Origin of the sequence: Streptomyces sp. NBC_00376 (genome assembly GCF_036077095.1) — a bacterium.
Taxonomy (GTDB): domain Bacteria; phylum Actinomycetota; class Actinomycetes; order Streptomycetales; family Streptomycetaceae; genus Streptomyces.
The window spans coordinates 344855-570778 of record NZ_CP107961.1 but is presented as its reverse complement, the minus strand read 5'-3'; the positions used below and the strand labels follow the sequence as shown (position 1 = coordinate 570778).

The following is a 225924-nucleotide window of genomic DNA, read 5'->3' as shown; positions in this document are numbered from 1 at the left end:
ATTGCGCCGCAGCTCACGGGAGACCGTCGACGGCGCCCGTCCGAGCCTGCGGGCGATCTCGCGGACGCCGGCGCCCTGGGCATGCCAGACGGCGATGTCCTCCCGCTCGGGAAACGACAGGTAGCGCCCGGACACATCATCAGGAAGACACGGATTCACGCCGCCAGCGTGCCGGAACCAGCGGAATCCCACCGGCCCGGACACCCCGGCAGCACTGCACGCATCCTCGGTCTTGGCACCCCGAGCGATCACCGTCCAGAACCTGACCCTGTCCTCACGCCAGGCCACCGACGGCCTGCCCGGCGACGGCACCAACCCCCGATACGCACGAACCTGCTTGTGCCGCTCCACAGAGCCCATCGCTCCACCTCCCGATCAAGGTGTTGCGACGATCAGTTGAATCCGTCTTGCGAGCCGTGATCGGTGTGCATCACCGCCCCGGCAAGGCTCCCGCGGGTCCGTTCGGCAGCCTGGAGGGCATCGATGACGAGCTCGGTGCGCATGTGATCGGCGATCGCCCACCCGGCCAGACGGCGTGAACACAGGTCGATCACGGTCGCGAGATAGAGCGGTTTCGCGCCGCTGACCGGCAAGTATGTGATGTCGCCGACGTACTTCGCGTTCACCGCGGCCGCGGTGAAGTCGCGTCCGACCAGGTCCGGCGCCTTCGCCGCGGCCGGGTCCGCGACGGTGGTGCGGTGCCGGCGCCGCAGACGGACGCCTTCCAGGCCGACGGTCCGCATGATCCTCGCGACCCGCTTGTGATTGACCACCAGGCCGCCGTCCTCGCGGGGCTCCGCGGTGATCCTCGGGGCGCCGTAGGTGCCGTCGGAGTCCTGGTGAACCTTGCGTATCCGGGCCGCGAGTTCGGCCTCGGCGGCCTGCCGGGCCGTCCGTGCAGCCGCGGTGCGGCGCCAGTAGTAGAAGCTCGAGCGGGCGATTCCCAGCAACGAGCACAACCGCGTGACGCCGAACCGGCGCTGGTGATCCTCGACGAACTGGCAGCGGTTCACCAGCGCGTCTCTCCCGCGAAATACCGGGCCGCCTTGCGGAGGATGTCCCGCTCCTCCTCCAGCTCGCGGATCCTCTTCCTCGCGGCGGCCAGCTCCGCCTGGATCCCGTCACCATCAGGCCGCGGCGCCGCCGCAGCTGTGGAGTGAGCGCCGGACCGGCGTCCGTCAGCGGCCCGGATCCAGTTCCGCAGCGTCTCGGTGTTCACTCCGAGGTCGGTGGCGACCGACTTGATCGTCGCTCCCGGACGGGACCGATACAGCGCGACCGCGTCCGCCTTGAACTCGGCGGGGCAGTGCTTCATCCCCACAGGGACTCCGTTCTCCTGGACCATCAAGATCCAAGTCTCTCCGGTGTCCAAAAACCGGGGTCAGGGCCCCTCGAAGCCTGCCCCCATCAAGTGGAATCACAGGCCGGCCCACTTCCACGATCGGCGTGGCACCTCGGGTGTGCGAAGTCGTCGAGCCGATCGACCATTACTTAGAGTGAGAAAGAGGCTTCCGCACCCACAGCCACGCTCATCGCAGCAGAAAGCCGATCTCCCGTCGAACACTGCCGTGTTCATGCCTGTCGCGGACACACCCACCGGCCAAGGCCCTCCTGCGCTGGCCTTGTGCAGGGTAGGTACTTCCTATTCGGGGCGGCCGTCGGCGAGCCACTGGGCGAGGCCACGCAGTCCGACCGCCCACCGCCCGAGGTCGGTGACCTCGGCGTGCCCGGTGACGACGGTGAGCAACTCGGCCACCGCCTCGTCTGGCCGCTGGGCGTCGTTGAGGGTCATGGCGCGGAAGACGCGTACGGAGTCCGAGTCGGGGAACTCCCTGCGGGCGCGGTCGAGCACCGCTAGCGACTTGTCCAGCTCGCCCAGCCACCTCAGGGTGCTGGCGTACTGGCACAGGCACCGGCGCAGGACGTCACCGTCGAGGTCGAGGGCAAGCGCCCGCTCGTAGTAGCTGCGGGCGGTCTCCTCCTGACCCGCGGTGTCGTAGGCGCCACCCACCTCGTATATGAGGACTGGGTGACCAGGGTGTTCGGCAAGCAGTGCCTGGAAGTAGGCGATCGTCGGCGCCATGTTCGCCCGGTCGCGCTGGTCGTAGCCACGCTGGATCGCCTCGGCCAGTTCGGGCGTCACGTCGGTCGTCACTGCTGCGCCTCCATGCGTACGTGTCCGAAGATCGGCTCACCATAATGCAGCCTCGTCCGCAGGCGCCTGCCTGTGGGCCGGCCCGGCGTTGGCAGCGTTGGCGTCTGTACTTGATGGAGCCATGTTCCTCGTCAGACGCGGATGCCTGGCTCGTCAAGGGTGGGCTGCTGTCAGCTACCGATTATGACGAGCGACGCCCCGGTTTCCCGTGTCTGCCAGTCCGTCAACCGAGAGGACGCGGGAGCATCGACGTCGCTTACAAGTCGCTGCTCCATACAAGACGCTATGCACGTTCGACCGTACGCGGCGGTGCACGTTGGCCCGTACGCCGACACCGTGTCCCGTCACGGTGTGATGTGGCGGTAGCTGACGACATCGGATGCGGCGGCGAGTGGGGCGACGGTGACCGTACTGCCAGGGCGTGGGGCGTGGATGACCTTGCCGTGCCCGATGTAGAGCTGGACGTGCCCGCCGCTGTTCGCGATCACCAGGTCGCCGGGGACGAGCTGGGCGCGGGTCGTGGCCGTGCCTGCCCGGAGCAGACCCCACGTGGTGCGCGGGAGGCTCACTCCGGCCGCCTTCCATGCCCGCGTCACCAGACCTGAGCAGTCGTAACCGCGCGGGCCGGTCCCACCCCATATGTAGGGCTTGCCCAACTGCGCCTGGGCGAAGGCGACAACGCGCTGCGGAGCGGACCGTGCAGGAGACTTCGCCGATGCCGACGGCGCCCCATCCGTCGGCCGGTCCTTCCTCGTCTCGCCCACGGGTCCCGTTCCTGCGGGGACACGGAAGGTGTCTCCTGCGTAGATCAGTGTCGACGTGCCCAGAGCATTGAGCCGCTGCAGGGCCTTGACGGTGGTGTCGTGCCGGCCGGCCAGCGCGTAGAGCGTGTCACCGGGCCGCAGGACGACCTTCCCGGCCTCCACGCGCTTCGCCGCTCCCGTGCCGGAAGCGGCTGCTTCGGCAGGATGGGCAGGCTTCTGCGCGGGCCGCGTCGGCTCAGCGTGGGCAGGCTCCGGCGCGGGCCGCGTCGGCTCGACTTGGGAAGGCTCGGGCACGGGCTGCGTCGGCTCGACGCGGGAAGGCTCGGGCACGGTCGGACCTTGCGGCGCCAGAGTGACCGCCGACCGGGCGGCCGGGGACGAGGAACTTGCCGGACCATGCGCGGCAAGGAGTACTCCCGCCAGCCATGAGAGCGCGAACAGCACGAGCAGCACTCCCGCTGTCCGTCTCCACTGCCCGCTGATGCTCCCGCCGGTCCTCGCAGCCCGCGGCTTCCGGTGACGCGCTGCGGACGAGTGCTCCGGCACGTGCCGGGAGGGCCTGGGCAATGTCTGCTGTTCCACCACGACCTCCTTCGAGGGGCCGACGGATCAGCGGCCCGGAAGAAGGCTGTTCCGGCTCAACGGTGTCCCGCCAGATCGTGTGGCGGCCGGGACAGTCCGGGCCCGTCCGAGCCCGTCCGAGCTCCGGACAACACCCCTCGGATCCCGCGGCCGCAATCCACGGACACCCCCCTTGACCAGCACGGACGAGCCCGGACTGTCCGAGCCACCGCAAACCGTTGCCCCGTCCCGCACCGGCCCGTAACGCTTCTTCCACCGCCCCGCACCGCCCGGCGACGTCGCCGTCGAAGGTGTGTCGTCTCGCGGATGCCGGGCTCGCCTTGCCGCCGTCGGCTGGACAGCCGCAGGCAAAAAAGGGGGGATCACCTGGCCGCTCGAACCCGGTCGAAGATCCCCCGCTCCCATCCATTCCTTCAACCCAGGAGCATCAGCATGCACAGCACACACAAGAGAAAGAACCGCGCGCTGGCCCTCGCCGCCGTCGCCGTGGGGCTGCTGGCCGGCGGGATCGCCGCCGGCGGCGTCTCCACCACGGCTGAATCCACGGACACCGCCACCGACACCATCGCCAACGCGGCGGCGGCCGAACCTGGCAAGCTGCCTGCCGTGAAGGGGCTGAAGTTCACCCTGGGCGACCGTTCGGTGAAGCTGGACTGGAAGAAGGTCGCCGGCGCCGACGACTACCGCGTCTACGCCGACTACTCCTGCGACACCGTGCCCAACAGCGCCAGCAGCTCCCAGCTCGTCAAAGACCATCTCGGGAAGACGACCGAGTGGACCCACCAGAACATCAAGGCCACCTGCGTCAACTACGCGGTCGCCGCGATGCGCGACGGCCAGCAGGGCGTTCTGCCCCCATTCGGCAAGCGGGTGTTGGTCTCGATGCCCAACCGCGACCACTCCGCGGCCGCCCAGCGGTTCTTCACCGCCGCCCCCAGCTCCGGCGACCGGGTCGCCACCACCCGCGTCGCCCCTGGCAAGGACCGCGGGATCGTGCTGGCCCGCGCCTACATCCGGAACAAGACCCTTTTCACCGACGCCATCGGTGACCACCGCAGCTGGACCGCGAACCCGGCCGCCTCCGCGAAGATCACCGTCGCATGGAACACCAGCACCGGCGAAGTCGCCGCATACGCCCACAAATCATGCCCCGTCGGCATCACCGCCCCTGCCGGCTCCGTGGAAACTCCCCCGTGCCGTGACGCCCTCCCCCTCGCGTTCGTCTCCGATGCCGCCTCCGTGGGCGACACATCAAAGGATCCACGCAATCTGATCAGCGTCTCGCGCACCAGCTCCAGGGGTCTGTCCATAGGCGTCTCCGCCATGAACTCCTGGGAACGCACCTGCGTCGGCGAAACGTGTGTCGGGCCCGGTTTCGGCCGGATCAACGCACGGTTGACCCTTTCGCCGGGCAAGGACACCTTCACCGCGTCTCTCACCGCCGACAAGTTCCCTGCGTGGGAGTTCCTCCGGTACCCCCACTTCGTTCAGGGCGCACCTGAAACCAGGATCATAGGCTTCCGCGACCAGACCGAGATCGGGGACCTCCGCAGCGGACAGCAGTCCACCTGCACCAGCAAGGGCCCCGAGACCCTGCAGTTCACCAACCCCATGTCCTGCTGACCCACAGCACAACAAGGCGTTCGCCCCGCTGCAACAGGGCGAGTCACCGGGGCCAATACCCCCAGCCCGGACCCGCCCGTCCCTGCGGGCGGGTCCGGGCGGGGCATTCCAGTAGGCCCTACAGCGGGACAAGGCGGGAGACACGGTCCAGGGCACGCAGCAACTCGGGCCTCCGGCCGGGGGGGCCTAGGCCCAATACCGGTGATTTAGGTGCTCTTCTGGCGTCTGCTGGCGGGTTTGGTGGGCGGGATGAGTGTGATTGCTGCTGCGGGTGGTCGGGGTGGGTTGCGGTGGTGGGTGTGTTTGAGGTGCCAGTTGGCCATCTTGCGTTTGATGACACGGGGGTTGGAGCGTTGCCTGCGGGGTGGCAGGAGTCGTTCCAGCAGCTCACGGATGGCGTGGGTCAGGGCTCGACTGAGTCGTGAGGGGGGAAAGTGCCGCCTGGTCGGTGACGTGGCGGCGAGCGATGCGAAGGGTGCGGGTGAAGGACAGTCTGTCGGGGTCGAGGCCGGCCTGGTGAGCGGTGTGGTGCATGACGTCCCGGAGTGCGTGGTGGACAAGAAGGAAACCGTAGATTTCCTGCTCGACGCCATCGGGGTACTGGGAGCGGAGGACGAGGCGGTGTCCGCCCTGATGGGTCTTGATCTCGTCCAGGGTGTTCTCGATCTCCCAGCGTTGATGGTAGAGGCCCGCCAGGTCGGCCGCAGGGGCCTCCTGCGGGTTGCAGATGGTCGTGATCAGCCGGTAGACCGTGTCGGCGTCCTCGCGGCCGAGGGTGTACTCGATGACGCGGACCCGGACCGGGTCCCGGTGCTTGCGGTCGCCTGCCGCAACGATCTCGGACAGGTAGGAGCCGTCGTCGAAGGCTTCGAGGACCGGGAGCACGATGTTCTTCCGGACGCGCCACAACAGGTCCGCGCCCGTGTCCGAGGCGGCCCGCCACAGCTCGAAGCCGGTGATGCCGCGGTCGGCCATCAGCAGCATTCCCGGCTCGAGCCGGCCCAGCAGGCCGGGAATCAACTGCTGTTCATGAACCGACAGCGGGCCGGTCGCCGCGGCGAACACCGCGTGTGTCCCGCACTCCACCAGCGCAGCGACCCTCACCCGCGGGTAGGCACTGCGCTGCTGTCCCCGGCCCGAGCCGGGCCGGCCGAAGAAATCGCTGTTCGCCCCGGTGTCCGGCACATCGAAGACCGTGCCGTCCACCGCAACCAGACGCCACTGCCGATACCAGGCACCAGCAGTGTCCGGGGCGGCCACCGGCCGGCACACTCGCGCGAACAGCACCTTCAACGGCTCCGGCCCCAATCGCCGGCGGGCCCGGCCGATCGCCGCTGTCGTGGGCACCTGCCACGGTTTCTCCCACCGCCGCACCCGCTCCAGCCCCTGCGTCAGCAGTCGGGCCACCTCCTCATAGCCCTGCCCGGAGAACAGACACATCGCGAGCACGAAATAGACCACCACCCGGGCCGGCAACAGCCGCGACCGCTGTTCCAGACGCCCACACCCAACAACCACCTCATCCACCAACTCGGGCGCAAACACCCGCGTCAGCACACCCAGAGCGATCCGGTCCGACAACCGCTCACCCGACGACTTCACCTGTCCAGGCCTTGGCACACCACACCCAACGACCCACCACCAACAAAGTCACCGGTATTGGGCCTAGGCCGGCACCGCCGAGGACGTCGAGCTGCACACGGTGCTCGGCGCGGGCGGCAGTTCCTCGTCGGCTCGGCCACCGGTCCCAAGGGTCCGCCGCGGGGACGGGGGCGCAGCCGGGCTGGATCCGAGCACGCCTCGGGCTCGCAGTTCATCGAGGTCGGACAGGCACTCTCCGGGGAGAGCGTCGAGCAGGTCGGCCTGGGCGGCGCGGATGCTGGGCGCGGGAGCCTGGGGGCCGGAGCCAAGGGTGCGGCGGGCGGTCACGCCGGTCATCGTACGGGTGGGCGGCAGCAGAAGGGTTGTTGGCCCTGGCCTGCGGTGGTCGGGGCTGTGGTCGGTCTACGTCGGCCCGTGGTCGGGTCTGTGGTCGTGGTCGGGGCGGGCTCGGCCGCCTAGTAGTGCTTGGTCATGTTGGTGCGGGGTCTGGCATGTTGCGGTGACAGGTGGGGCAGGCGCCGGTCCAGATCGCGAGGAGTATCTGCAGCTCGTGGACGACTCGGTAGAGGCTCAGGCCGACGCCGTCTCTTTTGGGGATCGGCTCAGTCGCTGCAGGGTGCAGAAGGCGTGGGCGACCGAGACGAGGGTGACGTGGTGGTGCCAGCCTGGCCAGGTTCGGCCTTCGAAGTGGGCCAGGCCCAGGGCCTGTTTCATCTCGCGGTAGTCGTTCTCGATGCGCCAGCGGAGCTTCGCGGTGCGCACGAGGACGGGCAACGGGGTGGTTGCGGGCAGGTTGGAGAGCCAGAACTGCACGGGCTCGTCCTGGTCGGCGGGCCATTCGGCCAGCAACCAGCGGACCGGAAGCTCGGTGGCGGCCGTGGCCTTGCGGATCTCGCGTCCGGCGGGCCGGATCCGCAGGGCCACGAAGCGCGAGTACATGCGTTTGTGCCCGCTGCGGCCACTGCCCGGCCGTGATCCCTCCCTCCACTGCACCGGCCGCGCGGAAGACTTTCCGGCCGCGATGACCAGGCTCTTCACCCTCCGGGCCGGCTCGGGGTAGGCAGGAACCGGCCGTCTGCCCCGGCCTGTGCAGGCCGGGGCAGACGGCTGTGCGTCCTCGGGCTGTGCGGTGGTCGGGGTCGAGATGCCCACCACGTAATCGAGACCGCGTTCTTCCAGGCCGAGCCGGAAGGCGGCGGTGTCACCATAGCCGCCGTCGGCGATGACCTGGGGCACCTCGATGCCCCAGGACCGCGTCTCGTCGATCATGTCGAGGGCCAGCTGCCACTTCTCGACATGGCCCACCTGGGCAGGGATGGCGCACTTGCCACGGCGGGCCACTTTGGCCTGATCGGCCTTCGGCGAGGCGGGATCCCAGCTCCCGGGCAGGAACAGACGCCAGTTCACCGCCGCCGAGGCGCCGTTGGAAGCCAGGTGCAGCGACACCCCGGCCTGGCAGTTGGTGACCTTGCCCGCAGTGCCGGTGTACTGCCGGGTCACACACGCCGACGCATCCCCGTCCTTGAGGAACCCGGTGTCATCGATGATCGACGCGGTGGGCTTGACGACCGGCTGCATACGCCAGGCCAGACGGGCCCGCACATGCGCCGCATCCCACGGGCTGGAGGTGATGAAGTGGGCCAGCGCCTGCCGGTTCCCGTCTTCGCCCAGGCGGGCGGCCATCGGTTCCACCGACTTGCGCCCGCCGTCCAGCAGCAGGCCCCGCAGATAGACCCCACCCCACCGACGCTGATCCGCTCGCGCGAACGGCTCGAACATCTCCGCCGCGAAGTCCTCCAGATCACACCGGACCGCAGCCAACTCCCCACTCAGCACGTCCTGTCAACGACACGACCCATCAAGAAGACACGCCATCGCAGACCGCACATGACCAAGCACTACTAGTGCCGTGACCGGCAACGTTTGCCCTGTTGTGATGTGACGCGCCGTCCGGGTGCTGTGGTGGACGGAGCGTGGGCGTCATTCTGTCCGGGTGGCAGAACGAGTGCGTGTCCGAGAGATCGATGACGATGACGGGCGGCGGCTGCTGCGGATTATCCGCAGAGGCACCGGGTCGGTGGTGACCTGGCGGCGGGCCCAGATGGTGCTGCTCTCCGCGCAGGGCATGCCGGTGGCGAAGATCGCCGAGGTGTCGTTCACCAGCGACGACCGGGTCCGGGACGTGATCCACAACTTCAACGCCGACGGCTTCGACTCTCTGTATCCGAAGTACGCCGGTGGTCGGCCGAAGACGTTCACGCTGCCGGAGCGCCGTGAGATCAAGAAGATCGCGAAGTCCAAGCCCACCGAGCACGACCTGCCGTTCTCGACCTGGAGCCTGTCCAAGCTGGCGGACTTCCTGGTCGCCGAGGGGGTGGTCGACGACATCAGCCACGAGGGCCTGCGCATCCTGCTCCGCGAGGAGGGAGTCTCCTTTCAACGCCTGAAGACCTGGAAGACCTCCCGTGATCCGGACTACGCGGCCAAGAAAGCGCGCGTCGCCGGGCCGCATGATGGCGCAGCCGGGGGTAAGCGGCGCAACCCCGGCCGACCAGCCCGAAGTGACGGGCCGAGGCCGCGCTACGGGACATCGCCTTGCCAGTCCCACCGGTCCGGATCGCCGGGGCGCTCCGCGTAGTCGGCCCGGCCGCCCGCCCCGTACTCCAGTTCGTCGTCGATCTTTACGTACAGCGCGGTCAGCAGGGTGTCCAGTTCGTCGTTCACGCCACGATCTTGGACACCCTGTTCGCATTTCCCAACGCGCCGTCAGGCGACGCCGCTACTCGGGCTCTCGGTGCGTCCGGGACCTCCGTGCGGCCAAACCAAAGACGAGACCACCGACCAGAAACCAGGGATTCCACAGCAGCAGCGTCCACAGCCGCTGTTCCGGGCTTACGTTTATTTCCGAGCCCGCAGCGTCGGTCAGCAGCAGCACCTCGACGGCGATGCCACGTATTAGCAGCACAGCGCAGGCACACCATCCCAGGGCCTTGACCACCTGTCCTGCCAGACCACGAGGCCGCGGCCTAGCGAGAAGCCATCCCAGCACACCGCCGACAAGGCACAGCAATCCCACGCCCCACAAGCCCACCACCACGAACCACCCAGGGCGTTCCTCGGCCAAGGGCCCCGCCGAGACACTGAGGCCCCAACTGCCGCCCAGCGCCCAGTAAAAATGGAGCACGGCGAAAGCAACCGCCCAGGCACACGCTATGCGCCCCCACAACCCCAGCGTTGTCTTGTCATGCGGAGCTTCATACATAGCGAGGAGCATGCCACTCCTGCGGCACGCCGCCACCAGCGTCGCGAGAAACCAGCACGCCCACCTTCCAGTCGGCCACAACGTGCGACCGAACACGGGTCTGCCGCACGATCGGGTGACATCTGATCTGGCTTGCCCTGTGGGGCGGGTGGGAAGGATGTCGCTGTGCCCAAGCCTTATCCCCAAGAGTTCCGCGAGGATGTCGTACGGGTCGCGAGGAACCGCGGCCCGGGCGTGACGATCGAGCAGGTGGCCGCCGACTTCGGAGTCCACGCGATGACGCTGTGGAAGTGGATGCGCCGGGCGGACATCGACGACGGCACAAAGCCCGGAACGACCAGTCAGGAGAGCACGGAGCTACGGGAAGCGCGTCGACGGATCAAGCTGCTGGAGCAGGAGAACGAGGTCCTGCGCCGGGCCGCGGCCTACCTGTCCCAGGCGAACCTGCCGGGAAAAGGATCTACCCGCTCGTGAAAGAGCTGGCCACGGACGGAATCTCCGTCACGGTCACGTGCCGGGTCCTCAAGCTCGCCCGCCAGCCCTACTACCGCTGGCTCGAACGGCCGGTGACCGATGCCGAGTTCGAGCAGGCCGCTCGCGCGAACGCGTTGTTCGACGCCCACCGCGAGGACCCGGAGTTCGGCTACCGCTTCCTGGCCGACGAAGCCCGCAGCGTGGGAGCCGGCATGGCCGACCGGACCGCGTGGCGGATCTGCCGGGACAACAGCTGGTGGAGCGTGTTCGGCAAGAAGCGCGGCAGGATCAAGAAAGCTGGCCCGCCGGTGCACGACGACCTCGTCCGCCGGGACTTCACCGCCGGCGCACCGAACCGGCTGTGGCTCATCGACATCACCGAACACGTCACGGGAGAAGGGAAGCTGTATCTCTGTGCGGTCAAGGACGTCTTCAGCAAGCGGATCGTGGGCTACTCCATCGACTCGCCGATGAAGTCCCGTCTGGCCGTCGCGGCCCTGGACAACGCTGTTGCCCGACGTGAGAACGTCGCCGGCTGTGTTCTGCACAGCGATCGCGGGTCGCAGTTTCGGTCCCGGAAGTTCGTCCAAGCGCTCGGCCGGCACCAGATCGCCGGCTCGATAGGGAGGGTCGGGGCGGCAGGCGACAACGCGGCCATGGAGTCCTTCTTCAGCCTGCTGCAGAAGAATGTCCTCGACCGACGGAAGTGGGCCAACCGCCAGGAACTACGGATCGCGATCGTGACCTGGATCGAGCGGACCTACCACCGACGCCGCAGACAAGCCTCACTCGGTCGGCTGACCCCCGTCGAATACGAAACCGTCATGACCACACCGGCCCTCCTGGCCGCGTGACCAAACCTGTCACCCAACCCTGCATCAGACCCCCCTTCCTGCGGAGGCTCCTTCCTGGGCATCGGTCCAGCGATGCAGCAAAGGCGAGGTACAGAGAGCTGACGGGCAACGAACTCCCGTCCGGTTACACCGTGGTTCGCCGATGGATGTACCTGGACGACGCCTCGGAGGAAGAGGACGTCGGCAAAGCCGCGGCCTGAGCGCCTCGCGTTCCTGTGCAGTGCCCGGCGGAGCCGCTGCAGAACGCCTCTGCCACCGCTGACCTTCGGATATGCAGCCCGGGGAGCCGTGGGCCCCGTCGACCTAAAACTGCGACAGAACCCGCCATTTATGCGCAAAATCGGCCCGCGCCCCATATCCATCCGTATGCCCGGTCAGCTGCCGCCAGGCTTCTCGGGACGCACACCGGCCCCTGGCTCGGTGGACGTCGGCGACACCGGAAGAGCGACGGCGATCCCTACCAGGGGGCTGCCGGCCTCCTTCGCATGGTCCTGGAACGGATGGCGGACCAGGTAGATGGACAGCAAAGCCTGATCGGGACGCCGTACGGCATTCACCGCCGGACGGGAGGGCAACATGGGCACGCGGGCCGCGCCCGCTCCCGGCTCCTCGCCGATCACGGCGGCGCGGGTCGCGTCGAGCGCGGCGGCGTACTGGTCCTCGTCGAGGTCCACAAGTTCGTTTCTCGGGTTGGACAGTCGTCGGACCGCGAACGATTCCCCAGTGAAGGGTTCGACGGGCCTGCGGACGACCAGTCCGATGCGATGGCTGGCCACCTCGGTCAAACTGGTTGCCCTCGACGGGCTCACCAACTGGACGGTCCACTGCCTCAGCTCGCCCCGGGCCACACATCGGCGGATGTAGGCGCGGAGCCGGTCCATGCGCTCGGTCAGCCGGAGGGAGGCTGGCCGGTAGACATCGAGGAACCGTTCCAGAACCGTCTCGGGCCGCACGTCACTCCACACGAGGTTCCCGTCGGCGTGGGCTTTCTGGGCCGCACGGGGTTCCCCAATGTGCTGGACGAAGCGCTCCAGCTCCCGCAGGTTTTCGTCAAGTGCCTCCGGCGCGAGTGTGAAGCGCAGTGTCTCCCATGACGTACCCGACAGGTTCTGCGGCTCCGCCCCCGCCGACGGCAGGTCGTCGTCCGCGGAAGCACTCCGCAAGACGCGGGCGGGATGCAGTTGCAGTGCCACGTCCCGGGGAGAAATGCCGAGCTCGGCCATCCCTCCTATCTCCTGGCGCTGGTCGTCGAGCATCGCCGTCAGAAGCTCCTGGGCCTCCAGGACCTCGCGGCTGGCGTAGAGGCGGCACAAGTCCGCGTAGGCGGTGCGACGTGCGAGCGACAGGGTGAACTGGCTCAGCGTGTCGTAGGTGGATGAGGATCTGAGGCAGTAGCTGATGGTGAGGCCTTCGAGGACGGTTCCCGGCCCCAGCTTGGTACCGCCCACGGCCACGACACTCAGGCCGTTGCGGTCGTACTCGCGCCATCCGGGCAAGCTGACGGAGCTGCCGTTGACCGACATGACGGTGATCTTGCGGACTGCGGCGAACAGATGCCCGACTACCTCGTCCCACGAGATCTGCGATATGTCCGTGTCCGAGGAGGCTCCGCTCGTCGGGACGAAGTCTGAGCGCCACATGCTTTCGAAGCCGGACATCAGGGAGCTCGCGTGTGGACTGCCCGGCTCTCGGAGGCCGTCAGCGATGCGCCTGACACGCTCGGCCACCTGGTCACGGACCTGTGCCTGCACGGTGACGAACCGGCTGACCGACACCAGCATGGAGTTGTGCGCCCGAGTCTGCCCGCGCGCCCTGCGCACGGCACAGGCCAGCACGAACGCGTCGATCGCGGAGCACAGGGATCCCGGCAATGCGGGAGAGGGCACGTGACCGGAACGGTGTCCTGCGGGCAGCCAGGCTTCCTCGTCCGTCACCAGGCGGACGAGAGGAAGTCGCTCTTCCGGTCCGGCCTGGTGCGGCGGTAGCGGAATGCTGTAGATGAAGTCCGGGACCAGGTGCGAAGAGCAATGCTCAAGACCTGTGGATCGGCCTCGGGTTGGGACGTGAAAGGGCGTACCTTCCCGAGTGATCGATAGGTCACCGAGTAGACCGACGTTGCACCGTCGGTTGGGAGGGCACGCCCATGCTCAGCGTAGTCAACGAGGACGGCACCATTGAGGCCGGTTCCCTGATCGACGAGATCGTCCGGGAGGGCGCCCGGCGAATGCTGGCCGCCGCCCTGGAGGCGGAGGTTGATCAGTACATAGCCGAGCTCGCCGGGCAGCGTGACAAGGCCGGCCGTCGACTGGTGGTCCGCAACGGCCGCCACCGGCCGCGAACGGTGACGACGGCCGCCGGGCCGGTCGAGGTCGCTGTCCCACGCGTGAACGACAAGCGGGTCGACGAGGAGACCGGCGAGCGCAAGCGGTTCTCCTCGAAGATCCTCGCGCCGTGGTGCCGGAAGTCCCCGAAGGTCAGCGAGGTGCTGCCGCTGCTCTATCTGCACGGCCTTTCCTCGGGTGACTTCGTGCCCGCGATGGAGCAGTTCTTGGGCTCGGCGGCCGGGCTGTCGCCGGCCACGGTGACCCAGCTGACGAAGCAGTGGACCGCCGACCACGCGGAGTTCCAGCGCCGTGACCTGGCTGAATCCGACTACGTCTATGTATGGGCCGACGGCGTCCACCCCGAGATCCGCCTCTCGCAGACCCGCTCCTGCCTCCTGGTCCTGATGGGCGTCCGCGTCGACGGGACCAAGGAGCTGATCGCGATCGCTGAGGGCCTGCGCGAGTCGACGGAGTCCTGGGCCGACCTGCTGCGGGACTGCCGTCGTCGCGGGATGACGGATCCGATGCTCGTCGTCGGGGACGGCGCGATGGGATTGTGGCGGGCCCTGGCGGAGGTGTTTCCGCAGGCCAGGCACCAGAGGTGCTGGGTTCACAAGACGCGGAATGTCATGAACGCGCTACCGAAGTCTGCGCAGCCCGGAGCACGAGCGGTCCTGCAGGAGATCTACAACGCCGAGGACCGCGCGCACGCGGAGAAGGCGGTTACCGCGTTCGAGAAGACGTACGGCGCGAAGTGGCCCAAGGCCACCAAGAAGATCACCGGTGAGGTCGACGAGCTGCTGGCCTTATACGACTTCCCCGCCGAACATTGGGTCCACCTGCGCACGACAAATCCTATCGAGTCGACGTTCAGCACGGTGAAGCTTCGGACCAAGGTCACCCGCGGTGCCGGCAGTCCGGCCGCCGCCCTCGCGATGGTCTTCAAGCTCGTGGAATCCGCCCAGGCCCGCTGGCGAGCGGTCACCGCACCCCACCTCGTCGCCCTCGTCCGGGCCGGCGCCCGCTTCTAGAACGGCCACCTCATGGAACGACCGGAAGGCAAGGCGGCATGAACAGCCGGCGCCAGAGCGACGAGCCCGCCGAACACCGGCGATTCGCTCACTACCTCCAGGCCCTGCAGTCCGTCGCCGCGGCCGACGAAGCCGATCTGCTGGCTGCTGTTCTGCGCGATGAGGACACCAGCATGGCCGTCAGCGCGGTGAGCCGACACCTGGACCGCCGGGCCACCGAACTGATCACCGACCCGGCATTCACGGCATGGGCCCAGGCCATGTCCAGGGTGATCGACCAGCACGACTTTCTCACCACCCGACTCCACGAATGGCGCCTGCTCAGGACCCTCGCTCTGAGAGAGCCGTGGGCCGCCGAGGAGCTCACCGATGCCTCCGACTGGCTCCAGCGCACAGCCGTGACCACACAGATCGTCACCGCACCCGACGTCCTGCGACTACTCGCAGAACGCGGGCGGACCCGCCGAGTCCGCAATGCGGCACACCACCGACTCCATCACCTCAAGAAACCAGGCTGACTTAATCCACAAGTCTTGACTATTGCTCCGCTTCTCGTGTAAGTGTCGGTGAGGTCCAGGTCCTCAAACTAGGCCGTGTCTCTCAACTCCGTAGCCAGGTGATGACCCCCGCCAACACTGCTGCAGAACGGTAGACGATCGCGAGCTTGTCGTAGCGCGTGGCCAGGCCCCGCCATTGTTTGAGCAGGTTGAACGACCGTTCTACGACGTTCCTACGTTTGTAGGTCTCGGTGTCCAAGGTTCGAGTCCTGCCGCCGGCACGGCCCTTTCTCTTGCGATTTGCCTGCTGGTCGATACGTTCGGGGATGACAGCGCGTGTACCGCGGCACGCGAGGTCTGCGCGGATCTGCTTGGAGGAGTACGCCTTATCTCCGAGCAGGGCGTCCGGTGTGGTTCGTGGCCTGCCTCGGCCGCATCGCGGGACCCGGATATCGCCCAGCAGAAGCGGCAGGATCTGTCCGTCGTGGACCTGGCCCGGGGTGACCACGATGGCCAGTGGGCGGCCGTTGCCGTCCACGGCATGATGGATCTTGGTTGTCAGGCCGCCGCGGGATCGGCCTGCTGCGTGCGCCGCGGGTTCACGGTCGATCACCGTAGCCTCGCTCTCGCCGCGGCGGGTGGCAGCGCCGGTGTCCGACTCGGGCCGAGTCGTGTTCGTGGCGTGCTGATGAGCCCGGTTGATCGTCGAGTCCACTGAGACCGTCCAGTCGATCTCGCCGATCGAGTCTGCCTGGGAGGTCAGTCGCGCCAGAACCGAGTCCCACGTGCCGTCAGCGGCCCACCTGCGATGTCGCTTCCACACCGTCTGCCAGGGTCCGAACACCTCGTGGGGCAGGTCTCGCCAGGGGATCCCGGTGCGGTACCGGTAGATGATTCCCTCGATGACGCGGCGGTGGTCGGCGAACGGGCGCCCTACCTTCCCCGTATTACAGGGAAGGTAGGGCGCCAGGCGTGCCCACTGTTCGTCTGTCAGTAGGCGCGTGCGCCCGCTTGTGGTCACCGAGGCCGGTAGGCAGTGGCCAGCACGGACACGGTGACCTGGTCGGGCACGAGACCGTAATCGCCCAGGTCCGAACCGTTCAGATGGCGTGCGCTCGGCGTCATCCCCACCAGATCAAGAGCCTCCGGTCGGGTCAAGGACGTGACGTACTCCACCAGCTCGGTACCCGCGGCCTCGAAGAAAGGGGTCAGCACCTTGTGCAGACGACGTTCCTTGGCCGGGTCGATCGCGACCATTCCGGGCACCTGGCTGCGCAATTCGAGCAGGTGCCGCCCGGTCGGACGTACCACGACCAACCGACCACCCGGGCGCAACACCCGGTGAAACTCGGATGGGTTGCGCGGGGCGAACACGTCCAGCACGACGTCGGCCATCCCGTCGGCCAGCGGCAGGGGGCGGAAAACGTCCCAGGCCGCAGCGGCTGCTCGCTCATGGGCACGGGCCGTCGCGCGCAGGGCGCGCACCGAGGTGTCCAGACCCAGACCGCGGGCACCGGGCAACTGCTCGAGGACGCCGGCCAGGTAGTAGCCAGTGCCGCACCCCACGTCCACCACGGTGCTCTGCCCGGGCACGGCGTCGGCCGCCAGGTGAGCCACGATCCGGCGGATCGGCCCGTACCTGCCGGTGGCCAGAAACCGGTCCCGGGCTCGGGCCATGGCCGCGTCGTCGCTGCTGGTGGCACGGGCGCCCGTCAGGAGGCTGACATAGCCATGACGGGAGATGTCGAAGGTGTGGCCCGCCGGGCAGCGCAGCGCGCCGCGGCCGGGGTGGAGACAAGCGCCGCACGTCGGACAGCGCAGGAGATCGAGGAACGATTCGAGGGCAGGGGGAAGCGAAACAGGCACAAGACACTCCTGGCAACGGTGAAGGGAAGGGACCGTGCCTGCACGCGCGCTCAGAAGATGGCCGTCCAAGGAGGACGGATCGGCGGCGGCCCTCGATGCGGGCAGCGCCGAAACGCGGGTCACGCGGCAGGCATACCGAGGAGGGCGATGCCGTCCGGCATCGCCCTCACAGCCTCCCGATCAGTGGAAGCAGCAGTGCGGAGTGCTCATGAATGCCACACCACGATTCTACGAGGCTCGGCCGAAGCCTCTCGCGCGTGCCCGCAGTTAAGAGACACGGCCTAGCCGGCCGGGCCCGCCCCGACCACGGGCCCGACCACCGCAGGCCAGGGCCAACACGCTGCTCCTGGACCACGATCCCGGCCGCCGCGCCGGCACCCCGTTGCACGGGAGCCCGGCGGCCGGGGCGATCGGTGATGCGCTGCCCGTACGATGACTGGCGTTGTTCACGAGATTCGGTTCTGGCACACATTCCGTGAAAGATCTCGCTGGCTCTCGCCAGCAGGAGGCGCGCGCGCCATGTGAGCTGCGCGGACCACGTGTCACCGGGGTCCGGTGAGGCCGGACTCAAGATCGCTCACGGAATGTGTGCCAGAACCGACCGCGGGAGTCGTTTCGATGTGACTGTGGGAGTCACTGGCTGAGCGAGTTCGCGATTTGTTCTGATGTCACCAGGGGGCTTGCGGCGTTCGCCTCCCGCCCGCGTGACCGCTTTCGGGTCGTCTGTCCCGGCCGCCGTCCGTGGGCCATACGGACCATCAAGTGCCGCCGTTCGATGGATACGGCGGTCGGGTCCGATGCGGCTGTCGTCCGGCTGGGACACCTTCCTTGCGGGCGCACCGGGGGATACGCCCCTACCCGAAGAGGAACCCGGTGTCGTGCGGGTTCCGAACCGCTTGCCCGTCGTTCACCTAGGTAGTTGCAGGAAGGACCCTCGACGTGTCTGATCCAGTCGTCCTCATCACGGGAGCGCTCACCGGTATCGGCCGCGCCACAGCCTTGGCTTACGCCCGTCAAGGCGCGAACCTTGTGGTCTCCGGCCGCCACGAGGACGTGGGTGAGCAGTTTGCCAGGGAGCTGGCCGACCTCGGTGCCCCGGCCGAGTTCGTGCGTGCCGACGTCCGCTTCGACGCCGATGTGAAGGACCTCGTCGACCGCGCGGTCGCTCGGTTCGGGCGGATCGATGTCGCCTTCAACAACGCCGGCACCGAGGGAACACCCGGCCCTGTCACCGAGGTGACCGACGAGAGTTACCAGGCCACCTTCGACACCAACGTCAAGGGAACGCTGCTGTGCCTGAAGCACGAGTTCCGGGTCATGAGGGAACAGGGCGGCGGTAGCATCGTCAACGTCAGCTCCGGCTACGGCCTGATGGGTTACCCCGGGGCGACCTTGTACGTCGGGAGCAAGCACGCCGTCGTCGGCATCACCAAGGCGGCCGCACTCGAGGGCGCCGCTCACGGTATCCGGGTCAACGCGGTCGCGCCTGGCTACACCCGGACCGCGATGTACGAGCGGTTCACCGGGGACGACACGGCGCGTGACGCGGTCGATTCGGTGCTTCCCATGCACCGGGCGGGTGCCCCGGAGGAGATCGCCGAGGCCGTCCAGTACCTGGGTTCCGACAAGGCGAGCTACGTCACCGGGCACATCCTCCTTGTCGACGGCGGCCTGATGGCAGGTGGGCCCCTGTTCCCGAGTTCGTGAATCGCGAGGTCGGCGCAGGCCGTGTCGGCCTCGGCGGTGCGGTGCCCGCTTGACGGGATGTTCCGGTTCTCATCATGCCCAAGCGGGCGGCCCCGCAGCACATGAGCGACATCAAAAGTCGGGCTCTGGTCCACTTCTTGGGCTCTGTCGCTATTTTGGGGGTAGTTGGGCATCGATCTTGTGTGATGGGTGGGGTTCGCGTCGCGGACGTTCTGTTGCCGGGTGTCGGGGTTCAGGTCGAGGAAGTGGCACTCACGGATACGGAGGTTCGGCTGGCTGTGCGGTCGCAAGCCGCGTCGGCCGCATGTCCCGACTGCGGACGAAGATCCTCAAAAGTGCACTGCTACTACCCGCGGGCTCTGGCGGATCGTCCGGTCGCAGGCAAGCGTGTACGACTGGAACTACGGGCCCGCCGGCTCGTGTGCGGGAACGATCAATGCGACCGACGGACGTTCGCCGAGCAGATACCGAACCTGACCCGGCGCCACGCACGCCGCACGGACGCTCTCACTGCCCAGCTCACCGACATGGCCCTGTTCCTGGGCGGCCGGGCAGGAGCACGCCTCTGCGAACGCATGGCTATCGGCACCTGCAAGGACACTCTGCTCCGGCTGATCCGCGCGCTGCCGCTCCCGTCCTCGGGCTCGGTCCCGCTTCTCGGCGTCGACGAGTTCGCCGTGCGACGCGGACGGACCTACGCGACGATCCTCATCGACATGTCCACCCACCGTCCGCTCGACGTGCTTGCCGATCGCGCCGCGAGCACCTTCGCGTCCTGGCTGCGAGATCATCCCGAGGTGCGGATGATCTGCCGCGACCGCGCCGACTCCGACGTACCGCGTACCGGGGGCGTGCCGCTGGCTCCTGCAGGATTCGCCTGGCCCATGTGCGGCTCCTGCTGTGGAGGTTCGCTGCAGTTCGTCGCTCATCTCCCCGTCGTGCCCGAGACCGGAGCGACGCTGCTGCCCGCCACCTCAGCCATCCGCACCCACGTCGTGACGCTCGATCCCGAAGAGAACTACGACACGACGACCTCGCGCCTGACGCATACGACCTTGCCCGTTCGGGATGGAAGTGGGAACCCGAAGAACGATTTGGGAAGCAACGCGAAGTGCTCGGGTCACTCGGAGGCAGCCCCTCCTACTTTGAGGACGACCGACTGCCCGCATGCCCCTCCTGCACCGGCACGACGGAATTCGCGGCACATCTGGAGGAAGGGATCTCCGCGCAGACCGCGATGAACCTCGGCGGCCAGCTGGACTACGCCTTCGTCTGCCGCACCTGCCGCGAAGGTGCCTTCCTCACAGACTGAGCACACCACACTGCAGCCGATGCTCCGTCAGCCGCCCACTGCTGCAGCGGCAGTGCCTGACTGTAATCCGGTGACTGCGCGGATGGAGAGCGCCATTCGCCGACGGTGAAGTCTGGGTGTGCCCAGGGGACTCCATCCCGCTGTACGGTCGGGCGGGTACCGCAGCCATCGACACGGGAGCCGAAATGGGACCGGATCATGTTCCTGATTGGTTCTGGGAAGTCCTGGAAGCGACACGACCGCGCCTGTCTGCCCTTGAATTGTGGTTGAAGTCCCAGCCGCGGGAAGTCCTTGAAGCCTTCGCGCTCGCGTACGAGTCCGCAGCTGATTCGCTGGCCGACTTTTCGGAAGGCGTGAGCGTGGATGGGGACGCCTGGTCCGAAGACAGCACCGAAGATCTGTGCATGTGGGTGGTCGGGCAGGGCTGCGGGCTATGGAGCTCGGTGATCGCAGGAGAAGTGCAGTTGGAAGAGGCTGCACAGATGTATCTGGGCCGTGCGCGGCCGCTTCCAGACTGCGTAGTGCCGTGGGACGAGGATGTCTCGGACCCAGAGCACAGGGGCTACCAGTCTCCCTGGACCATCGTCCACGGCATCTACCGGACGCGTTTTGCCGAAGAACTCCATGAACGGTTTAGGGTGCCTGAGGAGGTTGCCCGGCCGGGCAGATAGCGCGGCGGGGCCCGCGGCATAGACGTCGCTCGTCTCCCGCCTGCCCGCCGTCAGCATGCTCGAAGCCAAGGCGGGACCAGACGAGATGCGTCTGCGCCAGCCGCCCCGGCGGCGAGATCTGGACACCGGCGTGGGTCGGCGTTCCGGTCCGCTGCGATAGCCGATTGGTGATTTCCCTCTCTGTCAGCACCGGGGCCGCTGTGCGGTCAGGGGTTTGGCCAGAACCACGAGGGCTGCTCCCAGCACCGCGCCGAGCACCGGAGCGAGCAGGTAGACAGGTGGGTGGTGTCCTGGGCCAGGAGCGCCGGACCGAACTGTCGTGCCGGGTTGGCCGATCCGCCGCTGAGGGGACCGAACGTCGCGATGATGACCGCGGTGGCGAGCCCCACCGCGCAGGGGAGCAGTCTGCGGCCGGCCGGGTGTGCCAGGAGCACGGAGAGCATCATGGTCAGCAGGACGAGGACTCCGGTCTCCGCCGTGAGGATCGCGGTGGCGTCCCATGCCGGTTCGGCGTGGACGGTCGCGTAGTCGACGGGCAGCGCTCGGCCATCGACGCTCAACACTCCATGAAACAAACCGAATCAGCCCGGTCCGCAGCACCCAAGACCGGACACCGAACCGAGAACCACTCAGGCAAGGAAGCGAAGACTCCCAGGGGAAACTCGCGACTCTGATCGTGCCCATTCGTACGAGGTGGTGCACGTTCACTTGTACGCCGACACCGGATGCCGCAGCGCGCATCACCAGCATGTGCGTGTTCGGCGCTCATCGCTGCCGGAGCCAGTCCACCGCCTGGGCGGCCGCGAACCCGATGAAGGCGTCGCGCGCGGGAACCCTCGAACGAGCGTCGACGGCCCTGGTGAAAACGGCCGCCGCGTACCGGCCCCCGTCGGGGTACTCCACCACGCCGATCTCGTTGCGCACCGTGGGAAGGGTGCCGGTCTTGCCGCTGACCCTGACCTCGTCGCCGAAGCCGGAACGCAGCCTGTGCGGCCACACTTGTAGTTCCGTCCAGCGCCGGACATCCGCGCAGGCCGCAGCGGGCGCGGCTTCGTCGCGCCAGATCAGTCCCAGCAAGCGAGTGGCTCCTGTGCGCTGGTCCGGCAGGTCGCTTCGGGAGTCAGTGCGCGCAGCTCGCGGATCCGTTCGGCCGGCAACGCGGCCAGGATCCGCTCGTCGTCCCGGTGCGGGACCGCCGTCTGCGGAAGCTCCAGTCGCTCCAACGACTCGGCAACCGCAGCCTTGCCCACCCTTTCGAGGATGAGGTCGGTGGCGATGTTGTCGCTGACACCGATCATCAGCACAGCCAGGTCGTGCCAGGACATCGTGACCTCCTGGTGAAACGTGGCGAGGCCGTACGAACCGGGGGTCGAGCGTCCCGGTGCCACCGTGACTCGCTCGGCAAGATCGACGGCGCCATCGGCCGCCTGCCGGGCGAGTTCCAGCCCGACGGGGACCTTGAACACGGACGCGGTGACCACCGGTTCTGCGGCGTCGATGCCCGTGGTGACCTCGGGCTGATGCCAGCTCTCGGGCTTCGCGAAGGTGAGGACGCCACCGTGCCGACGCGGCCGTCCGCCTTTCGGCCCGGAGCGGGCGGGGCCGGGGTCGCGGAGCATGACGCGGTCCGAGCGCAGGCGTCCGATCAGGACGACCGGCAGGTCCGCGAGAGCGTGGGAGAGGTAGGCGACGTCGCAGCCGGAGTCCATCGTGATCAGGACCTTGGGATCGCCGGGCTGCCAGTGTCCGGCCTGTGTCAACCGCTCGACGACATCACGCAGTTGGGCGGCGGTGACGGTGGTTGAGTCGTCGGCCGGCCCGAGGCGCACAGCGTCCAGCAGCGCGACCCAGGAGGTGCGGCCGGCCTCCAGGGCGGCGACGAAGGAGTACGGCCAGCCCGGCACGAACTGGTCCGTCTTGCGGTCGCCGCGTCCGTAGACGTGGCAGAAGAGCCGGTCGTCGCTGGTGGGGGCGTCGGGGCGGAGCCAGTTGCTCACGTCGACGGCCAGCACGATCCTGCCGTCGGCCGCCTTCGGCAGCGGCAAGCCGGCCAGCGTGCGACGCAGTCGGGCCGGCTCCAGCCAGCCCCGGTCCAGCGCGGCGTACAGGGCGCCGTGCCCACGCCGGCGCTCGACCGCGAGCGACAGCTCGACCAGGGTCTTCACCGGCCCATCCGCGCACAGCACCGCGTCGGTGAGCTCGAAGAGTGTGTCCGTGCGGGCGTAGAGGCATTCGTAGAACTCAACCCGAAAGCGGGACAGGAGACCCAATGCTCGGCCTGCGGGCGCGTCGACGGGGAGACTCATAGGCAGCGGCCGTTCTCTCGTGCTTCGTGACTCGACATCTCGAAGCGTGGAGAACGGCCGTCTCCGCTGTCTCGGGAAGTACCGCAGCTCAGCAGGTCGGGTGACCTGCGAGGTTAAACGACAAGCTCAGACACCCACACACCCAACAACGTGACAGCGCCGTACGGAGGGATGGACCCTATCTGTCGTCAAACCCTGTCATCTATCACCAATCGCGGTGCGGCACACCAGGCCGTCCAAGATGAGGGTCAGGCCAGCCTCAAATGCCGACTCATAGTCGATCACGGGCATGTCCGCCGGTGAATCTGAGCCGTCGCCAGAGTCAGCGTCCGCCTGCTCCTCCAGGACACTGCCGACCGTGAAACGGCTGGCGGTCAGCATCGCCATCTGCGCGTCCCGCTCAGGTACTCCGGAGGTGATCAGGAAGTCCATCTTGCGGCGGATCTGGTCGAGGTCGTTGGCGGGGGTGCTGCCTGCGTGGAGGCGTGCGCCGTCCCGGCGCATCAGCAGGGTGCGCCGGAAGCTTCGCGTGTTGTCCAGGAACCAGTCGCGCCAGTCGTCGTCGGGCATGGGCAGCGGGGCGGCCGCATGCGGTGCCATCGCCGCCTCCGCCATGGCGGCGAGGAGATCCTTCTTGGTGCGGAAGTACCAATAGAGCGATGGCTGCTCGACACCCAGCCGCTTCGCCAGCCGCCGCGTACTGACCATGTCCAGCCCGACCTCGTCGAGCAGGTCGAGCGCTTCGGAGACGACGATCTCACGGTTCAGCTTGGTCACGTTGACGAATCTATCACTGATAGATGACCCTGGAGACGAATCATTCACTGATAGATTTCGGGGTGACCGGCATGGCCAACGGATCGGGAACGCGCCCCCTTCGGGTCCTTGTTGCCGGCGGCGGGATAGCAGGCCAGGCGCTGGCTTTCTGGCTCACGCGGGGCGGCCACAGGGTGACCGTCGTCGAACGCTTTTCGGCGCTGCGGGCCACCGGGGCGCAGGTCGACCTTCGGGGGCAGGGCATCGAGGCCGTCGAGCGGATGGGGCTTCTTGACGCCGTCCGCGGCAAGCTGGTGGACGAGGCGGGTGTCGCCTTCGTCGACGCGCGCGGCAGGGCCAAGGCGACGATCATGGCCAACACCTCCGGCCGTGGCCGACAGACCCTCACCTCCGAGTACGAGATCATGCGCGGTGACCTGGTGCGCATCCTGCACGACGCGTCGAAGGCGGACACTGAGTACGTCTTCGGCGTGAGCGTGGACGGCTTCGAGCAGGACGAAAAGAAGGTCATCGCGCACTTCTCCGACGGCTCCTCCGGCGAGTTCGACCTCCTGGTCGGCGCGGACGGGGAGGGATCGCGCACCCGTCGGGCGATCCTCCCCGCGGACTTCGACCCGTACTGGCGGGTCGGCATCCACATGGCCTACTGGTTCATCCCGCGCACAGCGTCCGACAGCAACATCCGGGACACTTACATGATCCCGGGCGGCCGTCAGGTCATGCGCCGCAGCCACAACCCAACCAAGACCCAGGTGTACTTCGTGATGCGGGAGGAGTCCGAGGAGGCCTCGGCGATCCACCGGAAACCCGTCGAGCGCCAGCGGGAGTTCTGGGCGAGCAGGTTCCGCGACGCGGGCTGGCAGACCGAGCGCTTCATCGACGGCATGCGGACGAGCCCCTTCTTCTACTCCCAGGAGATCGTCCAGGTCCGAACCGACACCTGCCCAGCGGATGCTGGGAGCGGGGCGGTCCGGCCGTGGCCGGGGAACCGGTGCGCCGAGATCGGTGCACCCGTCGAGAACGCCGTTCGCGCGCTTGACCGCGTCTCGGTAGCGCGCGACGACATCGGCCACGCTGTCCGCCGGTGAGGCTTGGAACGTCGCCTGCCAGTCGGTGACGTCATCCCCGAGGAACATCGAGCGCTCGACGAAAGTCAGGTGGTTGAGCAGGCCGAGCAGGTTTGTGCCCGACGACACTGCGGCCGTTCGCACCTGCGGCTCGGGGGCACCATCGACCTTCGCGGCGATCGAGGTCCGGAGGTAGTCGAGGAATCCGCGCAAGACCTCGATCTCGTCGCTTCCGGTCCGGGGCGGCGGGGTGTCGCGGTGGCGGTTGCGGCGTGTGGTGCTGGGCATCGTGGTCTGCCTTCCTTTGTCGAGGGCGGGCGCCGACCGCCGTGTCAGGCGGTGCGGCGGATGAGGAGGACGTGGTCGGTGACCTCGGCGGTGCGCCCGTCCGGTCCGGTTGCGATCCGGCGGGGTGCGTCGGCCCGCTCGACCGTCCATGTCTCCGGAGCCAGGTCGATACCCGCGGCGACCTCCCGCGGGCTCGGGTAGCGGATGTCGGGATCCTGGTTCCACGACCACGGCGCGGCCGAGCCGTGGTCGACGACCAGCAATCGCCCGCCCGGTCGCAGTGCGTGCGCAGCCGAGCGCAGTACGGTTGCCCGGTCCAGGTCAAAGGGGGTGTGCAGGTAGTGGGCGCAGACCAGGTCGAATCCGCTGGGCGGGAAAGACTTGTGCAAGTCGGCCCGCACGGTGGTGACGCGGTCACCCAGGCCGTGTGAGCGGGCGAGGACGGCGAGCCGCTCGACCGCCACGGCCGAGATGTCGGCGGCGGTGACCTGCCACCCCTGGCTGGCGAGCCACAGCGTGTCGCCGCCGTCGCCGCATCCGAGGTCCAACGCGTCACCGGGCGGCAGGCCCGTCACCGTCTCGGTGAGGCGAGCATTCGGCTGCGGGTTGCCGGCTGCCGGTCGGGCCGCGTAGACGCTGTCCCAGAAGGCGACCGCTTCGGTGGTGCTCATCAAGACTCCTTGTGTCGGTAGGCGCTCAGTCTTGTCAGGCGCACCACGACCTGGCACGAAATCTTGCGGTAATGGCAAGATGGCCGCGTGGATCGCAAGACGGACGACGACGTGCTTGGCGCGGTGGGGCCGCGGCTTCGTGCTCTGCGTCGTGACCGCGGCATCACGCTCGCCGACCTCGCGGCGACGACCGGCGTGTCGGAGAGCAGCCTGTCCCGGCTGGAGAGCGGGCAGCGCCGGCCGAGCCTGGAACTGCTGCTGGCGCTGGCCCGTATCTACGACGTTCCGCTGGACGACCTCGTCGGTGCCCCGCGCACCGGCGACCCCCGGATCCACCTCAAGCCGATCAGCCGGTTCGGAATGACCTTTGTGCCCCTGTCGCGGCGACCGGGCGGTGTGCACGCGTTCAAGATGATCATCCCTGCCCACCCGGAACCACTCGAACCGACCCCGCAGACCCACGAGGGCTTCGAATGGCTCTATGTGCTCAACGGGCGCCTGCGACTCGTGATCGGCGACCGCGACCTGACGCTGCCGCCCGGTGAGGCAGCCGAGTTCGACACGTCCTTGCCCCACTGGCTGGGCAGCGCCGACGGCGGCGTGGTTGAGCTTCTCATCCTGTTCGGCCTGCAAGGGATGCGTGCGCACGTACGCACCGGCCCTCATCGGTCGTCTCAGGCCGAAAGCCGACGGTGAACTCAGCGAGAGATTCTGTATTCCCGTCAGCAGTGAGCCTCACCGCGCAAACGCCGCAGTCGACAATGTCACGCCCGCAGAGATCGACCAGGTCGAACGCCAGTGGACACGGCAAACCGTGTCGCTCCGGCGTCCCCGCTGCTCGGACGAGTCGGAACTTCCGCCCGATCAACGTGCGTACCCGCGCGGCGGTCCACACCTGGCCGTCCGCCCAGCCGTGCGCGGCCCCTCAGCAAGCCACATCGCGAGCTTGGTCTGCAGGTGCGGGCCGAGCCGACAGTCGTAGCCGCAGGGGCCTCTGGAACGCAACGCCTCGCGTCCGCCCGTCCCCCAGGTGCGGCGCCACTGGTGGACCGACTTCTCACTCACCCGTAACTCCCGGGCGATGCAAGGGACTTCCACGCCCTCATCGAAGAGGTCAACGGCCCGCATCCGTATCGCTTCCCGGCGCCTGCGCTGCTCGGCGGTCAGCCCGCCCCCGTCCGGATACCGCATGCCTCCGGCATACCGGCCCGGACGGACCGCGTCACCCCTCCCGACACAAATCCAGACCCCGAAACGCCGAAATCAGTAAGCCTTACGCGCCCCTTCGGCCTCGTCGCGGGCACGAGCCGCGGCTGTGTGATCACCGGCCAGAGCGTGTGCTTCGGCCAGGGTGTCGAGGCCGACGGCCAGCCACCTGCTGGAGTCGATCTGCCTCCAGAGCATGACGGCGGGCACTGTCACGTTGTTGGGTGGGTGTCTGACGGCGTGACAGGGTGTGGTGCGGTCGGGTTCCGGCTGTGTGTTCAGGGTGTGGTGGGCAGGCCGGTGGCGCCGGTGATCTGCTCCCAGATGGTGAAGCGGACGGTCATTTCGGCGCGGTAGTCGGGTGCGGCCATGAGGTGGCGGCGGGGTCGGAAGTGGGGTGAGATGCCGCTGAACGCGGACAGGAAGCGTTGTGCTCCGCCGGCGGAGCGGAAGCCTTTCATCGCGCGTTCACGCTGTCTGGTGGGCTGATGACCGTTCTCGGCCCGGTTGTTCAGGCCCTTGTGGGAGCGATGCTCGACGGAGGGCATGACCTCGCGGTGAGCGGCACCGTAGGAGCGAAGCTTGTCCGTGACGACCACCCGCGGTACCGCACCGGTCTTCTTCATCAGCCTGCGAAAGAAGCGCCGGCCGCGGCTTTGTCCCGCTTCCCTGGACGAGGATGTCGAGCACGTTTGCGTCCTGGTCGACGGCCCGCCACAGGTACTCCCGCTCGCCGTTGATCTTGATGAAGACCTCGTCCAGATGCTTCCCAATGCCGATGTCAAGCCGCCGTCGTCACTGAGGGTATGACCTGGTAGCACCGTCGGTCACGGATCAGAGCCCACAGGACGTTGACGCGACGGCGTGCGAGCGCGAGGACGGCCTGGACGTGCCGTTTCCCCTCGGCGCGCTTGCGGTCGTAAAACTTCCGTGAGTTGGGGTCTCGTTGGACGCTGACCAGCGCGGAGATGTAGAAGACGCGCTGCAGGCGACGGTGGTATCTCGTCGGTCGGTGGTCGTTACCGCTGACCTGGCCGGAGTCGCGTGGGGCGGGGACCACGCCGGCGAAGGCCGCGAGCCGGTCGGCCGTGGGGAAGGCGTCCAGGCTGCCGCCGACGGCGACGAGGAACTCGGCACCGAGGATCGTGCCGATGCCGGGCATGGACTGGATCACGTCGGCCAGTTCGTGTTCGCGAAACCGGCCCTCGATGAGTTTGTCGGTCTCGGTGATCTTCTCGTTGAGGACCATCACCTCCTTGGCGAGGGTGTGCACCATCTTCGCGATGGCCTTCTCACCCACGACGGCGGTGTGCTGGCGCTCGGCGGCCTCAACCACCTTCTCGGCGAGGGCAGCAGCGTTGCAGACCTTGCGGTTGCGCAGCCAGGCGGTCAGCCGCCGACTGCCCGCGCGGCGGATCGCTGCCGGTGTCTGGTAACCGGTTAGCAGCACCAGCGGGCCGACGTTACCCAGGTCGAGGGCCCGTTCCAGGGCCGGAAACATGCTGTTCAGCAGGGCCTTGAGCCGGTTGGTGGTGCGGGTGCGGTCGGCGACCAGATCGACGCGGTGGTCGGTCAGCAGCCGCAGCTCGAGCGTGGCTTCGTCGCCGGGGCGGATCGGCTGGAGGTCGCGGCGCATCCGGGCCTGGTCGGCGATCACGCGGGCGTCACGGGCGTCCGTCTTGCCCTGGCCGCGGTAGCTGTCGGTGGCCCGGTTGACCGCGATACCGGGGATGTAGACGAGCTCCTGGCCATGGTTGACCAGAAGGGCGATCAGCAGGCCGGGCTCGCCGCCGGTCATGTCAAGCGCCCAGGTCGTCTTGCCGCCGTCGGCGAGGTCCAGGACGTCACCGATCAGCTTCAGCAGTTCCGGCTCGTCGTTGGCCACCCGACGCGACAGCAGCGTGTCGCCCTCGCTGTCCAGGACCAGGCAGTGGTGGTGGGTCTTGCCGCAGTCGGTTCCCGCCCATATCCGGCTCATCGTGCTCCATTCGGTCGTACATGCCTTGCGTACCACGGACGACCTCGCCGGCATTGCTCTACACAGCGACTTGTTCGCACTTCCCAATCGGCGGCCGAGTCGTCGTGGGGAGCCAGGCGGCCAAGCACCTGAAGCCACGAACGGCAGCCACTTGTCAGCCACACCCAGCTCCCCTGGGTGTCCTCACCCTACGAACGGGAGGACCAACCCGTTCAAGAAGGTAGAGCCACTTGTCCCCGGGCCGGGGCCGTCGGCGGCGCAGTCCGTCGGCGTAGGCCAGCCCGAACTTCACACACCACCGGCGGACCGTCTCGTACGAGACGGTGACACCGCGCCGGAGCATCAGCTCCTCCACCTCACGGAAGCTGAGCGGAAAGCGGAAGCACAGCCACACGCAGTGGGAGATGACCTCGACCGGGTACCGGTGCCCCTTATACGACGGCAACGCGCTCACCACGGACGATCCCCCTCCAGCATGATCAACGTCGAGGTTCCTCCCACGCCGCCCGCCAACGTGACAGTGCCCTACCGGCACATCCGGCCTCCGGCGACAACCGTGGTGCCTGCTGCCGCTTGACGAACCATAGGGGCATCTATTGGCTGCCGTCTCGGCGCTGGTGTCGCTGCCCATTGGCTCGTCGCGGCGTGAGAGGCACTGACGCTGGTGGCTCAGCCGACCCCCGGCCGTCGCCACAGGTCGATGGGTACGTGCCGCACCGCCCGCCCCGCCTCGTCGAGGATCCAGCCCATGCGCTTGGGATTGCCGAGCGTGAGGGAGCGGTCGGCCACAGCGATCTCCGGAAAACGCTCGGCGATGTACGACTCCAGGCGCAGCACGTCGGGCGTGCAGCGCACCCAGCTGTTGACCACCAGGTTGTGGTTCGAGGTGGTCGCCGCGCACATCCGCACCTCCGGCAGCGCGGCCAGTGCGGGGCCGACCCGGGCCAGGGCGTCGGAGGGCACGTTCGCGTGGAAGGTGGCGAACACCGGATACGGCGAGTAGGTGTGGGCCACCTCGCAGCGCGGCAGCGCGGCCCCCGTGCGCACCATCCACGCCACCCGGCGCCGCACCGTCGACTCACTCATTCCCGTGCGCCGGGCCAATTCGCCGTATCCGGCGCGCCCGTCGGCGCCGAGTGCGAGCAGCGGCTCCCGGTCGGCCTCGGCCGGTGCGGGATCGACGTCACCCACCGCGGGGGGCGTCCCGGAGCGGACTGTCTCGCGCTGGTCGCGGCTGATGGCGCGAATGTCCCAGCGGGAGCCCTCGGTGAAGAACCGGGTGACGATCCGGCTGTGTGTGGCACGCACCCCGGGCAGTCTCCCGAGGACCTCGGTGTGCAGCCGGGAGAGGTCGGCCAGCGAGTCCACCATGACGTTGAGGGACAGGTCGTGATGGCCCGCTGTGTGCTCGATGCTGGCGATCTGCGGTTGCTCGGCAAGCGCGGCCGAGATCGCTGGGATGCGGCCGGGTTCGCAGTCCACGCCGACGATGGCGACACAGTGGTGGTGGTTGACGAAGGCTCCGCCGTACGCGGTCACCCAGACCAGGCCCTGGGCGCGCAGCCGCTCCCAGCGCCGCGCCGCTGTCACCGGGCTGACCTCGATGGCCCTTCCTACCCGCGCCCAGGACGCGCGGGGCGAGGTCTGGAGCGCATTGACCAGGGACAGGTCCAGCTCGTCCAGGAAGCCGGTGGCGGAATCGGTCACTGTGGCATCTCTCCTGAATGAATTATGCAGAAATCCATGGGGTGCACTCCAGGAGTTTCAAGCTCCTTGTGTGATTTGGCAACGGCCGCCGGCCGTCCGCCGCGGTGGCTGTCCGTCTCTCGGCAGCCGACCACCGACTCGCGACATGTCTCGGAGTTCGCCATGCGCCTTCCGTGGTTGCTGACGGCCGTGCCTGTAGTGGCCCTGCTGTCAGCTGTCTGGCTGCCTTTCGTCAACGGACCGCACTTGTGGTTCGGCATGCCGTCCCTGCTGGTCTGGTCCGTCGTCTGGGTCCTCGCCCTGACCCCTGCCCTCGCCTTCGTCGAGCGGCGCCGCACTGCGCTCGCTGCCGACCCCCAAAACCTCCAGGAGGAGCGCCGATGAGCACCGTCCTTGTCGTCTGCGTCGTCGGCATAGTCGTCATCGGCCTACTCGGAATGATGGGCCGTCGCAAGCCCGCCGCCAATCTTGAGGAGTGGAGCGTCGGAGGCCGTAACTTCGGCGCCCTGACCACCTGGTTCCTGCAGGCTGGGGAGATCTACACGACCTTCACGTTCCTGGGCCTCGCGGGCCTGGCCTTCAGCTCCGGTGTCGCAGTCGTCTACGCCCTGCCGTACCTGCCCATCGCCTACGTCGGCCTCTACGTCATCAGCCCGATCGTGTGGCGCATGGGGCGAGAACGCGGCCATGTCACGCAAGGCGACTTCTTCGCCGATCGCTACCGCAGCCCCCTGCTCGGCACCGTCACCGCTGTCTTCGGCGTGCTCTTCCTGCTGCCCTATCTGCAACTGCAGATCACCGGACTCGGCCTGGTCGTCGAACTCGCCACCGGCAAGGACAACGTCGGCACCCCCGCGATGATCCTCGCCTCGGTGCTCATCGTTGCCTTCGTGTTGTGGTCCGGCATCCACGGTGTCGCCAGAACCGCGTACTTCAAGGACGCCCTGATGTTGGTCGTCCTGATCGTCCTGCTCGTCGCTGTCCCCGCCCACTTTCATGGCGGGCTCGGCAGCCTCGGCGGTGAACTGCGCTCCCACCACAGTGAGCTGCTCAGTGTCCCGCACAGTGGCCCGCACGGCACCGTCTGGTTCTTCACCGCGATGCTGACCAGTCTGTTCAGTGTGCTGTTCATGACGATGCCTCACGGTTGGCCCGCGGTCATGGCCGCCGACTCCGAGCGCGCCCTGCGTAAGAACAGCATCTGGATGCCCGTCTACGGAGCTACCCAGGCCATCCCGATCATCGTAGGCTTTGTCGCGATCACCGCGCTCTCGGCTCCCGTGAACGGGAACAACGGAGTCCTGCTCACCCTGGTCTCCCAGGCACTGCCCGCTTGGCTCGTGGGCGTCGTGGCCGTCGCAGCGGCCGCCACTGCCATGGTCCCGGCCGCCGCCATCGTGCTCGGCATGTCGACCATGGTGGCCCGCAATGTGCTGCGCGTACAGGACCCCCGTCGCGCGCTCATCGTCAACCACACCACTGTGGTGGCCGGTGTCGGGGTCGCCCTCGTTTTGGGTATCACCCGGCCCGACGCTCTCGCCAACCTGCTCCTGCTCACCTACAGCGGCCTCACCCAGATGGCCCCGGCGACGGCCGCCGCCCTGACCAGGCGCCCGTTGCTGCGCGCACCAGCGGCGGGGGCGGGCATCGTCGCCGGCGAGGCCGTCCTCATCTGGCTGACCTTCGGCGGCATCTACGACGGTCCGGTGAGCCACGGTCTCATCTCCCTGGCGGTCAACGTCCTGGTGGCAGTGGTGGCCGAGGCGGTCTTGCGCCTGCGGGGCAGCCGTGCCGCCGAGGAGGAGCGAGAGGCCCCGGCGCCGGCCCCGACACCCGTGCGCTGACCTCGCAGTCCCTTCCCCGAAGACACACCGTCACGAGCGACCGTCCGCCGGACGTCGCCGCACCACCGCACCGCCCCCCTCGTTCCCGTCCGGCCGCCGTCCTCGGCGACATGTCCAGCCGTACGGGAACAAGGCACAAGAAGGAGACCGAACGTATGACCACCGCGATCAACCGGCAGCACGGCCCCGTCGCCCCTCCCGCGCCTGTGCGCATCGTCCGGGCCCGCCGTATCACCACCCTGGACGGCGAGGCCGATGCCCAGGTCCTCGCCACCGTCGGCGAGAGGATCGCCGCAGTCGGCGAGGCAGCCGAGGCGTACGCGGCACTGCCGGGCGCCGAGACCGTCGATCTGGGCGATGCCCACCTGGTGCCCGGCTTCCACGACGCGCACTGCCACCCCATGGAGGTGGCCAACGCCGCTCTCCGGCTCGACCTGGGGGCGGGCGCCGGAACCCCCCGGGAGCGGCTCGCGGCGCGAGTGGCCGCCACCGAGCCGGGCCGATGGATCGTCGTCCAGGGCTACAACCCTGCCGCCGACCCCGACGGCCGCCTCGATCGCGCCGCGATCGACGCGATCACCACCCGCCACCCGGTCCTGGTGATCCACTTCTCGTTCCACATGGCGGTCGCCGGTTCCGCGGCGCTGACGCTGACCGGTCTGCACGACGGCAGCGGCCCCCAGACCGGCGGCGACCTGGGCCGCGACACGACGGGCCGACTGGACGGCTGGCTCTACGAGCGGACCTGGTTCGACCAGCTCTACCGTGCCTCCGGCGAAGCCGCCCTGCTCCCGCAGGAAGCGCCCGAGGCCCTGCTCGAACCGCTGGCCGACGTCTTCACCGCCTACCACGCCGCCGGCATCACCTCCGTCTGCGACGCCGTGACCCCCCCGGCCGCACTGCGCACCTATCAGCACATGCGCGAGCGCGGCCGGCTGACCATGCGGGTGGGCACCCTCCTGTGGCATCGCTATGCGGACGCCCTGCGCCACGCGGGCCTGCACGCCGGTTTCGGCGACGAGTGGCTGCGCATCGTCGGCGTCAAGATCATCATGGATGGCGCGCTGGCCGGGGGCACCTGCCTGTGCCGCGACCCCTACCCGGCCGAGACCGGGTCCGCCAACGGCATTCAGCTCCTGGACGAGGCCGAGCTCGCCGACGCGGTGCTTGCCCTGCACGCCGCAGGCCTGCGCGTCGGCGTGCACGCCAACGGCGACCTGGCTGTCTCTCAGGTCCTCGACGCAATTGAGGCAGCCCGCGCCGCCCACCCCGAGCAGCGGATCAACCACCGCATCGAGCACTGCTCCCTCGTCGACGAGAACCTGGTCCGGCGGATCCGCGCCGCAGAGGTCACCCCTGTGCCGTTCGGCGCATTCGTCCACGGGCACGGCTCCAAGCTGCGCCGCTACTACGGTGACGCGCGCGCCGAACGGGTCAGTGACCACCGCTCCTTTCTGGACGCCGGCGTCGTCGTCGCGGGCTCGTCCGACCACCCGGCGGGTCCCCTCGAGCCGCTGCTCGCACTCCAGACGATGGTCACCCGGCGCACCAGCGAGGGCGATGTCCTCGGCGCCGACCGAGCCCTGACGGTGCGTGAGGCTCTGAGCGTCTACACCGTCGGCTCCGCGCGCGCCACAGGCGAGTCCCACCTCAAGGGCCGCATCGCTCCCGGATACCTGGCCGACTTCACCGTGCTCGGCCAAGACCTGTTCGCCACCGCCCCCGACGCCCTCGCGGCCGTTCCGGTGCGCGCCACGTGGGTCGGCGCCCGTCAGGTCTGGTCGAACGGCGACGCGTGAGCGCCACGGTGGCGCGCGGGACGGGGCGGCCAACGTGTTTCGCACCCACTTCTGGGCGGCGCACTTGTTCTTGCCAGAGAAGATCTGAGCTTGTTCCGCTTTGACGGACACCCTTGGTGTGGTGGTCAGGCCGCCAGTGCGGTCTCGTAGTCGGCGGGGCTGCGGTAGCCGAGGCTGCTGTGCAGTCGGTGCAAGTTGTACCAGCTCTCGATGACCCTGTTGCCCAATTGGTCTCATGCTGCGAGGTCGAGGGCCGCCAGTCGGGACGTGGGGCCTTCCCCCAAGGCCGGGTAGTTAGCGTTTCCGCAGGTCACGCAAGTGCGTTGAGGGGTCGAGGGCAAAGCGCAACGGAGCTCGTTGGTACAGGCAGTCGACCAAGACAGCTTGTTCCCGAGGAGCTCCGTTGCTGTTGCATTCTGTCCTGCCGTCGCCGCTGACGGCTATCACTCGTACGGTGACCGTGGCCGCGGGGAGGTTCGCCCCCGATCACCTCGGCGAACTGACGGCCGTCGTGCCGTTCGAGCGTTCCTGTATAGGTCTGCCGCGACCCAGCACGCGCGGCGCATCGTCGCCGGGAAGACGAAGTTAGCGGCCCTCGGCGGCTGGCCCGATCTCGCCCTCCTCGCCGTAGGACGTTTTTGCGAAGCCTCATCAACTCGACGTGCCCGCACCGAACCGAGCCTGAGTTCCCACGCTTACATGTTCATGAAACTGCGACCCCGCGCGCTTCCGGCCGGGCGAGGACGCCTTGGGCGGGGCGGTGAAGCCAGGAGGCCGGTGGCGGGCGTGCAGCCCGTTCTTGACCGTCGACTGCGCGTGTGACAGAAGCCCAGCTGTCCGCCGTGGCCGAAGGTGCGCGGCTCGCTACTGACAAGGCTGTTCCGTTCGAGTCGAAACTATGATTGAAACCGATGAAAAGTCGCATCTCACACTAAAAGCGACCGACAGAATGGCGGTGCTGGCGGCCTGCTAGCAAGGGGCTGGTATGACGAGATATCCGGACCGCTGACAGGCCGCCAGGAAGCCGCACAGTCGATTTCGTCTGTCCTGAACGGGCATTGACTGCTCCGTATGGGTAGGGAGGGTGCGGTTATACGACCCGCCGCCTGGTTCCACTGACCTCAGCTCCGCGGCGAAGCGCCGCTTGTCTACTGGGAAGCAGCCGTGACCGAACGCGTCGTCATGCTCAACGAACTTACCCAGGGGCTCCGCCCGATGTCTCAGGGCATCGCGTGGTTCGACGCACTCGGCCCGGAGGAGCAGTCCGAAGCGCTGCTGTTTCTGCGCCACCACTTGTCCAGGCGCGCGCCGTCGCAGAGGACGGACCGGAGCATCCGTCGTGCCGGTCTGCGCCCGACGCACACGCCGGCGGTGCGGATCACGCGCGGTCGGATCAACGATCAACTTGGGAAGATCGCTTCTCTCACTGCTCGCGACGAACGTAGGAAGGCGTTCCGACTGCTGGTCGCGGTGCTCGCGATCGCCGACGGGCGACGTCGCGAACGCTACTGCTCGAACGGTTGTGGTCACTGGTGGCACAGGTTGTCCGGCGCTGTCTGATACATCCGTCGGCACCTTCACACGGCTCGGCTCTGTCAGGCGCGTAAGTGGCCCGAAGGTGCGGCAGCAGTGTTGAGTCACTACTGCGGCAGCGCGGCCAATTCACGTGAGGGCCACGTGCATCCTGCCCTCGGTCAGGACTTCGAGCACCAGGGCAACCTGGTCATACTGCTCGCCCTCTGGTGTCAAGACGCGGGACAGGTGCTCGCGCGCAGTCGCAGCGTCCCGCCAGAGCAAGGTCGCGGGGGCGGTGTAGCCGAAGTTGCCGCGCAGACAGTCCACGAGGGCGTCCACGCAGCCGCCGAAGTAGCCGCCCGGCCCGTTGACGGCCTCGCCGAGTGCCAGGTAGAGGCCCGGTTCGTCGGTGATGTGCCGACCGTCCAGCTCGTACGTGTGTCCGGCCTCCCGGTGCTGGTGCTTGAGACGACAGCCCCGCTCCCGGACGAGATCGAGCCAGGCCCCACGCTGGCGGGTTTCGAGCCTGGTCCAGGCGCCAGGGGCGTCCGGCGGGCCGGCAAGCCAGCGCTCCCAGACGGGCCGGGCGTATCCCGGTACGGGTGCGATGTATCCGTCGAGTTCCAGATCAATCAGGTCCGTCCTGAGGGAGGACGGCTGCCACGTACGGACTTTGGGTCGCAGCAGCCGGTCGGTGAGCGATTCGCCCCGGTCGTCTCGTATCTCCAGCCAGACCTCCTCCAGGTCCAGCGTGCGCCGGGTGCCCGTAGCCAGTGCCCGCCGTAGCCGATAACTCGGGGCGAGCCCCCGCAGGACGACCGGAGGTTCCACTTGCTCGGGCGACAGAACGCGGGCGAACTCCCGGCAGGAGCCCAGCCACCGGTACCCGTCGTGCAGTCGGACAGGAGCCCGGTGCCCCTCGGGCGGGCCCTCGTAGTCGTCCAGACCGGTGAGCACGAGACCGTCCGTTCCTGGGGGCCGACCGAGGCTCTCCGCGTCCTCCAGCAGCCAGGCATCGAGCGTCCTGTCCTCCGGCACCAACCACACCCGGCTGCCGACCCAGCCGCGCACCTCAGCTCCGTCCGGAACCCAGCCGAACAGTTCGTACGTCCCGCGCAGGGGTTCCCGGAACAATCCCTCCACCTCGGCGCAGACACCCCAGACATGGCCGCTTCCTGTGTCCGTCAGCGAGTACCGTCCCTGCCCGCGATGGTTCCTGTCCACATGCACGGTGGGAATCATGCCCAGACCCGGTGTAGTCCGTGAAGTTCTTTTCGTGGTCGGTCAGGGTGTGCGGCCAGCACTCTCCGAGCGAGCCTCGCCCTGCAGGACCGACACTCTCCAGCCCCGACACCTGGACGGGTTCCGGCGTGGCCGCTGACATAGCCGCATTCCGCGGGGGCACCGCATGCCTCGCAACTCCGCCGTCGGCGACGGCACCATGCACGAGCTGCAGATTCCCCCCTGGCCTCATCGACCCCGTCCACTCCCCCGCTACCACTCCGGCCGTGCACCTCGAACAGCCCTGGGGCGGCCAGAGCCCTGGCTACCTTGCCGTTCTGGCCGCACACCACGTCGCCGGAGAAACCGGAGGCCATAGGCCTCAGTCATCACATCAGAGGGTTCGCGTACCTCCGGTAGCGGTGCAGGCAACGGCCGAGGCACTGTGACCCTCTGATGGGGCCGCCTTGTCCCTGCAGCCGACCTGCTTGGTGGGCCAGCGAGGCTGATCTCGACCGGAACTGGTCTGACACGACAACGGCCCCGCTCCCCCACCAGGCGGCAGAACGAGGACGCGGCACTTCTGTCAGGCCGTCGTGGTCATGGGCTGGAACCCCGTCTCATCCAGGACCAGCACCGCGCCGGCCTCGCCCAGACGCTCGACCACGTAGGACAGCACCACATCGCGGACCCCGTCTGCATCCCAGCGGTATGCCCCCCAGCAGCCGCTGCGTCGACCAGGGCATCGCGGCATCGGCCTGCTCAGCCAACTGCCACCCGTTCTTGCGCGGCACCTCCGCCAGCACCCCCTCACATAGGCGACCGCCGTCGCCCGCGGCTCCGACCGCTCGAAGCACCCAGCGCCCCGCGACCTCAGACCCGCCAGCTCCGCACCCCACGGCTCCACCTGATCCGAAGTCACCACACGACGATCACTGCAGGCAGGATGACCCACGTGGCAGGTGCCGCCGCAGCACCAGGGAGACCCTGTATGGCTGACTACTATCCGTACCCAATCACGACCAGGAGAGGGGACCTGGCGCTGGTCTGGCGGCCAGGAGAGGACGATGCTGCCGATGAGCTCGCCGTTGACGAACTCGGAAGACTCCTCGCGTTCCATGACCCCAAGACGCTGCAGGAATACTGTGATTGATCGCAACGGCTGGGAGCTCGTCTGGGAGGACGAAGGCACTCTCGATCTGGGCGTCGCACGGCGATGGGTCGAGCCCCCTAGCCTGGCTCGGTCCCGGCAGGACTGCTGCTGGACGCGTGGAACTTCTTCGAAGACCTCTCCCACAGCCTTAAGGCCGGCCCACCCCTCCCCTCTCAAGGATCAATCCACAACAGCGCCTACGAAAAGATCTTCGGCGGCGAAGCTCTCGAACCGACCGCTGGCGAGGGAGCCTGGACGGACGAGGAGACCGCGGCCTTGCGCGAACTCCTCCGCGCAGGACTGAACCTCTGGGAACAAACCGTGCACAGGTCCAGCACCGGCTGATCGACTCTACGAGCCCTCCGCGCGCACCCATCTCGGCTGCCGCCGTAGTACTGGCTGAGGTGCAAACGCCGTTAGCACCTCAGCCGTTCACGCCCGTCCGAGCGTGAACGAGCGGCGAGGTCATCGCGAGTCTTCAACGTGAACTGGTCGACCTGCGTGTGCGAGACCCCAGACCGCACTCATTTAACTGAAGAGCCTCGGCAGACGCGGGTGCCCACCAGATCCAACTGCCACGACAAGCCGGCTCCACTCCCCCACCATCAAGCGAGAGAACGGGGCCGCCAATGACGCTTGACGCTATGCCTGGGAGCCTTCGACCCGGCTCGTCTCACTCAGCATCACGCGCTGGAGCTTCTTCGTCAGCATGTGCCGGTCCAGCTCGGACAGCTCCTCCATCAGCCGGTCAAACCACCTTTCCCAGTTGGCGGCCAGGGCCTGCATCTGCTGTGGGGCGGCAGGGGTCGGCTCGACTTCCGGCGATTCAGGAGCAGCGTCGCGTGGCACAGGGACGGGCAATGCTTCGCGCGGGACAGTGCCCGGTGATTCGGCTGACAGGGGCTCTTCTGCGCGCGGCTCGGGCTGCTCTGAGCCTGCTTCCGAACTGGAGGGTGTGTATACCGCGGTATACACAGGCTCAGGTTTGGGTGCCGGTGCGGCGGTCTCTCTCGCAGGCGCGGGGCCGGGGGCCGGCATGGGGCTAGGGGCAGGCGTGGGGGATCCCTTCCTGTCCGCCTTCTGCTTCGCAGCCATCCGATCGGCTTTCCACGCGGCGAGCTGATCGCTGGGCGGCATGGCCGAGTACATCCGCATGTCGCGAAAGGCCTTGAGCTCGCCGGAGATGACGAGTTCTTGCATCTCCTCGGAGAGGCGCAACAGACCGATGCGCTGGCTGAACCACTGCTTCGACTTCTGCAGCTTCTCTGCAGCCTGTGTCTGGTTGCCGTTGGTCATCTCCAGCATCTGCTGAAGGCCACGGGCTTCTTCGATGTAGTTGAAGTTCGACCGCTCGACGTTCTCTGTGAGAACAGCTGCGAGGAACCTGACGCGGGACTCGGCGATGTCCTCGCGGACGTGTACGTCGAGCGTAGGGAGTCCGACGTGGATGGCAGCCTTCCATCGCCGCTCCCCTGCGGCCATGACGATCCGGCAGTCCGGCAGAAGTTCCTCGTGTTCGGGGAACAGCTTGATATAGCGGGCCCGGGTGATCCCGACGCACGGCTGAAGCTGCCCGGTGCGCATGCTGTTGCCGAGCTCTTCGAGCTTGACTGGGTCGAAGTCCTGGCGGGGGTTGAGGGGGGTGGGCGCCACCTGGTCGGGCGCCACGTGAACCAGGGTGGGCTTGCTGCTGCCGGGGGTGCTTCACTCCCACCACCGGCAGGCCCTTCGGCCGCCCACGCGCCGCCTGGCTCGCCGGAGCTGGCGTGGTGCTCATCGCGCTGAACCTCCGCCTCAGCATCAGCAGCGCCTCCGCCCTGCTCGACGCCCTACAGACCGACCTCGGATTCGGTGCGGCGGCCGCCGCCGCACTGCCTGCTCTGCCGACCCTGAGCTTCGCCGCCGCCGGCTTCTTCACGGGCCGCATCACCAGACGTCTCGGAGCCGAGCGGACCGTGCTGCTCGCACTCGCGGCCCTCACGGCCGGGCTCACTCTCCGCGGCATCCCCGCCACCTGGGCTCTGCTCGGCGGAACCGTCCTCGGCATGTCCGGCCTCGCCCTGTGCAATGTCCTGCTGCCGACCCTGCTGCGGGCCCACTTCCCGGCCAGGATCACGCTGCTCACCGGCGTGTACACCACCGTGATGGCCCTCGGTTCGACTCTGGGCGCGGCCGTCGCCATACCGCTCGCCGCGTGGGCGGGTTCCCCATCCCTGGGACTGGCCGTGTGGGCGATGCCCGCGCTGCTCGCCACGCTGATGTGGGCGCTCGTCCGGGCACCCGAGGCCCGGCCTGCGTCCTCCTCTGACGCCAACGGGACGTACATCTCGCCGTGGACGATGGCACGCACCCGGCTCGGTGCACTGGTGACCACGTACTTCGCACTCCAGGCACTGAACTGCTACGCAATCATCGGCTGGCTGCCCACGATGCTGTCCGACCAGGGCATGTCCGGCGGCCGCGCGGGCGGCATCCTCGCGGTGTCCCAGGCCGTCGGGATCCCGGCCACCTTCCTGGTACTCGCCTTCGCCCGAGCGCCGGACCGGCTGCGACATGCCTTCATGGCCATCTCGGCGGCGATGCTCGCCGGATTCACCGGACTCCTCATTGCCCCGGTGGACCTGCCGGTCATGTGGGCCCTGCTGGTCGGGCTGGGACTGTGTTCCTTCCCGCTGGTGCTGGCCGTGATCGGCAACAGCGGCAGCAGCCCCGCCGAGACCACCGCCCTGTCCAGCCTGTCCCAGTCCCTCGGCTACCTGGTCGCCGCTCTCGGCCCCTTCGCCATCGGCCTGCTGCGCAGCGCCTCCGGCGGCTGGACCCTGCCAATGGCGGCGCTGCTGGTAACGGCGGCCGCACAGCTTGTCATCGGGATGGCACTGTCCACCCAGCGGCGCTGACCCGGGCCTTGGCCCGGATCTGCGGCTGCCACCGCTTCGTCACCTCGCGCTCCAGGCGCGCGGCGAGGTCGGCGCGCGGCTTCTTGGCCTTGCCTGACACGTACCGCTCCACCTGCCGCTGGGACATGCCGAGCAGTTCGGCGACCGCCTTCGTGCCGCCGAGCTGCTTGACCATGTACCGCATCTGCGGGCCCGCAGACTTGGGTGCCGGGCGGGTGAACGCCTTCTGCACCGCCTTGTCCAGGCTGTCCCCGAACATGCTCATCGCCTGCGTACTCCCCTACTCGCCGTTGTCGACATCGGTGACGGTGCCGTCCTTGACCGGGCGAGGTTGAGGTCCGGGACGTTGAACCGCTCGCGGGCCGGGCGCGGTACGTGGGGTGGGACAACCATGACGCCTGCGCGGCGGCGCTGCCCACGGCCCTGGCCGAGATCGAGGCCGGGCGCCTGGCCGACCGTGTCGTCGTGCGGCGCGCGGGTGAGGTCCTGTACGCCAACGAAGTCACCCCCGACGGCCGGTGGCTTCACCCGGTTGGGGCCCGGGAGGCGTTGCTGGCCGAGCGGTTACGCCCGTGGGACGCGGCGGAGACCGGCGTTTTCCGCCGCCAGCTCGCCGATGTCGACCGGCGTGCGCACGATCCCGGGCTGCCCGAGGACTGGGCCCTGGCAGTGCGACGCGACGGCGAGCGTGCCGCCGCCCTGGCCGAGCCGCTGCGGCGTACCGCGCAGGCGAGGAGGCAGGCGCCGGGCGTCGACTACCACCGGCTCTCCGCCGAGGAGCACCGGTGGATCTGGGACGTGCTGATCGCGCCGTCGCTCCTGGAGGACATCACGCCGCAGGAGCGACCGGTCGCGGTATTCGTCATGGGCCAGCCCGGCTCCGGCAAGACCAGTCAGGCGCAGGTGCTGCGCCGGGCCTTGCGCGGCCGGCCCACACGGATCAGCGGCGATGACTTCAAGGCGATGCACCCGGACTACTACGACCTGCTGCGCGAGGAGCCGCGTGCGGCCGGGGACCGGATCCGGGCGGACTACCGGGCCTGGCAGGCGATGGCCGAAGCGGCGGTGCGAGAGCGGCGCGGGGACGTGACGATCGAGGTCGCCCCCGGCAGCCCGGCCGCCTTCGTGGAAAGCGCGATGGCCTACCGGCGGGCGGGCTACCGGGTGGAGCTGGTGGTGCTGGCCGTACGGGCGGCCGACTCCCGGCAGGGCACCGCGAGGCGCTGTGCCGACGTCAACCGGCTGGGCGGGCACGGCCGGTTCACCACCGCCTTCGGGCACGACGGGCACCTCGCCGTGCTCGCCGACGCGGTTGCCGCGGCCGAGCAGGAGCCGGTGGCCGACTCCGTCATGGTGTGGGGGCGCGACGGAACCGTCCTCTACCGCAACGACCGCACCCCTCAAGGCTCCTGGTCGCGGCCGAGAGCCGCAGCGGATGTGCTGCTCGCCGAGCAGACCCGCCCCTACACCTCCCAGGAGGCGGCACGCTTCTGGGCCCTCCAGCGCCGCCTGCGCACCGAGCTCCCGCACTACCGCCACGACCTGGAGCAGATTTCCCGCCTGGCGCGAGCGCTGATGCCCGCCCACCTTCAGCCGCGGAGACTGACCGGCCCCACGCCCGTGGCCGCCCTCCCACTGCCTGGGCTCGTGAACGCCCAGCCGCGTGAAGAAGAGGCCCCCGCAGCTCTTCACCTCTCTGACACCGCTTGGGTCCTTGCGGCGGAAGCGTCGAGGCGCTTCCGCTGCGAGGACCGGACTTCAGACGGCGGGCAGGATCTTCCAGAAGGTGACGTTGGAGTTGGAGCGGTTGGAGTAGGAGTTGGTGTCGACGTCGTTGCGGGCGCCGGTGAGGGTGCTGGCCTGGTTTGTCTCCAGGAAGCCGCCGAGGTCCTTGTAGGTGCTCCACAGCTGGACGGTGTCGTTGAAACGGACGAGGCCGTCCTGGGGTGCGGAGGTGATGTCGAAGATCTGCCAGCGGCTGCTGTTGCCGTCGCGGTCCTTGCCCCAGGCTGTGGTGACCTCGTACAGGCCGCCGCCCGTCTTCTGGACGCTGGTGGCATCTCCGTTGCCGGCGTCGAGGTAGCCGCCGTTGCCGGTGTAGAGGTTGCGCAGGTAGATGATCTCGCCGCTTTTGACCGGCGCTCCGATGGCCGCGCAGGACCCGGAGACGATCTCCCAGGTGCTGCTGGCCGGCTCACGGTTGGCGACCACCGCGGTGGACACTTGGTACTTCGCCCCCGGGGCGCTGGAGCCGCCGTTGACGTCGAGGTACCCTCCGTCGCCCGAGTAGAGGTTTTGAAGTTGGAGCCGGTCCCCGTAGTGCAGTTCGTTCGCCATCGCTGACTCCCCTTCCGCGAACTTCCAGCCGGGAGCGCGCCGTTGGACGCTCATGCAAGCTGATCCCGGCATGGACCATGCTTCCGGCAATCGCCACCGACACGCCCGGACGAACCGGATGATCACACCTTCGCGGGAAGAACATTGACAACTGCCCATATTCCGGCACACTGTGCCGACGGAAGATGCGCCGATCATGTGGTGGCGTCCGTTCTCATCAACAATTTGCGGATCAGCGAGGTTCTGGCTCAGCTTCCGTGCAGCGGCCACTGTGAGTGACATCCGACCCCCTCGGGACAGCTTCGGAATTCGCCCGAAAAACAGCCGTCGCCGTGGCGGTTGGGCTGAAAGTCCGGGCTGTGGAAGAGGTTGCACTCCGGTTGAAAGAGCTGTTGTTCCCGTCGATCGCGGACATCGCGGTGCTGTCGGTAGACGTGAACACCGAGATAGTGCGTGTTGACGCGCAATGCATCATGGTCGGCGCCGCCTGCCCAGGGTGCGGGGCCTGGTCGACTCGGGTCCACAGCTCCTACCTGCGGTTTCCCGCTGACGCGCCGAGCGCCGGGCGAAGCGTCGTGCTCCAGTTACGGGTTCGGCGGTTCCGATGCGGGAACAATTTGTGCGCCTGGTCGACGCTCTGCCTGAGCCGGAGGTGCCCGCACCGCGGGTGGTCGGCGTCGACGAGTACGCCACCCGAAAGGGCCGCCACTACGGCACCTTGCTGGTGGACGTTGAGACCCGCCGTCCGATCGATCTGCTCCCGGACCGGGAGGCATCCAGCCTGGCCGCCTGGCTCGCACAGCGGCCCGGTGTCGAGATCGTATGCCGGGACCGCGCGCCTTTCTTCGCTGAAGGTGCCACTGTCGGAGCACCACAGGCTGTGCAGGTCGCGGATCGATGGCATCTGTGGCACAACCTGAGCGAGGCCGCCGAGCGGAGTGTCGCCCAGCACCGTCGCTGCCTGCGCGTCCTGACGCCCGCAGCGTCTCAGCCCGAACCAAGGAACGTTCACGCCCCGGACCCGTCCGCGTCGCCATGGCCGACAGGTCACCGGGACCTTGACCCCGGATTTTGGACACCGGAGAGACTTGGATCTTGATGGTCCAGGAGAACGGAGTCCCTGTGGGGATGAAGCACTATCCCGCCGATTTCAAGGCGGACGCGGTCACGTTGTACCGGTCGAGGCCGGGAGCGACAATCAAGTCGGTCGCCGCTGATCTCGGGGTGAACACCGAGACGCTGAGGAACTGGATCCGAGCCGCGGACGGGCGCCGGCCCGGCGCTCACTCCGCACCGCCGACCGCTGCCCGAACCGAAGGCAACGACGTTCAGGCGGAGCTGACCGCAGCACGCAAGAGGATCCGCGAACTCGAGGAAGAACGCGACATCCTCCGTAAGGCGGCCCGGTATTTCGCGACGGAGACGCGCTGGTGAACCGCTACCAGTTCGTTGAGGATCACCAGCGCCGTCACGGCGTGAAGCGGCTCTGCGACATCCTCGGCCTGGCCCGCTCGAGCTTCTACTACTGGCGCCGCACCGCAGCCGCAAGAGCGGCCCGGCAGGCCGTCGAGGCCGGGCTCGCGGCCCGAATACGCAAGGTCCACCAGGACTCCAACGGGACCTACGGAGTTCCGAGGATCACCGCCGAGCTCCGTGACGGGGACGGCCCGGCTATCAACCACAAACGCGTCGCGAGGATCATGCGGACCATCGGGCTCGAGGGAGTCCGGTTGCGCCGCCGGCACCGCACCACCGTCGCGGACCAGGCCGCGGCGAAGGCGCCAGATCTGATCGGGCGTGACTTCACCGCGGCTGTGGTGAACACGAAGTACGTCGGGGACATCACATACCTGCCGGTCAGCGGCGCGAAGCCGCTCTACCTCGCAACCGTCATCGACCTCGCCTCACGCCGGCTGGCCGGGTGGGCGATCGCCGACCACATGCGGACCGAGCTCGTCACCGACGCCCTGGCGGCCGCCGAGCGGACCCGCGGGAGCCTGGCAGGAGCGATCATGCACACCGACCACGGCTCGCAATATACGAGTAGGGCCTTCGCCGAGATCTGCAGGTCAGCAGGGGTCCAGCAGAGTATGGGCGCGATCGGGTCCAGCGCGGACAACGCCGCCGCGGAAAGCTTCAACGCAGCCTTCAAGAGAGAAACACTCAAAGGCCGAAAGGCCTGGCCGAGCGAGCGCGAGGCCAGGCTCGACGCCTTCCGCCGGCTGACCCGATACAACACCCGACGCAGGCACTCCCGCCTCGGCCAAAGATCCCCGATCGCCTACGAGAACGGCCTCCAACCCGCAGCAACTACCCTGGCCCAAGCCGCATAGACGTGTTCACAATCCGGGGTCAAGGCCCCCCCATCGTCTACACCTCGAAGGACTTCGCCGACACCTGTCTGCGCGGCAACACCGGCGCCCTGGCCAACAGCCCGCTGTGGCAGCCCCGCTACGAGAGCGGAACGCGTGAGCCCGCTCCGGTCGGCGGCAGGTACTGGTCGATCTGGCAGTAAACCGAGAACGGGACGGTACCCGGCCTGCGGGGCAGGGCCGACATCAACGTCTACAAGGGCACGCTGACCCAGCTCCGCGCCCTCGCCCACCTGGCTCCTGGCCAGACGGCCCCCACCCCTCCGGGAACGGGTACAACGACGCCGCCTGCTCCGTCCACGGCTGTCTGGCCGCTGCTGAAGAACGGGGCGCGTGGCGTGAACGTCACGACCGCCCAGCACCTGCTGGCCGCGGCCGGCCAGTCCGTCACCGCCGACGGGATCTACGGCCCGAACACCCAGAACGCCGCCGCCGCGTTCCAGCGGTCCCATGGCCTGACCGCGGACGGCATCATCGGCCCGAACACCTGGAACAAGCTGGTCCGCACTGTTGGCCAGGGCGCGAACGGATCCGCGGTGAAGGCCGCCCAGGCGCAGCTCGCCGGGTACGGGAACCGCATCGCGGTCGACGGTGCGTTCGGTCCGGCCACCCGGAACGCGACGGCTGCGTTCCAGCGGTCCCACGGGCTGACCGCTGACGGTGTCGTCGGTCCGAAGACGTGGAACAAGCTGGTCAACGGAACCAAGACGAGCACCCCGACCACGCCTGCCCCGACCACGCCCGCTCCGGCGAACGGCAGGCTGACCCAGCGCCAGGCCCTCGCGCAGCTCGCCGCGGCCGGCATCAAGGCCCCGGTCGGCCGGACCTCCCTGGCAGGTGTCCGTGCCCGCACCATCCAGGGCGTCATCGCTCTGAAGAAGGCCAGCGGCGGGTGCACCATCGTCATCACCGGCGGTACCGAGTCCGGCCACAGCACCAGGGGCAACCACTCCCACGCAGGCGGCTACAAGCTCGACCTGCGTACCCGTGACGAGGGCAGCTGCGTGACCAACTGGATCAAGACCACCCAGCGCAAGGGCGCCCCGCGGGGCACCGACGCCCGCTGGCACGGCACCCTCAACGGGATCTCCGCCGAGTACGTCTACGAAATCCCCCGCGGCGGCGGCGTCCACTGGGACATCACCTTCATCTGATCTCCCTCCAGCCGGCTAACCCCTGCGCCACCAACGCCCGGTGGGCGGCACCCCATGCGGGTGCCGCCCACCGGGCGTTTCACGGGTACGGCACGGCACCACGGGGGCAGCGCACCAGTGCCGAGGGGGGTCAGGCGGGCTGGTGGGGCAGTTTCTCGTCGGCGCGGCCACCGGTCCCGAGGGTCCGCCGCGGGGACGGGGGCGCAGCCGGGCGCGTGCCGAGGACGCCTCGGGCTCGCAGTTCGTCGAGGTCGGACAGGCGCTCTCCGGGGAGAGTGTCGAGCAGGTCGGCCTGGGCTGCGCGGATGCTGGGCGCGGGAGCCTGGGGGCCTGCGCCAAGGGCACGGCGGACGGTCACGCCGGTCATCGTACGGGCAGCGCATCGCCGGTCGACCCGGCCGCCGGGCTCCCGTGCAACGGGGTGCCGGCGCGGCGGCCGGGATCGTGGTCCAGGAGCAGGATGTTGGCCCTGGCCTGCGGTGGTCGGGAATGTGGTCGGCCTACGTCGGCCCGTGGTCGGGTCTGTGGTCGGGGTGGGCCTGACGTACAGGCCGCCTAGACCTGTCCGGCGGATCATAGGCGTGCGACGACAGGCCCCGGCCCCGGATACTCCGGGGGCCTGTCGCGCGATGCAGCCTTCTCCTGCACGTGTCGTGCCGCTGCGTCGATCCCCCGCAGGTGGGACCGCGCATCCGGCCAATGTGTCCGTGGCCAACTGGCCCGTTCGCCAGGCAGGCGGGAAAGGATCGGCTTCAAACAGCCATTTCCGGATCATTTTGTTGATCAATCACAATATTGGGCCATTCAGCCGATCTAGCCTCAGTCAAGCACCTGAAGACAGGGCACGAACGAGGGGAACAAGGTCGACATGGCTCATTGGAAGAAGATCAGTGGTGGTCTGTCGGGGATCTCGGCCGGGTCCCGGTCCAACGTGTGGGGCATCAACCCCGACGGGGGGATCTACAGGTTCACCAACGACGACGCCAATCCGTGGCACAACGTCCCCGGTGGCCTGACCGACATCAGCGCCGCAGCCGACGGAACCGTCTGGGGCGTCAACGCCAACCACGAGATCTTCCGCTACATCGGCGACCAGGACTCCACCGGCCACTGGAAGAAGATCCCTGGTGGTCTGTCGGGAATCTCGGCCGGGTCCCGGTCCAACGTGTGGGGCATCAACCCCGACGGGGGGATCTACAGGTTCACCAACGACGACGCCAATCCGTGGCACAACGTCCCCGGTGGCCTGACCGACATCAGCGCCGCAGCCGACGGAACCGTCTGGGGCGTCAACGCCAACCACGAGATCTTCCGCTACATCGGCGACCAGGACTCCACCGGCCACTGGAAGAAGATCCCTGGTGGTCTGTCGGGAATCTCGGCCGGGTCCCGGTCCAACGTGTGGGGCATCAACCCCGACGGGGGGATCTACAGGTTCACCAACGACGACGCCAATCCGTGGCACAACGTCCCCGGTGGCCTGACCGACATCAGCGCCGCAGCCGACGGAACCGTCTGGGGCGTCAACGCCAACCACGAGATCTTCCGCTACATCGGCGACCAGCCCTGAGGTCAGTCGGCCTGCACCCCGTCGCCCCGTCACCGAATCACGGTCACGGGGCGCACGGCTTCTTTGCCCCGCCGAGAGTGTCGGCTGGCCACCACAGGTTCAGCCCAAGTCAGGACCTCTTCGTACCTGGGAAGAACGTCCGTTCAGGGATTCTGCATCATCCGCCGGGCAGGCCCTAGTAGCAATACCGGTGATTTAGGTGCTCTTCTGGCGTCTGCTGGCGGGTTTGGTGGGCGGGATGAGTGTGATTGCTGCTGCGGGTGGTCGGGGTGGGTTGCGGTGGTGGGTGTGTTTGAGGTGCCAGTTGGCCATCTTGCGTTTGATGACACGGGGGTTGGAGCGTTGCCTGCGGGGTGGCAGGAGTCGTTCCAGCAGCTCACGGATGGCGTGGGTCAGGGCTCGACTGAGTCGTGAGGGGGGAAAGTGCCGCCTGGTCGGTGACGTGGCGGCGAGCGATGCGAAGGGTGCGGGTGAAGGACAGTCTGTCGGGGTCGAGGCCGGCCTGGTGAGCGGTGTGGTGCATGACGTCCCGGAGTGCGTGGTGGACAAGAAGGAAACCGTAGATTTCCTGCTCGACGCCATCGGGGTACTGGGAGCGGAGGACGAGGCGGTGTCCGCCCTGATGGGTCTTGATCTCGTCCAGGGTGTTCTCGATCTCCCAGCGTTGATGGTAGAGGCCCGCCAGGTCGGCCGCAGGGGCCTCCTGCGGGTTGCAGATGGTCGTGATCAGCCGGTAGACCGTGTCGGCGTCCTCGCGGCCGAGGGTGTACTCGATGACGCGGACCCGGACCGGGTCCCGGTGCTTGCGGTCGCCTGCCGCAACGATCTCGGACAGGTAGGAGCCGTCGTCGAAGGCTTCGAGGACCGGGAGCACGATGTTCTTCCGGACGCGCCACAACAGGTCCGCGCCCGTGTCCGAGGCGGCCCGCCACAGCTCGAAGCCGGTGATGCCGCGGTCGGCCATCAGCAGCATTCCCGGCTCGAGCCGGCCCAGCAGGCCGGGAATCAACTGCTGTTCATGAACCGACAGCGGGCCGGTCGCCGCGGCGAACACCGCGTGTGTCCCGCACTCCACCAGCGCAGCGACCCTCACCCGCGGGTAGGCACTGCGCTGCTGTCCCCGGCCCGAGCCGGGCCGGCCGAAGAAATCGCTGTTCGCCCCGGTGTCCGGCACATCGAAGACCGTGCCGTCCACCGCAACCAGACGCCACTGCCGATACCAGGCACCAGCAGTGTCCGGGGCGGCCACCGGCCGGCACACTCGCGCGAACAGCACCTTCAACGGCTCCGGCCCCAATCGCCGGCGGGCCCGGCCGATCGCCGCTGTCGTGGGCACCTGCCACGGTTTCTCCCACCGCCGCACCCGCTCCAGCCCCTGCGTCAGCAGTCGGGCCACCTCCTCATAGCCCTGCCCGGAGAACAGACACATCGCGAGCACGAAATAGACCACCACCCGGGCCGGCAACAGCCGCGACCGCTGTTCCAGACGCCCACACCCAACAACCACCTCATCCACCAACTCGGGCGCAAACACCCGCGTCAGCACACCCAGAGCGATCCGGTCCGACAACCGCTCACCCGACGACTTCACCTGTCCAGGCCTTGGCACACCACACCCAACGACCCACCACCAACAAAGTCACCGGTATTGGCCCTAGTAGGGCTTTGTTACGTGTCTGGGCAGGCGGTGGTTCTGGTGGTTTCCTGCTGGTATGAGGGCGGATGAACTCGCTTTGTGTCGTGGCCGGTTGGAGGAGTTCGCCGGGGAGGTGTTCGCTTCGCTGAGACGTGCTGACCAGCGGGTGAAGGGCCGGTTGTATCTGCGGGGTCTGTTGCTGGACGGGCGTCGGAAGTCGATGCAGCCGATCGCCTGGGCGTCTGGGTGTGGACCATCAGCAGTTGCAGCAGTTCATGACGTCCTCGACCTGGCCGGTGGGCACAGTCCGCGCGGGGTTGGCCCGCCGTGCGGTCGGGGTGGTGCGTCCGCAGGTGTGGGTGGTGGACGACACCGGCTTCCCCAAGGACGGAGTGTCCTCGCCCGGGGTGGCCCGGCAGTACTCCGGCACCCTGGGCAAGGTCGGCAACTGCCAGATCGGCGTCAGCGTCCATGCCGCCTCCGACACCGCATCCTGCCCGCTCTCGTGGCGGCTGTTCCTGCCCCAGAGCTGGGACAGCCCAGAAGCGGCGGACCGGCGGGCCCACTGCCGGATCCCCGACGAAGAGCGTCACCGGCCGAAGTGGCAGCTCGCGCTGGACATGCTCGACGAACTGGCAGCGGTCGGACTGTGGCCCGCGGTGCTGGTCGCGGATGCCGGCTACGGCGCGAACGCCGACTTCCGGCACGCGCTGGAAGACCGGGGCCTGGCCTACGCACTGCAGGTCAAGGGCGAACTGACCGCTCATGCCGAGGCGGCCAAGCCCCACCAGCCGCCCTACGGTGGGCTCGGTCCCAGGCCGCTGCCCCGCTACCGAACCCGCCCACTCAGCCTGCGCGAACACGTCCTGGCCGCCGGCCGCGACAAAGCGGTGACGGTCACCTGGCGCAAGGGCTCCAAAGCCGCGATGACCTCCCGCTTCGTGTTCCTGCGCATCCGGCTCGCGGGACGCCGTCCAAAGCCCGCTCCCGACGGTGTCATCGGCCTGACCTGGCTGATCGCCCAGTGGCCCGAGGGTGAGGACGAGCCGGTCAAGTACTGGATATCCAACCTGCCAGCCGACATCCCGGCCCGGGATCTGGTCCGCCTCGCGAAGTTACGGTGGCGCATCGAGCACGACTACCGCGAGCTGAAGACCACCCTCGGACTCGACCACTTCGAAGGCCGCTCATTCACCGGCTGGCACCGCCACGTCACCCTCGTCACCGCCGCCCACCTGTTCCTGACCGAACAGCGGACCTGCCCAAAAGTCCCTGCCAGGGCCTGACCCTCTACCAGGCCCTGGACCTCCTCCAACATCTGCTGGCCACCTGGACCGGAACCTGCCCCACCTGCCGACAACCCACCCCATGGCAGCCCTACGACACCACCTAACAAAGCCCTACTAGAACGGAGTTATCCGACCGCTGCGCCCCCTTGGCATTCCAGTTCGCGGTCCGGGCCAACTCAGGCGCCCAGTCACACTACGCATCGGCCAGGCGCGGACCCTACGCCGCTGTTCCTCGCCGGTGCTGCGCCTCATCAGGATCACCGATCGGCATGGTCGGCAAGTCGTCTTCACCACGATTCCGTCCCTCAACCAGACCGTCGTACGCCCAGTCCTCACAGCACCTCTCGCACCAGTGCTCCCCAGGAGCGACGTTCACCAGGTCGTCGTCAGGCATTGATAGGCCATGGCACTTCCCGCAGCGTCCGCCCATGCAATCGACGGTCTGTCACAGTTATGGCCGCGGGGAGGGGGCCCGGTGGGGCGCACAGGCGCTCAGGCCCAGCTCGGTGCTGTTTCCTGCACCATGCGGCCCGCTGGCCACGGCCGGTACGGTTCTGCGCGGTGTCTCATATCACCCGTGCCCCGCGCGTCGCTACGGGCGGTCAGGGCATGATGCTCTCAGGCACCACCATCAGAGGCCGAACAGATCACGAGCGCACCCGGCTACGGCTACGGCATCGACTCCGAGCGCGCCCTCAAGTACGCCGTTCAGCACATCCGCGGGGACCGTGTTCAGATCATTGAGGGGATCATCGAGCCCGTGTCGCCGACCTGGGACCATGAACGTGCCGCCCGAATAGTGCGCCGGCAGCTCGAGGACCGGGTCGATGAACTCGGCTGCGTTGAAGGCTCGGGGAACCTGGACCTGCTCGGGTCGTCGAACTGGTACGTCCCCGACATCGCCGTCGTTCCCGAGGACCTCGCGAAGGGTGGGGGGCACTGCTCCCCGACCAGACACTCCTCGTCGTGGAAGTGACGTCGGAGTCGAACGCGGAAACCAACCGGGGCGTAAAGCGCCGCCGGTACGCCGAGTACCGGGCCCCGCTCTACCTCCTCGTCGACCGGATCGAGGGCAGCGTCACCCTGTTCTCCGAACCCGGGCACCTGGGCTACACCCGCGTCGACGGCCCCCACCCCTTCGGTGCCGTGCTGCGTCTCCCAGACCCGTTCAATCTGGACCTGGACACCAGCGGCCTGACACCCGCCTGAGCGCAGCGGATGCTACGAGGCCGTCTCCACGGTCGCATCGTCGATCCAGTTCGCGAGGAGACTGAACGCGGCCAGCATCTCCAGCGCCTCACTCTCCGTCAGCTCGTCCCCTGCTCGTGAGCGATCGGGGTGCGGATCGCGGAGTACACGCCGCGCGCGAACGCACCAGCGCCCTCGTGACGGCTGCGCCACGTATCACTGCCGTCGTTCGGGCCGAGACGAAGCCGCGGTTTCCCTGCCTCGGGCGGCTTGATGCTGAACGCCTCACCGAGGAGCTTCGACTCCGACAAGTCTTTCCGCCCGAGCTTGGCCTGCGACTGGGCATTCACAGCTACGGCCGCCATCCCGACGGCCTGCCGGTAGTGCCCACTCCCCCATAGGCCCTGGACACTGCCCCACACCCACGGATGCATCGTCGACGCGTCCAGCTGGGGCGCACCGGAGCCGAGGTTGTCGGCGAGTTCCTGCTCAGCCTCCAACTGGGCAATGGTGCGGGTCACTGCTTCCCTCTCCCACCAGAACGGGGTTCCCCGCTTTGGAACCTGCTGTGCCTCTGCCCGAACTGCCACGTCCTCTTCGACGCCGGAGCGTACGTCCTGACCGACGACCTTAGAGTCGTGGACACCGTGACGGACCGCCTGCAATCCGAACTCAAACGCCACCGGTGGCACTACATCAACCCCGACCACGTTCGCCACCACCGCCACCATTGGACCAGCCGCAATCCCGCACCACTCAGCCGGGGAAGGCAGTAGCACCCTGCCCGGCTCATGCCAAGGGAGGTGTCCGCGGCGGAGTCTTGCCATCATGCAGAGAACCCTTCGCCCCAAGGGGCCGCGCCCATGAATGCCGGTCCGGCCGGCCCGAGGGCGACCGGATACAGTGCGCGAGACGGCAGCCTGGTCAGGGAGGGGAAGCATGACCGCCACCAGCAACACCCGGCCCGCCGAGGGTGAAGCGCAAGCGCCGCGGCAGAGCCGACTGCACCGCCTGATGCGCTACATCCCGCTGATCGCCCCCGTCCTGCTGTGGGCCGTGCCCTGCTGGGTGCTCCTGCACACCGGCCAGCACTGGCCGCTGCCCGTCACGCTGGCCGGCACCGTCCTGTTCGTCCTCGGCCTCGTTGGTATGCCGCTCGCGATGGTGCGCGGCCACGGCCGGCGCCAACAGGACCGGGCGGCCATCATCGGTGACACCCTGCTGGGCACCAGCTGGGTTCTGTTCACCTGGTCCGTTCTGCTCGGCGTCCTCTTGCGGCTCGCCCTGACCGTGGCCGGCGTCGGCGAGAGTCAGGACCGGGCCCGAATCGTCACCTGGGCCGTCCTCGGCGTAACCGCCGTACTGCTCGCGTGGGGGTACGCCGAGGCCCGCCGCGTGCCACGCGTGCGCCGACTCGACGTGCAACTCCCGCGACTGGGTGCCGGGCTGGACGGCACCCGCGTCGTCCTCATCACCGACACCCACTACGGCCCACTCGATCGCACCCGCTGGTCGGCGCGGATGTGCGAGACGGCGAACGCTCTGGAAGCCGACCTGGTCTGCCACACCGGTGACATCGCGGACGGTACGGCCGAACGCCGCCGCGCCCAGGCCGCACCGCTCGGTACCGTGCGGGCCACCCGGGCCCGTGTGTATGTCACCGGCAACCACGAGTACTACAGCGAGGCCCAGGGCTGGGTCGACCTGATGGACGAGCTGGGCTGGGAGCCGCTGCGCAACCGCCATCTGCTGCTCGAACGCGGCGGCGACACCCTCGTGGTCGCCGGCGTGGACGACGTCACCGCCGAGTCCTCCGGTCTGGCAGGCCACCGCGCCCATCTCGCCGGAGCCTTGAACGGCGCCGACCCCGATCTGCCCGTCCTGCTCCTGGCACACCAGCCCAAGTTCGTCGACCGGGCGGCAGCCGAAGGCATCGACCTCCAGCTCTCGGGCCACACCCACGGCGGCCAGATCTGGCCCTTCCACCACCTGGTCCGCATCGACCAGCCCGCCCTTGCCGGCCTCAGCCACCATGGCGCCCGCACCCTTCTCTACACCAGCCGCGGCACCGGCTTCTGGGGCCCGCCCTTCCGCGTCTTCGCGCCCAGCGAGATCACCCTGCTCGTGCTCCGCTCCCCACACCTGCCCACCGCGCCGTAGGGGTGCATAAATTACGCGACAGGGTGGGCTATTGAAGCACTCCGTGCTTCCACTATCTGGGCCACTCCGCGGCCCAGATAGTGCAGCCTCGGTAGCCATGCACAATGTCTTGGGGCTACCGCAGGGGGTTAGTCAGACCATAGGACACGGCCTTAATACCGCGTGTATCTGGCAGGTAGCACCATTCGGGGATTGGAATCGAGGAGCACATCGGCGGGACCGAACCATGCGGCTAGTTCGCGGATTTCGGGATCTTCGAGAAGGCGGAGGCGGCCGTCCTCAATAAAGGGTGTGCCGTCAATGGTGATGGTCGGCTTGTCGAACTGGCAGTCGCAGTGGGCGTGTCCTGGCCCGCTACGGTCAGGCTCCCCCTCCTCGGTCAGGGCGTCCAGACCAAGGTAGAACGCACCGGCGTGCTTCTCCCGTTCGAACTGGGTGCCACCGCTTGAGCGCACTTTCGGGTTGAGTCCGATCAGGGCGTGCCGCAGGTAGTAGCCCCTTGGTGAATAGTGACGTAGCTCGGTGGCAGCAGTCGCGCCCTCGATCGCTGTTACCACGTTGTTGGTGAGTTCGATCGTGGTGGGCTCGGCCGGTGTGCCGGTGACCGTGGACTCCTCGATGACCAGCAGCCCGTCGGTGCGGTTGGGGTAGAAGTTGACGCCACCGTAAGGGAAGGGCCGCCACATTCCAGCGATGAGAGGAGCGTGATGGCCACTGGTGACGAAGTCACGGAAGGTCACGTCGGTGCCTGCAGCGGTGGTTACCCGGATCTCGCTGGCTGCGGCGAGTTGTGCGGTCGCCTTAGCTTCCAAGGCGAAATACAGCTCCAGCGGGAAGCGGGCACCGGTGGCCAGCGCCGATGCGGTCGCGGTCTGGTGCAGTGAGAGGAACCGGGCCTTGCGCTTGGCAACCTCATCGAAGAACAAGCGGTCGCTGTGCACCTCACCCCACCATGTGCAGGAGAGCACCACATCAGCCTCGGCGTGGATGGCCGACAGCATTGGTGATGGCCGCTCGGAGTCCCAGCCACCCGCGCTGAACGGGGGAACGGCCAGAACGTGCACCTCGGCGTTGCGATAGGCGGCTGCTGCCGCCAGTGCCTGCACCACCACAGGGTCCACCGAGTTCTCCGTCAGGATCAGCACCTGTTCGCCGGCGGCAACGGCGGTGTACTCCATGACGTTATAGGCGCCGGGCATGAGTTCGGTGATGGACAGCGGTGCTGCCATGGGAGTGTCCAAGTAACTGAAGCAGGTCGTTCCGTTCATGCGGGTCGAATCCTTTCCGGTGCCAGCTGGGCGGTCGTTGTTTGCGGGAGGCGGACGGCGCGACCAGCTCCAAGGCCGAGGAGGCCCTGAACGAGGGTCAGCGCGACAAGAAGGCCGAGCGGGACAGTCCACCCACCGGCGAGGTCGTGGGCTGAGCCGAACAGCAGGGGCCCAACGGCGGCCAGGAGGTAGCCGACGCTTTGGGCCATGCCGGACAGCGCGGCGGCCTGGGGCGCGTCGGCCGCACGCTGGCCTTGGAACGTCAGTGCCAACACCAGGCAGGCGCCGCCGCCAAGGCCGATCAGCGCACTCCACGCGGTCGCCATCTCGGGGGCCAGGAGCAGCCCCAGGTATCCGGTGGCGCACATCAATGAACCGCTGACGGCCAGCAGCCGTTGGTCAGTGAATTGTCGGGCGAGTATCGGCACAGTACTGCTGGAGACCAGACCGGTCACCTGGAGCAGGAACAGCTGCCAGCCGGCGGCGCCTTCGGAGGCGCCGTGGTCGTGCACGATGCTGGGCAACCACGCGATCGTGGTGTAAAAACCGAGGGACTGCAGCCCCATGAACGCACTGACCTGCCAGGCCAGTGGGTAACGCCACAGGGTATGCGCCTGCCCCACTCCGGGGGCGGTGGATGTTACGGGCCGGCGACGGACCAGTTGCGGTGCCCAGGCCAGGACCCCGAGTAGCGCCAGCACCGCCCAGCAGCCCAACGCGGTATGCCATCCTCCGGGAAGATGGTCAGCCAGGGGCACGGACACCCCGGAGGAGACCGCGGCTATCAACCCCATGACAGTGACGTAGAGCCCGGTGACTGCGGCGATCCGCCGTTCGGGAACAGTGCTCTTGACCAGCGAGGGCAGCAGCACGTTGCCGTAGGCGATCGCTGCTGCCATGACCACGGTGCCGGCGAACAAGGTCACCACGCCTGGTAGCGAGCGCAGCACAATGCCGAACGTCAGCACCAGCAAAGCGATCCACAAGACGCGCTCGGTTCCGTGGCGCTGCGCACTCCTGCCCACCAGCGGTGACGTGGCCGCGAAAGCCAGTAGTGGCAAAGCGTTGAGCAGTCCTGCCGCGGTGCTGGACAAGCCGGTGTCGTGTTCGATCATCGGCAGCACCGAGCCGACACCTGTCAGCGGCGCCCGCAGATTCGCCGCAACAAGCAAGATCCCAACCAGGAACAACCCCACGCGAGGCGCTCCGCCCTGGTGACCGTCGGATTCGCCCCCGGGAGCGTCAGCGCCTTTCGGAACAGTCACGCTCATCCACCCCTTCTTGCCCCAGCGCGGCGCGACGGCTGATCCGCACGAGCGTGGAGGCGGCGGAGCGGGCAGTCACCGCATCTCCCGCCGCAATGGCCTCTACGAGGGTGGTGTGCCAGTGGTCGTGTTCGGCGGCGATATCCCTGCCCCAGGTCAGCTCGGCGACCGCTGCGGCCAGCGCGCTCCCCAAGTGCTTGTAGACCTCGGCAAGCAACCCGTTCCCGCCGGCTTCCACCACCGCCAGGTGGAATGAGCCATCGACGTCAGCCAACGCGGTCATCTCACCAGCACAGTTGGTCTCCTGCGCCTTGCGCAGCAGCTCCCGCAATCGCTTCACGTCTGCGCTCGTCCGACGCTGCGCGGCCAGCCCCGCAGCATGCTCCTCCAATACCGCGCGCAGCTCGAAGACATCGGACAGGTGTGCCGTTGCCGCCCTGCGCACCAGCACTGCCTCCAACTCGCTGGCGACCCGGACGTAGGTGCCGTCTCCGGCACGGGCTTCCAGCAGGCCCAGATGCACCAAAGCACGCAAGGCCTCTCGCACGGTGTTGCGACTGATTCCGAGAATCGCGACCAACTCGTGTTCGGAAGGTACGCGACTACCGACCGGCCAGCGGCCGGAGGCGATCTGCTCCCGTAGTTGATCAGCGGCCTGGGCGGACAGGGTCGCGGCGCGGCGCGGCTCTCTCAACCCCTCCATACAAACCTCCAAATGTTGGACAGCTGTAGATAAACACATGACGCCTCCAATGTGACAAGGTGATCTATGTCACATCACGTGATGTGCGGTCGACGTACACCTCTCGGTGTCCAGCCAGGCGCAATGGTGGAACGTGCCCACGCGGCCGGGGCGGCGGCATCGCCAACCCCTCGCAGGGGTTGCAGCTGCTTGGCCAGCAGCCCGTCGAGAGCAGCGAGGATGTCGGCCGGATCGGCCTTGAGGGAGCCGCGGATCCGGGTGACGAGATCGTTCGGGAAGATTCACAGCAGACCGTGCCCCCGTCGCCGGGACGTGAGCCCTGTGACCACCCACGTAGCGGCGGATATCGACCCCCACCATCGTGACGGAATGTGATACGAATGACACTCTTGGTTGGCATTCGGCCCTGCTAACCGATGTCGAGGACGATGCCGCGATTGACGTGGCGCAGTGATCGAATTCCGGATGCTGGGGCCTTTCGAGGTGTTGTCGGATGGGCAGCTGGTGCAGTTGGGGCCGCTCAAGCAGCGGGCCGTTCTCGCATACCTCCTGCTGCACGCCGACGAGGTGGTGCCCATCAGTCGGCTCATCGATGCGCTGTGGGAGGACGATCCGCCGATTTCGGCACGGGAGTCGGGCCACAGCCGACACCGCGATCAGCTGCGAGTGGACCAGGTCGTTGGCGAAGGCACGCCGCTCGGGCGTCGACCACTCCGAGGCCCCGGAGCGCCAGGCTTCCTTGAGGGGGACGACGTGGTCGATGTCGATGCGGGAGGCGGAGTCGAGGGTGAGGCCGTCGTACGCGGAGTACCAGGTGCCGGACACGGCCCGGCACTGGTCGACCTACTTGCCCGCCTGGGCAGGGGCCGTCCAGAGCCAAGCGCACATCGGTCTGGGTATGAAGGGCGTCGACCGTCCGCGCGGCATCGAGCCGCTCAGCACGCGCCCAACTCTGAGGTAGAGAGTCACAGGGCCGACTATCGCTGCCCGCCTCGCAGCCGCCAGCGGCCGAGGTGATGTCAGGCGGCGCGCTTCACGTGGCGGACCAACCACATCAGCAGGGCGTCCAGGTCAGCGGCGGCCGAGAGGACCCGGTCGACCGCCTCAGGGGTGTGCAGCCACTCCTCGCAGCCGAGGGGACGGGCGGCGATCAGCGAACGGTGGCGCAGCAGGTTCGTACGGGGGTGGTCCGTCGGATAGCCGCGCGGCGGGCGTTTCATCACGTCCCCGGAGATGTCGTAGCCCTTCTTCCGCACGGCCTCGACGATGGCGCACAGTTCGCGGCCGCTCCTCTCGGAGGCCACGGCTTTGCGGAACATGTTCACCTGGCCGGGATCGGGGTACCACCAGGCGCCTTGGATCCGCAGGCCGTCCAGGGAGAACCGGAGACCGATCTCGATCTTGCGGCCGAGTCGGATCACCGCGCCCTGGTGCTGCCACCACCAGGAGTTGGTGCGGTAGTGCCAGACGGAGAAGTCCTCGTACCGGGGGTCGGTGTCCGCGACCTCGTTGAGCAGGGCGATCATCGGCTGCCGGACCAGGCGTTCGCGGTCCGCGCGGTAGCGCTCGCGGGTCGCGCGGGTCGGCTCGCCCTGGAGCTGCCACAACACGTCCATGGCCTGCTCCGGCCAGCCGGTGAACTGTCCACGCATGCGCGGAGGATAGCTCACCCGTGATCCGCGTGCGGAGAGTGAGACGGGCAGGGAGGCACAATTCCCGGCCGCCGCGCCCGGCACTCCCGTTGCGGCCCACCGCGCGGGAACCCGGTGGCCGCACCATTGCTGAGGAACGGCCTCGCCATCCCGCCTGACCCCCTGGGTCAAGGCCCGCAAGCGCGCCCAGGAGTCGGGGAACGAGCTGTAGGCGGGGCAGCGCAGAGCGCCGTGCGGTCTGCGCAGCACCTTCTGTGACGCGATCCTCGCCGAGCTCGGCACCGGAAGCGCCGACGACATCGTCTCTCCTCGCCGTTCGCACCTCCGTGAACCTGAAACTGCCCCGTGGAGGCAGGGGTGTCGCGCCGAGGGAAATGCGACGGTTTGATGTAAATCTGGCCGACGACGCAGGCCTGGAGCGGGTTCCGAAGCATCGGGATGTGCCGGGGCGCTCCGACCATGAGGGAGAGGCTATGGCGAGGTTGGCAGTCGAGGGGACCGACATCGTCGTACACCTGTCCTGGCTGGAGAAGGCGCTGGCACACCACCGCAATGTGCGGATTCCGGTGTCGGCGCTGCGCCAGGTCCATATCGAGCCCGACTGGTGGCGTGCGCTTCGTGGTGAGCATGATCGGGGGATCTGCATCCCCGGACAGGTGTGCGCGGGTGTCCGGCACCTACGGGAGGGCCTGGACTTCACGTTGGTGCGGGCTGGCACACCGGTGCTGTGTGTGGAATTCCACCGCAGCGCGCCGTTCAGCCGGCTGGCGCTCTCCGTCCCCGATCCTGAGAAGGTGATGGGGGCTCTCCTGCCGCTGGTCCCACGGGACCGGCCGGGATGAAAGCGGGCGGCCTCGCTTCCCGCTGCGTGGTGTCCTCGCCCCTGACCGGATGCGGCTGCCGGCCGTTCCCGAGGATGCTGCCGTTGGATGAGCAAGGTCTCCGAGGCGGTGGGCACGACAGTGATCTCCGCCAAGGCCTTGGTGGAACCCTTCATCCGCGTGGGGAGGAAGACTTCGCGGGAGTTCGTGTTCCAGGCGCTGGAAGCCGGTTGATCAGATGATGCGGGGGACCGTCTCGTTGCGCTTGGTGGACCAGTTGGTGACGATGGGCTTGTCCACGGTGGCCATGTCAGGGAGTTCGAGCTCGGCAGGGTTGGGGTCGTCCTCGGTGGTGGCGATGATGACGTTGCCGAACTCCGTGCCGCCTTCGCCGTCGGTGGTCTTGGGGTTGATACCGGTGTACGCGACGGCGGAGCCGGAGAGCTTGATGGGGTCTTCGCCGCCCTGTCCGACGGGGGAGGCAACGCCGTCGGCGTCGGAGCCGAAGGAGACGCTGGGGGTGTTGACGTCCAGGTAGCAGGTGATGCCGGACTTGGCCTTGGCGGTGACAAGGTAGTAGCTGACAGGCTGAGCCTCCCAAGTGACCGTGAAGTCCAGGTCGTTGGTACCGCAGGACTGCCCGTAGCTGCTCTTCCCGCCGTCGCCGGATTCGGTCTTGACGGCGGAGCCGCCGGAGTTGGAACCGCGGGAGCTGGAGCCGCCGGTGGAAGGGCTGTCGCTGGAGGAGCTGTCGCTCCCATCGCTACCGCCGGAGGCGACAGCGGAGGGGGCCGCGGAGCTGCCGGCGTCCGCGACGTCGTCGGGGTCGCAGGCGGTGGTGGTGGCCGCGAGGGCCGTCACGGCCGCGGCAGCAAGGACGAGACGGGCGGAACGAGCGGCGAGACGCGAGCGCATCATGATCTCCAGCGGCTTTCGGTTGCGGTGTTTCCTGCTGACACCGACGACACTAGGGCCGCGTCGATCCTGAAATGATCCCGCGAGTGTCCAGGTTCTGTCTCAGCGATTCGGTTCCATGAAACGGCATTGGGTTTCACGAACCCAGCTCAAGAAGCCCGTACCTGACCACAAGTCAGGAACACCGGTCGGCGCCGGCAATCAGAAGACAACACCGCGATCACCGCCGCCACCAAGATGACTTGCGCCCCGGAGAAAGGCCTCTCCCGCCGTCGGCACCGCAAAGCGGAGGCCGGCGGCAACTACTCGTTCTTCTGCACCTTCCCCGGCCACATCTCGATGGCCCGGGATCAGCACCTTCGCAGGCGGCCTGAACAGCGACTACGACGCCGTCCACGCCGGACTCACCACGTCTTGGAACTCCAGCCACGTCGAAGGCGCCGTCAACCGGATCAAGACGCTGAAAAATGTTCGGAGGCGCCAGCTTCCCGCTCCTGCGCAAGCGAACCCTTCTGGCCTGACGCTCCGTGACCACACCACACAACCTGCGTCAGACCCCCGTTCACCCCGACAAAATCAGCAAGTGGGTTGTCGGATTCGGCAGTGTCGAATTGACTGATGGCTGTCCAGCGCTCCACTGCCACGGTCCCGAGGCGGTGCGCAGATCGACCGAGCACATCAGCATGTCCAAACTCCTCGTGCAGTGAGGCGAGACGACGACGGGGCCCGCGCCGCTCTCGGCTATGCGCGGACCCCGGTGGCACTGTGCGATCAGCCGCTAGTGCGGCGCAGGAGGACGAGGTTTTCGGCGGCTTCCGCAACGCCTGCCGCAGCGGCCCGACCGTACCAGTGTTCCGCGCCGTCGAGGTCTCCCCGCTCGCGCAGCAGGTTTCCGAGGTTGAACATGGCATCCGAGTGCTGTGCCCCGGCTGCTTTGCGGTACCAGGTCTCCGCCGCCTCCAGGTCACCGCGCTCGTAGGCGAGGAGGCCCAGGGAGAATGCTCCGCCGGGGTGTCCGGCCTCGGCACTGGCTCGACTCCATCGCTCGTTCTCGGTCAGGTCGCCGCGTTCAGCCGCCAGGTAGGCGAGGTTGTACATGGCCGACGAGTCGCCTTCCTCGGCGGCACGCAGCAGTTGTCCACGGCCGGCGTCGTCGCCTTGACCGATCAGGAACATGGCGTAGTCGTTGGCGGCTCCGGGCACTCCGGCCTCGACGGCGCGCCGGAAGTGGAGCGAGGCCTTCTCTGTGTCACCGAGTACCTGGTGGAGATCGGCAAGGCGGTAGGCCGCCAGATCGTCGCCCGCCTCCAAGGCCTTCGTCCACCATGACAGCGCCTGGGGCACGTCTCGCTTGAGCAGGCCCAGGTCGCCAAGTTCGAGCATGGCCCGTGCCTCCCCCCGTGCCGCTGCTGCGCGCAGCACCGGCTCAGGCCGGTCAGGTGTGGGAACGGGCGGCTCAGCGGTCACCTCTCCCGTGAGCTGATGCACCTGTCGCCGCTCCAACCACTGGCGGCCTGCCCACAGGGAGATGACTAGAAGCAGACCCAGGTAAATCGGCCATCCCTGCATGTCGCGGCCCTTCCCCTCAGTAGTGGCTCCCGTGAGGCCACGCGCCGTTGCCCTCATGCTTCCCTTGTCCTACGGATGGCATGTTCCGGCGCAGTATTCCGCGTCGGTGCGGCCGGTGACACAGTTCGGGGGCGTCACCAGGACGACGTCGTCGAGGGCGGGAGTGAGGGGTTCGTGGCCGGTGACCCACTTGATGCGGCACGCGGCCTCGTGAGGCTGGTGGATGGGCGCCTGCGGTCTCCCGACCGACCGTTCGGTGCCCTTCCCCGTCGACTCGCCCCGGCGGAGCGGTCCCGTCCGCTGCGTGTCGTGGTGCGGCTCCAGTTCGGAGAAGGTGGAGAGCATCGCACCGGCTGCCCGTGTGCCCTGTCCCCGGTGTGTGCCGATTCGCGGTCCCACCACGGTCACGTGCACGCCGCGGTGCAGCAGCTCGACGGCCACCGCGAGACCGACGACACCGATCCCGACCACTGCTAGCGTCCGTCGGCTCAGGCATCGTTCCGCCTCCCCGCCGCAGCGCCGGCCAGGACCTGGTGGGCGGGCGCAGCCGGATCGAAAGTGGCCTTGGCCTGCATGATCCAGCGCCGCGTACCGTCCGCGAAACCCTGCTGGGGCCCGAGCGCGGTACGGCCGTGAGCGATCCGCCGCTGGTCGACGACCAGCAGCTGCCCGCGCCCCAGCGTGACCGCGACGGTGGTCTGCGCCAAAGCGGCCGCGAAGCGTTCCAGTACCGCGGTGCGTCCGGTGTTGCGCGGGTCGCGGAGCATCTTCCCCGCCCAGCGGACCCAGGCCGGCTGTCCGTCCTGGTCGCCCTCCAGGACGGGAAACGGCATCCGCGGCGCCCCGACACCGCGCAGGTTCTCAGCCTTGCCCTCGAAGAACACCTGTTCCCGCAGCGCCTGCCGGTCGGCCTCCCCCAGCCTGGCCATCGCCGCCCGGAGGTCACCGAGCAGGGACACGCCGCCACCGGCCGGATCGCCCCGCAGCACCAGCAGGCTCGTGTACTCCGGAACGTACTCAACGTTCGGGGCGTCAATGTGCAGGGCCTGCCCGCCTGTGCCGCCGAACGACGCCGCCTCCTTCACCGCGGTGGTCTCCCCCCAATCCGCATCCGGCCGCCCCCCCTGCCGGATCGAGTTGAACGGGCGGCCGAGCGCGGCCAGCACACCGGCAGCGACCACCTGCAGTTCCTCGTTCCCGAGGGTGGCGGGCAGCGCCGGCAGCGCCCACCCCGCCAAGGCCGATCGCTGCGGTCCAGCCGGCCGGCCAGCGCCGACAGCAGCATCTGCGCGCCGCCACCGGTGAGTACGGTGCGGGCGGCAGCCACGTTCTGCGCACTCCAAACGCCGTCCTGGAACGCCTCGACACCTTCACCACCGGGCCGCCGGGCGGAGAAGCGGAGTACTCCAACCTCGGCTACACCGTCCTCGGCGCGGCGCTCTCCGCTGCGGCGGGCGCGCCGTACGAGGAGCTTCTGAACCGTCACGTTCTCACTCCCCTGGACATCACCGAGGTGACCTCGAACCCGCCACCGGCCGGACGACTCAGTGCACGCGGGTTCCTGGGCCGGCCCCTCCGCCCCTGGAACATGAGTGGCGCGATCCTGCCCGCCGGAGGGATGTGGGCCACCCCACGCGAGACCGCGCGACTGGTGACCAAGCTGCTCGTCGAACGAAAGCTGGGCGAACCCGCACTGACTTGGCAGACGTCAGGGCGCCTGCGCTGGCACAACGGCGTCACCCGGGGTGCCTCCGTTTTCGCGGGTGCCTTGGATGACGGCACCAGGGTCATGGTCCACCGTCTCTCCGGCCGGCCAACACCGATCGAGAACACAGCCGTCCAAATCCTGAAGGATGCGACCGCCAAACCGTCGAACCAAGTGGACGGTTCGTGAAAAGGCACAGGGCAGTGGCCACGGGGTCCGACAAGCTCGCCGTACGCTACGAGGCGACGGTGCTGGTCCCAGCCGTGAACGAGTGGCTATGACCAGCATCGTGGCAATGGTCTTCAGGCGACGTCGAATTCGTTGCCCTCGGGGTCGCGCATGGCGGCGGCGTAGAGCCCCATGTCCGGCTCATCCTTGGTCCGCAGCACGGTGGCACCGGCTTTGACCAGCCGTTCCACCGTAGCCTCGACCCGCTGTGTGCGGACGTCCAGCGGGACGTCACGACCCCCACCGACCTTCAGGTCGAAGTGCCACCGGTTCTTGGCGACCTTCGGCTCCGGAACCTGCTGGAACCACACCCTCGGCCCACGTCCCGCGGGATCGATGATGAACTCAGGGATATCCCCGGCACCGGCCGGCAACTCCGCCTCGGGCACCCCCATCGCCGCCCAGTAGGCACGCCACGTGGCGTGCCCGCCAGGCGGAGGCTCAGGCACGTAGCCCAGGGCCTCGGCCCAGAAAGCCACCATTCTCTGCGGATCGGAGCAGTCGATCGTCAGCTGCACCGTCATCTCCATACCCGGAACATCCCAGGCAGGCCTGACAGAGAAGTCAGGGCCTTCCTGCGAGCGACTCCGGCCGCGGCCTGGCGCTGCTCCTGCTCGGCGACACCGGTCTTGCGGAACGAGTTCGTCTCGCTCGTTGCGGGCGGCGTCTTCGGCGGGCGAAGTAGGCGGCGGGGCCCAGGTGACGCTCTCTGAAAGTTGTACCAGGGGAACATGACGAAGCCCTTCCCTGACGGAGGGAAGGGCTTCGTGAATGAGCGCTGGGCAGGCCTTGCACCTGCATTTCCCCACGGGAAGCGGGGCGTCTTTCCTTGGACCACCAACGCAGTGTCAGTCACCGCGAGTTGCGGCGAACCTTCAAGATCAACTATAACGCATGCGATCCTGATGAAGTACACGGCCTCGATACTGGTGGGCTCGCGTATTCAACTGTCGTCAGTTCGTCCCGGTGTCCGGCCGGATGGTGACCGCAGGTGGCGTATTGGCTCCAGATGCTTTCGCTCTGCCGTTGGGGTTCGGCGGGACGGCGCCGAGCGGGGCCGAGTCCTGGCCAGGGTCAGGCCGTGCCGGTGGGATTTCCGGAGGGGAAGGTGACGGTCCAGGCGGCCTCGATCATCCGGAAGATCTCGTCCACCGCGGTCTGTGGATCGGCCGCGTCACGGGCCAGGGAGTAGGCGTCGATCACGAACCTCGCGATCGTCCGGCAGGCCGTTGTGGTCTGTGACAGGTCGGGATCGGCGGCGATGGCCGTCGCCAGCGACTCTGCATGGCGCAGTCCCATCGACTCCTCGTACTCGCGCAGGGCGGGTGATTCATCGATCATGCGCCGGATCGGGGCGGCACTGTCCCCCGTGCAATGTCGCACCAGGGCCTGGATCTCCCGGCGCAGCGCGGGGATGAGCGGCTCGTGCGGTGCCCGGTTGGTGACCGCCTGCGTGAGGCTTTGCTCGAAGTCTTGGTCCTGCTCGAACACCAGGGCCTCTTTCGAGGAAAAGTGGGAGAAGACCGTGGTGACGGCGACGTCGGCCTCGGCGGCCACGTCGCGGATGCCCACCCTGTCGTACCCGCGTTCCAGGAAGATTCGCAGGGCGGTGTCGGCGATCTTCTGACGGGTCGCGGCCTTCTTGCGTTCGCGTCGCCCGGATGGCACGGTCATACTCTCACGCTACCAGATCCAAAAACGCAACCGTTGTTAAACGCTAACCGTTAGGGTTATGGTCGACGGAATGAAGAGAGTGAGCTTTGACGAGTTCGGCGGTCCGGACGTCCTGCGACTCGTCGACGCCGAGGAGCCCCACGCGGGCCCTGGCCAGGTACGCATCGCCGTGCGGGCGGCGGGTGTGAACCCCGTCGACTGGAGGATCCGCGAAGGCCAGATCCTGAAGGCCCATCCGCTCGAATTGCCTTCCGGAGTCGGGCTGGACGCCTCCGGGGTGGTGGACGAGGTCGGCCAGGGCGTCGAAGAGGTCGAGGTCGGCGACCACGTATTCGGCGAAGGCGCAAGCACCTATGCCGAGTTCGCCGTGCTGTCGGCCTGGGCCCGCATGCCCGAGGGACTGAACTTCGAAGAGGCGGCCGGATACCCCTCCGTGGTGGAGACCGCGCTGCGGATCATCCGCGAGGTCGGTGTGCAGGCCGGGCAGACGCTGCTGGTCAGCGGTGCGTCCGGAGGAGTCGGATCGGCGGTGCTGCAGATCGCCCGCGACCGCGGCATCAGGGCGATCGGCACGGCCGGAGCCGCGAACCAGGACTACCTGCACGGCCTGGGTGCCCTCGCCACGACGTACGGCGAAGGCTGGGTCGAGCGGGTACGGCGGCTCGGCCATGTCGACGCAGCTCTCGATCTGGCCGGCTCGGGCGTGATCCGCGAGCTCGTCGAGCTGACCGGGGATCCGCAGAAGGTGATCTCCATCGCCGACCTCGCCGCGCCGGAGTTCGGTGTCCGATTCTCCGGCGTGGCCGGGAGCGTGCCGGAAGCGCTCGCCGAGGCCGTCGGCCTCATCTCGCGGGGAAAGCTCCACATCCCGGTCGAGAAGTCGTACACGCTCGCCGAGGCCGCGGCGGCGCACATCGACAGCCAGACCGGTCACACGCGCGGGCGCCGGGTCCTGGTCGTCTGAGAACCGGCTGCGCGTCGTTCCCAAGCAGAAATTGAGGACGATGCCGGCCTTGGGACTGGTCAGCCCGCATCGCGCGGCGGCGACCGGCGCGGAGCCGCGGGGCATGGGTGCTGCGTCAGGGAGGCGACTCGTGAACTCGTATCTCCAGGTGCCGTGCTGCAGCCGAGCCGTAATGACTTACTGCTCCGAGTCGTCATTGAGACCCCGGCGGGCATCAACGACCGGGCATATCGTGGCGGCGGTTGACTGGTGGGCTCGCATACTGACTTCGGCTCGTTGGGGTGAACTTTCTCGAAGTCTCTGAGGGGCTCGGTGTGGTGGCTGTATTCGGTGGTGGATGAGGTATGCGGATGGGGGCGGGCTGACTGCTGCGGGTCGGCTGCGCCGGGAGTCGGTACGGCTGCAGGCGGCTGAGCTGTTCGAGCACGGCATCAAGCCGCTGGAGGTGGCACAGCGTCTGCGGGTGAGCCGGAAGTCGGCCTACCAGTGGCACCAGTTGTGGCGGGAGGGTGGTGTGCGGGCTCTGGCTTCCCGTGGCCCGAGCGGATCGCGGTGCCGTCTGTCCGAGCGCTGTCTGGAGAAGCTGGCCGCGTATCTGGAGCAGGGTCCGGCCGCGCACGGCTGGGTGGAGGACCAGGTGTGGACCGCGGCAAGGGTCGCCACGCTGATCGGCAGGAAGTTCCACGTCTCCTACAGCGTCTCCGGCGCGACGAGGCTGATGCACCGGCTCGGCTTCAGCCCGCAGGTCCCCGCGCGGCGGGGCGCCGAGCGCGACGAGCAGGCCGTCACCGTCTGTAAGGAGGCGACCTGGGCGGAGGTAAAAGAGCCGGGGCGGCCTGCGGGGGCTACGTCTGCTTCGAGGACGAGGCAGGCTTCACCCGCAGGCCGCCCAGGGGACGCACCTGGGGCCGACGCGGCCGCACACCGCAGGTGACGGTGAGCGGGCGACGCTCGGGACGGCTGTCGGTGGCCGGACTGCTTGCCATGCGGCCCGGTTCCCGCACCCGTCTGTGCCACCGCCTGCGTACCCACCCCGCCGGCAGAGGCAAGCGCCGCAGCATGAGCGAGCGCGACTTCATCGCACTGATCGACGGTGTCCACCAACTCGTCAAAGCACCGATCGTGCTGGTCTGGGACCGCCTGAACACCCACGTCTCCCACGCCATGCGTGAGCTGATCGCCGAGCGTGCATGGCTGACGGTGTTCCTGCTGCCCGCCTACTCCCCCGACCTCAACCCCGTCGAGTGGGTATGGGCACACGTCAAACGCAGCCTGGCCAACCTCGCCGTCGTCGCCCTCGACCGCCTGGAAACGCTCGTCCGCAACCGGCTCAAACGCCTCCAGTACCGGCCCGACACCCTCGACGGCTTCATAGCCGGCACCGGCCTCACCCTCGACCACCCAGCCTCACCCTGACGAGCCGAAGTCAGTAAGGGCGGCAAGACCGCGATCAAAATCCCCGCAACACTCACCGCGGACCAGGTGGAGTCCGTCGTTCATGCCGCACTGCAGGATCCGGCCCTTCGCGTGGTCGTGGCCCTGTCCGGTATCCATGCGCTGCCCGCCCGCCAGATTCGCTCGATGCTGGTGGAGCAAGTGGACCTGCCCGGACGGCGACTCGACCCTGGGGGCTTGAACCGTCCCCTGGACGACTACACCGCCGAGGCGATCGGCGAGTATCTCGCCTACCGTCACCGCCGATGGTCGAACAGCGCCAACCCACATCTGCTGATCACCAGGAACACCGCCACCACAACAACGGCGGTGGGCACGTTCTGGATGGACAGGCTGGTCAAAGAATTGCCCATGGGCGTCGACCAGCTGAGGCAGGACCGCATCCTCGAAGAAGCCATCGCCAACGGCGCCCCCTTCATCTCGCGCACGCCTTCTCCCTCGGCGCCAAGGCCAGCCTCCGCTACACCAGCGCAGTGACGGAATCGGAAGCAGAGCAGGCACCGAACACCCTCTGATCTCGAGTTTTTACTCCACAGGGAGCCGTCGCCGGCCCTCCGGGGTGAAGGTGAAGGTCTGGCCGAAGAGCCCCGTTCCGAAGCGCACTGCAAGCAGGAGGGGTTCTTCGTGCTCAGGTGGCCACGATTGCTCGGCTCCCGGAGCACTGCCGCTCCAGAGATGGAAGGACACCATCGGTTCCTCCGGGTTCTCAGTCAGGTAGCCGAGAGTCTTGCCGTAAAAGCGATTGTTGCTGCCGAACAACATGGACGGGGTACCGAACTTGTCGACGACGTCCGTCCACACGCGGTCCTCGCCCGCCCACTGGCGGACCGCACCCTGCAGGACTGCGTATTCGGCAGGGTTCAACACACGGTCGGGCTTCAGCCAGCCGCGGCGGTGTGCGAACTCGGCATACACCGAGGCAATGCCGTACTCGTAATAGCGGTCCGGGATCTGATCGCGGAACACCCCCGCGACGCCGGTACTGGACCAGGCACCGCGCTCTTCCCAGACACGCTGCTGCTCGGCCAATGCCTCGGGCTGGCGCTCCACGAACAGCAAGTGATCCATCAGCATGCGCAAGGCCAGCTCGTTCCCGAACACTCCGGGACGACGCAGGGCGAGATTCAACTGATCGATGAGATACGCACGTATCTCGTCGGAGGTTGCAAGCGATCTGGAGGTAGGCACCCCACAGTCTCCCGCAACTGCCGCCGGATCGCGGTCATGGGCTGACGCCCACCATTCTCCACCTGAGTCGGGTGTCGACGTACACATCAATCGACGTGCGCAGCCGCGTACGGATATACGTGCTCACCCCCCGGCCAGACTGGTCAAGGTCAAGGGAACCTGATGGGAGGTTGCGCTCTCAGCAACGGGCTCTGGTCGCACGGTGATGGGTCGAGCGGATGAGGACGGAGACCAGGGCAGCCAGGTCTGCCGCGCCGACGGCGTCGTCCGCGTAACGCGTGGTCTGCAAGGGGCCGGTCTGATCCAGCCGAACTCCCTCCAGCTCCAAGACGTAGGCGAGGGTGAGCATGGCAAGGCGGGCGTTGCCATCCGGGAAGGGGTGAAAGAAGGCGACGTCCAGGTAGGCCCTGGCCGCACGGGAGGCCAGGGGGACTCTCGGGTCGGCGCTATCGCGCAGACAGTGCTCAAAGTCCCGCTGGGTGTGCGGCGTAAGTGCATAGCGTTCACGGCCGCCCTTAGCGAACGCATCGCCTTGCCGGAACGACACGTCGGGCTGGCCGAGGACAAGCCGCTGCCATTTAGCCAGAAGCACGCAGGTGAGGGGGCGCTTACGGGAAGCGTCGGTGCGCGATTGAGCCAGCGCCGCGAGTAGTCGGTCGCCTCGAGCCGGATTCGAGGAACGGCCTCCCGCATCGCACCAGGTGCCGAGGCCGTCCACGGTCGCCTCGACCGGGGCCGGCGTCTCACCGACCACTGAAGCCCAGTCGACCTGGTTCCTGACATGGCACCAGGCGGCCAAGGCGTCAGCGGTCACGGTAAGGCTGCTCTCCGGTCAGGCCTACGGCGAGATCCTCTCCTACGGAGTCGACCAAGGTGCGCGACGGTTCGGTCCAGCTCTTGAACCGTCCACCAATCGCAGTGTCGACCGCTTGCTTCGCAGTCTCCAGCCCCATGCCCGTGGAGGAGAGGAACCACGTGAGAACCGTGTGGCAGAGGCCATACCAGCCGCATTCGGCACCCGTGCGGTCCACTACCACCGTCACCAGTCGGGTAGCCGCCCGTTCCAGGTGCCAACTGCGACCATCGGCATCCGCCTCGGCGGGCGGCGCCATCTGCGCGAACCGCTCGGCCAGCTCCTCCAGCCAGTCGCGCCACTCCAGCAGTGACGCGACCACCTTGGCGGCCGTCGCTGCGGGCTCGCCCACGGAATGGGAGGTGCAGCACCAGCTGGTGACGACGCCACCACCACCGCCCTCGCCGACCGCCCAATGCCATCCGCAGGCCCATCGGCCGTATCGGGCCGCCAGAAGCGCCGTGACCTCGGTGGTAAAGCGATGTCTCTCATCCCACCCGGCGCCGGCAGGAGGAACCATCGAGGCGATCACTGTGGCGACCTGAGAGCCCTCCTCATCGTCCCAGTCGAAGGCAATCAGGTCGGGATCGACGGCAGACCACGGCAACCAGGCCGGAGCAAGCTCGTAATTGACAGCCGTGACGTTCCTCCAGAACCGGGCAGGGCAGGGCAACTGACCGATTGTGCCAAGGGCTCGCGGCTTTGTCACACAAGTTTCCGGCGCCGCCGATCTACTGTCATGGCGCACAATGCGACGCTGCCAGGCCATCTGCTCCACGCGATGCGGCGGCACTCGACCGGGCACGTTCACCTGTACGCAGGTGAGACTTCGAGGTGTACGCCGACATCGGGTCCAGGTCCGTCGCCCACTACCTGTTCTCCGCTGTGGCAACCCGCCCCTTTCACGCAGCAGAGTTCCCATCGAGCCCCTGAGTTCGCGCTACGGAGCCTTCAGTTTTCCTGAACCCACGGAAGATCAACATCGAGAGCTTCTACTGCCGCCCAGGCATCGAAGGCGCCCACGAGAAAGGCAGCGTCGAAGGGATGATCGGCTACTTCCGCCGCAACCACTTCACCCCCGTCCCGGAAGTCGACTCCCTCGCCGAGCTGAACGAGATGGTCGACCAGTGGGACCTGCACGACGGGCACCGCCGGATCGGCTCACGGCCACGGACCGTTGATGAGTACTTTGCCGTCGAACAGCCGTTGCTGATGCCGCTGCCCCAGGAGCCATTCGAAACCGGCCGACTGTTCACGCCACGTGTCGACCGCTACAGCCAGATCGCCGTCCGCACCAACCGCTGCTCGGTCCCGGCCCGCCTCATCGGCAAGCGGGTGCGCGTCGTCCTGCACGCCTCTCATCTGGTGGTTTACGACAAGAACGTCGAAGTGGCCCGGCACGAGAGGCTGATCGCGAAGGGCAGCTGTCGCCTGGATCTGGACCACTATCTCGAAGCCCTCATCCGCAAGCCCGGTGCCTTCCCCGGTGCCACGGCCCTGGAACAGGCCCGCTCCGCAGGCAAGTTCACCCCGGTCCACAACGCCTGGTGGGCCCAGCCCGCAAGCTCCACGGCGAGCGCGACGGCAGCCGGGCGCTGATCGAGGTCCTCCTGCTGAACCGGCACCTCGCCCACGAGCATGTCGTCGCGGGCCTGGCCACCGCACTGCGGGCCGGCACCCTGCCTTCACCGACCCCCGCCTCTGCGCGACCATCGTCGACCGCCTCACGTTCAACGGCACGATCATCGAGACCGGCACCGACTCCTACCGCCTCGCCAGCACACGAGCGCAAGCCGAAGAGCAAGTCGCAGCCAGCTGACTGGCAGCCTGTTTCGCTTCTGACCAGGCCGCCGATCTACGGACCGGCGGCCCTTGTTACCGTCTCTCGGACCAGTCGGTCGGTTGCGGACGGAGCCGGATATGTTCCCCGAGACGGTTTTGCACAGCAGACGACTGATCCTCCGCGCGTTCGACAGCAGCGACATCCCGGACACACACGCAAGCTGCTCGGACTCCCTCACTCAACAATGGCTTCCGCTTCCCCAGCCCTACACGCTGGACGATGCCACAGCCTGGTGCACAACCACTGCACGCGCGATGCGGGACAGCGGCGACGGCATCCAATTCGCCATCACCGACGCCAGCACCGAGCGCCTGATGGGCCAAGTCGGCTTGAAGAAAACGGACTGGCGAGCGCTGGTGAGCGAAGTTGGCTACTGGGTGTCACCCTGGGCGCGCGGTCACGGCATCGCAGCCGAAGCAACCCGCACGCTGGCGCACTGGCTCCTGACCAGCCAGCACTTCCAACGAATGGAACTGCGAGCAGCCACCGGAAACACCGCGTCCCAGGCAGTTGCACTCAAGGCTGGCTTCCACCGCGAAGGCAACTTGCGAAACGCTGGTTTCGTGCACGGAGCTCGAGTCGACCTGGTTCTGTTCTCCCTGCTGCCCGACGACCTCGGGTCGTCGACTGATCCCACGAGGCACCGCTGAATTTCGTGAACATTCCGGTTGCCGCTCGCACCATTCTGCTGCCCAAACTCAGGTTCTGGCACAACTTCTGTGATGCCGCTCTGCCTCTTCTCGTACTCACGCTGGGTCAACCCGCTGACCTGTTGTTTCCGCGCGCATCCCGAGCCGGCGCAGCGATCGACAGGCCGTAATCACAGAAGTTGTGCCAGAACCCAAACTCACCAACAAATGCTGTCCCTTGAAGTGAACGAAGCCAGCCGCCCGACCAGCCTTGCAGACCTCAGCGCTCCGGCTCCGCTTCAGAACAGCCGGGCACCAGACCCGGCCCGGCTGTGGCTGCCGCTCTTGGCACTCGGGCAGTGGATCATCCGTTGCGGCCGGGGCGCGGGTCGGGCCACGCGGCCCGCAGCAGGGCGGTCTCGGACGGGGAGAGCGGACGATGGCCAAGAGCGACGTCGTCCTGATCGAAAGCCCACTCCCCGTAGAGCAGGACAGCCATGCCGTGCTCGTCGTCTGTGCACACCGCCCAGCGCCCGATGTTGCTCTGAATCGACCATTCGTAGTAGCGCAGGCCGCCCGAAGCGTCCTGGCTGGACGTCATCCGGGCCCCATCCGCAGGGAGCAAGTCTTCCAATGAGCCGGCAGTCGAGGGCGGGATTCTGTCTGCGGCCTCGCGCAGCTTCGTGAGCTCCTCCACTCGGACTCGCAACCAGGCGTACCCGCTTCCCCGGGCGAGCACGGCAAGGGGCGTGCAAGCGATCAGCGCACAGTTCCGCATCAACTCCGGATATTCGTCCAGCCCGTTCAGCGCGGCAAGAGCAGGCTCGAACAGCGCCCAGAACGGGACTCGGTCATCGGCGAGGAAGGGCCCGTGCACCCTGACCACCCGCTCCTCGCCGGGCAGCGGCAGCGACTCCGCCCTGGGGAACAGCTCACGCGAGTCCAGCGGCAGGCCGCAAAGAGTGCCGTCCGCCCACTCCACACGCGCTGTGCCAGCCAGCGCGGCCCAGCGCGGCGCAGGACTCTCCGACCAGGCAGGCCGGGCGCGCCCCGAACACGTCGGGCACGGCACGGAGACAGTGATCGACATCTCGACATGATCGCAGATCACCCAATTGCTGACCTGCTCGGCATGGCCGGGGTCAGGTGCTGAGGCGGCAGGAGCGCCGGCGGTGGCCGGTGTAGCTGATCAGTCTGCGGGCTTCGAGGCGGCCTGGCTGGTAGGCGACGGAGCTGGTGCTGGACAGGCCGACCCGCTCGCCGACCTGCCGGACGGGGCTCTCGCCGGTCTCGGCAATCCAGTCCCAGATCGTGCAGGCTCTTCCTGCCGGGCAGACAGGGCATCCGGCCGGGTCATGCCACTCTCGTCCCACGCTGCTCCTGACGGCGGTCGTGTCGGTGAAGCTGGACCATCCCGAGTACCTCGGCGCCACCCACGGCAGGCTGGGCGGTGCCGCAGTGCACCCCTGCGTCGCGGAGGCCGCCCGGGAACACCTCGGTACGTGGCTGGAGGGACACCCCGAGCAGGCCGCGGCCGTCGTCGGTCGAATCGTCCGCAACACCCGCCGGGACTGAGCAGCAGCAGTCGGTTCCCGCCGTCCCCGGGAACGGGCGGTGGGCAGCTCCTGCTCGATCTCCTGAGCCGTCCTCATCCGGTGTCGGCGCTCCGGTGAAGGCCGCGAACAGAACGGCGGGCGACGGCCGTGTCAAGCGGGCGGGAGCAGGAACTCGTGCAGGGACCGCCGCACCTTGTCCAGGGAATCCTCGAGTTCCTCGGGGTCGTCGTGGCGTAAGGACCAGGTGACGTCCCGCAGTTCAAACCGGACTGTCGGCGTACGCAACAATGTGCTCAACATTAGGCCTGGCCTAGTCGCGGCGTTGCAGGATGTATAGGTCCCAGCTGTCGGGGTCGCCGATGTAGACGAATAGCTTTGGGTGCTCGGGGCTTCCAAAAACCTCCCAGGTGTCCATGGGACAGTCGTTCAGGGACACATCCACCTCCTGGGACCACGGTCCGCTACCTGGGTCGTACTCCCAGGTGCCGGTGCCGGTGCACTCGTGCACCACGGGTTCGAAGGAGTCGTCGAGGTCGAACGTTTCGACGTGGGTCGCCGTGGCCTTGCCATGCGCTGTGAGGATGAGTGTGCCGCCCTTTCCGTCGGACCACGTCCCGGCGATCCGTTCCGTGCTCAGCCGCGGAGGCTCGTATCCAATCCCGGCGTACAGGCCGATGCTGCCGAGTGTGCCGACGGTGACGACAGCGAGCGTCCCGTACAGCGCTACACGCCGGAACATCGCGCCGCCGGAGAGCCGCGGGCGGTCCGGCAACAGCAGCCTGCGGGCGACCAGCGCGGTGACGGCGAGCGCCGCCGTCACCGCGAGCCATCCGCCGAGGCCCGCCAGGAGACCGGCCTCCACGAGCACTGCCGTGGCCAAGGCCGGCGGGGCGGTTCCGGCGGCTGCCAGCGCCGGGATCCACCACCACGCCTCGCGCCCCGAGAGCCGGCGCCCGAGCCATCCGGCCACGACCAGGAGCGGCATCACCACGCCGACCGACAGCAGGGCGGCAAAGGCAGCTCCGGCCGCCACCACGAACGGCGCCATCAGGATCAGGAAGATGATCCCCATCGCGTTGTAGGGAAGGTCCGGGCTCTCCTGGGTCTGCCCCCACACGATGAGCGCGATCGACCCGATCACAGCCTCGACGGACAGCATCGACATCGAAGCCGTCAGCACCGCACCGAACCTGTCCCTCACGCGCGTCTGCGTCTGCACCGGCACCTGCATTTCTGAACGCATTCAAATCCCCTCCCGTGCCGCATCCTCCTCCATGCGGTACGGGCCTCCGTGACCGGGGCCCGCTGACGGGCGCCGTCCTGCACCAGAGTGTGGCCGGGAACAGACAGGGCCCCTCCAGCTCCGGCTCAAGGTCGTCCTGACCAACTGTCCCGAGCTTGACGCACTCACCGGCCACGTCCGGTCCTTCGCCCGGATGCTCACCGAGCGCCAGGGCGAACGACTCCCCGAGTGGCTCGACGCCGTCCGCCAGGACGACCTGCCCAGCCTCCACACCCTCGCCGCAGGCATCGACCGCGACCGCGACGCCGTCATCGCCGGCCTCACCCCGCCCTGGAACTCAGGCGTGGTCGAAGGACACGTCAACCGGATCAAGGGCCGTCGTCCTCGTCGGCCACCACCAGGTCCGCGAGCAGCTCGCGGGCCTTGACCGCGTCGGGCGGTTCGGGGAGCTCGCGCAGGGACGGTGCCTGATTGGGGAGGGCCTGACGGGCGGGGTGTGGGAGCCGGCCGCGGTGGCGGTGGGGGTGCGGCGGTCAGCGCGAGCCCGGCGAGAGCCGAAACAGCTGTGAGGAGCGCGGTTCGGCGCAGATGACAAATCAAGCCGATCACGCTCCGGCCCAGGCCGGCGGAGAATCGTTGCTGCCCGGCAGGTGTCACCCGCCCGGGTAAGAAGTCGTACCGGGAGCCGCAGCCGGGCTCGTGACAGTGCATACGAGGTCGTCCCCTGGCCAGCAGTCGGGCACGGGATCCTCACCGCATCCGGGTCACGATGAGGGTGCCGTGCCGGCCGGACCCGGCCAGCAGCGCCTCCACGACCTATCGAGCGGCTGCAAGGTGTCGTTGAGGGGGACTTCACTGGTGCTCTCCTCAGTGGTGGAGGGTGGGTGGTCGGACCGGGGCTGCTTGTCCGATGGCGGCGAGAACGGCGACGACCAGGAGCAGGGCGAGCGCGGCCAGGATCGTGTCGACCGCGCGTTCCAGAAGAGCGGTCGCTGCGTCACCCACACCCGAGCCCTGCTCATGCAACGGGGCGAGACCGACCCTGGCGGGGAGAGAGAGCCCTGCCGCGCACAGCCTTCCCGGCCCCTCCCGGCGTGGCCAGCCAGACCAGCGACGTCCCTACGAACGGCTGAACCGGCAGGGCGGCCCCGACTGCGGGGCCGCCGGTCCGCCCGCGTGGGCGTCGGGGCCTGATACCCGGCCGACACAATTCCGCGCGGTGCCGGATGCACGGCCCTGATCGGCCGGATGCGGTCCTCTCACAGGCTGGACCACGTACACGGTTCCTCGTGTGTGTCGGGTGGTGAGAGGTGGTTGTCGGTGGAGGCTCGTTGGACACGTGCTGGTGCGCCGCAGGGGAAGGAACACGCAGGTCGGGGGCGTCGGGGCGCGGTGTGGGCCTCGGCCGCGGTGCTCGGGGTTGCCGGTGCCGGCGGCTGGCTGGGGTTCACCGGCGGCGACCGGGACAGCGGCTCCGCGCCGACCCCGCGCGCGGCGGCCGTGGCGGACCGCATGGATCTGCCGTGGCCGCGGGAGGGGCAGACGAGCATCGAGGTGGAGGGCATCGGCAGCCTGGGCAGCAGGGGCGGGCGGCAGCCGGTGCCGATCGCAAGCGTCACCAAGGTGATGACCGCGTACGTGATCCTCAAGGAGCATCCGCTCAGGGGCACGGCGAAGGGGCCGGGGATCACGGTCGACGCGGCCGCCGCTCAGGAGGCCCACTCGCTCAGCGAGTCCAGCGCCCCGGTCCGCGAGGGACAGCGGCTCACCCAGCGCGAACTCCTGGAGCTGTTGCTGCTTCCGTCCGGCAACAACGTGGCCCGGCTGCTGGCCCGTTGGGACGCGGGAAGTCAGGACGCCTTCGTCAGGAAGATGAACCGCGCAGCCGCCGGACTGGGGATGACCCGGACCACGTACACCGGGGCCAGCGGTCTTGAGGTCACCACCAGGAGCACCGCCGACGACCAGCTCAAGCTCGCCCGCCGGGCCATGGAGGAACCGGTGCTGCGCACGATCGTCGCGATGCGGGACACGACCGTTCCCGGGGTGCCCGGCACGATCACGAACTCCAACCGGCTGCTCGGCAGACCCGGGGTGATCGGGCTCAAGACCGGGTCGGGCACCGCCGCGGGCGGCAATCTCATGTGGGCCGCCGAGGTGCGGTCCGGCACGGCGCGGCGTCTGGTGCTCGGTGTCGTGCTGGGGCAGCGCGCCAACACCACGCCCGCCGAGGGCCTCCGGGCCGCGCTGGAGAACAGCGGCAGGCTGATCGACGCCCTGCAGAAGGACCTCCCGGCCGCCCTCGCCGGTCGCGACGGCAAGCCGGTGGGGGCATGACCGCGCAGGTCGTGCGCACGGCTCGCGAGACCGACACCGGGTCGGGAACCTCTCCGGGCGGCAGGGGCCCCTGGCGGCGCGGCCTGCTGATCGCGGCAGCCGCCGTACCGCTCACACTGGTCATGGCCGGGCACACCTGGTTTCCGGATGGGTTCGGCAACCTCGGCAGCCTTCTGGAGACGTTCCTGCCCTGGCTCGGGGTGGGAGTGCCCGTGCTGCTGGCGTCGGCGGCGGTGCGACGGTCGGCGACCGCCGGTGTCGCGGCGCTCCTTCCTGCCGTGGTCTGGTGTTCCCTGTTCGGCGGCCTGCTCATCGACAAGCGGTCCGCCGGTCAGGACCTGACCGTGGTCAGCCACAACGTCAACGACGAGAACCCGGGCCCGGTCGGGACCGCGCGTGAACTCGCCTCCTCCGGTGCCGAGTTGCTCGCCCTTGAGGAGCTGAGCACGCGGACGGCACCCGTGTACGAGCGTGCCCTGGCCGACACGTATCCGTACCACTCGGTGCAGGGCACGGTCGGACTGTGGAGCACGTATCCGCTGAGGGATGTGGAGCCGGTCGCGATCATGCCGTGGACCCGTGCCCTGCGGGCGACGGCCGAGACCCCAAAGGGGCCCGTCGCCGTCTATGCCGCCCACCTCGCGTCGGTACGGGTGCTCCCGGGCGTAGGCTTCACCACGGCGAGGCGCAACGAGGCGGCCGCACAGCTCGCCGACGCCGTACGCGCCGAACGGCTGCCCCGGGTCGTGGTCGTGGGCGACTTCAACGGCACGACCGACGACCGCGCGCTGCGGCAGGTGACCTCTGGGCTACGGTCGGCCCAGGAGGAGGCCGGTGACGGCTTCGGCTTCAGCTGGCCCTCCTCGTTCCCGGTGGCCCGGATCGACCAGATCCTGGTGAGGGGCGTCACCCCGGTCTCGTCCGGGACCCTGCCGTCCACCGGGAGCGACCATCTGCCGGTCACGGCCGGTCTGCGCCTGTGAGAAGTTACGGGCGTCGGCCACCCCTCTTGCCCGGCGGGACGCCCTCCGGCAGTCCGATACCGATTGACCTTTCAGGTGACGTGATGCAACAGCACGACCGTGACGCGGCGGAACAGCACGACGGCGGCCCGACCGGTGCCGCCCCGGCCTCCGCTCCCTCCTCCCCGCCCGACTCCGTCCACGTACTGCTGGTCGAGGACGACGAAGCGATCCGCAGGTCCGTCGGGATGGTGCTGGAGCGCTACGGCTACCGGGTCTCGGCGGCGTCCGACGGCCTGACGGGCCTTGAGATGTTCCGGGAGGGGCAGCACGACCTGCTGCTCCTCGACATCATGCTGCCGCACCTCGACGGCATCGGACTGTGCCGCCGGATCCGTGAGACGAGTCAGGCACCGATCCTGATGATGTCCGCCCGCGGCGCCTCGCTCGACGTGGTGGCGGGCCTGGAGGTGGGCGCCGACGACTACATCGTCAAACCGGTCGACACCACCGTCCTGCTGGCGCGGATCCGCACCCTGCTGCGCCGGGCCACCTTCACCCGGCCCCCCGCGGCGGGCAGCCGCCCGGCCGACGAGGGCCTGCTCACCTTCCGCGACCTCAGCGTCGACACCCGGGGCCTGGAGGTACGCGTCGACGGCCGTCCGCTCGCGCTCACCCCGACCGAACTGCGCCTGCTCCTGGAGTTCATTGCCGCGCCGGGCGTCGCCCTGCAACGGCAGACGCTGCTGCGCAAGGTGTGGGACTACGGCTGGGACGGCGACAGCCGGGTGGTGGACCTGGCCGTGCAGCGACTGCGCAAGAAGATCGGTGCCGGTCACATCGAGACCGTCCGCGGTTTCGGCTACAGGTTCCGGCGCTGAGATGAGGCGGACCACCGGCCCCGCCCCCGGCGCCCAGGCCGAACGCATCGCGTCCGAGGACGGCCCCGGCCGCGGCGTGCGGCGTCTTGTCGACCCGAGATCCCTCCGCTGGAAAATCGCCTTCGGGGTCGCGGCAGCGGCCTGTGCCATGGCACTGGGCATCGGGATCCTCGTCCACGGGACCACCGAAGCCCGCGACATGAACGTCGGCCGCGGCGAAGCGATGCGCGCGCTGGAATCGGCCGAAGCCGAGTTCCGGGGCGCGCAGCCCGCACGGCCGTCCCCGTCGGGGGTTCCCGGCTATCTGGTCGGCGACGACGTACCGGATGAATTGCGGGACCGGCTGGGCTCCGAGCCCGCGCCCGTGACCTGGTACGACGACCGGAAGCCGGCTCAGGGGCCGCGGATGTGGGCGGCCGGCCACGTCGACGGCACCGTGCTGGCCACCTGGGTGGACATGGGCAGCGAGCTGCGCAGTCTCCAGGCCCTGGACCGGCACATGAGGTACGCGGCCCTCGCCACGCTCGCCGTCGTCATCCCTCTCACTCTCCTCGCCGTCGAACTGGTACTCCGCCGTCTGCGCCGCGTCGCCCGGACCGCCCACCGCATCAAGCACGGTGATCCGGACGCCAGGACCCGGAGCCGCGGCCATGACGAGATCAGCGAAATCTCCTCCGCCGTCGACCTCATGGCGGACGCCCTGCAGGACCGGCTGCGCGACGAACAGCGTTTCACCGCCGATGTCGCCCATGAACTGCGCACCCCGCTGACCGGCCTCGTCACCTCCGCCTCCCTCCTCCCGGAGGGCGAGGCGACCGACCTGGTCCGCGACCGCGTCCAGGTGCTGCGCGCCCTCGTGGACGACCTCCTGGAGATCTCCCGCCTGGACGCGGGAGCGGAGGAGGCCGATGCCCAACCGGTGCCGCTCGGTGAACTGGTGGCGGAATCCGTACGACGCACGGGGCTGGAGACCCGGGTCACGGTGAGCGGCAGCCCGGTCGCCGAGACCGACCCGCGCCGCCTCGACCGCATCGTCACCAACCTGGTCCTCAACGCCCACCGCCACGGCGCGGCGCCGGTCGAGGTGAGCGTCGGCGAAACGACCGTCGTCGTACGCGACCACGGCCCCGGCTTCCCCTCGGAAGTCCTCGCCCACGGACCCCAGCGCTTCCGCACCGGAGCCGCCGAGCGGGGCCACGGGCACGGCCTCGGCCTCACCATCGCCCTCGGCCAGGCCCACGTCATCGGCGCCCGCCTCACTCTGGCCAACATCGCGGCCGGCGGAGCCGTGGCCACCCTGGAACTGCCCGGCCGCAGCCCGTGTTCCGGCACCCGTGCCTGATCAGGGACGACCGTGCGGGGCCGGAGTTCCACCGGGGAGCCGCCGGGACCCTCCTCGCCCCTCCCACTACAACCTTTGCTCACCCATGCACGCACGGCACCCCCTGCGCACTGCGGCCGCCTCATTGACTCTCGCCGCCACCATGCTCGCCGCCGGTGGCGCCGGGAGCTGACCCCCGACGAGATCAAGGCAGCGTTCGCCCCCGCGTCGACGGTGGTCACCAGCGCCCTGATGCGGGCGATGACGGCTGCCGCGGCGGAACAGTTCGTGGAACGGAGCGTGGAACCGCCGCCGCTGCGCTCTGCGAACGTCGACGGCGGCCACAAGTGGAACAGGCGCGTGATGACGGAGTACCGGAACCGGATCCTCTACCGCCGCTGATCGCGCCGGGCACCCCGCTACGGGCACGTCGGCAGCACGACCCGGACCGTCAGGCCGCCGCCCGGGTTCGCCGTCGCACTCGCCTCGCCGCCGTGCGCCCTCGCGATCGACGCCACGATGGAGAGCCCCAGGCCGGCTCCCTCACCGGGAGCGTGGCGGCGGGCCTGCGCCCGGCGGAACGGCTCGAACAGCAGCGGCACGGTCGCCGCTTCCACCACCGGCCCGGTGTTGGCGACCTCCAGACCGCCCGGTCCCACCCGGATCCGTACCGTCCCGCCGGGGTGGTTGTGGCGCAGCGCGTTGGCGACCAGGTTGTGCACGAGATGGCCCAGCAGGACCGGGTCGCCCTCGGCCGGCAGTGGCCGGGCCTCCGCCTCGACGGTGATGGAACGGTTCTTCGCCTCCGGCTCCAGCGCCTCGGTCACCGTGGCCGCGATCGCGTCCAGTTCGACCCGTTCGCGCCGCCGCAGGCCCTCGTCACAGACCGCGAGGAGCAGCAGTCCCTCGATCAGCTGCTCGCTGTCGGCGGCGGTGTCGATGAGTTTGTCCCGGATCCAGGCGACCTTCTCGGGCGGCGGGTCGTCGGCGAGGCCGATCTCGGCTGCGGCCCGCTGCACGGCGAGCGGGGTGCGCAGCTCATGGGCGGCGTTGGCGGCGAACCGCTGGCGGGCGGCGACCAGCTCCTCGATCCGGTCGAGCATCCCGTCGAAGGTGTCGGCCAGTTCCTTGAGCTCGCCGGGCGGGGCCTTCAGCGCGAGGCGTTCGTGCAGGTTGCTGGCGGAGAGTCGGCGGGCGCGGGCGGCGATGACGCCGACCGGCCGCAGCACCCGGCCCGCCATCCACCAGGCGAGCGCGACGGAGAGCGCTGAGTAGACGGCGAGGGAGACCCCGGAGATCGTCAGCAGCTGGTTGAGCGCGGCGTCCCCGGCCGCGGTGGTGACCCTCTTCGCCACCGCGTACTGCCCGGGTTCCATGACCACGGTCTGCGCCCAGTCCGACGACGGCGGCTGGGGCACGGAGGCCACGCCCGACTGAATGGCGGGGGTGGCCCCGTGGGGGACCGCCGGTGCCACCGCAGTGAGCACAGTGGCGTAGAGGCGCTCGCTGACCAGCAGGTAGACCAGCCCCATCAGCAGGGCGCCGGCCAGCACCAGCAGTCCGCCGTACAGCGCGGTGAGCCGGGCGCGCTCGCTCCTCACCGGCTCTCCCCCGGCCGGTCCGCGGAGCCGCCGTCCGGCTGGTCCGCCGGCCCATTCACCCGTCCGGTCGCGGGGCCGTGGTGCCCCGGCCCGTCCGCGAGGCCGTCCCCGACGCGGTAGCCGGCCCCCGGGACCGTCTCGATCACCGGGGGCGCGCCCAGTTTGGCGCGGAGCTTGGACAGCGTGACCCGGACCGCGTTGGTGCGATAGCTGGTGTCCTCCTCCCACACCCCCTCGATCAGGTCGTCGCCGCTGACGACCGCGCCCTCGGCCCGCAGCAGGGTCTCCAGCACGGCGAACTCCTTGCGTGAGAGCGAGAGGTAGCGGCCGTCGCGGCAGACCTGGCGGCGGGCGGTGTCGAGCGTCAGCCCGGCCCGTTCCAGGACCGGCGGGAGAGCGGGGCGGGCACGGCGGCCGAGCGCCAGGACCCGGGCGAGGAGTTCGTCGTACGCGAACGGCTTGGTCAGGTAGTCGTCGGCGCCGAGCCCGAGGCCGGCCACCCGGTCCCGTACCGTCCCGGACGCGGTGAGCATCAGGATCCGGGTCAGCAGGCGCATGCCGACGACCCGCCGGCACACCTCGTCGCCGTGCAGCCCCGGCAGATCGCGGTCGAGGATCATCACGTCGTACGCGCCGAACCGAAGCCGGTCCAGCGCCGCCCGGCCGTCGGGGGCGATGTCCACCGCGACGGCGTCGCGGCGCAGCCCCTCGGCGATCATCCCGGCCAGGAATTCCTCGTCCTCCACCACCAGTACACGCATGAGTCCTGTTTAACCCAGAGCGATGTTTCGTCGGTGTAAGCATCCGGGCTGAGAGAAACGAAACCGCGACCTCGCGCACGCTCAAGCCGTTCGTACCCGGCCTGTCAGCAACGGACGAGGAGTCCTCATGAACCCGACCATTTCCCGCCGGACCACCTCCCGCACACAAAGCCGCAGCGTCGTCGCCGCCTGCCTGATGGCCGCCGCCGTCGTTCTGTCGGCCACCGCCTGCTCTGGCGACGGCGGCGGAAGCGGAAGCGGAACCAAGAGCGGCGGCTCTGCTTCGGGCACCAAGAAGACGGACGAGGACCAGGCCCTGGAGCACCGCAAGTGCCTGCGGGAGCACGGCTTGGATGTCGCGGAGCCGAAGCCGGGCGAGGACGGCCGCGGAATGACCATCAAGGGCGGCGGCAAGAGCAAGAAGGAGATGGAGAAGGCGTTCAAGGCCTGCCAGGACAAATCGGTCGGCGGGCCCAAGGAGATCACCCAGGCACAGAAGGACAAGATGCTCGCCTTCGCCCGGTGCATGCGCAAGAACGGCATCGACATGCCCGACCCGAAGTTCGAGGGCGGGATGGCGCAGGCGCCCGCGCTGCAGCAGAAGGACATGAAGAAGTTCGAGAAGGCCAACGCGGCGTGCGAAAGCGCCGGGCGGTGAGGCGCGGACGCGTCATGGTGGCCGCCGCGGCGGTCCTCGCCGTGGCGGCCGGGTCACTGGCTCTCACTCAGTTCGGCTCCGCCGGGGAGACGGGCGGCCCGAGGAACACCGGGCTGCCCCCGGCCACCGCCGCGGTCGAGCGCCGCGACCTGCGCGACAGCGCCCAGGCGGACGGCACTCTCGGCTACGACAAGCAGCGCAAGGTCAACGCGGGCGCGGGGGGCACCATGACCTGGACCCCGCGCACCGGCTCGACCGTCAAGCGGAACGAGCGGCTGTACGAGGTCGACGGTCGGGCGGTGTGGCTGATGTACGGCTCGGGGCCGATGTACCGGACGCTGAAGCCGGGCGACCGGGGCCGGGACGTGGAGCAGCTGGAGCGCAACCTCGCGGAGCTCGGCTACACCGGCTTCACCCCGGACGACGAGTACACCGAGCTGACCGCGGCCGCCGTCAAGCGCTGGCAGAAGTCCCACGACAGCGAGCGGACCGGAACGGTGGGGCCGCAGGACATCGCCTTCTCCCCGGGGGAGGTCCGGATCAAGAGCGTCGAGGCGACCGTCGGCGAACTGGCCCAGCCCGGCGCTCCGGTCCTCACCACGACCGGCTCCGAGCGCATCGTGACGTTCGAGCTCGACGTCGCCGAGACCCAGCTCGCCAAGGCGGGCACCAAGGTCACCGTCGATCTGCCGGACGGCAGCCGCGCGGCCGGGTCGGTCTCCTCGGTCGGCCGGACGGCGAAGCCCGGCAAGGACCCGCAGGACAACAGCCCCAAGGTCTCCCTGACCGTCTCCTTCGACAAGCCGGACAAGGTCGGCGGCTTCGACCAGGCGCCGGTCACGGTGAACCTGAACGGCGAGCTGCACAAGGACGTCCTCAGCGTCCCGGTGAACGCGCTGCTCGCGCTGCCCGGCGGCGGCTTCGGCCTCCAGGTCGTCCAGGACGGCAGGGTCCGCGATGTGAAGGTCGAGCTCGGAATGTTCGCCGAGGGCCGGGTCGAGGTGTCCGGCGGCGGGCTGCGCGAGGGCATGAAGGTCGGGGTGCCGAAGATATGAGCACGGTCGTCGGCCTCATGGGCGTCACCAAGGAGTACCCGGGCCCGGTCGCCGCCCTGCGCGGGGTGGACCTCACCGTCGAGGAGGGCGAACTCCTCGGCATCGTCGGCCCGTCCGGCTCCGGCAAGTCCACGCTGCTGCACATCATCGGCACCCTGGACCGCCCCACCGCCGGGTCCGTCCACATCGCGGGGCACGACGTGGCGGCGCTCTCCGACCGCAGGCTCTCCGCGCTGCGTGCCCAGCACGTCGGCTTCGTCTTCCAGGCGTTCCACCTGGTGCCGGGTGTCAGCGCCCGCGACAACGTCGCGGAGGGCCTGCTGTACTCGGGCCTGTCCCGTGCCGTACGCCGCCGCAGGGCCGCCGACGCGCTGGAGCGGGTCGGGCTCGCCGACCGCCTCGACCACAAGCCCCACCAGCTCTCCGGCGGACAGAAACAGCGGGTCGCCATCGCACGGGCCGTCGTGGGGGAACCCGCGCTGCTGCTGGCCGACGAACCGACCGGGGCGCTCGACTCCGCGTCCGGGGAAGCGGTGATGAAGCTGCTGCGCGACCTCAACCGGGAGGGCGCCACCATCGCGGTCATCACGCACGACACCGAGATCGCCCGGGACCTGCCGCGCGAGGTGCGCATCCGGGACGGCCAGGTGGTCGCGGACGTACGCAACCCGTCCGCGGACGTACGCGATCAGTCCCCGGGCATGGGCGATCCGTCCACGGATGTGCGCGACATCTCCGGAAACGGCCGCTCCCCCGCCACGACGGGAGCGGACCAGTGAGGGCGCGACGCGCGGGCCGCGGCGGCGACGACCGGGGGCGGCTGAAAGCGGCCCGGCTCGGCCCCCGGGACGTGCTGCACGTCGGCTCGGCGGGACTGCGCAGCCGGCCGATGCGGGTCGTGCTCTCCGCCCTGGGCATCGCCATCGGCATCGCGACGATGATCTCGGTGGTGGGCATCTCCGCCTCCAGCCAGGCCCAGCTGCTCCGGGAACTCGACAAGCTGGGCACCAACCTGCTCGTGGCCTCCCCCGGCGATTCGATGTTCGCCGGGCAGGACGTCAAGCTGCCCGAGGACGCGGTCGGGATGGTGGGCCGCATCAAGGGCGTCCAGGAGGTGGGCGCGACCGCCGACCTCGACACGACCGCACGCCGCAACGAGAAGATCGACAAGGACGACACGGGCGGAATCGTCGTCAAGGCGACCACCGGCGACCTGCTGCGGGTACTGCGCGGCGAGGTCCACAGCGGCAGCTGGCTCAACAACGCGACCGGACGCTACCCCTCCGTCGTGCTCGGCCATGTCTCCGCGGAGCGTCTCGGCATCACCGCTCCGGGCCAGCAGGTGTGGATCGGCAACCGGTACTTCACCGTGGTCGGCATCCTCGCCCCACTGCCGCTCGCCCCGGAGATCGAACGCTCCGCACTGGTCGGCTGGGAGGGTGCGAAGCGACTGCTGGGCTTCGAGGGCCACCCGACATCGGTGTACGAGCGCTCGTCCGACGCGGCGGTGCAGGACGTGCGCAAGGTCATGGCGGCGACGGTCGACCCGCGGAACCCGCAGAACGTAAAGGTCACCGACCCGTCGGCGGCACTCCAGGCCAAGGCGGCGACCGAAGGGGCGTTCAGCAGCATGCTTCTGGGCCTGGGCGGCATCGCGCTGCTCGTCGGCGGCGTCGGGGTCGCCAACACCATGATCATCTCGGTGCTGGAGCGGCGGTACGAGATCGGGCTGCGCCGCTCGCTCGGCGCGACCCGGGGCCAGATCCGCATCCAGTTCGTCGCGGAGTCGCTGATGCTCTCCGGCCTGGGCGGCCTGGCGGGCGTGGCGCTTGGCGCGGCAGCGACCGGGGTGTACGCGTTCTCCAGCGGGCTGCCCTGGGTGGTGCCGCCGTGGGCGGTCGGCGGTGGCTTCGGCGCGACGCTGGTGATCGGCACGATCGCGGGCCTCTACCCGGCGGTACGGGCGTCCTGTCTCTCACCGACGCTGGCGCTGCACGCGGCGTGAAGCCGGCCCCGGCCGGGGTGCCGGGCTCCGCGACGGGGCCCGGCACCCCGGCCGGACCGCGTCGCCTACGGCTGCTTCGACGCCTGCGCCAGGTCCTCCGCCGCTGCCACCCCCACCGCCGCGCTCTCCGCGTACGCCGAGTCGGGACGGCGGAAGAAGGCGTAAACCCGACCCCAGGCCGGGAAGTCCGCGGGCATCGCCCGCCACGAGATCCCGCCCGCGACCAGGTAACGGATCGCGTCCAGCATCTGGCGGTGGCAATAGCCCTCGGGCTGCCCGCCCCTGCCCTGGAGCCAGGTCGGCACCGGCAGCAAGGGCCGGACCTCCGCCCACCCATCTTCCATGATCGGGAGTTACACCGAACGATTGGCTCTGTTCCGTAGTCGGTGGTGACGTTCTGTTGTCACGACAGAAGGATTCGGTGGCGGAGGAGGTCGAATCCTGCTCGGCCGTGCATCTGGCGCATGATTCTCTTCGTGTGGGTGTTGACGCCTTCGGTGCGGCCGTTGTGGAAGCGCAGGGTCAGGCCGACGTCGACGGCGGCGCGGTCGGGTTCCAGGCCGTTGCAGAAGCTGTGCAGGTGGGGCAGGCCGGCCACACGGGCGGCGCTGATCCACTTGGTGAGCCGGGTGTCGTTGCCCTTCGACGGGGTCAGCAGCTGGGCGAACTCTGCGACGAGTCGGGCGAGTTCGGCCATCTCGGGGCATGCGGTGGTGAGGGTCGACAGGAGGGCGGTGTCCTTGGTCCACAGGTGTTCGGGGTGAGTGAGCAGGAGCCGGGTCGCGTGGCGTGGGGTGGTTACCGGCCGGTTGCCTTCGGCTCGTCCCTGGGTGAGGTAGCGGACCAGGAGGTTGTGGCTGCCGGTATAGCCCTGGGCTTTGATCTCGCGGAACAGTTGCGTGACGGTCACCGCGGGCTCGGCCGCGCGCCGGGTGCGCAGGTGCTCGCGGTAGGGGTCGACCAGGGTGGGCCCGGTAGCGAGGGGTGATGCGTTCGGCCGACGGCTCGGGGATGCGGCAATAGCGCTTGACGGTGTTCAGGGCCAGGTTCAGGCGGCGGGAGCATTCCAGGAGTCCGACACCCTGGCCGAGGAGGTCGTGGACCTTGCGCCAGCGCTCGCGGGTGGTCTGCTCGTGGACCCCGCCGGGGCGGGGCGCATTCACGGTTGCCCAGCAGGGGGCGTGGGCCCGCACTTCGGCCAGGACCTTGTTGCACAGATTCCGCCACAGGTGCCATCGGTCGCTGACCTGCACCGCGTCGGGCAGCGCCCGACGGATCGCCTCGGCGTAGGTGGCCGACCCGTCCCGGCACACGACCTCGACGCCGGGATGCGTGCGCAGCCAGGCTTCCAGCCCGGCGGCCTCACGGTCGGGCAGCACGTCGATGCGCGCGCTTGTTTCGGCGTCGATGATGATCGTGGCGTACCGGTGTCGGCGGCGCAGGGCGAAGTCGTCGGTGAGGTTGATCCCCGGGAGTGGACACCGGGTTTCATGCAAAGAGTGACAGCGTAGGTGACGTGCTGTTCGAACTCGGCCGGTGGGAGATAGCCGAGCGCGGAATGCCGACGGTGCCGGTTGTAGTACGACAGCCAGCGGAACAGCTCGAGCCGGGTCTGTGCCTTGGAGGTCCAGCTCCTCCCGTGGAGCAGCTCGCGCTTGTGTCTCTGGAAGAACGACTCGGCGAGGGCATTGTCATAGCTCGAGCCGACCCGGCCCATGCTGCGGCGGATGCCGTGCCGGCTGCATACGTCGGCGAGGGCGGACGCGCTGTACTGGGTGCCCCTGTCGGTGTGGAAGACGACACCGTGGACCCGGCCGCCGCGGGCGGCAACGGCCATCTCGATCGCGTCGGTGACCAGGAAGGTGCGCATGTGGTCGGCAATCGACCAGCCCACCACCTTCCTCGAGCAGATGTCGATGTGGCAGCCAAGAGCATCGCGCCCCTCTGAGCGACCCGTTGGACCACGAAATCGGACCGGCCCCAGGCGCACGCACTGCAGCAGCGGATGCCAACGTTGACGGTCCCGGTGCGACAGGTGCGGCACCACCGTTCGATCCAGTGACGGCACCCTGTCGTTGCCGGGCGTCGTATGTGGTCGTCAATGCTTCGTGGTGTCGGTGATCCAGCGGGCGGCGAGGAGTCCTGAGCCGGCGGTGAGGGCGGCGGCGGCGATGACGGTTGCATTCAGGCCGAAGGCGTCGGCCAGGACTCCGGCGACGAGGGCTCCGGCGGCGTAGCCGATGTCCCGCCAAAAGCGATACGTGCCCAGGGCGTTGGCGCGCCAGGCGGGGTGGGCGTGATCGGAGACGGAGGCGATGAGCGTGGGGTAAACCATGGCGGTGCCGAGTCCGAGGGCAACGGCGGACAGGATTCCGGCCAGGAGCGGAGTGTCCAGCAGGGTGAGGGCGAGGACGAGGCCAGCGGCTTGGACGAGCATGCCGGTGACGATGAGGGGTTTGCGCCCGATGCGGTCGGCAAGGTGGCCGGTGGGTATCTGACCGATCCCCCAGAGGATCGGGTAGAGGCCTTTGATGAGGCCGACGGCGGCGAGGCCGAGGCCGTGGTCGGTGAACAGCAGGGGGAAGACACCCCAGGTCAGGCCGTCGTTGAGGTTGTTGACCAGGCCGGCCTGGCTGGCAGCGCGCAGAGAGCGGTTGCGCCAGGAGGTACGGGCGAACGTGGCAGCCAGGCCCGCGCTCTCGCCGGTGGGCAGAGGCTTGGTGCACTGGGAGAGTTCGAGTGCGACGTGCGCGGCTGTGTCCCGTACCACGAGGGCCAGGGCGAGGCCGGCGACGAGGAAGACGATGCCGATGAGCTCCGGGACTGGGCGCAGGCCGTAGGTGGTGGCGAGGTAGCCGGTGAGCAGGGCGGTGGCGCCGACGGCGGTGTAGCCCGCTGCCTCGTTCAGCCCGGTGGCCAGGCCTCTGCGGGAAGGCCCTACAAGGTCGATCTTCATGTTGACCGTCATCGACCAGGTCAGACCCTGGTTGAGGCCGAGCAGGACGTTCGCGGCGACAACCCACCCCCAGGACGGCGCCCAGGCGAGGGCGAAGGGTACGGGGATGCCGATCAGCCAGCCGGCGACGAGGAGCTGCTTGCGGCGGAAGCGGGCCGTCAGGGTTCCGGCTGCGAGGTTCGTGAGGGCCTTGGTGAGGCCGAAGGCAATGATGAAGGAGAAGACAGCCAGGTCACTCGTCAGGCCGAAGGTGTCGGTGCCGATGAGCGGCACGGTGGTTCGCTCCAGGCCCACCAGGCCGCCTACGGCGACGTTGACGACGACGAGCAGGGTGAACTGAGGCCAGTTCTCCCGCAGGCCGAGGCGGACGGGACGCCCCGACGCACCGGTCGGCGTGGTGGTCGTAGGTGTGGCTTTCACGAGCGGATGTCCTTCGTGCCTCGACGAGGCGGGAGGCGCCGGGCGTGCCTCGGCGGGACTGGCCAGTTGAACCTGCCGCAGACCTGCGCGAGGCACTCAGTGTGTCCCAGCGGTATCAGTTCTGAGCTGTCATGCAGCCCATACCTGCACTTCAGAATACCCCCACCGGTATTTTGATTGAAGCAGACGCGTGCCCGCCGCCCCGCAAAGGATATACCCAGGGGGGTATTTGACTTCCTTGCGGGTGTCGCTTTACCGTCGAGTACGTAAATACCCAGGGGGGTATCTAGAAGGGGATACCTCGATGCGTGAAACAGATCTGGACGTCTTCGCGGCCGAGCTCGCCAATGGCGCGTTCGTCATCGACGTCCGCGAGTTTGACGAGTACGCGGCAGGCCACGTGCCGGGAGCGCTCAACCTTCCACTGTCGGCGCTCGATGCCGCACTCGGCGAGCTGCCCGTCGACCAGCCGGTGTACGTGATCTGCGCCAGCGGCAATCGGAGCGCCTGGGCCGCCGAACATCTCGCCGGTTCCAAAGTGGACGCCGTCTCCGTCGCGGGCGGCACCGCGGGCTGGACCCGCACCGGTCGTCCGCTCGTGCACGGCACGAACGTGCACGCCGTCTGAGCACCGGACCCACCCGCCCGTGGGCCTGGACTTGTAACCGCCCCGTGTCCCAGCACTCTCGCACCCGTCCCGGGGTGCGCGTTCCGTATGAAGGGATTGCCGTGTTCTTCGCCCAGTACTACCTCGACTGCCTCTCCCAGGCGTCATACATGATCGCCGACCAGCGCACGGGCCAGGCGGTGGTCATCGACCCCCGCAGGGACGTCTCCGAGTACCTGGCCGATGCCGCCGCGCACGGCTTCACGGTCGTTGGCGTGATCAACACGCACTTCCACGCGGACTTCGTCGCCGGCCACCTGGAGATGGCGGACGAGACCGGTGCCTGGATCGCATACGGCCGACGGGCCAAGACCGAGTATCCGATCCGCAAACTCGCCGAGGGCGAGCGCATCTCCCTCGGTGACGTCACCCTGAAGATCCTGGAAACGCCCGGACACACCCCCGAGTCCATCAGCGTCCTCGTGTACAAGGACATCGACGACTCCGTCCCGTACGGCGTCCTCACCGGCGACGCGCTGTTCATCGGCGATGTCGGACGCCCCGACCTGCTCGCCTCCGTCGGCGTCACCGCCGAGGAACTCGGCGCGATGCTCCACGACAGCGTCCAGAACAAACTGATGGGCCTGCCCGACGACGTCCGCGTCTTCCCCGCGCACGGCGCCGGATCGGCCTGCGGCAAGAACCTCTCGACCAAGAAACAGTCGACCATCGGTGAGCAGCGTGCCACCAACTACGCGTGCGCCCCGATGGGTCGTGAGGAGTTCGTCGCGCTCGTCACCGCCGGCCAGTCCACCGCACCCGGCTACTTCGCCTACGACGCCGAACTGAATCGCAAGGACCGCACCCGGTACGACGCGACGACGGCCCCCCGGCCGCTGATGCTCGCAGAGTTCACCGAGCTGCGTGCCGCCGGAGCAATTGTGGTGGACGCCCGCAATCCGCAGGAGTTCGCAGCCGGACACGTGCGCGGCGCGGTGAACGTCCCCGCGGACGGGCGGTTCGCCGAACAGGCCGGCACCGTTCTCGCCCCGGCCGACGAACTGGTCGTCATGGCGCCGCAGAACCGGGAGGAGGAGGTCGTCACCCGCCTCGCCCGGATCGGCTTCGACCACGCTGTCGGCTACCTGCGCAACCCCGAGGACGCGCTGGAATCGCTGGTCGACGAAGTCACCCCCGCCAGCCGTCTGACCGCCGCCCACTTGCGCACCGCGCTCGCCGGGGACACTCCTCCTCTCGTCGTCGATGTCCGAACCTGCGGTGAGCGCGAGGCGAACGGCTTCATCGAGTCCGCTCTGCACATCCCGCTCAGCGAGCTGCCGCAGCGCGCCGACGAGCTGCCGGCCTACCGGCCCCTGGTCCTGCACTGTGCCGGCGGCCACCGTTCCTCGATCGCAGCAAGCCTGCTGCGCCACCGCGGCTTCGAGGACGTCTCCGACATCCTCGGCGGATATGCCGCCTGGTCGCTGTCACTGGAGTCGGCCGAAGCCGGCGCCTGACCCCTGGGGCCCCGACAAACGCCCGAGCCCCTCACACATCCATACATACCCCAAGGGGTATGTATGCCATCTGAACGGAACCCTCATGAGCACCACGCCCGCACCAGCCCCCTCCCTCTCCCCCGCCGTGCTGCACCGCCTCGTCCAGGAAGGACAGGCGCCGCGTCTGCTCGACGTGCGCACGCCCGGTGAGTTCCGTACTGCGCACATCCCGGGCTCCTACAACGTGCCCCTGGACACCCTGCGCGAGCACCGGGCCGAGCTCCTGGCCCACCTGGACGAGGACGTCGTGCTCGTCTGCCGCTCTGGGGCCCGTGCCGCCCAAGCCGAGAAGGCCCTGGCCGACGCAGGCCTGCCCAACCTCCGCGTCCTGGAAGGCGGCATCGCCGCCTGGGAGACGGCCGGTGCACCCGTCAACCGGGGCCCCGAGCGGTGGGACATGGAGCGCCAGGTCCGGCTCGTGGCCGGCTCGGTCGTCCTGGCCACCGGCCTCGTCGGCGTGTTCGTGCCCGGCGCGCACCTGATCGGCACCGCGATCGGCGCCGGCCTGACCTACGCAGCCGTCAGCAACTCATGCGCCATGGGTGTCCTGCTGTCCAAGCTCCCCTACAACCGGGGGCCTCGCCCCGACATCCGCACCGTGATCGCGGAGCTACGGAGCGCGTCGTGACCGCCCTGGCCGTCGCGGCTTCCCTTCTCATCGGCGTCAGCCTCGGCATTCTCGGCGGCGGCTCGATCCTGACAGTGCCGATCCTGGTCTACCTGGCAGGAGAGGACACCAAGGAAGCCACACCTCGCTGTTCGTGGTCGGTGTCACCAGCCTCGCCGCCCTGATCCCGCACGCCCGGGCGCACCGGGTCCGCTGGCGGACCGGTCTGCTCTTCGGCGCGCTCAGCACGGTCGGTGCCTACGGAGGCGGGCGCCTTGCCGAATACATCCCCGGCACGGTCCTCCTCGTCGCCTTCGCGCTGATGATGCCGGCCACGGCTTTCGCGATGCTCCGCAAGCCCCGGAACGACCGGAAGAGGACTCGGCCCGCACACAGTGATCCGCCCCTGAAGCACATCGCGGTAGAGGGTCTCGTCGTCGGCGCGGTGACGGGCCTGGTCGGCTCCAGCGGCGGGTTCCTCGTCGTGCCCGCGCTCGCCATACTCGGCGGACTGCCGATGGGCGTCGCGGTCGGCACCTCGCTCCTCGTCATCGCGATGAAGTCCTTCGCCGGACTTGCCGGCCACCTCTCCGGCGTCGAGATCGACTGGCACCTCGCCCTGATCGTGACCGCAGCCGCAGTGGTCGGCAGCCTGATCGGTGGCCGACTCGCGGGCCGTATCCCCCAGGACGCGCTGCGCAAGGCATTCGGCTGGTTCGTCGTCGTCATGGGCCTCTTCGTCCTCGTTCAGCAGCTCGGCACCGCCGTCTGGACCCACCCGGTCACATGGGCGGGGCTCGCAGTCGCACTGCCGCCGCGGTCACCGCCCGGCTGCGGCAGGCCCAACACCCACCGCGCCCGCATGCGACTGCCTCCGCACCGCAGCGCTCCACACTTCTGGAGAAACACGAGCACAGCACAGCAAAGTCCTAACGTATACCCAGGGGGGTATATGTTAGGAGGTGAAGGATGATTTCGTGCAGGTAGATGAAAAATCGGTGCGGCCCGTCCTGAACCGTCTTCGGCGGGCTCAAGGACAGCTGGCCGCGGTGATCACGATGATCGAATCCGGCCGCGACTGCAAGGACGTCGTGACCCAGCTGGCCGCCGTCTCCCGGGCCCTGGACCGGGCCGGATTCAAGATCGTGGCCAGCGGGAGGTGACGACCTCTCGATCGGCGGCCGGATGATCTTGGTGATCACTCCATGGATCTCACGCTGCGGGGTGGGGCAGGAGAACAGCGGCAAGTTCGCGCCACTCGTGCTCGGGCAGAGAGGTGGTATCGGCGGTGAGTACTTGTAGGCAGACGTGGTCTGCGCCTGCGTCGAGGTGCTCCTGAACGCGTCGGCGGATTGCTTCCACTTCCCCATGGGCAACGATCGCATCCACGAGTCGACGACTCGGTCCTCCGACGATGTCCTCGTCGTTGAAGCCGAGTCGTCGAACGTTCGCTTCCTGATGCGGTGCCGAGAGGTAGCCGGCGACGTGTGCCGTGGCTACTTGGCGGGCGCGGCTCAGGTCAGTGTCGAGCACCACTGCCTGCTCCACAGCGAGGAAGGCGTTCGGTCCCATGATCTGGCGGGCCTGTTCGGTGTGCTTGGTGGACACGAAGTAGGGGTGCGCGCCCCAGGTGTGTTCGGCGGCCAGCTGGAGCATCTTCGGGCCGAGGGCGGCCAGTACGCGGCGCGGAGCCGGGTCCGCTTTGGGGCCGTGGGCGGGTACTGCGTCCATGGCCTGCAGGTAGGCGCGCATGGTGGTCACCGCTCCGCCGCGGGCCGGGACGGGATAGCCGTCCACTTCATGGACGGTGCCGTCTACGCGATGTCCGCCCAGGCCAAGTACGTAGCGTCCGGGGAACGCCTCGCCCAGCGCACGTGTCGCAGTAGCGGTGGCGATCGGGTCCCGGAACGCGATGTTGGCGATGCCGGACGCAACGACGATGCGCCGTGTCGCCGACAGCAACAGCCATGCCTGGCCCACCGTGTCGCGGCCGAACGCCTCCCCGAACCAGATGGCTCCGTAACCCAGCTCCTCGATCTCCGCGGCCGATTCCTGTACCCGCCCGGCAGGCTGCCCCTCGTAGGCGAAGGTCCAGATCCCGACTCGTCCCAGCTCGGTCCGCCCGCTGTCCGTCATCCGCACTCCTCATGTCCATGCATTCCGGAGAGGTTCTCCGTTTGACGGACGCTACTATACGGAGAGATCCTCCGTTTAACTGCCCCGAACTCGAGCGAAAGACGGGACGATGACGACCACACAGGGGCACGTCCCCGCGCGCCGACCTCGGCGTACCGATGCGCGACTCAACCGGGAACGTCTCATCGCCACGGCGCAGGAAGTATTCGCTGAAGCCGGACCGGAGGCGTCCCTCAACGAGGTCGCCCGCCGAGCAGGCGTCGGCCCGGGGACCTTGTACCGTCACTTCCCGAACCGCTCCGCCCTGCTGACCGCGGTTCTCAGGGACCGGATCGAGACGCTGTGCGAGCTGGCCGGCGCACTGTCCTCCTCGGAATCCGCCGACGACGCCCTGGCACAATGGCTGCGCGCGTTCCTCGTCCATGCCAGGGTCAACCAGGGGCTGGGGGGCGCGTTGATGGTTGAAGAAGAGCCCGTCGCGCTGGGGCTCGACTGTCATCGGCTGATCCTGGACGCGGCAGCCGATCTTCTTGCCCAAGCTCAGCGACGGGGAACGGCGCGCGCCCACCTGACCGCCGACGACCTGGTCCAACTGGTCGTCGGGATCGCGCTCTCCACAGCTCGCAGCCACGACGCAGAACAGCCCGACCGGCTGCTCACTCTGGTGCTTGATGCCACGTACGGGACACCGCTTCAGAGCGAGTGATCGCAGCGATGGCCTCTGCCTCCCTGGCAGGCGCTCCCCGCTCGCGTCGGCACCGCAGGCAGCACTGTCAGATACGCCGCTGGCATCCCGGATCGCCAGGAGATGCCATTCATGCTTTTCACCGCGCTGAACCCTGAACCCTGAACCGGGCCGCCTCGGGCCACATCAACCACAACGGGCATCGGCCACTCCTCGCTGCCTTCGACAGGAGCCTGTCCCGGCCCGCGGTTACGGCGTCGCTCTGGCCGAGGTCCCCGAGGACCGGAGCGCTTGCGTGAGGACCGCAGGGTCACCCGTACGGCGAGTCGCTTCACGGGCCGGGGATCCTCACCGTATCCGGGTCACGGTGAGGGTGCCGTGCCGGCCGGACCCGGCCAGCACCTCCACGACCAGGTCCGCCTCCACCCGTGTGTACGGCTCGCCCGCCGCTCCCCCACCATCGCCGCGCCGCTCAAGGCCTCACCGACACAAGCCGCGAGGACAGGCTCCAGGCGTGCGGACACCCTGGCCGTCCCGCCCTCGTCCCCCACCGCCAGAACCAGATGGTGCGGTCTGAGCCGGGGGCCGGTGAACCCCAGCACCAGGGCGTCGACCGTGTCCGCGTGCCGGACTTTCAACCACCGGCGCTGTCCTGACGGCGGATAGCCCGCCCCACCGCGTTTGCAGACGATCCCCTCGATGCCCTGCTTCTTTCGGCAGGCACCGTGTCCCACACAGGTCATGTCGCTTTACGCGAGGGTCGAGGATCCCTGTTGTGTCGCATTGCAGCGAGGCGTGTTGTCCCTTCGTCCTGCACGACTGCGTGACTGAGGTCATATCTTCGTGGCGGTGCTACGTCAGCTGGGTCGAAAGGTGAACATGTGGCTTCTGGCGCAGGGGTCTTCGACGTAGGGAGTGGTGCGGGCTGCGAGGGCCCGTTCACGGGTGCTGCTGGCCTGTGGCTTCCCGGCCTGCTCAAGGTCATTTCCCCAGCGCCTGGTGATCGTCCCCCCTCGATGGCTTCACCTCACGCGGAACGGCGTCGATATGCGTGTGCAGGGCGGCAGTTCGGGGTGCAAGCTGCCGGGGTGAATATGGAAGAGGTCGGCGCGCGGTTGGTGGGTCGATTCGGCCCTGAGGCCAAGGGGTGGCTCGCTGAGGTTCCGAACCTCGCTGTGCGGCTGGCCGCGCGGTGGGGTTTTGTGCTCGGTGAGCTGTTCGAGAGTGGGGCCTCCTCTGTCGTCCTGCGCTGTCAATGGCCTGACGGAACGCCGGCCGTTCTCAAGCTCAGTCCGGATCGAGACCTGTTGACCAAGCAGGTGGAGATGCTGCGCGTGTTCGCGCCGTCGGGTCGAGTGCCGGCCGTACTCTCTGCCGACGCGAAGGCTGGGGCGATGGTGTTGGAGGAGGTCCTGCCTGGCACCGAGGCCGAGGACATGCCGCAGACGTCATTGCCACGGCAGTGGGGAGAGTTGCTTGCCGCACTGCACGCCGTGGCCCCACCCGCGCACTGGCCACTGGATCTGCGCGGTCGGTTTGACGAAGCCTTCGTCCGGATCGGCCGGCGGCTGTCCGAGCCAGCCATCGGCGCACGGATTGACCAGGCCGCGTGGCAGCGGGCGATACTGCGCTGTGAGAGGTTGCTGGACAGTCAGGCCAGGCTCGTGTTGCTGCACGGTGATCTGCACCTCGGCAACGTCCTGGACGGCGGCCCGTCGCGCGGTCTGATCGCGATCGACCCCAAGGCATGTGTAGGCGACCCATGCTTCGACGCCGTCGACTACGTAGTGGCGGGCGCCGGACAAGAGGGTGTCGAGGCCCGTTGCCAGCGGGTGGCGACCGCCTGCGGGCTCGATGGGGACCGGCTGTATGCCTGGAGCCGAGTGATCGCACCAATGTCAGCCATCGCACACCTCACCTATGACGGTCCAGAGCCCGTGATCGACGAGCTGCTCGCCCTGTCTCGCTGATCCCACGGGAGTATCAGTTCGGCCCGGAGAGGGAACACGACGGGCCATGCCGACGGGCTCCCTCACTGTGTTCTGCGCCCTTGGTCGGCGGCGGGCTCAGTGGCACGAGCCGTACGGGACCGTGCCGGGGCGGGCAGGCGGTGGACGTTGTCGAGGGCTGCGGCCTGTTCTCGTAGACGCGCGATCTCGTCGTGCTGTGCGGCCAATCGCGAGACGGCGCGTTCCTTGAATGTGGTGAGGTCGGCAACGGTCTCGTCCCGCTGAGCGAGGTGTTCCTCGAGCTCGGCGATCTTGGTCTTGAGTCGTTTGATCTGCGCGATCCGTGGGTCGACGACCTCACCGGCTTCCTGCAGAGTACGAAGGCGCCGCTCGAACTCCTCGCTCCATGGTCTGCGGCGTCGATGCTGGCGACGATGCGTTCGGCGCGCTCGGCCTCGGCGACCAGTCGCGCTCGCTCGGTCTTCTGCCCGCGGCCGATCTTGCTGATGAAAGCCCGGCTGGTGGCGGCCGAACTCGCCCAGACGTCGCGGTGACAGGAGTGGTGGGTGGCCTGCGGGCAGCGGGCCGAGTCGCAGATCCCGGCCAGGGGCCGGCTGCGGTCGGGGCTGCGGGCGAGCGCGAGGCACAGGGCCTTGCCCGGGTCGAGGAACCAGCAGTAGTTCGCCAGCCCCAGGTGCAGGGCGCCGGCTCGTCCGGCCGGCAGGTTGAGCAGTTCCTGATCGCTGCGCTTGACCGTGGGAGCCGTCACGTCCAGCTTCTCCAGCTGGCGTCCGACGCTGGTGAAGAAGGCCAGCAGGTCCCGGGCGCCGGGCCCGGAGGGACGGTGCCCGGCCTGGTAGTCGCGGAACGCCCGCAGTGTCAGCGTCTGGTTGCGGGACTCCTCTTCCTTGCCGACCTCGGCCAGGAAGAGGGCTTGTGCTCCGCCGGGGCGGTTCGCATCAACTTCCTGGGCCGCTACCTGTTCAACATCAAGGCCAGCGACCCCGGCCAGAGCCTGCGCCGCTTCCGCCACCCCGACGCCGCTGAGGACAACGAGGAAGAGGCCTGACATCCCGGGCATATCCAGGGCGTCAGGCCGTTCGTCCTCTGCTTGCTACTGGGCCCTGAGGCCGGGGGCGGGCGGGGTGCGCGGTCGCAGGCGCTCTCCCTGCGGCCCGAACATGATCAGGTACTCGACCGGGCCGCCGGGGCCGGCGTTCGCGACCCCGTGGGGATTGCGGGTGTCGAACTCGGCGACGTCCCCGGCACTCAGGACGAGGTCCTGGTCGCCGAGTGCGAGCCACAGCCGCCCGTACAGGACGCACAGCCATTCCCAGCCGTCGTGGGAGACCTGCCGGGGCCGCGCGGGCGGCTCTTGGACGGCGGGCAGGACGTGTTTGTGGGCGTGCAGGCCCCCGACGTACCGGGTCAGCGGCAACACCGCCTTGTCGTCGCCGAAACGCTGGAGCGCGGAGGTGCGGGGCTCGGCGGCGGGGGCGGTGCCGGCCAGCTCGTCCAGGGAGACGCCGTACTCCTTCGCCAACTGCAACACCACTTCCAGGGTGGGCTTGCGTCGGCTGGTCTCGATCCGCGACAGCGTGCTCGGGGAGATGCCGGTCGCGCGGCTGACGCCGGTGAGCGTGGAGCCGCGGTGTTCGCGCGCGGCCCGCAGTCGGGGGCCCATCGCCGCCAGCGTGTCGGCCACGTCGTCGCCTGTCACCCGCTCTGCCCCCTTCCGGACGCGCCGCTCCACCATCCTGTCCTGCAAGTTTGCCAGGCTGGCAAGGGTAATCGCGTCGGACGGTCGCCGCACCGCATGATCGATGCGTACTTGCGTCCACCCGCGAACCGAGGAGAAGCCCCCATGCAGCCCGATCCGTCCGCCGTACTCCGCCACCGCACCGTCGAGGCCCCGGCCGGGCGCCTGCACCTGGTCGAGCAGGGCACCGGCCCGCTGGTCCTGCTCGTGCACGGCTTCCCCGAGTCCTGGTACTCCTGGCGCCGCCAGCTCCCGGCACTCGCCGCGGCCGGCTACCGGGCGGTGGCGATCGACGTGCGCGGCTACGGCCGCTCCTCCAGGCCTGCGGCGACCGACGCCTACCGGATGCTGGACCTGGTGGAGGACAACGTCGCCCTCGTGCACGCCCTCGGCGAGGAAAGCGCGGTGATCGTCGGCCACGACTGGGGCTCCAACATCGCCGCCACCTCCGCCCTGCTCCATCCCGAGGTCTTCCGGGCCGTCGCCCTGCTGAGTGTCCCGTACGCGCCACCCGGCGGCCCCCGCCCCACCGACATCTTCGGCCAGATCGGCGGCCCCGAGCAGGAGTTCTACGTCTCCTACTTCCAGGAGCCCGGCCGCGCCGAGACGGAGATCGAGCCTGACGTACGGGGCTGGCTCGCGGGCTTCTACGCCGCCCTGTCCGCCGACACCATGCCCGCCCAGGGCGAGCCCGACCCGCACTTCGTCGGCCGCAGCGGCCAGCTGCGTGACCGTTTTCCCACCGGCATCCTCCCGGCCTGGCTGACCGAGGACGACCTCGACGTCTACGCCGGAGAGTTCGAGCGCACGGGTCTGACCGGCGCCCTCAACCGCTACCGCAACGTGGACCGCGACTGGGAAGACCTCGCCCCCCACCGCGGCGCCCCGATCAAGCAGCCGTCCCTATTCATCGGCGGCGCCCTGGACGCCTCCACCACCTGGATGTCCGACGCTATCGACGCCTTCCCCACCACCCTCCCCGGCCTGACCGCCTCCCACCTCATAGAGGGCTGCGGCCACTGGATCCAGCAGGAACGCCCCGAGGAGACCAACCGTCTGCTGACCGGCTGGCTCAACACCCTCACGGGCTGAACCGCCAGGCGCGGCCGGGGCTTCTGTACACGGAACAGTTCGGCCCGCGTACCCGAGCGCAGCGGCCACGACCGGACGCTGCGTGATTCTCACAAATGACCAAATGTGCGAGTTCCGCTGACGGGGCGGCCGGCCAGGCCTCGGCGAGGTGGCGCTCGGCGACGGTGGCGGCGCTGAACAGCAGGTCGACAGCTTGGAACCGGTGTCGGGCGGGAATCCGGTCGTCGACGGCGAGGGCTGCGGCCAGAGCGAGGCCGTCGGCGGTGGCGGGCTGGCAGGTGTCCTGGTGGAGGATCTCGTTGTAGAAGTCGGCGAGGAAGCTCTGGTCGTCCCAGTAGGGGTCGACCTCGGTGTCGAACAGCATCGCGGCCTGGGGCGGCCCGGGGCCCGGCAGGCGGTCCGCGATGACGTCCCGGAAGAGCTGTCGGATCGGCGGACCGGAAGCGATCGCGTTGCTCCGGGTCCGTTCGGGTTCGGCACTCGTATTCATGGCCAGCGCAGCCTGCAGAAGCATCTCGGGCCGACCGCCCGACCCCTGAGCGGGAACCGGCAGATACGGTCGTACATCATGCCGCCGCCTTGGCCCACAGAGCGGCCAGGGTGCTGACTTTGACACTTCGGGCGACGCGGTCGGCGCCCGGTAGCCGAGACACACCGCCTCCCACCAGCGCGGATGAGTTTTCGGCAGGCGCAGGCCCCGCGACGGATCACGAGTACGCAAAAGGGCGGTCCGCCGCGGGCGGACCGCCCTCCTGCCTCTTGACTACGCTTTGGCGGCTACCGCCGGATCCGCAGCGGGCGAGCCGTAGACGCCCATCTCGTAGACCGAGTAGCCCCAGGTCGTCTTCCGCTTGACGCCCTGCATTCGGACATACTGCACCGCACTGCCGGAGTTGATCTTGATCACGTCATTGCCGCAGCTGTCGGGGTGCTGGGTGGCCGCCTCGCTCCAGTTCGTCCCGTCCAGGGAGGTCTGGATCTGGTAGTCCGTCGCGCAGGCGCCCTCCCAGGCGAGGGTTACCGCTGCGACCTCGGCGGGGGCGGCGAGCTTCACCTGGACCCACTCGTTGTCGCTGTAGCCGGATGCCCAACGAGTGCCGAGCTGACCATCGTTGACGTACCGGGCCGAGAGCCGGTCGAGGTTCTGCTCGACACTGGATGCGCTCGCTGTGCCCTTCAGCGCGAGGTTCTCCGAGCCGCCCGCGGCATCCCACAGCTGAAGCCGGATGTCCGCCTGGATGAGGAAGGAGTCGAGTACCCCGTCGCCGACCTTGGGCTGGACCTTGCCCCATGTGTTGCGCGCCGGATCGACCCGTACGGCCCGGGCCTGCTTCTGCAGAGCCTCGGAGTCGGCGAGCAGCGCCTCGGCCTTCTCCTTGTCACCGGCCTGCCGGGCTGCGAGCGCGTCCAGTGTCTTCACCATCGACATGCCCCACAGCTGGGTGGCGTCCAGCCAGGGCTTGGCATCGGCGGCGAAGCCCTGCTCCACCGATCCGGCGCGGATGGCGGCCGGGGCCTCCTCAATTTCGTTCGCGTAGGTGCGCAGCGTCTTGACAGAATCAGCGCGGTCGCCCGCGTCCCACGCCTTCCAGAACTCGGCTATCCGGCTGGCGAGTTCGGGTGCCTGGGACTGCCAGGGGGTGGTGCCGAAGGTCGGGGCCAGGTGTTCCAGGTCGGCGAAGACGAGCAGCGCGTCGGTGGCCCGGCGGTCACCGCCCGCGAGGTAGGCCATGGCACGCGCCCAACTCGTCCTCGCGTCGTACGCCTTGTCGTTCCAGGTGAAGTCCGCGGCGCCAAAGACCGCGATCTTGCTGGCGTACGGCTGGTTCATCGGGTTGGCGACGATGCCGGAGAGGTGCTCGGAGAGTCCCGCCTCGCGCTTGTCGTAGGGGGCGAGCAGCAGCCGACCGCTGGTGTTGCCGTAGTCGTTGACCGGGTAGTTGTCCCAGACGAAGACCTTGCGGCCGAAGAGCTTGGATGCGCCGTCGGCCTGCTCGTTGGTGATCGTCGGTGGTACGACGTCGGTACCGGTCCACATGACCACGACCGCGGGGTCGAGGGTGGCCCGCATCGTCTGCTTGTAGCTGGTGTCGGTCAGGTCGCCGTACTCGGTCGGCACCATCTGCAGCGGGCGGGCGCCCTCATGGGTGGCGATGAAGTTCCGCTGGAGGTCGTTGAGCAGATCCACCTGCGCCTTCGCGGCTGCGGTGCGTCCCGGTTGGCCGTACGCCGCCTGGTCGGCCGCACAGTTCCACTTGGTGTAGCTGATGTCGTCCAGAGGGATGGAGAAGGACCGGGTGCCCAGGTCGTAGAGGGCCTGGAGCTTGGCCTTGAGGGCCTTGCGGTCGTCGGGGTCGGAGTAGCAGATCGAGCCGCCGGGTGAGACGGCGAACGTGAAACGGACGTGGTTTGCGCTGGCTCGGTTCACCAGCTCGCCCAGTTCGGCGAGTTTGTCGGTGGGATAAGGATCGCGCCACTTGTCGCGGTGGTAGGGATCGTCCTTGGGCGCGTAGATATAGGTGTTGGCCTTGACGTCGCCGTAGAAGTCCATCTGGTCCAGCCGCTCGGCGTGCGTCCAGGGCTGACCGTAGAAGCCCTCGATCGTGCCGCGCAGCGGCATCGACGGGAAGTCGACGGCCTGCGCGCCAGTGATCTTCCAGCCGTCGTCGCCGCGGACGAAGAGCTGACGGAGCGTCTGCACGGCGTAGAACTGGCCGGTGGCGTCGTGACCGCCCAGGGCGATCTGCTTGCCCCGCTCACTGACGTCGACCCGCAGGGTGTATCCCTCGGCGCGGTCCGGGGCGGCCACGTCGCCGAGCGCCTCGGCAACGTCCGGCCGGGCGGCCGGGCCGATCCGCACGGTGAGCAGGCCGGCGGCGGCCTTGGGGACGTTGTCGGGCGTGACGATGTCGACCCGGTCGGCGCCGTGCTTCCTGAGCTCGCGGACGAGGCGGTCACGCGCTGCCGCGTCCGTGGCGTCGTCGGCGACGAGGAGCACACGGCCGGTCACGGTGGCATCGCGGCCGGTGCGAGTGAGCGACTGGGGCGTGGGGGAGACGGGCGGCAGCGGTTCGGCGGTGGCGGGCGGCTCCTGCTGCGAAGTTGCGGCAAAGGCCACGGGGCCCTGAGCCAGCGCGCCGAAGGCCATGGAACTTGCAAGTGCGAGACATGCGCTCAGAGCGATAACGCGTCTTCCCACCTGGACTCCAAGAGGTCTAGACCAATATTCTGCCTGCAAGGATAGTGGCGGAACTCCATTGCCCGTCAAGGGCGCCGACCGTATTCGGGGCGGCCATTGCCCGTTTTCTAGGGCTGAGGTGGGGTGTGACGTCCGGCTGGAATGGCTCGCTGCCGAGGCCATGGACGAACTGCCGTCCACCGAGGCGCGGACGGCAGTACAGGCTCTGCTCGTCGATGCCGCCGGGCATCCGGGACCGGTGGCCGGTCCCCGGCGACGAGGAGATCGCTCACGCCTTCGGAACGTGGTGCTGGATCTCGTACGTGGCCTACGCGGACGGCCTGGAAGCACGCGACATCGACTGGGCGCAGTAGCCATGACGGCGAGGCCGGTTCTGGCTACCGGTACTTGTACCGGTAGCCAGACGTTGCCGGCACCGCGGGCTACATCGCCCGGTGTCGTGCTTGGCGGATCTTGCGCCGGATGTCGAGTGCCTCCTTCCCCCTGGCGGCCTCGCGCTCCCGCTCGGCCTGGTCCTCCTTCTGGCACAGAGGGCAGACCAGGCGCAGGACACGTGAGCGCAGCTGGTCGCGCCGGGCGTAGCTGAGCGGGATCGACCAGCCGCGGGCGAGCCGGCGGGCGGCCCAGTGGCGCATGCCGAGCAGGGACGCGAGGACGTCGGGGCGGTTGTCGTAGTGGTCCAGGAGGAACCTGATCTGGGCCCGGGGGCCATGTGGGTAGCGGGTGCTCAGCGTTTCCTGCTGGGCAGGGGTGAGGAAGCGCCGGTGCACGATGCCGCAGCGGGGCCTTCTTGGCCTTGCGCCTGGCGGTGGCAGGGGTACGAGTTGGCACGGCTCAGCACTCTGCGGATGCGGGCCTGTGGACAGCGGACAGGTGTGTGAGCGCGGGAAACAGCCCCGCCTCGTCCGTCGACGGCAAGGCCCGGTGGGTCAATGTCCCGGTGCGCGTGGGCTAGCGCGGGGTCATGTTCGACAATGGTCGCTCGCCGGAGCACTCAACGTATGCGCCTCACGGAAACTGAGCCAGAACCCGTTCTCGTGAACAAAGCCATAGATGCCTGCCCCAGCACTCTCATGTTTGGGAATCTGTGCAGCGTATCGCCAGGGCGTGAGCTGCCTGGTGTGCTCCAATGAGCGGATGAGTGACATACGCCGATCTCTGGGGCCGTTGGAACAGGTTGATGATCGCTGGGTTCTGGGCGATCACCTACGGCTGGGCAGCACGTGGCTCGAGTTACGCACAGAGGGGCTGTACCAACACGGGGGTGAGTCCGAAGGGCAGTTGATTCCTTGGCCCAGGGTCATGCTGGTCGGCTTCACGCTGGGCACCAAGTACCCCCCGAAGGGCTCGTACGGCGTGCTGGCATTGCTGGGCGGGTTGCCGGGCCCTTGGAAGGGGCATGGCCGTGGATATCTACACATGACACTGCGGCACCCGTACGAGAACTGGCTGGCATCCTTCGACCGCCACCCCCGCGCGTACAACTCAACTGAACTGGTGCTGTTTCAGGAACTGCTCAGCCAGACCGCCAGCGAGGGCGAGGCGGACAGGCTCGCCGACTCGGATTGGCTGGGCCGGGCAGTCGAACTGCTGGTAACGCAGCGGCCCCGGACGGCCAGTGCGATACGTGAGGCGGTGACCAGGGCCCGCCAATTGTGACGCGAGCGGTAGTGCGCACGCCCCGGTGACGCATCGGCTCGATCCGCTCGGCGGACAGCAGCCACGGGCGCAGTGTCGACTCCGCGCTCCTGGCAGGCCTTGGTGGCTCGGCCCGTGGTCGGCCCCGCAGAACACGCACTTACAGTTTGCGGATCGATGCGGGGTGAGGAACGGTTCGGGCCGTGTAGAAGGATGGCTGGAGTCGGCCGGTCAGCGTCAGGAAGGCGACGAATGCGCCTGTGGCGATCCAGCCGGGCCATCCGGCCATGCTCATGTGCAGGGGATCCAGTGCTGCCTTGGAATCGGCGAACTCCGTGACCATGGCGACACTCACCGAACTCACGAACGCATGGCCGATGACGGCGGGTACGACCGAGCCGGAGCGCAGACGCAGCCATGTGAAGACGGGCAGGATGAGGAGGCAACTCACCAGCATGGCGGGCACCGACACATACCAGGGCCGACCTGGATACTGGCCGCCCATCAGCAGTGTGGGCAGGTGCCACAGGGCGAAGGCCGCGCCGGTGATTGCGTACGCCCGTATCAGGCTCCGGCGGTCACCGTCCTGTGCGAGGCGCGGAAAAAGGTAGCCCTGCCAGCCCAGTTCCTCGCCGAAGAACAGCGGGAGCGACACCAGCATGTTCAGCACCGCTGCGGCCGCCCACGAGCCGAGCCCGTTCCAGTGCACTCCACCGAACGGGTAGCGGCCGGCGAAGGTGCCGATGGCAAGAGCAGCCGTGGTGAGGCCGGCGGGGACGACGAAAGCCATCAGGCACGCCCGTGCAGCACGCCCCCAGGGCTTCGTCCAGCGCAGGGCGAGCGTGTCCCGCACCCGGCCGCTGCGCTCGACACAGCGGACGACGAGGATTGCGGCGAGGGCAGGCGCCAACATCGCGGCCGCGATGCACACCTGCTCCAGTGCACCAGTCTCCTCGCGTGCGTCACCGCGCTGGTAACCGCTGGCCAGGAGTGGTGACATGGCCGCCCACATGCCGATGTAAGCGACACCGAGGAAGATGAACAGGCCACGTCGCCGGTCGACGAGCGGTAAGTGCCTGGTTGAAAGCGTCATGACGTGAAACCTACGGATCGGCGCAGCAGCGAGGAATCCAGCTAGAGCGCATATCGACAGTGGAGCTGACTCCCCTTCCTGCAGGGAGACCTCTCCACCCATCGAAGACAGTCAGCGGTTGACTTCGAGGTTCGTCAGGACCAGCAGAGCGCGCAGGAGGTGGGTGGCACGAGCGGGTCGGTGCGGAGTGACGCGACGCGGTGCCGCTACGCGGCACTTTCCCGGAGGGCTTCGCACTCCGGGTTGGCGGCCGCGATCGGGACTCGACGTGACGGATCGTGAGGGTCAGGCCAGGCATCTCGACACCCGGAACCCTTCACTCCCTCAAGCATCCAGACGATACGTCCACTCTGACCCTGGCCTCGTGCTTTCGCGAGCGGCTGCGTCCACTGCTTGATCAAAGACGCGAAGAGTGCTCCTGACCTGCAACGATGGGACTTGTCTAGGGTCCTGTTCGTCGCATGGGAAGAAGTACTACTCAGGTGAAGAGGCGAATCGGTTCGTGTCCGCGTTGAGGCCGGTGGTCGTGGGGTGGTCTCACCGGCCGGCGCGGTCCTGCTGGTGGAGACGGCCCGCCGTCCGCCGACCACATCGAAGCCGCCCGCCTGGCCCTGGCCCAGCTGCCCAAGCAATACCGGCGCGGAAGCTGGACACTGATCCGCACTGACTCCGGCGGCGGGACACACGAGTTCCTGAAGTGGCTCACCCAGCGGGGGCGGCGGCTGTCGTACTCGGTCGGCATGACCATCACCGACGCCATCCACCAAGCCGTGCTGAAGGTCCCGGCCGGCGCGTGGCCCCCCCGCCGTCGAGCCGGACAGCGAAATCCGCGACGGCGACTGCCTCAAAGGTGGCCCAAGGGGATGCGGCTGATCGTCCACAAGGAACGGCCCCACCCCGGCGTCCAGTTGCGTATCACCGATGCGGGCGGGATACGGATCACCTGCTTCGCCACCAACGCCGAGAACACCCCGATCGCACAGCTGGAGCTGCGACACCGCCGGCGTACTGCTACCCGCCGCCGCAGTGAAACAACGAAGACTTCGCTGTGCGATTCGTTTCGCTGAATGGAATCCACTGTTTGCCCACTTAAAGTAACCCACCGGGTTACACCCTTTCGAATACCCCCGGGTGGCATAACCCGGTCGCCTATCTGCCTGAAACAGGCCGATCGCGGATCGGTCTTGGATCACACCCGCCCGTGCGGTGGGGAATGCGTAGAAGGAACGATGACCATGAATGCGAACTCCTCTGTGCTTGTCCGGCGGTCGCGCACGTGCCTGGCCGCTGTCGCTGTTGCCGGAGCACTGGGACTGCTCAGTGCGTGCGGCGGATCATCACAAACCAAACCATCGGGCGCACTGAGTCCCGGCACTGGCCAGACCCTGCCTGGAACGCCCGGTGTCTCCGGAACGGGCGGTACGGTCACCCCGCCACCAAGCACGCCCTCGACCTCACCTACCGCCGGCCGATCGTCCGCTCCGGCGGCCGCCAACGCGGTGACGATCAAGAACTTTGCCTTCTCCCCGGCGAAACTGACGGTCAAGGCGGGCACGAAGGTGACCTGGACCAACACCGACACCGACACTCACACCGTCACCAGCAAAAAAGGATCGGGCGGGCCGCTGAAGTCGGCAGGCCTGGCCACCAACGACACCTACAGCTACACCTTCACCAAACCCGGCACCTACGCCTACTACTGCACCATTCACCCGTTCATGACCGCCACTGTGGAGGTGACCCCATGACCGAACCCACACACGACTCCAACGGCGACGGCGAGCACGGCATGTCCCGCCGTCAGCTCATGCGGCACTCCGCCTGGTTCGGTGGCGCCGTCATCCTGACAGTCACCGGGGGAGAGGTGATCAGCCATATCCCCGGTTCGACGGACCCCACCCCGGCGGGGAGCGCAGACCTGCGATTCGTGCAGGTCTCCGACAGCCACATCGGTTTCCACGGCCCCCCCAACATGAATGTCTCCGGAACGTTCAGCGCAGCGCTCACCCAGATCAACTCACTCGGATTCCGCCCCGACTTCGTTATGCACAGCGGCGATCTGACACACCTTTCCACCCCCGCCCAATTCGACCAGGTCAAGCAGATGCTGTCGCAGCTGCGCACGGACCGGATCTTCACCGTGCCGGGTGAGCACGACTCGATCGGAGACAACGGACGCGCTTACCGACAGGCTTTCGCCAAGAACACCCTCGGCGACGGCTGGTACAGCTTCGACACCCATGGTGTGCATTTCATCGCGCTGGTCAACACTCTGCACCTTGAGCAACTCGGCCACCTGGGCAGCGATCAGATCGACTTCGTCCGCAAGGACATCGCCGGCCTGTCGTCGGACACCCCCATCGTCGTCTTCAGTCACATCCCGTTGTTCGCGATGTATCCGAAGTGGGGCTGGGGCACCGACGATGCCGTGCAGGTGCTGTCGATGCTGCGCCGTTTTTCCTCAGTCACGTGCCTCAACGGGCACGTCCACCAGCTCTTCACCAAGACCGAGGGCAACATCACCTTCCACTCGGCCGCCCCCACCTGCTACCCGTTTCCCAAACCCGGCCAGGGCCCCGGCCCCATTCCGCAGGTGCTGCCCGCCGGGCGCCTCAAGGACGCACTCGGCATCCGCACTGTCAACTACCGGCAGGGCACCCACGCACTGGCGGTCAAGGACGAGAAACTCACATGACCCCCGGAGCCTGCCCGCTCTCGCACTGCGCTTGGTGCTCGCCGCCACGCTCGCGGCAAGCGGATACATCCACGCCCAGCTCTACATCGACGGATACCGCTTCATCCACGTCATCGGCCCGTTGTTCCTGCTGCAGGCCGGCGCAGCCTTCCCGGTTGCCGCACTTCTCCTGTTGGCGGCACCCCTGCTACTCCGAATCGCCGCCGCCGCGATCGCCATTGGCGCGCTCGCCGGGTTCGCCGCATCCCGCACCATCGGGTTGTTCGGGTTCACCGAACGCGGCCTGCAGCCCGCCCCGCAGACGCTGCTCAGCCTCATCGCCGAGACGCTCACCCTGCTGACGGTCGTGGCCTGGCAGACGTTCGAGGTCCGGCGACACCGTCGCACCCGGCCGCACCATGACGCGACCAGCCGAGTGCGGCCCGACCTCCGCACCACGACACCGGACAGATGAACCAGACACCGACGCGCCTTCGCCCGCACAACGCGCCCCGATCACAGTCGTGCACCTGCGAAGGGCCACACTTCGGCGATGCCCGCCCGCTCGCCCTCGTCGTCCCGGCCGGTGCCGTAGGCGGTCCGAAGACTCGGGCACCTATGGCTCTACGAACACGGCCCCTCCTTCACCTGGGTCGGCATGTCGCTCTCATCGGCCGTCCGGTCCAACCGCTCTCCTTGATCCGCGTACCTGCTGGCGTGCCGACTGGACCCGGACGGGACTCTTCGGACGTACTGGCGAGATCGGCCCGCAACGCCTGGAGAACCTTTTGAGAAACCCTCGCCTCGCGACCGGCTCGGTCGCCGCTGACGCCATGCGTGCCACGGTGGACATCGGTTGCTCCGGCGGCAGAAGGACGACGATCGGCGTGAGCCCGCAGCCCGCACAGGGGGCAGTCGCATCCGCCCGCACCGATCTCCGTTTGGTCTCCGGGTCGTCGGTCCGCACCACCGGCACTCCCAGGGCCGCGCTCGGTACCACGTGGTGTGCCGTCCAGCTTCAGGGCGGCAAGACCGAGAGCGGGGGCGGCTGATCACGTGGACGGCCTCACTCACCCTGCCAACCACCGACGGCGCTACGGCGTCCTGTGGATGCTCCTGCCCGTGGCGGTCACGGTCGGCCTCTACTGGTACGGCCGGGTACACACCCCCGCCTACGAGAACAGCCTCTTCGGGCAGCGCGGCGACGACGCCAGACTGCTCAAAGCACAACTCGGCTCTGCACTGCTGGGCCTGGCGCTGATTCAGCTGTTTCTCGCCCTCTGGATGTACGGCCTGCCCGCACTGCGAACCGCACCGCACCGGGTCAACACGACGCACCGCCTCATCGGTCTGACCGCCTTCCTCCTCTCCCTCCCCATCGCTCAGCACTGCATCACCACCTACGGCGTCCAGCTGACCGACACCCGCGTGGCGCTGCACTCGCTCACCGGCTGCTTCCTCTACGGGGCATTCGTCGCCAAGGTCATCGTGGTCCGCCACCGCCACTGGCCCGGCTGGGCACTCCCTCTGGCCGGAGGCACCCTCGTCACCGCGATCGCCCTGATCTGGTACGCCGCCGCCCTCTGGTACCTGAACGGCTTCCAGGCACCCGGCCTGTGAGCAGAGCACGAGACGTCTCTCCCGGCGGCCAACGGCGGCCCCGGCCGAACCGGCAACACCGCGGCCGCATGGCTGTGGCCAAGAGCCAGCTGTACCCACCGCATCGGGTACAGCTGGCCCGAACATTGTGCTAACCACGGGCTTTCATGTGGGCGGGTGTCCGAGGTGTGATCGAAAACGCGAAGAGTGCTCCTGACCAGCAACGATGGGACTTTTCTGGGGTCCAGGTCGTCGCATGGGGGGCGCTCCTCAAGTGAAGAAGCGTGTCGGGTCCTACCTGCGTGTCCGCATCGACGGCGGCGGCCGGGCGGTGGTCTCGCAGGCCGGGGACGACGTGCTGCTGGTCGAGACCGTCCGCAAGGCTGGCTTGGACACCGCGATATCAGCGGCGCTGACGCCGTACCGGAAGGCTCGGGCGGTGCACGATCCGGGCAAGGTCCTGCTGGACGTGGCCCTCGCGGTCGCCCTTGGCGGGGACTGCTTCGCGAATGTCGGGATGCTTCGGGCCGAGCCGGCAGTGTTCGGGCTGGTGGCCTCCGACCCGACCGTCTCCCGCCTCATCGATAACCTCGCAGCCTCCGAGGAGAAGGCCCTGCAGGCCATCCGTGCCGCGCGGGCTGAAGTCCGCCACATGTCTGGCGGTTGGCCGACGGGAAGCGCCTGAAGCGGGCGGGACGGTGACCGTGGACCTCGACGGGGTGCTGGTCATCGCGCACTCGGACAAGGAGGACGCCGCACCCACGTGGAAGCGAACCTACGGCCACCACCCGCTGATGGGGTTCGTCGACCACGGACCGGGCGGCACGGGTGAACCGGTCGCGGCCCTGGTCAGACCAGGCAACGCGGGATCGAACACGGCGTCGTGGCCGGGCAGGCCGGCAGCGGCAGGACGTTGCCGCCGGTCCACCGTGATCCGGCCGCCGACCGCACCCACGGTGCTCCCCGGTCTGGACGGTCCCTCGACCCCACCCCTGCTGGACAGCAGCAGGTCTGGCCCCCGGGCGCCCGAACACCTCGCTCACGGACCGCCCCCGGTCTCAGGCCCGGGTGCCACAGGTCCAGGAGCACGGTGGTGAGTCTCAGGGTGAGCTCCTCGACTCTCGCCGTTGACGCCGCCGGGCAAATGCAGCATCCGGCGGTGCTGGAGCGGGAGGGCGCCGGTGAGCCGCAGGGCCAGGCCCTCTCGGCCGGGTGAGCCCGCCCGGCGTGCCCCGGGGGCAACTACCACGAGGCACGGCAGGGCCGTCCGAAGCGGCCTCGGTGTCCGGTCAGCCTCGGCGGCATCGGTATCCCGGACGGTTGCCTGCGGATGACCGGGCTGCGTTGCGGGGCATCGTTTACGTGCTGCGCAAGAGCGTGAGCTGGCGGGACGTTCCGGCCGAACAGGTCGGCTGCAGCGGTGTGACGGCCTGGCGCCGTCTGCGGGACTGGACCGAGGCCGGTGTCTGGCCGCAGCTGCACGAGGTGCTGCTGGCCGAGCTGCGGGCCGCGAGCCTGCTGGACATGAACGACGCGGCAGGTGCCGCGCAGTCCGGGCCGGTAATCCCTCAGCAGGCCCGCCGCCAGGAGCAGCCCGCGGGCACCACCCCTACTCGGTCGTGTGCGTGGGGTAGACCTCGACGTCGGTGTAGGCGCCCTTGATGTCCCCCGCACCCGCGGGCCACTTCAGGGTCACGGTGTGGGTCTCGTTCGGGGGCGTCACCAGGATGTTGGTCGGGGAGGCGAGGCTGTCGCCGGTGTTGTCGATGTCGTAGGCGAGGTTGAAGACAGCGGCGTCGCCGGGCTTCAGGGTGGTGATACGCGGCTGGGCCTGGCCGCGCTCGATGGGGTTGGAGGTGTTGTCGGCGTCCTTGATGTCGACGCCCGCGAAGCCCGTCGCCGAGCAGGTGGTCGAACCCCGGTTGATCATGGTGATGTCGATCCTGCCGGAGTTCTCGTCGGGCGCGGCGTCCGTGGCGTCGATGGCCAGGTCCTCCGTCTTGCAGAACGTGACCTTGCTGCTGGTCGTCGTCGCGCCGTTCGCGGCTGCTTCTGCCTCGGTGTCCTCGCCGGAGCCCGACTTCGCGTTGCCGGCCTCCGAGCCGCCGGAGCCCGAGCCGCCCTCCGACTTCGAGCCACCGTCCGAGGACGAAGAAGACGAGGACGAAGAGCCCTTGGAGGACGAGTCCTTCCCGGAGCTGTCGCTGCCACAGGCGGTGAGCGAGAGGGTGGCGGCGACGCCGATGGCGGCGAGAGCAGTGATGCGGGTGTACTTCACGGTGTTCCCCCAGGAGTAACGCTGGTGCGTGCGGTCGGAAATATTTGTATCCCGCACCGAGTCACAGGCGGTCCTCCATGACGTCTTCGTTCCGTCACAGGCGTATTGACCTCACGTTCCGCCAAGGCGTCACCGTACGGACACCACTGGGAGCTCCCACTCCCCCGACCAGGTAATCCTCACCCAGTAGTGACCAGCTCAGCCGCCTTCCCCCAAGGACGGCCACTTGCATGTACGACGAGCCGACGCTCCGGTCTGATGCTGAAGAGAAGCTGCCTGCCCGCGTTGTCAACTGCTCGATGAGGACGGGGCCCCACCCGCGAGGCGGGGGGATGGCGAGCCGCCTCGAACTCGCCGGCGGTTTCGTCGGCAAGTTCCTGGACGACGAGTCCGGAACCGGGGCGCACCGAATCGGAGTCGAGCACCAGGACGACATCAGCGCAACATTCCGAGATGACAAGACGGAGACCTCAGCATGCCTACCGCCGACAACCATGCCCAGAAGCGGCGAGGTCAGTCGCCGAGGACGCGCTCCCACAGCAGCCCGTCCCGCCAGCTCCCGTCGAGAAAGATCGAGGAGTGCGCGACGCCGTACGGGCTGAACCCGTTGCGGCGCAGCACCCGCTGCGACGGCAGATTTTCCAGATTGGTGGATGCCTCGGCGCGGTGCAGCCCGAGTTCGTCCGTCATCACCCTGAGTACAAGCCCGACGGCGTGCCCGGCGTGCCCTTGATTCTGGGCGACGCTGGCGATCCAGTATCCGACGGAGCCGCGGCGCAGGTGCGGCTGCGGCAGGATGCCTCCGACGGTGATCTGCCCGATCACCTGGTCGTCGGCGAGTACTACGCCCGGCCAGACCGTGCCGGCCCGGTATCCGGCCAGCAGGCTGCCGATCCGCTCCGCCTGGCCTTCCGGGGTGAAGAAGTCGGCCGGCTGGGCCGGTTCCCACGGCCGGAAAGCCTCGAAGTCCCGCACTCGATGCGCGGCGATCGGGGCGGCGTCGGTGGGCTCTATCAGGCGGATCCTGGTGCTGCTGCGCATGGGCTGATCCTCGTCGCGGTGCGTCGATGAGACGGCCAGCCTATGCGAGGGTGTCCGCAGCCAGCGTCGACCGCAGCCGTCGGTCCGCCGACCGTACCGACGGGTCAACCCTGGCAGCTGTTCGGCGAAGGTTCGCCTCCCGCATGAGATGACCGGGCAGAGGAACCTGCGGACGTGCAAACAGAGAGCGACCCGTCTGCCTCCGCTGGGCACATCAGCCGGGAATCGCAGGCAGGAGCTGTGAACGCGCTGTGACCAGCTCCCACATCCGGGACAGATGGCCCCAGCCACCGTGCTTCGGGCCTCCATGTGTACCGCCTCGTCGTTCACAGCAACGAACAGCACCGCCACGCGATCGACGGGAACAGCAACTCCTCCAGCCGGAACACCACTTCTTCCACGGGCCGAACTGTCAGCCACACCGCACCCGGTACGGGCCAATTCCAGGCAACTTCCCCAGGGCCCGCTCGCCCAACAACCGTCACTCAGCGTGCATGTTCCGCGGAAAACGAGCCAGAACCAGAGTTTCGACAGCACCTGGGCCTGCTGGTGCGTTCCTCGTTGGCCAAGGACATGGGTCGGTAGGAGCCCCCGGCCGGGCAGGGTCATGCCGTACTGGGCCTACGGGTGCCCCTGCCACCATTGGTCCGCCTCAGCGCGAGCGACACGGGACATCCGTTCTCCTGAACCATCAAGATCCAAGCATCTCGGGTGTCCATGATTCGGGGTCAAGGCCCCCACACGAACTCACCCACGCCGACTTCGACACCACCGGTCCGCTGCCCCCGCTCAGCACCCCGACCATCGCGCTGTTGAGGACAAGCAGAGGGCGCCATCCGCCCCCACGCTCTCACTGAAACCGGCCCCGTACGACAACTCCAGCCCACCCGTGCACGCCAATCGCCCCACACATCGGCGTGCACACCCATGCGCGGACGATGGCTCGCAGAAGGAGCGCACTCGCCCCTGCGGCTCCAGCGGCACAAGCGGCAGCTCGGGGGCGTCCAGCCGTCCGCCGTCGTGTCCCTTCACCTCCCCGATACCGAATGTCCGATCCGTCAGAGACTGCATTGCTCGGCGGCCGTGGCCGGCGAGGTGAAGGGTCGGGCTGAGCAGCCGGGGCCCGAGGTGGTCAGCCCAACCTTGCGTAGTCGGCGGCCACGCCCCTTTTTCCGGGGCGAGGTGGCTTTGCCGCCACTCCTGCGACGATCTTCTGCAGCAGGCTGTAGGAGAGGATCGGCAGCAGCACCGAGGGGCGGTGGGGGAACCAGCCGGCGGCCAGCACGGCCGCCGCGCTGCTGTTGTTCATACCGGTGGCGAACGTGAGGGAGACCCCGTCCGGCTGGTCGCAGTGCGTCCAGCGGGACATCCATCGGCCACAGCAGAAGGCCAGGCAGCACACCGCGCCGGACAGGCCGAGCGCCAGCATCAGCAAGTCCGGGTCCGGGTGGGCGAGGGCCTGTCCGAGTGCGCCGGCCGCGTTGATGTAGCAGAGCAGCAGGATGTTCACCAGGTTGACAGACTTGACCGCGGGCAGGACTCGGGGGATGCGGTCCTCGCCGAGCGCGACCCGTACGACGACTCCGGCTAGGCACGGCAGCACCACCGACACCAGCGCGAAGACCCCGGCTCCTGTCCGGGCGATGACGTCGACTGTAGTCGTGTCGTCCAGGACGCCGGCACCGTCGGGACCGACCAGTTGGCCGGCCAGGTGCATTCCGAGGGGCACCGTGAGCGGGCTGAGCAGCGTGGAGCCCATCACCATGGCAACGACCAACGGGACGTTGGCGCCCGCGTTCTGCCCCCAGGAAGCGGCGCCGCCCGCGATCGGCATCGCCAGCACCAGCATCAGCCCGACCACCAGCCCCTCCGCTTCCGCCGGATCGTGCCAGGTGCGCAGGCCAAGAGCGACGACCGGGAGCACGAGCAACGGGAGCAGGGCATTGGCGGCAATGCCGAGCACCAGCCGCACCGGCCGGGACACCACCCCGCGCAGATCGGAGACGCGCACCCCCAGGCCGGCGTTGAACAACATCACCGCCAGCAACACCATCGGCACCGTCAGAGCGCTCGCGCCCACAGGGATCGGCAGCGTCAGCCTGCGCAGCCTCTCGCCGGGTGCCGGGAACACGCCGGCCAACACGTAGCAGGCCAGCATCAGCCCCAGCAGCCACCGCTGCACAGCATTCACCACAGCCATCACGCAATGGAGCCTACGCGTTACATAGCGCTACATCGCTGCCGACCGCCACCGGCCCGGCCGGTTCCGTTGCCGGCGATACGATGCGAAGGCGCGTACCAAGAGGGCGTGCTCGAACGGCATGGCCCACGCCTCCGCCAGTGGACGGCGTAACTCCGACCCGTTCGGAGCGACGCACGCGACCTCGAACCCGGACACAGACGGCCCAGCAGAACCACCAGGCAGGACCTCAACACCCGTAATGCGCGGCGCCTTTTGCCTCGAATCCACCCGCATTGAGTGCAGCGAATCAGCGGGCACGGAAGCTCCCGGTCCTGGGGGACAGTTCGCCGATCGCGTGGGTACAGACCTGTCCACCGTCACAAGGGGGCGGGTCGGGAGTGACGGGGTCGCCGCAGAGGAAGAAAGTCGGGGCGGGGTCCTGCTCCTCCCCTCCGGCGAGTCGGGGCGCGGACGGGACCGGCTGCCACCCCGGCGGTTCACCGGGCGGGGTTCGCAGTCGGTGGTGACTTCGGCGCCGGAAGGCGAGATGGCCGAACTCGGCGGCGCCCCGGCCCGATGACCGTCGAGGATTCCGGTCTCCGCACCATCCCTGTAGCCCTACCTGGGCGCCTGCCCCTTGCGGGGCCTGAGCCGAGCTGCCACCCCGCTGGTCGCGAGGGCGCCACTTCCGGGGCAATTTGGCGAATATCACACGGCATCAAAGCTCACCTGACGCCCACTTCACCCGATATATATAAAATGTCCGATTTCGAGCCACGTATCGTCGCCGTTGGCATGTGAATTCTTAGGATTCGATCCGGTACGACTGAGCCCCGACTCCCACTCATCGATTCTCCACAGCCCGGACAGATCCCAGGGCGGCAATCCGCTGGAGCCCGGTCGGGCTGAGCGATTGTCAGCAATCACAGCGGGAGCCGACCCTCAGCCGGCCCCACAACGCGCGGCAAGGTGACCTCCAACACGCAGCGGGACAGGACACAGCCTTCATGTATGGATCACGAATATTGGCCTGCTCGCGGCGCTCTCTGGCCACTGCCCTGACCGCAAGCTCCTTGCTCACCGTATTGACCATGGCAACCCCGGCCTCGGCCGACACCGCCAGTGCCACGGAGGGGGGCGCGAAGGTCTTCTGCACCTCGAAGAGGCCGGGCCTGGCCTCCGAGCTTTCCCGCGACATCACCAGTGCTCTCGGCGGGCGAGAGGGCACATCGTCCCTGGCTCTGTACGACCGGACCACCGGAACCACCTGCGAACTCAAGGCCGACACGCATTTCGACTCCGCCAGCGTAGTGAAGGTGTCAGTGCTCGGATCACTGCTGCGGCAGGCCGAGGAGGCACACCGGAAACTGACTCCGCGGGAGGTGACACTGACCACCGCCATGATCACCAAGTCGGACAACGACTCCACCTCGGCCCTCTGGCACCAGATCGGCGCCGCCGGCTTCAGAAGGTTTCTCGCTCTGGCACAGATGCGGCATACCGTTCCCGGCTCCGGGAAGAGTTGGGGCCTCACCCAGATTACCGCTGGCGACCAGCTCCGGCTGATGCAGCTACTGACGACGAAGAACGCGGTGCTCGGCCCCGCGTCGCGCGGCTACGCCCTCGATCTGATGAATCGCGTCACGCCCGGCCAGAAGTGGGGGGTGCCCGCCGGATCACCCGCCACGGCAACGGTGCACGTCAAGAATGGCTGGCTGCCGCGCACCACCGGCGGATGGCGGGTCCACAGCGTGGGCGCCTTCACCGGCGGCGGTCACGACTACGGCATGGCTGTCCTCTCCACCGGCAGCCGCACCATGGACTACGGCATAGGCACCATCGAAGGAGCGGCCCGCGTCATCCACCACGACCTGAGCGGCGCGGGTTCTGCGGCGAGCCGCTGACCGGAGGGCCACCGGGTCCGGCTGATGCTCCAGGCATCGGCTACGACACCGAGTACCGGACTCCGCGCCGTCCGGCAAGGTGGACGTCCGAAGGGCCAACGGCTCATGATCCACCTGGCCGGTGACGGGACGATTCACCGCATCTGGTGAGCAGACCACCAGCCCTGGCGCTGCGGCGTCCGCCGGAAGCTCGGCCTCGACGCATCCGCCACGGAATTGCGCCCGCGTACGCGCAGCCGCCGGCGGCTGTTTCTGCCGATGACCCGGAGCCGGTGAACACCGCTTCGCCGGCAGAGCCGGAGGAAGGTGACCTGGTCGACGCCACGGATCCCGAGCCCGATCCGGAGGAGACCGTTCGGCCGGGTAAGCCGGGAGACACGACGAACGGTGAGTACTGCGGTCCGACGCAGGCCGTGTACACGCCCAAGTCCAAGGGAGCCAGGTACCACAAGGGTGTCGGGCCGACGAACGCCAACTACAACGGGACATCACGCACCGCGCGTTAGACGTTCACTTCCGAGGTCACCGGTGAAGTCGGAGTGAGCGTCACGGCTGGCCTGGCAACCAGCGTGGACGTGATGATCGCGAAGATCGAGGGCAAGTACGACGTCGGTCTGAGCGCCAAGCTGACAGCGAAGATGAACAACCAGATCTCGGTGGACACACCGCCGAAGAAGACGACGAACGCCAAGTACGGTGCCTACCGGCTCAAGAACACCGGCACGAGCTAAAAAATCTACAGCAACTGCAAGACATCGGCGGTGAAGACCATTACCAGCTACACGCCCATGAAGGTGGGATGGTACCTGTGGGAGAGCTGATCCTCTCGGTTCCTGCCCGTCGCTCTTCGAGCTTCGCTGTGGCTGCCGTGGCTGCGCTGGTGCTGGCCGGATGCAGTGCGGAAGAAAAGCCCTCGCCGTCCGCACCATCCGCCTCGCAATCCGTGCGGCCCAGCCCCATTCAGACCAGTGACCGGGCCGAGCACATCGAGGGTGAATCCGTTTCCCGGGCACCCAAGCCTGTCAATGACGGGCAGGTTCTATTGTCCGTTGCGTCGAAGCACGGAAATGCCGAACTTCCCCTGACCACGGAAGTCGGCACCGGAATGCTGGCCATTCAAGTCAATTGCCAGGGCGAGGGAACGCTCAACGTCACCGTCGATCCCGTGGGGCTTTCCTTTCCGCTGGAGTGCGTCAACGAGGAAGTCAGCAGTACCTACAACGAAATCCACCTGAAGAGAGCACGCAGCAAGGGCACCGTGCAGATAACGGCCCCTTCGACCGTTCGCTGGGCACTCACAGCCGAACAGTGACGCCCAGGCGGCAGACCGGGTCCACCGACGCCCGGGCCCAACAGCCGAAGCCTGTGGTGGAGAACCTCTTCTCCTCCACAGGCTTCGGCTACTTCCGGCTGGATCTACTGGCCTTGTTCACAAGGAACGGTTCCGAATCAACTTCTGCGGCGCCATATGCCGTACCCGCCCCGCCTCCGCCCCGGACCACTCCCTTGTCAGCGGCGGCTGGCTCCGGAGTGTCCATCCATTCCTTGCCGAGTGGCGTTGAGCTTCGGCCGTCATAAATCGGCATCCGCAAGACATCGCTCCGACCGGGTCCGTGAGGTGTAACGGCCTCGTGGACTCCGCTCGCTGGCCCCAGCGGGGCCGTACACGCGCGGGCGGGTTAGCCCTCTGATTCGAGGTGAGGTCACCACCGGGCGGGATCGGCCCCGCATGAGGGTGGACGGCCCTGTCACCGCCTCGGCCCCACCAGCCGGAGCCCGTGATCTGGCGCGGCAGCAGGTTGCGCAGGAGTTCGGCAGCAATGCGACTCATCGTGACTGCCCCGTGGCCGGGGTGAGCACGTATGCATCAGCTCGCCGGGCGGTGAACCACTGTTGCTCGTACGGTCGGGCATGAGTGCCCTGACAGGACGGTGCTCCCGGGACGGCCCTGCGGCCACTTCGCACGTTCCGCAGGGCCAACCCATCTTCCAGATGTGACCACCCGCCAGCCCGGCAGCCGGAGCCCGCAGCCCCTGAAGTCACGGGGCCCGGTTCTGGTCGACGTGATCAACGGCACAGGGCCATATCGCGACGACCTCGTTCGCGATCGTCTCCGAGCTCTGCGCCGCTGATCTGCCGTGCCGAAGCATGGGCATTTCTCATCGAAGCCTGAGCGGCTTGGGTCACTCGCGTTCGTGGGTGATGGAGTCAAGCGCCTTCAGCAAGGGACGTGTGCCTGCGCAGCAGCCACTGCCCGAACGTCCGACGCGGGGGCCGCACCACCACGCGGCCGTGGGCCTTCCGCCCGACCAGCTCCACTCGCAGGGTGACCGGCGTGTCGGGATTCGTTGGAGTCTGGCGGTGCTTGACTCTGCTGTGTACCAGCTGCAGACCGTCGGTATCGACCACGATGCCCGGCCTCGTGACCAGTGTCAGGGTCTTCCCCGTCATGCCTACGTCGATCCGCAAGGTGTCGTGTGTGATCACTGCGTCAGTGAAGTCAAGCGTCACCTTGCAGAACGTCACCGCGAGTTCCAGCCTCCGCGGTACCGCCCAGCGCCCCACGCGCTCGACCGCGCCGCTGTGGGCCTGTGCGATCCGAACCCTGTCCTTGGCCTCTGCTCCAGTCGCGCCGACCGTGGCCGATACGGGCGGCAGGTCAGCGGTGAGCGTGGTCAGTTCGCTCAGAGTCCGCGCCGACAGGGCGGTTTCCAGGCGCTCGTCCAACTCGTCCGCGGTCAGCAGGCCCTCCCCCGCCGCGATACGCAGCACATCCACCACCCGGTCCCGGTCGGCATGAGAGGCTCGCAGCTCGGGCGACGAGCCGGGTCCGGGGTGCTTCCCGGTGGGCGAAATCTCTCCTGACATGCTTCCGTCCTGGTCATGTTGAACGTCTCCGCGACGCAGGCAGCGGCGCGAGTGGAAGACTAAAGCTATATCGCGATATGGATCCCGGCTGGGTCTCATCACGGAGAGACGATGGTCAGTGGCGGTTTACGGCGTACGGCATCCATCATGCCGGGGCCCGGTCGCGGCAACAATCGCATCCCAACGGCCAGTTCACACCATGCTCAGGGGCAACTGCCACGTCCGAGCGTGGCGGGTCGTGGAGGTGGAGGGGGCGAAGGCTACGTGTGTCCGGAACTCGCTCGATCCGGATCCAGGCGTACGACGAGCGCGACATTGGGCGCCTGCAGCACTCCGTCGACCACAGGGACGCCCGGGTGTCGGAGGGCCTGGCGTGCGGGCAGGGCGGGAACACCACGGCCGACGGCGCGCAGCTCAGCCACATACGCCTCGATCCGGGCCCGGGCGGAACTGTTGCCGCGGAAGGAACGCGGTGCCTGGTGGGCGGCGCTCAGTTCGGTGTGTTCGCGCTGCGCGGCCAGAATGTCGGGGCCGGCGGTGGTGACGTAGAAGACGGCGCCTTTCACGAGCGGAGCGGTGATCTCCTCGGGGATACGCTCGGTGGTGTTCTCCGCGTCGCGGACCACTCCGGCCGCCGTGTGCGCGGACCGGCCGGGCCAGGGGTTGACCAGCAGCCGGTCGGCAGTGAGGAACGGGCCGTGGGCGAACAGGTGTTTCACGGCGGTCACCCGTGGGGCCGCTCCTCCGCCGAGACGGCCTGCCAGTGCTCCAGCGCGGCCTGCAGGTGTTCCAGGGTTACCTCACCGAGTCGGCGGGCGCTGACCGCCTCGAGTTCGTGAAGAGTAGACCGCGGTCACCCGGCCCAGCACGAACGGTCCGAGCTTCACTGTTGCGCGGAGTGCATGTTCAGGTGGTGCGGCACAGGGCGTGGTCGATGAGGTTGCGCAGTGCGTCTTCCTGACGGGCCGCGGTCTGCGGGTCCGCGGAGCGGCTGTGCGCGGAGACAGTGACAGTGCGTCGACCGTCCACGGTTGTCGCTGCCCGGATGACATATCCGAAGCCGCTTCCTCCATGCCCGAGGTAGCCGCCGCCGCAGGACAGGGGTGTGAAGAACAGGCCCAGGCCGTCCCGGGTGCCTTCCGGGTGACCGCTGTCCTGCGGCATCGGCACAGCGTTCTGCATGGCAGCGAGTTCGGCGGGCTTCAGCAGCCGTCCACTTGCCAGTGCAGCGAAGAAGCGGTTGAGGTCGCGGGCCGTTCCGGTCATCGAGCCGTCGGCCCCGCTGTCGAAGGGACGGTAGGGGATCGTGGTGTCGACCATCGCGTCGTCCACGGTGAACTGCTGATGATTGGCCGTGTGCGGATACGGAAGGAAGGGCCAGGTGCCGGGGGTGTCGGTGTGCTGCAGGCCGAGCGGGCGCAGGATGCGGTCGTGGACCTGCTGTTCCCAGGTGCGGCCTGTGATCTTCTCAATGATCATTCCGGCGAGCACGTAATTCGTGTTGGAGTACGCCCAGCGGGTGCCTGCCGGGAAGGCAGGTTCATGGCGCATCGCCAGGTCCACCAGCTCTTCGGGCTTGTACGCACGCCACCGGTTGGCGAAGTAGGTCTGGGCACTGGGGTTGGGGAGGACGTCATAGATGTAGTCGGACAGGCCACTGGTGTGCTGCAGCAGGTCGCGGACGGTGATGCTCCGGCCGTCGTTTCCAGCGCCGGACACGACCTCGGGCAGCAACTGCTCCACCGTCTGGTCGAGAGAGATCCTCTTTTCGCCCACCAGTTGCATCATGACGGTGGCGACGAATGTCTTGGTGGTACTGCCCAGACGCAGGAAGCCGTCCTTCGGAACCGGGCGGCCAGTGACCAGGTCCCCCACCCCGGAGCGGGCCGTGACCGTCCCGCGCGGGGTCTCCAGGCGGACCGCTACCCCAGTGACCCCGGTATCCCGCAGTGCGTCGGCGTCACGCTGCACCGACCACGCCGTGCCAGATGGGCGTGGCGCGGCTGAAGCGGCAACGGACGGGAGAGATGACACAGCCAGCGCCAGCACCGCAGCTGATAACCACGAACGACGAAAGATCATGATGCGAGGTTAGGAACTGCAAGGGTCACCAGCCATCCGGCATACGCCCCATCTCCAACGGGTGCCAGCCGGATGGACATCGCGCCAGGGCCCCAGCGCAACTACTGGCCTCTCCTGTCTGGTCATGCTCCTGAACAGCATTACGTTCCGGCACAGCTTTTGACTCAGCCTCGTTGGTTCAGTGCTCTGGTCAGGTCCGGTTGGCCTCCCTCGCGGCATCGAGATCGGATCGGGCCTCCTCCAATGCGGAGGTCAGCTCGTCGTTGTGGGCGATCCGCCGGCCGGGTCCTGAGCTCCCGGTTCGCGTTCGGCCACGTGGACAAGTTCGAGCAGGTCGCGGTGACGACAGAGGAACGTGCGGTCCACTCCGGCTTGCCGGGCGATGGCGGAAACGCTGATCGGATGCCGCTCTTGGCGGAGTTCTTGATCGCGGTGGCCACTCGCTGGCGGCGACGCTCGGAGTTGGCCTGCCGGCCGTCTCGCCGGACCTGCGGGCGCACGACACGGACACCATCGAGGCACTGGCCGAGCCCCGCGTCCGCAGCGGCCGGGAGGACACCGACGACCAGGACCAGGAGCACGACGGCGACGACACCGGGGACGTCCTGGAGAACGGAGACGGGGCGGGGGTGCGGGTGAGCGGGGGCGGCGGCCGGGGTGCTGCGGTTCAGCGAGGGACGCGACCCGGCTGTCCTGGCCCGGTTAGTGCGGCTGCGGGTCATCGACCCGGAAGGGGTGTACTGGCGGCGTGGGATCGAGACGGCCGGACGGTGGCTGCGGGAGCCCGGGAACCGCTTTCGACCGGGCCCGGTATGCCCGCAGAAACGAGGTCGAGCGGTGCATCAACGCGCTCAAAGGGTCCAGGGCCGTGGCGACTCGGTATGACAAAAGGGCCTACGTATTCCACGGCACGGTGACTCTGGCCGCGCTTCGACTATGGCTCCGTCCCTGATCTCTCGAGTGCCCTTCCACAGCAGCCATGCCGATCGGCTCAGTCGTCGGCCGCGACGAGGAGCGTGATCCGTCCAGCTGAGCGGTCGATGAGCACGAACTCGTGGAAGTCTTCGTGCACACGCCCCCAGTCATGAATAGCCTCATCCCCGAGCCCGCTCAGGTAGTAGATGTGGTCGGCTGCGGCCAAGCGATCGAACACCTCGTGCTGCAGATCCGCCCCCAGCTCGGCGGGTATGTCCCCGAACTGGTTCACCCACCCCCACAGGACGTGCGCGCTCTCCTCCCGGCTGACGGCTTTGTAGACGTCGGGGGTGATCAGCCTCAGCCAGTACGGCCCGTGCCTGGACCCCTCCGCCAGGACCCCACCACCCGCATAGTCGTCCCGGAACTGTTCATGCCCGATGAGCGCCGCGAGCAGTTCCCAACCCCCGACGGACTCCGCAGGGAGCCGCAGATGCTTGATGTCAACCCACCTGAAGCCATGTGACCTCGGATCCTGGAACCTGTAGTCCCGGAAATTGATGAAGGCACTGGCCTCATGGGTGAGCTGGTTCTCCATGGCGTCACAGCTTGAGAGCCGAACAAGGTCGCTCTGCGGACCCATCGGACACGCCCTAGGACAGGCCGTCGAGTGGTCGGAGGAAGCGGCGCTCGTACCGTTTGATGCAGTGGGTGTCACGAGCCAGCTGGAAAGCTTCCTGGCACTCCGGGTCGGACATGCTGTCCGTGCGGTACTGCTCGTACGCGGCCAGGCTGGGAAACGAGAAGAGAGCGTAGGCGATGTCGCTGTCGCCCTCACTTGGCAGGAAGTAGCCGTGGTGCGTCCCGCCGAAACGGTTGACGAGCCGGACCCAGCGGCGGCCATATTCTTCGAAATCCTCAAGCTTGTCGGCGTCGATCTCGTACTTCAGATGAACAGTGATCATGTCTGCAATCATGCCGGGTGTCGGCGGGCGGCGGGCGGCGGGCCATGGCCTACCGGCCCGGCAACGGGACGGCGCTCCTGCGATCCGCAGTAGGAACCGCCCGGGAAGCTCCTACAGATCGTCAAGTGGTCTGTAGGAGCGGTTTGGTGGGGTGGCGAACGGGCTTTCTTCCTCTCCGCGTTCGCCGCCCTGGGCAACCCGGCGTCCCGCGCCTACTACGACAAGAAGATCGCCCAGGGCAAGCACCACACCCAAGCCTTGCTCTGCCTCGCCCGACGCCGGGCCGACGTCCTCTTCGCCATGCCCCGCGACGGTACCTTCTACGAGTCCCGGTCCGCCGCAGCGACTTGAGACGTTCTTGTCCTCCGGACACGTGCGTGATCAGCTTCGGAGATGGGGGCCGAGGATTCCGAGCACATGAGACTCATCCACCGCTGGCTGACCGGCGAGGTGGTCAACAACACCGTCGGCATCAAGCTGACCGGCGGTCCGTTCGACGGAGAGACGAAAATCGTCCAGCTCGGTCCGGACGGCTTCCACCCGCACGGCTTCGTGCTCGCGGCGGCCGGGGACAGAGACCTGGGAACCCCGTCACCCGGCACATCACAGCCACCCGAGTCCCCGACACTGCCACCGGCCGGACCTACGAACACACCGGAGCCGACACCCTCACGGACACGGCTGACGCTCCCACCGAGGGCCCCTCAGACTCCCACACGGCTTGACCAAAGAGATAGGGCCCCCGCGCTGCAACAACGCCGTGCTCCCACTGCGCAGCGGCTGGATCTTCCACGACTGCTCGGCCCGCGCCCGCTCCTGGGCACCCCGCGCCTACTGCTCATTGATCTCCAGCTCCCGGTCCGGCCCCTGATCTGACACAACTGCCACTCCAGCCTTGAGAACGTCCCGGGCCTTCCCGGCGGCGCCGAGGATGCTGTCCAGTGCCGTCAGGCCAAACAGGCCGGTGTTCGCGCGCCGAGTCGGTCGTGTTCACGGAGCACGGTACGAGGCGCCGTTGCCGCGCAGCACGACCAGCCGGGACTCCTCAGTTCCCACCATCACGGCGGACACGCTACCGACGGAGAGCGACACCGCCCGAGGCGCGCTGAGACACCGCCAGCGTTCCCCTTGCGCCCGGTCGCCGAGCACCTGGACGGGGGTAACCCGCTGGCCCCGCTTCCCGGCGCGGCCGATCTCGGTTCGCGAGCAGGCGGCTGTCGGAACCACTGCCTACCGGGCCCCAAGAGAGCAGATTGCGCTAGTGCAAAATATGTTTGCATCTAGTGCTAAGCCTGGTTAAGTTCAACGGCATGCCTACCTCCTTTCCCACACCAGTCACGCTCACCGGCCGCCACATACGCCTGGAGCCACTGACAATGGAGCATCTCGACGATCTGTTCGCGGCGGGGGGCCGTGATGAGGAAGTCTGGAGGTGGCAGGGTGGGCCGGCGCCACAGACCCGGGAAGAACTGGGGGGCAAGCTCGCCGCACTGTTGGAGGGCGCCGCACGTCGTGAGTACGTTCCCTTCGCAGTCATCCACGGCGCGCGCGGTCAGGCCGTCGGCTGGACCACATACATGGACATTGATGTGGCCAACGAACAGCTGGAAATCGGCTGGACGTGGTACGGGCGCGCGTTCTGGCGCACCCAGGTCAACGCCGAGTCGAAGCTGCTTCTCCTCACCCATGCTTTCGAGGACCTGAGCATGGGACGCGTGCAGTTGAAGACCGACCATCTCAATCACCGCTCGCAGGCGGCCATTGCTCGTCTTGGCGCGCACCGCGAAGGGGTCTTGCGCCGTCATCGCCGACGGCCGGACGGCACCTGGCGCGACACGGTGTACTTCTCGATCCTTGCCCAGGAGTGGCCTGCGGCCAAGGAACGTCTTGCCGCCCGCCTCGAAGGGCACGGCCATCACGGATAGCGCCCACGCGCCGGAGGCTACATCGACGACGCCTACTACAACCGATGCCGAGCCACGGGAAGACCCGCACACAGGCGCTCTCTGATCCAGGTCGCACCCGAGGAACCGAGGGAGGATGGTACGCCGGTCCGCCCGAGGTGAACGGGGGCCGACCCCGTCGTGACACCGTGGATGGAAGCCGGCCCCGAACGGCTCACCATCACCCGTGACGGAGTCATCGCCCACCAGGGCCCCCACGCCCTGCCCCTGTCTCTATGCGGGCCTCAGTTGTCGGCAACTGCTGGGCGGATCGCGTCGCGGTAGAGCTGGAAAAGGCTGACTCGCTCGCTCTTCTCTGTGTACTTGTCCAGGAGCGACCAGCATTGCGCAACGAGTTCACGGGCCTGTTTGCCGGGCCAGGGCTGGGGCAGCAGTTCCGGCGGCAGGAGGGGGTCGGGCTCCATGGCGCGGGTGAATTCGGCGGCCAGTTCGACCGCGATCGTCAGCCGCTGGGGGGCGGGGAGGTAAGTGTCTTCCTGAAGTCGGCGCAGTCGCGGTCGGGCGACGGAGGCGAGTCGCTGGTAGCGGTCGGCGATCTCGTCCTGTGGCCAGAGGTTGCGGGCGATTACGGCGGGGTCGTGTTCGTTGCCGTGGCGCAGGTTGTCCGTGGTCAACAACGTGAGGTGGTCGAGGACATCGAGGTGGCGGGCTTGGTCTTCGACGTAGGGCTCCCAGGCGTTGGCGCTGATGTAGAGGCCGCCCTGCACGGGTGCACCGCCGAGCCGGGTGAGAGCGGCTCGCAGGGCGTCGCGTGCGGAGCGGGCGGTCTCGGGCACCGCGAAGGCGACGAGGTGCCAGGTACCGTCCCAGGGGGCGAGGCCCGCGTCCTGCCGGAACGCGTGTGCGACGAACTCGATGTCGGGCCCAAGAGTCCGCTCGGTGGCGCCGGTGGCCCGCAGGACTGCTTTGCGTCCCCTGCCTTCCTGGGTGAACCGTCCTTCGGTGACCAGCCGCTTGACGCACAGCCGCACCTGTTGGTCGGTCATGCCGAGCAGCGGGGCGATGGCGTAGAGCTCGCCGGTGTCAACAGTGTTGTCGGTGTGGATCAGTGCCTCGACGAGTGTCCGGGTGGGGACCTGGACGGCTGGTTCCGGAGTGCGGGGTGAATCCGTTCCAGGCATGGGGTGGTGGCCTTTCGGGCGTCGTCGAGATGGTTGTCAACACGTCGGGGCGCTGGATCGAGGAGCGATCGGAATCGATTCGATCGTTTACGGAACAGATTAGCTCTGGGAGTGATGCCGACTACCTCGACGAAGTCCAGATCGGGGGCGCGAAGCGAGGCCGATCGTTGCGGTCGCCCCGGATCAGGGCTGGGGCGACCATGTGGCCTACCGGCAGGCGCGCACAGAGCGGTCCGGGTTCGAGACCTGCGCGTTGCACCCGCCGTCAAGCCCTCGTGCGACGCGCTTCACAGGTTGTTCCAGAACGAGCTGAGCAGGGCGGCTGTCTCTTCAGTGCGCTCGATCTGCGGCAGGTGACCGGTTCGCGGGAAGAGGTGGGTACGTGCCCGGGGCAGGGTGGACGCGGCGTTGATGAGATGGTGGGCGGGGAGGATGCGGTCGTGGGTTCCCCAGACGACCAGTGTCGGAGTATCGAGCGCCGAGACCTCCGCGAGCAGCTTTGTGCGCCAGCTCGAACGTACGCCGCGCCAGGAACCGAGTTCGCGGGCCACCTGTCGCAGTGTCCGGGCGGCTCCTTCGCGGTGGGCGAGAGCGAGTGCTGCGGCGATCCGTTCGGGGGTTGCGAAGTCCGGATCATGGAAGAGGGAACGCTCCGCCAGCTGTACGTTGCCCTCGTCGGGGCGCAGAAGCAGCCGCCAGAGCAGCGGCAGGTCGAGGATGCGCAGCGTCCAGGTGACCTCGCGGCCGAATCCGGCGCTGTTGAGCAGTGTCAGGGAGGACACGCGCGCGCGGGCATGTGCGGTGAGCTGCATCGCGATGGCGCCGCCGAGGGAATTGCCGACCACGTGCACGGCGGACGTGAGGCCGAGTCGGTCGAGCACCCGCTCGACGTGCCCGGCCAGTGAGGGGAGCCGGCAGTCCGGCAGGGGCTGCGACCGGCCGAACCCCGGGACGTCGATCGCGATGAGCCGGTGGTCGGGCAGGGCGGTCTGGAGCGGTGCCCAGTCCGCCAGGCTGCGGTCCAGACCGTGCAGCAGGAGCACCGGGGGGCCACTGCCCGTCGCGGTGTAGTGGACAGTACGTCCCGCGACGTCGATGAAGTCGGTGGGGGGCGTGGTGGCTATTTTTGATGGCACGTCGTGTCTCCTGTTGCGTTTCACCGGGCCGGGGTCACGTCGATGATCACGCCGTCGCGAGGGCCGTCGTCGCCGGGAAGGTCGGGCACGTGGCGTGCCAGGTCGAGGAAGAAGCGGTCGGCGTCGATGGCTGTCTCCGGCGGGTGGACGCCGAGGTGACCACCGGTGCCGTCCAGTAGTTGCGCGAGCCCCAGCGCCAGGGGCAGACCGGTTGCCTCCGCCATGTCGTTGAGCAGCGCCGAGGCGCCGGGTGTATCGGCGAGCCGGGCCAGGGCGGTGGCGCGGCGGCCGTCGCGGGTGCCCGTGGCGGTAGCGAAGAACGGGGGCAGTGACCCGGGCCCCTTGCGGGTCATGGCGCCTGCGGTGGCCCGCAGCGCGCGGGACACCGAGGGCTTGGCGAGTTCGGCTGCCGCGGTCTCGTTGGTGAGTTTGCCGGCGTCGATGTCGCGGCGCAGGACATCGAGGTAGGCCACCGTGCCCGGTGTGACGACCATGAGGTTGGCGGCCTCGCCGGCCGGTCCGAAGCTGCGGTGCAGGGTGACTGGCTCGGGGTGGCCGACGGTGTAGGCCGTGCCGGTGTGTCCGGCGGATACGGAGAGGGCGACCGGCCGGAGTGGCCGCCGGTGGACGAGCCGTCCGTCGCTGACCACCGCCACTTTCCCGCTGATCTGCTCCATCCAGTGCACGGCGGCCGCGCTGGGGCGCCCGTCTGGGTCGCTCAGCTGCTCGTCGTCCCCACCGCTGCCGGAGACGTCGACGGGCCATGCGGTGTACAGATCCTGGACATGGTCCAGCTGCCGGACGGCACGGGTGGCCAGCAGATTGCTGACACCGGGGCTGGCACCCATTCCCACCACGGCACGGACCCCGGCGGCCCGGGCCTCCTCGTCCAGGTCGAGCATCTGCAGGGTCGGCTCCCAGTCGTCGCAGATGTCCAGGTAGTGGGTGCCGGTCGTGATCGCGGCTCGCAGCACGGTCAGGCCGAAGCGGTAGTACGGGCCGACGGTGTTGAGGACGACGTCCGCGCCCTCCAGGGCGGCGCGCAGGGCGCCACTGTCGGTCACGTCCACCTTCAGCGCACGCATCGGCGCGCCACCCGTGCCGTCCTCGTTGAGCCGGCGCACCAGCGTCCGGGCCGCCTCCAGGTTCCGGTCGGCCACCACGATCTCGGTGACGCCGGGGAGTCCGGCCGCCACACGTACCGCTACGGCACCCATTGCTCCAGGGCCTCCGAGAGCCAGAATCCTCATTCACTACTCCATCCATCGAGTGAGTTACGATCGTAAGACATACGATCGTAACCGATTCGAGCATTCTTTTGGGTGGAGGAGAATCATGACCGACCCGCACACCACGAACCCGGCCCCGCACGAAGCAACCGGAGCCTCGCCCGGACACGTATCCGTCGTCATCGTCGGCGCGGGATTCGCGGGCCTCGGCACAGCCATCCGACTGCTGCAGGAGGGCTACCGCGACCTGCTGATACTGGAGCGGGCCGATGAGGTCGGCGGCACGTGGCGGGACAACGCCTATCCCGGGTGCGCCTGTGACGTGCCCTCGCGTCTGTACTCGTTCTCGTTCGCTCCCAACCCCACCTGGAGCAGGCGCTTCGCGCCTCAGAAAGAGATCGAGCGGTACCTGAAGCGCTGCGTCGCCCGATACGGCCTGACGCCCCGCCTTCGACTCGGCTGCGAACTGCAGCGCGCCACCTGGGACCCCGAGCGGCTGCGCTGGGACCTGGACACCAGCACCGGACCGCTCAGCGCCGGACTGCTCGTGATGGCCCAAGGGCCCCTTTCGGAGCCGGCCATCCCCTCGCTGCCCGGCCTGGAAGGTTTCACCGGAGAAGCGTTCCACTCCGCCGGATGGAAGCACGACCTGGACCTCTCGGCCAAGCGGGTGGGCGTGATCGGCACCGGCGCGAGCGCCGTCCAGTTCATCCCTCACCTGCAGCGCACGGCCCAGCAGGTGACTGTCTTTCAGCGCACTCCGTCATGGATCGCCCCGCGCCGGGATCGGCCGGTACCAGCGTGGCAACGTCGCCTGTTCCGGCTGGCCCCGACGGCGCAGCGACTGGCGCGAGGCTGGGAGTACATGACTCGGGAGGCGACGTTGCCAGCACTGCTCGGCAACCGCACCATGGCCGCGCTGGGGCGTCGGGAGGCACTGGCCCATCTGCAGCGCCAGGTCAAGGACCCCGAGCTGCGGTCCAAGCTGACCCCGGACTACGCACTGGGCTGCAAGCGGGTCCTGCTTTCCGACAACTACTACCCGGCACTGGTTCAACCCAACGTCCATGTCGTCACCGACCCGATCGCGGGCGTCGGACCGAACGCGGTCCTCACGACCCCGCGCAGCGGCGCTCAAGCCGCACCCGGTGGCGTCGCATCCGCCGACACCGCGTATCCAGTGGACGTACTGATCTTCGGAACCGGATTCCGTGTCACCGACGCCTCCTACGCTCAGCGCGTCATAGGCGGTGACGGACGGTCCCTGCACGAGGTCTGGCAAGGCAGCCCGCAGGCACACCTCGGTACGACCGTCGCGGGATTCCCCAACCTGTTCCTGATGGCAGGACCCAACACGGGCGTGGGACACACCAGCCTCATCCACATGATCGAGTCGCAGATCAACTACCTCGTCAGCACCCTGCGGCTGATGCGGAGCCGCGGTCTGGGCTCCGTGGACGTGCGCGCGGAGACGCAGCACGCGTACAACGCCGAACTGCAGAACCGGATGGCCCCCACGGTCTGGGCCGCGGGCGGTTGTTCCGGCTGGTACCAGGACCGCACGGGCCGTGTCACCACCATCTGGCCCGCGTCGACCTGGAAGTTTCGCCGTCGGACCCGAGCCATCGACCCGGGTGAGTACGTACTGACGGCGCCGCGCGTCGCCCCGGACCAGTTCATCTCCGACGGGTCCGTCCGCGCGGGCGTTGGCGAAGCGCAGCCAGAGTCATGACGAATTCACGCCTCCCCCGAGCGATCGGTTGCGCCGGCGGCCACAGGGGACTTCTGTCCAAGGAGTCGCTGTTGTCCACGACCCTGAACCGTACCCCGGCCACCCACTCGTAGGTGAAGGCGTCGAAGGCTGTGTTCCGTAGGGCCTCGGCAGTGCCTGTCGGCAGTGTCCGGGCGGTGTCGACCGCACCGCCCAGGGTGCCCTTCGCGGAGGCCAGTTGTTCGGGGGTGAGGATCGCCGGAGCCCGGGATTCCATCTGTGCTCGGTAGACGGTGGTGCCGATGCTGCCCAGAATCGCGATGCCCAATGCGCCGCCGAACTCCGCGGAGGTCTCCGCGAGGGAGGAGGCGGCCCCGGCCCGTTCCGGTGGCGCGGCGGAGAGGATGACGTCGGTGACGACGGCGGCTACGCCGGCGATACCGAGGGACACCACGGTGAGGGCGCACACGAGTTGAAGGATGCCGGAATCGGACCTGATGAGGGTCAGCGCGACGTAGCCCGCGGACGCCACCAGCAGGCCGGCGGTCATGACCCGAGGCTTGCCGATGCGTGGTGCCATCGCCGGACGCGGCCCGAGCCCGCCGTAGGGCGGCTGGTGCGGCACGGCGTACTCGGCATGGGCGGTCATCTCGCCCCTGACCTGCAGTGCGTAGGCCAGGCCGCGGTCTTCCAGGCCGTGGCGGAAGTCGGCGTTCGCCCCGTAACCGGTGTCCGCGACCAGCACCGCGGGCCGCAGCCCGACGGCGGCCAGCTCGTCGAGCATGTCCAGCGCGAGCTGCCACTTCGCCCGGTGACGCTCCCCCTGGGGGATCCGGCAGCGGGCCCGACGTCCGGCACCAGCTGTGGGGCAGGAACAGCCGCCAGGACAATGGGCACGAAGCGGTGTCGGACGCGGCATGGGCACTGGCCCCGATCTGACAGTTGCCGACCTCGCCCAGGATGCCGGAGTACTGCCCGGCCACCCCGGGCGAGGACACACCGTCCTTCGGGAAGCCGGTGTCGTCCACCACCCACACCTGCGGCCGCACCACAGCCACCGCCCGCCGGGCCAGCCCCGCACGGACCGTGTCCACCGGCCAGGTCGACGACGTCATGAACTGCTGCAATCGCTGATGGTCCACACCCAGGCGCCCGGCCATCGGCTGCATCGACTTCCGCCGCCCGTCGAGCAGCAGACCCCGCAGACACAGCCCGCCCTTCACCCGCTGGTCAGCACGCGCCAACGGCGCGAACACCTCCGACCGACCCCGACACGCAGCGAGTTCATCCGCCCTCAGACCAGCAGGAAACCACCACAACAGCCACATGCCCAGAGACGTAACAAAGCTGCTCCCCTTGCCGGGGAGACGACGTCGTCGCTGATCGACCGCATCGCCGACTGCTACGGGATGGAGGCGAAGGCCCTGTGGTCTTGCTGGCGGTGGCGCGGTTCGCAGCCCCGGCATGAGGGCGGGGGTGTGCGGGCCGATGGCGAGGTGCCGGTGGCGTGCTGCCGGCGCCCGACGAGGCCGGCCCGCAGACCGATTTCGGCTTCGAACTGCCCTGCGGGCACGTGGATGCCGAGGGCGTCGTTCACCGCAAGGGTCGTATGCGGCTGCGAGCACGCGCCTTGTTTTCAGACCTGCGGCCGATGCTCCATAACATGACATATCCGGTGTGTATGGAAAAATGGCATATAGGGTATTTGATGCTGAACACAGGTGAGAGGAGCGCACCATGATCGCCAGGCTGCTCCGAAAGCTGTCCTTCACGCGCAACTACGGTGCGTACGGGGCCCACGACTGGGGTACGTCCGCCGACAAGCTGTGACCGCACTGCCGGCGGGTGCTCCCGGGCGCCCGCCGGCTCCTGGCCATGCCGCCGGCGGCTGATGGCAGTCCCGCTTTCGGTGACAGGTCGCCTCCACCCGTGAGCAGCGAACGTTGATCACGTTCCCGTGCCGTTCCATACCCGGCCCCGACACCCCGCCCACCGAGCTCTCCGCCCGCTCCTGCCCTCCCCGCGCTGACGGTCCCGACTCCTCGTCACACAGACCCCACCGCTTCGAAGGAGGCGCATTTCAGGGATCGTCGCAACACATTGTGTGTTGCGACGGTCGTAGGCCGTGTGCCGTCAGCCTGGTCCGAAACTGGCTGTCCCGACGAGTGTGCTGCAGAGTGCCCCAGCGCAAGGTCTGAGCCCTGTGTCCTGGGCCGTGTATCGAAAATGGATCTTGAGTAATGGACGATCCCGGTTCATGGGGCGTGGAGATCTCACGGACGAGCAGTGGACGGTGCTGGAGCCGTTGTTGCCGAAGGGCACGAGAGCAGGGCGGCCACCTGTTTGGTCTCGGCGGCAGTCGATCGACGGCATAAGGTTCCGGTTTCGGACGGGTGCTCCGTGGCGGGACGTACCCTCCGATTACGGGCCGTGGGGTCGGGTCCACGACCTGTTCCGCCGGTGGCAGCGGGACGGCAGTTGGCACCGGATCTTTACTCAGCTTCAGTCCCAGGCCGACCTGAGGGGTTCGATTACGTGAGACTTGAGCGTTGACTCCACGGTATGTCGCGCCCATCAGCATGCGGCCGGGGCCCGGAAGCGGGGCGATCTGCGGAAGGGGCCGCCGGGCGGTGTCCTCACTGAGCCTCGTGATCACGGACTGGGACGTTCGCGCGGAGCATTCACTACCAAGCTGCACTTGGCCGTCGAGCAGGGCCAGAAACTGATGTCGATCGTGGTCAGAGCTGAGCAGCGTGGAGACTCTCCGCAGTTCGAACCTGTGCTGAAGAGAGTCCGTGTGCCTCGCGCATGGCCGGGACGGCCACGTGTCCGCCCCGGTCGCGTGCGTGCTGACAAGGCGTACGCCTCCCGCGCGAACCGCGCCTGCCTACGCCGCCGCGGCATCCGCTGCACCATCCCTGACAAGGCCGACCAGGCGCGCAACCGAAGAAGAAGCGGTTCCGTGGCGGCCGGCCGCCACGTTTCGACCCGGTCGACTACCGTGAACGCCACGCTGTCGAGTGCGGTATCAACCGCCTCGAGAGACACCGAGCTGTGGCCACGAGGTACGACAAGCTCGCGGTCCGCTACGACGCGACCGTCCTCATCTCGGCCGTCAACAAGTGGCTGTGACCCTCGGCTGTCACGCGATGGGATCCGGGTTTCATACCGCAGAACACACAGCCGAAGTCGTCCTCGTGCACGACGTTGCGCTTCTGGGGCGCTTCGCTGCCGGGCCGTAGGGTGCGCCGTCAGGCCGTGAGGTGGACGTTCAGAGAAAGGAATGACCATGGGGGACGTGCAGTTGGCGTGGCAGCGATTGGTGGACTGGCTGGAGACGAATGCACCGACGACTGCGTCGTCGATCCTTGCTCCCGCTCCGCCGGCAGCGATCACTGCGGCTGAGGAGCGCATGTGCGTCGTTTTCCCGGTTGAGCTTCGGACGTGGCTCCAGGCATCCGGGGCCGGCAATGACGCTGAGGGTGTCACGGAGGGGGTCGTGCCCGGCAACCGCGATTTGCTGGGACTCGCGGCCATGGAGCGGACGTACCACTTCAAGATGGAGATCGAGCGCGACGACCCGTCCGACGATCCGGAGTTTCCCTTCTGGCATGAGCAGTGGATTCCGATCATCTCGGACGATGATGCTTGTTACGGCAAGTTCCTGGATGCGCGTAGCGGTCAGATCGGTTCATTCGGCGATGGGGATGCGCCATCCTTCGGAGTTCACGAGTCACTGACCGTTCTGTTCAGCGAGACGGTCGTCCTCATGGAGCAGATTTCTGCGGGGGCGCAGGGCGCAACTGGACGTGTTCAGGGCGGCAGGCTGATCTGGGACTGATGATCGGCGTACGCACGCAGGCCCACGGTGACGACCGACACCACGGGCCCACTGCTGTTTCCGCTGTGCTACTCAATGGCTGCAATGCTTTGGACCTCCCACCGCGACTTGAACCTTCGCCGCACCGTTCGAGATCCACCTCCGATACACGGCCTTGGAGGTCGTTTTAACCTTGGATGCCCGTGTATCTGTCGGTTCTTGGAGTGCGGAACTGCGGTGCTGGTGGGGCTGGAGGTGTGGTTGAGGTCTGTTGGCCGGGTGGGATGAAGGCAGGGGCGGGAGGCGGTCCGTTCCTGTCTCTTCCCAGGATGTCCAGTCCTCGGAGGGCGTGCTTCCGTCGCTGTTGCCGTACGCCTGGGCGCACTCGGTCCGGAGCGGTACACCAGGAACATGTCTGCGCGACGTCCGTACCCGAGTGATCTGTCCGATGCCCGCTGGGAGCTGATCGAGCCGGCTCTTGCCGCCTGGCGGTTCGAACGCCGGGGCAGGGCCCTGGACTTCGGCCGGCCACCCGAGCACGACCTGCGCGACATCATGGACGCGATCTTGTACGTGGACCGCACCGGCGTGCAGTGGCGCTGCCTTCCGCACGACTTCCCGCCCTGGAACACGGTCTACGGGTACTTCGCGAAGTGGCAGCAAGAAGGCGTGTTCGCCCAGCTCAACGGCCTGCTCAGGCAACCGTCATCGGCCTCGAACGCGACCTCGCAGCCGTCACCGCTGGCCTGGCCCTGCCCTGGAGCTCAGGCGTAGCCGTTGCCGAGGCGGGTGATCAGGGCGTTCACGGCGTCGCCCTCGATGTGGAGGGAGGTGACGCGGTGCCAGGGCCGGCTGGTGCAGTGCGCAGCCCGCGTTCCCCCATCGTCTCCGATGGTCCACCGGGTGCCGGCTGGTCACCGGGCCGGGGCCGGGAAGCCCGTTCTCCTCCGGCCCGGTCACCGGTCGGGGTTCTGGTGCTGCCGGTCGGTCAGGGTGGCGCCGTGGGCGAGGACGATGCCCAGTGCCGCGTAGTCCGATCCGGGGCGGCGGACGGGCATGAAGACGTCCAGGAGGTCGCCTTCGGTGCTGTAGCCGGCCTTGGTGGCGCGGGGCTTCAGGGCCGGGCTGCCGACGTGTCCGGCCAGGCCGCGTACGTCGAGGCGGACGCCGTTGTCCGGGCTTCCGGATATGTAGGTGATGCGGGACCAGTCCAGCAGGCCGGGGAAGGGCTTGAGCGTCAGGCCCTCGCGGGTGAACGTCAGGGCGCCCCAGCGGAGTGCGCCGCCCGCGGCCAGTTCTTCCAGGTGCCGCGCCGCGACGGCTTCGGCCACGCCCCGGGAGGCGTGCGTGGTGAACGACTGGGCGTTGCCGACAGGGGCCATGGTGGCCAGGCGCCAGAAGCCGGATTCCTGGCGGACCTTGATGTAGTCCAGGTCTCTGAGGCGGATCGGGCCGCCCTCGTACGGGCGGAGCACGGTCTTGAACACGTCGTGGGAGTGGCTGAAGTTGATGCGGACGGACACCCTGGTCGACTTGACGGAGGCGATCTCGTCCCAGGTGCGGCGCAGTGTGCGGCGTCCGGGGCGGCGGAACTCGAAGCCGTGCTCGTGCTCGTGGAGCCTGATCCGGGTGTGCCGGACGCTGAGCGCGGCGCACACGGCGGCCACCATGGGGATCGCCCAGAGGGCGAGGCGGAAGGAGCTCTCGTCGTAGTGGTCGTGGGCGATGGTGCACATCACGATGAACACGATGACGAGCGGGAAGAACACGGTCAGGGGTCGCCTGGGCATCGCTCCCTGGTAGGTCCACACGCGCTCCCCCAGCCGCCCAGGCTGTTCGCCGCGCCCCGTCGCCGCGTCTGCCGTCAACACACACCTCGCATGATCGTCCGGTTCCACGCCGTCGAGTGTCGGACCGGTGTGCGTGCGGGGATACGGGAGAACTACTCAATTGTGCCCGCTGATCGACAGTTCCCGGTCGTCGTACGTCCGTAAGATGGCCGCCCATGGGGACGGGGGCAGGCGCGTTGACGTCGCTGGTCGGGCGGCGGGCGGAGACGGCACGAATCGCGGGACTGCTGTCCGGTGCCCGCCTGGTGACGCTCACCGGGGTCGGTGGTGTGGGCAAGACGCGGCTGGCGCTGCGGGTGGCCTCGGACGTGGCGGGATCGTTCCCCGACGGGGTGCACGTTGCCGAGCTGGCCGATCTGCGGGATCCCGAGCTGCTCGCGACGAGTGTCCTGGGCGACCTCGACGTGGCCCGTCCGGGGCGCCCGGGTGCAGATGCGACGGCCGCGCTGGTGGCCCGGCTGGGCGAGCGGCGTGTCCTGCTCGTCCTGGACAACTGCGAGCATCTGGTCGACGCCTGCGCCCGGCTCGCCGACACGCTGCTGCGTTCCGCCCCCGGGCTGCATGTGCTGGCGACGAGCCGGCAGCCACTCGGGATCGCGGGCGAGCAGGTCTTTCCGGTGGAGCCGCTGCCCGTGCCGGAGTCGGGTGACGTCGCGGGCGCGGGGCGCCGGGTGCGTGCTCTGAGCGGCAATCCGGCGGTCGCGCTGTTCGCCGAGCGGGCCGCCGCCGTGCGGCCCGGTTTCACGGTGACGGAGTCCGAAGCCGCCGCCGTCGCCGAGCTGGTGCGTCGTCTGGACGGGCTGCCCTTCGCGATCGAGCTGGCCGCCGCGCGCGTCCGGAGCCTGACGCCGCGGGAGATCCTGGAGCGGCTCACGGACCGGTTCGCGCTGCTGACCGGGGGCAGCCGCGTCGCCGCGGACCGGCAGCGCACCCTGCGCGCGCTGATCGACTGGAGCCATGAGCTGTGCACGGAGCGCGAGCGGCTGCTGTGGGCGCGGGCCTGCGTGTTCCGGGGCGGTTTCGACCTCGACGGGCTTGAGCGAGTCTGCGCGGACGCCGAGCTGCCGGCGGCCGCGCTGCTCGACACGCTCGACGCCCTGGTGGCCAGGTCGATCATCAACTGCCGCCAGGAGAACGGACGTTCGCTCTATCACATGCTGGAGACGGTACGGGAGTACGGGCACGAGCGGCTGGTCGCGTCGGGCTCTCTCGACGCGCTCCGCGCCCGCCACCGGGACCACTACGCGGAGCTGACCGCGTGGGCCGGGCAGGAGTGGTTCGGGGCCCGGCAGGTCGACTGGTTCACGCGGCTGCGGCTGGACCGTCCGAACCTGCGCGCGGCCCTGGAGTTCTGTCTGGAACGGCCCGGGCAGGCGCGGGCCGGTCTGGCGCTGGCCGTGTCGCCCCGGCACTACTGGCTCACGGCGGGGCTGCTGTCCGAGGGGCGCCGCTGGCTGTCGCTGCTGCTCGCCGCCGACCGGGCGCACGGCGGCCCGGACACGGACCTGCGGATCCGGGCGCTGGTCACCGACACGTATCTGGGCATTCTGCAGGGTGCCCCGGACACCGAGGTGCAAAGCGCCCTCGCCGCGTGCGAGAAGGCGGCACGGCTCGGCGGTCATCGGCAGGAGTCGGCGTGGGTGTGGCATCACCACGGGATCCTCGCCGTCTGGCGCGAGGACTTCGCGGGCGCCGCCGGGCTGTTCTCGCGGGCGTGCACCGAGTTCCGTGTGCAGGAGTGTCTCGACGCGGCGCTCGAGTGCCGGGTCAAGTTCGCCATCGCGCACGCCTACGGGGGTGACGTCGTGAAGGCCGCCGAGGCGTGCGGTGAGGTCGAGGACGCCGCCCGGGCGCGGGGCGAGTCGTGGCTGCACGGGATGGCGCTGCTCGCCCGTGCCCTGCTGGCGCGGCGCGCGGACGTGCCCGGGGAAGCGATCGGGCACGCCCGGGCGGCCATCGGCCTGCTGCGGCCGTTCGAGGACTGGTGGGACGTTGCCATGTGCGTGGAGGTGATCGCGTGGAGCACGCGGGACGCGCCGCGGCGCGCGGCCCGGCTGCTCGGTGTGCTGCACCTGTTGTGGGGGGCGCTGGGCGGGCGGCTCGGCTCGGCGCCGTTCATGCGCGGGCAGCATCTGCGCTTCGAGGCGGGGGTGCGAGAGGCGTTGTCCGGGGCGGTCTTCGAGCGGGAGTTCCGGCGCGGGGCACGGGCGACGGTGGACGACGCGATGGCATACGTACTGGACGCCCCGGCCGGGACGCCGGGGCTGACGCGGCGTGAGAGCCAGGTCGCGGAGCTGGTCGCCGCGGGACTCACGAACAAGGACATCGCGGTGCGGCTGACGATCGCACAGCGCACCGCGGAGAACCATGTCGAGCGCATCCTCGGCAAGCTGGGGCTCACGTCGCGCACGCAGCTGGCGGTGTGGACGTACGAGCAGCGTGACGCGCCTGCCGGGAACTGACGGTGTGCGGCGTCGGCCCGTCAGGTCCCACAGCAGGTGGTAGTACGTGATCCGCTGCGGGCCGGGGCCGACTCCGTGGGATTCGAGCAGTGGTTCCTCCCTGCCCGGGCCGCAGTTCCAGGGCATACACCGTGACTGGGCTGCCCTGCAGCTCGCGACGCGGCGAGAACCCCAGACGCTCGGCCACCTTCACCGACGCCTCGTTGCCCGGCCGCATGAGAGCCGTGAAGTAGTCGTTATCAAGTGTGGCAAAACCCCAGTCCAGGCACGCTTGAGCGGCCTCGGTCGCATACCCGTGCCCCCAGTGATCCGCTCGGAGGGTCCAACCCCAGTTCCACTTCATCGAACTGTTCCCAGTACTGCAGACCGCTTCGACCGACGAATGCGCCGCTCGACGTGAACTCAATGGCGCACAGACCATGACCTCGTTCATCCCACTGCCGCTCGATCCCAGTGAGTCGTTCCAGCGCTTGTCGCCGCGAGAAGGCTCCTACGAAGCGGTTGACCTGCGGGTCAGCATGAAGTTCGACGAAGAGGTCGCAGGAGCAACCGCTCAGTCTCGATCACGCGTCCGAGCATAGATCTCGGCGTCAACCGAACCGACGCAGTCTCAGCCACATCACCGAGCGTGAACGCACCACAAGAAGTGGACCAGAACCCCCAGAACGGACAGCGGATGTTCACCACCTTGGGTGGCACCCGAGCCGTCCCGAGAATCGAACGCTCTGCCTTCCTGGGCGTATCCGACGAAGGCGGTCCTTCAGGCGTTCTGCTGTTGGGTGAAGGGCCCGTACAGGGCTGCCCATTGCAGGAGCAGGACGGTCTTGCCGTCGGTGATGCGTCCGTCGCGGGTCATGGCGAGGGCCTCGGCGAAGGGAAGCTCGAGGACCTCGATGTCCTCCCCCTCTTCCTCGAGTCCTCCACCTGTGCCGACCCGGTCGGCCGCGGAGTAGGGGGCGGCGAAGAAATGGAGGCGCTCGGTGACGGAGCCTGGACTCATGTAGGCGTCAAGCACGTGGGTGAGCGGGCCGAGTCTGAGGCCGAGTTCCTCGGCGCTCTCGCGGCGGATCGCGGTGTGCGGGTCTTCCGCGTCGAGCAGTCCGGCCGCCGCCTCGATGAGCATGCCGTCGGGGTGGCCGTTCGCGTAGGCCGGGTAGCGGAACTGACGGGTGAGCAGGACACAGCCGTGTTCGGTGTCGTAGGGCAGGACGACGGCACCGTTGCCGCGGTCGTAGGTCTCACGCTGCTGGGTCTCCCACCGTCCGTCGCGGCGCCGGTAGTCGAAGGTGGTGCGGCGAAGGACGTGCCAGCCCTGGGAAGTGAGTTCGACGTCGCGTATCCGGACGTCGGGGTTGCGGTCGAGGTCGCGTCCGGCGAGGTGGAGACCGGTGCGCCCGCGGTGATCGGGGGTGTCGACACCCGGGCGGCTCGTCACACTGTCTCCTGCGGGTTGCCGTCGGTGCCGGAACGGTACGGGCCGGCGATCAGGATGAGCAGGGTCTTGTCGATCATGACACTAAGATACATGCAAAATCGTGCAAGAACAGGAAGGAACGCGAATGCTGGCCGCTGAACGACGTGAGTACCTGCTCGATCTGCTCGCCCGCACGGGAAAGATCGTGGCCAAGGATGTCGCCGCCGACCTGGGCATCTCCGAGGACAGCGTGCGGCGCGACCTGCGGGACCTCGCCGCAGAGGGGCTGTGCCAGAGGGTGTACGGCGGCGCGCTGCCCGCGTCTCCCGCAGTGGTGGATTACGACGCCCGGCAGACGGTGACCCGGGACGGCAAACAGAAGGTTGCCTCAGTGGCCGCCGCACTGGTGCGGCCCGGCAGCTCGGTGATCCTTGATGGCGGCACCACCGCCCTCGCCGTGGCTCGGGCGCTCCCGAAGGAGCTCGCCTGCACCGTGATCACCCACAGCCCGACGATCGCCACCGCTCTGATCAACCACCCACGGGCCGAGCTCTTCCTTCTCGGAGGGCGCGTCTTCAAGCACTCGGCGGTCACCTGCGGCGCCGCCGCAGTCGAGGCCGCGCAGAACGTCTCCGCCGAACTCTGCCTGCTCGGCGTTACCGGCGTCCACCCCGAGGCCGGACTGACCACCGCAGACGCCGACGAGGCGGCAATGAAACGCGCCCTGTCCGCACGGGCCGCGGACACCTACATCCTCGCCTCCTCCGAGAAGATCGGGACGGCCTCGCCGTACCGCGTCCTGTCGTGGGAGAAGATCACCGGGCTGATCACCGACGCCGATCCCCACGACACAGTCGTCGAGCAGCTCAAGACACTCGGCGTGGAGGTCCTCGTGGCCAGTTGAAAAGCCGAACCCGGGATCTCGGACGGTCAGAAGCGCCCTCTGAGATGCGAATCCCTCAGCGAATCGAACAATCTCCACGCGCAGTGCCTCCCGAAGCGGTGAACATCTGCTGTCGGTACTGTTCTGGTGAACAGAACCGATTTCGGCGAGGGAAGCCTGCGTTGCACGCGCTACGCGGGCTCGGGCTCGGGCTCCCGCGCGATCCAGCAAGCAGCGGTGATCCGGTAGTGAATTCTCCGAGCCGGCAGCGCCCAAGGAATCGCACGCATGAGTGCACGCACTGCAAGTCCGGGAGGGCGTACGGATAGTGCCGCCTTGCGAGCTGCTGGCACAAAAACAACGACACGTCGCCAAATGGGGCCTCAGGCGTCGAACGCAGTACCCAACTTGCTGGTGAGGGGAAGTCGAAGCCGACCGCATGCGGGCCGACCTCGCCATCGACGCCCTGCATGCGGCCGAACGGATCCACGGCAATCTCACCGGTGCCATTTCCACAGCGATCACGGGGCCCAGTACTGCAGCAGGGCTTTCACCGAAGCCGCATGACCCGTGTTCAAGATCTGGGGGGGGCACGGCCCGGCGTCAGCCCGGCCACGATGAACCGCGCGGCCGTCGTGCTCGCCGGCCGGGACAACCGGGTTCTCGCGGAGTCCCGGCTGGACCGACCGGCGCTCAGTACGGTGCGGACCATGGCGAAACGAAGGGTGACGCGCGGTGGCGTGGCTAACGCTGGTAGCGGGCGTGCCCTATGTGCCACACGTAGGAGGCTGCGACGGCTTCCATGGCGTGAGCGTGATCAGCGAGTGCGTTCTCGCCGGTAGCGGCGAGTTCGGTGAGTCGAAGGCGTGCGGTGGAGGCTTGGTCTTCGCACATGCGGGAGGCCAGGCGGAACGCCCCTTCGAGGTCGCACTCGCGGTGTCGGATCAGCAGTGTCGGCAGGCTCAGAGGAGTCTGGCCACCGTGATCCGTCTCCTTCACGTACGAGGCAAGGTCGTTGATCCACCCGGCAAGGTGGGCAACGGCCTTCTCCAGTTCCCGCACTGCTGCCGAGGCTCGCTGATCCTCGGTGAGTTCGTATCCGAGCACGACTTCCGCGGTCGTCATGACGGTTCGGACGAAGACCGTGTGCGGGCGCATCGCGTAATAGTCGCTCAGGGTGACCTTGTCGGGCCTGTCGAGGTGATGGGCCTCCCAGAGGATGCCGAAGAGGTTGTCCCGCAGGTGCGCGGTGAGCCGTAGATACTGCGTGGGCGTGGCTCGTTCCCGGAACCGGTGCAGGAGCTCCCGCAGGGCGGCGATGCCGGCGTCGTCATCGACCGCCGGCTCGTCGTGACCGGCCAGCACGTGGACACAGTGACTGATGCGGCGGACCAGACGGGCTGTGTCACGGCCTCCTTCGGCCTCGCCGTGTACGTCGTCGAACGCGGTGAGCCACAGAAAGAGATCGGCGCAGAGGAACACGCCGTCCCGGTCCGCCGTGGGCAGGAGACGAGCCACCCCCTGGGCCGTGATGTTGCAGAGGGCCTTCGCCTCGCCGGGTGAACCGACCAAGGGGAAGGTGCCTAGCCAGTGGGCGGTCTGCTCCTCGATGGCGTCGGCATACGGGCTGGTGGCGAAGGGGCCGGGGAAAGAGCCTCGGAGGTCGGGCATCGGCAGGGTGCGCGCGTCCGGGCTGCGGGTGTGGCTCATGCGGCTGCCCCAGCGACGGCCCGCTGCCTGGTTTCGGCGACCATACGAGGGTCCGACGGATGCACGGTGAGCAGCCCGACCGGCTCCACGGTGGCGCCCGGAACGGGCCGCAGCCGCCAGCGGGACGCGATGAACGCCGTGATGACGATCGCCTCCGTCCAGGCGAACGCGTCGCCGATGCACATGCGTTTTCCTGACCCGAAGGGGATGAAGGCGCCTCTCGGCGGCTGGGGGCGCTCCGGCAGCCAGCGGTCGGGGTCGAAGCGCAGCGGGTCGGGGTACAGGGCCGGGTCCCGGTGCAGTGCGTAGGGACTCCACAGCACCTGCTCCCCCGCCGGCAAGCTGGCCTGCCCGAGGCACACGGGCTTGGTGGCCTGCCGGGTCACCAGCCAGCCGGCGTGGTGCAGGCGCAGGGTCTCACTGACCAGTCTGCGGGTGAAGGCGAGTCGGGGGACGTGCTCGGCGGTGATCGGGCCCTCTCCGACCACGGAGTCGACCTCTTCGTGCAGCCTGCGCTCCAGCTCGGGGTCGCGGCCCAGCTCGTGGAACAGCCAGGCCAGCATGACTCCCGTCGTCTCTGAGCCCGCGGCCAGCAGCCCGATGATCTCCGACAGGATCTCGTTGTCGGGCAGTGGCGCACCGGTTTCGTCCCGGGCCTCCAGGAGCAGTGTCACGAGGTCATCGTGGGCGTCAGGGGCCGCCCGGCGCTCCGCGATGATGTCCGCCACCTCGCTGCGCAGCAGGCTGCGGGCGGCCTTGAGCCGCCGGTTGCTGCGGGTGGGCAGCCGTTCCAGCGAGGACACGGGCACCATGGTGCGCCAGATGGCGGCCGTGAAGACCGTGTCGACGGCGTCGAGGATCGCGCGCGCTCGTTCCTGCTCCGCGCGGAAGGAGCACAGCACTGACATGGCGACGTCCTGGGCCATGAGCCCCATTACGGTTTTCAGGTCCAGCAGTTCCCCCTCACGCCAGCCCGTGATGGACGGCTCCACCGTTTCCCGCATGGTGTCGACGTACCCGCTGATCCGCTCGCGGTGGAAGGCGGGCTGGAGCAGGCGGCGCCTACGCAGGTGGGGCTCGCCTTCCGCGACCGGCAGGGCCGACTGACCGAAGAGCTTGAGCTTCTCGCCCAGCAGCCCCTTGGAGAAAGAGCCGGACTTGCTGGTGAGCATTTCGTGGATCAGCTCATGGGAGTTGACCACGGTCACCTTCTTGAGGCCGACCGACATACGGACGATCGGCCCGTATGTGCGCAGGCGTTCGACGAACTCCAGACGGTCCTTGAGCAGGGGCACGACGTGTCCGATGAGCGGCAGCCTCCCCGGAGCTGTCGGCGGAACGTCCATGTCGGCAGTCACATCTATGTCAGGTGTCACGCGTCCGTCCTTTCCACATCTGCTTCTGTGCATGCGGCTGCGCGACGTGCCCGCAGCAACTCCCGCGCAGCGAGCACCTCGGCCTCGATCACTGCGGTGGGCGCATACAGGGTCTTGTCGTGCCACAGGGCGGGGTGTTGGTGGCCGGGGTGCGAGGCGGCGTGCAGATACGTTTCAGCAAGGTCCAGGGCACGGGTGTGCTGCGGCTGCGGTGTGGGCGTGGCGGCGCTCAGCAGGATCTTGACGGCGTATGCGGTCTCTTCGACGGTGCTGCCCCACACGCCCCAGGAGCCGTCGGCGCGCTGAGTGTCGATGGTCCACGCGGCGGCGCTCCGTACTGCCCCGGACGCGTGATGGCCGCCGTACTGTGCGAGCCCGGTGACGCTTCGCGCGGTGGCGTAGTAGGGGGAGGCATGCCACTTGTCGGTCCAGTGCCCCTCGGGTTGCTGTTGGCCGGTCAGCCAGTCGCAGAGCTTCGCCGCTCGGGGGCCGTACGTGAGCTCTTCGGTCGGGCAGCGCCGCAGGTAGCTCACGAGGGCTTGGAGGGCGTGGGCGTTCGCGGTGACCGATCCGGTGTCCTCGCCGAGGTAGCAGTCGTAGTGGCTACCGTTGTGGAACAGGTCCAGTGGTGCCGGGTCGTGCGGCAGGCCGACGAGCGAGGCGACCAGCACCGCCATGGCGGTGTCGTCGGCGTCGGTCATGAGGCCGGGCGCACCGCGTACGCCTTGCGGATCGTAGATCTCCTCGGCCCACCCACGGACAATGGGAAGAGCGGCAGCGGGCAGGTGGGCGCGCGCCAGCGCGGCGGCGACCCAGAGCCGTTCGACCACGCGGAGGGGCGCGGCCTCGGGGAAGAGACCGTCGTAGCGCTGCGCCACTGCGGTGAGGTCATCGACGGCCTGAGCGGTAGTAGCGGGGAACCGCGCTGCCCGTGCCGCGGTGGCGGCCGGCGAGCTGCCCAGCAGGCCGTCGACGTCAGGGACGAGAGACGGTGATATGTAGCTGTCCACGCCCTCGAACGTGTGGTGAAACTTGACGGGCAGGCTGCCCGCCGACTCGTACCGCCTGGCCACGGAAGCAGGTGCCGACGCGTTGAAGCCCCCCGGAACCGGCAGCTGGGGGCCACCGAAACCGGGTATGTCACCGCCGGTGATCAGGGAGTCCAGCTTCTCGTTGATCTTGGCAACCAGGCTGGGTACGAGTATTTCCGCTGCAGCCGTGTCCGGCCTCGGGCCCGCCGACGGCAGTGATCGCAGTGCGTCGAGGCCTCTGTTCACCGCGGCCGTGAGCCGGCCGGTGACCTCTGCGGACGCGGTGCCCCTTCGCAGGACAGCCAGTGCGGCCTCCACCCCACTGAGTGTCGGCAGCAGCCGGTAGGGCAGCGGTCCCTCCCCCCAACTTCCGTCGGACGCCTGCTGTTCCAGCAGGTACGTGATCCGCCGTGGCTCCTCGGGCAGCCACGGCGCCGCCGAGAGGACACGGGCCGTCTCGTACAGGGAGGGACTGACGCTTCCCCAGCTGTCCTGGTCCACCCTGACTACCAGGCTGGTGGCTCGTTCGGCGTAGGACGTGCCGATGGGCGTGCTGATGCTCATGGGGCGACTTCCTCTTCGGGGGTTCTGGCTGGCAGGTGTGCGGCAACGCCTTATGTCTGTCTGGCCGTCGCATCCAGGGCGAGCCGGCGCAGGGAGGCCGTGGCATCCTCTGGGAAGGGGGCGTCGTCCAGGGCGGCGAGGGCGGCGGCCCGTCGTGTGGCGATCATTTCCTCCACGGTCTGCCGGGCGCCGGTGGAGTCCAGGATCGTGCGGACGGCGGCTGCGTGTTCCTCGTTGAGGTCGCTTCGCCCGACGAGCTCGCGCAGTGTCTTCAGCTCGGCCTTGGAGGCTCGCTGGACCGCGAGCGCCATCAGGACGGTGGCCTTGCCCTCGCGCAGATCGTCCAGCACCGGTTTGCCTGTTCTGGCAGGATCGCCGAAGACCCCGAGCAGGTCGTCCCGCAGCTGAAACGCTTCGCCCAGTGGTATGCCGAAACCGGTGCAAGCATCGAGAACGGGCTGGGTCGCTCCGGCCGCTGCCGCCCCTATGTGCAGAGGCCGTTCTATGGTGTATTTAGCCGTCTTGTATCGAATAACATGCAGTGCTGTATCCACATCACCGGTAAGGCGGCCGGTGGTCTGCAGGTCCAAGAGCTGGCCGTACATGACCTCGCTCCGCATTTCGGCCACCAGGGGCAGCACCTGCGCCAGCCGACCCGGGCTGAGGTCCGCTGTTCGGAGGAGTTCATCGGACCACACCAGGGCCAGGTCGCCGAGAAGGACGGCCGCGCCCAGACCGTGCGCCTCGGCCCTGCTGCCCGGGCCGCCGCTGTCGGTATACGCGGTGGCCAGTGCACGGTGGGCGGACGGACGGCCACGGCGGATATCGCTGTCGTCCATCACGTCGTCGTGTACCAGGGCGAACACCTGGAAGAGTTCGAGGCTGGCGGCAGCGCGAACGGCGGCAGTCATGTCCCCTGTTGCTCCGGCGGCCTGCCATCCGTACAGGCACAGCAGGGACCGAAGTCGCTTTCCACCGGTCAGGAGTCCGCGCAGGGTGGAGGTCAGGTAGAGCAGCTCGATTCCTGGCGCGGCACGTTCCTTGGTGTCAAGGAATCCGGTCAGAGCCGCGCCCACCTTCTGTCGCAGGGAAGAGAGGTCGGGCGGTCCCGTGGGAAGGGTTTGTGTCACCGGCAATTGATCCTCTTTCGTTCGGGAACCGTCGTCGCGGTTCCGTTCTTGCAGAGGACGGGTCGACGGACCCGCGTCTCCTCCCTGGGGTTGTAGCGGTGGTGCCGGCCGGCTCCCGGACGGCACCACCGCTACGTGACGATCGACGGCAGGTGATACGGCTTCTACGCCTGAGTGCCGCCTGATGTCGGGGAGAATGAGGTGTCCCGCTCGGGGCAGGAAGGGCTCCGGCTCCAGGGGGTGGCCCCGTTGGCGTCGGGGGTCAACGGGGTGAATCGGGCCGGGAGCGCGGTGAGCGTCCGGTGAACAGCCCCAGGGCGGTAGGTCAGCCTGTCGGCGGGAACGTCCAGTTCGATGTCCGGCAGGTAGGTGAGGAGCCTCTCGATGGCGGCGGTGGCGATGAGTGTGGCGACGTCACGGGCAGGACATGTATGGGGTCCTGCGGCGAAGGCCAGGTGGGCCTTGTTCCCGGAGCGGTAGCCGTCCGTCGGGATGCCCGAGTGGGGGCAGCTGTTGGCGGCGGCGTACGACACCATGACGGGCGAGCCCGCAGGGATGCGAGCGCCGTGGAAGGTCACGTCCTTCTTGGGGAAGTGGACGCTGTAGTTGGCCAGCGGCGCGTCGTGCCAGAGCGCATCGTCGATGGCGTGCTGGATGGGCAGGCTCCCGGTGGTCAGGGTGCCGAAGTAGCGGTCGTCACTGAGCAAGCGGACGAGCGTGTTGGCGATGAGGTTGCACAGTGGCTCGTTCCCGGCCCCGAGGGTGATAAGGATCTGGTTGACGGCCTCTTCCTGGCTCAGCCCGTTGGGATGATCGATGAACCAGGAGGTCAGATCGTGGCCGCGCTGTGCCGCCTTGGTCCCGTAGAGGTTCTCCAGGTAGGCGCCGAACGCCTGCCCGCCCAGTGCCTGTCTCTCCGGATCGCTGTCCATCATCGCCCCGAGCGCCCACACGAGCCGCGGGCCGTCCTCGTCCGGCATGCCGAACAGAGCGTTGAAGACCATCAGGGGTAGCTGCTGCGCGTACTGGCCGACGAGGTCGACAGTCCCGGAATCGGCGAATTCCCGGAGCAGCGTGTCGGCGAAGCGGAATGTCAGGGCACGCACATCATGGGGATCCAGGAGACTGAAGCTGTCCGTGATCACACGTCGCAGGTGTGCGTGTGCCTCGCCGTCGGCGAAGAACAGACTCGGCCGCCACTCCACCAGGGGCCGGATCGGGCTGTCCTCCGGCACCTGTGGCAGCCAGCCCCGGGTGTCCTTGGTCCACGTATCGGTGTCCTGGAGGAGGTCGAGCGCGGCTCGGTAGTCGGTGACCAGGTTGACCACGACACCGGGGGCCACCTCGGCTACGCCGACCGGTCCCTGCCTGCGCAGCAGTTCATAGCTGCGCTGCGGGTTCGCGGCGTGTTCGGCCCCGTGCAGGGACACGGGGGCTTCGGCTGGTGTGAGCGTCACGAGGCTTTGACTCCGGCAACGGATATGGAATGGGCGGTCAGTTGGGCGAGGGCGTGCAGGCCGCTGTTCTTCTCTCGTGCGTCACAGGTGACCAGTGGTGTCTCCGGGGCGAGGTCGAGCTTCGAGCGGATGAGCGCCAAGTCGTACTTGGGTGAGTCAGGGAAGACATTGACAGCGACGGCGTACGGCAAACCGCGCTCCTCGATGAGTTCCATCACTTCCCAGGAGTCCTTGAGTCGCCGGGTGTCGACCAGGACGAGGGCACCGAGCGCTCCGAACGCGATGCCTTCCCACAGCGGAAGGAAGCGGCGCTGCCCCGGAGTTCCGTACAGGTACAGAACGATCTTGTCGCCGGGCAGCGTCAGACGGCCGAAGTCGATGGCGACCGTGGTGGTGGTCTTGTCACGCAGGACATCGTGGCTGAGGTCATCGGTGGCGACCGCCGCGTCCGTCATGACTTCGTCGGTGTGCAGTGTCGGAATCTGCGACAGCGACTTGACCACGGTCGTCTTGCCGATGCCGAGCGGCCCGGCAACGAGGATCTTGATCCTTCGGTGTTCTCCCTCGGGCAGGTAGACAGGAGGCGAGCTAGGCGGCAAGGAGAGCGTGGAGTCCACTCAGAACCTCTTCCAGGACTTCTTTCGACGGTCGGCCATCGTTCGACGCACGCAGGGCGTCCGGAATCGGGACGGTGGCCTTTAACTGACCGTCACTGACAAGTTGTTCGGCAAGCACCAGAGTCACGCTGACCGGGAGGCCGAGATAGCCGGCCAGTTCGACAACGCTGAGAGACCCGTCGGTAAGGAGCTCGATCACGCGCTGGTGCACCGCTGTGTGGTACCTCGCGAGGGGCAGACCGCTGGCACGCAGAGCGGCCAGCGAATCGAGGGTGCCCGAAAGGCCGGCGCCGGGGTTGGTCCCGGTGGCGAGGTAGGCCGGCAGCAGCCGTCGCTGTTCCTGGCCGCGGCTCATGACGCCCCGTCGTTGGTACGAGCGGGAACGGACATTATCTGTTCCCCGAGCTTCATTGCCTGGCGGGCCATGGTGGCCGCGACCACTCCCATGGGCATGTCCTCGTCGCCCGCTGCCGCGATCAGGGTGTTGGTTCCTTCTCCGACCGGCATGACCATGTAGATGCCCCGGTCGTTGTGCGAGGTGACGGTCTTGAGCGGAGTGCTTCGAGGGACTCCCAGAACGGCGTTGGTGGCGGCGCGGGAGGCGGAGTGCAGCGCGGCAGTCATCGCACCGATGCCGTCTGCCTCGTCCTTGGTGAGATCCTCGGAGATGGCCTGGACCATCCCGTCGAGAGTCATCGTCAGGGCGTGCCGGACACCACGGATTTCGGTGATGGGCTTCAGGACCCAGGCGGACGGGCCGGTCTCTTCGTGGGTTTCAGGCATGGTCACAGTGTTGACTCCGAATCGGTGACGGACCGGTCGCCGGTGAGGCCACTTTGGAAATCGCTCCACATGGCACCGGTGTCTTCCGGGTTCAGGGGACGGGGCGCTGCGGCGGTCTCGTCATTGGTGGCTGTCGCTGAGAAACGGCGGCGGCGCTGCGGTAGCGCGGACGCGGCGGTCGGCGCGGGCGCGTGTGCGGGCGAGTCGGCAGCGGCGGGCCGCTTGTGGGCCTGCGGCGCCACGGCAGGTTGGGGAGCCATGACCGACGGAGGTGTGGCGTTTTCGTCGATCGAGGTCAACAAGTTCTCGGGAACGGACACCACAGCGCGCACCCCGCCATAGGGAGAGGAAGTGTCGATGGAGACATGGAGGCCGTAGTCGGCGACGAGACGGCCGATGGCGGCGAAGCCCATGGACGGCGGATCGCCGAGTTCGAGGAGCATCACCTCCTGCTGTTCACCCGATATCAGACTTCGACCGCGGGCGAGCGCTTCTGCGGTCATGCCCTTGCCGGCGTCGTCGATCGTGATGCAGACACTGCCGTTGCCGGTCTGGATCAACCCGACGTCCACCATGAGGTCGTCACGGGAGTGCTCCAGCGCGTTCGCCATCAGCTCGGCGCAGACCACAGCAACTGGCTCGGCAGCACGCCCGACCACGCCGATGTTGGAAAGGCCCAGCCGCGAAACGATGTTGATGCGGTCGAACCCGCGCAGTCGTGAGGAGGCGCCACTGACGACCTCGCTCACGTAGGTGTCCTTACGGACGTGACCCGGCCAGCCGCCGCACACGATGGCGGATCTCTGCGTGAGGCGCAGGTTCTGCTCATTGATGTGGTCGGACTCAAGCAGACTCTGCGTCAGACGCGGCGGCGCGCTGAACTCGTGCTGCAGACCCACGATATTCGTCTGCAGCCGGTAGGAGAGGGCCTGGGACTCCTGAGTCGCACCACGCAGAGCAGCCCGAGCAGCGGCGTCGATGCGGCGCCTCTCCTTGAGAACGATGCCAGAAACCGCTTCGGGCAGGGCGTCGAGGAGCTGGGCAGCCTCAGACCCCGCGAGGTTCTTGTGCAGGAGTCCGGGGACGGGGTGATGAGAGCTGATCAGATGCAGTGCGAGAGCGGGGAGCCGATCGGAGACGAGGTGACGCACTTCGTCGAGAATCTCCGCCTCGCGGGTAGTGAGTTCCTGCGTGCGCGACTCTGCGGCCTGCCTTTTCTGCACCTCGGTCCGGGTACGGCCCTCGGCAGCCTGCACGCGGGAATTGGCGGCCTGCGCCTCCGCGGACAACTCTCTGCCCTGCCGTATGTGATTGCGGCGCGAGCGTGCCAGGAGCAGCGCCCAGACTGCTAGGAGGAGAGACAGGACGCCAAAGGCAATGGCGATTTTTGAGGACAAGGTCACGGAGGGTGGTCCTAGGGGTCGATCGAGCCTTCGAAGAACAGCGCAGCGGTTCACTCCCCCGCAGAGGGTGTGCGCGGTCTCCGGAGAACTGGCGGGCAGGAAGGACAAATCGGCAAGTCAGTAGTGCGTGGGCCGTTCCTACGGCGGAGGAGCGCCGCCACGGACGAGCGACTGCCAGGCCGCGGCGCGGCCCGGTGAATCGCCCGAGTCGGCCAATGCCCCAACACCGCGATCCCCACATGTGTCGACGGTCGCCCGGCAGGCCCTCGCGCGACTCCGCCCCCCGAAACGATCGTGGGGCGGAGCTTGCTGAACGCGAATGAACAGGTCCATCAGAGCTCCGTCGAGGACTACGAACGTCGGCTACATCGGGGGCTTCCCGCCATCGCACGCAGTCGACTCGCGGCCTTGCCACTTCCTAAAACGGGGTCAGCTTACTGGAGTTGATCTGTTCACGCGGTCTTGGCGGGCCCGTACGGTTACGAACCGGACGATCTTCACCTGCTGGGTTCTCGCTGATCGCGCACGGCGTGGTCAATGGCAGTCGCCGACAGCTCGCCGAGCACACCCTCCGGTGGCCTCGGCGCGAAACGCAGTGGAGGTCAGGTGCCCGAAGAGCAGGGTGAGCGGCGCGGCTTCAGATGTCCGCGACTGAGTTTCGCAGCACGAGAAGAGGCCCAGTCCGCACCTGCTCCGCTGACTGGTACGAGACGATCCGCTCCAGTTCATTCTCTTCAGCATGGTGAATCAGCGACTGCCTGACGACTCACGCTCCAGCTGAGCCTCGACCAGTTCGCCACCCCCATGCCGGCCGTGCCTCGGTGACCTTGCCGCAGACAGGGCCCTCGGCACCTTGCTGATCTGGACCACCTGAGCCGGAGCCGATGGCCGCGGTGAAGAAGTCCACCGGCTGGTCCTCGTACGGGCTGGGGGGTCGATCCGGAGTGGTGCCTGCTGGACAAGATCGAGAACTCCGGAACCCGCCCCACCGGGTGAGCCCGGTCACGACGGCACCGCCCGCGTCTCGGCGCGTCTGCCGCTTCATCGGGTCAGGGCCGGGTATTCGCTGACTCATGTCCATTGCGAGCAGCAGCATCTCCCTTCCCTTCTCCGCCTCCTGTTCCGTCTCCCTTGCCGTCCCCGCCCGGTTGCGCGGCCTGCTGCACAGCCGCGACCTCGCCCTGTTCCGCAGCGTCGCCGGCCGGCGCTGGCCGGTCGCCGATCAAGTGCTGCCCCGACTGAGCCGCAGCGCCGATCACGGACTTCTCTGGTTCGGTGCCGCGGCCGGTATGGCGGCACTGGGCAGCAGCGCGCGGGCGCGCCGGGCGGCGTTGCGCGGGGTCGCGTCGCTGGCTGTCGCCTCGGCCGCGATCAATACCGTCGGCAAGCGGGCGGTGCGCCGGGAGCGGCCGATGCTGGACCTGGTTCCGGTGGTGCGGCAGCTCAAGCGGCAGCCGTTCACTACGTCGTTCCCGTCCGGGCACGCGGCGTCCGCGGCTGCCTTCGCCACAGGTGTCGCCCTTGAGTCGAAGGGCTGGGGCGCGGTCGTCGCACCGGTCGCGGTGGCCGTGGCCGCCTCCCGCGTCTACACGGGTGTGCACTATCCGGGCGATGTGCTGGCCGGTGTGGCGCTGGGCATAGGGGCGGCGTTCGCGTTGCGCGGGGTCGTACCCACGCGGGGTCAGCTGCCCGCACCGGGCCGTCCGCCGGCGGCTGCTCCGCAGTTGCCCGCCGGCAAGGACCTGGTCGTCGTGGTGAACCAGGAGTCCGGCACCGCAACCGCGACCGCTTCGCTGGTGCGCGAGGCGCTGCCGCTGGCCGAGGTCGTGGAGTGCGCGCCCGGCGAGCTGTCCGGGGCGCTGGCCGAGGCGGCGGGCCGGGGCCGGGCTCTGGGGGTCTGCGGGGGTGACGGCACGGTAAATCTGGCGGCGTCCGTCGCGGCGACGCACGGGATGCCGCTCGCTGTCTTTCCTGGCGGAACGCTCAATCACTTCGCCTACGATCTGGGCATCGAAACGGTGCACGACACGGCAGCCGCCCTCACCTCGGGGGGAGCGGTCCGGGTGGACCTGGGCCGGTTCCGGCCCGGTGCCGAGGGGCCGGGCGGGGCGGACGGCTACTTCCTCAACGCGTTCAGCCTGGGGGTCTATCCGGAGCTCGTGCGGACCCGGGAGCGCTGGGCACCCCGCATCGGCGGCTGGCCCGCCGGGGTCCTCGCGGCCTTCGAAGTACTGCGTGGTCGACACCCACTGGCGGCCGAACTGGATGGGAAGCGGCGGCCGTTGTGGCTCCTGTTCGTGGGCAACGGGCTCTTCCAGCGGGTGGGGCCCGCTCCGGGGCGGCGGCACAACCTGGCGGACGGCCTGCTGGACGTCAGGGCGGTCCACGGCGGCCGGACTCCGGGGCTGCGACTGCTGGCGGCAGCGGTGGCCGGTCCGCTGACCCGCTCCCCCGTCCATGCGGCGGTACGTCGGCACCGAGTACGGATCGCCGGCCTGGCACCGGGGACCCCGTATGCGTACGACGGTGAAGTGGCCTACTCAGGAACGGAGTTGAAGATCGACAAGCTGACAGAAGCGCTCACGGTCTACTGCCCCATGCCCCTGTGACAGAGCAACCGGGGCGGCGGACCAGGAACCTCGTCGCGGCGTTCCCCGCAGAGGTCGTCAAACGCCTCGGTACAGAGGTCGGCGGCGCGGGGAACCTGACCGTGTCCTGGGCGACGACCGCCAGGTAGCACGGCAGCGGCCGGCCGGACGGAGCGAGGGCGAGGCCGCGCTCCCAACTGCGGACGGCCTGGGAGGCACGCGCCGCGAACCAGGGGCGAGCCGGCAATTCGACGGAAAGGACCACCACGTCCAGTGTCCGGCCCTGTGCCGGCTGGTCCTGCCCTGCGCGAAGCTGTGCCGAGGCATGTACCGGGAGATCCACCGCTCGCTCGCACTCGAGTGGCTCACCACGCGGGCTGTACAGCCCAGGCCGCCGAGGCCGCCCCGGAGGAACGGCCCGCTCCTCGTGCCGTTCGGCAGAGCGCTCCTGGACCAGATCGGGCGCACGCTCGCCCAGCTGTGGAGCCGGTCCGTGTCCCAGCGGATTCGCGTGGCGGCGCCGCGCGATGAGCAACACCGGGTTCGCCGCCGCTCAGTGGACACGCGCCACCGGCACGGGCGTGGCCCCTCACGAGTACCGGCGCGTCACCGATGGCCTCACCTCCGTCGCCGGCTGGGGGCCGGCCTTCCTGTGCACTGGACACAGCTGCCTCCAGCGCGCGGAGGACACGGGATCATCCCTCTCAGCGGGTGAGTACCTGCTGATGGCGGCCCGGGCGATTCACACGACCCGTGCCAGGGGGCCTGACGGGCGGGAGCGTGGGAGGCCGCAGTGGCAGTGGCCGGGGCTGTGGTCAGCGCGAGCCCGGCGAGAGCCGAGAGGGCTGACGAGCGTGCCATGCTGGAAGCGTGGCTGGACTTTCACCGTGCGACTCTCGCCCTGAAGTGTTCCGGCCTGAAAGATGATCAGTTGCGGCTGGCCTCGGCGGCACCGTCGTCGATGACACTGCTCGGCCTCGTGCAGCACCTGGCCGAGGTGGAACGCAACTGGTTCCAGCGTGTATTCGCAGGCCAGGACCTGACACCGGTCTTCGGGCAGAACAATGGCGACGGCTTTGCCCTTCGGCCGGACCGGGGACTGGACGAGGTGATGGCTGCCTGGCAAAGGGAGGTCGCCCGGGGCCGCGAGTCGAACGCCGACGCGTCGCTGGACGACTCCGGCCGCCTGTCCGGACAGGAAGCGGGTCACGTCGGTGACCAGGGAGTCTCGCTGCGCCGGATCATGGTGCACATGATCGAGGAATACGCACGTCACAACGGTCATGCCGATCTCATCCGCGAGCGGATCGATGGAGTTACCGGCACATGAGACGTGCGTTGCGCGGTCACGAGGCCGCGCAAGCGGCAGCCTCTCCTTCTCAGCTGGTGGAAGCCGTCCGCAGGACTGTGACAACCTAGATGATCCGTACCCCGTCGACCTCGTCCGTGTAGTCGCGCAGCAGGGTGTCGGGCACCTCGGTGCACAGTTCCGGGTTGACGCTGATGGCGACGATCACGCGGTCCAGGCGGTGTGTCTCGCTCGTGGTCCGCAGAGCCCCACGGTCACTCGTAGCGGTAGTCGTAGTAGTCCTTGGCACCCACGAGGACCGATGTGACACAGCGCGGCAGCCCGTCCGTGTCCCGCTCGACCTCCTGGGAGGTCTGCCGGGTGAAGCCGAGGGACACGCCGGGGATCACCGGGTACTCAGGCTGCGACGTGTCAACCCGCCAGCCGCGGTCGGCGGCGCGCGCGAAGAGCTCCTGGGCAGGGGTGGTGAACACCTCGTCCCCGTCGAGCAGGACTCGTGTGCCGGAGGCGCGGCCCTCGCCGGGCCACCACAACTCGATCGCGGTCACGACGCCCCCGCCCTCCTCGACCATGGCCTGGACGCCGACGTGATCCAGCGTCCACTCGGCCACCGCGTCCCCCTTGGAACGGCGCACCACGCCGGCGCCGCCCCACTCCCGCGGCGCCGCAGCAACCGCCTCCTCCAGCGTCATGCCGAGCCGCAACGGGGCCACCCCGTGCGGCGGGTCGAGCACCAGGTCCATCGGTCGCTTCTCACCTCTCGCTCGGGCAGAGTCGCACCTGTGCTGTGACATCACGGAGCACGATACGTCCTCGCGCACGCTCGGCTGATCTGAGACCGGCAAGTATCTGCTGTGTCCGATCACGCCGGGGGTTGCTGTCCGGACGTGAACAGTTCCTCCAACCCCCTGCCCGATCGGCTCTCCGCGCTGACGAATGCCGCAATCCGGACCTGATCGACGTCCTGCCGTTCGAGGAGCCACAGCGCTGTGCCTGCCTCGTCACTCGTGACGGTCCGCGCCGCTCCTGCGCCGGCGGCGCAGGGTGAGGGTTCGTCGGGCGGGGGCGGCGGTCTGACGCTGCGTGAGGTAGGTGAGGAAGGCGGCTTCTGGCCGCGGCGGGCACGGGGGTTGGCCAGCGCATTCAGACGCCCCGCCTCTCGGGCTCCCGCTGGCGAGCCGTGTCCCGAGCGGGAACCCGGCCGGAACCCGGGCATGGGGGGCGGCGTAGTCGTTCGGCACCCGCAACTGCCCGGCCCTGGTCACTTGTGTGTACCGCACACACGTGTGGATGCCGCACCGCTGAGATCCGTTTCACCGTCCTCAACCGGCGGAGGCAGGTCACCGCAAGCAGCCCGGATACAACCCTCGCATCCCGCCACGAGTCGTTGACGCCGCGATGAGGTGAGGGCCTTCGTTATAGCAGGTCACAGGAATGGCATAGGATGCGCGCGACTTACATAAAGATCACTTAAGAGGATGTACGCGTCATGGCAATCTCCGCTCCCTATCGTTCCCTTCGCGGCATATCTGCCGTTGTCGCCCTGTTCGCGATCGGTGCGGCGGGATGCTCGGACGTCTCCGACGCCGTCGACAGCGCCAAGGACAGCGCGAAGAAGGTGACTCGTCAGCGCTCGGTGTTCTCGCTGGACGTCGGCGACTGCTACAACCCGAACGGCAAGGCCGAGGGGACGGCGTACGCTGTCGAGATCGTGCCCTGCGAAGAGGCGCACAAGGGCCAGGTCGTCGGCGATTTCGCGGTCGACAAGGGCAAGGAGTACCCGGGCGACGACGAGGTCTCGGCGATCGCGGACAAGCGTTGCCTGGTCGAGGCGCAGAAGTACGCCCCGGACACCTGGGCGCTCCCCAAGGGCGTCGCCCTCTTCTACTACACCCCGACCAAGGAGAGCTGGGCGACGGGTGACCGCGCGGTGAGCTGCACCTACACCGTGGAGAAGGGGACGTTCCGCAGCTCGCTGGGCACCGCGAAGTCCCTCAAGCCCGAGCAGACCACGTACCTCAAGGGTTCGAACGCGGTCTACGAGGCCCTGTGGGCCAACCAGTCCGAGAAGGACTCCGTCGAGGACGACCTGGCCGGTTACAAGGCGCAGGCCAAGGCCGTCGCGGCCGCCCTCGACGCACACGTCAAGGGCCTGGACGGCATCGAGGGCACCGAGGTCGGAAAGCTCCGTGCGACGCTGACGAAGGCGGCCGGACACTGGAAGAAGGCTTCGAACGCCGCCGACGCCGACACGTTCTACGTCGCCTACGACCCGGCGTTCGCCGGTATTGACCCGAACAAGTCGGTCGCCGCCCGCAAGGAACTGGGCCTGGCCACTACCGTCCCGGCCGATGAGGCCGAGGTCTGGGCGGGCTGACGCTCCGTCGGAGCAGCGGGGCCGTGTCCGTGATGGACCCGGCCGGATGGCGGCGGCCCCTCCGTCCGAACGGCGCCGGGGCCGCCGCCACCGAGAGCGGCTGCTTTCTCGGCCGGGATCCCGATGCCACAGCCCGGTCCCTTCAGTCCCTTTGGGAGAACCGCGGTACCGCCCTCGCCACCCTGGAGACGGGCGGGACCGGCGGGGCCTGCGCCCTGGCCGTCGGTGCTCCTGGCGTTGCCGCCGAGGTGGGCCTGCGCCGGCCGCTCACCTTGGCGTGCCCTCCCACTTCGCTTCCCCGGACGTCCCGGATGACGACGCCCCGCGCTGGCGGACAACCCAGCGGCTGAAGCGTGTTGCCGGCAAGCAGGTTCTTGACGCCTTGCTCCAGCCGCAACAGTGGTGTTCGTCGGCGACGGTGAGCATGCCGACCGCGACAAGGCCACCGTCGCGCGGCAACCGCGGACGTCGTCGTCGGCTCGTTCGGCTGAGCTAGCGGGGATCGGATTCGTCGTGGATGGTCAACGCTCCTGCGAGGTCGAGGTCGGCGACAGTGCCGTGAGCCCCGGCACGGACGAGCAGCACTGCGCCGAGCGCGGTGCTCCAGAACGTCCTGGCCTCCACGTCGAGGGGTCGACGAGCCCTCCAGCCGCGACCGTCGATGAGCTGGCTCACGAAGCGCTCGGACTGCCGGAACAGCAACTGGAGGTGCCGGTCCACCACGGACGCGAGTTCGGGCTTGGAGATACCGGCGGCGAGTGCTCGCGCGACTGACGGGAGCGAGGGCATGGCCAGCACGGCGCGGGCGATGTTGCGCCGAAACGTCGCCGCATCGGGGGCTTGGCGACCGATGCGCTCAATCCGTCGGGCGTCGTGCAGCAAACCGAGAAAGGCGGCGTGCACGAGCAGCGAGTCCTTGGAGCCGAAGTAGTAGGTCACCTGGTTGGGGAAGGCACCTGCCGCTTTCGCGATCTCAGCGACGCTCACCTCAGCGCCGGGCCTCTCCTCGCAGAGCCGTGCAGTTGCCTCAATCAGCCGGCGCCTCGTCGCGCGACCGCGGTCACGCGACCGAGCCGGCGTTGATCGTGCTTCGGTCCGCTTCTTCTCCACACCAGAATTGTATGTGATACAACAAGGCTGTTCACTTGTATCGCATACAAGAAAGATTGAAGGGCATGCACCGGACTGAAGTCGTCGTGACCGGACTCGGCGCGATCACCCCACTCGGGGCAGACGTGGCGTCCACCTGGGACGCCCTGCTTGCCGGCGAGTCCGGCATCCGCGGCGGCGCCCTGCGCGGCCACGAGGACGTCGGCCTTCCCGACACCGTCGCGGGGACGATGGCGGTCGACCCCGCCGAGTTGCTGCTGCCGGTACAGGCCAGGCGGCTCGACCGCTCGCAGCAGGCGGCCTTCGCCGCGGCGGCCGAAGCCTGGGCCGATGCCGGCGCCCCGGAGGTGGACCAGGACCGGCTCGCATCGGCGATCGGCACGGGCATCGGGGGCGTACGGACGCTGCTGAAGGAAGACGACGTACTGGAAGCGTCCGGGACCCGGCGCGTCTCGCCACGCACGGTCCCGATGCTCATGCCCAACGCAGCGGCGGCGCTGATCAGTATCGAATACGGTGCACGGGCCGGGGTCTACACGCCCGTCTCGGCGTGCTCTTCCGGTGCCGAGGCGATCGCCCTGGGGGCCAGGCTCATCCGTTCCGGCGAGGCGGACGTGGTCATCGCGGGCGGGACCGAGGCCGCGATCACCCCGATCACCGTCGCCGGCTTCGCCCAGGCAAAAGCACTGTCGCGGCATACCGCCGAACCCGCGTCGGCGTCCCGGCCGTTCGCTGCGGACCGCAGCGGATTCGTCCTCAGCGAAGGCGCCGCTGTCGTGGTGCTCGAAAGCGCCGAGCACGCCGGCGCCCGAGGCGCGCGCGTCCACGCGGTACTCGCGGGCGCCGGCATCGCCGCCGACGCTCACCACATCACTGCGCCCGCTTCCGACGGCTCCGGGCAGATCTCGGCCATGAGAAAGGCCCTCGCGCAAGCCGGTCTGGCTCCCGAGCAGATCAGTCACATCAACGCCCACGCCACCGGAACTCCGGTCGGCGACGTCGCCGAGGCGCACGCGATCGGGGAGGTCTTCGGCCGCGCCACCGTGACAGCCCCCAAGGCTGCGCTCGGTCATCTCTTCGGCGCCGCCGGCGCGATCGAAGCGCTCATCGCCGTCCTCAGTGTGGAGCACGGCGTCATCCCGCCGACCCGCAACGTCACCGCGGCCGGCGTCGGTCCCGACATCGATCTCGATGTCGTCGCAGAGCGACGAGACGTCCCCCAGGAGGCCGTGCTCAGCAACTCCTTCGGCTTCGGCGGACAGAACGTCTCACTCATCGTCACCGGCGCACGGCACTACGCGTCCCGTACAGCCCCGACCACAGCATGACTGGCTTCGTTCACTTCAAGCGCCTCCGCGGCATCACCCCGACCCAGCACCGCATCACAGCGCCCCCCCAGGCTCGGGGAATGAGAAGGCCCGTCAGTACGTGGTGATCACGGGTGAAGGGCCGGGAGCCGGGAGCCGGACCCCTCGGAGGTGATGGCGTTCCCGGACACTCCGGCCCCTTGTTCTGCGGTGGGGGGGACGAGGTGGTGCATCTTTCCGGGGCGGTGGAATCGGGCACGTTCCAGGTGCCGGCTGGTACGGGGTGTGGGTGGCGGGGTCCAGGGTGACGCGGCCCCGGTCCGGGTCGTTGCGGACCGGAGTGTCACAGCAGGCCGAGGTGCGGTGCTCGGCGAGTGCGGTGACCTGCCTGCGGATCTCCGGGTGGGGCCGTCCCGCCAGAGAGAGCACCGGGCTCCGGGCGAGCGGGCTGGTCTTCCGGCTCCAGGCGGTGGACCAGGACCGCGGCGTCGCCGCACCGGGTGGGTGCGGCGGCCGTGGGTGATCAGCACGTGGTTCGAGTCAACGGGCCCGGAGCAGGGCGTGCAGCTCGGTGGTGTCGATGATGTGGGCCCGTGAGGGGAGGACTCGGTGGAGCAGGACGTTGTGGACTTCGGGGTCCGGGTCGGCGACGCCGTCGGACAGGACGTAGAGCTGGTAGTCGCGGTCGGCCGCGTCGACAACGGTGGACAGGACGACTCCGCCGGTACTGATGCCGGAGACGACCAAAGTGGTGATGCCACGCTCGCGTAGCTGCTGGTCGAGGTCGGTGGTGGACATGCCGCTGTAGCGGACCTTGCGCACGATGATGTCGCCGTCCTGGGGGGCCAGGCGCTCGTGGATGGCAGCGGCAGGCTCCTCGTGGTGCATGGCGCGGTGCTGGGCCAGCGGGGCGAAGGACTTGTTGGAGGCCGGGATCGCGTCCCAGTCGGCCTCGGTGAAGCCGACGCGTACGTAGGCGATGGTGCCGCCGTTTGCCCGAACGTCGGCGATGGCCCCTTCCACGCGATCGAGCAGGGCGTTGCGGTCCTTGTCTTCGGGAAGAAAGGCCAGGATCGCGGGCTGGTAGTCCATGACGAGAAGTGCGGTGTGCGTGGGGTCGAGTGCGGGGGCAGTACTCACGCGAGTGTTCTCCTTACCGGTGGTGTGGCAGGTCGGCGCGGACGCGCGTCGACGGACCGGCTGCGGTGGCCTGTGGGCCTCAGCCGTGGGTTGCGGCGTGTCATGAGTCGCTGTGGGCCGGTTCCGGCTCGTGCTGCGACGTCCGGTCCTGTCGGGGAAGCAGGAGCGGGCTGGTGATGATGAGCAGTCCCGCGACCGTGAGGGCGGTGCGGGGGCTGGTGAGATCGGCGAGCAGGCCGGTGAGCGCGGTGAGGATGGCGATGGACGCCTGCTGGCCGATCGACCAGGCCGTCAGGGTGCGGGCGACGAGATGCTTGGGGGTGTGTTCGAGCCGGTAGGTGGCGAGCACCGGGCTGTACAGGCTCATGTTGATGATGATCGCCAGCTCGACGGCCATCACGGTGACGAGGCCGACGACACCGGGACGGACAAAGGCCAGGCCGATCAGCCAGATGGCGCGCAGAGTGCCGACGGTCCGGAAGACCCAATGCCGTCCGAAGCGGGCCACGACACGGCTGGCCAGCCGCGAGCCGATGAGTCCGCCGAGGCAGGGGGCGGCGAAGGCGAGGCCGTACTGCCAGGGCGGGAACCCGAGCTGGCGAAGCAGGAGCACGGCCAGCACCGGCTCGGTGGCCATGATCAGACCGGCGACGAGCATTTGGTTGAGGTAGAGCGGCCGCAGAACGGGGTGGCCCATGATGTGCCGCCAGCCGTCGAGCAGTGCGCCCGCCCGGACCGGGCTCTTGTCGGTCGTTCGCGGCGCTTCTTCCTGGCCGCGGATCGCGGTGATGCCCAGTGCGGAGAGCAGGTAGCTGAGTGCGTCGGCCACCACGGTGGTGACCGGCCCGAACAAGCTGATCGCCGCCCCGCCGAGCGGTGGCCCCACCGCGATGGAGCTCCAGTTCGTGGATTCGAACCGCGCGTTGGCGACGAGCAGGTCATCCGGTCGGACGAGGGCCTTGAGGTAAGCGCCACTGGCCGCGTTGAACGCGATCTTGGCTGCGGCGATCACGGCCGAGATCACGAGCAGCTGGACGAACCCGAGCCTGCCCATGGCGTAGGCGACCGGGATCGTCGCCATGGCCGCGAACCGGGCCAGATCCATCGTGATCATGACCGGGCGCTTGCGCCGGAACTCCACCCACGGTGCGAGCGGCACCGCGATCAGCGCCCCCACCGCAGGCCCCACCGCGGACAGCGCGGACACCTCGGCGGGGCCGGCATGCAGCACGAGTACAGCGATCAGCGGCAATGCCCCGAACCCCAGCCCGGACCCGTACGCGCTCACCGCATACGACGCCCACAGCCAGCCGAACTGCCGGCCCAACCGTCTCCGGCCCACCATGCTCAGTGCCTCCCGTGAAGTCCCACCCGAACAATCCGACGTTGACCGAGGAGAGCTAAGTGGGCAGGACTGCAGCAGGTCAAACAACTGACCTACCTGCGATTCACAACCATCCGTTGTTCAGTAAGGTGGGTAGGCGTGGATCTCGAAGCCGTACGTACCTTCGTCGCCGTCGCGGAAGCGGGCCAGTTCCAGAAAGCCGCCGCCGACCTGTCGGTCACCCAGCAGGCCGTCTCCAAACGCATCGCCGCGCTGGAGCGCACCCTCGGCGTGCGGTTGTTCACCCGTGCCCCACGCGGCGCTGAGCTCACCATCGATGGGCAGGCGTTCCTGCCCCACGCACGGGAGCTGCTGCGCGTCGCCGAGCGTGCGGGCGCGTCCGTGCGCCCCGACCGTCGTCCGTTGCGCGTCGATGTGATCGCCTCGCGCAGCGCACAGTCGGGCCTGATGCGCGGCTTCCACCGCGCACACCCCGAGATCGACCTCGACGTGATGATGCTGTTCGACATCGAGACGGCCGTCACCGCCATCCGCTCCGGTGCGATCGATGCGACCTTCCGCGCCGTCGCCGCACCCGGCCGGCCACTTCCCGAGGACATCGAGTCCGTCCGGGTGCTCGACGAACCGCTCCAGCTCCTCACCGGCCCCGCCCACGCACTGGCGGGCGCCCGTTCGGTGACCGTCGCCCAGCTCACCGGGCACCGGATCTGGATGCCCGGCATCGCCCCCGGTACCGAGTGGGGCGCCTACTACGACGACCTCGTCGCCGAGTTCGGCCTCACCATCGAAGTGACCGGTCCCAACTTCGGCTCCGACGCGCTCCTCGACACCATCTCCGACACTCCGGCTCTGGCCACCTTCATGGGCGAGCACACCCGCCTCATCTGGCCCGCCGATCACGGCCTGCGCCGCATCCCGGTGACCGACCCGACGCCCGTCTACCCGCACTCGCTCCTCTGGCATCGCGACAACCCCCACCCGGCGCTGGCCACCCTCCGCACCCACCTCGCCGCCACGACGGCCGGCCAGGACACCGCCGGGACCTGGACACCGGGCTGGGTGCTTCCGCGCTGAACGGCCCCCGGGCAAAGCATGGCGGGAGCATGGCAGGCCGGGGTGAGCCGGCCCAGGCGGACCAGCGCAAGCCAGGACAGATCGATGCAGAGCGGGAATGAGTTGAGTTCGTATCAGGTATGGCCGGCACCTGCCGTCGACCGAGCCCTGCTTGGGAGGCTGGTTGTTCAGCAGGGACACGGGTCGAGCGGCACCGCGTTCCCTCGTATCCGGGAGCCGGAGGGTTCGGTGCCGGGATCCACAACCCCTGGTTCCTGGACGAAGACCGTTTCGCCTGGGTCCACACCTCGCAGCTGGGGGTTCCGACCAGCCTCGACTGTCGCGCATGGACGATGGCACCCACCGAGCCCGTTCGTCGACCGCTTGCGTGACCCGCGCCTGAGGGATGCTGACAACCTGTCGTCCGGTGGCTTGCTCACACAGGGCTGCGTTCTCCGCGAGCGAGGCCTCGATGTCAGCCCGGCGGCTCGGGGGCAACCGTGGCTGATCACGGAGCCGACTCGGCACATCATGCCCGGCGTTCCCAGGTGTGCCAGCTCATGAAATTGGCGCCACGGTCACGATCGCTGCGCGGCGGGGGTGTTCTAGTCGTTGAGAAGGGGGCTGTGGCGTTCGGTGAGTGGGCCGACGCCGAGATCTTCGCGCATGAGCTTGCGCATCTCGGCGGCTGCTTTGCCGCGTGCCTCCCAGCGGGCGCGGTCCTCTGGACTTCTGACGGCAGTGCCGTCGATGTAGCCGTCGCAGATGCGTCGCAGACAGTGGAACACGCTGTTGGAGGCCTTGACGACGGGTTGGGGCGCGATGAGCCACATCCGTTCCGACGCAATACCTATGCCTGAATCCCGAAAGGCATCGCGCAGCGCAAGCGCCCGCTCGTCGTTGGAAGGGTGCTCTCGATCGGCCAGGGACCGCAGGGTCTCACCGAGGACCTTCACGGTGGTGGTGTACTGCGTGTAGATGTCGAGCCGCAGCCGAAGGGCTTCCTTGACATCCTCGCGCTTCCACCGATTCCGATCGGCGATGAGAGTGGCGACGATGCCGATGGCGGCCCCGGCCAGGGTGGAAAGCAGTGGCAACCAATCCATGCGGGCCAGTTTGGGGTATCCCGTGGCGACGGCACCAGGTGGGCTGTCCCGTCGCCGGTCCGAAGAGGGCCGGGGTCCCGCTCCTCCCTCGCGGCGGGTCGGGGCGAGGACGCGATGGGTCGGTACTCCGGCGGCGGCGTGCCGTCGGGTCTTCCGCTACGGGTGCAGCACGACCTTCGTGTAGCCCTCGATCCGCTTGTCGAACTTGTCGTACGCCGAGGGCGCCTGGTCCAGGGGCAGTTCATGCAGACGCTGCACTGCCCCGTACCCAGGCGTAGGCCCTTCTCGAAGAGCTTGCCGATCGAGACGAGGAGCATGCCGTGCTTGGCCTGCTCGTCGGGGCCTCCGGGGTCGGACGGAACGTAGAGGCCGGGTACGCCGAGCGCTCCGGTGGCCCGGACCGCGCCGACGAGCGAGTTCAGGACTGTCGCCGGTTCCTCGCGGTCGGTGCCGCGCGCCGCCGCCCGGTGGCCGACGGCGTCGACGCCCTTGTCCGTGCCGATGTCTTCGGTCTGGTCCTTGATCTGCTCCACGGGGTCGCCCTCGGCGAAGTTGACCGGAATCGCACCGATCTCCCGGGCCTTTTCCAGCCGCTCGGGAACGCGGTCGAGGACATCGCCGACCGCCGACCCTGGTATGGACGGTGGTCCGCGCCGGCGCCCGGGATCTTGATCATTCATCGATGCCGGAGCGCTCCGCGCCCGCGACGATGTGGCGCTGGAGTACCAGGAAGACCACCAGCAGGGGCAGGATCGAAACGGCGGCTGCGATGAACAGCTCATGCAGGTTGACCGTCTGAGCCGTGGTGAAGGTGGCGAGCGCGACCTGCACGGTCCAGGCGTCGCGCTGCTGGCCGATCACCAGCGGCCAGAGGAACGAGTTCCACGAGCCGATGAAGACGATCGCCCCCACGGCGGCGAAGACCGGCTTTGTGTTGGGGACGACGATCCGCCAGTACGTACGCCAGTAGCCGAGCCCGTCCACCCTGGACGCGTCCTCCAGCTCCCGGGGGAAGCCGAGGAAGTACTGCCGGAAGAGGAAGGCCGCGAACGCGCTGAAGAGGGTGGGGACGATCAGTCCGCGCAGGGTGGAGACCCAGCCGAGCGACGAAACGAGGACGAAGCTCGGGACGAAAGTGACGGCGGACGGGATCATCAAGGTGACCAGGAACGCGTAGAAGACCTGGCTCGCATAGGGATACTCGATGCGGGCCAGCCCGTATCCGGCCAGCGAGGCGAGCAGCAGGGTGCCGATGGTCGTGAGGACGGCGATCACGGCCGAATTCCACAGGGCGTGCAGCATGGGGACATTGCTGTCGTTGAACAGTTCCCGCAGGTTGCCCCACTGGAGGCTGTGCGGGAAGAACGTCCAGTCCGCCCCGGTGATGTCCGCTTCGGTGGCCAGTCCGTTGCGCACCAGCAGGTAGAACGGGACGAGAAAGAGCACGGCGAGCGCGATGAGCAGCACGAGCCGCAGTGCGCGCGCGAGCCGTCGGAAGGCATGGGCCGTGGAGAGCCCCGTCGGTTGATCCGTCGAGTGCTGTCGCATGCGTCAGTCCTCCCGGCGTCCGAGACCGAACCAGCGTGCCTGTACCACCGCCACGACCGCGATGATCAGTGCGAGGATCACCGCGCCCGCGCTGCCGAGGCCCAGGTTCTGGTCCTGTCCCAGCGCCACGTAGTACAGGTAGACCAGGGGCGGCCTGGCGTAGGGCGGGTAGCCGCGTGCCGTCGACAGCAGGTTGTAGAACTCGTCGAAGGCCTGGAAGGCGTTGATCACCAGGAGCAGGACGACGGCGACGGAGGTCGCACGCAGTTGCGGGAAGGTGATGTGTCTGAAGACCTGCCAGCCGGGGCGCGCGCCGTCGACGGCCGCCGCCTCGTAGAGGGTGCGTGGGATTCGCTGGAGTCCGGCCAGCAGGATCACCATGTAGAAGCCTGCCTGGAGCCACATGCGCACGGTCACGATGACCAGCCAGTACCAGGGCGGGCTGGTGGTCGACAGCCAGGCGATGTCCGAGCCGCCGAACCATCCCAGCACCGTGTTCGCCAGCCCGAACCGTACCCCGTTGAAGATCGACAGCTTCCAGATCATTGCGGCGACGACGTACGAGCAGGCGGTCGGCAGGAAGAAGACCGACCGGAAGAACGCCTGGGCGAAGCGCAGTCCGGCAACCATCAGAGCGAGGGCGAGCGAGAGCCCGTAGGTTGCCGGAACGATGAAGAGCGAGAAGACGACGAAGGTGACGAGACTGGAGACGAAGGACGGGTCGCCGAGGATCTCGGCGTAGTTGTCCAGGCCCACGAAGTCGGTCGGTGTCACCGTGTTGTGGGCGTCGAAGAAGCTGAGCCACACGCTCCACAGCAGCGGTACGTACGTGAAGAGGGCGAGCCCGGCGGCGAAGGGGCCGACGAAGACCCAGAACCACAGGTAGCGGTTCTGGGGGCCCAGCAGTCGCCGTCCCAGCGGCCGTCTGGCGCCTTCAGGTGTCTGCGTGGCTATGACCGCACCCGCTTCAGCTCGGCGTTCGCCGTCGCGACGACCGATCTGATCTGGGCGTCCGGGTCGGCGCCTTCGGTGATGATCCGGCTCAGGGCGTCCTGGTAGGCGGTCTGGCTCCTGCTGGTCCACAACAGGGGCTGTGCGTAGCCGTGTTCGGTCGTGAAACGGACGGCTTCGGCCGCCGCGCCCTTGGCGAGTCCGGCTGCCTTCTTGGCCAGCGAGATCCGGGCGGGAATGTGGAAGCCGTAGGACAGCGCGAAGTCTTCCTGGTAGTCGGTCCGTTCCACCCACAGCCACTTCACGTACGCCTTCGCCGCGTCGATGTGGCTGCTGTGCGCGCTGACGGCCGCCCCGTAGGCGCCGACCGGTACCGAGGGCCTGCCCTGTGCCCCGTCGCGGGGGAAGGGCAGGACGCCGAAGTCGTCGCCCAGCGCCTTCTCGATCTGTGGGAGGGCCCACAGTCCCGTCCACTGCATGGCGGTCAGGCCCTGGAGGAACGCGGACGGGTCGGACCAGTCGGTGGGGGCTCCGAGCAGCAGGGAATCGTCCTGGTGGAACCGATGCAGTTTGCCGAGGGTCCTGGCGGCTTGCGGGTCGTCGAATCCGACCGTTCCGTCGGAGGTCACCAGTTCCAGGCCTGCGGCGCGGAGCGGGGTGGCGCCGAGCACGCCGGCTCCCCCGTCGTTGCCGAGGAAGAGGCCCTTGACATCCTTGGTCGTCAGGGCCTTTGCCGCGTCGACCAGTTCGTCGAGGGTCTGCGGTGGCCGGACTCCGGCCTCGGCCAGCAGGCTCTTTCGGTAATAGAGCATCTGCATGTCGATGGCCTGAGGGATGCCGTAGATCTTGCCCTTGTATGTCTTGGGGGTGAGGACCGCGGGGTTGAAGTCATCGCGTGCCCCGTCCAGGAGGTCGGTGAGATCGGCGACCTGGCCACCCCGGATCTGGTCCAGGGTCGGACGGCCCTCGAAGACGTCCGGTGCGTTCTTGGTCAGCAGTGCTGCGGCCGTCTGCTGGTCATAATTGCCGGGCCGCCACTCGACCGTGATATTCGCCTTGCGGTAAGCGGCCGCATATCGCTTCACCGCCTGTTCGGTCCCGGCCTCGCCGTACTGGTGGTACCACTGGTCGAGGGCGGGGCGATCACCCGCTCCGCCGGCACGGCCGGTGTTGGATCCGCAGGCGGCGGTGAATGCGAGGGCGCCCGAGGCGGCCAGCAGATACCGGCGGCTGATGCTGTTGGCTGTGGTACTTGAGTGGGGCATGGTCCATCAGTGTGACGCCAATACGTGTATGAGTTGTTGCCCTCCCGTGAAACGGCCAGTTATGGCCGAAGGGGCCGTTCGATCAGAGTCTTCAACGGTCAAATACAGCCAGGGATGTTCAGGCCGTCCTCGTCATGAGCCGACGGCCCGGCTTCGTGAACGCCGAGCCGGAAGGGGCGACGGCACGGGGTCCCAGCGGTACATGACGGTGGCGAGATGCGGATGGCTGGTGCGGCGGACGCTCGCGAGGATGGCGAACTGCTGTTCGCGGAGGATGGTGTCGATTTCGGCGTCGGCCTCGCCGAGCGCCGCCCGTCCAGCACCGACCGCCGGGCCCGCATCATTGCCGTCACCGAGAAGGGCGCCCGCACCGCCGAGCGGAGCCGGCGCATCGTGGACGGGGTGCACGAACGCACTCTCGCTCCCCTGCCGGAGAGCGACCGCGAAACCCACCTACGATGACGGTGGCCGCGGGCTTCACGACGGGACGGACTGGACTCGTCCTGGGCCATGGGGCTTCCGTCTCTGCGTGGTGGGGTGCGCATCTGTGTGGTGGGATGCGCACGCGCCGGTGGGCACGGTGCCCGTCGCTCGCCGGGACTTCCGGATGCCGGTCAGGGCGGAGCCGCACCCCGGCTCATATCCGCGCGCGCCGTACCCCTTCAACGAACCTCGCTGAGGGCTGCTGCCGGGTGGTGCGGTGGCTGCCTCCGTCGCCGTCGAGCCGAGCGCATACGAGAAGGGCCCCACCCCTCGTCTTCGGGGAGTGGGGCCCTTCTCGTGTTCAGCGAACGAGTTGCCGTCGGCCGGTTCAGCCGGTGGCGTCCTGACGCCTGCGGCGCATCCACCACACCAGGGCCGCTCCCGCGGCGACGACCGCCGCGGCGATGCCGGAGATCAGCCCGATCGGGGTGTCGGAGCCGGTGTCGGCGAGGCCGCCGTGCGGGTCCGGCTTGTTCGCCGGCGGCTGGGTGCTCCCGCCGGTCGGGGCCGGGGCCGGGGTCGACGGGTCGTCACCCGGCTTGGACGGGCCGGGATCAGGCTTCGTGGGAGTGGGGGTGGGCTTGGGCTTGGGATCCTCGCCGTCGCCGGCCGCCATCCTGCCGCCGCCGAGGTAGAGGGTGTCGGTGTCCCGGTAGGAGACGTCATCGGACTGGAGGGATGTCCTGGTGGTGGTGTCCAGGGTGCGGTGCTCGACGTTGAACCGGGTGCGGGAGATGTTCTGCTTGGGCTGCTTGGAGAAGTCCACGCCGCCGACGCCCTGGTTGTACACCTTGCCGCCGTACTCCAGCTCGAACCACTCGACGCCCTTCTTGATGGAGTCCATGTAGCGCTTGTGGACGCCCTCGCGGGTCCAGTTCTCGTTGGGCGCGCGCAGCGGCCACGCGGAGACGTCGTTCGAGTCGATGATCTTGTGGAAGTCGGTCGGGGTCTTCGCGTCCTGCTGGCGGATGTACTCGGCGGCGACGCGCGCGGTGTAGACGGCGCGCAGGTCCGCGTAGTCGGGGTCGGTGTTGACCCGGTCCTCCACCAGCGGCATCACGTTCGTGCGGACACTGGCCTCGATGGCGTGCTTCTGCTCGTCGGTCAGGCCCTTGCACTCGGTGGATCCTGGTGCCTGCCACTCGACGTCCAGCCACTGGGTGGACACCTTCAGGGGTGCGTCGAGGATGTAGATTCCGCCGTCCTGCTCGCGGACCTGGGCGGGCTTGGGCTCGATCCACATGCGCACGCCGGGGAAACAGGGCATGCCGTTCTGGCGGGGTGCGGTGTCCCAGTACCGCTTGGCGCCGGCGTGCTTGTCGGGGTTGAGGGCTTCGGAGAAGTCGTGCTTCATCTCCAGGTCCGCTTCGAGCAGGACCCGGCCCGCGTCGGTCCTGCCGAACTTGGCGTCCATGACCCGGTCGGGCTCGTCCGGGTTGAGGTTGACCCAGAACTTCTCCGGGGTGAGTGCGAGCCAGGTGAACAGGGCGTCGGAGGAGAGCTGCATGCGCGCCTCGCCACCGAAGCCGGGGTTCTCGTCGGGGTCGGGCATCTGGTCGGCACGCATGGAGTACTGCATGCCCTTGCCCTTGCCCAGGCCACCCACGTAGCGCAGTTCCAGAGTGGTGAAGTCGACGCCGCCGGGGCCGCCGCGGGGAAGGGTGCCCCGGGTGTCGAGCCGGCGGGCGTCGGCCTGGATCCTCTTGGCCTGTTCGAGGTTCTTCCCGGAGCCGTTGATCCGGTCGTTCAGCGGGCCGCGGGTGCCACAGGTGGAGACGGCGGCGAGCTGCATCCTGCCCTGGCCGCCCTGGCAGCCCGGGGCGAACCACCGCTGGTAGTCGGAGTAGCCCTTGATCGGCTTGGTCCGCGGTACGGGGTTGTAGATCCGCTGGTTGCCGCGGACCTGGTTCGTCTGGCCGGGCCGCAGCCGGTTGACGTACCGGTTCAGGTTGTCGATCTTCTTGCGCTGGCCCGTGGTGAACGCCTTCGCGCCGGTGAACCGGAACTTGTGGTCCGGCATGAACCGGGCGATCTTCCGGTCCTTGCCGAGCTGCTTGTTCGTCAGTTCCGAGTTCGACTTGAACTCGTTGAACTCCTTGGTGCGCTGGTTGTAGGCGTCGTACCGGCGCGTCTCGACGACGTTGCCCTGTGCGTCGATGAGTTCGACGGTGACCTCGCACAGCCAGTCCGGTCCGACCAGGCGGAAGTCACGGACGAGCTGGCGTTCGAACGCCGATCCCTTGTGGTTGTTGGTCTGGTTGCGGATGTACCGGTGCTCGAACCAGTGCTCGAAGCTCAGGCCCTCCTTGTTGTGGAAGTACCGGGCGTAGATCTCGAACTTGCGGTCGTCCGGGTCACCGGACTTGTCCGCGGTCTTCTGCCACTCCTTGTAGTTCTTCTCCGTGTCGCCCGGGACCTTCGACAGGGCCTGCGTCCTGTCGGCGGCGGTCGGAGCCTTCACCCCGTCGTACGCCTTGCCGGGCAGGTCGTAGTTGAAGTTCTTCGGGTTGCCCTGCCAGGCGGAGAAGTTCGATCCGGTGGGGTCGTTGGGGAACCCCGAGTTCTTCGGCGTGCTCTGGTACTTGCTTCCCAGGTTCTTCACGTCGCAGCGCTTCGCACCCGGCTTGATCCGGGCCGCGACGGCGCGCGGCGCGGCGCTCGCGGTGTCGCTCTCGATGCCGGGCAGGCCGGTCACGGTGATCGCCGAAGCGATCCCGAAAGCGGCCAGGACCCGGCCTGCCAGACGCCACCGCTCGGGTATGCGCAGTGCTCTGTTCAAGTGTGATCTTCCCTCATGAGTGGGGCCTTGAGGGGTAGGGGCGGCACGTATGGGCCCCCGTGACATGTACGCGCCGCCCGTTCATCCTAGGACGGTCAACCACCGCGCAAGAAGGCGAACAGGCGCGTGTCGGCGCGTCAACCATGCTGAATTCGCTGGACGTTGAGAGAGGCTCAGCCGGTGAAGTAAAGGCTTTCCATGTGGCTGGTCGCGTGCTCGCTGTGCCGCACCCGAAGTGAGGAGGCGTCCAGATCTGCCCTTCCCCACGGGTCCGCGTCCCCGAGGCATGCCGTGGCGAGGGCGCCCCAGTCGTTCTGGTTCGGGTCGTCGTCCAGGTCGAAGTACACGTCGAGCTCCTCGAGCACTTCCTCGGTGATCCCGAGGGCGGACATCACCGCCTGCGGGTCGCCGGTCACGACGAACGGTTCGTCACCGGGCCAGCCGCAGGCATGGAACATGGTGCCGTCCGGCAGCCACACGAGGTCCTCGGTGTGCTCGGCGCCGCAGTGCACCTCCACCCGGCCCACGATCCGCGCGTCGGGGAAGCGTTCACGCAGCCGGGAGGCCTCCGCGAGCAGCGGCATGTCGTTGCCGTCGTCCGCGAAGGCCGGATCGGAGATCGACATGACGTTGCCCCACACCCCCACCTGGACGACGTCCAGATCAGACCTGGTGGCGACCGTGACCGAGTCGCTCTGCTTACGGGGACCGAGGTCTTCGACGACGTCGTCGATCGTCTCCAGGGAGCGGGCGAACTCCTCCGCCCGGTCGGGGGCGTTGGGCGGAAGTCCGGCGGCGTCCACTGTGAACGGCGGGTGGAGAACGGTCAGTTCGTAGCGGCTGCCGCTGCCCCGGGTCATACGGTCGGGAGGCAAGGTCCAGAAGTCGGTGTCAGACATGCCTGTCACCGTAACGGGGGGCCCGATCCCGTCGGGGGTGGTTGCAGCCGGCCGGTCCGGTCCCCCGTCGGCGAGTCCGCGCCGCAGGAGCCGGAGCGGCGGTGCGGTCACGGCGCGGTGCGGGCCGCGAGCACCGATTCGAGTGTGGCGCGGGCGGTGTGCCGACGGGGCAGCCCGGGTAGGGCGAAGTACTCCTCGCCGAGGTCGGCGCCGTCATGTCTGACCGGCCCGTGAAACGTCGCGGAACCGCCGCCGTCGGGCAGGCGGAGCAGTGCGCCGCCGGTGAAGAAGCAGTCGTCGAGCCGCGTGGCACCGTGGAACTGGGTGCCCGTGAAGTCCGCATGGGCCGGCCGGCAGCCGCTCAGGTCGAGGTCGACCAGTGTGGCGCCGGACAGCGGCAGCTTCGCGTCCGGCCAGAACCGGTTGGCGTCCGCCGGCCGCAGGTGCGTTGTGAGCAGGTTCTGCGCCGCCTGTCGCACGGCCAGTTCGGCCCGCTGCTCGTCGTCGAGGTCCGCGGCGCCGACCGGGAACGGCAGCGGCATCCGCAGGTACGCGCAGACCGCGGTGACGATCCCGTCGCGCGACTCGGGCCGGGCGTCGCCGAGGGCGTCCAGGATCCGCAGCCCGGCCAGCCTTACGGGCGCCTCGGCTGCCGCCAACTGGTGTGTGTACGGGGCGACGGCGGCGTCGGTTGTCAGGTGTGCCGGGCCGTCGTCGGCGGGTACCGCCGTCCAGCCGAACGGCCACCGCTGTTCGAGGTCGGCGGCCGCGGCACGGGCGTCGGTGAGGTCGGCGGCGGGTTGGTCCAGGTACACCTGCGAGTCGAAGCGCGCACCGCGGAACGACGCCGCCGCGCCGAACCTCGACTTCCAGAACCACGCGGCGTCCCGGAAGTGCGTGCCGCTGAACGACGCGGCACCACGGAACAGCGCTCCGTCCCCGCCCTCCTCCCAGCTCTGGTAGTCGCCCATCAGGTACGCATCGGGCCAGTGCGGGTCGGTCTCGTTCGGTTCGCGCCAGGGGATCGTGGTCGTCGGCCCGAGCGTCTCCGTGAAGGCGTCGTCGTCAAGATCCGCCCAGCTCTCGTCCTCCCAGACGCCCTCTTCGCCGAAGCCGAACCAGGCGAGCCCGTCGAAGCAGGCACCGTCGAACCGGGCCCGGCCGTGGAACCGGGCCCGTCCGAAGACGGCCTCCTCGCCGAACCGGGCGCCGACGAATCCGGCATCGCAGGAGAACACCGCGCGCGCGAACACCGCGCCGCCCGCCCATCGCGCGCCCTCGAACGTGGTCGTGCCACGGAACAGGCAGTCGGCGAAGGTCGCCCCGGCGAACCGGCAGCCGGTGAAGTCGATGCCGTCCACGACCGCGCCGGTCAGGTCCACCGCGATGCCGTCCCAGCGGGCGGTGTCCGGCCCGGCCGCCTCCGGTACGGGGCGCAGCCGGTCGGCGAGCATGGAGAGCGCCGCTCGCCGTACCTCCGGCCCGGCCGGATCGTCGCCGCTGTCCGGCCCGGCCGGATCCTTGCTGCCGTCCGCCGGGGGTTCGTCCCGGGCCAGGTGCTCGCGGACGAACGTGCACACCGCCTCTGCCACGTCCGGCCGCAGGTCCGGATGCCCGTCGCCGAGCCGGGCCAGTTCGGCCACGGCGTCCCGCCGGGGACCGGCGCCGCCGCCGCGCAGTCGGCCCGCGGCCGCCCGCACCGCGTCGGCCGCCGCCCCGTCATCACCGATGGCCACCATAGACACCCCGCACGATTGGACGATCGAATTCCTTGGCTCCCGCAAGGTAGCGGTTCGCCTGGAACCCATCGAGCGCGGCCCGTCGACCCGACCACGCCACCGGCCACCCGACACCGACGAATTGGACTTTCCTGGCTGCGAGATCGCTGTGCGCCGGGGCTATGCGAAGGCTGCTGCGAGCGCGGAGCGGGGTGCGCGGCCCAGCAGTTGACGCAGGTCGCCACCGGTACGGGACATGAACCCGGCCGCGATGGCGGAGCAGGTGCCCACCAGCATCGGAATCTGGAACGGCTCGGCGCCGGAAGCGGCGACGCGCGCGGGCCTGGGCGAGTGTCTCCGGCTCATAGGCGACGTGCGGCCCGTGCGTCCGGGCCAGGTCGGCGCCTCCAATGGCCTGCTCGCCGACGAGTTCGTAGATACGTCGCGCATGGGCGGGCGCCTCTGTCGTCACACGTATCGCGGCGTCGGCCAGATCCGCCCGTGCGACGGCGGCCAGCCGGCCCTCGCCGAGCGGGGCAGTGATCCGCCCGTCGGCTGTCGGCGCCGCGAGGCCACCCAGCAACTCCGCGTACAGGCCATTGCGCAGAATCGTCCAGTTCATGGTGGTCTCCTGGAGCCGACGCTCGGTCCAACGGTGCGGCAGGGCGTAAGGGAGATGATCGCCATCGGCAGTCAGGCTCGTATACACGACATGCCCCACACCGGCCTTCTCCGCAGCGTCGACAGCGGCACCGTGCCGGGCCATGACGGTGTCGTCATGCGTTCCTTCGTTCTTGATCACCTATGGCGGGACATGACCGCCGAGATCAAGACTCGCGAGGAACGCGCTTGGTTGTAGGCCCGGGAATCCGACTCCGGCCCGGTATCCCGGCATACCTTCGGACAACGACCGATGGGCGACCCACGGCCCGCATGCGCTATAGTCGATCTTGAAAGTTCGCCGCAACTCGCGGCGGCTGACACTGCGTTGGTGGTCCAAGGAAAGACGCCCCGCTTCCCGTGGGGAAATGCAGGTGCAAGGCCTGCCCAGCGCTCGCTCACGAAGCCCTTCCCCCACCGGGGAAGGGCTTCGTCATGTTCACCTGATGCCGCATGAGGCGCTCACCCGGCCACTGGCCTCACGCCGTGGCAGGTGCCGCCGCCGCAGGCATCTCGGGTCGCAGATGACCGGTGCGGCGGAGCCCGGTCAGAGCCACGGCGCACCCGATCCCGAGCGCGGCCAGGGCTGTCCAGGGCAGCCACGGGGCGTCTGCGCGGGCGGCGAGGTCGAACAGCGCGCCCACGGCGAGATTGCCGCCGGCCACGGCGATGCCGGCCACGGTGCTGTAGGCGCCGTAGTACGTGGCGACCAGGCGTTCACCCGAGAGCCTGACGAGCGTGTCCATCTCGAACGGGTACAGCAGTGCGGAACCCACTGCCAGGAGCGCCGCGCACGCCACCAGCCCGGCGAGCCCGAGCAGCGCGGCGACCCCGTGAGCGGGGCCATGGGGCCCGGGGAGCAGCGGCAGGAACGCCGCCCCCATGACCGCCAGCCCGACCGCGATGGCCTTCGGGGCGTCCAGGCGCTTCCTGGCCCGGTCGGTCAGCCTCAGCTGGCCGGCGACCGCGACCAGGGCGGAGACGGCGAAGACCCCGCCCATCGCGGTACCGCTGCCGTCGCCGAGGAGGGTGCGGGCCTGCAGGGGAAGGGCGAGGTAGGTCTGGAAGGCCAGCAGGTAGGAGCCGGCCATCGCGGCGGAGAACAGCATGAAGGGGCGGTTGCGCAGAATCGTCCGCCAGTCCGCGGCGATCCCCCGCCATCCCGCCTCGCTCTGTGATTCAGCGGCGGGGCGGCGGGCGGGCAGTGCGCGAGCCTGCACGAGCGCCAGCAGTGCGAAAACGGCCGCGGAGACCGCGCACACCAGGCGGAAGTCGAGGGCGAGCAGGGCCAGTCCGGCGAGCGGACCGAGCAGGATGCCCGCCTGGTAGAAGACGTTGAAGCAGGAGAACGCCTCGACCCGGCGCTCCCCGGCTCCTTCGGCGATGTACGCGCGGACCGCGGGGTTGAACAGGGCTCCGGCAAGTCCCGTGGCGGCGGCGGCCGTGACCAGGGCGGGCAAGGTGTCGGCGAAGGCCAGCAGCGCGAACGCGCCCGTGCGCAGGGCGCAGCCGACGAGGATCATCGGCTTGTAGCCGATCCGGTCGGCGAGGGTGCCACCGAGCCAGAACATGCCCTGCTGGGAGAGGTTGCGCACGCCCAGCACCAGACCGACCGCCCACGCCGCGAGGCCGAGGCCGTGGGCGAGGTGGTCGGCGAGGTAGGGCATGAGCATGTAGAAGCCGAGGTTGATGCCGAACTGGTTGACCATCAGCAGCTGGATGCTGGGGGTGAAGGAGCGCATCTGGGTGCGCAGCCGCCTCACCGCGCACCCGCCAGGGCGGTGCGGGCGGCGGCCGGAGCGGGGGCGGTGACCGTGGTGCAGCGGGTCCAGGAGGTCACTGTCCGTTCGCCGGGCTCCTTGATCTCTTCCGGCCCGGTCGGCATGGGTGCGTCGAGCAGGTGATGGCCGTGGCACCAGCCGTCGTTGTAGATGGTGTCGAGGTAGCGGTGGGGGCCGTCGGGGAAGATCGCGGCGATGCGGGTTCCGGCGGGCCGGGTACGGGCGGCCCATCCGGCGACCAGTGCGACCGCGCCCACGCTCCAGCCGCCGGAGGCGTAGTGGCTGCGGGCCAGGGTGCGGCAGGCCCGGACGGCTTCGGCGGGGGCGACCCAGTGGACCTCGGTGAACGCGTCGTAGGCGACGTTGCCCGGGTGGATGCTGGAGCCCAGTCCGCGCATCAGGCGCTGCCCGGCGGGCTGCCCGAAGATCGCCGACCCGGTTGAGTCCACCCCGATCAGGTCCAGGTCGGGGAAGGTCCGGCGCAGGGCGGCGGAGATGCCTGCTGAGTGGCCGCCGGTGCCGACGGAGGCGACCAGGACGTCGATGCAGCCCAGTTGGGCGATCAGTTCCGCGGCCAGCGGGGTGTAGGCGGCGACATTGTCGGGGTTGCTGTACTGGTCCGGGCACCAGGCCCCGGGGTGCCGGGCGAGCAGGTCGGCCGTCCTCTCGCGCCGCGCCTGTTGCCAGCCGCCCACCGGGTGTGCGGTGGTGACGAGTTCGACGCGGGCGCCGTACGCGGTCAGGGCCCGGCGGATCGCGGGCTCCAGGCCCGGGTCGGTGACCACGGTCACCGGGTGGCCGAAGGTGATCCCGGCCAGGGCCAGCCCCAGTCCCAGGGTGCCGCTGGAGGACTCGACGATGGCCGCGCCGTCGGCCAGGTCACCGCGTGCGCGGGCACGGGCGACCATGTGCAGGCCCGGACGGTCCTTGATCCCGCCGGGATTGGCGCCTTCGAGCTTGGCCCAGAAGCCGCGCCCGGAAGGGGCGAACGGTTCGCCCACCCAGAGCACCGGGGTGTGGCCGACCAGATCGGACGGGCCGCGGGCGGAAGCGGGGGCAGGGGCGTACAGAGGGGCGTTGGCGTACAGGGAGGTGTTCATGGAGGGTGTCACGGCTCCTCGCCCCATGCCTGCGGCAGCCGGCGTGGGGTATCGGCGGGTCAGGGCTCGGACACACAGCCGCCCGGGACCCGCCCGGCGGTGCCGGACGGAGTGAGGCAGGGCGGCCGCGCGGGACCTCTCAGGTCCGTGCCACGCAAAGGGCCGTAAGGACACCGCGTCCGCCGAGGGCGCCGTCTCCCGGAGCTCGGGCGCTCCCCGCCCCGGCCAGAGCCGCGTCGGGGCCGCACGGCAGGGCATGCACGGTCGGCGCGCCGCCCGGCGAGGGTACGGGCGGTGCGTCGCTGCGGACCCGGTCCATCGTGTGATCACCGGTGTCCGGGCAGCATGGTGCCCGCTCCGGGGCAGAGGCCGTGGGCCCGCCGCCGAGTGCGGCCACGGGGGCGGCAGCGGCGTAGGCCGTGCTCATCGGATAGTGCGGACTGTCGAACGCCGGACCGTGGCTGTGGACGCAGCCCATCAGGTGGAAGGTCACCCAGATGAGCACGACGAGGACGCCGCTGTCCCGCATGCGGCGATGCGCCGGGGAGAACGACGCCGCACCGATCATGCACTCAACGTATCCTGACGGGCACTCAAAGTCATATCGCGTGGGGCGTGTGGCGCGGGTCAGCTGTCGGGAACTCGATGCGGCGCGACAGCTGCGCCGGCGGGGAGCCCGACAGCAGTCGGACAGGTCCGTCGCTCCGGGAGAGGGTCGCGTCCACGCCACCGACTGGTGGATCGTCGAGGGTGAGACCTATCCGGGAGCCATCGATCTGCGGCACCGCCTGAACGCCTCCTGCTCGATGTCGGCGGACACATCGGCTACAGCATCCGCCCCTCCGCCCGGAGGCGCGGCCTGGCCACATGGGCCCTCAGGGCTGTTCTGCCCGAGGCTCGTGCGACGGGTCCGGGGCGGGTTCTCGTCACCTGCGACGACAGCAATGTCGGCTCCGCTCGCAGCATCGAGCGCACCGGTGGCGTCCTGGAGGACGTCCGCATCACCGAGGCAGGCAGCAAGCGCCGCTACTGGATCACTCCGTAGAGAGGGCTGCGGCCGTGTTGGGTGCAGCCCTCGTCGGCAGGGGCGACCGGCAAGGTTGTTCCGTGGCGGCCGGGGGCTGTCCTGCAATCCCTGGCGGGACAGCCCTCAAGCGGACTTCCTCAGCGTCTTCCCGGTGACCATCACCCCCGTCAGGACTGCCGCGGCCAGGGTGCCGGTGATCGCCATGGTGATGGCTCCGGCGTTCAGGTGCAGGCCGACGTCGGACGAAGTGGCCTGGGAGAGACCGGAGGCCATTCCCGCCAGCGGGGGCAGCGTCACCAGGACACCGAGGCCGGCTCCGACGGCCACCAGCAGGGCGGTCTCGCCGGCGCCCAGCTCGAGGAGCTGGCGGACGGTGCCGCCGGCGGACTTCATCACCGCGTAGTCGCGGCGACGGCCGTGGGCCGCCATGGCCATGCTGTTGGCGACGGCGATCACGCTGTAGCCGACGGCGATGGCGATGAGCATGGCGGCCAGGCTGTCGGTGAGCTCGGCGTCGGTGTTGTAGTCGTCGAGGGCGTACCGCATGGCGTCGTGCAGGGCGGTGCCGGGGACCGCGGCGGAGGCATTGTTGCCGGCCGGGACGAAGATGTCGTCGGTGAGCGCGGCCGGGTCGTGGGCTCGGACGAGGTCACGGGCGACCACGAAGTCACCGCGGGCCGGGTCGTCGGGCAGGACCTTGCTGATCCTCAGGTCGACGCTCGCACCGTCGGCGAACCGGACCGGGACGCTCTGGCCCTGCTTCAGGCCCAGGCCGGATGCGGTGCGCCGGCCGAGGACGGCCTCGCCCGGTCTGTTCCACCGGGCGTCACGGGTGCCGAGCACGTCCAGGACGGTCCGCTTCTCACCGACGAAGGCGCGGGTCGGCAGGGCTGCCTTGCCGACCGGGTTGGCGGCGACGACCTCGTCGGTGTTGCCGGGGGTGCCTTCGGAGGTGACGATCGTCTGGCCGGCGACCTTCAGGGCCTCGCCTGCCGGGTAGGCCACCCGCATCGTCTCCACCGCTCCGCTGAGCAGGACCGCGAAGCCGACTGCGGCGATCACGGGGGCCACCAGGGAGGCGGCGCGGCGGGGGTTGGCGGTGAGTTCGGAGCGGATCAGGAGGGCAGCGGCCGAGCCGCGTTTCCGGAAGGGTGCGGTCAGGCAGCGGCCGACGGGGCCGACGAGGGCCGGGGCCAGCAGGGCGGCTGCGACGATGAGTGTCATGGTCGCGAAGAGCGCCGTGCTGATGCGGTTGTCGGCGCCGGTGGTGACGGTGGCAAGTACGGTGCCCAGGCCGAGGACGGACAGTCCGGTGATCCAACGGCCTCGCCCCATACCGTTGTTGGCGGGGCGGCTGTCGAGCAGGGCCTCGATCGGGGCGACCTTCGCGGCCTTGCGGCCGGCGGCCCAGGCACCGATGACGCTGACGCCGATGCCGACCGCGGAGGCGGTGAGCAGCGGCCAGGCGGCCACGGTGACCTCCATGCCCGGCGGGGTGACGTCCAGTCCCTTGAGGATGTCGTGCAGCAGCGGGGCGGCAGCGATGCCGGCCAGGCAGCCGGCGATCGAACCGAGCAGGCCGACCACGGCGGCCTCGCCGAGGATCATGCGGCGGATCTGGCCGGGTGCGGCGCCGATGGTGCGCAGCAGGCCGATCTCCCGGCGGCGCATGCCGGTCGACAGGACCAGCATCGAGGCGACGACGAAGACCGTGGTGAACAGGCCGAGGACGGCCATGGCGCCGATGAGCTGGACGCCCAGGGAGCGCTTGTGCTCGATGTATCGGGGCTGGAGTTCGGAGCGGGCGCCGCCGGAGACGACCGTGCCCCTGTCCCCGAGGGCCTGCCGTGCGCCGGAGGCGATGGCGGCGGTGGACGCCCCCTTGTCCGCGATCAGCGCGAGGGCGCCGACGCCGGGCTGCTGCTCGGCGGCGAATGCCTCGCTGAAGTAGTAGCCGGGGCCGTCGACGGTGCCGACGACGGTGAACGGAGTGCGGCCCTCGGTGATGTTGACGGTGAGCTCGCTGCCCACTGCCACTCCCAGGGCGCGGTCGACGACGACCTCGCGGACCCCGCTCGGGGCCCGGCCGGAAGCCAGCCGGTAGGGCGCCATCCGGGTACTGTCCCAGCCGTGGCCGGCCTCTGCGGCGCCCTCGTCGGTGACGGGCCTGTCGCCGCGGAAGGCCTGGGCGTAGAAGGAGCGGTCCACCACGACGGCGGCGACTCCGGGGACCTCGGCCAGCTCGGCCTGGAGCGGTGCGGCCTCGGCCGGGCTCCACGCGATCCGGTCCTCGGGGCTGCCGTCCGTGTCGAGGGCCTGCTCGGGCAGGGCCAGGGCAACGGCGTCGGTGTAGCGGGGCTGGGTGGTGGGGCGGGACGAGTCGTAGATGACCAGGGTGGTGGTGATGAGGGCCACGCCGACCAGGACGGCGAGGAAGGCGCCGAGGAAGCCGGCCCAGCGTTCGCGTACGTTCGCGATGATCAGCATCACGCCTCCAGCCGGGCCATGTGAGCGGCGATCACAGCGGCGTTGTTGCTCCGCGGGTCCCTGTCCAGCGGGATCCGGTCGGCGATCCGGCCGTCCTTGATGAAGACGACGACGTCGGCCGCGGAAGCCGCCACCGGGTCGTGGGTGACCATCAGGGTGGTCTGGCCCTCCCGGTCGACCAGCATCCGCATCATCCGCAGCACCTCGCGGGAGGTGACGGTGTCCAGGGCACCGGTGGGCTCGTCCGCGAAGAGCACGTCGGGGCGGGTGACCAGGGCCCGTGCGAGGGCCACGCGCTGCTGCTGGCCGCCGGAGAGCCGGCTGGGCCGGTGGTTCGCGCGCTCGGTCAGACCGACTGAGGCGAGCGCGCTCGCGACCTGCTCGGGCTCGACCTTGCGGCCGGCGAACCGGGAGGGAAGTTCCACGTTCTGGGCCGCGGTCAGCGACTCGACGAGGTTGAAGGCCTGGAAGACGAAGCCGATGTGCTTGCGGCGGAGCTCGGTGCGCTGTTTCTCGTTCTGCTTGCCGATGTCGACTCCCGCGAGAACGATCTGTCCGTCGGTCGGCCGCTCCAGTCCGGCCGCGCACTGCAGCAGGGTGGACTTCCCGGAGCCGGAGGGGCCCATGATCGCGGTGAAGGTGCCGCGGGAGAAGCCCACGGAGATGCCGTCCAGTGCGGTCACCGCGTGGTCGCCGGTGCCGTGGACCTTGCGCACGCCGTGGAGTTCGACCACGCCCTGTACGGAGGCTCGCCTCGTTGTCGTCATGCGTCGATCTCACTGCACGAAGAAGGGGCCGGGCACTGATCCGCCCTCTACTTCCGAGGTAGTGCAGGCTCTACCTCGGAAGACCGAACTGCCGGGCTACGGTGGCCGCATGCGTCCCACAACGGCCTGGCAGGCCATGGCTCAGCGCCCCATGAGCTTTCTGACGTCGAGCTGGCCCTGGAGGTCCCTGGCCTATCTCAGCAGCGGCGTCCTGTTCGGGACGGCGGCGGTGGCGATCTTCGCCGCCGGTCTGGCGGTGGGGGTCGCGCTGCTGGTGGTGCTGATCGGGATCGCCCCCCTGGTGGGTCTGGTGCTGGCCTCCACGGTGGTGGCCACGGTGGAGCGCCACCGGCTCCGGCTGGTGGACCTCGACCGGTTGCCGGACCCGCACCGGCGCCCGGACGCGCGCGGGACCAGGGCGTGGGTGGCCAACCGGCTCAAGGAGCAGGTGACCTGGCGGGAGCTGATGTTCACGCTGATCTCGACGGCTGCGCTGTGGTGGCTGGATCTGATGGTGCTGGGCTTCTGCTTCGGGCTGCCGGCCGTCTTCTTCAACTCGCTGGACGGCGAGACCTGGCCCTGGGCGGTCTTCGGCGTGATCGTGCTGCTGGCCTCGCCGTACACGGTGACCTCGTGGGCGGGGGCGCGTGCCGCCATGGCGCGTACCTTCCTGGCCCCGCGCGACCGGGAGCTCGGGGAGGAGCTGCGCGAGGTGCGTGCCTCGCAGGTCCGTCTGCTGGACTCCTTCGACGCGGAGCGGGTACGGATCGAACGCGATCTGCACGACGGGGCGCAGCAGCGGCTGGTGTCGCTGGGAATGACCCTCGGGATGCTGCGCCTGGACACCCCGCCGGATTCCCCGCAGTCCGAGCTGCTCACCCAGGCGGAGGGGCAACTCTCCGCCGCTCACCAGGAGTTGCGGGCTCTGATCCGAGGGCTCAATCCGCCGGTACTGGCCGATCACGGGCTCGTCGCGGCGATCGAGGACTACGCCGCCCGGTTCCCGATCCCGGTCACGGTGGACCTTCGGCTGCCCGAGGAGCTGCCCAGGAAGGTTGAGACGACCATGTACTACCTCCTCAACGAGGCGATGACGAATATCGCCAGACACAGCGGGGCCGCGAAGGCGGAGGTGCGCGGTCGATACCATGCCGATCTGTTGATCTTCGACATCACGGACGACGGCCGCGGCGGCGTGGACACGGAAGCGGGCAGCGGCGTGACCGGGCTGGCCGACCGGGTCAAGGCGCTCGACGGCCGTATGCGGGTGTCGAGTCCGGTCGGTGGTCCCACCCTGTTGCATGTGGAGGTTCCGTGTCGCTACGCCTGATCGTGGCAGAGGACGCCGTGTTGTTGCGCGAAGGCCTGGTCGGGCTGTTGCAGCGGGTCGGGCACGAGGTGGTGGCGGCTGTCGGTGACTCCGACGCCCTGGTCGCGGCCGTGCGCACCGAGCGGCCCGACCTGATCGTCACCGACGTACGGATGCCACCGACGCTGAGCGACGACGGTCTGAGGGCCGCCGTACAACTCCGTGAAGAATTCCCCGGTTTGCCGGTTCTGGTGCTCAGTCAGTACGTGGAACGCTCGTACGCGCTGGGCCTGCTGGACTCCGGCGGCGGGGCCGGGGTCGGCTATCTGCTCAAGGAGCGGGTGGCCGCGGTGGCCGATTTCACGGCCGCCATCGACCGGATCGCCATCGGCGGCACGGTGGTGGACCCGGAGGTGATCCAGCAGCTCGTGCGGCTGCGGAAGGACCCTCTGGAGAGGCTGAGCCCCCGGGAGCGCGAGGTGCTCGGTCTGGTCGCCCAGGGCCGCACCAATTCCGCCATCGCGGCCGAGCTGTTCATCAGCGACGCCGCCGTGAACAAGCACATCGGCAACATCTTCTCCAAGCTGGACCTGCCGGTGGCCACCGAGGGGCACCGGCGGGTGCTGGCGGTGCTCGCCTTCCTGCGGGCCTGACATGGTCCCGTCCTCCCCCAGGGTGCCCTCGTCCCGGCGGTCGGCGGATTCGCGTGACACTTTTCCCCGCACCATCTGTTCCCGTTCACGGACGGGCGCGTAGGCGGTGAACGGATCGCGAACCGGCTCCTGATCGGCGAGGTCCAGCAGTTCTCCGTCAGGCCCGCTGGTGCCGTGTTCCGCCGCAGTCACTTCGGAGCCTCCAAAGCGTGTGATCGTCCAGTGACGGGAGCATGCGCGGGGGCGGCCCTCCCATCCCTCCGGGGCACCAATCCCTCCGAACGGATGCAACTGCCGCAGGTGCGCCGTCATCAGTGCTGCGACACGATCCCGCAGGGAGGTGCAGGGACGGGTTGGCGGTGCCGCTCATGGCTCTCGACAGGACGGTGTGGCCCATCACCGCGTCAGGGTGCTGAACCGCGTCAGGGTGCTGACGCCGACGGTGTCGGTGAGGAGCGAGTCGGCGACAGTGTGAAGCCGGCCGTCTCCGACAGCGCGTGGCCGCTGTGGATCTGTGGCACAAGGGCCTTGTAAGCGTGGCGGAACAGTTACATCAAGGCTCCAGGATTGAGCCTGTGGACACGACGAACCGGTTCCGAACCGTGCGCCTGGGCTTCCTGTGGCGCTTCTCGGGTGTAGGGCCCGGATGCCTTCTGGGCCTTCTGGCAGCTGTCGCCCTCGGCGCGAGCGGCGCGGTGGACCGGCTGGGCGTCGGCCCAAGCCTGCTGATCGTCGCCGCGGTCGTCCCCATCGTGGCCCTGCCCGCGCCCATCAGCTTCTGGGTGCGCGCCGACGGCGAGGGCCTCACCCTCTCCAGGGCGCTGTTGCGCCGCCGCTACCGCTGGCACGACATCACGGGCCTGGACATGGCCTTCGGTGAGGAACCCGATTCGGACGCAGCTCGCCTGACGATACGTCTGCGCCTGACCACGACCCCCGCTACCGGCCGCGGACCGCTCATCGGCGTCCTCGGTCTCGCCCCCGGCCATCAGCTTCGGGGCACCGAACCGCGCCGGCTCGCAGACCTGTTCGCTCTCCTCGCCGCCCATGGTGTCCCCCTCGCCGAACCGGACTTCGCCGACCGTGTCCTCGCCGCCCACGGACTCCCCCCGCTCGCTCCTGGTCCGGACCCGATCGACTGACCCGTCCTCCTCCGCCCGAGGCCGCACAGCGGAGGTGGTCGGGGCCTGAGCGGTTCAGCCGGCGGGCAGAGCGGCCGTACTCCCCCGAGGCGAAGCCGTCGTGCCGGCGACGACTGTCACGAGGGGTACGCCGGTCCGGGCGCGGGGACGGGGCCACCGGGCCGGAACCTCTCCACCCCGACGATGTGCCGCACCTTGACGGGACGCACGATCACCGCGACCCGCTGTTCCTCCGGCATGATCCACTCGAAGCGATCGACGCCCAGGTACTTGCGGGCCAGCCGGTCCATCCGGTCGTGTGCCTCCTCGCCCTCGATGAAGCGGGCCACCACACCACTGATCTGCACTCGGTCGAAGGGGTCGGTGGCGTCCGCGTGTGAGAGGTAGACGCGGGGCTCGCGGCGCAGGTTTTCCTCCTTCACCCGACCCACCGAGGTGTTGAACGTCAGCTCCCCCTCCCCCTCCAGATCCACCCACATCGGGCTGACCTGCGGTGCTCCGTCGGCGAACACGGTGCCGACGTACCAGATGTTGGGGGCTTGCAGTCGGGCGCGGACGGCTTCATCGAAAGGCGCAGTCATCCCGGGAGGCTATCAACCATGATCGGCTGGACAGTTGGGGGGAGCCGTGGAATCCGCCAGGTGGAGGCGATGCCGAGGAGCCGTCCTCCGCGCTCCCGCCCCTGGTGGCGGCCGGGGCATCGCAGAGGACTGATCACCGATGCCCTGCCGTGCCGCGCCGGGTCCAGTGGGCCGACCCAGCCGTCCGGGGATCGCGGCGGAATGAGTCGTGGGCGCACAAGTAGCGCTCGGCCGCTGCCCGGCCCCGGCTTCGCCGAGCAGACCGGTGTGCTGCCGACAGCCGTCGGCAGCACGACCGGCCCGGCGAGGTCGCAACGCCTCGAACGTCAGCCGGCAGGCTTCTGGAGGGCGTTCGGTTCGGTGGTGAGGAGCGCGGTGATCTCCTGGGCGAGTTCCGGGCCGAGTTCGCCCCAGCCGTCCTTGTAGCCATAGACGTTCGCCAGGGTGCGGGCGTCGTAGTCGCCGTTCATGATCTCGATGTCGGTGGTGGTGATGAGTGCCGGGTGGGCGACGCCGACAGCTCCCGAGACCTTCAGCAGCTCCTTGCGCAGGGTGCGCAGGTACACAGCGGCCCGGGTGGCCTTCGAAGGCGCGTCGATGCCGCGCACCAGCCACGGGTCCTGGGTGGCGATGCCGGTGGGGCACTTGTCGGTGTGGCACTTCTGTGCCTGGATGCAGCCGATGGACAGCATGGCCTCGCGGGCGACGTTGATCATGTCGACCCCCAGCGCGAAGGCGACGGCGGCGTTCTCGGGCAGGCCGAGCTTGCCGGAACCGATGAAGGTGATGTCGTCGGTCAGACCGCGCTCGGCGAACGTGCTGTAGACGCGGGAGAATCCCATCCGGAACGGCAGCGACACCGAGTCGGTGAAGATCAGGGGAGCCGCACCGGTGCCGCCCTCGCCTCCGTCGATGGTCACGAAGTCGACCCCGCGATCACCACGCGCCATCAGCGTGGCCAGCTCCCGCCAGAAGCTCATCTCCCCCACAGCGCTCTTGATCCCGACCGGCAGACCGGTCTCGGCAGCGAGCAGCTCCACGAAGTCGAGCATCGAGTCGACGTCGTGGAACGCGGTGTGCCGAGAGGGGGAGGCGCAGTCCTTGCCGGCCGGGATGCCGCGGATCTCGGCGATCTCGGGGGTCACCTTCGCGCCCGGCAGCATCCCGCCGAGCCCCGGCTTGGCGCCCTGGGAGAGCTTGATCTCTATCGCCTTGACCGGGGCGCTCGCGACCACGTCCTTGAGCTTGTCGAGACTGAAGGTGCCGTCCTCGTTGCGGCAGCCGAAGTACGACGTCCCGATCTGAAGGATGAGGTCACCGCCGTTGCGGTGGTACGGCGAGAGGCCGCCCTCGCCCGTGTTCTGCATCGCGCCGGCCAGCGCCGCGCCCTTGTTGAGCGCCGTGATGGCCGCGCCGGACAGCGATCCGAAGCTCATCGCCGAGATGTTCACGACGCTCGCCGGCCGGAACGCCTTGGCACGCCCGCGCGGGCCGCCCAGCACCTTGGCCGAGGGCAGCGGAGCCTGCGGGTCGTGCAGATCGGGCAACGTGCCGGCGAACGTCCGCTGCTTCAGGTACGCGTGCCCTTGCACGTGCTCGACGTCCACGTCGGTCCCGAACCCGAAGTAGTTGTTCTCTTCCTTCGCCGACGCATAGATCCAGGTGCGCTGGTCACGGCTGAACGGGCGCTCTTCCTCGTTGGACGTCACGACGTACTGGCGCAGTTCCGGCCCGATCGTCTCCAACAGGTACCGGGCGTGCCCGATCACGGGGAAGTTCCTGAGCAGTGCGTGCTTCTTCTGGACGAGGTCGCGGGCAGCCACCAGCGCCAATGCTGTCGCGGCGGCCGCGCCGATGCTCCGAGCCCGCATGAACGTTCCTCTCCTCGGTTGCTCGATACCCGACTCCATCGCCGTGCGGCGGATGTCGTGGGCGTTGGGCGGCGGACACGACCGGACAGGCACCGGTGTCCGACGACGAAACGCCACATGATGTTAGAGGTCTCGCGAATGGGCGGACGGGGCAGGGTGCGTGGCCACCGGGCGATCAGCCAGGTCGAACCCGCGGCCCGGTCGCGTCCGGCGGCAGCGCGAGCCGTCCCGGCCCCCGGCACACGGTCCCGCGGGGCGCTGTCGGTGGCCGGGGCTACTGTGCTGCTGCATGGAGATCGAATCCCTTCTCAAGGACCTGGGCAGCAACGACGCCGCGCGCGTGGAGGCGGCCGCCGCGCGGCTGGCGGAGCGGGCCGACAGCGTGGTGCCGGAACTGCTGCGCGGCGTGGCCGGTGTGAACGGGACCGCCGGTCTCCAGCCGGTCATGCGGGCGTTGCGGCACATCGGGCCGCCCGCGTTCGACGGCGTACTGGCGGCCTGGCGGCGCAAGGAGGTGGCGGACTGGCAGGCGGGGCGGTTCCTCGGGGTGTTCGACGAGCGTTCCGCCGACCAGTACGCGGCTCTGGCGGCCGATCCGGACCGCGGAAGTTCGGGCAACGGCTTCCAGGGGCTCGTCAGGCTGCAAATAGACTCCGAGGCCGGGCTGATGGCCCTGGTGGACTGTTTCGCCCGGGGCCGGCTCGTCCCCTACAAAGCATCCGACTACGCCCGCCTGCTGCACGAATCCTTCCGGCCGCGGCTGCGCTCCCTGCGTCGCGACCCTGCCGTGTCCCCGAAGGTCCGGCGGGGCGCGATGGCGGCGCTGGTGGAGGGCGGCGGTGCCGACGCGCTCGACGACCGTGACCGGGCGGCGATCGAGCGGCTGATACAGGTGAAGATCCTGAACGAGGGTGTCCCGACGCTTCCGTCGGCGATCCTCAGCGGCTGGTGGATGGCCGTGCCCGGGGCGTCGTACGAGGGTGTATTCGAGGCTCTGGGCCTGCACGACCGGCGGCCCGTCACGGTCTCCGCCGGCGTGGAGGCGGCAGAGGGCCGGAGGATCCAGGCACCTGGGCAGGACGGCGCCGACCGCTCTGTGGGGCGGGCCTTCATCACCCCGGAGCTGGACGGCTGGCGCCTGGTCTTCGGTCCCTTCGACGAGCTCGTCGGCGACCCCTGGGACGGCATGATCGAGACGGTCGAGCGGGTCAGCGTCCACTGCGGCCAGGCCCAGTTCTACTTCCTGGACGACGCCGGCGGCTCCGACGTGTGGATCGTCGCCGAGAACGGCCGGGTGATCCGTCAGTACGCCGCCGAGAGCAGCCCCGAATGGGAGGGCGACCCACTGCCGTGGGAGACCCTGGCGGTCGACGACCCGGACTTCGACCCCGAGTACGACGTGGCCCCGTCCAACGCGGGGACCGCGGGCGCCCGGTCCGCCTGCGGGTACCTCTCGGTCGACCCCGACGAGGTCGGCCCGGACACCGAGATGCGCGGCCACGGCTGGCTGGCCGTCACCGCACCGGGCGTCGGGCACGGCGCGTTCCCCGGGACACTCCACATCTGAGGCGCATGCCGTCGGCGGACCCGGTCGCCTGCTGTCCCGGTCGCCTGCTGTCCCCGGTCGCATGTACCCATTGTCTGTACCGCCTCGGCGCCCCGCGGAGCCCGCCCGCGGGGCGAACCCGCGAAGCCCATCACTCAGTGGACGTACCTGAACATGCCAAGATGCCGCGCGTTCGTCGCCGCGGGGTCGTCAACTGCTGTCGAGGACGGAGGGCTGTGCGGGCCGGCGCTTCTCTCACGTGACGGTTGGCGCGTATGCGCGGGTGTCGGTGAATGTGCTGTGTCGGTAAAAGGAGTAGGCCTTGCTCACTGCCTGGAAGAGATTGGCCAGGGCGAGCGCCGTCCACAGGGCGGCAAGCCCTCCGGTTGTGGCTACCGGAGCGGCGATGGCGGCCAGGACTCCGTAGCAAATGAAGGTCGACACGAAACTCGGCACGGTGCGCTTGAGGCCGATGAGGCCGAATCCGACGACCGCCTGCAGCGCGTCGGTGACGACCACGGCCAGCACCAGTGGCAGAAGACCTGTGATCTGTGGCCGCACATCGACATCCTGGGTGAACAGCGGAACGACCCAGGAACTGAGGAGGATCACCATCGCCCCGATGAACCCCACGACGCTCAGTGCCAGCCCCGTTCCCGCCCGAACGCTGCGCCGGATACGCCCGCTGTCGCGCTTCGTTGCGTAGGCGGAGATCAGAGGGATGGTGGCCTGACCGACTGCCACCGCAGCTGTGAAGATGAGGTTGACCAGGGAGATGCCGACGCTGTGCACTGCGGCACTGTCCGTCCCGATCCTGGCCGCCGCGAAGGTCAATACGCCCAGGACGGCGAACTTGACGAGTACTGTGCCGGCCAGCGGAATCCCCACGGTGCCCAAGGTCCAGACCTGCTTCACATTGAGCCGGCCCGGATACAAGGAGCGGCCTCTGAGCACGGTAGAGCGGCGGATGGCCACGTGGTTGACGCAGGTGCTGATCACGCTGGAGGCGAGCATGGCGATGCCTGCCCCGGTCAGGCCGTAGCTCGGCAGCGGGCCGGGACCGCCCACGAGGAGTACGGACAGCGTGGTGGATGCGGCGGTGCCGAGCAGTCCGGCCCGCATCACCGACTTCGAGTGGCCAAGTGCCACCAGGACGGACGTGGCTGACGAGCCGACCGCGATGGCGAGCACGCTGCCGGCCAGCAGGAGTGGAAAGATCCCCAGCTGGTCGAGAGTGGCACGGGGAACCCCGGCCGCTCGGCCGATCAGAGGAACGGACGCGACCGCCGCCGCTGCGATGGCGCCGACGGTGATTGCAAGCCACGTTCCGCTGCGCACCACGGGCAGGAGACGGTCGGGATCCTCCTTGCTCGGTGTGATGAACGGCATCACGCCACGCAGCGCGCCCGCCACTGTGGCGGTAGCGGGGCTGAACACGGCCATGGCGATGGCGAAGGCCGCGAGGGTGGCGGTGGCGTGGTTGCCGAGCAGCGCGGTGTCGACCAGAGCGCCGGCTGAGGCGGCGATCATTGTCAGGTACAGCGGGAGCGCTGCCGCCGTTATCTCGATCCACGTACTGCGTCCGGCTGGCCTGGTCCCCTTGCTGCTCACGGGTTCGATCATCACACTGCGGGAGCCGACAGGTCAGCGGAAGCAGCGAACTCGGTCCCGCTGGGTCAGCGGGCGGGCTTCGGCTTCTTCGCCCAGCCCGGGGCGGGCTTCTTGCGAGTCGGTCGCCTGGCCATGAGGATGATGAGTGCCCAGTTCAGGTGGGCTTCGGAGTGCTGCGGAAGGCGTTCGTATTCGCGTGCGTCGTGGCGGGCGTTCATGACCGTCTGCGGGCCCGCAGGGCGTGCGCCCGGCTCAGCCTTGTTCCGCACCGCCGACCGCGGCTTCGTACGCGAGCAGTGTGTCGACGAACAGCTGTCGCTGATCCGGTGTCAGCGGGGCCAACGCCTTGCGCCACGCAGCCGCACCCGGGGCGAGCCAGGCAGTGATCGCGGGCTGCTGGTCGGCCGCGATGCCAATGATCCGACGACGTCGGTCCGCCTCGTCCTCACGGCGTTCCAGGATTCCCTTCCGGCTCAGGTCGCCGACCAGCAGGCTCACCGTCGTCGGCGCGACCTGCAGCCGGGCCGCCAGTTCGTTCACGGTCATCGGCCCGTCGAAGAGCAGGTAGGAGAGCAGGGAGAGGTGGCGCGGCGCCAGCGCGAAGGACTGCAGCGCCTCGGGCACAGGGATCTTCTTGACTCTGCCCACCATCCGAGGCATGAGCAGCAGCAGGGCCCGGACGGCGTCATCGACCTCGTTCCCGCCGCCTTCTGCAGCGTCGTGCGTCCTGGGCCTTGACATCGCACACCTCTCCCCGTTTACCTTTGCCATCAAAGATATTTTGCTTTGTCTGCAAAGCGAGCTCCCCTCATCGTACAAACGACCTGAACGGAGTTGCTGCCATGCCGCACTTCAGCGTGCACATCCGCGAGGAAGCCCTCGACGGGACGGTGGAACCGAAGCTGATCAGCGCCCTGACCGACGCGGTCGGCTCCGTCTACGGCGCGGAGTTCCGCCGCCTCGTCGGAGTTGATCTGATCGGCATCCCGCAGCACCGTCGGGGCATCGGCGGCAACCCGACCGACGATGATGCGCCTCTCGTCACCCTCAGCATGCGCGAGGCCGCATATCACGTACCCGAGATCCCTGACGCTCCCGCCCGTCTGGTCGCCGCCACCACCGACGCGCTGGCCGGCGTACTCGGCGAGGCCGTGCGCAAGCAGGTCATTGTCACGATCGTCGGCGTCCCGGACGGCCGCACCGGAGTCGCCGGGACGGTGGCCTGACGCGCCTGTGCACTGCGCAGTTCGGGGCAGGGCCCGGACACCATTGCCACCTGCCTCGACGCCGGGGTCGAGGCAGGCGCGCCTGGTCCGGGACCACTTGGCCTGCATGGAGGGAACCACCGCCGCGCTCGGCGTCCTACGGCAGCGGCTCGCGCGACTCGGCGACGAACTGTCGGACGAGCGGGGCCCGACGGTCACAGATCTGCTCGACGCGCTGCGGGCGATCGGGGGCACCAGCCCGGAGTGCGCACACACGGTGGGCCGCTACCTGGATGCCGACGAGATCCAGGTCCTGCGGACCCGTGCGCTTCGTAGCGGGTGGCGAGCTCGTCATGCCTGGTGGCCACGCCCCGGGCACCGGCGAACGCCGTCAAGGGGTTGGGGCGATGGGTGGTGGGGGTGGCGGAGGCGGTGGGCCCGGTGGCGGGGGCGGGAACCGCGGTCGGGCTGGAGCCTCGGTGGCGGGCGGTGGTGGCGGTGGCGGTGGCGGCGCCCCCCACCGAGGATGGCTGGACTGCCGGGGCCGGGCCTGCGACGGGGCCGGGGGCGGCGGGCTTGGTGGCGGAGGCGGAGGCGGCTCCACCGCCGGCAGCAGCGGGCCACCCACGCGCAGCCTGGCAATGGTCAGCTCGGCGCGACGGCGTGCGATCGGGGCATCGTCGCGTTCGTAGACGAGCCGGATACCGAACTGACTGATCTTCTCGGTTGCGAGCAGTCGGTAACCGAGCGCGTGGGCGATCTCCTCGATCCGGCGCCGATTCGAGGCGGTGTCACGGTCAGGAAGCAGCTTGACGCGGGCACGGCCGTCGAAGCTCGCGCGTATCTCGTCGTCCTTCACCTGACTCCACTTCCGGGAAAGTTCGGCACCCGCGCGGCCGCTTCACGCCACGATCCTCGCACGCGCCGGTCTCGCGCGAGCACAGAGGCGAACCGCACGGAGCGACCAGTGAGGATCGGGTACGCCTGCACCTCGACCGCCTGCCGCGCTCGTGCAGTTGTTCGGCGAGGACCGGTGGGGAAAGTTCCACGGGACGATCGCGGCAACGGGCCCGAGCGGTCGCCGGCGGATCTCGTTCCGTACCGGGCGGATTCCGCGTACGGCTCCGGCAAGGGTCTGCCCTGTTCACGGGGGCCGGTGCCCCGCGAGGACCCCGGACTGCTCACCGAGGACGAACGCCGTCTCGTCCTCGCACTCGGCTGAGCCGGTTCCAGGGCTTCGGCGGCGACCTCCCCGTGCCGGGCGGCTCCACCTCCGAGGAGCGCTTCGCCCGGGCCGGCCACCACCTGTCCCGTCTGCCCGAACCCGGCTCCACCGCCCCGGAGTTCGCCCACGCCGCCCAGCTCGGCGTCATGAGCAACCTACGAGTCGTCCTTCCGCCCCGGCCTCGCCCGCGTCCGCCTCGACTCCGTCGACTGCATGGGGCTGTCAGGCGTTCTCGGGTCCGGACGGGGCGACCCACTCGACGAACTGGACGATCACGCCGTTGGGGTCGGTGATCTGGAAGAGGCGTTCGCCCCAGGGCTCCTCGCGCAGCGGCATGGTGATCTCGACGCCCTCGGTGCGCAGCCGCTTCTCCTCGGCCTCGATGCCGGTGACGGTGAAGGCGAGGATCAGGCCGGAGACACGCTGGTCGCGCTGGTCGGCCGGCAGCACCTCGATCCCGCGGGCGAGGAGGACGACGTCCGCTGCGGCGTCGTCACGCGAAAGGGAGACGAATCCGTCGGCGGCGGCCTGCTCGGCGTAGCCGAGGTGGGTGGTGAAGAACCGTTGGGACGCGGCGACGTCGTCGACGGTGAGCGAGACGGTGGACGCGGTGATCTGCAAGGCGGTTCTCCTCATGGAGTTCGGGGATCCTGTCGCCGCCGCTGGTCGGCGCGGCGGCCGGGCGTGGTCGTCCGTACGGGTGCGGGTGCGGGTGTGGATCAGTAGCCGCCACGGCGCGGCAGGTTGCGCGTGGACGGGGTGTTGCGCCGGGCGCGGGCGGCGGCCATCCGGGCGAGCAGCCGCCCGTCACGGCGACGCGGCGCTGGGCTCGGTACGGGGCTGTGGTCGTCGCGCCCGGTCAGGAACTCGCCGAGGTCCACAGCGATGTCGAGGGCGGGGGTGGTGGTCGCGGTGCGGTTGGTTCGGGCATGGACTCCCCTCTTCATTCCATCATCAGAACTTTACGACGGAGGTAAATTTAGCCACGGTACTCACGAGTGTCAACATAAAAATACTACGAGGGTAAGATTGCTTCATGGCTACTGACACCACATCGCCCGCGCAACCCGCCGGCCTGCGGGAATCCAAAAAACAGGAGACCCGGCAACTCATCTCCGACCACGCCACCCGGTTGTTCATCGCCCAGGGCTTCGAGCAGACGACCATCGCCGAGATCGCCGCCGCCGCGCGGGTCGCCAAGAAGACGGTGACCAACTACTTCCCGCGCAAGGAGGACCTGGCCCTGGACCACCAGGACGCGTTCATCGCTTCCCTGGCGCACACGGTGGCCGCTCGACGGCCCGGCGAATCCGCCCTGGCGGCACTGCGCCGCGCCTTCACCGACGCCGCAGCAGCCGCAGATCCGGTCTCCGGATTCTCCGGGCCCGCCTTCGCCCGCATGATCGCCGACAGCCCCACTCTCTCGGCCTGCCTGCGCGGCCTGCACGACCAGCGTGAACGCGCCCTGGCCCAGACTCTCGCCGCAGCCGTGGGCGCACCGTCGGACGACATCACCGTCCAGACCGCCGCCGGGCTGCTCGGCACCGTCCACCGCATTCTGTTCCAACGCATCCAGGACCTCACCCTGGCCGAACATCCCGACGAAGAGATCGCCGGAACCATCACCACGGAGGCGACCAACGCCTTCGACATGCTCGAACCGGCCCTCGCCGACTACGCCGTGGCCTGAACACCCCGGCCAACCGCCCCGGCAGTCCGTCAGAACCGTCAGCGCGGCTGACGGAGTCCTGCGACGAGGAGTGCGACCAGTCGGCGTGCGTCGTAGCGGGGGTCGCCGTCGGCGCCGATGCAGAGGTTTCCGATGCCGCGCATGAGTTGGTAGGCATCGAGGTCGGGGCGAGGCCGGAGCGGATCTCGCCGGAGGCGACGGCTGTGTCGAGGAGTTGGGCGCACACCGGCAGGAGACGGTCGAGGAAGTAGGTGTGCAGCGCCTCGAAGCCGGTGCCGCCCCCTACGTCGCGGCGGCCAGGCCGTGCTTGGTGACCAGGAAGTCGACGAAGAGATCGACCCACCGCTCCAGGGCGGCATGGGGCGGTGGGCTGGTCGACAGCAGGGCCGGGCCGGCCTCGGCGCAGGCGTCGACCTGGTGGCGGTATACGGCGATGACGAGGTCCGCCCGGGTGGGGAAGTGACGGTAGATCGTGCCCACGCCGACCCCGGCCTCGGCCGCGATGTCGCGTACCGGCGCCTCCACGCCCGAGGTGACGAAGACCGCCGCGGCCGCGTCCAGCAGGGCCTGTTGGTTGCGCCGGGCGTCCTTGCGCTTGGACCTGGCCGAACTTCCCGCGAGAATCGCTCCTCGCTCCCCGCCCGGCCCGGCCTGCAGCGCCACCGACCGCCTGCCTCACCGCACCGCACCGCACCGCACCGCACCGCACCGCACCAAGACATGGAAGCACCGAACGGAAGGCACTTCCATGTCCGACTCGAACCCCACGAACGCACAGCGGACCGCGGGCGCGCCCACCCTGGTGATGTCCGCGAAGCCGGTGGTCCTGTCCGCCCCGGACCGCGGCGAGGACCTCCAGGTCCGCGTGTCCGCCCCCGCGACCGGCAGCGATCTGCCCGTCATCGTCTTCTCGCACGGCTTCGGCTGGTCGATGAACGGCTATGCCCCGCTGGCCGACTTCTGGGCCGCCCATGGCTTCGTGGTCCTGCAGCCCACCCACCTCGACTCCAGGACGCTCGGAATCCCCGCCGAGGATCCCCGTACGCCGCGGATCTGGCGCTTCCGTATCGACGACCTCAAGCGCGTGCTGGACCGGCTCGACATCCTGGAAGCCTCCGTGCCGGGTCTCGCCGGGCGGCTCGACCGCGACCGCATAGCCGTGGCGGGCCACTCCTGGGGAGCCCAGACGGCGAGCACGCTGCTGGGCGCGCGCGTCCTGGACTCCGACGCCGTACCCGGCGAGGACATGTCCGACCCCCGCGTCAAGGCGGGTGTGCTGCTCGCCGCGGCCGGCCTGGGCGACGACCTGACCCCGTTCGCCGCCGAGCACCTCCCCTTCATGAAGCCGTCCTTCGACACCATGACCACACCGGCCCTCGTCGTCGCCGGGGACAGCGACCGGTCCCACCTGTCCACGCGCGGACCGGACTGGTTCACCGACCCCTACACCTACAGCCCGGGAAGCAAGAGCCTGCTCACACTGTTCGGAGCGGAGCACTCGCTCGGCGGCATCCCCGGATACGAGGTAGCCGAGACGACGGATGAGAGCCCCGCCCGGGTCGCCCTGGTCCAGCGGCTCACCACGGCCTTCCTGCGCAGCGCCCTCTACCCCGAGGACACCGGCTGGAAGGCGGCGACCACCGCGCTGGAGGAAGACCCCGACCCGCTCGGGACACTGCAGAGCACGTAGGCGCCCCTCACCCGGCCCCGTCGCGTGTGGTCGAAGCCACCGACGTCACCGACACTCTCTCTGCTTCAGGCGCGGTGCCGGCTTCCGCTGCGGATCATCGACATCAGCAGTCGGTGGGTTTCGCCGTCGGCGGCCACGACGAGTCCGCGGCCAGCCTCTCCGATCGGGGAGCCGTCGATCCCGGTGACCACGCAGCCGGCGGCCCGGCACACAGCGATGCCGGCGGCGAAATGGACGCTCCCGGACAGGTCGCCGCCGTCGGTGACGTACGCGGCGCGCTTGCCGGCGGCGACCCAGGCCAACGCCAGCGTCGTGGATACGACTCGGGGCCGGAAACGTTCCACGAACCCGGGATGGGCCAGCAGTTCCACAGCCCGGAAGCCGGGCGCGCTGGGGAACGGCGGGTCCAGATTGACATCCACGAGTTGGGTGGCGGGCGTGGGCGTCAGTCGCGCATCGGAATCGTCGTGCCGCACCCAGGCGGTCTCCCCGTCGGTGAAGAAGACCTCGCCGCTGAACGGGTCGGCCACCGCTGCCGCACCGTTGCGCAGCGCCACGTTGACGGCCACCAGCATGTTGCCGACGGCGTAGTTCAGCGTGCCGCACAAGGGATCGACCAACCACTGGCGCTCGGCCCGAGCGGCACCCTGGTGTCCGCCCTCTTCGCCGAGCAGAGCGTCATCGGGCCGGGCGGCCCGGATGACACGGAGAATCGCCTTCTCGGCCTCCACATCGGCGGTGGTGGCGAAATCCCCGGCCCCCTTGTCGATGCGGGTGAGCCGCCGGCCGTACATGCTCCGCACGACGTCCGCGCCGGCACGTACCGCGGCTGTCGCAACCCCGGCATCGTCAAGGCTCGCGCTCGCATATGAGTTGACCATGCCACGCAGGATATCGGCGGCAGTTCGGGTCTTCGCCTGCCCGGCCGGTCCTGTCCATGTTGCTCACGGGTTGAAGGCCGCGGAGACGAGCCGGTTGACGAGCGCCAGGTCGTTGCCGCCACCGGTGGTGGGATTGAAGGAGTAGACGAGGCGGCGGCGCAGGTCACGGGTGGTGAACATGCCGTCGGTGTAGCCGAAGGTACTGCCGGTCTTGCCCCAGACGGTCGCTCCGTCGGGAAGGGTTACGCGCATCAGTCCCGCGCCGTAGTAGGCCCGGCCCTGGCCCGGATCCTGGGAAGTGCCGCCGAGGTATGGGACGTCGGGGACGGTGAACAGTTCGGCCATCCGGGCGGGCGGCAGGAGGCGTCCTCGGAACAGGGCGGTCAGGAAGCGGTCCAGGTCGCCCGTCGTGGAGATCATGCCACCGGCGCCCGAGTTCTGCTCGGTGATGTCGACCAGCTGGGTTCCGCCGCCCGCCCGGGGCACGGCGATATAACCGTGGGAGTGGGGGCCGGGAATCGTGGTGTCGGTCTCCGGGGCGGTGGTGTGCCGCAGATGCAGCGGGCGCAGGATCCGGTTGGTGATCTCCTGCTGGTAGCTGTGGCCGGTGAGCTTCTCGATCAGCATCCCGGCGACGTAGTAACCGGTGGCCCCGTAGACCTGTTTTTCACCGGGGTCCCTGAAGGGCCGGTCGTGCCGGACCGCCTTCGCGACCAGTTCGGCCAACGGGTGATCGTCGAATCGGTGCTCGACGATCCCCTCCGGGGTGGTCGGCAGATCGTCCGCCGTCAACTCAGGCAGGCTGCTGGTGAAGTTGAGCAGCGAGCGTACGGGGATCGGTGGGTAGCCATCGGGCAGCACGCCCGGAACGTACCGCTGGACGGGCTCGTCGAGGTCGACCCGCCCCTCGGCGGCCAGCTGCAGCACCACCGTGGCGATGAAAGTCTTGGTGACGCTGCCGAGTCGGAACCGGCCGTCGGCCGGAACCGGCTCTCCCGTCACCGTGTCGGCGACCCCGTATGTTCCGCTCCACCGCCCGGCCGGCCCGCTGACCTGTGCCAGTACCGCCGTCACCCTGTCCGGCGCGCTGGACACCGCACGCTGAAGAACATCGGGGTCGAGCCCGGGAAGCGGGCTGCCGGCACGCTCGGCGGAGACGGCGGCGGGCGCAGCGGGAGCGGCCGCAGCCGACCCGGCCGTGCCGGTGACAGCAGTGGCCAAAGCCGCGCAGGACAGAGCCACGCAGGACAGTGTCACCAGCGGCATCCGCCTGCGACGCGGCCGTGCGGCAGTCGAAGTGCGGTCGGAGGAAACGACCTTGGACTTGGAAGTCATGTGCTGAAGCCTGTCGCGCTACGGCTCTCCGTACATCGGGGCACTCCCCCACTCGGCCCCTGCCTGCCCCCTAATCGCCGTCAGGGTCCTCGCGGTCCAGCGGTCCACCGGGCGAGGCCGCTTGGCGGAACTCGTTCCCGGCGGGCACACTGCCACGGTGCTGCCACGGTGCCGGCGGCCGCAAGCACTGCCCGAACATGGAGAACCCGGCCCCCGCTTCAGCGCCGGTCCGACGTCGTTTCTGGAGACCGTATGAGCAGCGCACTTCTCGTGATGGACGTCCAGCGAGCCATCGTGGACATCGCCGACGACGGCTCCGGATACCTTCCGCGCCTGCGCAGGGCGATCGATGGTGCCCGGGCCGCAGACATCCCTGTCATCTACGTGGTCATCGCGCTACGCCAGGACTTTCCGGAAGTCAGCCCGCGCAACAGGGCTCTCACCGCCGTCGCGCGGGCCGGACTCCATGTCGAGGGCGACCCCGGCACCGAAATCCACCCCGATGTCGCGCCCCGGCCGGGCGAGGTGGTGGTCACCAAGAGACGGGCGAGCGCGTTCTCGGGCAGCGACCTCGACGTGGTGCTCAGGGCGTACGGCATCGACAGCCTCGTCCTCACCGGCATCGCCACCAGCGCCGTGGTGCTGCATACCCTGTGCCAGGCCAACGACCTGGACTTCGGCCTCACCGTTCTCGCCGACGCCTGCCTGGACACCGACGCCGAGGTCCACCGGTTCCTCACCGAGAAGCTGTTCCCGCAGTGGGCGGACGTCACCACCGTCGACGACTGGCTCGACGCCACCACACCCCGGTAGCGACGGACCGGGGGAGGCGGGGACTACCCGGCGAAGATGCGCTCGGGCCAGCCTGCGGCGAGCCGTCCGTACGCCAGGATGTCAGCGCTGTCAGGGGTCTCCTGGTTCTTGTCCATGTAGAGGTAGGCGTCGCCGGTGGGGAGCGTCCCGATCCACGCGGAGTTCGGGCCCATCGTTCCGTTCTTCGCGCACGATCCGACGGTGATCGCCGTGAGGCTGCCCCAGCTGGTGGGGCGCACGTCCTTGCGCGTCCACTTCGTCGGCGTCTTGTGGGGAATTGTGTACTCGACCAGCTGTCCGGTCGTGAGGGTGGCGAGAAGTACGTCGGCGCTCTGCCCGTCCGGAAGCGTCTTGAGGCCGTACCACGTCAGGGTCTTGACGCCCTGCCAGCCGGACGCGCCGACCAGCGTCGTGCTGTGCATGCTCTCCGCCTTGGTGGCGGTGTTGTACCGGAAGATCCTGCCGTCGTCGGTGAGGGAGTACACGTAGCTGCCCGGCCTGCCGGCGAGGGCGGGCACCGCCGTCATGAGACGGACGGAGCTCCAGGTCGTGCCCACCTTCTTCTTGGTCAGGGTGCCGTCGAGGTTGAGACCGAGCACGTACAGGCTCCCGTCGGCCGCGGTCGCGTAGTAGTCACGTCCCGTGCTTCCCAGCGCGTCCGGCGACTCCGCGCCGGCCGACTCCTTCTTGACGAGCGCCCGCGGCACGAATCCGAGCCGGCTCTGCTCCCAGACCGAGGTGTACAGGTTTCCCTGGCCGTTCTCGCTGGTGTAGGTCCGGTCGACGATCCGCTGAGCGGAGTCGACCCCCAGGACGTTCACGGAACAGGACAGGCCCGGGTCAGGGATCCCCGGCACGCTTGCGCTCGCCGTCATGGGACGCACCGCCGGTGCCGGAGCCTGAGCCGGTGCGGCCTGAGCGATCGCGGGAGCGGCAAGGGACGTGAGCGTGAGCGCGGCAACGACCGCGACGGAACCGCTCACTCGACATCGGAACATAGACACCCGTTCATCCTCATCTCGTACTGTTCGCTGGTTTCTCCGCATGCGTGAGGCGCATCCGGAGCCCTGCCGGCAGGGCCGAGGGTCTTCTCCGAGAACTCGAAGAGGACACCCTTGTCCAGGCAGGGACGACGGAGGCAGAACACTGGTTCCGCAAATCGAGAATTGCTTGCTTCTGCTAAGAAGAACTAACGCATACGTCCGGTATTGCCTGGAAAATAAGAAGTCATGCACGCGAACCAAAGCATTGCCATGGCGAACGCTTCGCGGTCTTGGGTGGAGTGCACCGCTTCGATCGCGAGCCGGCCGGAGTCGAGTCCGCGGGTGCGCGCGATGAGGATTCCGGCCCGTCACATCCGTGAGCGGCCTCGTGCGTTCACTGCAGGTTGTTCGTGTCCCTGGGGATGCTGCCTGCGGCGGGGAGCGGCTGGTGGCCTTCGTCCCAGTGGTTGGACCAGCTGCACAGTCCGCACGCGTACCGGCCATTGAGGCCGTGCACCTCGGCGCCGCAGCCTCGACAGCGTGTGGTGGTGATCTCCGGGGTCATGGCGGGTCCGGGAGAGTTGGACGACCAGCCGCACTGGTTGTTGCAGGTCCAGGACCCGTCGGGGCCCTGGGTGGCTGCCGCGCCACAGTTTCCGCATGTCATCGGAGACCTCCCCGGGGTGGTCCGGCCGGCGGGGGTGCGGCGGGGCCGGGTTCAGGATGGCAGGAAAAGGCGGGGTTCCGAGAGCCCTCTCGCTCTTTCGGGTTACCCGGGATGCTCGGGCGGAAGGGCGGGGAGGGGCGGGTACCCGGGTTCCCGCCCCTTCCGTGCCCGGGACGGTCGCATCACCCGCCGTGATCCGCGACCCGAGTTCGCTTTGGGGCCTGCCCCTGGGACTTGGCGTGGGTCAGTTCGCACCTCCCGTCCACGCAGGACCGACGCAGCCGCCCGGCCGAGACGGTCTCCACGAGGCCGATCGCCCAGCACATCGGGCAGCCGCGCAGTGCGACCAGGCCGACCGGCGCGAGCAGAAGACTCGCCGGGCCGACGACCGGCAACAGGGCCAGGGACCCTACGAGCGCACCGAACCCGACGGCGCCGCGGGCCAGATGGCGCGGAACGCTGTCGCTGGCGAAACCGCCGCGCACCCGCGCGTCGCGTACACCGACGGCGCCGACGGCGCCGACGACGACTGTGGAACCGGGCTTGGAACCGGGCGTAGAACTGGAGTAGTCGGATGGGGAGCCGGTCGTGGCGGTGCGTGGCACCGTGGTCGAGTCAGATGTCATCGTTGCCGGTTCCCCTCATCACGGCAGGTTCCTCGCTCAGTACCTCGCGTACTGCCGAACGGGCCCGGTGCAGGCGGGACTTCATCGCGGCGGTGCTCAGTCCGAGCCGGTCGGCGACGGTGCGGCCGGGCAGGCCCTGGATGTCCCGCATGACCAGCACCTGCCGCTGGTCCATGGGCAGGGCCGCGACGGCGGCCGCGACGCGTTCGGCCTCCAGACGCAGCAGGACGTCCTCCTCGGCGGACCGCGATGTGCCCCCGAACGCGTCGAACCGGTCCGACGTGCCGAGCCGGCCGTGTTCGTCGGCCGGAACGCGGTGGAGCAGGGCGCGGGTGCGGCGCAGGCACTCGTTGCGGACGATCCGGAACATCCACGAGGCCAGCGCCCCGGAGGCGCGCAGCATGCCGATCTTGCGGTAGAGGATGATCAGCGCTTCCTGGGCGGCATCCTCGGCGTCCTGGGGCGTGGCGCACAGCGTGTGCGCGAACCGGTGTACGTGCGGGTAGGAGCCGTACACCAACGAAGTGAGCGCCTCGACGTCGCCGCGTTGCGCCGCGGCGACCAGAGTCGCGCCGGGCCAGGTGCGGTCAGCCACGCTGACGCCTCCGTCGGCGCAGCGTGACGGTGCACGCGCACAGCAGCAGCGCGCCGGCCGCGGCGGCGATGATGACGGTGGTCATGTGGTCCTCCTGGTGAGTGCGGGGCGGACGCGGTCGTCCGCACGCCTATGAGAGGCGCGGCGGGCACAGAAGGATTCACCCCTGGCCATGGATACGGCCTCAGGTGGTCGCCCCGGAGGGCCCGGTGATGCGCGTGACGGCGTCGAGGGTGAGCGCGCGGTCGTGGGGTTCCGTGGCCAGGGCCCGATGGAGGGTCAGCCCCTCGATGAGGGCGTCGAGTTGGCGGGACGTGTCCGGGTCGAAGTGTTTCTCCAGGTGGCCGCGGCTGCGGGCCATCCATTCGTGGGTGAGTTCCCGGTAGGAGGGCTGTCGGGCGGCGAGGGTGTAGAGCTCCTGGGTGAGGACGAGATCGCGTCGGCTTCCGTCGGACAGGGCGTGGATGAGATCGACCACCGCTTCCCTTGCCTGGTCGCGGTCGGCCGGAGCGGCGAGGTGCGTGTCGAACAGCGCGACCACATGCTCGGTGAAGTGGCGGAACGCCTCCCGAAGCACCTCGTCGATCCCGCTGAAGTGGTAGGTCATCGAGCCCAGGGGAACGTCTGCGCGCGCAGCGATCTTCCGGTGGGAGACACCGGCGGTGCCTTCCTCGGCGATGAGGTCGAGCGTGGCGGTGAGGATGCGTTCGCGACGCTGTGGATCGGTGTGTCCGGTGGCCATGGTCGTCGCGGGCCTCAGAGGGTGCGGACGGGGCGGGCGGGGTTGCCGACGGCGACGACACCCGCGGGGATGTCCTTGGTGACGACGGCGCCGGCGCCGATGACGGAGTTGTCCCCGATGGTCACGCCGGGGAGGACGATCGCGCCTCCGCCGATCCATACGTTGTCGCCGATGGTGATCGGCTCGGCGGCTTCCAGCTTGTCGCGGCGGGGTAGCGGCTCCAGGGGGTGCGTCGGGGTGAGCAGCTGGACGTTGGGGCCGATCTGGCAGTCCTCGCCGATGGTGATGGCCGCGACGTCCAGGGCGGTCAAGTTGTAGTTGACGAAGGTACGCGCTCCGATCGTGATGTTGCTCCCGTAGTCCACGTACAGCGGCGGCCTCACGTGGACCTCGTCCCCTACCGATCCGAGGAGTTCGGCAAGGACGGGCTGGGCCGCGCCCGCGTCTTCGGTGTAGGCGGCCTGGTAGCGGGCGGCCAGGCGTACAGCTTGCTGCTGGCGGTCGGCGATCTCGGGGTCGTCGGCGATGTAGAGGTCGCCCGCCAGCATGCGTTCGAGGTTGGTGCGGGGGTCCTGTGCGAAGTAGTCCGTCTGCATGGGGCTGATCGTAGCCGGGGAGCGTACGATCGTACACTCCACGAATTGGCTGCCGACGGCCTCGCGGGACCGTGGCACCATGTCCGGCATGACGACGTACCGAAGGGGCCATGCCGCGTAGACGGCCAGGACGCGTACGGGGCGGTGTCCCCCGCCACCTGACACCGGACGCAAGGCCGGTGATCGGCGCCATCGACGGCCTGTCCTCGCACGCACTCGCCGATATCGCCCGCCTGGAGCGGACCCGCAACTATCTGCGGCCGGGGGACGTCACTGCGGCCGTGCGCCTGTGGAAGGACTACGTCCACCGTCCCGAGCGCGTGCTGCGGCAGGACTACGAGTGGGGCAACGTGCACTGGTACTGCTGCGGAAATCCGCTCGAAGCCCGTGCTCTCCTGGACACCGTGATGCAGGCCCTTCCTCCCCGGAGCGCCCGCGAACTCCGGCGGATCATCAGCCGGTCGGACGCGGTGTGGAACCAGCCTTCGTCGCCGTACGAAACCTGAGAAGCTCCGTCGCGGCGCTGCTCGTCCCGCTGATGAGCCGCAGGCTCACCCGTCGCGCAGCCGGAGAAGGTACGTCGCAGTCAGCGCGACGGCAGGGTCCTCGTCGTGCGACAGCTCCGCGAGGGCCCGTGAGGCCGTCGTCCCCGGGATGCCCGCCAGTGCCTGGGTCAGCCGTCCGCGTGCGGGCGCTTCAGTCGTTGCCCGGGCGAGTCGGTCGACGAGCCCGGTCGCGATCCGGTCCGCCGCCGCGGTGTCGTCCGCCAGCACGCTCAGGGCGTCGGCCGCATCGGTGTCGTTCCTGCCCTCCACGATCATGTCGATGAGCGTCGGTACCGCATCGGCCGCTCCACGTGTCCCGAGCGCCAGAGCCGCGTACCCGCGGACCACGGCGTCGGGGTTCGCGAGGGCGTCCCGCAGGTGCGCGGCAGCCTCACCCCCGGGCATCTCGGCGAGGGACTGAACGGCGCGTGCCCGCACCGCCGCCACCGGCGATTCGAGGCCCTGCGCCAGCAGTGCCGAACCGCCGTCGCCCGATCGTGCCAGCGCCCATCGAATGGCTCCGGCGACGTTCGGCTCCGTCTCGCTCAGTGCCGCATCGACCAGGGCCTCCACCGGCACCGGAACCTCGTCGACGGAGGAGAGGGCCGCGCGCTGGCGCGCGTCGGCGCTCTTCGACCCCAGCGCCTGGAGGAGCGAGACAACCTGGAGGACGTGCTCCCAGTCGGCGGGGTCCGCGGCATCGATCCGGCGAAGACGCGTGAGCAACTCCGTCTCGGCCGCGATGCGTTCGCGCGTCTGGCGGATGAGGTCGCCGACGAGCTCCGAGGGCGTGAAGCCGGGATCGTCGAGTGCTCGCCCGATCTCACGCAGGGACAGCCCCAGTGACCGCAGGCTCTCGATGTGGAAGATCCGCCGGATGTCCTCCCCGGAGTACTCCCGGTACCCGGAACCCGTACGGCCCGAAGGCCGCACCAGCCCGAGCGACTCGTAATGCCGGAGCATGCGGGCACTGACCCCGGACCGTCGCGCCACCTCACCGATCAACACGCCCTATCGTCCCTCCTGGCCGGACCCGCCGAGGGCCACGACGCGCTTCGCCTCCTCGATCGCGAACTCGAACCCGGCGTCCGGGTCGCGCAGCAGCCGTTCCGTGGCAAGTGCGTGTGCGTGCACGTGTGCCTGCGGGCGTGCGTGTGCGTGTGGCTGCGAGTGTGCGTGTGCCTGTGCCTGCGGGTCAGGGGCCGTTGTCGCGGCGTGCAGAGCCGGCAGAACCACTTCGCCCAGCGCGACCATCGCCCGGCTGAGACTCAGCTGCGTCTCCCGCCCACCGCGCCCGAGCTGCGTCGCCAGCGCCACGGCCAGGGCGGGCTCTTCGCCTTCCGGTACGAGTACGACCGCGGCCCGCCAAGCGCTCCGCGCGACCTCGTCGTCGGGGTCGGACAGGAGCGTCCGGGTGATCGCCGGCCACGCCTGCCGGTCCCCGATCTTGGACAGTGTGTGCAGCGCCTGGCTCCGTGCCTGCGCACGCTCCGAGCGGAGCTCGCGGACCAGCCCCGGGAGTGTCATGGACACCGGGTGGCGGATGAGTGCCCAGGTCAGCATGTCGCGGACGAAGAACTCGGGCTCGATCGCGCATCGCTCGATGAGCGTTTCGACGTAGCGCGGGTCGGGCGCCGTACCGACCGCCAGAGCGGCCCGCAGCCGCACGGACGAACTGCCGTCCTCCAGCCCCTGGAGCACTCGTGTCCCATCCGTGTCCTGTCCCGTGACCGTCATCGAGACCACCTCCTCGGCAAGCAGTGAAGACCCTGCCACCGTGTCAAGGTCAAACAGGACCCACCGCGCAAGCACCTGTCACCTGCTGCTTCCCGGTGCCGGTCATGTGGTCGACCGGGCAGACCCTGCCTCCGGTTTGCGGGCGAGCAGGTGGATCTCCTTGAACTGCCGCCGGTCGGTGGGCTGAGGCTCGCGAACCATCCGGGCCACCTCGGCCAGACCGGCCGTGCGCAGCATCGCGGAGAGGTGATCCGGTGACCATCGATAGGCAGGAGCGACTGCGTGGTCGAAGACCTGCGTCGGGTGGGACGGGTCGTCGCTGGCCGAGAAGCCGACCAGAATGTGGCCGCCAGGTGCCAGCACACGGTGGAACTCCCGCAAGATGGCGGGGAGTTCACGCGGCGGAGTGTGAATGATGGACCAACGTGAAAGTGCGCCTCCCAACACGCCGTCAGCGATGTCCAACGCGGCCATCGAGCCCACGTCGAACCGCAGGCCCGGGTAGGTCTGCCGAGCTGTCTCGATCATCGCGGGAGAGGCATCGACGCCGAACACCGCCAGCCCCAGTTCATCCAGGTGAGCGGCGATATGACCAGGTCCACACCCCAGATCTGCGACCTGACCGCCCCCGCCCGCACTCACGGCCTCGGCGAACGCACCCAGAAACGCGCGGTCCAAGGGCCTGTCACGCAGCTCGTCGCGGAACAGTTGCATGTACAGGGGGGCGGCGGCGTCGTAGGCCTCGCTGGTGGCACTGAGGGCATCGTGTTCGATCACGCCCACGACCGTAGTGCCTGGCACCGGGACAAGCCGGGGAATCGCGATCCGGACCGGGGTCCGGGCTGGTGGAGGACGGGTTCTTGCGGCACGGGTGGGACAGCCGGTGCCGGCGTATGGCTCGAAGCCCCCAGCTCCTGCATCAGTTCGGAGAGCATACGGCTGACGGTGCGCAGCGAGACGCCGAGGTTGCGGGCGATCTGCTCGTCCTTCATCCCGGTGGCGAGCATCCGCAGGATGGCGCGCTGCTGGTCGGTGAGGCTGGCGGCGTCCTGCTGGTCACCGCGCCGCTGCTCGAAGGGGACCGCGCTGCGCCAGCACTGTTCGAACCAGGCGCGGCACGAGCGTACGAGGGACGGGCCGCGGGCCAGGATCGCGCCCGCGTCGTGATGGTCGGGGTCCATCGGTACCAGGGCGAACCGCCCGTCAGCGATGATCATGTTCATCGGGAGGTCCGCGGCCACCCGTACCTCGGCTCCCGCGGCCACTTTCTCCGTGAGGTGCTCCATGCCCTGCGGGGTGCCGGAGCTCGTGCTGGAGACGATGTAGCGCACCCGCGTCCCCCGGGCTATCTGGCGGCGATCGCGGGACAGTGTCCGCTCGGGGATCTCGCGGCTGTGGCTGATCTGGGTCTGCAGCGCGCAGAGGTCGTGTTCCACGGTCTCGGTGATGTCTTCCAGGACCTGCTGGATGCGCCGGTAGTCGGTGATGACTTCGACCTCGACCTCGGCGGACGGCGCGAGGACCTCGGCGCGCAGGAAACGGGTGGCCAGCGACTCCAGCCGGCCGTTGACCTCCTCGGCGTGGCGCAGGTCCTCGGCGAGGCGGCCTCGTTCGCTCTCCAGGAGCTTGATCAGCCCATTTCGGGGCTGACCACGGCCACGGTGTCGGACTCCGCTTCGGGTGCGCTGCCGGAGGCGAGCGCGAGCCCGTTGTCGTGCTCGGTGCCCGTGGGCACGATCAGGCCCAGGTTCAGCAGATCGCGACGGCAACGTTCACGCTCGCTCGGGCCGAGGTCCAGTTCGGCGACGGCCTCGTCGAAGCCGGCCGCGCCACGGAGCCGCAGTTCCTGGTAGAGCGCGAGTGCCGGGTCGTCGGGGCGTGTCCCCGACGTGCTCGCTCTGGCAGCGGTCACCGCGTAGCCCCCTCGGATGAACATCTCCCACGCGAAGCCCACTTCGCGTGGGATGTCATCCGAATTCTGTGGGTGGGCCTATTTCAAGATCACACCGCTCGACGCCGGCCCCCGAGGCCCGGCCCTCGGCCCGGGGCGCGTGCGCCGACCCGATCAGGCATGGACGACAGGTTCGCCGCTCAGCGCGACACCGGCCCGGCGTAGCTCGTCGAGTGCGGTGCGCGTGGTGTCGGGGGCGACACCTGCGGTGTAGTCGAGCAGGACTCGCACCGTGAAGCCCGCTCGTGCTCCGTCCAGCGCGGTGGCCTTCACGCAGTGATCGGTCGCGATCCCCACGATGTCGAGATCGGTGACATCGCGGGCTCTCAGCCAGTCGGACAACGTCGTACCGTCCTGGGTGAAGCCCTCGAAACCGCTCTTCGATGCGGAGTGCGCGCCCTTGAAGACAACCTCGTCGACGTGCCCGGATTCCACGGCGGGCGCGAAGTCCGGGTGGAACTCGCCTCCTTCACTGCCGACGACGCAATGCACGGGAAAGGATTCCTGGAAGTCGGGGTTCTCGGAGAAGTGGGTGCCGGGGTCGATGTGGTGGTCACGGGTGGCGACGACGTAGGCGTACTGCCCGTCCGAGTGCCCGAGCAGCTCGGCGATGGCGGCGGCCCGGTCCGCACCGCCCTTCACCGGAACGCTGCCACCCTCGCAGAAGTCCTTCTGCACATCGACGACGATCAGTGCACGACGCATGGGAAGAGCCCTTTCCCTTCGGATACAGCGATTCAGCGGATACAGCGATTCACTCGATGGTCGCCCTGCCGCCGTCGGACGGGGCGCACCACTCGCCGGTCATTCACCCGACCAGCGCGGCACGCACCGCAACGCGGCTGGTGGAGCCCGGGGCGTCAGGCCTTGGCGGCGGACGTCTCGGTCGCCCGCATGGCCAGGTGGGCACCCCGCCAGCGTCGGCGCAGCCGGCGATCGTGGCTGACGACGACGAGGGCGCCGTCGTAGTCGGCCAGGGCGGTCTCCAGCTCCTCGACGAGAGCGGGCGACAGGTGGTTGGTGGGTTCGTCGAGCAGCAGGACCTCGGACGGCTCGCTGAGCAGTCGCGCCAGGGCCAGACGCTGCGCCTGCCCGGTGGACAGCCGGCCGACCGGCACCGTGAGCTGGTCGCGGTCGAACAGGCCCAGGGACAGCAGCTGTTCGGCGTGCCCGGCAGGGTCGCCGGCCCGGCCGCGGGCGAAGGCGGCCAGCACCGTCTCGTCCGGTTCCCCGGGCTGCGGCTCCTGGGGGAGGTAGCCGATCCTGCCGCGCCGGGTGACGCTCCCGCTGTGGGGAGCGATGTCCCCGGCCAGGACGCGGAGCAGAGTGCTCTTGCCCGCTCCGTTCGGCCCCGTGATCAGCAGGCGTTCACCCGCCGCGACGGTGAGGCTCGTACGGTCGAGCCGGTCCGTGACGCCGATGCCGGCGGCGTCGAGGACGGTACCCGCCAGGCGGCGGGTCCGCAGTACCGGGGTGAAGTGCAGCGGCTCCGGCGGAGGCGGGACCGGGTCGGCGAGCAGGCGGCGCAGCCGTTCCTCGGCGTTGCGCACCCGACTGGCCAGGGACTGCTGTACCCGGCCGCCCGCCCGGTCGTAGGCCATCTTGTTGCCGTCCTTCATCGGACGGCCCGGAGCCACCTGGCGGGCGGTGGTCGCGGCGGCCTCGCGGAACCGGTCGGTGTCGGCCCGCCACTGGTCGTGCGCCTGGGCCCAGCGCTGCCGGGCGGCGGCCTTCTCGGCGAGGTAGCCGGAGTAGCCGTTGCCGTACCGGACGACGCGGCGCCGGTCGGCGTCCACCTCCAGCAGGCTGGTCGCGACACGTTCGAGGAAGACCCGGTCGTGGGAGACCGCCACCGTGGTGCCCCGGCGGGTGCGGAGGTGTTCCTCCAGCCAGGTCAGGGCGCCGTCGTCGAGGTGGTTGGTCGGCTCGTCCAGCAGCAGCACCTCCGGCGCGGCGGCCAGCAGGGCCGCCAGCCGCAGTCTGACCCGCTCGCCGCCGGACAGGCTGCCCACGATGCGGTCACGGCCCACCAGTCCCAGGCCGAGGCCGTGCAGGGCACGTTCCACCCGGGCGTCGGCGTCGTAGCCGCCGCGCAGTTCGAAGACCGTCATCAGTTCGCCGTACTCGGCCAGGCCCGATGCGTCGCCGTCGGCCATCGCGGCCTCAAGACGCCGCATGCGCCGCTCGACGGCGCGCAGGTCGCTCAGGGCGCGGTCGATGATCTGCTGGACGGTTGCCCGCGGGTCCGTCCGCTCGTCCTGGGCGAGATAGCCGACGCCGCCGGTGGCCTGGACCACGACCTCGCCCTCATCGGGCTGTTCGTGCCCGGCGAGCAGGCGCAGCAGGGTGGTCTTGCCGGATCCGTTCTCCCCGATGATCCCGGTGCGCTCGCCGGCGGCGAGCGAGCAGGTCACCGCATCAAGGACGGGCCTGCCGTCGAAGGACTTGCTGACGGCGAGCGCGGTGATCTGTGTGGGCATACGAGGTCTCCAGAGCATTCGGGAATGAGGCGGCCGCGAGGGGCCGCGTGGCCGGGCGAATGCTTTGGAAGAACATCGATCACTCCACTAGTGCGACAACTGATGCTTTAAGATGCTGCCATACCTTCGCCCCCCCCGAGCAATCGGATTTACCCATGACGCCTCCCGCAGCCCCGGAGCCGGAACCGGAGCCAAAATCGGAGCCGGAAACAGAACCGAACGACACCCGGCCACCGCCGGCGCCCCGACGCCGGCCCGGGGGCCGCACCGCCCGTATCCGCGCGCAGGTGCTCGACGCAGCCCTCGCGGAGCTGGCCGAACACGGCTACGACGGGCTCACCACGGACGCCGTCGCCGCCCGCGCCGGCGTGCACCGCACCACTGTCTACCGGCGCTGGGGGGACGTCGGCGGACTGCTCGCCGACGTGCTCGACGCGGCGGGTGACGACGACTGGCAGCCGCCGGACACCGGCTCATTGGAAGGCGACCTGACAGCGCTGAACGAGGAGATCCAGACGGGCATGAGCGCACAGCCACCGGTCATGGCGGCCCTGATCGCCGCCTCGTTCCGCTCCGAGAAGGCCGCCGAGGCCCAACAGCGGCTGTGGGAGGACCGGTACGCCCGCTGCGAGATCGTCGTCGGCCGGGCCGTCCGGCGCGGCGAACTCCCGCCGCGCACCGACGCCCGGCGACTGCTCATCGCCGCCACCGCGCCGCTCTACCACCAGCTGGTGCTTCTCCGCACGCCGAACGACCCGCAACTGCCGGGCCACGCGGCCAGAACCGCCGCCCTCGCCGCAGCCGCCGGCGCCTTCGCCGAGCCCCCGCCGGAGGTTCACATCTGAGCCCCCGTCCGGGCGCGGCTGCCGCGCGCGGCGGGCTCGCGCAGGTGGGCGGCGGCCGTGCGCCACGCGGTGGTCACCGCGGTCCGGGCCCGTGCCGTCCGGGCGGCGCGGTCGCCGGTCAACTCCAGGGGCGCGCCCACGTGCACGTGAAGGTCCGGTCGGCGCAGCGGGGCGGTGCCCAGGCCGGCGAGCTGCTTGGCGGTGCTGCCCGAAGTGATCCGGCGGGCTCCGGCCTGGCCCACGGGTATGACGGGGGCGCCGGTGCGTTCGGCGAGCCGGGCCAGGCCGCTGCGGAAGGTGCCGGGTGCCGCTTCCGCGGCGTCCCTGCGGCGGGGCAGGCCGCCTTCGGCGTAGATGAGGACCAGCCGCCCCTGCTCCAGGGCTTTTGCCGCGGCGTCCAGCGCGGCCGCGGCGCGCCGGTCTCCGCGGATCACCGGGATGTGCCCTTCGCGGGCGAGCGCACGGCCGAGCAGCGGGATGCGCCACAGCCCCGCGGCCGCCATGACGACCGGCTCGGCGCCGAGGCGGTGCAGGGCGGCGGTCACGATCGCGGGGTCCGCCAAGGACGTGTGGTTCGCGGCGATGATGCTGCCGGGCGCGAGTTCGGTGCCGGGGTCGGTGGTCACCGTCAGGCGGCCGAACGCGGGCACCAGGACGTCGGCGATGCGGCTGAGCATGAAGGGTCTCCCGGTCTCGGCGGTGTTGGTCCTCATCGTCGGGACCGGGTACGGCCGGGTCCTGAGTCGTCGTACTCATATTCGGGCCCTGTCGCTTCAGGCGGTGCACCGGTCCCGCCTCTCCACCGGTCGGGCGACACCGTTCCTGGTGCATGCCCAGAGGACGAGGGCGAGGCCGCTGAATCCGGCGCCGAGTACGCACACCGCGCTCCAGCCCGCCGCGGCGTACAGCGTCGTCGCGGCGAGGGCTCCGACGGCGCTTCCGATCGAGTAGAAGACCATGTATCCGCCGATGAGCCGGCTGCCCGCGTCGGGGTGCAGCGCGTGGATCAAGCTCTGGTTGGTGACGTGTACGGCCTGTACGGCGAGGTCGAGAAGGATCACTCCGGCCGCGAGGGCCCACAGCGACTGCCGGGTGAGAGCGAGGGGCAGCCACGAGAGCGTCAGCAGGGCCAGGCCGAAGCCGGTGGTCCGGTTCGCGTGGCCGCGGTCGTTGAGGCGGCCCGCGACGTTGGCGGCGAGGGCTCCGGCGGCGCCGAGCAGCCCGAACGCGCCGATCGCGGTCGACGGCAGGGACATGGGGGGATCGCTGAGGACCAGGGTGACGCTGCTCCAGAGGGTGCTGAAGGCGGCGAAGACGAGGAGCGCGAACAGTGCGCGCAGGCGCGGCAGGCGTTCGCGCGTGAACAGACGGACGGTGGAGGTGAGCAGGCGCCCGTATCCCAGTGCGGGCGCCGGTGTGCCGCGCGGCGGAATGACACGGTGGAGCGCGAGGGCTGAAGCACAGGTCAGCGCTGCGGAGGTGAGGTAGACCGAGCGCCAGCCCGCGAGGTCGCCGAGCAGTCCGGAGACGGTACGGGCGAGCAGGATGCCGGTGACGACGCCACTGGTGACGACGCCGACGACACGGCCGCGGCGGGCGGGCTCGGTGAAGGAGGCGGCGCAGGCGACGAGGGACTGTGTGACGACGGCGAGCAGCCCCAGGGCGGCCATCCCGACGAGGAGCGTCGTGGCGGTGGTCGTGGTTGCGACGAAGAGGAGCGCGGCGGCCAGGAGGAGCAGTTGCGTCGTGATCAGCCGTCGGGGGGCGAGCAGGTCGCCGAGCGGAACGATGAGGAAGAGGCCCAGGCCGTAGCCGATCTGAGTGAGGGTGACGATGGTGCCGAGTGCTGCCGGGGAGATCGCGAACTCGTTGCCGAGGGCCACCAGGAGCGGCTGGGCGAAGTAGACGTTGGCGACCGCGGTTCCGCAGGCGACCGCGAACAGTGCGGTGGCGCCGCGGGGCAGTACGGCGGCGGGTGTCCCCTGGTTCATGGTGACCCTTCCAGCAGCTTGGTTGCATGTTGCCACCCGTGACCGTAGACGTAACTGGTAGCATGTTGCAACCGTCGTGGACGGCCCGTCGGCGGCGAAGGAGGACAACATGGTGAAACGGACCCGGTTCGACGACAGCGACTGCCCGGTCGCGCGGTCGGTCGACGCGATCGGCGACTGGTGGTCGCTGCTGATCGTGCGCGACGCCTTCGACGGGAGCCGGCGCTTCGGCGAGTTCCAGCGGAGCCTCGGGGTGGCCAAGAACATCCTGAGCGCCCGGCTGCGCACCCTGGTCGCGGGCGGGATCCTGGACTCGGTACCGGCGCCCGACGGCGGCGCCCACCACGAGTACGAGCTGACGGAGAAGGGCCGGGAACTCTTCCCCGTCATCGTCGCGCTGCGTCAGTGGGGCGAGGCGCGGTTCTTCGAACCCGGGGAGCTCCACTCGGAACTGACCGATCGCCGCCAGGGCCTCCCCCTGCTCCCGCTGGAGGTCCGCGCGCAGGACGGACGGCTCCTCACCCCGGACGAGACGGTCGTCACCAAACTCGACGGCACCACGACGCCCCACCGCCCGCCGGGCCGGTGAGCGGTCTTCGCGCGCGCCGCGTCGTTCAAGCCACGAGAGCCACGAGAGCTACGAAGGCTGTTCCGGCGCTGCCGAACCGGTGACGGAGCCGTCCGCGCGGCGCTCGTCGCGCGCCGCCACCAGCATCTCCAGCCCGTCCAGGATGCGCTGGAGGCCGAACTCGAAGTGGTCGAAGCCCGTGCCGAAGGACTCCTCGGACAAGGAGGCCATGACGGGATAGCGCCCACTGGCCATGGCCTTCTCCAGTACGGGCTGCTGGGCCTCCCAGAATTTCGCGTCCGTCAGACCGGACGTGCGCTCGGCCTCCTCCTGGTACACCTGCGTGCGGGCGGCCCCCACCACGTACCCGTCGATCAGGATGATCACCGAGACCAGTTCGGGGTCCGGCAGCCCCTCGACCTGATCCGGCCGAGCACCTTCTCCATGCCGTCGAGCGCGTTCGGGCCGAGGACGGGGCGGGACTGGTTGACCTCCAGCAGCCAGGGGTGGCGGCGGTAGAGGGCGAGAGTGGCGTGGCCCAGGACCTGGAGGGTCGAGCGCCAGCCGCCGTCGCCGAAGTCGGCCGGGTCCTCGGACACGCGCTGGACGCGGTCCAGCATCAGGTCGAGCAGCTCCCCCTTGCCGGGGACGTAGCGGTACAGCGACATCGCACCGGTGCCCAGCTCCGCGGCGATCCTGCGCATCGAGACCGCGCCGAGCCCCTCCCGGTCGGCGACGTCGACGGCCGCCGCCACGATCCGGTCCAGGGTCAGGCCCGGTTTGGGGCCCCGGCTGGGCCGTCGGCCGGTGTCCCACAGCAGTTCGAGGGTCCGGTTGATGTCGCCGCTGCCACTGGTCTGCGTACTGCTCGTCATGACGGCAGTTTAGTTCCGCGCGAAAACACCGAGTACGGCGTACGCATAATCGGGCACGGTGTACCCAGTTGACGAGTGGGAGGGGGCACCCATGAGTGACGGAAGCGGCGGTTACGCGGTACGGGCGGAGGGTCTCGAGAAGCGGTACGGCGCGGTGGCCATGGGCTGGCGGCCGGACGGGGGCTGGGGCTTCCTCGCCGCCTTCGGACTGCTGCTGTGGCTCAGGTTCGCGCTGATCTGGACCGGGGTGTGGCTCGGGCTGCTCGTGCCCAACCCCGAGGCCGCGGGCGGGCTGTTCGCGGTGGCGTACCCGGTGACGATGGTCTCCAGCATCTTCGTCGCCCCGCAGCTCATGCCCGGCTGGCTGGGCCCGGTCGCGGCCTGGAACCCCGTCTCCTCCACGTCCGCGGCCACCCGGGAACTGTTCGGCACACCGGTCGGCGGCGGCAACTCCTGGATCGAGCAGCACGCGATGCTGATGGCGGTGGTGTGGCCGGTGCTGCTGACGGCGGTCTTCCTGCCCCTGGCGATACGGCGGTTCCGGCGGCTCGACCGATAATCGGTGGTGGAGGTGGGCCTTGTTCGACAGCGTACGTACCGTGATGACCTTCGCCCTGGACCCCGAGGCGTCGGCCCGCTGGTGGGGTGAGCTGCTGGACGTCCCCATGAGGATGGACGTCAGCGACGCCGGGGACGTCTACGCCTGGGTGGAGATCGGCGGGGTCGAGGTCGGTTTCCACCCCGCCGACGACGAGCGCAACCCCCGGGGCGGCAGCCCGGTCGTGTACTGGGGAGTGGACGACCTCGACCGGGTGCGCGAGCGGCTGCTGGCGGCCGGCTGCGAGCACCACCGGGGCCCGCTGGTCATCGAACCGGGGCGGCGGATCGCCCAGTTGCGCGACCCGTTCGGGACCGTCGTCGGCATCGAGGGCCCTTGAGCCCCCCTGGGCCGTGTCCGTTCCGTGAAGTCCCGCCCGGCTCGCTGCGCCCGGCGCCTGTCACTCCGGATCGTTCCGGATGCCTCGTTCGGTACTCCCGCCACTAGCTTTTCGACGGTGCCCGCCAGAACGACCAGTCCGGAGCCCGGGGAGCAGCGATGCCGACGACCGTCACGACCCGCCGCCGGCCGACCGCCGCACTGCTCGGGCGTCAGGAGCGAAGAGTGCTCCACGCGGTCGGCTGCGGGCTGCGGGACGACGAGATCGCTGCCGCTCTCGCCGTCTCCGAGGACGCCGTGGCCGGGCATCTGGCGCGGATCCTCATGAAGCTCGGGCTGCGCGACCGGGCCGCCGCCATCGTCCACGCCTTCGACTGCGGCCTGGTCGTGCCCGGTTGCGGTCCCCGTCCGCAGGCAGTGGTGCCGGTGGCGCGGACGGTGGGCGGGCCGAAGGTGGAGATCTCCGTGCTCGGGCCGCTGGAGGTGCGGCGGGGCGGGCGGATCCTGGATCCGGGGCATCTGCGCCAGCAGGCCGTACTGGCGGCACTGGCGCTGTGCACGGGGCGGACGGTCAGCCAGCAGGAGCTGCTCGACGGGGTGTGGGGGATGGAGCCACCGGTCACGAATGTGGTGCCGGTGTACATCTACCGGTTGCGCAAGAAGCTGCGCCTCGGGGACGGCGGCCCCGACCCGTTGATCGAGCACGGCCGGTGCGGCTACCGGCTGGCCGCCGGTGGGGTCGAGGTGGACGTGGCGCGGATGGAGGCGCTGGTCACCGAGGCCGGGGCGGCCGACCGGGCGGGCGAGACGGCCGAGGCGGTCCGGCTGTGTTCCCGGGCGCTGGAGCTGTTCCGCGGGGAACCGCTGGCCGGTCTGCCCGGACCGTTCGCCGAACTGGAGCGGCTGCGGCTCAGCGAGCGCAGGATCGCCGTCGTGCAGCGGAAGTCCCAGTGGCAGCTGCGGCTGGGCCGGCACTCCGAGGCGGTCGCCGAGCTGTCCGCCTTCGCCGCGGAACATCCCCTGAACGAGTCGGTGGCGGCGATGCTGATGCGTGCGCTCTACCGCGACGGGCGACAGGCCGACGCGGTGGCCGTGTTCGCTCGCACCCGTCGGCGGCTCGCCGATGCCCTGGGGGTTCGTCCCGGCCGACTGCTGCGGCTGACGTACCGGATGATTCTGTGCGGGGACGAGGCCGGGCTCAGAGGTATCACGCCGTGATAGGGCCCGGGGCGTCGGCGGTGGATCACCGTCTGCCGGCGGCCGGTTGTCCCGGCCGCCGACAGTCGGTGAAGGGCGTCCGTGGTTACGCGGGGTACCAAGCGCCGTTGTACCACTGCTCGTTGGCGCTGTCGTTGTGGTGGTCCATGTTGAAGTCTTCGGGGTAGTTGTTGACGTGGTTGGCCGGGTACGTCCAGATGCCGGCGGACTCGTCGCAGACGTAGTCCCAGTGGCAGATGGTCTTGACCGGAATGTTGCCGAAGAACTTGTCGGCACCGGCGAGCGGTGCGCCGACGATTCCGCCGAAGGGCACGGATCCGCCGTTGGCACCGGGGTTGCCCTGGCGCTTGGGGTCAGCGATGAGGATGGCGTTGACGTTGTCGAACGTCTGCCAGTTCTCGGTGACCCAGATGTGCACCACCGCGGCGCCCAGGGAGTACCCGGCCATCTTGACGTGCTGGCCGGGGCACGCCGCGCGCTGGTCGCGGACCAGCCGGTTCAGCTCGTTGACGCCCGCGCGGGCGCTCGCGCCGTTGGGGATCGTGGTGGGGTACCCGACGTGCTGCTGGATGTTGCCGGTGAAGCCGTCGTTGTTCCAGGAGCTGCCCGTGCCCCCGACCACGATCGTGTAGGTGCCGTCGCACGGAGCCGCCGCCTGTGCCGTGGTCCCCTGTGCCACCGAGAGCCCGGCTGTCATCAGCAGACCGGCTGCCGCGGCCGCGATCCTTCTTGTTCGCATTCCGTCCTCCGCATGTGGTTGGCCGACGCGGCCGCATTCCGGTGCGGTACGCGGCCGGCCCGGGTCGAGGAACACAGTGGCAGCGGTCGATGACATCGCGATGAAACCCGGCTCCGGCGGGCGGTATCGGTGTCCGGCCGACGGCGATAACCCATGGATAAGGGTGCCGCCTACCTTCGGGTTCCATGCAGGAGGCTCAGACCTGAAAGGGGTTTGCCGCATGGACTTCCGGATTCTCGGGCCGGTGGAGGCCCGGCGTGACGGGGACTGGATCGCGTTGTCCGGTTCCAAGGTGCACACGGTCCTTGCCGCGATGCTGCTCGCACACGGGCGGGTCGTCTCGGACTCCAGACTCGGCGCGCTGCTGTGGGGGTGGGACCCACCCGTCACCGCGAGCGCGCAGATCTATACGTACATGTCGCGGCTGCGCAAGCTGCTCGGTGACGAGGTCGAGATCGTGCGGCGGCAGCCCGGGTACGTGCTGCGGGCGCCCGGGGCCCGGATCGATGTCGTCGAGTTCGAGCGGCTCGACCGGCTCGGCCGCGAGGCGCTGCGGGAGCGGCGTCACGCCGATGCCCAGGCGCTGCTGACCGAGGCGCTCGGGTGGTGGCGTGGTCCGGCCCTGTCGAACGTGACCGAGTTCCTTCTGGAGGCGGAGCTGCCGCAGCTGGAGGAGGCTCGGATGCTGGCGCTGGAGAACCGCATCGAGGCGGATCTCGCGCTGGGCATGCACGAGCAGGTGACGGCCGAGCTGACGGGCCTGGTCGCCGAACATCCCGTACGGGAGCGGCTGCGCGCCCAGCTGATGACCGCGCTGTACCGGTGCGGGCGGCAGGCCGATGCCCTCCAGACGTACTACGAGGGGCGCAAGGTGCTCGTCGATCAGCTGGGGGTGGACCCGGGCGAGGTGCTCGGGGCGACGTACCAGGCGGTGCTGGGCGGGGAGTTGGGGTTGCGAGGTGCAGGGGCAGCGCGGGGGCGGTCCGATGTGCCCACCATGCTTCCGGCCGCCGATTGCGGCTTCGTCGGCCGGTCCGCGGAACTGTCCCTGCTGACCTCGCGGTTGGCGGCCGGGACGAACCGGCCCCGGCGCCTGCTGGTGACCGGGATGGCCGGGGTGGGCAAGACGGCGCTCGCCGTACGGGCCGCCGAGGAGAGCACCGGTCATTTCCCCGACGGTCAGCTCTTCGCCGAGCTGTGCGATCAGGACGGCACGCCCAAGGACGCCGGCGAGGTGCTGGTGCGGTTGCTGCGGGCACTGGGCGAGCCCGGTCTCGACGGGAACTCGCGCGCCTTCGACCGCGACGAGCTGGTCCGGCTCTACCGTGCCCGGACCTCCGGCAAGCGGCTCCTCGTCGTCCTCGACGACGCGGTCGGCGACCTCCAGGTGGCGCCGCTGCTGCCAGCGAGCCCGCAGGCGGCCGTACTGATAACGAGCCGGGCCCGGCTGGCCCGGGTGGCCGGGGCGGACACCGTGGCGCTCGCGCCGCTGGACGACGACGAGTCCCTGGCGATGCTGGCGGCGGCGGCCGGTGAGGAGCGGCTGAGGGACGACCCGGACTCGGCCGACGACCTGGTCGCGTACTGCGGAGGGCTGCCGTTGGCGCTGGCCGTGGTGGGAGCCCGGCTCGCGGCGCGGCCGTCGTGGCCGGCCCGCCGGTTCGCGGACCGGCTCGCCGATCCGGCGGAGCGGCTCGCCGAGCTGTCCTTCGGTGATCTGGATGTGCGGGCGGCGCTGCTGCCGTCGGTGCGGCGCATGGCCGCCGGGGCCCCGCAGGCGCTCAGGGCGCTGTCCGGTGCCGGTACGGAACCGTTCTCGGCCCGGGACGCCTCGGTGCGGCTCGCGGTGTCGGAGGACGAGGCCGAGCGGGTGCTGGAGTCGCTGGTGGACACCGCACTGCTCGACCTCTCGGGGCTCGATCCGCAGGGGCTCCCGCTGTACCGGTGCCATGAGCTGGTCCTCCTGTACGCGGCGTCGCTGGACCCGGCGGACCCGGCGGCCTTCGGCCCGGTCTCCCCCGCCCGGCGTTCGCCCGCCGCGCACGACAGCGCCACCGCGGTCGGGTGACCGCGGTGGCCGGGAAGTCGCCGTCGTCCGTGGTGTCACCACGTCCCGCGGGTCCAGGAGTACGTCGGGATCTCGGGGACGAGCGCGGGGGCGATGGTCTCGCGGACCACGGTCCACGCGTCGGCGACGACGCGTTCGCGGGGCGGCCGGGGGGCGGTGCCGAAGGCGGTCGCGGTGACCGCCCACATCGCGGCGACGGCGGCGACGGCCCGGACCTCGGCGGAGGGCTTGGCCGGTACGGCGCGGCCCCGGCCGACATCGATGCGGAAGCCGAGCTCGGCGGCCTGGGCGGCCCGTACCTCGTGGGCGACCGGGCCGCCGGGGCAGCCGAACACGGCGGCGGACAGGGGGTGTTCGTAGGCGGTGCGCACCCAGACGGAGACCCGGACGCGTTCGCGCTCCTCCCAGCCGCCGCGTGCGGCGGGCCCGGGATCCGCCTGCTCGACGGCGGCGGCGAGCTCGGCGAAGTATCCGCTCAGTTCGGCGTCGTCGAGCGCCCCGAGGCCGGCGTCGAGCTGCCCGACGTTGCCGTCGAGCTCCCCGATGTCGGCGGTGAGCGGGCTGCGGTCGGCGAGTTCATCGGCGTAGGCGGCCCGGGGGGCCGGAGCGGCCGGGGCCATCGGGGCGGTCTCCAGGGGCTGCGTCGTCATGACGGTCGGCTTCCTTCGGTGTCGGGCGCATCGGTTTCCCCGGGCGGGCCGAGTACGGAGTGGATGTGAACGGGACCGGGCGGAGCACCACCGGGCGGGCGGGCGATGGCGGCGGCCACCCGGTCGTCGAGCCGCAGGTCCTGGACCGACCAGACGGTGGTCCGGCCGGAGTGCGTGTGCAGTACGCGGACCGGTCCGTGACGGGCCGGCCAGGTCTCCAGCTCATTCAGCGCGGTGCCCACCAGTCCCAGCCCGGCCGCCTTCACGACGGCCTCCTTGCGCGTCCAGACGCGGTGGAACACCGCGTCGCGTGCCGGTCCGGGCGGCAGCGTCAGCAGGTGTGCGCGTTCGTTGTCGGTCAGTACCGAGTCGTACAACGAGGGCTGACGCATGGGCCGTACGGCCTCGACGTCGACTCCGATGGCATGGCCCTCACCGAGCGCGAAGACACCGCACCCCGCGGTACGGGACATGCTGATCGCCCACGGCACCTCGGGGTGTTCGATCACCGGCGGGCCGTGCCCGAGGTCCCCGCAGCCGGGGCACTGGCGCCGGCCCAGCTCGATGGACTGCGGTGCCACGAGCAGTAGTTCGGACAGGGCGCGGCGCGCCCCGGCCCTGGTGTGCACGAAGGCGGCCACGTCCCGCTCGGCCAGCAGGGTGAGCGCGCGGTGGAATTCGTCGGTGCCGAGCAGCGCCAGATCGTCGGGGACGACCCGCTGCGGCGGTTGCCACCACCAGACGTGGGCCGCACCGGCGAGATCCGGTGTCCCGGGCGCTGCCCGGGAAGGCTGCTGGGTCCCCGTGCTCTTCGGTGTTCCGGGTACGAACGCCATGGACTGCCCCCATTCCTTATTCCTTCACGGTCCTTGTCGACCTCTCGCGTCTTCCCGTGGCCTCCGATTCCTCCGCCCGGCCGACCGTGCGGACAGAAATGCCACGGTGCGATCGTCCGCCCGGCGGCTACGGGCCGTCTATATGTGTCCGGGCAGATACCTGGGCCCGAATTCCCCGTAGGGTCGCGATAGCACTTCCTCGGAGACTGGGACGGTAATTTCCGACCGACCCGAGGATGTCCACATGTCCGAGACCCATACGCTTTCCCTGCCGCTTTCGGCAGCGGCGGCAGGCACCGTCGTGGAGCTGACGGAGGCCGAGCAGAACGCACTCGTCGCCGTCGCCGAGCAGCTGACCCCGAAGGGGTCCGCGGACGGCAGGATCGACGACCTCCGCTGGCTGGACGCCGCGCGTGAGGCCTCCGTACAGCTTCCTCGCAGGCTGCTCTCGGCGCTGCGCGCGTTCCGTCACGACGCGGGCCCCGACGGGGTCCTGCTGCTGCGCAACCTGCCGGTGGTGGCGGACGACCCGCTGCGTCCGACGCCGGCCGTGAAGGGGTCGGTGGAGCGTCTTCCCACGGTCGCCGCATCCGTCATCACCACTGCGATGCTGCATCTCGGAGAGGTCATAGCATTCCGTAACGAAAAGACCGGCGCGCTCGTGCAGAATGTCGTTCCCGTTCCGGGGAGCGAGTCCTCGCAGAGCAATGCGGGTTCCGTTCTCCTCGAACTCCACATCGAGAACGCATTCCATGACAACCGCCCGGATTTCGTGGGCCTGCTGTGTGTGCGGGAGGACCCGACGGGCGATGCGAAGCTGTGCACGTCCTCCATCCGCCGCGCGCTTCCGCTGCTCTCCGAGAAGGCGCGGGCAGTGCTCAGCGAGCCGCGGTTCCTGACCGAGCCGCCGCCGTCCTTCGGCGCCCTGGACAGCGTGACGCCCGCCCACGCGGTGCTGAACGGCGACCCGGAGGACCCCAATGTGCTGGTGGACTTCTCCGCCACGCATCCGCTGGACGACGAGGCCCGGCACGCCATGGCCGAGCTGCGGGACGCGTTCATGGAGACGATGTCGGCGCTGTCGCTGCGCGTCGGCGACCTGGCCGTCGTCGACAACCGCCTCGCGGTGCACGGCCGCACGTCGTTCACTCCGGCCTACGACGGTGCGGACCGCTGGCTGCACCGGGTGTACGCGCACCTGGACCACCGGCGCAGCCGGGTGGACCGGGCGGGCAACGGTGCGGTCCTCGGCTGAGCGGGGCCACGCACGCGACGTCCGTATCCGCCAGGCAGGCCGAGGGGCCGGCCCCCGCACCGGGGGCCGGCCCCTCGGCTGTGTCCGTGACGTCCCGCCCGGCTCGCAATCAGGGGTGTACGGGAGCTGAACTCCCGTACACCCCTGTGGTGTTGGCGTGACGCTTCGGCCTACTGGCGGGCGCTGATGACGTCCGCCGGGCGGCCGCCGAGCGCGAAGCGGCCGGGGACCAGCGTCGCCAGCGCGGTGAGCACCGCGGCGAAGCCGAGGACCCCGAGGAACATCGGCAGGTCGATGGACGGCTGGGCGGCGCCCGTCATCCCGACGCTGAAGGCGGTGAGCACCGCGAGCGAGATGGCCGTGCCGAGCACCGCGGCGACCAGGACGATCAGCGCGGACTCGATCCTGAGCATCGACATCACCTGGCGGCGGGTCGTGCCGACGAGCCGCAGCAGGGCGAACTCGCGGGTGCGGTCCGAGACCGACATGGCCAGGGTGTTGACCACGGCGATCGCGGTGAACGCGATGATCAGGCCCATCGCGAGGTAGTTGACCTCGGCGTTGGACTGCTGGACGTCGGCCTGGACGTCGTCGACCTGGGTGCGGTCGAGGACTCCGATGCCCGGGAAGCGCTTGAGGGCGCCGGTCAGGTGCTCACGGCCCGCCTTGCCGTCGCCGGCCGTCTTGACGAGGACGGAGGAGGCGAGCGGGTTGTCGACGTGCTGGGCGACCAGGTCGTGCGACATGGTCAGGTCGCCGAAGCCGAGGCCCCGTTCGTAGACGGCGGCGACCTTCAGCTGTACCACGGTGGAGTCGCCGAGCGTCACC

At 69.0% G+C, this 225924-nt stretch carries 208 protein-coding genes and 37 pseudogenes (2 of these 245 only partly in view); 107 read left to right on the top strand and 138 right to left on the bottom strand.

What is annotated here, in order from left to right:
* The 5 genes from OG842_RS42505 to OG842_RS42485 form a co-directional block, all read right to left on the bottom strand.
* On the bottom strand, window positions 1-360 hold the 5' portion of the coding sequence (locus OG842_RS42505; RefSeq protein ID WP_266726503.1) for an IS30 family transposase. Its footprint begins 1038 nt before the window's first position; 360 of the gene's 1398 nt are visible here — the first part of the coding sequence; it begins with the start codon at window positions 358-360; the stop codon falls past the left edge of the window.
* A 32-nt stretch (window positions 361-392) separates the two neighbouring features.
* The gene (locus OG842_RS42500; protein ID WP_266737508.1) at window positions 393-1013 is read right to left on the bottom strand and encodes an IS3 family transposase; all 621 of its coding nucleotides are present in this window, start codon (window positions 1011-1013) and stop codon (window positions 393-395) included.
* The gene (locus OG842_RS42495) at window positions 1010-1315 is read right to left on the bottom strand and encodes a transposase (RefSeq protein WP_266737509.1); all 306 of its coding nucleotides are present in this window, start codon (window positions 1313-1315) and stop codon (window positions 1010-1012) included. Before OG842_RS42495 ends, OG842_RS42500 begins: the two co-directional genes overlap by 4 nt.
* A 327-nt stretch (window positions 1316-1642) precedes the next feature.
* A complete protein-coding gene (locus OG842_RS42490) occupies window positions 1643-2155 on the bottom strand; it encodes a tetratricopeptide repeat protein (protein WP_266737510.1) in 513 nt (170 codons plus the stop codon).
* A gap of 344 nt (window positions 2156-2499) precedes the next feature.
* Entirely contained in the window at window positions 2500-3081 is a 582-nt protein-coding gene (locus tag OG842_RS42485; protein ID WP_323185914.1) for a C40 family peptidase, read from the bottom strand.
* 852 nt (window positions 3082-3933) lie between these two features.
* Here OG842_RS42485 and OG842_RS42480 point away from each other — a divergent pair.
* On the top strand, window positions 3934-5124 hold the full coding sequence (locus OG842_RS42480; protein ID WP_266737511.1) for a hypothetical protein: 1191 nt from the start codon (window positions 3934-3936) through the stop codon (window positions 5122-5124).
* A gap of 387 nt (window positions 5125-5511) precedes the next feature.
* Here the strand turns inward: OG842_RS42480 and OG842_RS42475 are convergent, their stop codons facing one another.
* The 3 genes from OG842_RS42475 to OG842_RS42465 form a co-directional block, all read right to left on the bottom strand.
* Window positions 5512-6744: an IS4 family transposase gene (locus tag OG842_RS42475; protein WP_266737513.1), complete on the bottom strand. Its 1233-nt coding sequence runs from the start codon at window positions 6742-6744 to the stop codon at window positions 5512-5514.
* Between the two features lie 45 nt (window positions 6745-6789).
* Complete coding sequence (locus OG842_RS42470) at window positions 6790-7053, bottom strand: hypothetical protein (RefSeq protein WP_266737515.1); 264 nt, start codon at window positions 7051-7053, stop codon at window positions 6790-6792.
* 243 nt (window positions 7054-7296) lie between these two features.
* Window positions 7297-8562, bottom strand: a complete 1266-nt coding sequence (locus OG842_RS42465; protein WP_443064093.1) for an IS701 family transposase — start codon at window positions 8560-8562, stop codon at window positions 7297-7299.
* Window positions 8563-8719: 157 nt separating this feature from the next.
* On the opposite strand from OG842_RS42465, the pseudogene OG842_RS42460 reads away from it, so the two are divergent.
* Window positions 8720-9280, top strand: a pseudogene (locus OG842_RS42460) (helix-turn-helix domain-containing protein); the annotation flags it as partial.
* Window positions 9281-9306: 26 nt separating this feature from the next.
* Here the strand turns inward: OG842_RS42460 and OG842_RS42455 are convergent.
* Both OG842_RS42455 and OG842_RS42450 read right to left on the bottom strand, forming a co-directional pair.
* The gene (locus OG842_RS42455; RefSeq protein WP_266737518.1) at window positions 9307-9450 is read right to left on the bottom strand and encodes a hypothetical protein; all 144 of its coding nucleotides are present in this window, start codon (window positions 9448-9450) and stop codon (window positions 9307-9309) included.
* A 55-nt stretch (window positions 9451-9505) separates the two neighbouring features.
* Window positions 9506-9988, bottom strand: coding sequence for a DUF3995 domain-containing protein (locus tag OG842_RS42450; protein ID WP_266737520.1), 483 nt, complete (start codon window positions 9986-9988; stop codon window positions 9506-9508).
* A gap of 165 nt (window positions 9989-10153) precedes the next feature.
* On the opposite strand from OG842_RS42450, the gene OG842_RS42445 reads away from it, so the two are divergent.
* Window positions 10154-11316, top strand: a protein-coding gene (locus OG842_RS42445; RefSeq protein ID WP_266737521.1) for an IS3 family transposase whose coding sequence is annotated in 2 segments (ribosomal slippage) — window positions 10154-10438 and window positions 10441-11316 — 1161 coding nt in all. Because the reading frame shifts where the segments join, the coding sequence is not laid out codon by codon here.
* Between the two features lie 374 nt (window positions 11317-11690).
* Here OG842_RS42445 and OG842_RS42440 read toward each other — a convergent pair.
* On the bottom strand, window positions 11691-13202 hold the full coding sequence (locus OG842_RS42440; protein ID WP_328512734.1) for a Z1 domain-containing protein: 1512 nt from the start codon (window positions 13200-13202) through the stop codon (window positions 11691-11693).
* 257 nt (window positions 13203-13459) lie between these two features.
* Here OG842_RS42440 and OG842_RS42435 point away from each other — a divergent pair, with 257 nt between their 5' ends.
* Both OG842_RS42435 and OG842_RS42430 read left to right on the top strand, forming a co-directional pair.
* The gene (locus OG842_RS42435; protein WP_266737529.1) at window positions 13460-14671 is read left to right on the top strand and encodes an IS256 family transposase; all 1212 of its coding nucleotides are present in this window, start codon (window positions 13460-13462) and stop codon (window positions 14669-14671) included.
* 38 nt (window positions 14672-14709) lie between these two features.
* Window positions 14710-15189 (top strand): hypothetical protein, encoded by a 480-nt coding sequence (locus OG842_RS42430; protein ID WP_266501566.1) that lies wholly within the window; start codon window positions 14710-14712, stop codon window positions 15187-15189.
* 82 nt (window positions 15190-15271) lie between these two features.
* On the opposite strand, the gene OG842_RS42425 is transcribed toward OG842_RS42430, so the two are convergent.
* Both OG842_RS42425 and OG842_RS42420 read right to left on the bottom strand, forming a co-directional pair.
* A complete protein-coding gene (locus tag OG842_RS42425; protein ID WP_266737531.1) occupies window positions 15272-16189 on the bottom strand; it encodes an IS5 family transposase in 918 nt (305 codons plus the stop codon).
* Window positions 16186-17034, bottom strand: coding sequence for a putative RNA methyltransferase (locus OG842_RS42420; RefSeq protein ID WP_266738098.1), 849 nt, complete (start codon window positions 17032-17034; stop codon window positions 16186-16188). The genes OG842_RS42425 and OG842_RS42420 overlap by 4 nt, the downstream gene beginning before the upstream one ends.
* Window positions 17035-17973: 939 nt before the next feature.
* On the opposite strand from OG842_RS42420, the gene OG842_RS42415 reads away from it, so the two are divergent.
* The 4 genes and pseudogenes from OG842_RS42415 to OG842_RS42405 all read left to right on the top strand — a co-directional run bounded on the left by OG842_RS42415 (window position 17974) and on the right by OG842_RS42405 (window position 20724).
* Complete coding sequence (locus OG842_RS42415) at window positions 17974-18741, top strand: SDR family NAD(P)-dependent oxidoreductase (protein ID WP_266737533.1); 768 nt, start codon at window positions 17974-17976, stop codon at window positions 18739-18741.
* 74 nt (window positions 18742-18815) lie between these two features.
* Window positions 18816-19157, top strand: a pseudogene (locus OG842_RS45490) (transposase family protein); the annotation flags it as partial.
* Between the two features lie 111 nt (window positions 19158-19268).
* Window positions 19269-19982: a transposase gene (locus OG842_RS42410; protein ID WP_266737534.1), complete on the top strand. Its 714-nt coding sequence runs from the start codon at window positions 19269-19271 to the stop codon at window positions 19980-19982.
* A 256-nt stretch (window positions 19983-20238) separates the two neighbouring features.
* Complete coding sequence (locus OG842_RS42405; protein WP_266737535.1) at window positions 20239-20724, top strand: hypothetical protein; 486 nt, start codon at window positions 20239-20241, stop codon at window positions 20722-20724.
* A 206-nt stretch (window positions 20725-20930) separates the two neighbouring features.
* Here OG842_RS42405 and OG842_RS42400 read toward each other — a convergent pair whose 3' ends face one another.
* From OG842_RS42400 to OG842_RS42385, 4 genes and pseudogenes are all read right to left on the bottom strand, one after another.
* Window positions 20931-21284 carry an aquaporin gene (locus OG842_RS42400; RefSeq protein WP_266737536.1) on the bottom strand — a complete coding sequence of 118 codons (354 nt, stop codon included), beginning with the start codon at window positions 21282-21284 and terminating at the stop codon, window positions 20931-20933.
* Window positions 21285-21489: 205 nt separating this feature from the next.
* Window positions 21490-21801 carry a serine hydrolase gene (locus OG842_RS42395; protein ID WP_266737538.1) on the bottom strand — a complete coding sequence of 104 codons (312 nt, stop codon included), beginning with the start codon at window positions 21799-21801 and terminating at the stop codon, window positions 21490-21492.
* Window positions 21802-21953: 152 nt separating this feature from the next.
* Window positions 21954-23030 (bottom strand): annotated as a pseudogene (locus OG842_RS42390) (transposase); the annotation flags it as partial.
* Between the two features lie 198 nt (window positions 23031-23228).
* A complete protein-coding gene (locus OG842_RS42385) occupies window positions 23229-23807 on the bottom strand; it encodes a TetR/AcrR family transcriptional regulator C-terminal domain-containing protein (protein ID WP_266737542.1) in 579 nt (192 codons plus the stop codon).
* Between the two features lie 71 nt (window positions 23808-23878).
* Here OG842_RS42385 and OG842_RS42380 point away from each other — a divergent pair.
* Window positions 23879-24748 (top strand): annotated as a pseudogene (locus OG842_RS42380) (FAD-dependent monooxygenase); the annotation flags it as partial.
* Here the strand turns inward: OG842_RS42380 and OG842_RS42375 are convergent.
* Together OG842_RS42375 and OG842_RS42370 are read right to left on the bottom strand one after the other, a co-directional pair.
* Window positions 24749-25162, bottom strand: a pseudogene (locus OG842_RS42375) (mycothiol transferase); the annotation flags it as partial.
* 44 nt (window positions 25163-25206) lie between these two features.
* Entirely contained in the window at window positions 25207-25833 is a 627-nt protein-coding gene (locus OG842_RS42370) for a class I SAM-dependent methyltransferase (RefSeq protein WP_266737544.1), read from the bottom strand.
* Between the two features lie 87 nt (window positions 25834-25920).
* On the opposite strand from OG842_RS42370, the gene OG842_RS42365 reads away from it, so the two are divergent.
* On the top strand, window positions 25921-26529 hold the full coding sequence (locus OG842_RS42365; protein ID WP_266737545.1) for a helix-turn-helix domain-containing protein: 609 nt from the start codon (window positions 25921-25923) through the stop codon (window positions 26527-26529).
* A 148-nt stretch (window positions 26530-26677) separates the two neighbouring features.
* Here OG842_RS42365 and OG842_RS45485 read toward each other — a convergent pair.
* From OG842_RS45485 to OG842_RS42340, 6 genes and pseudogenes are all read right to left on the bottom strand, one after another.
* Window positions 26678-27024, bottom strand: a pseudogene (locus OG842_RS45485) (helix-turn-helix domain-containing protein); the annotation flags it as partial.
* A 72-nt stretch (window positions 27025-27096) separates the two neighbouring features.
* Entirely contained in the window at window positions 27097-27237 is a 141-nt protein-coding gene (locus OG842_RS42360) for a hypothetical protein (RefSeq protein ID WP_266737547.1), read from the bottom strand.
* Window positions 27238-27317: 80 nt separating this feature from the next.
* A pseudogene (locus tag OG842_RS42355) lies at window positions 27318-27834 on the bottom strand (IS6 family transposase); the annotation flags it as partial.
* On the bottom strand, window positions 27821-29017 hold the full coding sequence (locus tag OG842_RS42350; RefSeq protein ID WP_266726579.1) for an IS110 family transposase: 1197 nt from the start codon (window positions 29015-29017) through the stop codon (window positions 27821-27823). The gene OG842_RS42350 and the pseudogene OG842_RS42355, both read right to left, overlap by 14 nt.
* A 226-nt stretch (window positions 29018-29243) precedes the next feature.
* A pseudogene (locus OG842_RS42345) lies at window positions 29244-29474 on the bottom strand (IS6 family transposase); the annotation flags it as partial.
* 212 nt (window positions 29475-29686) lie between these two features.
* Entirely contained in the window at window positions 29687-30724 is a 1038-nt protein-coding gene (locus OG842_RS42340) for an Lrp/AsnC family transcriptional regulator (protein ID WP_266737549.1), read from the bottom strand.
* A 162-nt stretch (window positions 30725-30886) separates the two neighbouring features.
* On the opposite strand from OG842_RS42340, the gene OG842_RS42335 reads away from it, so the two are divergent.
* The 4 genes from OG842_RS42335 to OG842_RS42320 all read left to right on the top strand — a co-directional run bounded on the left by OG842_RS42335 (window position 30887) and on the right by OG842_RS42320 (window position 35927).
* Window positions 30887-31108 (top strand): hypothetical protein, encoded by a 222-nt coding sequence (locus OG842_RS42335; RefSeq protein ID WP_266737551.1) that lies wholly within the window; start codon window positions 30887-30889, stop codon window positions 31106-31108.
* On the top strand, window positions 31105-32568 hold the full coding sequence (locus OG842_RS42330; RefSeq protein WP_266737552.1) for a sodium:solute symporter family protein: 1464 nt from the start codon (window positions 31105-31107) through the stop codon (window positions 32566-32568). Before OG842_RS42335 ends, OG842_RS42330 begins: the two co-directional genes overlap by 4 nt.
* Before the next feature lie 155 nt (window positions 32569-32723).
* On the top strand, window positions 32724-34367 hold the full coding sequence (locus OG842_RS42325) for an amidohydrolase (protein WP_266737553.1): 1644 nt from the start codon (window positions 32724-32726) through the stop codon (window positions 34365-34367).
* A gap of 1164 nt (window positions 34368-35531) precedes the next feature.
* Window positions 35532-35927 carry a DUF5958 family protein gene (locus tag OG842_RS42320; RefSeq protein ID WP_266737554.1) on the top strand — a complete coding sequence of 132 codons (396 nt, stop codon included), beginning with the start codon at window positions 35532-35534 and terminating at the stop codon, window positions 35925-35927.
* A 102-nt stretch (window positions 35928-36029) separates the two neighbouring features.
* On the opposite strand, the gene OG842_RS42315 is transcribed toward OG842_RS42320, so the two are convergent.
* The gene (locus tag OG842_RS42315; protein ID WP_266737556.1) at window positions 36030-37124 is read right to left on the bottom strand and encodes a barstar family protein; all 1095 of its coding nucleotides are present in this window, start codon (window positions 37122-37124) and stop codon (window positions 36030-36032) included.
* 970 nt (window positions 37125-38094) lie between these two features.
* On the opposite strand from OG842_RS42315, the gene OG842_RS42310 reads away from it, so the two are divergent.
* Complete coding sequence (locus tag OG842_RS42310; RefSeq protein ID WP_266737557.1) at window positions 38095-38256, top strand: hypothetical protein; 162 nt, start codon at window positions 38095-38097, stop codon at window positions 38254-38256.
* A gap of 642 nt (window positions 38257-38898) precedes the next feature.
* On the opposite strand, the gene OG842_RS42305 is transcribed toward OG842_RS42310, so the two are convergent.
* Window positions 38899-39924: a ParB/RepB/Spo0J family partition protein gene (locus OG842_RS42305; RefSeq protein WP_266737558.1), complete on the bottom strand. Its 1026-nt coding sequence runs from the start codon at window positions 39922-39924 to the stop codon at window positions 38899-38901.
* A gap of 98 nt (window positions 39925-40022) precedes the next feature.
* Here OG842_RS42305 and OG842_RS42300 point away from each other — a divergent pair, with 98 nt between their 5' ends.
* Window positions 40023-41153, top strand: a complete 1131-nt coding sequence (locus OG842_RS42300) for an MFS transporter (RefSeq protein ID WP_328512724.1) — start codon at window positions 40023-40025, stop codon at window positions 41151-41153.
* Here OG842_RS42300 and tpg read toward each other — a convergent pair.
* Window positions 41143-41418 (bottom strand): annotated as a pseudogene (gene tpg, locus OG842_RS42295) (telomere-protecting terminal protein Tpg); the annotation flags it as partial. The gene OG842_RS42300 and the pseudogene tpg sit on opposite strands and share 11 nt — an antisense overlap.
* A 599-nt stretch (window positions 41419-42017) precedes the next feature.
* Between tpg and OG842_RS42290 the strand changes: the two are divergent.
* Window positions 42018-42488, top strand: a pseudogene (locus tag OG842_RS42290) (zeta toxin family protein); the annotation flags it as partial.
* Between the two features lie 423 nt (window positions 42489-42911).
* Here OG842_RS42290 and OG842_RS42285 read toward each other — a convergent pair.
* Window positions 42912-43490: a hypothetical protein gene (locus tag OG842_RS42285; protein ID WP_266737560.1), complete on the bottom strand. Its 579-nt coding sequence runs from the start codon at window positions 43488-43490 to the stop codon at window positions 42912-42914.
* A gap of 434 nt (window positions 43491-43924) precedes the next feature.
* Here OG842_RS42285 and OG842_RS45480 point away from each other — a divergent pair.
* The 5 genes and pseudogenes from OG842_RS45480 to OG842_RS42270 form a co-directional block, all read left to right on the top strand.
* Window positions 43925-44098 (top strand): annotated as a pseudogene (locus OG842_RS45480) (transposase family protein); the annotation flags it as partial.
* Entirely contained in the window at window positions 44095-44589 is a 495-nt protein-coding gene (locus tag OG842_RS45475; protein ID WP_353962614.1) for a transposase, read from the top strand. The pseudogene OG842_RS45480 and the gene OG842_RS45475, both read left to right, overlap by 4 nt.
* Window positions 44590-44612: 23 nt before the next feature.
* Window positions 44613-45823 (top strand): IS3 family transposase gene (locus tag OG842_RS42280; RefSeq protein ID WP_266726803.1). Its coding sequence is split into 2 segments (ribosomal slippage): window positions 44613-44904 and window positions 44904-45823, totalling 1212 coding nucleotides; the frame shifts between segments, so codons are not numbered across the junction.
* Between the two features lie 2 nt (window positions 45824-45825).
* Window positions 45826-46005 (top strand): hypothetical protein, encoded by a 180-nt coding sequence (locus OG842_RS42275; RefSeq protein ID WP_266737563.1) that lies wholly within the window; start codon window positions 45826-45828, stop codon window positions 46003-46005.
* Window positions 46006-46200: 195 nt separating this feature from the next.
* Window positions 46201-47016 (top strand): peptidoglycan-binding domain-containing protein, encoded by an 816-nt coding sequence (locus tag OG842_RS42270; protein WP_323185917.1) that lies wholly within the window; start codon window positions 46201-46203, stop codon window positions 47014-47016.
* Window positions 47017-47146: 130 nt separating this feature from the next.
* Here the strand turns inward: OG842_RS42270 and OG842_RS42265 are convergent, their stop codons facing one another.
* On the bottom strand, window positions 47147-47374 hold the full coding sequence (locus tag OG842_RS42265; protein WP_266737565.1) for a hypothetical protein: 228 nt from the start codon (window positions 47372-47374) through the stop codon (window positions 47147-47149).
* A 510-nt stretch (window positions 47375-47884) separates the two neighbouring features.
* Here OG842_RS42265 and OG842_RS42260 point away from each other — a divergent pair.
* Window positions 47885-48586, top strand: a complete 702-nt coding sequence (locus OG842_RS42260; protein ID WP_266737566.1) for a tectonin domain-containing protein — start codon at window positions 47885-47887, stop codon at window positions 48584-48586.
* Between the two features lie 376 nt (window positions 48587-48962).
* Here OG842_RS42260 and OG842_RS42255 read toward each other — a convergent pair whose 3' ends face one another.
* Window positions 48963-50195: an IS4 family transposase gene (locus OG842_RS42255; protein WP_266737513.1), complete on the bottom strand. Its 1233-nt coding sequence runs from the start codon at window positions 50193-50195 to the stop codon at window positions 48963-48965.
* A 103-nt stretch (window positions 50196-50298) separates the two neighbouring features.
* Here OG842_RS42255 and OG842_RS42250 point away from each other — a divergent pair.
* Window positions 50299-51508, top strand: a pseudogene (locus OG842_RS42250) (IS701 family transposase).
* A 649-nt stretch (window positions 51509-52157) separates the two neighbouring features.
* Window positions 52158-52720 (top strand): annotated as a pseudogene (locus OG842_RS42245) (Uma2 family endonuclease).
* Window positions 52721-52818: 98 nt separating this feature from the next.
* On the opposite strand, the gene OG842_RS45470 reads toward OG842_RS42245, so the two are convergent.
* Window positions 52819-53421, bottom strand: a complete 603-nt coding sequence (locus OG842_RS45470) for a TIGR02391 family protein (RefSeq protein ID WP_266737567.1) — start codon at window positions 53419-53421, stop codon at window positions 52819-52821.
* A gap of 217 nt (window positions 53422-53638) precedes the next feature.
* Here OG842_RS45470 and OG842_RS42230 point away from each other — a divergent pair, with 217 nt between their 5' ends.
* Entirely contained in the window at window positions 53639-54859 is a 1221-nt protein-coding gene (locus OG842_RS42230; RefSeq protein ID WP_266737568.1) for a metallophosphoesterase, read from the top strand.
* A 152-nt stretch (window positions 54860-55011) separates the two neighbouring features.
* Here the strand turns inward: OG842_RS42230 and OG842_RS42225 are convergent, their stop codons facing one another.
* From OG842_RS42225 to OG842_RS42205, 5 genes and pseudogenes are all read right to left on the bottom strand, one after another.
* The gene (locus OG842_RS42225) at window positions 55012-56127 is read right to left on the bottom strand and encodes a hypothetical protein (protein ID WP_266737569.1); all 1116 of its coding nucleotides are present in this window, start codon (window positions 56125-56127) and stop codon (window positions 55012-55014) included.
* Complete coding sequence (locus OG842_RS42220; protein WP_266737570.1) at window positions 56124-57323, bottom strand: CynX/NimT family MFS transporter; 1200 nt, start codon at window positions 57321-57323, stop codon at window positions 56124-56126. Before OG842_RS42220 ends, OG842_RS42225 begins: the two co-directional genes overlap by 4 nt.
* A gap of 46 nt (window positions 57324-57369) precedes the next feature.
* Entirely contained in the window at window positions 57370-58095 is a 726-nt protein-coding gene (locus OG842_RS42215) for a FadR/GntR family transcriptional regulator (protein WP_266737571.1), read from the bottom strand.
* A 642-nt stretch (window positions 58096-58737) separates the two neighbouring features.
* Window positions 58738-58932: pseudogene (locus tag OG842_RS42210) on the bottom strand (GmrSD restriction endonuclease domain-containing protein); the annotation flags it as partial.
* 182 nt (window positions 58933-59114) lie between these two features.
* On the bottom strand, window positions 59115-59747 hold the full coding sequence (locus tag OG842_RS42205; RefSeq protein ID WP_266737573.1) for a DUF2461 family protein: 633 nt from the start codon (window positions 59745-59747) through the stop codon (window positions 59115-59117).
* Window positions 59748-60220: 473 nt separating this feature from the next.
* Between OG842_RS42205 and OG842_RS42200 the strand changes: the two genes are divergently transcribed.
* Both OG842_RS42200 and OG842_RS42195 read left to right on the top strand, forming a co-directional pair.
* Entirely contained in the window at window positions 60221-60589 is a 369-nt protein-coding gene (locus OG842_RS42200; protein ID WP_266737575.1) for a hypothetical protein, read from the top strand.
* A gap of 87 nt (window positions 60590-60676) precedes the next feature.
* Complete coding sequence (locus tag OG842_RS42195) at window positions 60677-60802, top strand: hypothetical protein (protein WP_266737576.1); 126 nt, start codon at window positions 60677-60679, stop codon at window positions 60800-60802.
* Here the strand turns inward: OG842_RS42195 and OG842_RS42190 are convergent, their stop codons facing one another.
* The 4 genes from OG842_RS42190 to OG842_RS42175 all read right to left on the bottom strand — a co-directional run bounded on the left by OG842_RS42190 (window position 60803) and on the right by OG842_RS42175 (window position 64290).
* Complete coding sequence (locus tag OG842_RS42190) at window positions 60803-61483, bottom strand: hypothetical protein (RefSeq protein WP_266738103.1); 681 nt, start codon at window positions 61481-61483, stop codon at window positions 60803-60805. It abuts the gene before it with no gap.
* Window positions 61484-62254: 771 nt separating this feature from the next.
* Complete coding sequence (locus tag OG842_RS42185) at window positions 62255-62866, bottom strand: tetratricopeptide repeat protein (protein WP_266737577.1); 612 nt, start codon at window positions 62864-62866, stop codon at window positions 62255-62257.
* Between the two features lie 255 nt (window positions 62867-63121).
* On the bottom strand, window positions 63122-63523 hold the full coding sequence (locus OG842_RS42180; protein ID WP_266737579.1) for an FAD-dependent oxidoreductase: 402 nt from the start codon (window positions 63521-63523) through the stop codon (window positions 63122-63124).
* A 17-nt stretch (window positions 63524-63540) separates the two neighbouring features.
* Window positions 63541-64290 carry a TauD/TfdA family dioxygenase gene (locus tag OG842_RS42175; RefSeq protein WP_266737581.1) on the bottom strand — a complete coding sequence of 250 codons (750 nt, stop codon included), beginning with the start codon at window positions 64288-64290 and terminating at the stop codon, window positions 63541-63543.
* 5 nt (window positions 64291-64295) lie between these two features.
* Here OG842_RS42175 and OG842_RS42170 point away from each other — a divergent pair, with 5 nt between their 5' ends.
* Entirely contained in the window at window positions 64296-64946 is a 651-nt protein-coding gene (locus OG842_RS42170; RefSeq protein WP_328512733.1) for a serine hydrolase, read from the top strand.
* Window positions 64947-65059: 113 nt separating this feature from the next.
* On the opposite strand, the gene OG842_RS42160 is transcribed toward OG842_RS42170, so the two are convergent.
* Both OG842_RS42160 and OG842_RS42155 read right to left on the bottom strand, forming a co-directional pair.
* Window positions 65060-65515, bottom strand: coding sequence for a VOC family protein (locus OG842_RS42160; RefSeq protein WP_266737583.1), 456 nt, complete (start codon window positions 65513-65515; stop codon window positions 65060-65062).
* Window positions 65516-66059: 544 nt separating this feature from the next.
* A complete protein-coding gene (locus tag OG842_RS42155; RefSeq protein WP_266737584.1) occupies window positions 66060-66659 on the bottom strand; it encodes a TetR/AcrR family transcriptional regulator in 600 nt (199 codons plus the stop codon).
* A gap of 70 nt (window positions 66660-66729) precedes the next feature.
* On the opposite strand from OG842_RS42155, the gene OG842_RS42150 reads away from it, so the two are divergent.
* From OG842_RS42150 to OG842_RS42135, 3 genes are all read left to right on the top strand, one after another.
* Window positions 66730-67623, top strand: a complete 894-nt coding sequence (locus OG842_RS42150; RefSeq protein ID WP_266737586.1) for an NADP-dependent oxidoreductase — start codon at window positions 66730-66732, stop codon at window positions 67621-67623.
* Between the two features lie 337 nt (window positions 67624-67960).
* Window positions 67961-69039 (top strand): IS630 family transposase gene (locus OG842_RS45465; protein ID WP_443064092.1). Its coding sequence is split into 2 segments (ribosomal slippage): window positions 67961-68462 and window positions 68462-69039, totalling 1080 coding nucleotides; the frame shifts between segments, so codons are not numbered across the junction.
* A gap of 66 nt (window positions 69040-69105) precedes the next feature.
* The gene (locus OG842_RS42135) at window positions 69106-69555 is read left to right on the top strand and encodes a hypothetical protein (protein ID WP_266737589.1); all 450 of its coding nucleotides are present in this window, start codon (window positions 69106-69108) and stop codon (window positions 69553-69555) included.
* 48 nt (window positions 69556-69603) lie between these two features.
* Here the strand turns inward: OG842_RS42135 and OG842_RS42130 are convergent, their stop codons facing one another.
* From OG842_RS42130 to OG842_RS42120, 3 genes are all read right to left on the bottom strand, one after another.
* Entirely contained in the window at window positions 69604-70266 is a 663-nt protein-coding gene (locus OG842_RS42130; RefSeq protein WP_266737590.1) for a hypothetical protein, read from the bottom strand.
* Between the two features lie 178 nt (window positions 70267-70444).
* Window positions 70445-71080 carry a Fic family protein gene (locus OG842_RS42125; RefSeq protein WP_266737592.1) on the bottom strand — a complete coding sequence of 212 codons (636 nt, stop codon included), beginning with the start codon at window positions 71078-71080 and terminating at the stop codon, window positions 70445-70447.
* Window positions 71070-71930 carry a hypothetical protein gene (locus OG842_RS42120; protein ID WP_266737593.1) on the bottom strand — a complete coding sequence of 287 codons (861 nt, stop codon included), beginning with the start codon at window positions 71928-71930 and terminating at the stop codon, window positions 71070-71072. Before OG842_RS42120 ends, OG842_RS42125 begins: the two co-directional genes overlap by 11 nt.
* Before the next feature lie 170 nt (window positions 71931-72100).
* On the opposite strand from OG842_RS42120, the pseudogene OG842_RS42115 reads away from it, so the two are divergent.
* The 3 genes and pseudogenes from OG842_RS42115 to OG842_RS42105 form a co-directional block, all read left to right on the top strand.
* A pseudogene (locus OG842_RS42115) lies at window positions 72101-72802 on the top strand (Mu transposase domain-containing protein); the annotation flags it as partial.
* A 1-nt stretch (window position 72803) separates the two neighbouring features.
* A pseudogene (locus tag OG842_RS42110) lies at window positions 72804-72938 on the top strand (IS21-like element helper ATPase IstB); the annotation flags it as partial.
* 101 nt (window positions 72939-73039) lie between these two features.
* Window positions 73040-73612, top strand: coding sequence for a GNAT family N-acetyltransferase (locus OG842_RS42105; RefSeq protein ID WP_266737597.1), 573 nt, complete (start codon window positions 73040-73042; stop codon window positions 73610-73612).
* A gap of 343 nt (window positions 73613-73955) precedes the next feature.
* On the opposite strand, the gene OG842_RS42100 is transcribed toward OG842_RS42105, so the two are convergent.
* Window positions 73956-74681 (bottom strand): hypothetical protein, encoded by a 726-nt coding sequence (locus tag OG842_RS42100; protein ID WP_266737598.1) that lies wholly within the window; start codon window positions 74679-74681, stop codon window positions 73956-73958.
* A 52-nt stretch (window positions 74682-74733) separates the two neighbouring features.
* On the bottom strand, window positions 74734-74964 hold the full coding sequence (locus OG842_RS42095) for a hypothetical protein (protein WP_266737600.1): 231 nt from the start codon (window positions 74962-74964) through the stop codon (window positions 74734-74736).
* On the opposite strand from OG842_RS42095, the gene OG842_RS42090 reads away from it, so the two are divergent.
* Window positions 74903-75166 carry a hypothetical protein gene (locus OG842_RS42090; RefSeq protein ID WP_328512723.1) on the top strand — a complete coding sequence of 88 codons (264 nt, stop codon included), beginning with the start codon at window positions 74903-74905 and terminating at the stop codon, window positions 75164-75166. The genes OG842_RS42095 and OG842_RS42090 overlap by 62 nt on opposite strands.
* Window positions 75167-75297: 131 nt before the next feature.
* Here OG842_RS42090 and OG842_RS42085 read toward each other — a convergent pair whose 3' ends face one another.
* Window positions 75298-75432: a hypothetical protein gene (locus OG842_RS42085; protein WP_266737603.1), complete on the bottom strand. Its 135-nt coding sequence runs from the start codon at window positions 75430-75432 to the stop codon at window positions 75298-75300.
* Between the two features lie 25 nt (window positions 75433-75457).
* The gene (locus OG842_RS42080) at window positions 75458-76348 is read right to left on the bottom strand and encodes a hypothetical protein (RefSeq protein ID WP_266737604.1); all 891 of its coding nucleotides are present in this window, start codon (window positions 76346-76348) and stop codon (window positions 75458-75460) included.
* A gap of 160 nt (window positions 76349-76508) precedes the next feature.
* Between OG842_RS42080 and OG842_RS42075 the strand changes: the two are divergent.
* Window positions 76509-76763, top strand: a pseudogene (locus OG842_RS42075) (ISL3 family transposase); the annotation flags it as partial.
* Between the two features lie 494 nt (window positions 76764-77257).
* On the opposite strand, the gene OG842_RS42070 reads toward OG842_RS42075, so the two are convergent.
* Window positions 77258-77395 (bottom strand): hypothetical protein, encoded by a 138-nt coding sequence (locus OG842_RS42070; RefSeq protein ID WP_266737607.1) that lies wholly within the window; start codon window positions 77393-77395, stop codon window positions 77258-77260.
* Window positions 77396-77800: 405 nt separating this feature from the next.
* Here OG842_RS42070 and OG842_RS42065 point away from each other — a divergent pair, with 405 nt between their 5' ends.
* The 5 genes and pseudogenes from OG842_RS42065 to OG842_RS42045 form a co-directional block, all read left to right on the top strand.
* On the top strand, window positions 77801-78727 hold the full coding sequence (locus OG842_RS42065) for a D-alanyl-D-alanine carboxypeptidase family protein (RefSeq protein WP_266737609.1): 927 nt from the start codon (window positions 77801-77803) through the stop codon (window positions 78725-78727).
* Window positions 78724-79710 (top strand): endonuclease/exonuclease/phosphatase family protein, encoded by a 987-nt coding sequence (locus OG842_RS42060; RefSeq protein ID WP_266737611.1) that lies wholly within the window; start codon window positions 78724-78726, stop codon window positions 79708-79710. Before OG842_RS42065 ends, OG842_RS42060 begins: the two co-directional genes overlap by 4 nt.
* Window positions 79711-79793: 83 nt before the next feature.
* Window positions 79794-80570 (top strand): two-component system response regulator CseB, encoded by a 777-nt coding sequence (cseB, locus tag OG842_RS42055; RefSeq protein ID WP_266737612.1) that lies wholly within the window; start codon window positions 79794-79796, stop codon window positions 80568-80570.
* Between the two features lies 1 nt (window position 80571).
* Window positions 80572-81912: a sensor histidine kinase gene (locus OG842_RS42050; RefSeq protein ID WP_266737614.1), complete on the top strand. Its 1341-nt coding sequence runs from the start codon at window positions 80572-80574 to the stop codon at window positions 81910-81912.
* Between the two features lie 108 nt (window positions 81913-82020).
* Window positions 82021-82293 (top strand): annotated as a pseudogene (locus tag OG842_RS42045) (SIS domain-containing protein); the annotation flags it as partial.
* A 17-nt stretch (window positions 82294-82310) separates the two neighbouring features.
* Here the strand turns inward: OG842_RS42045 and OG842_RS42040 are convergent.
* Window positions 82311-83492, bottom strand: coding sequence for a sensor histidine kinase (locus tag OG842_RS42040; RefSeq protein ID WP_266737615.1), 1182 nt, complete (start codon window positions 83490-83492; stop codon window positions 82311-82313).
* Window positions 83489-84253: a response regulator transcription factor gene (locus OG842_RS42035; RefSeq protein ID WP_266737617.1), complete on the bottom strand. Its 765-nt coding sequence runs from the start codon at window positions 84251-84253 to the stop codon at window positions 83489-83491. Before OG842_RS42035 ends, OG842_RS42040 begins: the two co-directional genes overlap by 4 nt.
* A 127-nt stretch (window positions 84254-84380) precedes the next feature.
* Between OG842_RS42035 and OG842_RS42030 the strand changes: the two genes are divergently transcribed.
* Genes OG842_RS42030 through OG842_RS42015 form a run of 4 tightly spaced genes read left to right on the top strand, consistent with a single transcriptional unit; the run spans window position 84381 to window position 87971 of the window.
* On the top strand, window positions 84381-84911 hold the full coding sequence (locus tag OG842_RS42030) for a hypothetical protein (protein ID WP_266737619.1): 531 nt from the start codon (window positions 84381-84383) through the stop codon (window positions 84909-84911).
* Between the two features lie 14 nt (window positions 84912-84925).
* Window positions 84926-85966 (top strand): efflux RND transporter periplasmic adaptor subunit, encoded by a 1041-nt coding sequence (locus OG842_RS42025; protein WP_266738106.1) that lies wholly within the window; start codon window positions 84926-84928, stop codon window positions 85964-85966.
* Window positions 85963-86745, top strand: coding sequence for an ABC transporter ATP-binding protein (locus OG842_RS42020; RefSeq protein ID WP_266737620.1), 783 nt, complete (start codon window positions 85963-85965; stop codon window positions 86743-86745). The genes OG842_RS42025 and OG842_RS42020 overlap by 4 nt, the downstream gene beginning before the upstream one ends.
* Complete coding sequence (locus tag OG842_RS42015; RefSeq protein WP_266737621.1) at window positions 86742-87971, top strand: ABC transporter permease; 1230 nt, start codon at window positions 86742-86744, stop codon at window positions 87969-87971. The genes OG842_RS42020 and OG842_RS42015 overlap by 4 nt, the downstream gene beginning before the upstream one ends.
* A 65-nt stretch (window positions 87972-88036) precedes the next feature.
* Here the strand turns inward: OG842_RS42015 and OG842_RS42010 are convergent, their stop codons facing one another.
* The 4 genes and pseudogenes from OG842_RS42010 to OG842_RS41995 all read right to left on the bottom strand — a co-directional run bounded on the left by OG842_RS42010 (window position 88037) and on the right by OG842_RS41995 (window position 91347).
* Window positions 88037-88315, bottom strand: a complete 279-nt coding sequence (locus OG842_RS42010; RefSeq protein WP_266737622.1) for a transposase — start codon at window positions 88313-88315, stop codon at window positions 88037-88039.
* A gap of 59 nt (window positions 88316-88374) precedes the next feature.
* Window positions 88375-89428: pseudogene (locus OG842_RS42005) on the bottom strand (ISL3 family transposase); the annotation flags it as partial.
* A gap of 38 nt (window positions 89429-89466) precedes the next feature.
* Window positions 89467-89889 (bottom strand): annotated as a pseudogene (locus tag OG842_RS42000) (IS3 family transposase); the annotation flags it as partial.
* Between the two features lie 180 nt (window positions 89890-90069).
* Entirely contained in the window at window positions 90070-91347 is a 1278-nt protein-coding gene (locus OG842_RS41995; RefSeq protein ID WP_266737624.1) for an MFS transporter, read from the bottom strand.
* Window positions 91348-91651: 304 nt separating this feature from the next.
* On the opposite strand from OG842_RS41995, the gene OG842_RS41990 reads away from it, so the two are divergent.
* From OG842_RS41990 to OG842_RS41970, 5 genes and pseudogenes are all read left to right on the top strand, one after another.
* The gene (locus OG842_RS41990; RefSeq protein WP_266737626.1) at window positions 91652-91975 is read left to right on the top strand and encodes a rhodanese-like domain-containing protein; all 324 of its coding nucleotides are present in this window, start codon (window positions 91652-91654) and stop codon (window positions 91973-91975) included.
* 101 nt (window positions 91976-92076) lie between these two features.
* Window positions 92077-93471: an MBL fold metallo-hydrolase gene (locus tag OG842_RS41985; protein ID WP_266737628.1), complete on the top strand. Its 1395-nt coding sequence runs from the start codon at window positions 92077-92079 to the stop codon at window positions 93469-93471.
* A gap of 85 nt (window positions 93472-93556) precedes the next feature.
* The gene (locus OG842_RS41980) at window positions 93557-94141 is read left to right on the top strand and encodes a rhodanese-like domain-containing protein (protein ID WP_266737630.1); all 585 of its coding nucleotides are present in this window, start codon (window positions 93557-93559) and stop codon (window positions 94139-94141) included.
* Window positions 94138-95093 (top strand): annotated as a pseudogene (locus OG842_RS41975) (sulfite exporter TauE/SafE family protein). The gene OG842_RS41980 and the pseudogene OG842_RS41975 overlap by 4 nt, the downstream one beginning before the upstream one ends.
* Window positions 95094-95097: 4 nt before the next feature.
* A pseudogene (locus OG842_RS41970) lies at window positions 95098-95277 on the top strand (metal-sensitive transcriptional regulator); the annotation flags it as partial.
* Between the two features lie 55 nt (window positions 95278-95332).
* Here OG842_RS41970 and OG842_RS41965 read toward each other — a convergent pair.
* Entirely contained in the window at window positions 95333-96256 is a 924-nt protein-coding gene (locus tag OG842_RS41965; RefSeq protein WP_266737632.1) for a TIGR03620 family F420-dependent LLM class oxidoreductase, read from the bottom strand.
* Window positions 96257-96365: 109 nt separating this feature from the next.
* On the opposite strand from OG842_RS41965, the gene OG842_RS41960 reads away from it, so the two are divergent.
* The 4 genes from OG842_RS41960 (at window position 96366) to OG842_RS41945 (ending at window position 99959) form a co-directional block, all read left to right on the top strand.
* Complete coding sequence (locus tag OG842_RS41960) at window positions 96366-96962, top strand: TetR/AcrR family transcriptional regulator (protein ID WP_266737633.1); 597 nt, start codon at window positions 96366-96368, stop codon at window positions 96960-96962.
* Between the two features lie 1073 nt (window positions 96963-98035).
* Complete coding sequence (locus OG842_RS41955; RefSeq protein ID WP_266738108.1) at window positions 98036-98911, top strand: aminoglycoside phosphotransferase family protein; 876 nt, start codon at window positions 98036-98038, stop codon at window positions 98909-98911.
* A 191-nt stretch (window positions 98912-99102) separates the two neighbouring features.
* On the top strand, window positions 99103-99444 hold the full coding sequence (locus OG842_RS41950) for a hypothetical protein (protein WP_266737635.1): 342 nt from the start codon (window positions 99103-99105) through the stop codon (window positions 99442-99444).
* 140 nt (window positions 99445-99584) lie between these two features.
* Window positions 99585-99959 carry a hypothetical protein gene (locus tag OG842_RS41945; protein ID WP_266737636.1) on the top strand — a complete coding sequence of 125 codons (375 nt, stop codon included), beginning with the start codon at window positions 99585-99587 and terminating at the stop codon, window positions 99957-99959.
* Between the two features lie 45 nt (window positions 99960-100004).
* On the opposite strand, the gene OG842_RS41940 is transcribed toward OG842_RS41945, so the two are convergent.
* Window positions 100005-100610, bottom strand: a complete 606-nt coding sequence (locus tag OG842_RS41940; protein ID WP_266737637.1) for a helix-turn-helix domain-containing protein — start codon at window positions 100608-100610, stop codon at window positions 100005-100007.
* Window positions 100611-100754: 144 nt separating this feature from the next.
* On the opposite strand from OG842_RS41940, the gene OG842_RS41935 reads away from it, so the two are divergent.
* Complete coding sequence (locus OG842_RS41935; RefSeq protein WP_266737638.1) at window positions 100755-101741, top strand: alpha/beta fold hydrolase; 987 nt, start codon at window positions 100755-100757, stop codon at window positions 101739-101741.
* On the opposite strand, the gene OG842_RS41930 is transcribed toward OG842_RS41935, so the two are convergent.
* Both OG842_RS41930 and OG842_RS41925 read right to left on the bottom strand, forming a co-directional pair.
* On the bottom strand, window positions 101731-102231 hold the full coding sequence (locus OG842_RS41930; protein WP_266737640.1) for a hypothetical protein: 501 nt from the start codon (window positions 102229-102231) through the stop codon (window positions 101731-101733). The genes OG842_RS41935 and OG842_RS41930 overlap by 11 nt on opposite strands.
* Before the next feature lie 273 nt (window positions 102232-102504).
* On the bottom strand, window positions 102505-104889 hold the full coding sequence (locus tag OG842_RS41925; protein ID WP_323185934.1) for a beta-N-acetylglucosaminidase domain-containing protein: 2385 nt from the start codon (window positions 104887-104889) through the stop codon (window positions 102505-102507).
* A 266-nt stretch (window positions 104890-105155) separates the two neighbouring features.
* Here OG842_RS41925 and OG842_RS41920 point away from each other — a divergent pair, with 266 nt between their 5' ends.
* The gene (locus OG842_RS41920) at window positions 105156-105293 is read left to right on the top strand and encodes a hypothetical protein (RefSeq protein WP_266737643.1); all 138 of its coding nucleotides are present in this window, start codon (window positions 105156-105158) and stop codon (window positions 105291-105293) included.
* 69 nt (window positions 105294-105362) lie between these two features.
* On the opposite strand, the gene OG842_RS41915 is transcribed toward OG842_RS41920, so the two are convergent.
* Entirely contained in the window at window positions 105363-105710 is a 348-nt protein-coding gene (locus tag OG842_RS41915) for a hypothetical protein (RefSeq protein WP_266737645.1), read from the bottom strand.
* A gap of 367 nt (window positions 105711-106077) precedes the next feature.
* Here OG842_RS41915 and OG842_RS41910 point away from each other — a divergent pair, with 367 nt between their 5' ends.
* On the top strand, window positions 106078-106599 hold the full coding sequence (locus OG842_RS41910; protein WP_266737647.1) for a hypothetical protein: 522 nt from the start codon (window positions 106078-106080) through the stop codon (window positions 106597-106599).
* Window positions 106600-106738: 139 nt separating this feature from the next.
* Here OG842_RS41910 and OG842_RS41905 read toward each other — a convergent pair whose 3' ends face one another.
* Window positions 106739-107671, bottom strand: coding sequence for a CPBP family intramembrane glutamic endopeptidase (locus OG842_RS41905; protein ID WP_266737649.1), 933 nt, complete (start codon window positions 107669-107671; stop codon window positions 106739-106741).
* Window positions 107672-108216: 545 nt separating this feature from the next.
* Between OG842_RS41905 and OG842_RS41900 the strand changes: the two are divergent.
* From OG842_RS41900 to OG842_RS41865, 8 genes and pseudogenes are all read left to right on the top strand, one after another.
* Window positions 108217-108717, top strand: a pseudogene (locus tag OG842_RS41900) (transposase); the annotation flags it as partial.
* 183 nt (window positions 108718-108900) lie between these two features.
* A complete protein-coding gene (locus OG842_RS41895; RefSeq protein ID WP_266737651.1) occupies window positions 108901-109419 on the top strand; it encodes a cupredoxin domain-containing protein in 519 nt (172 codons plus the stop codon).
* Entirely contained in the window at window positions 109416-110366 is a 951-nt protein-coding gene (locus tag OG842_RS41890; RefSeq protein ID WP_266737653.1) for a metallophosphoesterase family protein, read from the top strand. The genes OG842_RS41895 and OG842_RS41890 overlap by 4 nt, the downstream gene beginning before the upstream one ends.
* 34 nt (window positions 110367-110400) lie before the next feature.
* Window positions 110401-110820, top strand: coding sequence for a hypothetical protein (locus OG842_RS41885; RefSeq protein ID WP_266737655.1), 420 nt, complete (start codon window positions 110401-110403; stop codon window positions 110818-110820).
* A gap of 581 nt (window positions 110821-111401) precedes the next feature.
* Window positions 111402-111965: a DUF6529 family protein gene (locus OG842_RS41880; protein WP_443064091.1), complete on the top strand. Its 564-nt coding sequence runs from the start codon at window positions 111402-111404 to the stop codon at window positions 111963-111965.
* A gap of 253 nt (window positions 111966-112218) precedes the next feature.
* Window positions 112219-112828 (top strand): annotated as a pseudogene (locus tag OG842_RS41875) (transposase); the annotation flags it as partial.
* A 209-nt stretch (window positions 112829-113037) separates the two neighbouring features.
* The gene (locus OG842_RS41870) at window positions 113038-113160 is read left to right on the top strand and encodes a hypothetical protein (RefSeq protein ID WP_266737657.1); all 123 of its coding nucleotides are present in this window, start codon (window positions 113038-113040) and stop codon (window positions 113158-113160) included.
* 74 nt (window positions 113161-113234) lie between these two features.
* Window positions 113235-113483, top strand: a pseudogene (locus tag OG842_RS41865) (transposase); the annotation flags it as partial.
* Window positions 113484-113553: 70 nt separating this feature from the next.
* Here OG842_RS41865 and OG842_RS41860 read toward each other — a convergent pair.
* The 4 genes and pseudogenes from OG842_RS41860 to OG842_RS41845 all read right to left on the bottom strand — a co-directional run bounded on the left by OG842_RS41860 (window position 113554) and on the right by OG842_RS41845 (window position 117463).
* Entirely contained in the window at window positions 113554-114222 is a 669-nt protein-coding gene (locus tag OG842_RS41860; protein WP_266737659.1) for a DUF4232 domain-containing protein, read from the bottom strand.
* Window positions 114223-114735: 513 nt separating this feature from the next.
* Window positions 114736-115263: a GNAT family N-acetyltransferase gene (locus OG842_RS41855; protein WP_266737661.1), complete on the bottom strand. Its 528-nt coding sequence runs from the start codon at window positions 115261-115263 to the stop codon at window positions 114736-114738.
* 213 nt (window positions 115264-115476) lie between these two features.
* Window positions 115477-115572: pseudogene (locus tag OG842_RS41850) on the bottom strand (hypothetical protein); the annotation flags it as partial.
* An 823-nt stretch (window positions 115573-116395) separates the two neighbouring features.
* Window positions 116396-117463: a bile acid:sodium symporter family protein gene (locus OG842_RS41845; RefSeq protein WP_266737663.1), complete on the bottom strand. Its 1068-nt coding sequence runs from the start codon at window positions 117461-117463 to the stop codon at window positions 116396-116398.
* Window positions 117464-118536: 1073 nt separating this feature from the next.
* Between OG842_RS41845 and OG842_RS41840 the strand changes: the two genes are divergently transcribed.
* The 4 genes from OG842_RS41840 (at window position 118537) to OG842_RS41825 (ending at window position 120661) form a co-directional block, all read left to right on the top strand.
* Window positions 118537-119349, top strand: a complete 813-nt coding sequence (locus OG842_RS41840) for a serine hydrolase (RefSeq protein WP_323185923.1) — start codon at window positions 118537-118539, stop codon at window positions 119347-119349.
* Window positions 119350-119621: 272 nt separating this feature from the next.
* Entirely contained in the window at window positions 119622-119855 is a 234-nt protein-coding gene (locus tag OG842_RS41835; RefSeq protein WP_266737667.1) for a hypothetical protein, read from the top strand.
* 33 nt (window positions 119856-119888) lie between these two features.
* Complete coding sequence (locus tag OG842_RS41830; RefSeq protein ID WP_266737669.1) at window positions 119889-120080, top strand: hypothetical protein; 192 nt, start codon at window positions 119889-119891, stop codon at window positions 120078-120080.
* A gap of 77 nt (window positions 120081-120157) precedes the next feature.
* A complete protein-coding gene (locus OG842_RS41825) occupies window positions 120158-120661 on the top strand; it encodes a hypothetical protein (protein WP_266737671.1) in 504 nt (167 codons plus the stop codon).
* An 896-nt stretch (window positions 120662-121557) separates the two neighbouring features.
* Here the strand turns inward: OG842_RS41825 and OG842_RS41820 are convergent.
* The 3 genes from OG842_RS41820 to OG842_RS41810 form a co-directional block, all read right to left on the bottom strand.
* Window positions 121558-122217 (bottom strand): DUF1707 SHOCT-like domain-containing protein, encoded by a 660-nt coding sequence (locus OG842_RS41820; RefSeq protein ID WP_266737673.1) that lies wholly within the window; start codon window positions 122215-122217, stop codon window positions 121558-121560.
* Window positions 122218-122477: 260 nt separating this feature from the next.
* Window positions 122478-122945 (bottom strand): hypothetical protein, encoded by a 468-nt coding sequence (locus tag OG842_RS41815; RefSeq protein WP_266737675.1) that lies wholly within the window; start codon window positions 122943-122945, stop codon window positions 122478-122480.
* A 178-nt stretch (window positions 122946-123123) separates the two neighbouring features.
* Window positions 123124-124299: a serine hydrolase domain-containing protein gene (locus tag OG842_RS41810; RefSeq protein WP_266737677.1), complete on the bottom strand. Its 1176-nt coding sequence runs from the start codon at window positions 124297-124299 to the stop codon at window positions 123124-123126.
* Window positions 124300-125092: 793 nt separating this feature from the next.
* On the opposite strand from OG842_RS41810, the pseudogene OG842_RS41805 reads away from it, so the two are divergent.
* Window positions 125093-125251, top strand: a pseudogene (locus tag OG842_RS41805) (IS5/IS1182 family transposase); the annotation flags it as partial.
* A 39-nt stretch (window positions 125252-125290) separates the two neighbouring features.
* Here the strand turns inward: OG842_RS41805 and OG842_RS41800 are convergent.
* Window positions 125291-125812 (bottom strand): hypothetical protein, encoded by a 522-nt coding sequence (locus tag OG842_RS41800; protein ID WP_266737679.1) that lies wholly within the window; start codon window positions 125810-125812, stop codon window positions 125291-125293.
* A gap of 55 nt (window positions 125813-125867) precedes the next feature.
* Window positions 125868-126179: an NIPSNAP family protein gene (locus OG842_RS41795; RefSeq protein WP_266737680.1), complete on the bottom strand. Its 312-nt coding sequence runs from the start codon at window positions 126177-126179 to the stop codon at window positions 125868-125870.
* Window positions 126180-126335: 156 nt separating this feature from the next.
* Here OG842_RS41795 and OG842_RS41790 point away from each other — a divergent pair.
* The 3 genes and pseudogenes from OG842_RS41790 to OG842_RS41780 form a co-directional block, all read left to right on the top strand.
* Window positions 126336-126530, top strand: a pseudogene (locus OG842_RS41790) (IS110 family transposase); the annotation flags it as partial.
* 370 nt (window positions 126531-126900) lie between these two features.
* On the top strand, window positions 126901-127050 hold the full coding sequence (locus OG842_RS41785; protein WP_266737682.1) for a hypothetical protein: 150 nt from the start codon (window positions 126901-126903) through the stop codon (window positions 127048-127050).
* A 439-nt stretch (window positions 127051-127489) separates the two neighbouring features.
* Window positions 127490-128104, top strand: coding sequence for a GNAT family N-acetyltransferase (locus tag OG842_RS41780; protein ID WP_266737683.1), 615 nt, complete (start codon window positions 127490-127492; stop codon window positions 128102-128104).
* Between the two features lie 263 nt (window positions 128105-128367).
* Here OG842_RS41780 and OG842_RS41775 read toward each other — a convergent pair whose 3' ends face one another.
* From OG842_RS41775 to OG842_RS41765, 3 genes are all read right to left on the bottom strand, one after another.
* A complete protein-coding gene (locus tag OG842_RS41775) occupies window positions 128368-129264 on the bottom strand; it encodes a PaaX family transcriptional regulator C-terminal domain-containing protein (RefSeq protein WP_266737685.1) in 897 nt (298 codons plus the stop codon).
* Window positions 129265-129551: 287 nt separating this feature from the next.
* Window positions 129552-130400 (bottom strand): alpha/beta fold hydrolase, encoded by an 849-nt coding sequence (locus tag OG842_RS41770; RefSeq protein WP_266737687.1) that lies wholly within the window; start codon window positions 130398-130400, stop codon window positions 129552-129554.
* Window positions 130401-130420: 20 nt separating this feature from the next.
* Window positions 130421-131650 carry a saccharopine dehydrogenase family protein gene (locus tag OG842_RS41765; RefSeq protein ID WP_266737688.1) on the bottom strand — a complete coding sequence of 410 codons (1230 nt, stop codon included), beginning with the start codon at window positions 131648-131650 and terminating at the stop codon, window positions 130421-130423.
* An 85-nt stretch (window positions 131651-131735) separates the two neighbouring features.
* On the opposite strand from OG842_RS41765, the gene OG842_RS41760 reads away from it, so the two are divergent.
* The gene (locus tag OG842_RS41760; RefSeq protein ID WP_266737689.1) at window positions 131736-133361 is read left to right on the top strand and encodes a flavin-containing monooxygenase; all 1626 of its coding nucleotides are present in this window, start codon (window positions 131736-131738) and stop codon (window positions 133359-133361) included.
* Here the strand turns inward: OG842_RS41760 and OG842_RS41755 are convergent.
* A pseudogene (locus OG842_RS41755) lies at window positions 133306-134668 on the bottom strand (IS701 family transposase). The gene OG842_RS41760 and the pseudogene OG842_RS41755 sit on opposite strands and share 56 nt — an antisense overlap.
* Window positions 134669-134847: 179 nt before the next feature.
* On the opposite strand from OG842_RS41755, the gene OG842_RS41750 reads away from it, so the two are divergent.
* The 4 genes and pseudogenes from OG842_RS41750 to OG842_RS41735 all read left to right on the top strand — a co-directional run.
* Window positions 134848-135081, top strand: coding sequence for a hypothetical protein (locus tag OG842_RS41750; RefSeq protein WP_266737693.1), 234 nt, complete (start codon window positions 134848-134850; stop codon window positions 135079-135081).
* Window positions 135082-135597: 516 nt separating this feature from the next.
* Window positions 135598-136472 (top strand): annotated as a pseudogene (locus OG842_RS41745) (IS5 family transposase).
* 157 nt (window positions 136473-136629) lie between these two features.
* Window positions 136630-137181, top strand: a complete 552-nt coding sequence (locus tag OG842_RS41740; RefSeq protein WP_266737695.1) for an SMI1/KNR4 family protein — start codon at window positions 136630-136632, stop codon at window positions 137179-137181.
* 390 nt (window positions 137182-137571) lie between these two features.
* A pseudogene (locus OG842_RS41735) lies at window positions 137572-137847 on the top strand (transposase); the annotation flags it as partial.
* Between the two features lie 269 nt (window positions 137848-138116).
* On the opposite strand, the gene OG842_RS41730 reads toward OG842_RS41735, so the two are convergent.
* A complete protein-coding gene (locus OG842_RS41730) occupies window positions 138117-138950 on the bottom strand; it encodes a hypothetical protein (protein ID WP_266737696.1) in 834 nt (277 codons plus the stop codon).
* Between the two features lie 215 nt (window positions 138951-139165).
* On the opposite strand from OG842_RS41730, the gene OG842_RS41725 reads away from it, so the two are divergent.
* Window positions 139166-141472, top strand: coding sequence for an ATP-binding protein (locus OG842_RS41725; protein ID WP_266737697.1), 2307 nt, complete (start codon window positions 139166-139168; stop codon window positions 141470-141472).
* Here OG842_RS41725 and OG842_RS41720 read toward each other — a convergent pair.
* The 3 genes from OG842_RS41720 to OG842_RS41710 all read right to left on the bottom strand — a co-directional run bounded on the left by OG842_RS41720 (window position 141408) and on the right by OG842_RS41710 (window position 142907).
* The gene (locus tag OG842_RS41720) at window positions 141408-141815 is read right to left on the bottom strand and encodes a GNAT family N-acetyltransferase (RefSeq protein WP_266738110.1); all 408 of its coding nucleotides are present in this window, start codon (window positions 141813-141815) and stop codon (window positions 141408-141410) included. The genes OG842_RS41725 and OG842_RS41720 overlap by 65 nt on opposite strands.
* Complete coding sequence (locus tag OG842_RS41715) at window positions 141712-142029, bottom strand: GNAT family N-acetyltransferase (protein ID WP_323185935.1); 318 nt, start codon at window positions 142027-142029, stop codon at window positions 141712-141714. Before OG842_RS41715 ends, OG842_RS41720 begins: the two co-directional genes overlap by 104 nt.
* Window positions 142030-142232: 203 nt before the next feature.
* Complete coding sequence (locus OG842_RS41710) at window positions 142233-142907, bottom strand: NUDIX domain-containing protein (RefSeq protein ID WP_266737699.1); 675 nt, start codon at window positions 142905-142907, stop codon at window positions 142233-142235.
* A 124-nt stretch (window positions 142908-143031) separates the two neighbouring features.
* On the opposite strand from OG842_RS41710, the gene OG842_RS41705 reads away from it, so the two are divergent.
* Window positions 143032-143790 carry a DeoR/GlpR family DNA-binding transcription regulator gene (locus tag OG842_RS41705; RefSeq protein WP_266737700.1) on the top strand — a complete coding sequence of 253 codons (759 nt, stop codon included), beginning with the start codon at window positions 143032-143034 and terminating at the stop codon, window positions 143788-143790.
* Window positions 143791-144513: 723 nt separating this feature from the next.
* Here the strand turns inward: OG842_RS41705 and OG842_RS41700 are convergent.
* The 9 genes from OG842_RS41700 to OG842_RS41660 all read right to left on the bottom strand — a co-directional run bounded on the left by OG842_RS41700 (window position 144514) and on the right by OG842_RS41660 (window position 153840).
* Window positions 144514-145479, bottom strand: coding sequence for a terpene synthase family protein (locus OG842_RS41700; protein ID WP_266737701.1), 966 nt, complete (start codon window positions 145477-145479; stop codon window positions 144514-144516).
* Window positions 145476-146855, bottom strand: coding sequence for a cytochrome P450 (locus tag OG842_RS41695; protein WP_266737703.1), 1380 nt, complete (start codon window positions 146853-146855; stop codon window positions 145476-145478). The genes OG842_RS41700 and OG842_RS41695 overlap by 4 nt, the downstream gene beginning before the upstream one ends.
* The gene (locus tag OG842_RS41690; RefSeq protein ID WP_266737704.1) at window positions 146852-148450 is read right to left on the bottom strand and encodes a prenyltransferase/squalene oxidase repeat-containing protein; all 1599 of its coding nucleotides are present in this window, start codon (window positions 148448-148450) and stop codon (window positions 146852-146854) included. Before OG842_RS41690 ends, OG842_RS41695 begins: the two co-directional genes overlap by 4 nt.
* A 50-nt stretch (window positions 148451-148500) precedes the next feature.
* Entirely contained in the window at window positions 148501-149580 is a 1080-nt protein-coding gene (locus OG842_RS41685) for a polyprenyl synthetase family protein (protein WP_266737705.1), read from the bottom strand.
* A 164-nt stretch (window positions 149581-149744) separates the two neighbouring features.
* Window positions 149745-151037, bottom strand: coding sequence for a cytochrome P450 (locus OG842_RS41680; protein ID WP_266737706.1), 1293 nt, complete (start codon window positions 151035-151037; stop codon window positions 149745-149747).
* Complete coding sequence (locus OG842_RS41675) at window positions 151034-151654, bottom strand: GTP-binding protein (protein ID WP_401877145.1); 621 nt, start codon at window positions 151652-151654, stop codon at window positions 151034-151036. The genes OG842_RS41680 and OG842_RS41675 overlap by 4 nt, the downstream gene beginning before the upstream one ends.
* Window positions 151626-152009 (bottom strand): DUF742 domain-containing protein, encoded by a 384-nt coding sequence (locus OG842_RS41670; protein ID WP_266737707.1) that lies wholly within the window; start codon window positions 152007-152009, stop codon window positions 151626-151628. Before OG842_RS41670 ends, OG842_RS41675 begins: the two co-directional genes overlap by 29 nt.
* Window positions 152006-152437 carry a roadblock/LC7 domain-containing protein gene (locus OG842_RS41665; protein ID WP_266737708.1) on the bottom strand — a complete coding sequence of 144 codons (432 nt, stop codon included), beginning with the start codon at window positions 152435-152437 and terminating at the stop codon, window positions 152006-152008. The genes OG842_RS41670 and OG842_RS41665 overlap by 4 nt, the downstream gene beginning before the upstream one ends.
* Before the next feature lie 2 nt (window positions 152438-152439).
* Window positions 152440-153840 (bottom strand): ATP-binding protein, encoded by a 1401-nt coding sequence (locus OG842_RS41660; RefSeq protein WP_266737709.1) that lies wholly within the window; start codon window positions 153838-153840, stop codon window positions 152440-152442.
* A 1073-nt stretch (window positions 153841-154913) separates the two neighbouring features.
* Between OG842_RS41660 and OG842_RS41655 the strand changes: the two genes are divergently transcribed.
* The 3 genes from OG842_RS41655 to OG842_RS41645 all read left to right on the top strand — a co-directional run bounded on the left by OG842_RS41655 (window position 154914) and on the right by OG842_RS41645 (window position 157758).
* The gene (locus OG842_RS41655) at window positions 154914-156449 is read left to right on the top strand and encodes a bifunctional phosphatase PAP2/diacylglycerol kinase family protein (protein WP_266737710.1); all 1536 of its coding nucleotides are present in this window, start codon (window positions 154914-154916) and stop codon (window positions 156447-156449) included.
* Window positions 156446-156577, top strand: a complete 132-nt coding sequence (locus OG842_RS41650) for a hypothetical protein (protein WP_266737711.1) — start codon at window positions 156446-156448, stop codon at window positions 156575-156577. Before OG842_RS41655 ends, OG842_RS41650 begins: the two co-directional genes overlap by 4 nt.
* Window positions 156578-157287: 710 nt before the next feature.
* Window positions 157288-157758 (top strand): DinB family protein, encoded by a 471-nt coding sequence (locus OG842_RS41645; protein WP_266737712.1) that lies wholly within the window; start codon window positions 157288-157290, stop codon window positions 157756-157758.
* 233 nt (window positions 157759-157991) lie between these two features.
* Here the strand turns inward: OG842_RS41645 and OG842_RS41640 are convergent, their stop codons facing one another.
* Complete coding sequence (locus OG842_RS41640) at window positions 157992-158480, bottom strand: hypothetical protein (RefSeq protein WP_266737713.1); 489 nt, start codon at window positions 158478-158480, stop codon at window positions 157992-157994.
* Between the two features lie 746 nt (window positions 158481-159226).
* Here OG842_RS41640 and OG842_RS41635 point away from each other — a divergent pair.
* The gene (locus OG842_RS41635) at window positions 159227-160114 is read left to right on the top strand and encodes a septum formation family protein (protein ID WP_266737714.1); all 888 of its coding nucleotides are present in this window, start codon (window positions 159227-159229) and stop codon (window positions 160112-160114) included.
* A gap of 492 nt (window positions 160115-160606) precedes the next feature.
* Here OG842_RS41635 and OG842_RS41630 read toward each other — a convergent pair whose 3' ends face one another.
* Entirely contained in the window at window positions 160607-161224 is a 618-nt protein-coding gene (locus OG842_RS41630) for a TetR/AcrR family transcriptional regulator C-terminal domain-containing protein (protein ID WP_266737715.1), read from the bottom strand.
* Window positions 161225-161289: 65 nt separating this feature from the next.
* On the opposite strand from OG842_RS41630, the gene OG842_RS41625 reads away from it, so the two are divergent.
* The gene (locus OG842_RS41625) at window positions 161290-162552 is read left to right on the top strand and encodes a beta-ketoacyl-[acyl-carrier-protein] synthase family protein (RefSeq protein ID WP_266737716.1); all 1263 of its coding nucleotides are present in this window, start codon (window positions 161290-161292) and stop codon (window positions 162550-162552) included.
* Between the two features lie 519 nt (window positions 162553-163071).
* On the opposite strand, the gene OG842_RS41620 is transcribed toward OG842_RS41625, so the two are convergent.
* Together OG842_RS41620 and OG842_RS41615 are read right to left on the bottom strand one after the other, a co-directional pair.
* Window positions 163072-163671, bottom strand: a complete 600-nt coding sequence (locus tag OG842_RS41620) for a cysteine hydrolase family protein (protein ID WP_266737717.1) — start codon at window positions 163669-163671, stop codon at window positions 163072-163074.
* A gap of 100 nt (window positions 163672-163771) precedes the next feature.
* Window positions 163772-165016 (bottom strand): MFS transporter, encoded by a 1245-nt coding sequence (locus OG842_RS41615; protein ID WP_266737718.1) that lies wholly within the window; start codon window positions 165014-165016, stop codon window positions 163772-163774.
* A 138-nt stretch (window positions 165017-165154) separates the two neighbouring features.
* On the opposite strand from OG842_RS41615, the gene OG842_RS41610 reads away from it, so the two are divergent.
* Window positions 165155-166090 (top strand): LysR family transcriptional regulator, encoded by a 936-nt coding sequence (locus tag OG842_RS41610; RefSeq protein WP_266737720.1) that lies wholly within the window; start codon window positions 165155-165157, stop codon window positions 166088-166090.
* Window positions 166091-166674: 584 nt separating this feature from the next.
* Here the strand turns inward: OG842_RS41610 and OG842_RS41605 are convergent.
* The 5 genes and pseudogenes from OG842_RS41605 to OG842_RS41585 form a co-directional block, all read right to left on the bottom strand.
* Entirely contained in the window at window positions 166675-167175 is a 501-nt protein-coding gene (locus tag OG842_RS41605) for a hypothetical protein (RefSeq protein ID WP_266737721.1), read from the bottom strand.
* Window positions 167176-167331: 156 nt separating this feature from the next.
* Window positions 167332-167789, bottom strand: a pseudogene (locus tag OG842_RS41600) (aldehyde dehydrogenase); the annotation flags it as partial.
* 58 nt (window positions 167790-167847) lie between these two features.
* Window positions 167848-168723, bottom strand: a complete 876-nt coding sequence (locus tag OG842_RS41595; protein ID WP_266737723.1) for a carbohydrate ABC transporter permease — start codon at window positions 168721-168723, stop codon at window positions 167848-167850.
* Window positions 168724-168726: 3 nt separating this feature from the next.
* A complete protein-coding gene (locus OG842_RS41590) occupies window positions 168727-169641 on the bottom strand; it encodes a carbohydrate ABC transporter permease (protein ID WP_266738114.1) in 915 nt (304 codons plus the stop codon).
* A gap of 32 nt (window positions 169642-169673) precedes the next feature.
* Complete coding sequence (locus OG842_RS41585) at window positions 169674-170939, bottom strand: ABC transporter substrate-binding protein (protein ID WP_266737724.1); 1266 nt, start codon at window positions 170937-170939, stop codon at window positions 169674-169676.
* A 294-nt stretch (window positions 170940-171233) separates the two neighbouring features.
* On the opposite strand from OG842_RS41585, the pseudogene OG842_RS41580 reads away from it, so the two are divergent.
* Window positions 171234-171398: pseudogene (locus OG842_RS41580) on the top strand (MarR family transcriptional regulator); the annotation flags it as partial.
* A 352-nt stretch (window positions 171399-171750) separates the two neighbouring features.
* On the opposite strand, the gene OG842_RS41575 reads toward OG842_RS41580, so the two are convergent.
* From OG842_RS41575 to OG842_RS41565, 3 genes are all read right to left on the bottom strand, one after another.
* On the bottom strand, window positions 171751-174201 hold the full coding sequence (locus OG842_RS41575) for a hypothetical protein (protein ID WP_266737726.1): 2451 nt from the start codon (window positions 174199-174201) through the stop codon (window positions 171751-171753).
* Between the two features lie 173 nt (window positions 174202-174374).
* The gene (locus OG842_RS41570; protein WP_266737727.1) at window positions 174375-175100 is read right to left on the bottom strand and encodes a DUF6333 family protein; all 726 of its coding nucleotides are present in this window, start codon (window positions 175098-175100) and stop codon (window positions 174375-174377) included.
* A gap of 107 nt (window positions 175101-175207) precedes the next feature.
* Window positions 175208-176839 carry a pentapeptide repeat-containing protein gene (locus OG842_RS41565; protein ID WP_266738116.1) on the bottom strand — a complete coding sequence of 544 codons (1632 nt, stop codon included), beginning with the start codon at window positions 176837-176839 and terminating at the stop codon, window positions 175208-175210.
* Between the two features lie 235 nt (window positions 176840-177074).
* On the opposite strand from OG842_RS41565, the gene OG842_RS41560 reads away from it, so the two are divergent.
* Window positions 177075-177677, top strand: a complete 603-nt coding sequence (locus OG842_RS41560; RefSeq protein ID WP_266737729.1) for a hypothetical protein — start codon at window positions 177075-177077, stop codon at window positions 177675-177677.
* A 280-nt stretch (window positions 177678-177957) separates the two neighbouring features.
* Here OG842_RS41560 and OG842_RS41555 read toward each other — a convergent pair whose 3' ends face one another.
* The 3 genes from OG842_RS41555 to OG842_RS41545 form a co-directional block, all read right to left on the bottom strand.
* Window positions 177958-179241, bottom strand: a complete 1284-nt coding sequence (locus OG842_RS41555; protein WP_266737731.1) for an MFS transporter — start codon at window positions 179239-179241, stop codon at window positions 177958-177960.
* Window positions 179238-180359 carry a PLP-dependent cysteine synthase family protein gene (locus OG842_RS41550; RefSeq protein WP_266737733.1) on the bottom strand — a complete coding sequence of 374 codons (1122 nt, stop codon included), beginning with the start codon at window positions 180357-180359 and terminating at the stop codon, window positions 179238-179240. Before OG842_RS41550 ends, OG842_RS41555 begins: the two co-directional genes overlap by 4 nt.
* Before the next feature lie 139 nt (window positions 180360-180498).
* Window positions 180499-180927, bottom strand: coding sequence for a hypothetical protein (locus tag OG842_RS41545; protein WP_266737735.1), 429 nt, complete (start codon window positions 180925-180927; stop codon window positions 180499-180501).
* 231 nt (window positions 180928-181158) lie between these two features.
* Between OG842_RS41545 and OG842_RS41540 the strand changes: the two genes are divergently transcribed.
* On the top strand, window positions 181159-181404 hold the full coding sequence (locus tag OG842_RS41540) for a GNAT family N-acetyltransferase (RefSeq protein ID WP_401877168.1): 246 nt from the start codon (window positions 181159-181161) through the stop codon (window positions 181402-181404).
* Between the two features lie 105 nt (window positions 181405-181509).
* Here the strand turns inward: OG842_RS41540 and OG842_RS41535 are convergent, their stop codons facing one another.
* A complete protein-coding gene (locus OG842_RS41535) occupies window positions 181510-183873 on the bottom strand; it encodes an ABC transporter permease (RefSeq protein ID WP_266737737.1) in 2364 nt (787 codons plus the stop codon).
* Window positions 183873-184640, bottom strand: a complete 768-nt coding sequence (locus OG842_RS41530) for an ABC transporter ATP-binding protein (RefSeq protein WP_266737739.1) — start codon at window positions 184638-184640, stop codon at window positions 183873-183875. The genes OG842_RS41535 and OG842_RS41530 overlap by 1 nt, the downstream gene beginning before the upstream one ends.
* Before the next feature lie 109 nt (window positions 184641-184749).
* Between OG842_RS41530 and OG842_RS41525 the strand changes: the two genes are divergently transcribed.
* From OG842_RS41525 to OG842_RS41515, 3 genes are all read left to right on the top strand, one after another.
* Window positions 184750-185970, top strand: coding sequence for a sensor histidine kinase (locus tag OG842_RS41525; protein ID WP_266737741.1), 1221 nt, complete (start codon window positions 184750-184752; stop codon window positions 185968-185970).
* Entirely contained in the window at window positions 185955-186602 is a 648-nt protein-coding gene (locus tag OG842_RS41520) for a response regulator (protein ID WP_266737742.1), read from the top strand. Before OG842_RS41525 ends, OG842_RS41520 begins: the two co-directional genes overlap by 16 nt.
* 575 nt (window positions 186603-187177) lie before the next feature.
* Window positions 187178-187744, top strand: coding sequence for a hypothetical protein (locus tag OG842_RS41515; RefSeq protein WP_266737744.1), 567 nt, complete (start codon window positions 187178-187180; stop codon window positions 187742-187744).
* 116 nt (window positions 187745-187860) lie between these two features.
* Here the strand turns inward: OG842_RS41515 and OG842_RS41510 are convergent, their stop codons facing one another.
* Both OG842_RS41510 and OG842_RS41505 read right to left on the bottom strand, forming a co-directional pair.
* On the bottom strand, window positions 187861-188325 hold the full coding sequence (locus OG842_RS41510) for a TIGR03618 family F420-dependent PPOX class oxidoreductase (RefSeq protein ID WP_266737746.1): 465 nt from the start codon (window positions 188323-188325) through the stop codon (window positions 187861-187863).
* A 326-nt stretch (window positions 188326-188651) separates the two neighbouring features.
* Window positions 188652-190196: an FMN-binding glutamate synthase family protein gene (locus tag OG842_RS41505; RefSeq protein WP_266737748.1), complete on the bottom strand. Its 1545-nt coding sequence runs from the start codon at window positions 190194-190196 to the stop codon at window positions 188652-188654.
* Window positions 190197-190485: 289 nt separating this feature from the next.
* On the opposite strand from OG842_RS41505, the gene OG842_RS41500 reads away from it, so the two are divergent.
* Window positions 190486-191763, top strand: coding sequence for a hypothetical protein (locus OG842_RS41500; protein ID WP_266737749.1), 1278 nt, complete (start codon window positions 190486-190488; stop codon window positions 191761-191763).
* Between the two features lie 234 nt (window positions 191764-191997).
* On the opposite strand, the gene OG842_RS41495 is transcribed toward OG842_RS41500, so the two are convergent.
* The 3 genes from OG842_RS41495 to OG842_RS41485 form a co-directional block, all read right to left on the bottom strand.
* Window positions 191998-193353 (bottom strand): MATE family efflux transporter, encoded by a 1356-nt coding sequence (locus tag OG842_RS41495; RefSeq protein WP_266737750.1) that lies wholly within the window; start codon window positions 193351-193353, stop codon window positions 191998-192000.
* 65 nt (window positions 193354-193418) lie between these two features.
* On the bottom strand, window positions 193419-193571 hold the full coding sequence (locus OG842_RS41490) for a hypothetical protein (RefSeq protein ID WP_443064090.1): 153 nt from the start codon (window positions 193569-193571) through the stop codon (window positions 193419-193421).
* Window positions 193572-193605: 34 nt separating this feature from the next.
* Complete coding sequence (locus tag OG842_RS41485) at window positions 193606-194094, bottom strand: MarR family winged helix-turn-helix transcriptional regulator (protein ID WP_266737752.1); 489 nt, start codon at window positions 194092-194094, stop codon at window positions 193606-193608.
* A gap of 101 nt (window positions 194095-194195) precedes the next feature.
* Here OG842_RS41485 and OG842_RS41480 point away from each other — a divergent pair, with 101 nt between their 5' ends.
* Window positions 194196-194579, top strand: a complete 384-nt coding sequence (locus OG842_RS41480; protein ID WP_266737753.1) for a hypothetical protein — start codon at window positions 194196-194198, stop codon at window positions 194577-194579.
* 1015 nt (window positions 194580-195594) lie between these two features.
* On the opposite strand, the pseudogene OG842_RS41475 reads toward OG842_RS41480, so the two are convergent.
* The 3 genes and pseudogenes from OG842_RS41475 to OG842_RS41465 all read right to left on the bottom strand — a co-directional run.
* Window positions 195595-195666 (bottom strand): annotated as a pseudogene (locus tag OG842_RS41475) (aldehyde dehydrogenase family protein); the annotation flags it as partial.
* Window positions 195667-196005: 339 nt separating this feature from the next.
* The gene (locus tag OG842_RS41470) at window positions 196006-196404 is read right to left on the bottom strand and encodes a VOC family protein (protein WP_266738120.1); all 399 of its coding nucleotides are present in this window, start codon (window positions 196402-196404) and stop codon (window positions 196006-196008) included.
* A gap of 98 nt (window positions 196405-196502) precedes the next feature.
* Window positions 196503-196730 carry a hypothetical protein gene (locus OG842_RS41465; RefSeq protein WP_266737754.1) on the bottom strand — a complete coding sequence of 76 codons (228 nt, stop codon included), beginning with the start codon at window positions 196728-196730 and terminating at the stop codon, window positions 196503-196505.
* Window positions 196731-196819: 89 nt separating this feature from the next.
* Between OG842_RS41465 and OG842_RS41460 the strand changes: the two genes are divergently transcribed.
* Window positions 196820-197473: a TetR/AcrR family transcriptional regulator gene (locus OG842_RS41460; RefSeq protein WP_266737756.1), complete on the top strand. Its 654-nt coding sequence runs from the start codon at window positions 196820-196822 to the stop codon at window positions 197471-197473.
* A 38-nt stretch (window positions 197474-197511) separates the two neighbouring features.
* On the opposite strand, the pseudogene OG842_RS41455 reads toward OG842_RS41460, so the two are convergent.
* A pseudogene (locus OG842_RS41455) lies at window positions 197512-198097 on the bottom strand (TetR/AcrR family transcriptional regulator).
* A gap of 124 nt (window positions 198098-198221) precedes the next feature.
* Between OG842_RS41455 and OG842_RS41450 the strand changes: the two are divergent.
* Window positions 198222-199163, top strand: a complete 942-nt coding sequence (locus OG842_RS41450; RefSeq protein WP_266737758.1) for an alpha/beta hydrolase family protein — start codon at window positions 198222-198224, stop codon at window positions 199161-199163.
* Window positions 199164-199228: 65 nt separating this feature from the next.
* Here the strand turns inward: OG842_RS41450 and OG842_RS41445 are convergent, their stop codons facing one another.
* Both OG842_RS41445 and OG842_RS41440 read right to left on the bottom strand, forming a co-directional pair.
* Window positions 199229-200044 carry an inositol monophosphatase family protein gene (locus OG842_RS41445; RefSeq protein WP_266737759.1) on the bottom strand — a complete coding sequence of 272 codons (816 nt, stop codon included), beginning with the start codon at window positions 200042-200044 and terminating at the stop codon, window positions 199229-199231.
* A gap of 63 nt (window positions 200045-200107) precedes the next feature.
* Window positions 200108-201379 (bottom strand): serine hydrolase domain-containing protein, encoded by a 1272-nt coding sequence (locus OG842_RS41440; protein WP_266737760.1) that lies wholly within the window; start codon window positions 201377-201379, stop codon window positions 200108-200110.
* A gap of 252 nt (window positions 201380-201631) precedes the next feature.
* Between OG842_RS41440 and OG842_RS41435 the strand changes: the two genes are divergently transcribed.
* Window positions 201632-202192 (top strand): cysteine hydrolase family protein, encoded by a 561-nt coding sequence (locus OG842_RS41435; RefSeq protein ID WP_266737762.1) that lies wholly within the window; start codon window positions 201632-201634, stop codon window positions 202190-202192.
* A 23-nt stretch (window positions 202193-202215) separates the two neighbouring features.
* Here OG842_RS41435 and OG842_RS41430 read toward each other — a convergent pair whose 3' ends face one another.
* The 7 genes from OG842_RS41430 to OG842_RS41400 form a co-directional block, all read right to left on the bottom strand.
* On the bottom strand, window positions 202216-203067 hold the full coding sequence (locus OG842_RS41430; RefSeq protein WP_266737764.1) for a hypothetical protein: 852 nt from the start codon (window positions 203065-203067) through the stop codon (window positions 202216-202218).
* A gap of 502 nt (window positions 203068-203569) precedes the next feature.
* On the bottom strand, window positions 203570-203842 hold the full coding sequence (locus OG842_RS41425; RefSeq protein WP_266737765.1) for a hypothetical protein: 273 nt from the start codon (window positions 203840-203842) through the stop codon (window positions 203570-203572).
* A gap of 182 nt (window positions 203843-204024) precedes the next feature.
* Entirely contained in the window at window positions 204025-204468 is a 444-nt protein-coding gene (locus OG842_RS41420; RefSeq protein ID WP_323185925.1) for a hypothetical protein, read from the bottom strand.
* Complete coding sequence (locus tag OG842_RS41415) at window positions 204458-205063, bottom strand: RNA polymerase sigma factor (protein ID WP_266737767.1); 606 nt, start codon at window positions 205061-205063, stop codon at window positions 204458-204460. The genes OG842_RS41420 and OG842_RS41415 overlap by 11 nt, the downstream gene beginning before the upstream one ends.
* Window positions 205056-205148, bottom strand: a complete 93-nt coding sequence (locus OG842_RS41410; protein WP_266737768.1) for an LPXTG cell wall anchor domain-containing protein — start codon at window positions 205146-205148, stop codon at window positions 205056-205058. The genes OG842_RS41415 and OG842_RS41410 overlap by 8 nt, the downstream gene beginning before the upstream one ends.
* A 99-nt stretch (window positions 205149-205247) precedes the next feature.
* Entirely contained in the window at window positions 205248-205805 is a 558-nt protein-coding gene (locus OG842_RS41405) for a TetR/AcrR family transcriptional regulator (protein WP_266737770.1), read from the bottom strand.
* A 14-nt stretch (window positions 205806-205819) separates the two neighbouring features.
* Window positions 205820-206401, bottom strand: a complete 582-nt coding sequence (locus tag OG842_RS41400; RefSeq protein ID WP_266737771.1) for a sugar O-acetyltransferase — start codon at window positions 206399-206401, stop codon at window positions 205820-205822.
* Between the two features lie 110 nt (window positions 206402-206511).
* Between OG842_RS41400 and OG842_RS41395 the strand changes: the two genes are divergently transcribed.
* Complete coding sequence (locus OG842_RS41395; RefSeq protein WP_266737772.1) at window positions 206512-206907, top strand: hypothetical protein; 396 nt, start codon at window positions 206512-206514, stop codon at window positions 206905-206907.
* Between the two features lie 45 nt (window positions 206908-206952).
* On the opposite strand, the gene OG842_RS41390 is transcribed toward OG842_RS41395, so the two are convergent.
* The 7 genes from OG842_RS41390 to abc-f form a co-directional block, all read right to left on the bottom strand.
* Complete coding sequence (locus tag OG842_RS41390) at window positions 206953-207954, bottom strand: MerR family transcriptional regulator (protein ID WP_266737773.1); 1002 nt, start codon at window positions 207952-207954, stop codon at window positions 206953-206955.
* Between the two features lie 3 nt (window positions 207955-207957).
* Window positions 207958-208683, bottom strand: coding sequence for a HEAT repeat domain-containing protein (locus OG842_RS41385; RefSeq protein ID WP_266738123.1), 726 nt, complete (start codon window positions 208681-208683; stop codon window positions 207958-207960).
* 102 nt (window positions 208684-208785) lie between these two features.
* Window positions 208786-209460, bottom strand: a complete 675-nt coding sequence (locus OG842_RS41380) for a class I SAM-dependent methyltransferase (RefSeq protein WP_266737774.1) — start codon at window positions 209458-209460, stop codon at window positions 208786-208788.
* Window positions 209457-210119, bottom strand: a complete 663-nt coding sequence (locus OG842_RS41375; RefSeq protein WP_266737776.1) for a helix-turn-helix transcriptional regulator — start codon at window positions 210117-210119, stop codon at window positions 209457-209459. Before OG842_RS41375 ends, OG842_RS41380 begins: the two co-directional genes overlap by 4 nt.
* Window positions 210120-210313: 194 nt before the next feature.
* Entirely contained in the window at window positions 210314-210595 is a 282-nt protein-coding gene (locus OG842_RS41370) for a hypothetical protein (RefSeq protein WP_266737777.1), read from the bottom strand.
* Between the two features lie 153 nt (window positions 210596-210748).
* The gene (locus OG842_RS41365; RefSeq protein WP_266737779.1) at window positions 210749-211339 is read right to left on the bottom strand and encodes an isochorismatase family protein; all 591 of its coding nucleotides are present in this window, start codon (window positions 211337-211339) and stop codon (window positions 210749-210751) included.
* 155 nt (window positions 211340-211494) lie between these two features.
* Complete coding sequence (abc-f, locus tag OG842_RS41360; protein WP_266737781.1) at window positions 211495-213114, bottom strand: ribosomal protection-like ABC-F family protein; 1620 nt, start codon at window positions 213112-213114, stop codon at window positions 211495-211497.
* A gap of 155 nt (window positions 213115-213269) precedes the next feature.
* On the opposite strand from abc-f, the gene OG842_RS41355 reads away from it, so the two are divergent.
* Complete coding sequence (locus OG842_RS41355) at window positions 213270-213959, top strand: TetR/AcrR family transcriptional regulator (RefSeq protein ID WP_266737783.1); 690 nt, start codon at window positions 213270-213272, stop codon at window positions 213957-213959.
* Here the strand turns inward: OG842_RS41355 and OG842_RS41350 are convergent.
* Window positions 213950-214636, bottom strand: a complete 687-nt coding sequence (locus tag OG842_RS41350) for a lysophospholipid acyltransferase family protein (RefSeq protein WP_266737785.1) — start codon at window positions 214634-214636, stop codon at window positions 213950-213952. The genes OG842_RS41355 and OG842_RS41350 overlap by 10 nt on opposite strands.
* Before the next feature lie 96 nt (window positions 214637-214732).
* Window positions 214733-215950, bottom strand: a complete 1218-nt coding sequence (locus OG842_RS41345) for an MFS transporter (protein ID WP_266737786.1) — start codon at window positions 215948-215950, stop codon at window positions 214733-214735.
* Window positions 215951-216059: 109 nt separating this feature from the next.
* Between OG842_RS41345 and OG842_RS41340 the strand changes: the two genes are divergently transcribed.
* Window positions 216060-216539 (top strand): winged helix-turn-helix transcriptional regulator, encoded by a 480-nt coding sequence (locus tag OG842_RS41340; protein ID WP_266737788.1) that lies wholly within the window; start codon window positions 216060-216062, stop codon window positions 216537-216539.
* Window positions 216540-216587: 48 nt separating this feature from the next.
* Here OG842_RS41340 and OG842_RS41335 read toward each other — a convergent pair.
* A pseudogene (locus OG842_RS41335) lies at window positions 216588-217393 on the bottom strand (TetR/AcrR family transcriptional regulator).
* Between the two features lie 151 nt (window positions 217394-217544).
* Between OG842_RS41335 and OG842_RS41330 the strand changes: the two are divergent.
* From OG842_RS41330 to OG842_RS41320, 3 genes and pseudogenes are all read left to right on the top strand, one after another.
* Window positions 217545-217952, top strand: a pseudogene (locus OG842_RS41330) (ABC transporter permease); the annotation flags it as partial.
* Window positions 217953-217971: 19 nt separating this feature from the next.
* A complete protein-coding gene (locus tag OG842_RS41325; RefSeq protein WP_266737790.1) occupies window positions 217972-218331 on the top strand; it encodes a VOC family protein in 360 nt (119 codons plus the stop codon).
* 158 nt (window positions 218332-218489) lie between these two features.
* Complete coding sequence (locus tag OG842_RS41320) at window positions 218490-219548, top strand: BTAD domain-containing putative transcriptional regulator (RefSeq protein WP_266737791.1); 1059 nt, start codon at window positions 218490-218492, stop codon at window positions 219546-219548.
* Between the two features lie 85 nt (window positions 219549-219633).
* Here OG842_RS41320 and OG842_RS41315 read toward each other — a convergent pair whose 3' ends face one another.
* Window positions 219634-220287: a cutinase family protein gene (locus OG842_RS41315; protein WP_266737792.1), complete on the bottom strand. Its 654-nt coding sequence runs from the start codon at window positions 220285-220287 to the stop codon at window positions 219634-219636.
* 220 nt (window positions 220288-220507) lie between these two features.
* On the opposite strand from OG842_RS41315, the gene OG842_RS41310 reads away from it, so the two are divergent.
* Window positions 220508-222355: an AfsR/SARP family transcriptional regulator gene (locus OG842_RS41310; protein WP_266737793.1), complete on the top strand. Its 1848-nt coding sequence runs from the start codon at window positions 220508-220510 to the stop codon at window positions 222353-222355.
* Between the two features lie 35 nt (window positions 222356-222390).
* On the opposite strand, the gene OG842_RS41305 is transcribed toward OG842_RS41310, so the two are convergent.
* A complete protein-coding gene (locus OG842_RS41305) occupies window positions 222391-223005 on the bottom strand; it encodes a hypothetical protein (RefSeq protein ID WP_266737794.1) in 615 nt (204 codons plus the stop codon).
* Window positions 223002-223841, bottom strand: a complete 840-nt coding sequence (locus OG842_RS41300; RefSeq protein WP_266737796.1) for a 4'-phosphopantetheinyl transferase family protein — start codon at window positions 223839-223841, stop codon at window positions 223002-223004. Before OG842_RS41300 ends, OG842_RS41305 begins: the two co-directional genes overlap by 4 nt.
* Window positions 223842-224085: 244 nt before the next feature.
* Between OG842_RS41300 and OG842_RS41295 the strand changes: the two genes are divergently transcribed.
* Window positions 224086-225096 (top strand): TauD/TfdA family dioxygenase, encoded by a 1011-nt coding sequence (locus OG842_RS41295; protein ID WP_266737797.1) that lies wholly within the window; start codon window positions 224086-224088, stop codon window positions 225094-225096.
* A gap of 170 nt (window positions 225097-225266) precedes the next feature.
* Here the strand turns inward: OG842_RS41295 and OG842_RS41290 are convergent, their stop codons facing one another.
* A protein-coding gene (locus OG842_RS41290) for an FtsX-like permease family protein (RefSeq protein WP_328512722.1) crosses the window boundary here: on the bottom strand, window positions 225267-225924 show its end. The gene runs 1910 nt beyond the window's last position; only the last 658 of its 2568 coding nucleotides appear in the window; its start codon lies beyond the right edge, outside the window; its stop codon occupies window positions 225267-225269.

Excerpts from the sequence above, each read along its gene's own strand:
- OG842_RS42495 (WP_266737509.1), bottom strand. The coding sequence starts at position 1,315 with ATGAAGCACTGCCCCGCCGAGTTCAAGGCGGACGCGGTCGCGCTGTAT.
- OG842_RS42480 (WP_266737511.1), top strand. The coding sequence starts at position 3,934 with ATGCACAGCACACACAAGAGAAAGAACCGCGCGCTGGCCCTCGCCGCC.
- OG842_RS42450 (WP_266737520.1), bottom strand. The coding sequence starts at position 9,988 with ATGTATGAAGCTCCGCATGACAAGACAACGCTGGGGTTGTGGGGGCGC.
- OG842_RS42435 (WP_266737529.1), top strand. The coding sequence starts at position 13,460 with ATGCTCAGCGTAGTCAACGAGGACGGCACCATTGAGGCCGGTTCCCTG.
- OG842_RS42430 (WP_266501566.1), top strand. The coding sequence starts at position 14,710 with ATGAACAGCCGGCGCCAGAGCGACGAGCCCGCCGAACACCGGCGATTC.
- OG842_RS42410 (WP_266737534.1), top strand. The coding sequence starts at position 19,269 with ATGGCCCTGTTCCTGGGCGGCCGGGCAGGAGCACGCCTCTGCGAACGC.
- OG842_RS42405 (WP_266737535.1), top strand. The coding sequence starts at position 20,239 with ATGGGACCGGATCATGTTCCTGATTGGTTCTGGGAAGTCCTGGAAGCG.
- OG842_RS42370 (WP_266737544.1), bottom strand. The coding sequence starts at position 25,833 with ATGAGCACCACCGAAGCGGTCGCCTTCTGGGACAGCGTCTACGCGGCC.
- OG842_RS42360 (WP_266737547.1), bottom strand. The coding sequence starts at position 27,237 with ATGCTCTGGAGGCAGATCGACTCCAGCAGGTGGCTGGCCGTCGGCCTC.
- OG842_RS42350 (WP_266726579.1), bottom strand. The coding sequence starts at position 29,017 with ATGAGCCGGATATGGGCGGGAACCGACTGCGGCAAGACCCACCACCAC.
- OG842_RS42335 (WP_266737551.1), top strand. The coding sequence starts at position 30,887 with ATGCGCCTTCCGTGGTTGCTGACGGCCGTGCCTGTAGTGGCCCTGCTG.
- OG842_RS42330 (WP_266737552.1), top strand. The coding sequence starts at position 31,105 with ATGAGCACCGTCCTTGTCGTCTGCGTCGTCGGCATAGTCGTCATCGGC.
- OG842_RS42325 (WP_266737553.1), top strand. The coding sequence starts at position 32,724 with ATGACCACCGCGATCAACCGGCAGCACGGCCCCGTCGCCCCTCCCGCG.
- OG842_RS42315 (WP_266737556.1), bottom strand. The coding sequence starts at position 37,124 with ATGATTCCCACCGTGCATGTGGACAGGAACCATCGCGGGCAGGGACGG.
- OG842_RS42310 (WP_266737557.1), top strand. The coding sequence starts at position 38,095 with ATGGCTGACTACTATCCGTACCCAATCACGACCAGGAGAGGGGACCTG.
- OG842_RS42285 (WP_266737560.1), bottom strand. The coding sequence starts at position 43,490 with ATGGCGAACGAACTGCACTACGGGGACCGGCTCCAACTTCAAAACCTC.
- OG842_RS45475 (WP_353962614.1), top strand. The coding sequence starts at position 44,095 with ATGCGGGAACAATTTGTGCGCCTGGTCGACGCTCTGCCTGAGCCGGAG.
- OG842_RS42260 (WP_266737566.1), top strand. The coding sequence starts at position 47,885 with ATGGCTCATTGGAAGAAGATCAGTGGTGGTCTGTCGGGGATCTCGGCC.
- OG842_RS42230 (WP_266737568.1), top strand. The coding sequence starts at position 53,639 with ATGACCGCCACCAGCAACACCCGGCCCGCCGAGGGTGAAGCGCAAGCG.
- OG842_RS42225 (WP_266737569.1), bottom strand. The coding sequence starts at position 56,127 with ATGAACGGAACGACCTGCTTCAGTTACTTGGACACTCCCATGGCAGCA.
- OG842_RS42215 (WP_266737571.1), bottom strand. The coding sequence starts at position 58,095 with ATGGAGGGGTTGAGAGAGCCGCGCCGCGCCGCGACCCTGTCCGCCCAG.
- OG842_RS42205 (WP_266737573.1), bottom strand. The coding sequence starts at position 59,747 with ATGCGTGGACAGTTCACCGGCTGGCCGGAGCAGGCCATGGACGTGTTG.
- OG842_RS42200 (WP_266737575.1), top strand. The coding sequence starts at position 60,221 with ATGGCGAGGTTGGCAGTCGAGGGGACCGACATCGTCGTACACCTGTCC.
- OG842_RS42195 (WP_266737576.1), top strand. The coding sequence starts at position 60,677 with ATGAGCAAGGTCTCCGAGGCGGTGGGCACGACAGTGATCTCCGCCAAG.
- OG842_RS42190 (WP_266738103.1), bottom strand. The coding sequence starts at position 61,483 with ATGCGCTCGCGTCTCGCCGCTCGTTCCGCCCGTCTCGTCCTTGCTGCC.
- OG842_RS42185 (WP_266737577.1), bottom strand. The coding sequence starts at position 62,866 with ATGCTCGAACTTGGCGACCTGGGCCTGCTCAAGCGAGACGTGCCCCAG.
- OG842_RS42160 (WP_266737583.1), bottom strand. The coding sequence starts at position 65,515 with ATGGAGATGACGGTGCAGCTGACGATCGACTGCTCCGATCCGCAGAGA.
- OG842_RS42155 (WP_266737584.1), bottom strand. The coding sequence starts at position 66,659 with ATGACCGTGCCATCCGGGCGACGCGAACGCAAGAAGGCCGCGACCCGT.
- OG842_RS42150 (WP_266737586.1), top strand. The coding sequence starts at position 66,730 with ATGAAGAGAGTGAGCTTTGACGAGTTCGGCGGTCCGGACGTCCTGCGA.
- OG842_RS42105 (WP_266737597.1), top strand. The coding sequence starts at position 73,040 with ATGTTCCCCGAGACGGTTTTGCACAGCAGACGACTGATCCTCCGCGCG.
- OG842_RS42100 (WP_266737598.1), bottom strand. The coding sequence starts at position 74,681 with ATGTCGATCACTGTCTCCGTGCCGTGCCCGACGTGTTCGGGGCGCGCC.
- OG842_RS42060 (WP_266737611.1), top strand. The coding sequence starts at position 78,724 with ATGACCGCGCAGGTCGTGCGCACGGCTCGCGAGACCGACACCGGGTCG.
- cseB (WP_266737612.1), top strand. The coding sequence starts at position 79,794 with ATGCAACAGCACGACCGTGACGCGGCGGAACAGCACGACGGCGGCCCG.
- OG842_RS42050 (WP_266737614.1), top strand. The coding sequence starts at position 80,572 with ATGAGGCGGACCACCGGCCCCGCCCCCGGCGCCCAGGCCGAACGCATC.
- OG842_RS42035 (WP_266737617.1), bottom strand. The coding sequence starts at position 84,253 with ATGCGTGTACTGGTGGTGGAGGACGAGGAATTCCTGGCCGGGATGATC.
- OG842_RS42030 (WP_266737619.1), top strand. The coding sequence starts at position 84,381 with ATGAACCCGACCATTTCCCGCCGGACCACCTCCCGCACACAAAGCCGC.
- OG842_RS42025 (WP_266738106.1), top strand. The coding sequence starts at position 84,926 with ATGGTGGCCGCCGCGGCGGTCCTCGCCGTGGCGGCCGGGTCACTGGCT.
- OG842_RS42020 (WP_266737620.1), top strand. The coding sequence starts at position 85,963 with ATGAGCACGGTCGTCGGCCTCATGGGCGTCACCAAGGAGTACCCGGGC.
- OG842_RS42010 (WP_266737622.1), bottom strand. The coding sequence starts at position 88,315 with ATGGAAGATGGGTGGGCGGAGGTCCGGCCCTTGCTGCCGGTGCCGACC.
- OG842_RS41990 (WP_266737626.1), top strand. The coding sequence starts at position 91,652 with ATGCGTGAAACAGATCTGGACGTCTTCGCGGCCGAGCTCGCCAATGGC.
- OG842_RS41980 (WP_266737630.1), top strand. The coding sequence starts at position 93,557 with ATGAGCACCACGCCCGCACCAGCCCCCTCCCTCTCCCCCGCCGTGCTG.
- OG842_RS41965 (WP_266737632.1), bottom strand. The coding sequence starts at position 96,256 with ATGACGGACAGCGGGCGGACCGAGCTGGGACGAGTCGGGATCTGGACC.
- OG842_RS41960 (WP_266737633.1), top strand. The coding sequence starts at position 96,366 with ATGACGACCACACAGGGGCACGTCCCCGCGCGCCGACCTCGGCGTACC.
- OG842_RS41955 (WP_266738108.1), top strand. The coding sequence starts at position 98,036 with ATGGAAGAGGTCGGCGCGCGGTTGGTGGGTCGATTCGGCCCTGAGGCC.
- OG842_RS41935 (WP_266737638.1), top strand. The coding sequence starts at position 100,755 with ATGCAGCCCGATCCGTCCGCCGTACTCCGCCACCGCACCGTCGAGGCC.
- OG842_RS41930 (WP_266737640.1), bottom strand. The coding sequence starts at position 102,231 with ATGAATACGAGTGCCGAACCCGAACGGACCCGGAGCAACGCGATCGCT.
- OG842_RS41925 (WP_323185934.1), bottom strand. The coding sequence starts at position 104,889 with ATGGCCTTCGGCGCGCTGGCTCAGGGCCCCGTGGCCTTTGCCGCAACT.
- OG842_RS41920 (WP_266737643.1), top strand. The coding sequence starts at position 105,156 with ATGCCGCCGGGCATCCGGGACCGGTGGCCGGTCCCCGGCGACGAGGAG.
- OG842_RS41910 (WP_266737647.1), top strand. The coding sequence starts at position 106,078 with ATGAGTGACATACGCCGATCTCTGGGGCCGTTGGAACAGGTTGATGAT.
- OG842_RS41905 (WP_266737649.1), bottom strand. The coding sequence starts at position 107,671 with ATGACGCTTTCAACCAGGCACTTACCGCTCGTCGACCGGCGACGTGGC.
- OG842_RS41895 (WP_266737651.1), top strand. The coding sequence starts at position 108,901 with ATGACCATGAATGCGAACTCCTCTGTGCTTGTCCGGCGGTCGCGCACG.
- OG842_RS41890 (WP_266737653.1), top strand. The coding sequence starts at position 109,416 with ATGACCGAACCCACACACGACTCCAACGGCGACGGCGAGCACGGCATG.
- OG842_RS41855 (WP_266737661.1), bottom strand. The coding sequence starts at position 115,263 with ATGCGCAGCAGCACCAGGATCCGCCTGATAGAGCCCACCGACGCCGCC.
- OG842_RS41845 (WP_266737663.1), bottom strand. The coding sequence starts at position 117,463 with ATGGCTGTGGTGAATGCTGTGCAGCGGTGGCTGCTGGGGCTGATGCTG.
- OG842_RS41840 (WP_323185923.1), top strand. The coding sequence starts at position 118,537 with ATGGCAACCCCGGCCTCGGCCGACACCGCCAGTGCCACGGAGGGGGGC.
- OG842_RS41820 (WP_266737673.1), bottom strand. The coding sequence starts at position 122,217 with ATGTCAGGAGAGATTTCGCCCACCGGGAAGCACCCCGGACCCGGCTCG.
- OG842_RS41810 (WP_266737677.1), bottom strand. The coding sequence starts at position 124,299 with ATGATCTTTCGTCGTTCGTGGTTATCAGCTGCGGTGCTGGCGCTGGCT.
- OG842_RS41800 (WP_266737679.1), bottom strand. The coding sequence starts at position 125,812 with ATGGAGAACCAGCTCACCCATGAGGCCAGTGCCTTCATCAATTTCCGG.
- OG842_RS41795 (WP_266737680.1), bottom strand. The coding sequence starts at position 126,179 with ATGATCACTGTTCATCTGAAGTACGAGATCGACGCCGACAAGCTTGAG.
- OG842_RS41780 (WP_266737683.1), top strand. The coding sequence starts at position 127,490 with ATGCCTACCTCCTTTCCCACACCAGTCACGCTCACCGGCCGCCACATA.
- OG842_RS41775 (WP_266737685.1), bottom strand. The coding sequence starts at position 129,264 with ATGCCTGGAACGGATTCACCCCGCACTCCGGAACCAGCCGTCCAGGTC.
- OG842_RS41765 (WP_266737688.1), bottom strand. The coding sequence starts at position 131,650 with ATGAGGATTCTGGCTCTCGGAGGCCCTGGAGCAATGGGTGCCGTAGCG.
- OG842_RS41760 (WP_266737689.1), top strand. The coding sequence starts at position 131,736 with ATGACCGACCCGCACACCACGAACCCGGCCCCGCACGAAGCAACCGGA.
- OG842_RS41740 (WP_266737695.1), top strand. The coding sequence starts at position 136,630 with ATGGGGGACGTGCAGTTGGCGTGGCAGCGATTGGTGGACTGGCTGGAG.
- OG842_RS41730 (WP_266737696.1), bottom strand. The coding sequence starts at position 138,950 with ATGCCCAGGCGACCCCTGACCGTGTTCTTCCCGCTCGTCATCGTGTTC.
- OG842_RS41725 (WP_266737697.1), top strand. The coding sequence starts at position 139,166 with ATGGGGACGGGGGCAGGCGCGTTGACGTCGCTGGTCGGGCGGCGGGCG.
- OG842_RS41720 (WP_266738110.1), bottom strand. The coding sequence starts at position 141,815 with ATGAAGTGGAACTGGGGTTGGACCCTCCGAGCGGATCACTGGGGGCAC.
- OG842_RS41705 (WP_266737700.1), top strand. The coding sequence starts at position 143,032 with ATGCTGGCCGCTGAACGACGTGAGTACCTGCTCGATCTGCTCGCCCGC.
- OG842_RS41700 (WP_266737701.1), bottom strand. The coding sequence starts at position 145,479 with ATGAGCCACACCCGCAGCCCGGACGCGCGCACCCTGCCGATGCCCGAC.
- OG842_RS41690 (WP_266737704.1), bottom strand. The coding sequence starts at position 148,450 with ATGAGCATCAGCACGCCCATCGGCACGTCCTACGCCGAACGAGCCACC.
- OG842_RS41670 (WP_266737707.1), bottom strand. The coding sequence starts at position 152,009 with ATGAGCCGCGGCCAGGAACAGCGACGGCTGCTGCCGGCCTACCTCGCC.
- OG842_RS41665 (WP_266737708.1), bottom strand. The coding sequence starts at position 152,437 with ATGCCTGAAACCCACGAAGAGACCGGCCCGTCCGCCTGGGTCCTGAAG.
- OG842_RS41655 (WP_266737710.1), top strand. The coding sequence starts at position 154,914 with ATGTCCATTGCGAGCAGCAGCATCTCCCTTCCCTTCTCCGCCTCCTGT.
- OG842_RS41645 (WP_266737712.1), top strand. The coding sequence starts at position 157,288 with ATGCTGGAAGCGTGGCTGGACTTTCACCGTGCGACTCTCGCCCTGAAG.
- OG842_RS41640 (WP_266737713.1), bottom strand. The coding sequence starts at position 158,480 with ATGGACCTGGTGCTCGACCCGCCGCACGGGGTGGCCCCGTTGCGGCTC.
- OG842_RS41635 (WP_266737714.1), top strand. The coding sequence starts at position 159,227 with ATGGCAATCTCCGCTCCCTATCGTTCCCTTCGCGGCATATCTGCCGTT.
- OG842_RS41625 (WP_266737716.1), top strand. The coding sequence starts at position 161,290 with ATGCACCGGACTGAAGTCGTCGTGACCGGACTCGGCGCGATCACCCCA.
- OG842_RS41615 (WP_266737718.1), bottom strand. The coding sequence starts at position 165,016 with ATGGTGGGCCGGAGACGGTTGGGCCGGCAGTTCGGCTGGCTGTGGGCG.
- OG842_RS41605 (WP_266737721.1), bottom strand. The coding sequence starts at position 167,175 with ATGGATTGGTTGCCACTGCTTTCCACCCTGGCCGGGGCCGCCATCGGC.
- OG842_RS41595 (WP_266737723.1), bottom strand. The coding sequence starts at position 168,723 with ATGCGACAGCACTCGACGGATCAACCGACGGGGCTCTCCACGGCCCAT.
- OG842_RS41585 (WP_266737724.1), bottom strand. The coding sequence starts at position 170,939 with ATGCCCCACTCAAGTACCACAGCCAACAGCATCAGCCGCCGGTATCTG.
- OG842_RS41570 (WP_266737727.1), bottom strand. The coding sequence starts at position 175,100 with ATGTCTGACACCGACTTCTGGACCTTGCCTCCCGACCGTATGACCCGG.
- OG842_RS41565 (WP_266738116.1), bottom strand. The coding sequence starts at position 176,839 with ATGGTGGCCATCGGTGATGACGGGGCGGCGGCCGACGCGGTGCGGGCG.
- OG842_RS41560 (WP_266737729.1), top strand. The coding sequence starts at position 177,075 with ATGAACCCGGCCGCGATGGCGGAGCAGGTGCCCACCAGCATCGGAATC.
- OG842_RS41550 (WP_266737733.1), bottom strand. The coding sequence starts at position 180,359 with ATGAACACCTCCCTGTACGCCAACGCCCCTCTGTACGCCCCTGCCCCC.
- OG842_RS41545 (WP_266737735.1), bottom strand. The coding sequence starts at position 180,927 with ATGATCGGTGCGGCGTCGTTCTCCCCGGCGCATCGCCGCATGCGGGAC.
- OG842_RS41535 (WP_266737737.1), bottom strand. The coding sequence starts at position 183,873 with ATGCTGATCATCGCGAACGTACGCGAACGCTGGGCCGGCTTCCTCGGC.
- OG842_RS41530 (WP_266737739.1), bottom strand. The coding sequence starts at position 184,640 with ATGACGACAACGAGGCGAGCCTCCGTACAGGGCGTGGTCGAACTCCAC.
- OG842_RS41525 (WP_266737741.1), top strand. The coding sequence starts at position 184,750 with ATGCGTCCCACAACGGCCTGGCAGGCCATGGCTCAGCGCCCCATGAGC.
- OG842_RS41510 (WP_266737746.1), bottom strand. The coding sequence starts at position 188,325 with ATGACTGCGCCTTTCGATGAAGCCGTCCGCGCCCGACTGCAAGCCCCC.
- OG842_RS41505 (WP_266737748.1), bottom strand. The coding sequence starts at position 190,196 with ATGCGGGCTCGGAGCATCGGCGCGGCCGCCGCGACAGCATTGGCGCTG.
- OG842_RS41500 (WP_266737749.1), top strand. The coding sequence starts at position 190,486 with ATGGAGATCGAATCCCTTCTCAAGGACCTGGGCAGCAACGACGCCGCG.
- OG842_RS41490 (WP_443064090.1), bottom strand. The coding sequence starts at position 193,571 with ATGAACGCCCGCCACGACGCACGCGAATACGAACGCCTTCCGCAGCAC.
- OG842_RS41485 (WP_266737752.1), bottom strand. The coding sequence starts at position 194,094 with ATGTCAAGGCCCAGGACGCACGACGCTGCAGAAGGCGGCGGGAACGAG.
- OG842_RS41480 (WP_266737753.1), top strand. The coding sequence starts at position 194,196 with ATGCCGCACTTCAGCGTGCACATCCGCGAGGAAGCCCTCGACGGGACG.
- OG842_RS41465 (WP_266737754.1), bottom strand. The coding sequence starts at position 196,730 with ATGAAGAGGGGAGTCCATGCCCGAACCAACCGCACCGCGACCACCACC.
- OG842_RS41460 (WP_266737756.1), top strand. The coding sequence starts at position 196,820 with ATGGCTACTGACACCACATCGCCCGCGCAACCCGCCGGCCTGCGGGAA.
- OG842_RS41450 (WP_266737758.1), top strand. The coding sequence starts at position 198,222 with ATGTCCGACTCGAACCCCACGAACGCACAGCGGACCGCGGGCGCGCCC.
- OG842_RS41445 (WP_266737759.1), bottom strand. The coding sequence starts at position 200,044 with ATGGTCAACTCATATGCGAGCGCGAGCCTTGACGATGCCGGGGTTGCG.
- OG842_RS41440 (WP_266737760.1), bottom strand. The coding sequence starts at position 201,379 with ATGACTTCCAAGTCCAAGGTCGTTTCCTCCGACCGCACTTCGACTGCC.
- OG842_RS41435 (WP_266737762.1), top strand. The coding sequence starts at position 201,632 with ATGAGCAGCGCACTTCTCGTGATGGACGTCCAGCGAGCCATCGTGGAC.
- OG842_RS41430 (WP_266737764.1), bottom strand. The coding sequence starts at position 203,067 with ATGACGGCGAGCGCAAGCGTGCCGGGGATCCCTGACCCGGGCCTGTCC.
- OG842_RS41425 (WP_266737765.1), bottom strand. The coding sequence starts at position 203,842 with ATGACATGCGGAAACTGTGGCGCGGCAGCCACCCAGGGCCCCGACGGG.
- OG842_RS41420 (WP_323185925.1), bottom strand. The coding sequence starts at position 204,468 with ATGACATCTGACTCGACCACGGTGCCACGCACCGCCACGACCGGCTCC.
- OG842_RS41410 (WP_266737768.1), bottom strand. The coding sequence starts at position 205,148 with ATGACCACCGTCATCATCGCCGCCGCGGCCGGCGCGCTGCTGCTGTGC.
- OG842_RS41405 (WP_266737770.1), bottom strand. The coding sequence starts at position 205,805 with ATGGCCACCGGACACACCGATCCACAGCGTCGCGAACGCATCCTCACC.
- OG842_RS41400 (WP_266737771.1), bottom strand. The coding sequence starts at position 206,401 with ATGCAGACGGACTACTTCGCACAGGACCCCCGCACCAACCTCGAACGC.
- OG842_RS41395 (WP_266737772.1), top strand. The coding sequence starts at position 206,512 with ATGCCGCGTAGACGGCCAGGACGCGTACGGGGCGGTGTCCCCCGCCAC.
- OG842_RS41385 (WP_266738123.1), bottom strand. The coding sequence starts at position 208,683 with ATGACGGTCACGGGACAGGACACGGATGGGACACGAGTGCTCCAGGGG.
- OG842_RS41365 (WP_266737779.1), bottom strand. The coding sequence starts at position 211,339 with ATGCGTCGTGCACTGATCGTCGTCGATGTGCAGAAGGACTTCTGCGAG.
- abc-f (WP_266737781.1), bottom strand. The coding sequence starts at position 213,114 with ATGCCCACACAGATCACCGCGCTCGCCGTCAGCAAGTCCTTCGACGGC.
- OG842_RS41355 (WP_266737783.1), top strand. The coding sequence starts at position 213,270 with ATGACGCCTCCCGCAGCCCCGGAGCCGGAACCGGAGCCAAAATCGGAG.
- OG842_RS41350 (WP_266737785.1), bottom strand. The coding sequence starts at position 214,636 with ATGCTCAGCCGCATCGCCGACGTCCTGGTGCCCGCGTTCGGCCGCCTG.
- OG842_RS41345 (WP_266737786.1), bottom strand. The coding sequence starts at position 215,950 with ATGAACCAGGGGACACCCGCCGCCGTACTGCCCCGCGGCGCCACCGCA.
- OG842_RS41340 (WP_266737788.1), top strand. The coding sequence starts at position 216,060 with ATGGTGAAACGGACCCGGTTCGACGACAGCGACTGCCCGGTCGCGCGG.
- OG842_RS41320 (WP_266737791.1), top strand. The coding sequence starts at position 218,490 with ATGCCGACGACCGTCACGACCCGCCGCCGGCCGACCGCCGCACTGCTC.
- OG842_RS41315 (WP_266737792.1), bottom strand. The coding sequence starts at position 220,287 with ATGCGAACAAGAAGGATCGCGGCCGCGGCAGCCGGTCTGCTGATGACA.
- OG842_RS41310 (WP_266737793.1), top strand. The coding sequence starts at position 220,508 with ATGGACTTCCGGATTCTCGGGCCGGTGGAGGCCCGGCGTGACGGGGAC.
- OG842_RS41305 (WP_266737794.1), bottom strand. The coding sequence starts at position 223,005 with ATGACGACGCAGCCCCTGGAGACCGCCCCGATGGCCCCGGCCGCTCCG.
- OG842_RS41300 (WP_266737796.1), bottom strand. The coding sequence starts at position 223,841 with ATGGCGTTCGTACCCGGAACACCGAAGAGCACGGGGACCCAGCAGCCT.
- OG842_RS41295 (WP_266737797.1), top strand. The coding sequence starts at position 224,086 with ATGTCCGAGACCCATACGCTTTCCCTGCCGCTTTCGGCAGCGGCGGCA.